We start from the raw sequence: 225,610 nt of genomic DNA on the forward strand, positions 1-225,610 counted from the left end.
GCGGCCAGCAGGACCTGGCTCCACGTCAGGTCCTTGCCGTGCTTCATGGCGAGGCCGTCGCGGATCATCCGCCGCCAGGTCAGCCCGGACAGGCGGCGGAATCCCGCGGCCCGGCGTATCGCCTGGAACAGGGTCCTCGTACGGCCGGAGTTCTCCAGGGTCTCGACCAGTTCCGTACGGAGCATGCGGTGCGGCAGGCCGTCGACCGCCCGGGTGACCGTGACGTCCTTGACCGCCGCCGCCAGATAGGCCGCCTTCACCGCGTCCGGGACCGTCGAGTCCGAGGTGAGGAGGAAACGGGTGCCCATGGCGACGCCCGCCGCGCCGTAGGCCAGCGCGGCGACCAGCCCCCGCCCGTCGAAGAAACCGCCCGCCGCCACGACCGGGATGTCCACCGCGTCCACGACCTGCGGCAGCAGCACCGTCGTCGCCACCTCCCCGGTGTGCCCGCCGCCCTCCCCGCCCTGCACGATCACCGCGTCCGCACCCCACGCGGCGACCTTCTCCGCGTGCCTCCGCGCCCCGATCGACGGGATCACGACCACGCCCGCCTCCTTCAGCTCCGCGATCAACTCGGCGGACGGCGCGAGCGCGAAGGACGCGACCCGTACGCCCTCCTCGATCATGATCCGCACCCGGTCGCCGGCGTCGGTCGCGTCCGCGCGCAGATTCACCCCGAACGGCGCCGACGTACGGGACTTGACCTCGCGGATCGCCTCCCGCAGCCGGTCCGGGCCCATGGTCGCGGAGGCCAGGATGCCCAACGCGCCCGCGTTCGCCGTGGCCGACACCAGGCGCGGTCCCGCGACCCAGCCCATCCCCGTCTGCACGATCGGATGCCGGACCCCGACCAGCCGGGTCAGCGCGGTCTCCATCACGCACTCACTTCCCTGCGGCGGGTGTCCGCGGGGTCGATGACCTCCCGGATCAACCGCAGTTCCTCCGGGGTGGGTTCGCGCGTCGGCGGCACCTCGTCCGGCACGGTCAGCTCGAAGCCGGTCGCCTCCCTGACCTGCTCCACCGTGACCCCCGGATGCAGCGAGGCCAGCCGCATCGAGCGGTCGGGGGTCGCGAAGTCGAAGACACCGAGGTCGGAGACGACCCGGGGGATGCGGTGGAAACGGGCCGACCCCGGGTGCTCGGCGACCCGGTCGTACCCCACCCCGCACACCATGTCGACCTTCTCCACGAACACCCGCCGGGAGTGCCGCGGTATCCAGTAACTGGTGGGATTGTTCAGCGTGTTGAGCGGCGCACCGCGCACCCCGAGCAGCTGCCGCTTCGGCCGCGCCCAGTCGCCGATGCACGAGATGTTCTGGTTGCCGTACCGGTCGATCTGGCTCGCGCCCATCATCACGTGCCGGCGTCCGCCGGACACCAGGGCGAGGTGTTGCCGGTACGGCAACCAGCCCTCCGGTGTCCCGTCCGGACGGACGATCATCGCCTCGCCGTCGGTCAGCAACAGGTCGGGCGCGAAGGTGAGCCGGGCCAGCCGCGCGCCGACGGACGGGATCGGGCCCATCGGGCTGGCCAGGATCTCACCGGCGTCACGCCACGCCTCCGCACAGGCGATCACGCAGTATTCGGAACGCAGTACCTCCATCACCCCTGCTCCTCCTGCCAGTTGCGTACCGCCGACCGGTAGGCCGCTTCGTCACCGGCGAGGAAGCGTTCGGAGAACTCCGTCCACGGCGTCGCCGCGTACAGCCGCTGGAAGCCCTCGTCCCTGCCGTAGTCGGGAGCGCACGACGTGAAGTGGGCGCCGCCGGGAGCCTCGACGACCCCGGTCACGCTCAGCCGCTTGACGAGCAGGGACTGCACAGGCGCCTCCTTCGTCAACTCGGCCGTGTCCACGATCCGTTCGCAGGAGACATAGGCCGCGTCCGCCGCCTCGCAGAACAGGTCGTCGAAATACGGGTCCGGGCCCAGATACTGCCCGTTGCCCAACCGGTCGGCGCGGTTGACGTGCACCAGGGCCGCGTCCAGGCGCAGCGCGGGCATCGCCACGAACGTCTCCCCGTCGTCGTACGGCGAAGTGACCGTCCGCAGGCCGGGGTTGACCCGCATGACGTCCGAACCGATGCCCGCGCGCACCGGCAGGAACGGCAGCCGGTTCGCCGCCGCGCGCAGCCCCCACATGAACATGCCCTCGTCCACCTCCGTCAGCTCGAACGCCCCGCGCTCGCGTGCCGCCCGGTAGTGCGGTTCGAGCGGGACGGAATCGAGGGTGACGAAGGGCGCCACCAGCTTGCGGACCCGGCCGGCCGCCACCAGCATCCCGACGTCCGGGCCGCCGTACGAGACCAGGGTGAGATCGGTGATGTCGGTCCGCAGCACCGCCCTGAGCAGCGACAACGGCTTGCGTCGGGCACCCCAGCCGCCGATGCCGAGGGTCATGCCGCTCGCCAGCCGGGAGACGACCTCGTCGGTGGTCATCGTCTTGTCGGTCACCTGTGCCCCCTCTCCTGCTTTTCCGACTCTCCTGCGGTGTTTCCGAACGTGTCCCGGACCCGGTCCGCCACCCCGCTGACGCTCGCCTCGTAGGTGAAGCCCTGCTCGAAGCGGTAGCTGCGGCGGACGTCGACGGGGTCGATACCGTTGATCGCGGACTTGGCGAGCCGGATCAGCTCGCCGTCCTTGGCGGCTATCTCCGCCGCCAACTCCAGTGCGGCGGGCAGCAGTTCGGCGCGTGGTACGACCCGCCACACCGAGCCGTGCGCGTGCAGCTCGGCCGCCGTCGCCGTACGCGAGGTGTAGTACAGGGCGCGCATCAGGTGCTGGGGGACCAGCCGGGCCAGATGCGTGGCCGCGCCCAGTGCGCCCCGGTCCAGCTCGGGCAGGCCGAAGGTGGCGTCCTCGCTCGCCACGATCACGTCCGCGTTCCCCACCAGACCGATGCCCCCGCCCAGACAGAAACCCTGCACGGCCGCGACCACGGGCACCTCGCACTCGTACACCGCCGCGAACGCCTCGAAACAGCCACGGTTCACCCCGACCAGGGCCGACTGCCCGCGCGCCTGTATCTCCTTGATGTCCACGCCCGCGTTGAAACCCCGCCCCTCGGCCGCCAGCACGACACAGCGCACGCCGGGGTCGCGCCCGGCCGCGCGCACGGCGTCGGCCAGCGCGAACCAGCCGTCCACCGGCAGCGCGTTCACCGGCGGGTAGTCGACCGTGACGACGGCTACGCCATTTTTTTCGGGCCCCTTTTTCGGGGAGGAGGTGGAGACACCCATGGACGCATCAGCTACCTTTCCACCAAACATTTGTTAGGTGTGAGGCTTCGAAGCTAGCAGCCGGAGAATCCGAGCGGGAGGGCCTGTGGACAACCATCCTGTGGACAACGGCTCTGTGGACAACGGCCCTGTGGGTGACTTGCACGACCGGCCGCTGACCGGCCGGACCGTCCTCGTCACCGGCGGCACCCGAGGCGTCGGCGCCGGAATCGCGCGCGCCTTCGTCGAGGCCGGTGCCGACGTGCTGACCTGTGCGCGCAGGCCGCCCGAAGAGCCGGTCAAGGGAACCGAGTTCAGCCCCCTCGACCTGCGCGACCCGGACGCCGTAAGGGAGTTCTTCGCCGCGCTACCCCGGCTCGACGTGCTCGTCAACAACGCGGGCGGCGCGCCGTACCGCCCGCTCGTCGACGCGGAGGCCCAACGGCACGCGCGGATCATCGAGTTGAACCTCCTCGCGCCGCTCACCGCCACCCTCGCCGCGTACGAACACCTCAAGCGGGCCAAGGGCTCGGTCGTGATGATCGGCAGTGTCAGCGGCAGCCGCCCCTCGCCCGGTTCGGCGGCGTACGGGGCGGCCAAGGCGGGCCTGGAGAACCTGGCCCGTTCGATGGCGGTGGAGTGGGGGCCGGACATCCGCGTCAACACACTCGTCGTCGGCATGGTCCGCACCGAGCTGTCCCACCTCCACTACGGCGGCGAGGACGCCATCGCGGCCGTCTCCCGAACCGTCCCGCTCGGCCGCCTCGCCGACCCCTTGGACGTGGGCGCGGCAGCGGTCTTCCTGGCCTCCCCCTCCGCCGCCTACATCAGCGGGGCGAGCCTTCTGGTCCACGGCGGCGGGGAGCGGCCCGCCTTCCTGGACGCGGCAACTGCCAACAAGGAGAAGTGAGATGAGTGCTCTCTGCGACGGCCGGGTCGTCGTCGTCACCGGCGCGGGCCGGGGTCTCGGCCGCGCCCACGCCCTAGCCTTCGCCGCCGAGGGCGCCCGGGTCGTCGTCAACGACCTCGGCGTCGGCCTCGACGGCACCCCCGACCCCGACAGCCCTGCCGCGCGGGTCGTCGCCGAGATCCGCGCGGCGGGCGGCGAGGCGGTCGCCCACGGCGGCGACATCGCCACCGGCGCCGGTGCCGCGTCCCTGGTGACGACCGCCCTGGAGACCTACGGCCGCCTCGACACCCTTGTCAACAACGCGGGTTACCTGCGCGACCGCATGCTCGTCAACCTCGACGAGGACGACTGGGACGCGGTGACGCGCGTCCACCTCAAGGGCCACTTCCTGCCCCTGAAACACGCCGCCGCACACTGGCGTGCCGAGTCCAAAGCGGGCCGCACGCCGATCGCCCGGATCATCAACACCAGCAGCGGAGCAGGCCTGTTGGGCTCCGTCGGCCAGGGCAACTACAGCGCCGCCAAGGCCGGCATCGTCGCCCTCACCCTCGTCGCGTCCGCCGAACTCGCCCGCTACGGCGTCCAGGTCAACGCGATCGCCCCGGCGGCCCGCACCCGCATGACAGAACACACCTTCGCGGAGACCATGACCGCGCCCGACGCCGGCTTCGACGCGATGGCCCCGGAGAACGTCTCCCCGTTGGTGGTGTGGCTGGGCTCCGCCGCGAGTTCCGGGGTCACCGGGCGGGTCTTCGAGGCGGAGGGCGGGCGCATCACCGTGATGGAGGGGTGGAGGCCGGGACCCAGCGCGGACAAGGGGGCGCGGTGGGGGACGGGGGAGGCGGGGGAGGCTGTGCTGAAACTCCTTGCGGAGGCGGAGGTTCCGGGGGCGGTTTACGGGGCGTAGGCGGGAGGGCTGTACGCCCACTTCCCGGCCAACTGCCACGGGTGGTGGGTGGGCATAGGTCCGGGGGGCTGGGGGCGGAGCCCCCAGGGGGGCCCGCGCCGACACCGCCCACCTGAAAACACACCTACGTGTCGCACTCCAACACCGTCCGGCACAAGGAACACCGTGCCCGTACCCGCCCCCGCACCGGCACCCGGATGCGCTGATGACACGTAGGGCAGGGGAAGGACACCCGCAAGCTGCCACCCCGGTCCCCGCTGAAGGCGTACGGCACGCCCGACAGGGAACCCGGCCCGGGCGCGTGCCGCCGGTCATGGGCATACCGGCGCCGCCCCGCCCACCCCGCCGCCGTCAAGGGAGGCTGCTGCTCGTCACGCCGGGCCTGCGCCATCCCCTTGACGTACGCCGTGTACGCCTGCGGACTCGTGAACCACACCGAGGGATCCTCGCCGAAGACCAGGGCCCGCTTGGCGAGGACGTACCCGAACTCCTCCGGCGTGAGATACCCGAGCTTCTGCGAGGACGCCGAGTCCTCCCGGTACGCGTCGAGCAGCAGCCACCCCGCCCCCAGATACGTCGCCGCCGTGTCCGTGAGGATCTCGTTCTCACGGGTACCGGGGAAGGACAGGTCGAGGCGGTGCAGATAGACGTGCATCACCTCGTGCGCGAGCGCCGCGCCGATGTCCCGGCGATGCGTGCGGAACCGGTCGTTCAGCTCCACGAAGTACTCGGGCCCGGCGGCGAGTTCGACGTTCGCCGCATGCGTCATCTCACGGAAGCTGACGATCAGCCGCGCGTCCGGGAGCCGGTAGTGCCGGACCATCTCGCGGGCCACCCGCTGCGCCCCCAGATGCAGGTCGTCCGTGTCGCCGAAGGCCACGTCGACGGGGGCCACGCTGGTCGCGAACGTCTGGACGGTGTCGTAGGACAACCGCTTGTAGAGCGCGGTGATGGCGTCCCGCACCGTGTCCAGGTGTGGGTAGCCGTGCTCGACCGGTCCGTCGTCCGCCACGTCCGTAACCCCCAAAGACGCCCTGAACCCGCATCCACTCTATGCCGAGGCACCCGGATGCATGCCCCCTATATTTCCCTGACAGATCGCCGCCGAGAAGGCTATGCTCCCCGCGATGACGACAATGACGACTCACTCCGTTCGCAGAATGGGGGTCCCGTCCGCGCAAGGTGAGTGCTGATGCTCCCTCACTCCGCGAACGGGAATTCCCGACCTTCCTTCTGGCCGCGCGTGCGCGAGTTCGCCGTGCCGCCCTCCATGATCGAGACCGCTACGGCCCGCCGCCGCGCCGGGGACTGGGCGGGCGCCTGCGCCGCCGCAGGGGTCGACATCGATCTCGACCTACGTTCCGTCGCGCGCGCCCACGGCCGGGAAATGGCCGCCCGAGTGCGCGCCGACCTCCGCCGACTCGCCCCTGACCTGCTCCGTTGGCATCTGCCGAGGATCGCCCCCGACGGACTGCTGCGCCCGGGACTGACCCTCACCCTGGCCCGCTACGGGGACGATGCCGCGCGCCCGCTCCACCTCGTGGTCCGGACACCACCGGCCTGGGCGGACGGCGGCCAGCGGATCGGCCTCGCGCTGTGGGACGGCACCCACCGCGAGGCCGCGGCCCGCCGGCATCCCCATCCCCGGCCGAGCCGACGCTTCCGCCTCGACCTGCACCGGCACCTGTGGGACGCGGACAGGAGCGGTGAGCTGCGGACCCGGTCCGGGGCCGACCGGCCACCCGGCGACGCACCTCCACCGATCCCCGCTCCGCTGGACACCGTGCCCGAGGCGTGGAACTGCGCCGTCGACCGGTGGGCGGACGAGGCGGCGATCCTGCTCCGCGCCGAGGGACGCACGACCGGCCCTGTCACCGTACGGCTCGGTTCCCGGCACCGGTTCACGCTCGCGCCGGATCCGGTCGCGGACACCCTGCGTATCGCGCCGGCACCGACGGACGGCAGCGCCGCCGCCCTGCCGGTCCTGCCCGACGCGGCGACCTGGGTCCTGCCCGACCTGGAACTGCTCCGCACCGGCGCGATCGACGCCGACCGGCTGCATCCCCTGGTCGCCGCCGCACTCGTACCGGATCGCCCTCGGCCGGACGGTCCCGCGCGGACTCCGGACCGGACGGCGGGACAGCCGCACCTGGTCGACTGCCGGGGCGCCCGGCACCGGATCGCACTGGTGGACGGCGTACTGGCTCCCCTGGACCACGATCCGGACGAGATCCGTCGCGAGGAACTGCTGGTCGCGCTGACCGGTACCCCGCTGCCCTGCCTCCAGGTCATCGACGACGCCCACCGTCGCCCGGACTGCCTCACCGGCGTCCGCGAACGCCTCGTCCACGGCGACACCGCAGGCGCGCTGGCCGTCGTAGAGGGACTGCTCGGTCCCGACGCGGTGCTGCGCGGCGGCGCGCTGCGGGACGAACTCCGGGCGGCGGCTCAACGGCGGCTCACATACGGGCTGTTCAGGGCCGGCCTGACCGGTCCCGGACCCCGATCCGGCCACTTCTTCCCGGGACTTCCACGCCCCCAAAGGCTCCGCCCGCGCCCCGTCAACGGCCGCTGACCGCACGGGACCCGGCCCCTGTCCGCACCATCGGCCGCTGACCGCACGGGACTTCGCTCCATCCCTCACGCGCTCCATCCCGCACGCGCTCCACTCCTCACCCACGCACGCCCCACCACAACCCAAAGGTGACCACATATGCCCACACGCACCCTGTACGCAGCCACCGACACCCCCTCCCATCCCTCCGCCCCCTCCCACCCCTCCCACCCCTCTCAACTCGACATCGCCGGCGCCCTGTTGGCCCTCCTGCGCGACACCACCACCGAACCGCGCCCCGACACCCAACTGGAGGCCCTGACCCTGACCGTGGCCGCCGACCTCCCCGTGCTGCTGTGGGGCGAGCCCGGTATCGGCAAGACGGCGGCACTGACCCAGCTCGCCGCCGCCCTGGACCTGCCGTTGACCACGGTGATCGCGAGCGTGCACGAGCCGTCCGACTTCTCCGGGCTGCCCGTCGTGGGCGACGATCCCGCGGAGCAGGGCGTCCCGATGGCCCCGCCGGACTGGGCGGTTCGCCTCGTGCGGGCGGGCCGGGGGCTGTTGTTCCTGGACGAGTTGTCCACCGCGCCGCCCGCCGTGCAGGCCGCGCTGCTGCGGCTGGTGCTGGAGCGGCGGATCGGCGCGCTGCGGCTGCCGCCCGAGGTCCGTATCGTGGCCGCCGCCAACCCGCGCTCCTCGGCGGCCGACGGCTGGGAGCTGAGCCCGCCGTTGGCCAACCGGTTCGTGCACCTGCAGTGGACCCACGACCACGAGGTCGTCGTACGCGGCCTCGGCGGCACCTGGCCCCGGGCGACCCTGCCGCGGCTCGACCCGGAGAAGCTTCCCGAGGCCGTGGACTTCGCACGCCGCGCGGTGCGCGGGCTGCTCACCGGCCGCCCCAAGCTCGTCCACCAGCTGCCCAGCAGCGAGACGCGGCGCGGCGGTGCCTGGCCCTCGCCCCGGAGTTGGGAGATGACCCAGACCCTGATCGCGTTCGCGACCGCGGCCGGCTCCTCCCGGGAGGTGCTGTCCCAGCTGGTCAGGGGCACGGTGGGGGACGGCCCCGGCCTGGAACTGCTCGCCTGTATCGACCGGATGGACCTTCCCGACCCCGAGACGTTCCTCGCCGATCCGACGGCCGGCGAGCTGCCCGAGCGCGGGGATCTGCGGCAGGCCGTGCTCGACGGTGTGGTGGCCGCGGTCCGCAACCGTCCCGACAGGGCCCGTTGGGACGCGGCCTGGGCGGTCCTGGTCCGCGCGTTGGAGACCGGCGCCCCGGACCTGGTCGTCGTGCCCGCGACCACCCTCGCCTCACTGCGCCGCGAGGACTGGGACGTCCCCGCGTCCATCGAGCGACTCGCCGGAGTCGTCACCCTGTCGCAGCGGGCGGACCGCGCCGCCGCAGCCGCGAAGGGCGGCCGATGAACACGGGCACGGGCACAGTCGCCGCCCTCGACCTGGAGAAGCTCTTCGCCGCCCGCCTCTACGCCGCCCGCGTCCGCCCCTACCTCGCCACGGCCCTGTTCGCGCTGCACACGGTCGAATCGCGGCAGGTCCCGACGATGGCCGTCGACCGGCACTGGCGGTGTTACGTCTCGCCGGGATTCGTGGACCGGATGTCGGTCGAGGACCTGGCCGGAGTCTGGGTCCACGAGGTGTCACATCTCCTGCGCGACCACCACGGCCGCAGCGACCGGGTCGCCCGCGAGCGCGAACTGACCGGCCCGGGGGAGCGGTTGAGGATGAACATCGCCGCCGACTTCGAGATCAACGACGACGTGTTCGGCGACGGCCTCGTCGTCCCCGAGGGAGCGATTCTGCCGGAGGCCCTGGGACTGCCCCCGGGGAACCTGATGGAGGACTATCTGCGCTGGTTCCAACTCGGGCCGCGCACCCAGGACTTGGCCTGGCTGGACTGCGGCAGCGGCGCCGACGGGCTCGACCGGGGCTGGGAGTTGGGGCCGGACGGCGCGAACGGGCTCACCGAGCAGCAGCGCGACGCGGTCCGCTTCCGGGTGGCGCAGGGCATCACGGGCGGCCCGGGCAACGCCCCGAGCGGATGGCGGCGGTGGGCGGAGGAGGCGTTCCATCCGCCGCAGCCCTGGCGGGAGTTGCTGGGCGCGGCGATCCGCTCGGCGGTCACCGGTCCCGGCGCGGGCGAGGACTACTCCTACGGCAGGCCCTCGCGCCGCTCGGCCGGCCTGCCCGGCGTGGTGCTGCCGAGCCTGCGCCGCAGACCGCCCCGGGTGTGCGTGGTCATCGACACCTCCGGGTCGGTCAGCGACGCCGAGCTGGGCAGCGCGCTCCTCGAAGTCACCGCGATCTCAAGGGCGGTGGGCGGCCGTCGCGACCTGGTCACCGTGGTGCCCTGCGACGCGGCGGCCGAGTTCGCGCATCCGCTGTGCCGCGCCGAGGGCATTCCGCTGCTGGGCGGCGGCGGCACGGATCTGCGCACCGGCTTCGCGAAGGCGCTGCGCGCCCAGCCCCGGCCCGACGTCGTCGTGGTCCTCACCGACGGCCAGACACCCTGGCCGGACAGACGACCGCCGTGCCGGACGGTGGTGGGCCTGTTCCCGCGCCCCTACAAGAACAGGTCCTACGACGAGGACGACCCCGACTACGTGCCGGACACGCCGCCCGACTGGGCACGGGTGGTCGAGATCGGCACCGTTTCCCGGTGAGCCCGCGGCGCGAGGGTGAACTCCGCCGGGAACGGCGCCTCTTGGAGCTCCAGCACCCACACCTCGTTCACACCCTCGCGCAGGACGGGCCCGGGGACGTACAACTCCCGCTGCGGGCCGACCGACCAGTACCGCCCCAGATTGAACCCGTTGATCCACACGAACCCCCGCGTCCAGCCCGGCAGTTCGAGTACGGCGTCCCCGGCGCCGCGCACCTCGACCGTGCCCCGGTACAGGCCGGGGGAGTCGCCCGAGGGCAGTTCCCGCAGCGGAACCCCCTCGATGTCGTCCAGCGCGTCCAGCCGCAGCCCACGCGCGCGTACCCCGTGCAGATACTGCCGCTCGTGCAACAGCCCCCGGGTGATCCCCTTCTCCTCCCCTAGGCGCGGCCCGTAATTGATCCTCCCCAGGGACTCGACCCACAACTCCACGCGCGCGTGCCCGGCGACGGGCTCCTTGAGCTGCTCGTCGCCCTCCGTGAGGACCCCGGCCCGCTCCCCGTCGACGTACACCACCGCGAGGTCCCGCAGCCCGCGCGCGGTGAGCGGATACGGTGCGCGCGGACCCGGCACCGTCACGTCGTAGCGGACGATTCCCCGGTCCACGTCCAGTTCCTCGAAGGCCGGCGGCACCGGGCCCTCGGCCTCCGGCCCACCACGCGCCTCCAGTACGTCGGCCAGGGGCGCCCAGCCCGTCAGGCGCACCTCGGCCGGACCACCCAACACGGCCGGTGCGGGCGGGAGTTCGGGCAGCGGCGCGTCGGCGTACTCGGCGAGGACCTCGCGCAGCCGCCAGAACTTCTCCGTGGGGCGCCCGTGCTCGTCGATCGGGGCGTCGTAGTCGTAGGACGTCACGTCGGGCTCCAACGGGCCCTCGTGCAGGGCGCCGCCGCCCCGGTTGGCGCCCGCCCAGCCGGCGAAGTTGGTACCGCCGTGCGCCATGTAGAGGTTGACCGACGCACCGCACTCCAGGATCTCCCGCAGCGTGTCCGCCGCGTCCCCGGCATCGCGTACGACGTGCTCGCCGCCCCAGTGGTCGAACCAGCCGCACCAGAACTCCATGCACATCAGCGGTCCTTCGGGGCGGTGCCGGCGCAGCGTCTCGAAGGCCGCGCGCGCGTGGGACCCGAAGTTCACCGTCGCCAGGACACCGGGGACGGAGCCGCCGCTCAGCATGACGTCCTCGGGGCCGTCCGAGGTGACCAGCGGGACGGTGACGCCCTGTTCGCCCAGCAGCTCGGCCACGCGCCGCAGATAGACCGCGTCGGAGCCGTAACTCCCGTACTCGTTCTCGATCTGCACCATGATCACCGGACCGCCCCGGTCGAGCTGCCGGGACACGACCTCGGGCAGCAGGCGCCGGAACCAGCGCTCCAGGTGCCCCAGGAACCGTGCGTCACGGGTACGCGCGCGTGGCCCCAGCTCGCCCGTCAGCCAGTGCGGCAGCCCGCCGTTCTCCCACTCCGCGCAGATGTACGGCCCCGGACGCACGATCGCCCACAGGCCCGCCTCCCGGGCCGCGTCCAGGAACCTGCCCAGCGCCTCGACGTCCCGGAACTCGCCCGGCGCCGGCTCGTGCAGGTTCCACGGGACGTACGTCTCCACGCAGTTGAGGCCCATCGCCCGCAGCATCGCCAGCCGGTGCACCCAACTCGCCTCGTGCACCCGGAAGTAGTGCAGTGCCCCGGACAGCAGCCGCACCGGCCGCCCGTCCAGCAGAAAGTCTCTGTCGCCCACGGTGAACTCGCCCATGCCCCCGACTCTCACCCCTTGGCGCCGATCACGTCCATGGACAAAGATCACCGCTACTTGGACCGAACGAACGCGGGACGGTTCGTGGGAGAGATCGCGGGACGGCTCGCGGTACAACTCGGGGGAGAGATCGCGGGGCAGCTCGCGGGAGAGGGCGCGGATGTACCACACCTGGATGCGGTTCTTCACCCCCACACCCGCCCACCACCGCCTCGGCCTCGCCTGCCTCGGCGTGGGCCTCCAGTACGGCGAGCTGCCCACCGTCGGCCCCCGCACCCTCGACCACCACGTCGCCGTCGTGATCAGCGCGGGCGGCGGCTGGTACCTGGGCCCCGACGGCCGCCGTACGACCGTCACCGCGCCCGCGCTGCTGTGGCTCACGCCCGGAGTGCCGCACCACTACGCGCCCGACCCCGGCGCCGGCTGGGACGAGGGGTTCGTCGACTTCACCGGGCCCGCGACGGCGACGTACACCGAACTCGGCTACATCGAGCCGGAGCGGCCCGTGGTGGCCCTCTCGGACGCGACGGGACCCCGCGCGGTCATCGGGCGGATGGCGCGCGCCGCGCGGCGCGGGAACCCCCTCCTGGAGGTGGAGACCGGCGCGGCCGTCCACGAACTCCTCGTCGCCCTGCGCCGCGCCCGCGCCGATCTCGCCCCCGACGGCGACCCCGTCCTCCAGGCCCTCGCCCGCGACGCCTGCCTGCCGCTCACCGTCGCCGACCACGCGGCCCGGCACGGCATGACCCCCGCCGCACTGCGCACCGCCGTCCGCAGGGGCGCCGGATGCAGCCCCAAGGACTACCTCCTCGGCATCCGCCTGGGCCGCGCCAAGGAACTCCTCGCCGCCACCGAACTGCCCGTCGCCGCCGTCGCCCGCCGCGTCGGCTACGACGACCCCGCCTACTTCTCCCGCCTGTTCACCCGCCGCGTCGGCTTACCCCCCGTCCGCTTCCGCGCCCAGCAGGGCCGCACCGTCCCCGGCGGCTGGAGCGACCGGGTACCCGATCCGGCGGACCCGCCCGTCATCGCGTGGCCGCACGCCACATAGGCGCCCGCCATATAGGGCCCGATCATCGGGTGGCCGTACTCCACGTAGGGTGGTCGCCCATGACCACCAGCACCAATGGAACCGGTGACGTCGACCCCGCCGTGCGCGAGGAGCTCGCCCGGCTGCGCGAGAGCATCGACAACATCGACGCGGCCGTCGTCCACATGCTCGCCGAACGCTTCAAGGCCACCCAGCAGGTCGGCTTCCTCAAGGCCGCCCACCAGCTGCCGCCCGCCGACCCGGCCCGCGAGGCCCGCCAGATCGAGCGGCTGCGGACGCTGGCCGAAAGCGCCAAACTGGACCCGGCGTTCGCCGAGAAGTTCCTCAACTTCATCATCGCCGAGGTGATCCGCCACCACGAGCGCATCGCCGAGGACACCGTGAACGGCGGTTCACCCACGGCGAACTGACCCCTCCGGACCCGCAATGGGCGTGACAGCGGGGGGAGTTCGGGGCGATGCTGCGCTGTGCACTCCTTGCCGGTTGGCGGGCACGGCCCGTCAACGGCCGCGCCACAAGCTGGTTGTCCCACGCGGGAGGGACGTCGGGCCATGCCGTCGGATGCCAAGATCCTCGTCGTCGACGACCATGAGGACACGCTGTACGCGCTGGAGAGCGCCCTGGCCCCACTGGGCCGTCCGCTCGCCCGCGCCACCAGCGGCGACGAGGCGCTCAAGGAGGTGCTCCGCGGCCGGGTCGGCCTGCTCCTGCTCGACGTGCGCATGCCCGGCGTCAGCGGCCTGGACGTGGTCCGCTACCTGCGCCGCCTCGAACAGACCCAGCACATCCCCGTCATCCTCCTCACCGGCTTCGGCCTCGACCCCGAACTGACCACCGCCGCCTTCGCCCTCGGCGTAGCCGACCTCGTCACGAAACCCGTCGACCCCTGGCCCCTGCGCACCAAGGTCCGCTACCTCTACGACGCCCACCAGCGCCGGCAGGCCCTCGAACAGGAGGTCCGCGAACTGCGCGCCCTCCTCAAGGACCCCCAGGAACCCCGCCCCGCCCTGCCGCACCCGGACGCGCGCGTGCCCTACCAGCGCGACGCCCAGAACACCGAACCCGCATCGGCACCCGCACCAGCACCAGCACCCGCATCCGACCGGACATAAGCCGCGTACCGGACCCGCCCTGTGCCATGTCAGTGCCATCAGGCAGCATGTCCACCATGTCCGTACTGACGCGCGACGAAGCGCAGACCCGTGCCAGGCTCCTCGACGTCCACCGCTACACGATCGAACTCGATCTGACGACGGGCGAAGACACCTTCGACTCCCGCACCGTCATCCGGTTCACCGCTCGTGCCGACGCGGACACCTTCGTCGAACTCAAGCCCGCCGAGCTGCGCTCCGTCACCCTCGACGGCCACCCCCTCGACCCCGAGCGACTCGTCGAGAACCGGCTCCCGCTGCCCGGCCTCACCGCCGGCGAGCACGAACTGCGCGTCGACGCGAGCATGCGCTACTCCCGCACCGGCGAGGGCATGCACCGCTTCACCGACCCCACCGACGGCGAGACCTACCTCTACACCCAGCTGTTCATGGACGACGTCCAGCGCGTCTTCGCCGCCTTCGACCAGCCCGACCTCAAGTCCGTCTTCGACCTGACCGTCACGGCCCCCGAAGGCTGGACCGTCCTCGCCAACGGCATCACCGAACACCTCGGCGAAGGCCGCTGGCAGGCCGCCCCCACCCCCCTGATCTCCACCTACCTCGTCGCCGTCGCCGCCGGCCCCTGGCACTCGATCCGCACCGAACACCGCGGCCTGCCCTTCGGCATCCACTGCCGCCGCTCCCTGGCCCCCCACCTCGACGCGGACGCCGAGGAGATCCTCGACATCACCCGCCAGTGCTACGACCGCTACCACGAGAAGTTCGAGGAGCCCTACCCCTTCGACTCCTACGACCAGGCCTTCGTCCCCGAGTTCAACGCCGGCGCCATGGAGAACCCCGGACTCGTCACCTTCCGCGACGAGTTCGTCTACCGCTCCGCCGTCACCGACACCGAGCGCCAGACCCGCGGCATGGTCATCGCCCACGAAATGGCCCACATGTGGTTCGGCGACCTCGTCACCCTCCAGTGGTGGGACGACATCTGGCTCAACGAGTCCTTCGCCGAGTACATGGGCTACCAGACCCTCACCGAAGCCACCCGCTTCACCGACACCTGGACCGACTTCGGCGTCGTCCGCAAGGCCTGGGGCTACGACGCCGACCAGCGCCCCTCCACCCACCCCGTCGCCCCCGAGAACGTCGACGACACCGCCTCCGCCCTCCTCAACTTCGACGGCATCTCCTACGCCAAGGGCGCCTCCGCACTACGGCAGTTGGTGGCCTGGCTCGGCGAGAAGGACTTCCTCGCCGGCATCAACACCCACTTCGCCCGCCACAAGTTCGCCAACGCCACCCTCGCCGACTTCATCGACTCCCTCGCCTCCGGCACCGAACGAGACGTCCACGCCTGGGCGGACGCGTGGCTGCGCACGACGGGGGTGGACACCCTCACCCCCACCGTCACCCGCGCCGACGACGGCACGTACTCTCTCACCGTCGACCGCGCCGGCAGCCGCCCCCACCGCATCACCGTCGGCCTCTACGACCAGGACCCCGGCGACCAGGGCCGACTCACCCTGCGCGAACGCCTCGACCTCGACGTCCCGCAGAGCGAACCCCAGCCCATCGGCAAACGCCCCGTGCTGCTCCTCCTCAACGACGGCGACCTCACCTACGCCAAGGTCCGCTTCGACCCCGACTCCTCCGACGCCGTCCGCACCAGCCTCTCCGGCCTCCCCGAACCCCTCACCCGCGCGGTCGTCTGGAACGCCCTGCGCGACGCCGTCCGCGACGGCCAACTCCCCGCCTCCGCCTACCTGGACGCCGCCCGCGCCCACCTCCCGCACGAGACGGACCTCGCCCTCGTCCAAGGCGTCCTCGCCTTCTCCTCCGCCCAGGTCGCCGACCGCTACCTCACCCCCGAGGCCCGCCCGATCGCCCTCTCCACCCTCACCGCCCTGTGCCGCGACCTCATCCGCCGCACCGAGGACGGCTCGAACCCCGGCCTGCGCCTCATCGCCGTACGCCACTTCATCGACGTCGCCGCCCACCCCGACACCATCGCCGCCTGGCTCGCCGAAGGCACCGTCCCCGGCGGCCCGGAACTCGACCCCGAGCTGCGCTGGCGCGTCCTGGCCCGCCTCGCCGTCCTCGGCGCCACCGACGAGCCCGCCATCGCCGCCGAGCTGGCACGCGACCCCTCCGCCACCGGCCAGGAAGGCGCCGCCCGCTGCCGAGCTGCCCTCCCCGACCCCGAGGCCAAACGCACGGCCTGGGACGCGATGTTCACCACCGACGACCTCTCCAACTACCTCTTCACCGCCACCGCCCAGGGCTTCTGGCAACCCGAACAGGCCGACCTCGTACGGGAGTACGTGCCCCGCTTCTACGAGGACGCCGTAGCCCTCGCCACCCGCCGGGGCCCCGCCATGGCCGACGCGGCCGGCCGCTGGGCCTTCCCCGCCCACGCCGTCGACCCCGAAACCCTGCGCCTCGGCGAGGAATGCCTGCGCGACGCCGACCTCACCCCGTCCCTGCGCCGCAAACTCGTCGACCAACTCGACGACCTGGGGCGCGCATTGCGAGTACGGGGGGTGCAATTCAGCCCGTCCGGCATGTGAGGACGAGGCCCCTTCGGGGCGGAAGCGGGGGTCCGGGGGCCCAGCCCCCAGCAACGCCCGCACCCCCACACGGGCACTGGACAACACCCTTCACCGGTACTGAACAACACCCTTTCGGGTTCTGATCGTTGTTCTCCCCGGGCGCGTCGACTCATCCGGGTCCAAGCTGGAACCCTCTCTGCCCCGCGCCCCGGAGGACAGCCCATGAGCAACGCGCCCCTCGCCTCAGGTGCCGAAGGCCCCGACGCCCTGCGCCCGTTGCTCGACACCGTCCTCGACGCGCTCGGCACCGGACGGCGGGCACGCGGCGGCCCGTTCCCCGCCGGCGGCCCCGACGCGGTCGCCGCCCGCATGAGGGACGCCGTCGGGGACGTACTCCCCGACGACGGCGACCCCGACGCCCTGCGCACCCTCGTACACGCCCTCGCGGAAGGCGCCGCCGACCCCGCCGACCCGCTCTGCGCAGCGCACCTGCACTGCCCGCCGCTCGCCGTGGCCACCGCCGCCGACCTCGCCGTCAGCGCCCTCAACCCGTCGCTGGACTCCTGGGACCAGGCCCCCGCCGCCTCCGCCCTCGAAGCCCTCGTGACCCGCACCCTCGCCCACGAGATCGGCCTCGCCGACGCCCTCGTCACCACCGGCGGCACCGAAGCCAACCAACTCGCCCTCCTCCTCGCCCGCGAAGCCCACGGCGGCACCGTGCAGTTGGTCTGCGGAAGCAACGCCCACCACTCCCTGCCCCGCGCCGCCTGGCTCCTCGGACTGCCCGACCCCGTCGTCGTCCCCGCCCCCGCCGGCACCCTCGACCCCGCCGCCCTCGACGAGGCCCTCACCGCACTGCCCGGCCCGCGCGGCTCCGTCCTGGTCGCCGCCACCGCCGGCACCACCGACGCCGGCCTCATCGACCCGCTCCCCGAGATCGCCGGCCTGTGCGCCGCCCACGGCGCCCGCCTCCACATCGACGCCGCCTACGGCGGAGGCCTCACCTTCAGCGACCGCCACCGCGACAAACTCGCCGGCCTCGACCGCGCCCACACCGTCACCCTCGACCTGCACAAACTCGGCTGGCAGCCCGTCGCCGCCGGCCTCCTCGCCGTACGCCACCCCCGCGACCTCGCCGCCCTCACCCAGCGCGCCGACTACCTCAACGCCGACGACGACACCGAAGCGGGCCTGCCCGACCTACTCGGCCGCTCGATGCGCACCACCCGACGCCCCGACGTCCTCAAGATCGCCGCCACCCTGAAAACCCTCGGCCGCACCGGACTCGGCACCCTCGTCGACCAAGTCTGCGCCCGCGCACGGGAGTTCGCCGCCCTCATCCACAACCACCCCGGCTTCGAGCTCTACGACCCGCCCGTCATCAGCACCGTCCTGTTCCGGCCCGCCGAAGCCACCGACGACGCCGTGGCCGCCGTACGCCGCCAACTCCTCACCGACGGACGGGCCGTCCTCGGCCGGGCCGCGCTCGACGGCCGGCTCTGGCTCAAGGCCACCCTCCTCAACCCCCACACCCGGCCCGACGACCTGGCCGCCCTCCTGAAACTGGTGGAAGGACACACCCCCCGATGAGCCACCCCCCGACGGGTCATCCCCAGACCCCCAACCCCCCACGCCACGAACCCGAAGCACCCCGCGACCTGGTCGGCATCGGCATCGGACCCTTCAACCTCTCCCTCGCCGCCCTCGCCCACCCCCTCACCGAACTCGACACCGCCTTCTACGAACAGCGCCCCGGCTTCGACTGGCACCCCGGCCTCCTCATCGACGGCACCACCGTCCAAGTCCCCTTCCTCGCCGACCTGGTGACCCTCGCCGACCCCGCCAGCCCCTGGTCCTTCCTCAACTACCTCAAGGACCGCGACCGCCTCTTCCCCTTCTACTTCGCCGAGCGCTTCCACATCCAGCGCGCCGAGTACGACGCCTACTGCCGCTGGGTCGCGGACAGCCTCCCCGGACTCCACTTCGGCCACCAGGTCGACGCCGTCCGCTTCAACCCCGAACGCGACGTCTTCGAGGTCGACTTCACCCAGCTCGACTCCGACGGAGAAGCGGAAGCCCTCGGCCGGACGTACACGAAGAACATCGTCCTCGGCGTCGGCACCGCCCCCTACGTCCCGGACCCGCTCAAGCCCCTCGTCGAGGCCCCCGGCGTCCCCGTCGTGCACGCCGCCGACTACCTCGCCCACCGCGAAACGTTCCTCGCCGCGGAGCACATCACCGTCATCGGCTCGGGACAGACCGGCGCCGAGGTCTTCCTCGACCTGCTCCGCAACCGGCCCGCGGGACACGAGAAGATCCACTGGCTCGGCCGCAGCGAGGCGTTCGCGCCCATGGAGTACTCCAAGCTCGGCCTGGAGCACTTCACCCCCGACTACACCCGCTACTTCCACGCCCTCGCCGAGCCGGTCCGTGACCGCCTGGTCGGCGCACAGTGGCAACTCCACAAGGGCATCGACGCCGGTACCATCGCCGCCATCCACGACGAGCTCTACCGCCGTACGCTGCACGGCGGTTGGCCCGACGCCGTCCTCACCCCCGGCGTCCGCGTCCGCACGGCGGGCAGAATCGCCACGACCAAGGTCGAACTCCACCTGGAACACGTCCAGCAGAACACCCGCTCACGCCTCACCACCGACGCCGTCGTCCTCGCCACCGGCTACCGCGAACGCCCCCTCGGCCGCATCCTCGCCGGACTCGACCCCTACATGCGCCGCGACAGCGCCGAACGCCCGCGCGTGGACGACCGGTTCAGGCTCGTCCTCGACCCCTCCGTCACCGGCGCGGGCTGCCAGGTCTACGTCCAGAACGCCGAACTCCACACCCACGGAGTCGGCGCCCCCGACCTCGGCCTCGCCGCCTGGCGCAGCGCCACCATCCTCAACTCCCTCACCGGCAAAGAGCCTTACCCCCTGCCGGGCCGAACGGCCTTCACCACCTTCGGACTCGACCCCCAGCCGCACATCCCCCCGGCCCGGCAGGCCAGGACCCTCACCCCGCTCGTCGAAGGCAGGTGAGGGCTCCAGCAGGCACCAGAAGACCAGCGGGCACCAGAAGACCGGCGGGCACTAGAAGACCGGCGTCCCGTTCCGCGTCAACTTCCAGTCCACCGAGGCGAATTCAGCCGGGTCCAGCACACCCTTCGCGGTCACCCACTCCGCGATCCGCGTCCGGATCTCCGTCGACTCCGACCACACCTCGGTCGCCGCCGCCACATGCGGGAACGCACCGCCGCCGTTCGCCCGGTAGTTGTTCACCGCCAGCACGAACTGCTGCGCGTCGTCCAGCGCCGCACCGTTGTACGTCAGGTTCTTGATCCGTGAACCCGCCGCCTGCGCGATGTCGATCTCGTAAGAGAACCCCGACACATAGTCGTAGTTGTAGTCCGGACGGCCGTTCGCGTTCGTCAGCTTCTCCGTGTCGACGACCGCGTCCGCCGCCGTCTGCACGAAGTACTGCGCCGAGTACTCCAGATACGCCCGCACCTGAGCACCCGTCAGCAGCTTTGCGACGAGCGTGTTGTCGAACACGTACAGGCCCGACAGATCCCGGATCGTCACCTCGCCCGCCGGGATCGCCGACGTCCGCGAGAACGGCGACGCCTGCGCGACCACCGGCAGCGACGCGTACGCCGTCCCCGCCAACGCCGCCTTCACCACGTCCTCCTGGACCCTGGTGATCAGATCGATGATCGGGGCGTCCTTGTACCGCGCCTCGACCGTCGTCAGCGTCGCCGTCGCCGTACCGACCACCTGGTTGACGTACTCCACGACCAGCGCGTGCTCGTCCTTCAGCAACCGCGTGATCTTCGGATCGTCCGCGACCGTCTTCGCGTCCCGCAGCGACGCCGCCACCGACTCGACCGTCCAACGGCCCTTCTCGAAGACCAACTCGACGTCGAACACGCTCAACCGCTCGGCGAAGCACAGCGGTTCGGACAGCACGACCGTCTTCCCCGTCGCCGTGTTCGTGACCTTCAACTCCGGGATCTCCACATGCGCATGACCCACCAGAATCGCGTCGATCCCCGGCACCTGCTGCGCGACGAGCGCCGCCGAGTTCTCCACGTACGGCAGCTGATCACCGTACGACGACGTCCCCGACGACCCCGAATGCGCCGACACCACGACGACATCCGCCCCCATCGACTTGAGCTTCGGCACCCACTTCGCCGCCTGCTCCTCAAGCCCCGGGAACGTCAACTTCCCCTGCACATACGCCTTGTCCCAGATCGCGATCCCCGGGTTCGTCAGCCCCAGCACCGCCACCTTCACCGGCGGAGCACCCGGCACCTGGAACTTCTTGATGAAGTACGGCGGGAACGCCGGCTTCAGCGTCTTCGCGTCCAGCGCGTTCGCCCCCAGCAGCGGGAAGCGGCACTGGTCCTCGAACTTCCGCAGCGTCTCGATGCCGTAGTTGAACTCGTGGTTGCCCAGCGCCGCCGCGTCGTACCCGATCGCGTTCATCGCCTGCGCCATCGGATGCACCGGGCCGCCCTTGGCGGTGATCGGGTCCACCTTCGCGAAGTAGTACGTCAGCGGAGTGCCCTGGATCGTGTCGCCCGCGTCCAGCAGCAGCGTGTTCCGCCGCCCCTTCTCCTGCCGGATCTGGTTCACCAGGGTCGAGACCCGCGCCAGACCCATCGCGTTGCCCTTGGCGTCCGCGTACTCCGCGTCCTTGAAGTAGTCCCAGTTGAAGACATGCCCGTGCAGGTCCGTCGTGCCCATCACGGTCAGCGAGTACCGCTTCGCGTGCTTGGCCGGCTTCTTCTCCGCGGCCTGCGCCGCCGGAGCCGCCGCCGCACCGGCCAGCGCGACCCCGGCGCCCGTCACAGCGGACTTCTTCAGGAACTTCCGGCGGTTCAAGGGCATGTCTGGATCTCCTCGGGAAACGGTCAACGACGCGCGTAGATTCTTACTCGCTTCTTACCGGATGCGACAGGTCCCCCAGGTTTCGATCTGATGACCACCAGGCGACACACCTGACAGAGTGGGACGTATGACCACGCCCAGCACGGACGACCCCCAACCCCCCGTCCCCTACGGCACCCCCGACGCCCCCCGCATCGCCGTCCGCGGCGAAGCACGCCTCGAAGTCGACCCCGAGATCGCCCGCATCGGCATCACCGTCGCCGCCCGCGGCACCGACCGCCGCACCGCCCTCGACGACCTCACCCGCCGCAACGCCACCGTCCTCGACCTGGTCAAAAGCTACGGCGACGCCGTCGAACGCCTCGAAACCGGCGGCTTCTCCATCACCCCCGAACTCACCAAACACGGCCGCGGCGAACGCGTCCACCGCTACCACGGCAGGGTCAACATCACCGCCGAACTCACCGACTTCACCTCCCTCGGCGAACTCACCACCCGCCTCGCCGACCTCGACCTCACCCGCGTCGACGGCCCCTGGTGGGCCCTGCGCCCCGACTCGCCCGTCCACCGCCAGGCCCGCCAGCAAGCCGTACGCGAAGCCGTCCAGCGCGCCCGCGAATACGCCGAAGCACTCGGCACCACCCTCGCCGCACTCGTGGAGCTGGCCGACATCGGAGCCGAGAACGCCCAGACCTACGGCGCACCCCAGGGTCGTATGCGCTCCATGTCCTTCGCGGGCGCAGCCGCCGAGGACACCGCCGCCGCACCCCTCGACCTCGAACCCCAACGGCAACACGTGTACGCCCAGGTCAACGCGCGCTTCACGATGGCACCCCCGAGCCTGTAGCCCGCGGTCCCCATTCCGCCATTCGGATGCTCATAGGAGCACCCCGCCGCACATTCAAGCTTTGTCAATAACCCTTCACCCAAAGGTTGTTGAGTAGTCATGCAGGGCCAATTCCCTACCCGTCGGTAAGGCCTAGGCTCACACCATGCGTCGAGCAAAAATCGTCTGTACATTGGGCCCCGCCACCGACTCGTACGACCAGATCAAAGCCCTGGTCGAAGCCGGAATGGACGTAGCCCGCTTCAACCTCAGCCACGGCACCCACGCCGAGCACGAGGAGCGCTTCCAGCGCGTGCGAAAGGCCGCCGAAGAGACCGGCCGCAACGTCGGAATGCTCGCCGACCTTCAAGGCCCGAAGATCCGACTCGGCCGCTTCACCGAAGGCCCCGTACTCCTTGAACGCGGAGACACCTTCACCATCACCGTCGAAGAAGGCGCCGAAGGCGACCGCCACTCCTGCGGAACGACCTACGCCGGCCTCGCCGCCGACGTCGCCCCCGGCGAACGCGTCCTCGTCGACGACGGCAAGGTCTGCCTCGAAGTCACCTCCGTCGACGGCCCCCGCGTCCGCACCAAGGTCGTCGAAGGCGGCATGGTCTCCGACCACAAGGGCCTCAACCTCCCCGGAGTCGCCGTCTCCGTCCCCGCCCTCTCCGACAAGGACGAGGCCGACCTCCGCTGGGCACTGCGCTCCGGCTTCGACGTCATCGCCCTCTCCTTCGTCCGCAGCGGCAAGGACATCGACGACGTCCACCGCATCATGGACGAGGAGGGCCACCGCCTCCCCGTCATCGCCAAGGTCGAGAAACCCCAGGCGGTCGAGGCCATCGACGACATCGTCGCCGCCTTCGACGGCATCATGGTCGCCCGCGGCGACCTCGGCGTCGAAATGCCCCTCGAACAGGTCCCGATCGTCCAGAAGCGCGCGATCAAACTCGCCAAGCGCAACGCCAAACCGGTCATCGTCGCCACCCAGATGCTCGACTCGATGATCGAGAACTCCCGCCCCACGCGCGCGGAAGCCTCGGACGTGGCCAACGCCGTCATCGACGGCACGGACGCCGTGATGCTCTCCGGCGAGACCAGCGTCGGCAAATACCCCATCGCGACGGTCACCACCATGGCCCGCATCGTCGAAGCGGCCGAGGAGGACATCCTCGCCAAGGGCCTGCCCCCGCTGACCGAACGCAACAAGCCCCGCACCCAGGGCGGTGCCGTCGCCCGAGCCGCCGCCGAGATGGGTGACTTCCTCGGCGCGAAGTTCCTCGTCGCCTTCACCCAGTCCGGCGACACGGTCCGCCGCCTCTCCCGCTACCGCTCACCCATCCCGGTCCTCGCCTTCACCCCCGAACCGGCCACCCGCGCCCAACTCACCCTCACCTGGGGCGTGGAGACCTTCCTCGGCCCCCACGTCGACTCCACCGACGCCATGGTCGACCAGGTCGACGAACTCCTCCTCAAGTACGGCCGCTGCCAGAAGGGCGACATCGTCGTCATCACGGCCGGCTCACCACCCGGAGTCGCCGGCGCGACCAACCTCGTCCGCGTCCACCACATCGGCGAGGACGACAGCCCCAAGTAGCCGCTACGGCGCGACGATCGCGAAGTCCGCCGAAAGAAGTCCGCGACAACCGCGCTTTGCCGGCGAGGAGTTACTTGCCCTTTTCGTCATCGGCTCCGCGCATACGCAATGGCCGAGGAGAGCGACGGCGAAACGAACATCGCCGTCGCGGATGAATTCACGGCCTTTCGACACGGCTGAGGCCCCGCAATAACCCGCCGCGCATCGAAAAGGGCGACGACTAGGTGAATGCGGTGACGTGTCATGTTGCGGGGTCAGTGTTTGGGGCCTACGCGGGTGTCCATCAGGGCTACGGAGGCTTTGCGGGCGACCGAGATGTTGTAAGCGTTCGCCTGCTTCCAGCTGACTTCGACCTTGTCGAGGGTGTCGGTGTAGAGCTGCCTGATGTCCGCGGAGAGGTTGGTGAAGAAGTAACGGGGATATTCGTAGCGCTTGCGTTCACCGGCGACCACGCGGGTCGTCCAGTTGGTGCTGCGGCAGCCGTCGGAGTGGATGAGGCCCCGGATGAAGTCCCAGGGGTGGGTGTCGACGATGTCCTGCTGCCAGGGTTCGAGGGCGATTTGGCGCTCGTGTTTCTTGCCGGGGGCATGCTGGGGGAACAGGTTGGGCCAGTGCCGGGAGTAACTGGTGACCATCGCGTAGCCCTCCTTCTGGAGCGCGTAGACGCCGATGTCGGGGCGCACCTTCGTTATGGCCTCGCGGCACAGTTGAAGGAGTCCGGGCCATGCGTCGGCGCACGCGATCCTGAGGTAGTAGCCGGTGCCCCGGGGGTGGGCGCTGATGCAGCCGTCGCCGAGGTAGAGGCCCAGGAGGTAGGAGTAGGCGTGATCGTCGGCGGGGGGTCCGGGGTCCGTAGTCGCAATGCTGGGCAGCGGTTCGAGCCGGTCCTGCCAAGAGCGGATCGCGGCGCGTGAGATGCCGGTCTCGCGGCTTACGGAGTTGAGGCTGCGGCCCTGCTCGACCAGCGCGAGCGCTCGCTTACGTGTGCTGATGTCGTACATGTGGACACTCTGTGAGAGTGATCGTCGCGACACGCAGTAAAAGCGGAGGTTCACGCGAACGTGAACCTCCGCTTAAAATGTCAACCTTCGATTCGAAGGAAAAGTGCCCCGGGTCGGATTCGAACCGACGCTGTCGGTGGTTTGAGCACCGTGTCTCTACCGCTGGACTACCGGGGCTTCCCCTAAAACAAAGGTCAGCGGTCTCCCGCTGTGCCCCTACCTTATCGCAGCTAGGTAGGCTCTTGTCAGCACTACCCCCGTGCCCTGAACGAGGAGCCCCCGTGACCGCCCCCGAGTCGCCCCAGCCCGTAGACGCGCCCGACGACGACAAGTCGCACGTGCCTCCGCTGACGACCCGTGTCGTCATCGCCGAGGACGAGGCCCTGATCCGGCTCGATCTCAAAGAGATGCTCGAAGAAGAGGGCTACACCGTCGTGGGCGAGGCGGGCGACGGTGAGCAGGCCGTGGAGCTGGCCCGTGAGCACAAGCCCGACCTCGTGATCCTCGATGTGAAGATGCCCAAGCTGGACGGTATCTCCGCCGCCGAGAAGATCGCCGAGGAGGGGATCGCCCCGGTGCTGATGCTCACTGCCTTCTCGCAGCGCGACCTGGTGGAGCGGGCTCGGGACGCCGGTGCGATGGCGTACCTCGTGAAGCCGTTCAGCAAGAGTGACGTTGTGCCGGCCATTGAGATGGCGGTGTCCCGCTTCACCGAGTTGAAGCAGCTGGAGCAGGAGGTCGCCGACCTCACCCTGCGGCTGGAGACCCGCAAGCTGGTCGACCGTGCGAAGTCGATCCTGCAGACCGAGTACGGGCTGTCCGAGCCGGCGGCGTTCCGGTGGATCCAGAAGACGTCGATGGACCGTCGGATGTCCATGCAGCAGGTCGCCGAGGCGGTCATCCTGGACGCCGACGAGAAGAAGTCCGCGAAGGGCTGACACCGGCCCACGGCAGTACGACTACGACGAGGCCCGCGCCCCCGAAGCTGGGGGCGCGGGCCTCGTCGTAGGAAACGAACGGAAAGGACCTAGTCCTCGCCGAGGTACGCCTTGCGTACCGACTCGTCGTGCAGGAGGTCCTGGCCCGTGCCGGAGAGGACGATGTTGCCGACCTCCATGACGTGGCCCTGGTCGGCGAGCGACAGGGCTGCCTGGGCGTTCTGTTCGACGAGGAGGATCGTCGTGCCGGATGCCTTCAGTTCGACGATCGTCGCCATGATCTTCTGCATCATGATCGGCGAGAGGCCCATGGACGGCTCGTCGAGCATCAGCAGCTTCGGCTGGGACATGAGCGCGCGGCCCATCGCCAGCATCTGCTGCTCACCGCCGGAAAGGGTTCCCGCGGCCTGCTTCTGGCGCTCTCCCAGGATCGGGAAGAGGTCGTAGGCGCGCTGGATGTCCTTTTCGATGCCTTCTTTGTCCTTGCGGAGGAAGGCGCCGAGCTGGAGGTTCTCCGCGATGGTGAGGCGGGGGAAGATGTGCCGGCCTTCGGGGGAGTGGGCCAGCCCGAGGGAGACGATCTTGTGCGCGGGGACGTTCTTCAGCGGTTTGCCGTCGAAGGTGATGGTGCCGCCTGCGGGCTGCAGCAGGCCTGAGAGGGTGCGCAGGGTGGTCGTCTTGCCGGCGCCGTTGGTGCCGATGAGGGTGACGACCTGGCCGGCCTCGACGCTGAAGGAGATGCCCTTGACGGCTTCGATCTTGCCGTAGGCGACCCTGAGGTCCTCGACCTCTAGCAGTGCGGTCACTGGGCTTCTCCCTCGGTGCTGGTGGTGCTCTCCGCTTCCGTTTCCGCCGGGGTGTCGTCGGTGGCGCCTTCGAAGGGTTCGCCGAGGTAGGCGGCTACGACGCGTTCGTCGGCCTGGACGACGTCGGAGGTGCCTTCGACGAGTTTCTCGCCCTGGACGAGGACGGCGACGCGGTCGCAGAGGTTGAAGATGAAGCGCATGTCGTGCTCGATGACGAGGACGGCGATGCCCTTGTCGCGGATGGCGAAGACCAACTCCTCGGTCGCCCGCGTCTCCTGGGGGTTCATGCCGGCGGTCGGCTCGTCGAGGAGGAGCAGGCCCGGCTCGGACGCGAGGGCGCGGGCGATCTCCAGCTTGCGCTGTTCGCCGTAGGGGAGGTTGCGTGCCAAGTGGTCGCGCTTGTGGGCGAGGCCGATGAACTCCAGGAGTTCCATGGCGCGTTCTTCGCTCGCCTTTTCGGCCTTCTTGAAGCCGGGGCCGCGGAGGAGGGCCGACCAGAGGCCTTCCTTGGTGCGGGTGTGGCGGCCGACGAGGACGTTTTCCAGGACCGTCATGTTGGCGAACAGGCGGATGTTCTGGAAGGTGCGGGCGATGCCTGCCTTGGTGACCAGGTGGGGCTTCGGGGGAAGCACCGTGCCCTGGTAGGAGACCGTGCCCTCGGTGGGGACGTAGAGGCCCGTGAGGCAGTTGAAGAAGGTGGTCTTGCCGGCGCCGTTGGGGCCGATGAGGCCTACGATCTCGCCGGCGTTGACGGTGAAGTCGACGGAGCGGACGGCGGTGAGGCCGCCGAAGCGCATGGTGACGTCACGGGCTTCGAGTACTGGTGTCGTCATGGCTCTCTACGCCCCTGCCTTGGTGATGGCCGGTTCGTCGGTCAGGGTCGTGGTGTCCGGTACGTCGAGTTGGCCGGTCTCGTGGAACTCCAACTGGCGTCGGCGGTTGGGGATGATGCCCTCGGGGCGGAAGCGCATCAGGAGGATGAGCGCGATGCCGAACGCGAGGAGCGACTTGTCCTGGAGGGCGACGAGCTTCTCCGGGAGCAGGTAGAGCAGGGCGGCGCCGAGGAAGGGTCCGGAGACGGTGCCCATGCCGCCGAGGACGACGGCGGCGAGCAGGAACGCGGAGTTGGGCGGGGCCGCTCCGGCGAACTGGTACGGGTTCGGCACGACGCTGTAGGTGACGTGGGCGCTGACCGTGCCGGCGAGGCCGGCGAGGGTGGCGCCGAGGGCGAACGCGATGAGCTTGACGCGGAAGCCGTTGATGCCCATGGCGGTGGCGGCGGTCTCGTCCTCGCGGATGGCGATCCAGGAGCGGCCGATGCGGGAGTCCGAGGCGCGGCGGTAGATCGTGACGACGAGGGCGCTGATCAGGACCATGAGCAGGTAGTAGTTGGCGAACCGGCCGATGGTGAATCCGGCGATGTCGTGGTTCTCCCCGAAGTTGAATCCGAAGAACGACAGGTCGGGGATGGACGGGATGCCGTTGGGGCCGTTGGTGATGTCGGGGCCGGAGACGCCGTCCATGTTGTTGACGGAGATGCGGAAGATCTCTCCGAAGCCGAGGGTCACGATGGCGAGGTAGTCGCCGCGCAGCCGCAGGGTGGGGGCGCCGATGAGGACGCCGAAGATCAGGCTGGCGACGGCGCCGGTGAGGGCGGCGGCCCAGAAGGGGAACTGGACGCCGGAGAACTTGGAGAACTCGGAGCCGGAGACCAGGGCTGCGGTGTAGGCGCCGACGCCGAGGAAGGCGACGTATCCGAGGTCGAGGAGTCCGGCGAGGCCGACGACGATGTTGAGGCCGAGGGCGACGGTCCCGAAGATCAGGATGTTGACGCCGAGGTTGGCGTAGTGGTCGTTGGTCTGGGTGAAGGGGAAGCCGATCGCGGCGACGAAGCCCATGGCGAGGGCGAAGCTGCGGTTCTGGGCCGTGAGGCGGCTGAAGCGGTCGAAGAGGCCGGCGGTCTGCAGGGCCCAGGCGGTGAAGACGACGACGATGAGGAAGCCGACGAAGAGTTGGTCCTCGGCGTCGATGCCGTAGGCGAAGACGGTGAGGGCGAGGGCGGCGACGATCGTGATGACGAGTCGCTGGACCCAGGGTGCGGTGGCCTGGGGGGCCGGGACGCGGTCGGCCTTGGTGATGTACGCCTTGAGCGCTTCCTTGGTGGTGTCGGTGGCGTCCTGCGGGAGGGCGAGGGCGCCGATGACGGGGAGCAGGGAGGCGATGGCGGCGATGTAGGTGCCGGGTTCCCAGTTGACGATGCCGCCGAGTTTCGCGGCGATCGCGATGACCGTGTACCAGGTGACGGCGAAGCCGCCGAGGGCGGTGAGGACGAGGGGCGCGTTGTTGCGGGCGGGCAGCAGCCAGCCGAGTCCTCGGACGCCGTAGGTGGAGAGGGCGAACACCGTGGTGATGATGCCGGCGACGAGGGTGAGGATCTGCAGGCCGCCGGGGTAGCCGTTGACGGTGAGGTCGCCGGGGAAGTCGGAGGTCCAGGTCCAGCGCAGGAACGTGGAGGCCGCGGTGGCGATGCCGCCGGCCAGGAGGAGGGCGCGGGCCGCCGCGAGGGGCAGCGGGATGAGGCCGCGCTGTTCCGCGGGGGCGGCGGCCGGCGTCTTGGGGGTCTCGGTCGTCTCGGTCATGTGATCACGCCCTGTCCGCGACGCGTTCGCCGAGCAGGCCCTGTGGCCTGAACAGCAGTACGAGGATGAGGAGACAGAAGGCCCAGACGTTGGCCCAGCTGGAGCCGCCGAGCTGTTCCATGCCGGGGATCTTGCTGATGTAGGCGGAGGCGAGGGTTTCGGCCACGCCGAGGACGACTCCGCCGAGCATGGCGCCGTAGATGTTGCCGATGCCGCCCATGACGGCTGCGGTGAAGGCCTTGAGGCCCATCAGGAAGCCCATGCGGTAGTCGATGTTGCCGTACTTGAGGCCGTAGGAGACGGCTGCGACGGCGGCGAAGAAGCCGCCGATGGCGAACGCTATGACGATGATGCGGTTGGTGTCGATGCCCATGAGCTGCGCGGTGTCCGGGTCCTGGGCGGTGGCCTGCATGGCGCGGCCGGTGCGGCTCTTGCGGACGAACCAGGCGAGGCCGGACATGCAGATGACGGCGGCGAGGACCAGGAAGATGTCGGCGTCGGAGATGGTGACGGAGCCGATGCCGTGGTTGCCGTCGAGGCTGGGGAAGGAGCGGGCCTTGTCGGCGCCCGGGTAGAAGTTCCGGACGAGTTCCTGGAGTGACAGGGAGAGGCCGATGGCGGTGATGAGGGGGGCCAGCCGTGGCGCTTGCCGCAGGGGGCGGTAGGCGAATCGTTCGGCCCCTACCGCGACTACGACGGAGACGATTCCGCCGCCGATCAGCATGAGTGGTACGGCGACCACCATCGAGGTGCCGTCGGGCAGGATGTAGGCGTAGACCGTGAGGGCGCCGAAGGCCCCGGTCATGAAGATCTCGCCGTGCGCGAAGTTGATGAGCTGGACGATGCCGTACACCATCGTGTAGCCGATGGCGATCAGCCCGTACATCGAGCCTAGGAGCAGCCCGTTGGCCAGCTGCTGCGGCAGGGTGTTCACCGCGTGGCCTCCATTGTCGCTGGTGGTCGTGTGCACAGATCGCGTGCCTGGGTGGGGGTGTGGAAACGGGCCGCGCGGTCGGGATCCTCCTTCCGCGCGGCCCGTGGTGCGGTGGTGCTCAGTTGATCAGCTGCCGTTGAAGGTGCCGGTCTTGACGGCCTTCCAGGCGCCGTTGGTGACCTGGTAGACGGTGAGCTGCTTGTTGGTGGTGTCGCCGTACTGGTCGAAGGCGACCTTGCCGGAGATGCCTTCGAAGTCGGACTTCTGTACGGCGTCGACGACCTTGGAGCGCAGGTCGCTGCTGGCGGGCAGCTTGTTGCCGTTGGCGTCCTTGACGGCCTTCACTGCCTTGATGATGGCGGTGGCGGCGTCGTAGGCGTAGGCACCGTAGGCGCCGTAGTCACCCTTGTAGCCCTTGGCCTTGTAGGTCGCGATGAACTGCTTGGCGGCGGGCAGGGTGTCGGCGGGGACGCCGACGGAGGTGGCGAGGTCGCCTTCGGCGGCCTTGCCGGCGGTCTGGATGTAGGTGGTGGCGAACATGCCGTCACCGCCGAACAGCGGGATCTTGACGCCGGCGCCCTTGAGCTGCTTGGTGATCTTCTCCGACTCGTCGTACTGGCCGCCGTAGTAGAGCAGGTCGGCGCCGGAGTTCTTGATCTTGGTGACGAGGGAGCTGAAGTCGGTGTCGCCGGTGTTGACGTGGTCGGTGCCGGCGATGGAGCCGCCGAGCTTCTTGAAGGCGCTGTTGAAGATTCCGGCCAGGCCGGCGCCGTAGGTCTGCTTGTCGTCGACGACGAAGGCCTTCTTCTTCTTGAGGCCGTTGTACGCGTAGTCGGCGGCGAACGCACCCTGGAGGGCGTCGGTGGTGGCGGTGCGGAAGTACGTCTTGTACGGCCGCGTCTTGGTGGTCGCCCAGTCCTTGCCCTGGGTCAGGGCGGGGTTGGTGTTCGAGGGGGAGATCTCGACCATGTTGGCGGAGGCGAACACCTGTTGCATCGACTGGGCGACGCCGGAGTTCAGCGGGCCGACGGCGCCGACAATGTTGCTGTCGCCGGTGAAGGCGGTGGCGTTGGACTGGCCGGTGGCGGGCTGGGCCTTGTCGTCCAGGGCCTTGAGCTTGAACTTGACGCCGGGGACCCAGTTGTTCTTGTTGGCGTCGTCGACGGCGATCTGCACGCCGTACTGGATGCCGAGGCCGGTGGTGGAGTTCTCACCGGAGAGCGGGGCGTCGACACCGATGGTCAGGGTGGTGGACCCGCTGTCGCTCTTGCTGCCGCTGTCCCGGGAGCCGCAGGCGGTGAGGGTCAGAGCTCCGGTGGTGAGGACGGAGGTAAGAATCACCAGAGAACGCTGTCGCACAATCTGTCCTTTCCGCAGGCACAGTCGCCCGGGTGGGGCGGAGGGTGCTGCGCTGGTACCGAACTCCCGATGGAGCGGTGACTGGCCGTGACTCTAAGCCCGGTCTGTAGGCATGGGCATCGTCGTGCGCTGGCTTGTGACTTTCTTGTTATGACGTGCCGGTTGGCGAGCTTGGCGGAGGGTGAGTCTCGGCCGGTTTGGCGCAATTCACCCTCGGTCCACATTTTGAGAACCTGCACTTCCGCTTGGCCGTGGGCCTGGCCTGGCGTTTGTCGTGTCGCAGGCCCTGTGGAGGAGCTGGGAGAGGTCCTTGGAGTAGTTGCTGCCGAAGATGAAACTGTGGTGTTGTATTGCGCGCGTGTTACGCAGCGTTACGTCCAGAAAGGCGAGGTCCGCATTCAGGGGCAGTCCCGAACAGTCGGAAACGGATATCTGCACCGTGACACGGTGGGTCGCGCCGACGCGCACGGTGAAGACCGGTTCGGGGACGGCCTGGGCGGTGAGTCCGTCGAACGCGGCGCCGATGACCCGCACGGTGACGGGGGGTCCGCTGTCCACGGTCACCGCGAAGCGGAAGAAGCCGGTCGTGGTGGGGGAGTCGGTGGTCTGGGCGAGTCCGATGTAGCGCCATTCGGTGACGTTCGCGGGCCAGGGCAGGGGCGGGGCCGGGTCGGCCCGCGTGCGCGGTGGCAGGAGGACGGCTCCGGTGGCCGCGACGGCGACCGCGCCCGCCGCCAGTGCGGTCCTGCGGGCTCGCGGCGACAGGGTGTGCCAGCGGTCCGTCAGGCGGGGCGCGTCGCCGCCGATGACTTCGTAACTCCCGTCCACCTCGGGTGAGTCGACGGATTCGACGGGCCCGATACCGCTCATGCCGGCAGCCTCATGGGGGAACGGTAGGGGAGCGGACGGGGGTGGGGAAAGACGGACCGCGTCCGGGATCGGCCGGTGGTGTGTCCGGGATCAGCTCGCGGCGCGCGCCGGAATCCCGTCACCGGGCTTCACGTCCCGCAGCAGGCAGGTCAGCCGGGCGGTGCACACGCGCCGCCCCTCCTCGTCACTGATCACGATCTCGTACGTCGCCGTCGACCGGCCGCGGTGCACGGGGGTGGCCACTCCGGTCACCAGGCCGGAGCGGGCGCCGCGGTGGTGGGTGCAGTTCAGGTCAACGCCGACGGCGACCTTCGTGCTGCCGCCGTGCAGCATGGACCCGAGCGAGCCGAGGGTCTCGGCCAGGACGGCGGAGGCGCCGCCGTGCAGCAGTCCGTAGGGCTGGGTGTTGCCCTCGACCGGCATGGTGCCGACGACGCGCTCGGCGGACGCCTCGACGACCTCCACGCCCATCCGGGTGCCGAGGTGGCCGGCGGAGAAGAGGGCGAGTATGTCGACGCCGAGCGTGGCGTACTCGTCGATGACCTCTTGCGGGAACTTCCCCTGCTGCTGCTCACCCATGGGGTCCGACTCCGTTCGTCGTGATCACTGCCTCGGCCACTGAGCAAACGCTCAGTCGGTCGCCGATTGTTCCAGACGGACGACGACGGACTTGCTGGCCGGGGTGTTGCTGGTGTCGGCGGTGGCGTCCAGGGGGACCAGGACGTTGGTCTCCGGGTAGTAGGCGGCGGCGCAGCCCCGCGCGGTCGGATAGTGCACGACCCGGAAACCGGGCGCCCGCCGCTCCACGCCGTCCTTCCACTCGCCGACCAGGTCGACGTACGACCCGTCGGCGATCCCCAGCCGGTCGGCGTCCTCGGGGTGGACGAGGACGACCCGGCGGCCGTTCTTGATGCCCCGGTAGCGGTCGTCGAGGCCGTAGATCGTGGTGTTGTACTGGTCGTGCGAGCGCAGCGTCTGCAACAGCAGGCGGCCTTCGGGCAGTTCGGGGTATTCGACGGGCGCGGCGGTGAAGTTGGCCTTGCCGGTGGCGGTCGGGAAGCGGCGCTCGTCGCGCGGGGCGTGCGGGAGGGCGAAGCCGCCGGGGTGCGCGACACGCGCGTTGAAGTCCTGGAAACCGGGGATCACGCGCGCGATGCGGTCGCGGATCGTCGCGTAGTCCTTCTCGAACTCCTCCCACGGCGTGCGGGACTCCTCGCCGAGGACGCGGCGGGCGAGGCGGCACACGATGGCCGGCTCGGACAGCAGATCCTTCCCCGCGGGCTCCAGACGGCCGCGGGAGGCGTGCACCATGCCCATGGAGTCCTCGACGGTCACGAACTGCTCGCCGCCGCCCTGGAGATCGCGCTCGGTGCGTCCCAGGGTGGGCAGGATGAGGGCACGCGCGCCCGTGACGACGTGCGAGCGGTTCAGCTTCGTCGACACGTGCACGGTGAGACTGGCGCGCCGCATGGCCGCCTCGGTGACCTCGGTGTCGGGGGAGGCGGACACGAAGTTGCCGCCCATCGCGAAGAACACCTTCGCGTCGCCGTCGCGCAGGGCGCGGATCGCGGCGACGACGTCGTAGCCGTGCTCGCGCGGCGGGGCGAAGCCGAACTCCTTCTCCAGGGCGTCCAGGAAGGCGGGTGCGGGACGCTCGAAGATGCCCATAGTGCGGTCGCCCTGCACGTTGCTGTGGCCGCGCACCGGGCACACGCCCGCGCCGGGGCGGCCGATGTCGCCGCGCAGCAGAAGGAAGTTGACGACCTCGCGGATGGTCGGGACGGCGTGCTTGTGCTGGGTGAGGCCCATCGCCCAGCACACGATGGTGCGCTCGGAGGCGAGGACCATGGCCAGCGCCTTCTCGATCTCCGGGCGGGTCAGCCCGGTCGCCAGGAGCGTCTCGTCCCAGTCGGCGTCCCGCGCGGCGGCGGCGAACTCCTCGTAGCCGTGCGTGTGTTCGTCGATGAAGGCCTGGTCGACGGCACCCTCCGTCTCCAGGATGAGCTTGTTCAGGAGGCGGAAGAGGGCCTGGTCGCCGCCGATGCGGATCTGCAGGAACAGGTCGGTGAGGGCGGCGCCCTTGAGCATGCCCTGCGGGGTCTGCGGGTTCTTGAACTTCTCCAGGCCCGCCTCGGGCAGCGGGTTGACGCTGATGATCTTCGCGCCGTTGGCCTTGGCCTTCTCCAGGGCGGAGAGCATGCGCGGGTGGTTGGTGCCCGGGTTCTGCCCGGCGACCACGATCAGGTCGGCCTGGTAGAGGTCCTCCAGGAGGACGCTGCCCTTGCCGATGCCGATCGTCTCGTTCAGCGCCGAACCCGACGACTCGTGGCACATGTTCGAGCAGTCCGGCAGATTGTTGGTGCCCAGCTCCCGCGCGAACAACTGGTACAGGAACGCGGCCTCGTTGCTGGTGCGGCCCGAGGTGTAGAAGAGGGCCTCGTCCGGGGAGCCGAGGGCGGCGATCTCCTCCGCGACGATGTCGAAGGCACGCTCCCAGGTGACCGGTTCGTAGTGCTCGGCCCCTTCGGGGAGATACATGGGGTGCGTGAGACGCCCCTGCTGGCCCAGCCAGTAGCCGCTGCGGGTCGCGAGATCGGCCACCGGATGGGCGGCGAAGAACCCGGGACCGACCCGGCGCAGGGTGGCTTCCTCGGCGACCGCCTTCGCGCCGTTCTCACAGAACTCCGCCGCGTGCCGGTGGTCCGGCTCCGGCCAGGCGCAGCCCGGGCAGTCGAAGCCGTCCTTCTGATTGACCCGCAGCAGCGTCAGCGCGGTGCGCCTCACACCCATCTGCTGCTGGGCGATGCGCAGCGTGTGGCCGATCGCCGGAAGTCCGGCCGCGGCATGCTTCGGCTCGGTGACCTGCGGCGCGTCCTGGACCGGATCACCCTTGGGCGGCTTCGTGGCCATCGCGGGCCTCCCCTTCGCTGGCACGTGTGGGCTGTGTCCTCGATCCTCGCACGCACCGCTGACAATGACCGCGCCGGGCGGCCCCGGCCGTCGGTGGGGCCCGACTGTCAGTGGCACGTGGCAGGATCGGGGTCGTGGCAGAGACAGCATCGAAGAAGACCGACAAGACCTCCGGCGGAGACCGTCCACGGCTGATGCTGATGGACGGGCACTCGCTGGCCTACCGCGCGTTCTTCGCGCTGCCCGCGGAGAACTTCACGACCGCGACGGGCCAGCCGACGAACGCCATCTACGGCTTCGCGTCGATGCTGGCCAACACCCTGCGCGACGAGGCGCCCACGCACTTCGCGGTGGCCTTCGACGTGTCCCGCAAGACGTGGCGCTCCGAGGAGTTCACCGAGTACAAGGCCAACCGCTCCAAGACCCCGGACGAGTTCAAGGGCCAGGTCGAGCTGATCGGCGAGCTGCTCGACGCGATGCACGTCTCCCGGTTCGCGGTCGACGGCTTCGAGGCCGACGACGTCATCGCCACCCTCGCCACCCAGGCCGAGGCCGAGGGCTTCGACGTGCTGATCGTCACCGGCGACCGCGACTCCTTCCAGCTGGTGTCCGAGCACACCACCGTGCTCTACCCGACGAAGGGCGTCTCCGAGCTGACCCGGTTCACTCCGGAGAAGGTCGTCGAGAAGTACGGGTTGACGCCGGCCCAGTACCCCGACTTCGCGGCCCTGCGCGGCGACCCGTCGGACAACCTCCCGGGCATCCCCGGCGTCGGCGAGAAGACCGCCGCGAAGTGGATCAACCAGTTCGGTTCGTTCGCCGAGTTGGTCGACCGCGTCGACGAGGTCAAGGGCAAGGCCGGGCAGAACCTCCGCGACCACCTGGACGCGGTCAAGCTCAACCGCCGCCTGACCGAGATGGTCAAGGACGTCGACCTGCCCAAGACGGTCGTCGATCTGGAGCGCGCTCCCTACGACCGCCCGTCCGTCGCGATGGTTCTCGACACCCTGGAGATCCGCAACCCCTCGCTGCGCGAGCGACTCCTGGCCGTCGACCCGGGCAACGAGGAGGCCGACGCGACCCCGCCCGCCGAGAGCGGAGTGGCGGTCGACGGCTCGGTCCTCGGCACCGGCGAACTGACCGGCTGGCTGTCCGACTACGGCACCGAGCCCCTCGGCGTCGCCACCGTCGACACCTGGGCGCTCGGCTCCGGTTCGGTGACCGAGGTCGCGCTCGCCGCCGCCGGGGGAGCGGCCGCCTGGTTCGACCCCGCCGAGCTGGACGAGAGCGACGAGAACACGTTCGCGGCCTGGCTGGCCGACGCCGACCGCCCCAAGGTGTTCCACAACGCCAAGGGCGCGATGCGGGTCTTCGCCGAGCACGGCTGGACCATCGCCGGCATCACCATGGACACCGCGCTCGCCGCCTACCTGGTCAAGCCCGGCCGCCGCTCCTTCGACCTGGACGCCCTGTCCCTGGAGTACCTCGGCCGCGAGCTGGCCCCCGCCGCCACGGCCGACGGCCAGCTGGCCTTCGGCGCGGACGACGGCGCCGAGGCGGACGCCCTGATGGTGCAGGCCCGCGCCATCCTCGACCTGGGCGAGGCCTTCGAGGAGCGCCTCCAGGAAGTCGGCGCGGCAGACCTCCTCCGTGACATGGAACTGCCCACCTCGATCCTGCTCGCCCGCCTGGAGCGGTACGGCATCGCGGCGGACAAGGCCCACCTCGAAGCCATGGAGCAGATGTTCGCCGGCGCCGTCCAGCAGGCGGTGAAGGAGGCGCACGCGGCGGCCGGACACGAGTTCAACCTCGGCTCGCCCAAGCAGCTCCAGGAAGTCCTCTTCGGCGAACTCGGTCTGCCCAAGACCAAGAAGACGAAGACCGGCTACACCACCGACGCCGACGCCCTGGCCTGGCTGGCCAACCAGACGGAGAACGAACTGCCGGTCATCATGCTCCGCCACCGCGAACAGGCGAAGCTGCGCGTCACCGTCGAGGGCCTGATCAAGACGATCGCGACGGACGACCGCATCCACACCACCTTCAACCAGACGGTGGCGGCGACCGGCCGCCTCTCCTCGACGGACCCGAACCTGCAGAACATCCCGGTCCGCACGGACGAGGGCAGGGCGATCCGCCGGGGCTTCGTCGTGGGCGAGGGCTTCGAGTCCCTCATGACCGCGGACTACAGCCAGATCGAACTCCGCGTGATGGCCCATCTCTCCGAGGACGAGGGCCTGTTGGAGGCGTTCACCTCGGGCGAGGACCTGCACACCACGGTCGCCTCCCAGGTGTTCTCCGTCGAGGGTGCCGCGGTGGATGCGGAGATGCGCCGCAAGATCAAGGCGATGTCGTACGGCCTCGCCTACGGGCTGTCGGCTTTCGGCCTCTCCCAGCAGCTGAACATCGACGCGGGCGAGGCGCGGGTCCTCATGGACACGTACTTCGAGCGCTTCGGCGGCGTACGGGACTATCTGCGCCGGGCGGTCGACGAGGCACGGGCGACGGGCTACACGGCGACCCTTTTCGGCCGTCGCCGCTACCTCCCCGACCTCAACAGCGACAACCGCCAACGCCGCGAGGCGGCCGAGCGCATGGCCCTCAACGCCCCGATCCAGGGCACCGCGGCGGACATCGTCAAGATGGCCATGCTCAAGGTCGACACCGCCCTCCGCGAGGCCGACCTCAAGTCCCGCATGCTCCTCCAGGTCCACGACGAAATCGTCCTGGAGATCGCCCCCGGGGAGCGAGCGGCCACGGAGGAACTCGTCCGCCACGAGATGGCCGGCGCGGTGCATCTCCGGGCGCCTCTCGATGTGTCGGTGGGAGTGGGGCCGGACTGGGAATCGGCCGCGCATTAGCCTCCGGCGAGTTGGGGGAGTTGTCAGGTGGGGGCGGAGAGTTACGGCCGGGGTGGTGAGCAGGGGTGTGTCACGGCTCGGGTGAGTGACGGGAAAGTGCGGCTTCGCCGAGTGGCGGAGGGCGTGGTGGCCAGGGGCTGCCTGTGGCGGGTTGGCCGAGGTTGCCTTGTAGCGGGCTGGACGACTGGGGCGGCCCTCGCCCCGCCCGCTCTCCTGGCCCGCCTTCGCTCGGCCCACTCTCCCGGCCCGCTCCTGAGTCCACCCGCAGGAACATTCCGTCGCAAAGGTGGGCACCGACAACGGCGCTTCCCGGCGGTGCCAGACCATCCTGGCCCGTCGACCCAACCTCACCCATGGCAACCTCTCCGTCGCAAAGGTGGGCACCGACAACGGCGCTTCCCGGCGGTGCCAAACCACCCTCGTCCGTCGACCCAACCCCACCCACGCCAACCTCTCCGTCGCAAAGGCGAGCACCCCCCGACGCATCCCGGCGGCACCGACCCCCCGCCCCCTCCCGAGCCGCCCGCAGGGCACCGCCTCCCACGCCGGCCGGCACAGACACCTCGGCCACGGAAACTCCCCGCACACCCCCCGCCCAACCCCCGGAGGGCCCGTCACCCGCGTGGCCCCCGCGAAGACGCCCCGCGCGCCCGGCGACCGTAAGGATGCGGGCATGGGTATACGCACGCTTCACCGCCGGACGGCTCACGTGCGGGCAGCGGATGCCGCTGCCGCGCAGGTCACGCCGCGCCCGCCGGTCCCGGCCTTCGCGGTCGGCGCAAGCACCGCCCGCATCCCCGCAGACCTCGCCATGGCCGTCCAGCACACGGCGGCGGACCTCCGGCGCCGCCTCACGTTCCGGGACGACACGGCCGTAGACCCCCGAGAACAAGCCAGACACCCGCAGGGGCCCGCCGTCGCCCCCAGCGGCACCCCCGTCTGGCGGCTCTGGGCCGAGCTGGGCCGCGGCTACCTGGATCTCGTCCTGGCTCGGCTCCCGAGGTCACCCTCCGTGCACACCATGACGGTGTTCATCGCGACCCCACCGGACGGCTCCGGGTGACAGTGCCGCCTCGCGCCGCGCCTCGCCCCTCCGCATGACCATGCTCCTCGCCGATCCTGCCCGACGGCCCCGGACGCCGGTGCTCATCGCGAGTCGGCCCAACCGCCCCGGCCGAACCTGCTTCACCACAAGTCGGCCCGACTGCCCCGACCGGCCGTGCTCACGGTGAGTCTGTCCGAGGGCCCTGGATGACCGTGCTCCTTGCCGAGTCGGCCCGACGGCCCCGACCGACGGTGCTCACGGTGAGCCTGTCTGGCGGCCCTGGATGACCGTGCTCCTTGCCGAGTCGGCCCGACCGCCCCGACTGGCCGTGCTCACGGTGAGCCTGTCCGACGGCCCTGGACGACCGTGCTCCTCGTCGATCCCGCCGGACCGCCCCGACCGGCCCTGCTTACCGAGACCCGGCCCGGTCGCCCCGTCCCGCGCCGGCCTCGCCCAGGTCGCCCGCCGGCACCTCGGCCGCCGCAGGGCGCCACACGCGGACGGCGACGGCGTACAGCAGCACGCCCAGCGTCAGGCCGGCTCCCGCCCCGAAACACAGCGTCGGAATCAGGTTCCAGGGCTTCGCGGTCGAGCCCCAGTAGGCCCACCAGCGTGATCCCCGCTCCACCGCCCCGACCAGCGCACAGCCGCCGAGGACGACCCCGGCCGCCCACCGGTCCCGTACCGACAGCACGGGCACCCCCACCGGCTCGTCGGCCGGAACCCGTCGTAGCGCTCGCAGGACGAACGCGGCGATCAGCAGCGCGCCGAGCACGGAACTGCCGTACTGCAGGAACAGGAACAGCGGTGAGCCGCCGACCACCTGGTCGAGGACGGGGAACAGCCGCACGCCCCACCGGTCGTGGTGGGTGAACGCGTCCCAGACGACGTGGGTGAGCGCGCCGAGCACCGCGGACGCGTACCAGCGGGCCGCCAGTGACGGGGTCGCACGCGCGCGTGGGGTGCCGCAGCTCAGGAGGGTCGCTGTTCGCGGTCGGCGGGTGCGCGGGAGGAGGGCGACCAGGGGTTCGCGCACCAGGAGCCACAGGCCGACCGTCGCCCAGGCGATGAGGACGTCGACCGTGAAGACGCCCGGGAAGGAGTGCGTGACGTTCCCGAACTCCATCGCCCCAGGTATCCCGCTCGCCGCGTAGTAGGTCATGTCCGGTGCGAAGGAGCCCGCGACCAGCACCGCCGGGATCAGCCGGCCGCGCCCCCGTCCGTCGCCGCGCACGGCGGGCAGTACGGCGGCGGCGTGACTCAAGGTGAACGGCAACAGGGCTCCCCGTAGGAGTCATCGGCATATGGCCAAGTGGTGAATAACGGGCGCGAACGGGTGCCCGTGCAAAGCAAGTTGTCGTAGGGTCGCCTGGGTCGCCGCGCGGGGGAGCGCGCGGTCGAACGGAGTGCGGAACAAGCGTACAGAACATCCGAAAAGCATCACGAGGGCAACCTGTGACGCGGGTCGACCGTCACAACAGGCGCAGAGGCAACAGACACAGACGGGCGCTCGGGCGGCGTCCCTGGGAGGGGTTCACTCCATGACGGCGCATTTCGGCAGGCGGCTGCGCAAGGGTGCGGCGACGACGGCGGTGGCCGCGGCAGCGGTCGCGGCACTGTCCGCGTCCCAGGCTCCGGCGGTGACCGGCAGCGACAGACCGGTCGCCGCAGGCCAGGTGACGCCCGACGGGAGCACCGACAGCACCGACGACCACAGCGCCACCGGTGAGTCGCCGTACTACACGGACCTCCCGCCGCTGAGCAGCCCCGTCCCGAGCCCCAGCCAGTCGTCGTCCATAGGGACCCCGGTCTCGGTCGGTGAGGCCGAGGCCGGCATACCCGCGACCGTTCTCGACGCCTACAAGAAGGCCGAGACCGAACTCGCCGGGTCCAAGCCGGGCTGCAACCTGCCCTGGCAACTCCTCGCCGCCATCGGCAAGGTCGAGTCGGGCCAGGCCCGAGGCGGCCAGGTCGACGCCAACGGCACCACGACCTCGAAGATCCTGGGCCCCGCGCTCGACGGCAACGGCTTCGCGCTCATCAAGGACACCGACAACGGCAAGTACGACGGCAACAGCACGTACGACCGGGCCGTCGGACCCATGCAGTTCATCCCGTCCACCTGGGCCTGGGCGGGCCGCGACGGCAACGGCGACGGAGTCAAGGACCCCAACAACGTCTACGACGCCGCGCTCGCCGCCGGCCACTACCTGTGCCGCAACAACTGGAACCTGGCGACCGACTCGGGCCTGCGCAGCGCGATCCTCAGCTACAACAACTCGACGGACTACCTGAACACGGTCCTGTCCTGGCTGGAGTACTACCGCAAGGGCACCCACTCGGTCCCGGACGGCACGGGCACCCTGCCCTCCGGCCGCAGCGACGGCAACTCCGGGGCCAGCCCCACGCCTTCGCCCTCGCCGACGACTCCGAGCACCTCGAAGCCGAGCACCACCCCCACCACCCCCGCCACGCCGGCCAGTCCGACCCCGACACCCACCCCCACGCCGACTCCGACGCCGACCCCCACCGACACGGTGGCCAAGCTGGCGGACGCGGGTACGGCGAAGCTGACCGCGGTGGCGGGCGACCAGTTCGGCAAGAAGATCAGCACCAGCGCCCGGACCTCGGCCGGCAAGGCCGTCGCCAAGGTCAGGATCCGGTTCACGATCGTCGGGACCACAGACGCCACGTTCATTGGCGGCGAGAAGGTCGCCACGGTCGTCACCGACGCCTCCGGTGTGGCCGTCGCCCCCGCCCTCCAGGCCGGCGAGACGACCGGTGACTTCACCGTCCGTGCCACCGTCGTCGGTCGTACGATCGCCGGTCTCGACTACACGGCCAGCGTCACGCCCCGCGTCGCCGACACCCTCGTCCGCACCAGCACCACCGCGCTGACCTGCACCCCGGGCGGCGAGTTCGCCGACCAGGTCGAGGTGAAGGCCACGGAGAACGGCGCCGTCGCCGACAAGGTCGCCGCCACCGCGACCCTCATCAAGGCGGCCGACGACACGACCGAGAACGACAAGGGCCCCTACTTCAAGGACGCGGACGGCAAGACCGTACGCACCTTCACGGGCCTGGCCACGGACGCCGACGGCCTCCTGAAGCTGCCGAAGCTCTACGCCGACGACACCACCGGCACCTTCCTGCTCCAGATCACCACCACGGGCGGCGCGACCCTCACCGTCGAACTCACCGTGGCGGCGGCGACCGACACCTCCTCGGCCGGCCCGAGCCCGAGTCCGTCGGCTTCCCCGAGCGCGTAGTCAGACCCGACGCTCGCACGACGAGGGCGCCCTTCCGCTACGGCGGACGGGCGCCCTCGTCTCGTCACGCCCAGGCCGCTGCGCGCCTCTCCACGCGTCTCCGCGCCTCGTGCGTGTGCAACGTGTTCTCATCTCGCCCGTGCGTTGCTACGGTGCCGGACCTGACGACCTATCAGTTCCTGGACCCATCGGTTTCTGTCTGTCGGGAGGCCGGCATGCGTGCCCTGATCGCCGCCGCGACCGGTCTCGTGCTCGCGTTCGCGCTGGTCCTGACCATCACCGCGATGGGCTCACCGATGGGGAAGACCTCCCCGAAACCGCTGCTGACGACGGTGCCCGCGCACCCGTAAACGTTTGCGCAAGCGTTTTACCGCCTGAGGTTCAACTCCATTGGGAAGGAGGCCGAGATGCGCCGCAAGGCCAGCCTGATCCTGCTCGCCCTGGCCGTGTTCTTCACGGCACTGTCCCCGCTGCTGCGCTGGTACGCCTTCCCGCGCCTGGCCAAGATCCCGGCGAACCAGTACCAGGACATGGTCCTGGAGGCGAAGAACGCCACCCTCCTCGACTACGGCTCCATGCAGGCCAAGACGGTCCCCAAGGTCACCATCGTGCAGACCCTCAAGGGCAATGTGGAGGCCGCCAAGAAGATCGACAAGACGGCCGGCCGGGACGTCGTCGTCTGGGACGGTCTGTCCTACGTCCAGGGCCCCGACGGCAAGATGGTCTCCTCGATCCCCGAGCGCTACATCTTCGACGCGCACACCCAGGACCCCGTCCACGCCACCGGCGAGATGGTCGACGGCGACCCGGTGAAACGGGACGGCATCGAGTTCAAGTGGCCGTTCCTGACCCAGAAACGGGACTACGAGTACTTCGACGCGCAAACCCGCACCACCAACCCGATCCACTACAAGGGCACCCAGAACTTCCGCGGCGTCAAGGTCTACTACTTCGAGCAGACCATCCCCTGGACCAAGGTCTCCTTCCCGAAGACGATGCCCGTCAAGGGCATCACCCCGGAGTCCGTCGCCAAGACCGGCACCACCCGCTGGTACACCACGGTCCGCAAGTTCTGGGTCGAACCCGTCACCGGAGCACCGGTCTACGGCGAGGAGATCCACAAGGAGGAACTGCGCGGCGGCACCCTCCTGGGCGGCCGGGCCAAGGTGACGGCGTTCGCCGGCGACGTGAAGATGCGCGAGGACTACATCAAGCACACCGTCGCCCTGGTGAAGTCCAACCGCACCCTCGTCCTGCTGATGGTCTCCTACCTCCCCTGGGGCTTCCTGACCCTCGGCCTCCTCCTGCTGGCCCTCTCCCTCTACCTGGAGGCCCGCGGCAGGCGCCCCGGAGACCCCGCCCCCACCGAGGTCCAGGAACCGGAACCGGTCACCGCCTGAGCCGCGCGTTCGTGAACCGCGTGGCCTCGGCGGTCGCCGGGTCCTCGGGCCACGGATGCTTGGGATACCGCCCCCGCAACTCGGCCCGCACACCGTTGTAACCGTCCTTCCAGAAGGAAGCCAGGTCGGCGGTGACGGCGGCGGGCCGCCCGGCGGGGGAGAGGAGATGTACGAGCACGGGCACCCCGGCGACGGTCGGCGACTCGTGAAGTCCGAACATCTCCTGCAACTTGACGGCCAGCACAGGCTGTTCAGGGTTGGCGTAGTCGATCCGAACCCTGGACCCACTCGGCACGACGAACCGCTCCGGAGCCAACGCGTCCAACCGCCCCGCGTCCCCCGAGGCCCACGGCAACAACCGCCGCAACCCCTGTCCCGCCTCGATCCGCCCCAGATCACCCCGCCGCCGCGCCCGCCCCAACTCCGGCTCCAACCACTCGTCCACACGCGCGTGCAGCGCGTCGTCGGACACGTCCGGCCAAGGCGCCCCGACGTTCAGGTACAGGAACGCAAGCCGCTGCCGCAGGACTTGGGCATCCGCCGACCACCGCAACAACCCGAACCCCTCCTGCCGAAGCCCTTCGACAAGCGCCTCCCGTACGGCGACGGGATCGGCGTCACGGAGGGGCCGCACCGCCAACTCGACAGCCCCGAGGCGCTCCACGCGCCGGGCCACCACGTCTCCGTCGGCCCAGTGGACCTCGTCCGCCTCGCTGAGCAGCGCCCCGGCCGCGAACCGGGCGACGTCCTCGTCGACAACCGCCCCGAGCTGCACGCGTGCGTGCCCTTTGCCGATCGGCCGGTCGGCGACGGCGACGGCGATCCAGGGGGCGCCTCGGAGGGCGCTGGCGGCACCGACCTCGGCACGGGTGCCGGAGACGAGGAGGTAGGAACCGCCGTCGGCCTTGGCGACCCGTTCGGGATAGGCGAGGGCGGCGACGAGGCCTACGAGGGCGTCGTCGCGTACGGCATCTGCCGAGGCTTCGACGGTTCCCTTCATCGGTACCGGGTTTCGGGTGGGTGGGTGGGAAAATTCTGTTGCTACGGCCCGCAGTCGCCGAACCTCCGTACGCCACCGCGTCGCATAGGCGTCACCCCCACGCCGAGCGAGCCGCAAAGCCCCGGCAAGATCATCGCCGTACTCCCGCGGAGCCTCCTCGCTGAGCAGTGCGACAACCTCCGCACCCGCCGCCCCCGTGTCCAACAACGCCCGCCCCAACCGGGGATGCAACCCCAGCCGAGCCAACTGCACACCCCGGGACGTGGCCCGCCCATCGGAGTCGACCGCGCCCACCGCAGCCAGAACACCCCGAGCCGCCGCCATCCCCCCGGAGGGCGGCGCATCGAGCAATGCCAGCCCCGACGCCCCAGGATCGCCCCAGCAAGCCGCCTGAAGGGCGAACGCCGTCAGGTCGGCCACTTTGATCTCCGGCGCCGGAAAGCGCGGCAGACGCGCGTCCTCGGCCTCCGCCCAGCACCGGTACACCGCCCCCGGCGCCTCCCGCCCGGCCCGCCCCGCCCGCTGCCGCCCAGCAGCCTGCGAGGCCCGTACCGTCGCGAGCGCGCTCAGCCCGCGCGCGTGATCGACCCGCGGCTCCCGCGCCAACCCGGAGTCGACGACCACCCGTACACCGGGAACCGTCAGCGAAGACTCCGCCACGGACGTCGCCAGCACCACCCGCCGCCGCGCTCCCGGAGACAACACCGCGTCCTGTACGGCGGCCGGCGCCCGCCCGTGCACCTGGAGCACGTCGACGTCACCCAGGGCACCCAACTGCCCGGCGACGCGCGCGATCTCCCCGACCCCGGGCAGGAAACACAGCACGTCCCCGTCCCGCTCGCCCAGCGCCCGCCGTACCGTCGACGCCACGTGGGTGAGCAGCGCCGGGTCCACACGCATCCCGTGCGGCGGGCGGACCGGACGTGCCGGAGGCGTCCACACGACCTCCACCGGGTACGCGACGCCCTCCGCCTCGATGACCGGCGCCCCGCCCAGCAGCCGGGCCCAGCCCTGCGCGTCGGTGGTCGCCGACGCCGCGACCAGACGCAGCTCGGGCCGCAGCGCCTCCCGTACGTCGACGAGGAAGGCGGCCACGGTGTCCGCGTCCAGATGCCGTTCGTGGCACTCGTCCAGGATCACGGCGTCGACGCCGGTCAACTCCTGGTCCCGTTGCAGACGTTGGAGCAGCACACCGGTCGTGACGACCTCCACGCGTGCGTGCCGTCCGACGACCCGCTCCCCGCGCACGGTGTACCCGACGCTCTCCCCGACCTTCTCGCCGAGCAGCCACGCCATGCGCCGGGCCGCCGCCCGCGCCGCGATCCGCCGCGGCTCGGCGACGACCACCCGCCGCGCGGGACCCTGATTCCCCTCGCCCAGCAGCCCGGCCAGCGCGAGCGGCACCAGCGTCGTCTTGCCGGTGCCGGGCGGCGCGACGAGCACGGCAGCACCGCCCGCCTCCAGGGCGGCGTCGAGACCGGGCAGGGCACTGCGGACGGGCAGCGCGTCGAGGGCGTCGTAGCGGATCACGCACCCAGTGTCGTACGCCGTGCGAAACGACCTCTTACGCGCGTGTGCCCGCGTTCCCTCAGTCCCGCTGCTCCCGCTACCGGTCGCGCTCGCACACGAAGATCGCCGTGCCCGGGATCAGGTTGCCGCGCAGGGGCGACCAGCCGCCCCACTCGGAGGTGTTCCAGGACGGCCACTCCGGCTCGACCAGGTCCACCAGGCGCAGGCCCGCCGCCGAGATGTCCCGGACGCGGTCGCCGACGGTCCGGTGGTGCTCCACGTAGACCGCGCGGCCGTCGTCGTCCTGCTCGACGTACGGAGTGCGGTCGAAGTACGAGGCGGCGACCGTCAGTCCCTCGGGGCCCGGCTCGTCCGGGAACGCCCAGCGGATGGGGTGCGTGGTCGAGAAGACGAACCGGCCGCCCGGCCGCAGCACCCGGCGCACCTCGCGCAGCACCAGCACCGGGTCGGCGACGAACGGCAGCGCGCCGTACGCCGAGCAGGCCAGGTCGAAGGAGCCGTCCGCGAAGGGCAGCGCGCCCGCGTCGGCACACACCAGAGGGAACGATCCGCCGATCCGCAGCGCGTGCTGGAGCTGGCGGTGGGAGAGGTCCAGGGCCACCGGACGGGCACCCTGGGCGGCCAGCCAGCGCGAGCACTGGGCCGCGCCGGCGCCGATCTCCAGGACGTCCTTGCCCTTCAGCTCCTCCGGGGGGCCGAGGAGCTCCGCCTCCACCTCGTCGAGGCCCTCGGGACCCCACACGAACCGGTCGTCGCCGAGGAACGTGCCGTGTTCGACCTGGTAGTCGTCCGCGTTCCGGTCCCACCAGCCCCGGTTCGCCCGGGAACTCTCGGTGATGTCGGCGTCACGCCGGGTGGCTTCCGGCTCGAACGTATCGGGCTCTTGGATGATCGGCTCCCTCGTCGTACTCTTCCGTCACCTCTACGGTGCGGCTGTCCCCGGCGGCGTCACTGAAGGGGTGGGTCAGGCCTGCGTGGCCTCGCGGGACACGTTTTGTGCCGGGTATGCGGCGATCCGCCCCGGGTGTGCGCCTTCGCGCATTGACCCTGCCTGGCTGCCCCCGTATGCTACAAGTTGCGCTGCGGGCCTGCGCACCTCAGACGTAGCAGGTTGCGCTCGCATCTGTATGTATGACCCCTCGGTTTTCGAGGCGCCAACCGGACACCCTGGTGTTCTGGACCGGCGCTTCCTTGGCTGTCCGGCCTTCTGCAGAGCGAAGCGAAAAAGGCTCTCGGCGTGAGCAGTACCTACGACTTCAATGTCCGTACCGGAGCCCTTTCCCACATGACGAGCAGCACCGAGACCACCGCCACCACCCCGCAGGTAGCGGTCAACGACATCGGTAACGAGGAAGCCTTCCTCGCCGCGATCGACGAGACGATCAAGTACTTCAACGACGGCGACATCGTCGACGGCGTCATCGTGAAGGTCGACCGGGACGAGGTCCTGCTCGACATCGGTTACAAGACCGAAGGTGTCATCCCGAGCCGCGAGCTCTCGATCAAGCACGACGTCGACCCGAACGAGGTCGTCAAGGTCGGCGACGAGATCGAAGCCCTTGTTCTCCAGAAGGAGGACAAGGAAGGCCGCCTGATCCTCTCGAAGAAGCGCGCCCAGTACGAGCGCGCCTGGGGCACCATCGAGAAGATCAAGGAAGAGGACGGCATCGTCACCGGTACCGTCATCGAGGTCGTCAAGGGTGGACTCATCCTCGACATCGGCCTCCGTGGCTTCCTGCCGGCTTCTCTCGTCGAGATGCGTCGTGTCCGCGACCTCCAGCCCTACGTGGGCAAGGAGCTCGAGGCCAAGATCATCGAGCTGGACAAGAACCGCAACAACGTGGTCCTGTCCCGCCGTGCCTGGCTGGAGCAGACCCAGTCCGAGGTCCGCCAGACGTTCCTCACGACCCTCCAGAAGGGTCAGGTCCGCTCCGGCGTGGTTTCCTCGATCGTCAACTTCGGTGCCTTCGTGGACCTGGGTGGCGTCGACGGTCTGGTCCACGTCTCCGAGCTGTCCTGGAAGCACATCGACCACCCCTCCGAGGTTGTCGAGGTCGGCCAGGAAGTCACCGTCGAGGTCCTCGACGTGGACATGGACCGCGAGCGCGTCTCCCTGTCGCTGAAGGCGACCCAGGAAGACCCGTGGCAGCAGTTCGCCCGCACCCACCAGATCGGCCAGGTCGTGCCCGGAAAGGTCACGAAGCTGGTTCCGTTCGGTGCGTTCGTCCGCGTGGACGAGGGCATCGAGGGTCTGGTGCACATCTCCGAGCTGGCCGAGCGCCACGTGGAGATCCCGGAGCAGGTCGTCCAGGTCAACGACGAGATCTTCGTCAAGGTCATCGACATCGACCTTGAGCGTCGCCGGATCTCGCTGTCCCTGAAGCAGGCCAACGAGTCCTTCGGTGCCGACCCGGCCTCGGTCGAGTTCGACCCGACGCTCTACGGCATGGCCGCGTCGTACGACGACCAGGGCAACTACATCTACCCCGAGGGTTTCGACCCCGAGACCAACGACTGGCTCGAGGGCTACGAGACCCAGCGGGAGGCGTGGGAGCACCAGTACGCCGAGGCGCAGCAGCGGTTCGAGCAGCACCAGGCGCAGGTCATCAAGTCCCGCGAGGCCGACGCCCAGGCTGCGGCCGAGGGTGTCGACACCCCGGGTGCGGCTCCGGCCGCCTCCGGTGGCGGCGGCGGTTCGTACTCCTCCGAGGGTGCGGACACGTCCGGCGCGCTGGCGTCCGACGAGGCGCTCGCTGCCCTGCGTGAGAAGCTGGCCGGCGGCCAGAGCTGATCACCTGAGCAGTAGCTCTTGAACTGAGGGGCCGTACCTTTCGAGGTGCGGTCCCTCAGCTGTATGTCGGGTGCGGGGGCCGTACGCGGCTGGTCGCGCCCACGCGGCGGAGCCGCATATCGATACAGCCCCGCGCCCCTGCCCGAGCTTCCCTCACCTTTGTAGAAACGTGCGGGATACATCAGTAACTGCCGTGCCGTAACCGGTAGTTGGCAGGCTTCCTCGGTCATTCATGATCGGAAAGGGGAGCCGGACCATGGCAAGCAACCAGAGCCGACGTGCTTTTCTGCGGAATGTGGGTCTCACCGGTGGCGCGGGCACCATGTTCGCCACCATGGGGGCCCTCGGACTCGCCCCGACCGCGCAGGCCGCCCAGCGGGAACAGCCCTTCCGCGCGCTGAGCGCCGGCGACTTCACCCTCACCGGACGCGGTGCGGCGAAGGTCGTCATCGTCGGTGGTGGCATCGCGGGGCTGACCACGGCGTACGAACTCGGCAAGGCCGGCTACGACTGTACGGTCCTGGAGGCCAGGGACCGTACCGGCGGCCGCAACTTCACCGTTCGTGGCGGCGACACGACGACCGACCTGTACGGCAACCGGCAGACCGCCCGTTTCGCCGACGGGCACTACATGAACTGCGGTCCCGCGCGGATCCCGCAGTGGATGGTCACCCTGGACTACTGCCGTGAACTCGGCGTTCCCATCCAGGTGTTCACCAACGTCAACGCGGACGCGTACATCTACAACGAGTCCGCCGGCATGACCAGGCCCGAGCGCTACCGCACCGCCAAGGCCGATGTCTACGGCCATGTCTCGGAGTTGCTCGCCAAGGCCACCGACAAGGGAGCCCTGGACAAGGAGTTGACCGGCGACGACCAGGAGCGGCTCGTCGAGTTCCTCAAGGACTGGGGGGAACTCGGCGACACGCTGTCCTACGAGGGCGGTGAACGGCGCGGGTACACGACCGTCCCGGCCGCCGCGGGCACCCCCGGTGTGCTGCTCGGGGACGTACCCACCGCCTCCGAGGTGCTGGCCGGCGGTGTCGGCCGCTACTTCTCCTTCGAATTCGGCTTCGACCAGGCCATGTTGATGTTCCAGCCGGTCGGCGGCATGGACCAGATCCCGAAGGCCCTCACCCGTGCGATCGGCGCGCAGCGCATCCGTACCGGGGCGGTCGTCTCGAAAATCACCGACAAGGGGAGTGGTGTTTCGGTCACCTACACCCAGGGCGGCCTTACACGGGTGATCGAGGCCGACTACTGCGTCGGCGCCCTCCCGCCGAACATCCTCGCCAAGATCCCGCACAACCTCGGCACCGGCGTACAGATCGCGCTGGAGGCGATCACCCCGTCGTCCGCCGCGAAGATCGGCCTGGAGTACAAGTCCCGCTGGTGGGAACTGGATCACCGGATCTACGGGGGTATCACCGAGACCGACCAGGACGTCACCCACATCTGGCACCCTTCGTACGGCTTCCACGGTGAGCGGGGCGTCCTCATCGGGTATTACAACTACGACGACAACGCGGACTCCTACGCGAAGCTGACCCCCAAGGGGCGGGAAGAGAGGGCGGTGGCCGCGGGCGTGAAGATCTATGGCGAGAAGTACCGCAGCGAACTGGCGTCGTCCTTCTCCCACCACTGGCGTCAGACGCCCCACCTGGAGGCCGCGTGGCACGACACCCCGGGCGGCCCCGACGACGTCCGCTACAAGCCGCTCAACGAACCCACGGGACGCGTCTACTTCGCCGGCGACTGGCTCAGCTACACCGACGCCTGGCAGCACGGCGCGTTCTCCTCCGCCCGCAAGGCCGTGACCGCACTCCACGCGCGCGTGCTGTCCTCGTGACGCGGACGCTCCCCCGGTGACGAGGGGGAGCGGCGCATGAAAAGCCCGTAAGAGGTGCCTGATCAGGGGCATGGGCGGGAATGCCCATGCCCTGGAGGGCGTTGTGCAGTACGAACACGAGGAGGAGCGGTCACAGTGCTTGATCCGCAGGGTTTGTACGCATGGGAGCCGAAGGGCCTGGCCGTCGTCGATGTGGCGCTCGCCCAGGAGTCGGCCGGTCTTGTCATGCTCTACCACTTCGACGGATACATCGACGCGGGCGAGACGGGCGACCAAATCGTCGAACGACTGCTCGACTCGCTGCCCCACCAGGTCGTGGCCAGTTTCGACCACGACCGGCTCGTCGACTACCGCGCCCGCCGCCCGCTGCTCACCTTCAAGCGGGACAGGTGGACCGACTACGAGGAGCCCACCCTCGACGTACGGCTGGTCCAGGACGCTACCGGAGCCCCCTTCCTGCTGCTCTCCGGCCCCGAGCCGGACGTGGAGTGGGAGCGCTTCGCCGCGGCCGTCCAGCAGATCGTGGAGCGGCTCGGCGTCCGGCTGTCCGTGAACTTCCACGGCATCCCCATGGGCGTCCCGCACACCCGCCCCGTGGGCATCACCCCGCACGGCAACCGCAACGACCTCGTCCCGGGCCACCGCAGCCCCTTCGACGAGGCACAGGTCCCCGGCAGCGCCGAGGCGCTCGTCGAGTACCGCCTCATGGAGTCCGGCCACGACGTCCTGGGCGTCGCCGCGCACGTCCCGCACTACATCGCCCGCTCCCCGTACCCGGACGCGGCCCTGACCGTCCTGGAGGCCATCACGGCGGGCACCGGACTGGTCCTGCCCAGCATCGCGCACTCCCTGCGCACCGAGGCCCACCGCACCCAGACCGAGATCGACCGCCAGATCCAGGAGGGCGACGAGGACCTCGTGGCGCTCGTCCAGGGACTTGAGCACCAGTACGACGCCGCCGCGGGCGCCGAGAGCCGCGGCAACATGCTCGCCGAGCCGGTCGACATCCCGTCGGCGGACGAGATCGGGCAGGAGTTCGAGCGCTTCCTGGCGGAGCGCGAAGGGGACGGCTGACGACGGTCGCCGGGTGCCGTGTCAGTGGCAGGCCCTAAGCTTCGGCTCATGCTGAAGGTGGGCCTGACCGGCGGCATCGGTGCCGGTAAGAGTGAAGTGTCGCGGTTGCTCGTCTCGTACGGCGCCGTGCTGATCGACGCCGACCGCATCGCGCGCGAGGTCGTGGCGCCCGGAACTCCCGGGCTCACGGCGGTCGTCGAGGCCTTCGGTAAGGATGTGCTCGGCGAGGACGGCGGCCTGGACCGGCCGAAACTGGGCTCCATTGTGTTCGCCGATCCCGACAAGCTGGCCGTTCTCAACTCGATCGTCCACCCCCTGGTCGGCAGACGCTCCCGCGAACTCGAGACCGCCGCGGCCGGCGACGCCGTAGTGATCCACGACGTACCCCTCCTCGCCGAGAACGCCCTGGCCGCGCTGTACGACCTGGTGATCGTCGTCGACGCGAGCCCCGCGACCCAGCTCGACCGGCTGGTCCGGCTGCGGAGCATGACCGAGGAGGACGCACGCGCGCGTATGGCCGCCCAGGCGACGCGCGAGAAGCGGCTGGCCATCGCGGACATCGTGATCGACAACGACGTACCCCTGGAGGCGCTGGAGCGGCGCGTACGGGACGTATGGGCCGAACTCGCGCGCAGGGCACACGCGCCCCAGCAGCCACCCCAGGAATAGCGGCCCTCGCCGCGTGCGTTGAAACGGGCGAGCGAGGGAAGGACTTTGCCGTGCCCGAGAACAGCGGAACGACCGGACGTACTCCGGAGACGCATGTCATCGACTTCCGCGCCGCCGAGCAGCTGCTCGCCGCGCGGGACCCGCGGGGCGCGGTGAAGCTGCTCGACAACGTCATCGACGCGCACCCGGAGAACACCGCCGCCCGCCTGCTGCGCGCGCGTGCCTTCTTCGCCGCCGCGCAACTGCGGCCTGCCGAGCTGGAGTTCACCATCGTCCTGGAGCGCGAGCCGGACAACGCCTTCGCGCACTTCGCACTCGCCCGCACCTACGAGCGGCAGGGGCGCGCCGACCAGGCCAAACGTCACTTCCGGCTGGCCGCCGCGCTGGATCCCACACCGCAGTACCTGAAGGCCGCGGGCTTCGACGGGTAGGCGTACTCCAGTAGTCACGCCTTGCGGATCACGTCCCCTGTACACGTCAGGGGTGGCGGTGTTCCGGCGGGCGGTACGGCGGGATGTCGGGGCCCGGCTGGTAGTGCGGGCCCTGGCGGATGTGCTTGAGGATCATGGCCATGTCGATCGTGACGACCAGCCACAGCACCCCGCAGGCCGCCGCCCACCCGGGGCGCCCGGCGAGCGCGAACGCCGCCGTGCCGAAGATCGTCCAGACCAGGCCCCACACGCTCAGCCAGAACCGGGCCCGCAGGGGACTGCGCGCTGTCGTCGGCTCACTGCCCGTACGCATACCACGATCACTACTCCTCCTTGCAACGTACTCTTCGGTTCGGACGTTCTCCACAGGGAGGGGAAGCGCGCTGTGCTGCCGGACGCCGACGAACTGCCCGAGATCCTGCTCGACCTCGCCGTACCCCACGAGGACATCAACGAACTGGTCCGACTGCGCCGGGTGTTGGCGCGGGACACCGGCGCGACGCGGCTCCTGGAGGAGTGCGTCGAGGAGCTGGTGAAGGACATCGGAGAGCACGGCCACTGGACGCGGCTCACCGAGCTGCTCCTGGCGCGGCTGCCCGAGGCCCCGCCGGAGATCGGCGCCTACTTCTCCGTGTACGTGTTCGCCGCCGCGCTGCCCTCCACGCGCGCGTACCACCGCGCACGCGGCATCCCCGCCGACGTCTCCCGGCGCACCCTCGCCGACCTGGGACGCAACATCGCCGTGCACCACAGACGGTACGGCGGGGGAGGAGTGCCGATCCCGCAGTGGCTCGTCCCCCACTTCCGGGGCGAGCTGTACCAGCTGGGGCGGCTGCAGTACGAGCGGGCGCGGCTCGGGGAGCGCACCGCGCAGGCCCTCGTGGCGGCCGGGCTGGACGCGGAACCCGGGACGCCCTGCCTGAACCTGCACATCCCCGACTTCCAGGGGCCGCTCTCGCCGACCGCGTGCGACCGTTCGCTGGAACTGGCCCGCGCGTTCTTCGCCCGGCACTTCCCCGAGGAGCGCCACGCGGTCGCGGTCTGCCACTCCTGGCTGCTGGACTCGCAGTTGAAGAAGTACCTGTCCGCCGACTCCAACATCGTCCGCTTCCAGGAGCGGTTCCGGGTGATCCGCGAGGACACGGAACCGGCCGACACCGAGCCGGTCCAGTTCGTCTTCGGGCACCCGGACCATCCGGTGGAGAGCCTGCCGCGGCGCACGTCCGTGGAGCGGGCCGTGGGGGACCACCTGCGGGCCGGCGGGCACTGGTACATCGGGCACGGGTGGTTCCCGCTCTGAGCCCTGGCTCGTCCTCCGGTTCCGGCGGGTTCCGCTCCAACGGTCCCAACGGCTCCAACGGTTGCCTTTCCAGGGGGAATTGACTCGTACGGGTGAATCAGTGCGAGGCGGGAACGGGTGTGCGGCTGCCGGCCGTTGGACGGGCATGCGACTCGAAATGCGTGAGGGGTACGAGGGGACAGGACCCGGGGCGATCACTCCGGACGGCTGCGCGGTGGAGCTGTACTCGCGGCTGCCCGTGGGCGCGGAGCCGGACATCATCGAGGCGGCCGTGCCGGCGGGTGCGCGCATCCTGGAGCTGGGCAGCGGGGTGGGGCGCGTGACGCACCCGCTCCTGGACCGCGGATTCACGGTCACGGCGGTCGACGAGTCCGCGGAGATGCTGGAGCGGGTCCGGGGCGCGCGCACGATATGCGGCCCCATCGAGGATCTGGACCTGGGCGAGACCTTCGACGTGGTGATGCTCGCGTCGTTCCTGGTGCACGCCGGGGACGTCGAGGTGCGGCGCGGACTGCTGCGGACCTGCGTACGGCATGTCGCAGCCGACGGCTGTGTGCTGATCCAGCGGGAGGGCGAGGACTACCACGCGAACCTGCCGCGCGAGCGAAGCGAGATGGGGGTCCCCCCGGCCGAAGGCTGGGGGAGGGCCGACCCCAGTGGTTTCACCGTGCGGATGGTGTCGGCGGAACCGGTCGGGGACGGGGTCAACTCGGTGCGCGCGGAGTACGTGTTCCCGGACGCGGTCTGGACCCAGACGTTCCTGTCCCGGCCGTTGACGAAGGACCAGTTCGAGGAGGCGCTGGCGGAGACGGGGCTGAGAGTGGACAGCTATCTGACGCCGGACCGGGTGTGGGTGCGGGCGGTGCCGACGGACTGACGGCGGACGTACGGGAAATCCCGTACAGCGGCGATGAGTTCCCGTGCGGGGACCGGTCTACCTCCGCGACAGCAACACGGACCGCTTCCCACAGGAGAACCTCATGTCCGAGACCGTCGCTCCCCTCGCATCCACCGACTCCAGCACCGTCGTCGTCGCCGAGTCCGCGACCGCACGCGGGCGCCGCGCCCGGATCGCACTGCGTGTCCTGCAGGTGCTGCTCGCCCTGTTCTACGGCATCGCGAGCGCGCTCCCCAAGCTGATCGCGTACCCGGCGGCCGTGGAGTCCTTCGACAGGATCGGCTGGGGCAGCGGGGCCATGTACACCATCGGCGCGCTCGAACTGGCCGGGGCCGTCGGACTGTTGGTCCCGGTGCTGCAGTCGGTGGCGGCGACGGGGCTCAGCGCGCTGATGGTGGGTGCGTTTGTCGTGCAGCTGACCGCGTTCCACGGTCAGAACGCGGCGACACCGCTGATCCTGATCGTCCCGCTCGTCCTGATCGCCTGGGCGCGGCGGGGGCAGAACACGGAGCTGCTGCGACTGCTCCGACGACGGGCGTGACCTGACCCAGGCCGTACGGCAGTGGCCGCGAGCCGTGTTCGGTGCGGGGCGACGGTGGCGTCCGGTGGGCCGAGGGGCCCGGACCGGATGTCACCGTTGCGTGCCCCGGGGCGCGCTGCGACGGGTGTCCTGATGCGTGTCGCGATGGGTGTCGCGGTGCGGGTCGGGACCGGTGCCGGGGTCGGGCAGGCCGCGCAGGCGTTCCATCTCGCGGCGGTCGCGTTTGGTGGGGCGGCCGGTACCGCGGTCGCGGATGCCGGCCGGGGCGACGGCCTCGCGGGGCGGGGGCGGCGGGGAGTTGTCCACGTAGCACTGGATGGCCACCGGAGGGCCGACCCGTTTGCGGATGACCTGCTTCACGATGACGACGCGTTCCCGGCCCTCGTGGCGCAGGCGTACCTCGTCGCCGACGTGCACGGAGTGGGCGGGCTTTACCCGCTCGCCGTTGACACGGACGTGGCCGCCCTTGCAGGCAGCGGCGCCCATGGAGCGGGTCTTGACCAGACGGACGGACCAGATCCAGCTGTCGACGCGGACGCTCTCGCCGTTCGAGGGGCCTGCGGCCCTGGCGGCGGCCACGGCGTCGCTCTGCGGTTCGGTCGTGCCGCTCCGGTGTGTGCCGGTGGCCCGGCTCGTCGTGGTCGCGCCGGTTCCGTTGTCGCCGTCGGTCTCGTCCGCACCCTCGGAAGCCATGACTCGACTTTAGTCCCCTGCGACGGGCGGCTCCGGCGGGTTTCGGCCGGGGACCTGAGTACGAAGGTTCTTCGAGGCCTTGGGCCTACGGCGAGGGCATGAATACGGTGGCGGCATGAACCTGTCCGACCTCGATCACCGGATCACCGGCTGCCGGGCCTGCCCGCGTCTGGTCGCCTGGCGCGAGGAGGTCGCCCGCACCAAACGCGCCGCTTTCGCCGACTGGACGTACTGGGGCCGCCCCGTACCCGGCTTCGGGCCCGCCGACGCACCCCTGCTGATCATCGGCCTCGCCCCCGCCGCGCACGGCGCCAACCGCACCGGCCGTATGTTCACGGGCGACCGCTCCGGGGACGTCCTGTACGAGGCCCTGTACGACATCGGGCTGGCCTCGCAGCCGACCGCCGTGAGCGCGGACGACGGCCTGGAGCTGTACGGCGTGCGCATCACCTCGCCGGTGCGCTGCGCCCCGCCCGCCAACAAGCCCACCCCCGAGGAACGCGACATGTGCCGGTCCTGGCTCGTCGAGGAACTGACCCTGCTGCGGCCGACGTTGAAGGCCGTGGTCGTGCTCGGCGCCTTCGGCTGGCAGGCGGCGCTGCCGGCGTTCGCGGCGGCGGGATGGGCCGTGCCGAGACCGCGACCCGCCTTCGGGCACGGCACGCACGTGCCGCTCGACGGCCTCGACCTCTTCGGCTGCTTCCACGTCAGCCAGCGCAACACCTTCACCGGGAAGCTGACCCCCGCGATGCTGCGGGACGTGCTGCGCACGGCGGCGGGGGCGGCGGGGCTGCCGACGGCGCCGTAGCGGGACTGTCGACGGTGCCGTAGCGAGGTTAAGGTCGCCGAATGGGCCTGTATCCGGAGATCGAACCGTACGACCGCGGCATGCTCGATGTCGGCGACGGCAACCACGTCTACTGGGAGACCTGCGGAAACCCGCACGGCAAGCCCGCGGTGGTGCTGCACGGCGGGCCGGGCTCGGGCTGTTCGCCGTACCCCCGGCGCTACTTCGACCCCGCCGCCTACCGGATCGTGCTGCTCGACCAGCGCGGGTGCGGGCGTTCCACACCGCACGCGAGCGCGTACGACACCGACATGAGCGTGAACACGACGGCTCACCTCATCGCCGATCTGGAGCTGCTGCGGCGGCACTTGGGGATCGAGCGGTGGCTGGTGTGGGGCGTGTCGTGGGGGTCGGTGCTCGGGTTGCGGTACGCGCAGACGCATCCGGGGGTGGTGTCGGAGCTGGTGCTGACCTGTGTCGCCACCGGGTCCGATCCCGAAGTGGCCTTGCTGACCAGGGGACTTGGGAAGATCTTCCCGGAGGCGTTCGAGCGGTTCGTCGGTGAGCTGCCCGTGGGGGAACGGAACGGGAACCTCGCCGCCGCCTACAACCGGCTCATCGAGTCGCCCGACCGGGCGGTGCGGGAGCGGGCCGCGCGGGCCTGGACGGACTGGGAGACGGCGATCATTCCGGCCCCGCCGCGCTCCGAGAAGCGGTACGAGGACCCGGAGTTCCGCATGTGCTTCGCCCGTACCGTCACGCACTACTTCGGCAACGACCACTTCCTCGGAGAGGGCAACGACGAGGGTGTCGTCCTCCGGGACGCCCACCTCCTCAAGGACATCCCCGGCACCCTCGTCCAGGGCAGCCTCGACCTCGGCAACCTCGTCGGTGTCGTCTGGCGGCTCCACCACGCCTGGCCCGGCAGCGAGTTGGTGATTGTGGACGAGGCCGGGCACAACGCGAGTGTGCCGGGTGTCGTGGAGGCGCTGGTGGCGGCGACGGACAAGTGCGCGCGCCGCTAACGCCGTTGGGCCCGGTGGCCTCGCTCGTCTCGCTGGTCAGCCGACTCGCGCCGCCGCCACCGGTCGTGCCGTCACGTCGTAGGTCCCGCCGGTCTTCGCGGAGTTGACGCTCCACCGGTACCGGGAGAACTCGCCGGTGGTGTCGGAGGCGTAGAACATCATGTGGCCGATGCCGACGCCCTGGAGGTTCTCGCCGGTGACGCCGCCGACCATGCGGGTGTCCGGGTACCTGGGGTAGTTGGTGAGGGCGTAGACGCCGTGCGGGTCGGAGGTGCAGTCGATGATCTCCACGGCGTACTGCGTCTCGCCGGTGAAGTCCGCGGTGCCGCTGAAGACGCCCTTGAGCTCGCGGACCATGACGATGTGGCCGGTGTTGTCGGGGTCGCTGCCGTTGTAGTCGACGGCGACGATGTCGCCCGGCTGGAGGTCGGCGACCTTGCGGACGCGCTGGAAGCGCGGGCCCGCGGTGCCGTTCAGGAACGCCGAGCAGTAGTCGGCGGCCTCCGGGCCCTTCTCCTGGAAGTACTGGAGGAAGTAGTCGTCCGATGCCCAGCCGTAGGTGTGTTTCAGCACGCGGGTGACGAAGGACGCGCAGCGGGCGCGGGCCACCCAGCTCGCCGGGTCGTCGGGCGTGCCCCAGGTGAGGGTGGCGGCAGAGCCGATGAGGTAGACGTTGTTCAGACGGGCCGTACGGCCGCTGACGACGGCGATCTCGTCGGCGGTCAGGGCGCGGGCGTAGGCACGCACGTCGTCGATCGCGCCCTTGTAGTGGTTCACGGGCGCGCCGTCGAAGCGGGCCCGGCCGAGGGAGAGGCCTCCGGGTGCCGCCCAGGAGAGGGCCGTCGCCGCGCTGCCCGCGAGTTGGCCGTCGACGTACAGCCGGATCTGGGTGCCGTCCCAGACGCCGGTCAGATGGGTCCAGACGCCGAGGGCGGGCGGTGTCGTGGCGACGGCCGACACCTTGGTGGCCTGGTCCTCGCTGCGGACCTTGAAAGCCCAGGTGGCGGCGGTGCTGTCGTACTGGAGGAGGAAGCGGCTGGTGGTGGTGCCGTCCTGGCTCACCGCCGTGTACGTGGTCGCCGGGTCGGCGTCGCTCGCCGGGCGGACCCACGCCGAGACGCTGAAGGGGAGTGTCGTGTCCAGGACGGAGTCGGTGGCGGCGTAGGCCCCGGACGTCCCGTCGAGGCTCAGTTCGCCGCCCGCCCGCAGCGCCGTCCAGGTCGCGCCCGTGCCGAGCGTGACGGGGTGCTCGCGGCCCGAACGGTCCGTGCCCGAGCCGTCCAGCGGCCAGTGCCCCACCAGCCCGCTCGTCAGATACCCGGCGGCCAACAGCCGCTGATAGCCCACCAGTTGCTCGGCCTGCGCGAGATGCGGTGTGCCGACCGGCGTGAACGGGGTGTCCAGCGCCACGTCCGCCACGGCCACCCCCGCTTCCCGCGTCACGCCCGCCGTCGCACCGACGCCCATGAGCGCGGCCCCGCCCAACAGGCCACGTCTGCTGACCATGTTCTCCCCCTCCGCCTACGGCCGCGGGCCGTCCCCGAACAGGTGCCGCACCGTGGAACGGTAGTTGGCCTGCACGTGGCTCAGGGCGTGGGCGCGGGCGCGGTCCGGGTCGCCGGAGGCGATGGCCTCGTACAACTCCTGGTGTTCGGTGAGGAGTTGGGGCCACTCCTCGTTCTGCCGGGTGAGCCAGCGGAGTCGGCCGTCGACCGGTTCCATGACCGAGATCAGCAGGCTGTTGCCGGCCAGGGCCAGGATGCTGTCGTGGAAACGGGTGTTGACGTCGGTGATCGCCTCGGCGTCGTCGGACCTGGTGGCCTCCGCCGCGGTGTCGAGCAACTCCCGTAGTTCGGCGAGTGCTTGAGGGGTGGCGCGGGACGCGGCGAGCCCGGCCGCGTACACCTCCAGCGCCTCGCGCAGTTCGAACAGTTCCTTGACGTCGGTCGGGGTCAGCCGTCGCACGACCGTGCGGCGCGCCGACTCGAACAGGACGAAGCCCTCCGCGACCAGGGCCCGGATCGCCTCCCGGACCGGCACCCGCGAGACACCGAAACGCTCGGCCAGCTCGCGCTCCACCAGCCGGTCGCCGGGGCGGAGGCGACCGGCGATGATGTCCTGCCGCAGGGTCGCCAGGACACGCTCGCGCACCGCTCCGAGGGGTTCGATCTTCGCTGTCATGGAGCTCATGGGGCCATCTTCGCCGACTCCGGGGGTGTTTTACGGAGCGTTAACAATGGGGACATCGGTCGGAACGGTTGACGGGAGGACCATGACCGCAGTTTGGTATACCAAACGACAACGGCAAGCAGTCCTCCTCCCGCTCCTCCGTCCCCTTGCCCTGGAGGCCCCGTGTCCCTCGCCGATCGTGCCGAAGCCACCGGCACACCAGCGTTCGTCCCCGACCCCCGGCTCACCAACGAAGACCTCGCCCCCGCCGGCAAGCGCAACTGGAAGGTCTTCGACCTCTTCGCCATGTGGATGTCGGACGTCCACAACCTCGGCAACTACACCTTCGCCGCAGGCCTGCTGGTCCTCGGCATGAACGTCTGGCAGATCTTCACCTCCCTGCTCGTCGGCTTCGTGCTCATCTACGTCGGCATGAACTGGATGGGGAGGATCGGGCAGGCGCACGGCGTCCCGTTCCCGGTCGTCAGCCGCATCAGCTTCGGCGTCTGGGGCGCCAACATCCCGGCCCTCATCCGGGCCGTGATCGCCATCATGTGGTACGGCATCCAGACCTACCTGGCGTCCGTCGCCGTCAACGTGATGCTGCTGGCCGCCTGGCCGGGACTGGAGTCCTGGACTCACCACTCCTTCCTGGGACTTGACGCCCTCGGCTGGGTCTCCTTCGTGTCCCTGTGGCTGATCCAGGCGGTGATCATCAGTCAAGGCATGGAATCGGTAAGGAAGTTCCAGGACTTCTGCGGTCCCGCGATCTGGCTCGTGATGATCGCGCTGGCCATCTGGGTACTCGCCAAGGCGGGTTGGAGCATCTCGCTCACCTCCACCCCGCACCCGGTCTCGTTCGGCGAGCAGTGGCGGCAGTGGTTCGGCGCGATCGGCCTGATCCTCGCCACGTACGGCACGCTGATGCTCAACTTCTGCGACTTCTCCCGCTTCGCCCCGGACTACAAGACGGTCCGCCGCGGCAACTTCTGGGGCCTGCCCATCAACTCCACCGCGTTCGTGGTCGTTTCGGTGATCGTGACGGCCGGCTCGCTGGAGGTCTGGGGCCAGGCCATCACCGACCCGGCCGAGTTGGTCGCCAAGGTCGGCAACACCTGGGTGATGGTGCTGGGCGCGCTGACGTTCGCCGTCGCCACCATGGGCGTCAACATCGTCGCCAACTTCGTCTCACCGGCGTACGACCTGGCCAACGTCTGGCCGCAGAAGATCACGTTCAAGATCGGCGGCATGATCAGCACGGTCGCCGCGCTGGTCGTGACCCCGTGGAACCTCTTCTCCAACCCGACCGTCGTCAACTACTTCCTCGGCGGCCTCGGTGCCTTCCTCGGCCCGCTGTTCGGCGTGATCATGGTCGACTACTACCTGGTGAAGCGCGGCCGTATCGACGTCGACGAGCTCTTCGACGCGACCCCCGGCTCCCGCTACTACTACAAGAAGGGCGTCAACCCCAAGGCCCTGTGGGCGTTCCTGCCCTCGGCGGCGGTCGCGGCCGTACTCGCACTCGTGAAGACGTTCAGCGACGTCGCCCCGTACTCCTGGTTCATCGGTACGGCCCTGGGCGCCGGCCTCTACCTGCTGATCTGCCGCTCCGAGCGAGCCGCCTCCGAGACCGTTCCCGAGCCGGTGGAGGTCTGAGCGGAGTGCGCATCGTCGTCACCAACTGCAACACCACGCAGGAGATGACCGAAGAGATCGTACGAGGTGCCCGGGCCGCCGCAGGCCCGGGCACCACCGTGACCGGACTGACCCCCGCGTGGGGGCCGGAGTCGGCGGAGGGCTGGCTCGACAGCTATCTCTCGGCGGCGGCCGTCATGGACCTGCTGCGGACATACGACGGCCCGTCCTACGACGCCGTCGTCATGGCCGGCTTCGGGGAGCACGGGCGCGAAGGCGTCCGGGAGCTGGTGGACGTACCGGTCGTCGACATCACCGAGGCAGCCGCCCACCTGGCCTGTCTGCTGGGCCGACGGTACGGCGTCGTCACCACGCTGGAACGGTCCTGCGGCCAGATCGAGGACAGCCTGGAGCTGGCGGGGGTGGGCCGGAACTGCGCGGCGGTCGTCGGGACAGGGCTGAGCGTCCTCGACCTCGCCGGTGACGAGGACCGCACGGAGGCGGCGTTCCTGGCGGCGGCGGAACGGGCGCGGGCGGCCGGCGCCGAGGTACTGGTGCTGGGCTGCGCCGGGATGACGGGCTTGCAGCGGGCGGTGGGGGAGAAGCTGGGGCTGCCTGTCGTGGACGGGGTCGGGGCGGCGGTGAAGCTCGCGGAGTCGCTGGTGGGGTTGGGACTGACGACGAGCAGGGCGGGGAGTTACGCGAGACCGGTGCCTAAGAGACGGGGCTGGGGACAAGCGCCCCGATAGGGGCGCGGGGAACTGCGCGACCAGCCACGACGGCGCCGCACTCGCCAAACGACACATCGCGGCACTCTCAACGGCGCATCCGTAGGGGTGATCTTGCCGCGACCTGACCGGCGCCACGGCGACTCGTGCCTGCGTGCCACACAGACTCGCGAAAGGACGAGTCCCCACCGGCGAGAACGGAGTCACCCTTGACCAGGCCGGTATCCCGCACCCTCCTTGCCGCCCTGCTCACTGCGTTGTGCTGCGCCGGCGCAACCCGCGACGTACCGGAACCCTTCTGGACCGACCCCGACTCCCGAGCCGCACAACAGGCGACCACCTGGCGCGAGTCCGGCCGAACAGCCGACGCCGCGCTGATGGACCGCATCGCCGCCAACCCCGTCGCGGAGTGGCTCAACGGCCCCGACCCCGGCCCCGTCGTCCGCGCCCGCACCACCGCAGCCGCCCGCGCAGGGCGGATCGCCGTACTCGTGGCGTACTACATCCCGAACCGCGACTGCGGCCAGTACTCGCTGGGCGGCGCCCCCACCGCGGCCGACTACCGCGCCTGGATCGACGAGTTCGCGACCGCCCTCGGCGACCGGGGCGCCTACGTCATCGTCGAACCGGACGCGGTGGCCCAGGTGGTGGCGGGCTGCACCCGGGTCGTGGCGAACGACCGCTACGCCCTGCTCGCCCACGCCGTCGACCGCCTCAAACGCCAACCGCACACCCACGTCTACCTCGACGCCGGCAACGCCGGCTGGATCCCCGAGGCCTGGCGACTCGTCGACGCGCTCAAGGCGTCCGGGGTCGCCCGCGCCGACGGCGTCGCCCTGAACGTCTCCAACTTCCAGACGGACAAGGCGAGTTCGACGTACGGCGACCAGCTCTCCAAGGACCTCGCCGGCCTGCACTACGTCATCGACACCAGCCGCAACGGCAACGGCCCCTACATCGGCACGGCCGTGTGGTGCAATCCGCCCGGCCGCGCACTGGGTACGCCTCCGACGACCCGCACGGACAACCCCCTCCTCGACGCCTACCTGTGGATCAAACGCCCCGGCGAGTCCGACGGCACCTGCCGGGGCGGCCCGGCGGCGGGCCGGTGGTGGCCGTCGTACGCCCTGGAACTGGCCCGCAACGCACTTCCCTGACCTATGACTTGGGCGTTATGGCTTGGGCTCCCACTCGTACCGCACGTCCGGTTCCCGCTCCTCGTTGGTGCTGCCGTCCGTGTACTCGACGGCGACGAAGCCGTGACGCTCGTAGAAACGGTGGGCGGGCCTGTTGACCTGGAAGGTCCACAGGTGCAGGCCCTGCGGACTGCGTTCCTTCGCGAGTCCGACGAACTGGTCGCCGAGGCCGCGCCCGCGCCAGTCCGGGTCGAGGTACAGCTGGGACAGCAGACCGCCGTTGAGCACCATCAGCCCGACGATCCCGCCGCCGTCCCCCGCGTCGGCGACCCAGATCTCGCGCAGCGGCACGACGACGTCCCGGAAGTAGTCGCGCACGTCGTCGGCGGAACGAGGGCTGACGACGGTCGGCAGCGCGGCGGCGAACGAACGCAGCCACACATCGGCGGCGGGGCGCGCGTCGGGGGCGGTCGCCCGGCGGAGCGTGACGACGGTCTCGGGGCCGGGATTCACGGCCGTGCCACCTCTTCCGATACGGATGATGCGCACGGTACGGACGCTGCGCACGGTACGGACGGTGTGGATGGCGCGGCCGGTACGACGGCCGTCGCCGTGATCTCCACGAGCTGCCCGGTGTATCCGAGACAGGCCACGCCGACGAGCGTGGACGCATGCGGCCCGGCGCTGAGCCCGGACGCCTCGACCACCTCCCACACGGCGGACAACACCGAGGGTTCGCCGCTGACGACGTACACGTCCGTCGCCACGACATGCCCCAAGTCGCTCCCGACCGCCCGCAGTTGCTCACCCAGATTCACCAGCACCTGCTCGGCCTGCCGCACTGCGTCCCCCTCGCCGACCACCTTGCCGTCGACGTCGAGCGGAACAGCCCCGGCGAGGAAGGCGAGCTTCGTACCGGCTTCGACGACGGTGGCGTGGGAGTACGTGGGTGGCGGGAAGAGGGTGCGGGCGGTGACGCGTTCGAGCACGGGGGCTCCCAGGGGTCGGTTGATCGGTAATTCGGCGGTGGGTAATTCGACGGTCGGCAATCGGCGGTCGACGCAGCGCGGAGGGCAGCCGATCACATGGGCGACGGCGTCCGCACCCCAATTTCCGCGGAGACATCGGCAGCGGAGTGGGCGGGCGGAGGGGTCGGGATACGGGTACGCCTCGGTGATGGCCGCGTAGAGCCGCCGCCGACACGGCCCGGAACTGCTCACTCCGCTCGGCGGCCTCGACCCGCTCGACGCAGTACAGGCGGATTCGCGGGACAGCGACCGTGGGGAGGAAACGCGTCGCGCCGGGCGGTGATGCCTGCGTACGCTTCCGGGGACGGGATGGAGGCGCGCTCATGTCCACGCTCGGCGACGACGCGGAGTTTCTCGACACCACCGCCGACCGCCTCGCCACCCTCCCCACCGTGCAGGCCGTAGCCCTCGGTGGTTCCCGTGCCCAGGGCACCCACCGAGCCGACAGCGACTGGGACTTGGCGGTCTACTACCGCGGCCCCTTCGACCCCGCCGATCTCCGTGCCCTCGGCTGGGAGGGGGAGGTCTCCGAGGTCGGTGGTTGGGGCGGGGGAGTCTTCAACGGGGGTGCCTGGTTGACCGTCGACGGGCGGCGGGTCGACGTGCACTATCGCGATCTGGACGTGGTGGAGCGGGAGTTGGCGGAGGCGGTGGAAGGGCGTTTCCGGGTGGAGCCGTTGCTGTTCCATCTCGCCGGGATTCCCAGCTACCTGGTGGTCGCCGAACTGGCGATCAACCGTGTGCTGCGGGGTGAACTGCCCCGCCCGGACGACTATCCCGCGAAGCTGCGGCTCTCCGCCGCCGACCGCTGGCACGGCACCGCCCGCGCCACCCTCGCGTACGCGCAGGCCAACCACGCCCCGAAGGGCCGCCTCACCGAGGTCGTCGGTGCGCTCGCCGTGGCCGCCGTGCAGGCCGGGCACGGGGTGCTGGCGGGGCGGGGGGAATGGGTGACGAACGAGAAGGGGTTGTTGGAGCGGGCCGGGCTGCGGCAGGTCGACGGGATCGTGGCAGGGCTGCGCGCCGAACCGGAGACGCTCCTTCGCGCCGTTTCCGACGCGGAAGCCCTCTTCTCGGCGTTGCGTTCATAAAGAACGCGCCCTTACGGCGAACCTTCACACCCCCGAAATACGGCCGGGCCGTTCCGCACGGGTGCCCGAACTACCGTGGACACCACAGCCACAACCACAGCCACAACCACAGCCCCGGCCACCGTCGCCCGAAGGCACACCCCGCCCTCGTCAGGACAGGAGCCCTGTGTCCCGTCGCACCCCCGCACTCTCCCTTCCGCCCTGGCTCGCCCACACGCTCCGTGCGCAGCGCGGGCCGGTTCCGTGGAGCGCGGTCACGCGAGGGGCGCTGGCCGCCGGACCCCTTCTCCTCGTCGCCGTACTCGCCGACAGGACATCTCTGGGAGTGCTGGCCGCGCTCGGGGCGATGCTCGCCGGGATCAACGACCGGCCCGGCAGCCGGCGGGCCTCGGTCAAGCGGCTCGGCGGGCCCGCGCTCGCGGGAGCGGCCGGGCTGCTGGTCGGGACGTACGCCGGGGCGCATGTCGGGGCTGTCGTGCTGACCCTTCTCCTCACCGGGATCGGGCTGGTGGCCGGCGGCTTCAGCGCCATCGGGCCGGTCGCGTCCGGTGCCGGTACGCAACTCCTCGTCGCCTCCGCGATCGGCGCCGGGATGCCCCTGCCCGAACCGGGGTGGCAGCGGGCCCTCGCGTTCCTCGCCGGGGCTGCCTGGCTGGTCCTGCTGAGGTTGGCGCTGCCCACGCCGGGCGCGATCGCCGGTGACTACCGGTTCGACGGCGAGCGGGACGCCGTAGCCGCCGTGTACGACGCGATCGCCGCGCTGCTCGACGCCACCGGTGGGCCGGAGGCGACGGCCCGGCGCGCCGCGCTTACCGCCGCGCTCGATCACGCGCAGGACGCGCTCGCCGGGCCCCGGCTGCGGCGGTACGCGAGTTCCGCGACCGAGCGGCGGCTGCACGGGCAGTACGCCGCCGCGCTGCCGCTGGCCGAGGCCGCGACCGCGCTCGCGTGGGGTGGGGAGCCGGTGTCGGGCCGGGCGTCCGAAGGGCCGCGTCGGCTCGCCGTCGCCGTGCGCGACAACGCGCACACCGGGCCGCTGCCCGCGCCCAACCGTTCGGCGCCCGCGCTGCGCGCCCTCGACGACGCCCTGCTGCACGCCGCCGACGCCTTCGACCAGGCGGAGGGGAGCGATCTGCATGCGCGGAGGGGTACGGCAACAGGCTTGATCCGTAAGGCCTTTGGGGCCGGGGGACGGGAGTACGGGTTCCGGGTCGCCCTCTGCTTCGGGGTCAGTGCCGCCGTCGCCCAGGCGTTGCACCAGGCCCGCTGGTACGGGCAGCACGAGCACTGGTACTGGCTGCCGGCCACCGCCGTCTTCCTCGTCAAGCCCGACCTCGGACCGCTTGCCTCGCGGGCGCTGAGCCGGGCGGCGGGGACCGTGCTGGGGGCCCTTGTTTTTGCCGGGTTCGCCACCGTGTTGCCTCGGCCGGAGGGGCTTGTCGCGCTCGTGGCGCTCTGCGGTGCGCTGATCCCCGTCGCCACCCGGCACTTCGCCGCGCAGACCGCCGTCGTCACCGTCCTCGTGCTCTCCCTCGTCATGGTCGGCGGCGAACCGCAGGCCTCCGTCGGCCGGATCGGCGAGACGCTGCTGGCCTGCGCGATCGTGCTGATCGTCGGGCATCTGCCGATGCCGGGGGAGCGCGGCGGGGGCGTACGCGCCCGGCTCGCGGCGGCGGGCGGTGCCGCGCACGCCTACCTCGTCCATGTGCTGAACGAGTCCGGCGACCGCGCGGAGCGCTGGACCCTGCGCCGCGAGGCCTACCGCACACTCGCCGAGGCCCGCGGCGCCATCGCCGTCTCGGCCGCCGAACTCCCCGCCCTCGCCCGGCACACGGAAGGCACGGACGAGGTCGCGGCCGTCCTCGAACGGCTCGTCGACACGACCACCGCCTGCGCCGTCCACCTCGACGACACCGGACGACTCACCCGCCGGCACATCGAGCAACTCACCGAACTGCTGGAGGAGTTCGAGCGCGGACGGGGGCGGGTCGGGTTGCGGCCCATCGAACTGCCCATCGCCGTATAGCCGGTTCGGCTACGCAGGGAGCAACTCCACTCCGTTGCGCGGGGAGTTACTCCACCCGCACCCACACCGGTGCGTGGTCCGACCCCGGGGCCTCCCGTCGCTCCGCCGGATCCGGTCCCACGGAGGGCAGTTGGGGCGCTCCCGCGCCGGGCAGTCCCGTCCCCGCCGCCGTCACCCGCTGGACCAGGTGGCGGCTTGCCAGGATGTGGTCGATCAGTTCGCGGCGCCCGGAGTCGATCCGGGAGTAGCGCTGGTCGGTGGGGATCAGGGGCGCCACGTCCCACAGGCGGGTCGCGTCGCCCTGGTCGGGGTGGTCGTATCCGGGCGTGCCGATCTCCGAGCCGGGCGGGCCGAGCAGGATCTGTGTGGTGGCCGCCTGCACCTCGTCGTTCATGTCGCCGAGCACCGCCATGTCCCGGGTACGGCCCTCACCGGCGAGCAGCTCGTCCGCCAGCGCCCGCAGCGTCGCCGCCTCGGCGGCCCGGCGGTAGAGGGCGTAGGCGCCGTAGCGGGCCCGTTCGCCCTCGTCGTGGGGGAAGAAACGGTTGCCCGGGTAGGTCAGCAGCTTCGACTTCAGATGGGCGACCGCCACCGTCAGCGGCCCGGTGTCCGTCGTGACCTCCACCGCCAGGAAGCCCCGGCCCGCCGTCGGCTCCTCGGCACCCGAGTCGTCGGACTGCACCGGGCGCAGCTGCGCCGGGAACGCGTTCGTGTCGGCGACCACCCGCGGCGGGGTACGGCTGAGGAAGCCGACCCGGATGCCCCGGACGTCCGGATGCGCGGAGGTGGCCGTGTGCCACTCGCCGTCCAGCATCCCGGCCAGGTCGTCGAGCGCCGCCGGATCCCCGACCTCCTGGACGCCGAGCAGCACCGGGTCCAGCTCGGTGATCACGGCGGCGAGGGAGGCGAGCTTCGTCTCGTAGGCGGCCTTGTCCTTGGGGCCGGACGGGCCGCCGGGGCGGAACAGGTTCTCGAGGTTCCAGGTGCCGAGGAGCATGCGGGGCTCCTTCCAGAAGCCTTGGTCGTGAGACAAGCGTGCTGGTCCGGGGCGGATCGCGACAGCGCGACGCCGGGATGCGCGGTTGGGCTCACGCGGGGCGAGGACGACGCCGTACGTTGGGAGAGTGAGTGACTCTCCCGCCGGTTCCCCCGCCGGTTCCCCCGCCGGTTCCCCCGTGGATCTGGTGATCACCGGCTGCGCCGTCCTGGTCCACGACGACCGGGGGCGGATCCGTTTCGAGCAGGACGCCGCGATCGTCGTACGGGACGGGCTCGTCGAGTCGGTGACGAGCGCGGCGGACGTGGTCGGTCTCGCCGCCGTCGAACGCATCGACGCGTGCGGACAGGTGGCCCTGCCCGGGCTGATCAACTGCCACACCCACGCGCCGATGGTCGCGCTGCGCGGGCTCGCCGAGGATCTGCCCACGGAGGAGTGGTTCAACGACGTCGTCTGGCCCGTCGAGTCCAACCTCACGGAGAAGGACGTGGAGTTGGGGGCGCGGCTCGCCTGCGCCGAGATGATCCGCGCCGGGGTCACCTGCTTCGCCGACCACTACTTCTCGATGGAGACGGTGGCCGCCGTGGTCGCCGAGTGCGGGATGCGCGCCCACCTCGGCGAGGCCTACTTCTCCTCCCAGGGGCCTCAAGGCCGGGAGAAATCACTGGAGTTCGCGCTACGGCACCGGGGCACCGCCGACGGCCGCATCACCACCGCCCTCGCCCCGCACGCCCCCTACACGGTGACCGACGCCGACCTCACCGCCACCGCCGAACTCGCCCTGGAACACGGCCTCCCCGTCCACCTCCACGCCGCCGAGAACCGCGACCAGACCGACACCAGCCTCGCCCGCCACGGCGTCACCCCCGTCGAAGTCCTCGACCGCACCGGCCTGTTGGCCACCGACCTGCTCCTCGCCCATGGCACCGGCATCGTCGACCGCGACCTGCCCGTCCTGGAGCGCGCGAGCGGCCGCATCGCGGTCGCCACCGCGCCCCGCGGCTACCTCAAGTTCGCCTGGCCCGACACCACTCCGATCCGCGCCCTGCGCACCCTCGGCATCCCGGTCGGCCTCGCCACGGACGGTGCCGCCTCCAACAACTCCCTCGACGTGTGGGAGTCGATGGCCCTCACGTCCTTGGTGCAGAAGTCCGCCGAGGGCGACCCGCGCTGGCTGACATCACGTCAGGCGCTGCACCACGCGACCCTCCAGAGTGCGCAAGCGGTCGGACTGGGTGACTCGATCGGGTCCCTCGCACCGGGACGGCGGGCCGACATCGTCCTCGTCGACCTCACCGGGCCGCACACCCAGCCCGTCCACGACCTCGCCGCCACCCTCGTGCACAGCGCCCGCTCCGCCGACGTCCGCACCACGATCGTCGACGGCCGCGTCCTGATGCGCGACCGCGAGCTGCTCACCCTCGATGTACCCGCCGTCGTACGGGAGTTGGGCGACCGGCTGCCCGCCCTCGTCGACCGGAGTCACGGCCGGCGCATCCAGGAGTACGACACCTGATCCGCGCACCGGTCGCCCCTAGGCTGTCCTCCATGGATCTCGCGGAAGGCCTTCTCGACCACCCGTACGACGTGTACCGGCGCCTGCGCGACAGCGCCCCCGTGCACCGCATCGCCGGCCCCGACGGCACCCCCGCCTGGCTCGTCACCCGCTACGACGACGTCCGGGCGGCGCTGGCCGACCCGCGGCTCTCGCTGGACAAGAGGCATGCCACGGCCGGGACCTACCAGGGCTTCTCGCTGCCGCCCGCGCTGGACGCGAACCTCCTCAACATGGATCCGCCGGACCACACCCGTGTCCGCCGACTGGTCGGCCGCGCCTTCACCCCCTCTTTATTCGCGGCGCGCCCCTGCGACTCACTCGCGGTGCGCCGAACCGAGCAGCTCCGTAAGCCCATTCGGCGCACCGCCGACCAACTCCTCGACGCGCTGGGCACGGAGGGCGACACCGACCTCATCGCCTCCTACGCGGCGCCCCTCCCCATCACCGTCATCTGCGACCTGCTCGGCGTGCCCGACCGGCACCGGCGGGACTTCCGGGTGTGGACCGACACCCTCGTCGCGCCCGCCCCGGGGACACCGCCCGAGGCCGGCAAGCACGCGGTCGTCGCGATGCTCGGCTTCTTCACCCAACTCCTCGCCGACAAGCGGGAAGAGCCCGCCGACGACCTGCTCTCCGACCTGATCGCCGTACGCGACGAGGGAGACCGGCTCAGCGAGGACGAGTTGATGTCCCTCGCCTTCCTCATCCTCTTCGCCGGGTACGAGAACACCGTCCAGCTCATCGGCAACGCCGTGCTCGCCCTGCTGCAACACCCCGAACAGCTGGCCGCGTTGCGCGAGGACCCCACCCAACTCCCGGCCGCCGTAGAGGAGTTCCTGCGCTACGAAGGGCCCGCGCTGCTCGCCATCCGGCGCTTCCCCGTCGAGGACGTCACCATCGGCGGGGTCACCATCCCGGCCGGCGAGACAGTCTGGGTCTCCCCGTCCGCCGCGAACCGTGACCCGGGCCGCTTCCCCGACCCCGACCGGCTCGACCTCGGCCGCGACACCTCGGGGCATCTCGCGCTCGGCCACGGCATCCACTACTGCCTGGGCGCGCCGCTCGCCCGCGCCGAGACCGAGATCGCGCTCGCCGCTCTCCTGGAGCGCTTCCCCCGGCTGGAGTTGGGGGAGGACGAGGTGCGGTGGCGGCCGTCGCTGCGTGCCCGGGGACTGCTCGCGCTTCCGGTGACGTACGCGACGAATCCCTAGGATTTTCCTCGCGGCGGCGATGAGTTCCCGTCCCCGCTCCGGTCCACCCCTCAACGGACCGTTGTCACAGGAGGGCCCATGTCGCTTCCGGAGATCGTCTCGCGCGAGCAGTGGCGCGCGGCGCGCGAGGAACTGCTGGTCAAGGAGAAGGCGGCCACGCGCGCGCGGGACGCGCTGAACGCCGAGCGGCGCGGGCTGCCCATGGTGGAGATCGACAAGGAGTACTTCTTCGAGGGCGGCGACGGGAAGGCCACCCTGCTCGACCTCTTCGAGGGGCGCGGCCAACTCGTCGTCCACCACTTCATGTTCGCTCCCGAGTGGGACGCGGGCTGCCGCAGCTGCTCGGCGTTCCTCGACCAGGTCGGGCACCTCGCCCATCTGAAGGCACGCGGCACGACGTTCGCCGCGGTGTCGAGAGCGCCGTACACCAGGATCCTGCCGTTCAAGGCGCGGATGGGCTGGACGGTGCCCTGGTACTCGTCCTACGGCGGGGACTTCAACCAGGACTTCGAGGTGACGTTCGACGGGGACGGGGAACCCGTCGAGCGGCCGGGCATCAGTTGCTTCCTGCGGGACCGCGACCGGGTGTTCCACACCTACTCGACCTATGAGCGCGGGCTCGACGGGCTCGGTTCGACGACGACCTTCCTGGATCTGACCGCGTTGGGGCGGCAGGAGGAGTGGGAGAAGCCCATGGGGCGCGCGTCGGCGCTCGGGGCGCCCGCGGGCAGTGAGCGCGTCCGCTATCACGACGAGTACGAGGACTGAACGGGAAAATTGTTTCGAGAACCTGTGCCGAAGATGTGTGGCCAGGTGTCGACTATGTCTCAGTACCGTCACTTCGCGAGCCGTTCACCGTACTGTCGGCGTTTAACTCTAGGAGGCTTCACGAAGCTCTCCGAGTTTCAGCACGACAGGGAGGTACAGGGTGAACGGGCGAACGGTGCTTGAGCGTTTTCCCGCCGGCGGGCCGCGTGGCTCGTGGCCGGCGGAGGAGTTCGCGCAGGCGCGCCGTCTGGAGGGCCTGCAGGCTGAGGTCGTCATGGACATCGCGACCGACGCGTTCCTGGTGGTCGTGCCCAGCGGCGACGTCGTGGACGCCGCCGCCTGAGAGGTCAGCCCGCCTTCGGGGCGGGCACCTTCGCGGTGAACTGGTCCGCCTGGAGCGCGTACAGCTCCGCGTACACACCGCCGCTCGCGAGCAGTTCGTCGGGGGTCCCGGACTCCACCAGCCGCCCCTGATCGAGGACGTGCACCAGATCCGCGTGGCGTACCGACGCCAGCCGGTGTGTGATCAGGACGACCGTCTGGCCGGTACCCGCCAGCGCGCGGATCTTCTCGAAGACCTCCAGCTCGGCACGGGCGTCGAGGGCCGCCGTCGGCTCGTCCACGATCAGGACACGGCCCCGCCGGTAGGCGGCCCGCGCGATCCCGAGCCGCTGCCACTGGCCGCCCGACAGCTCGTGGCCGCCGCTGAAGTGGCGGGCCAGCAGCGTGTCCAGGCCGCGCGGCAGATCCGCGACCACGTCCTCCGCGCCGGCCTCGGCGACGGCGTCGGCCAACCGCTCGTCGGTGAGCGGCGCCGAGGACCGCCCGACGGCCACGTTCACGCGCGCGGTGAACGGCCAGCGCTTGAAGTTCTGCGCCACCATCGCGATGCGGTCGGCGAGTTGGTGCCGGTCCGCGGTCGCCGCGTCGACGCCGTCCCACAGGATCCGGCCCCGGTCCGGCCGGTACAGCCCGGCCAACAGCTTGACCAGGGTCGTCTTGCCGGAGCCGTTCTCGCCGACCAGGGCGATGATCCGGCCGAGCGGGAGAGCGAGGGTGACGTCGTCGAGCGCGGGGTGGGTGGACTCGCCCGGGTAGCTGAACGTGACGTTCTCGAAGCGGACCTCCCGAGGATCCTCGGGCAGCGCGGCCCCGCCGACCGGGATCGTCCGCTCGGCCGCCTCCTCGTGCAGCTTCTGCAGATCACCCACGAACAGGGCCTCCTCGTGCAGTTGGTTCACCGCCAGGACGAGGTTGTCGAGGCTCGCGGAACCGGTGCGGATCGCGATCACCGCCGTACCCGCCACCGAGAGCGCCATCGCCCCGGACAGCAGCAGCCCGCCCAGCGTCGCGTACGTCGCCGCGGTCGCGAGGCCCGTCCAGGTGGCCGCGATCAGCCCCGTACGGGCCGTGAGCCGGGCCAGCCGGGCCTGTTCCGCCTCCGCGCTCTCCGACATCTTGTGGAAGTGGTGCAACAGGAACGGGCCGACGCCGTGCACGCGGATCTCCGGGGCCGCCTCCGGTTCGGTGAGCAGGGAACCGATGAGGCGACCGGCGCGGACATGCTGCACCCAGGCGTGGAACGACTCGTAGTGCCGCCGCGCGTTCGTCAGCGCGCCCCACGCGCTCGGCAGCGTCATGGTCGCCAGCAGCGGGAGCAGCGCCGGGTGCAGCACGGTCAGTACGCCCGCCGCCGCGATCAGCGAGATCAGCGCGTTCATGACGTGGGTGGCGTACGAGATCATGTGGCGGGCCGACATCGCGCCGTACTGCGCGGTGTCCAGCAGCTTGTGGAACGCGTGGTCCTCGATCGCGGACAACTCCACGGCCGCCGCCCGCTCCAGATACAGCTCGGTGGCGACCCGCTCCACCTTCGGCTCCAGTCGCCCGGTCGCGTACGTCGACGCGGCCCGCAGCAGCGCGCCCACCAGCATCACGGCAGCCATCGTGACCAGCGCGGGTGCGGCGCCGCGCAGCCGGTCCGCGATGGCACCGCCCGTGATCAGCCGCCCCAGCACGCTGTTGACCGCGAGCAGACTCACCGCCTGCATGGCACCCCGGCCCGCCTCGGCGGCCAGCACGACACGCGCAGCCCGCGGATCGGCCTGCCAGGCCAGCCGGAAACTCGACCTCAGCATCGCCGGCAACCGCGTCACCATCGCCCGGAAACTCAGCTCCAGGAACGCGTCGTTGTGCTGGTTCCACCCCATGTCATAACGCAAGGGACCACCGAAGAGCAGCTGCTCCGACGCGGAGGGCTCCGCCTGGCCCGAGACACCCTTGCTTCCCACCGTCGACCTCCCCCGATCGTGGACGAACGGCCACTATCGCGGGGTGGGAGGGGAGTGGGGGAGAGCGCGGGAGGGAGGGGCGAGGACGCGCGGGCGTACGCCGGGAGAGCAGTGGGGCGGGGGTCTTGTCGGTGTGCGGCCCGGCCGGGTGGGCGGGCGCATCGCGCCCGAAAGGGGCGCGGGGCTGTATCGATGTGCGGCTCCGCCGCGTGGGCGCGACCAGCCCCCACCGAACCCGCGGACGAACTCTCTCACCCCGGGAACCACGCGACCGAACCCGAGGACAGACTCCGCCCAACCCGCGGAGCGCTACGCACTAATAGGGCGAGACCACGAAGGCGTAGCCCCCGTAACGCGGCACACCGCCAGGTACAGCGGAATCGGCGGCGTATACGGAAGCTTGCCGTCAGGCCGATGGATGAGACCCGGCGCGCGAGGCGAGTCCGGCACCAACGCTCCCGTCGTGTACCGCGCCGGAGCCGGCCAGTCCAGGGCGTAGTCGGAGTCGGACGGAACGATCCACCACCAGTGCGACTCGTCGGCGTAGACACAGCCGACGCGCGGCAGGCGGGGCAGGACCAGGGGGCCGAAACGCGCGGGCACCGCCACTGCGTCGCAGCCGAGCGGCGCCGTCATGCCCTCGGGGACGGGCAGTCGCCGCGGCGCACCCGGTCCGTGCAGCGCACGCCCCAGGCGGACCAGTGTGTCGAGACTGAGTACCTGGCCGGGACCGGAAGCGCCGCTCAGACCCATTCGACCCCCGACCCGAAGTCCCCGAAACCGCTGGAACCCCCGGTCTCCGCGGAGTCCGGGAGGTCGCCGGCGTCCTGGTGGCCCAGGCCGCTGAAGGGACGTACGCCCTCCTGGCCCAGGGCACCGAAACGGCCCGCGTCCTCCCGGCCCCGACCGCCGGGGCCGGTCCCGTTGCCGCGACCGCCCCCGGTTCCGTGCTCCCGGCCCCCGAAGCCGCCGAGGTCCAGGCCTCCGAAGTCGCCGGCGCCCCCACGCCCGCCGAAGGCACCCCCATGCCCCCGCCCCGGAAATACGCCCAGATCCTCGAAGGCCCCGAAGTGTGCCGTCGCCTCGTCCTCGTCGCCCGAACCGCCTGACGGGCCCGGTTTGGGTCGTGCGCCCCAGCCCAGGTCGTTGCGCGGTACGGAACTGTCGTGGCCGGGGACCGGGTGGTGGCCGTGCGCCGGGTCCGCCTGCCGTGGCAGGTCGGCCCAGACCAGCAGGCCAAGGCCGTGTTCCTGAGCGCCCCACGCCCGGCAGAGCCCGTCGATGAGGAGCAGTCCCCTCCCGTGCTCCTCGTCGGGCCGCTGCGGGGAGGGGCGGGGCTCACCGGGAGCACAGCCCTCGTCACGGACGGCTATCCGCACCAGATCGTCGCCATCGTGCAGCTCGCAGACTATGTGGCTGCTCGCGGTGTGCACGATCGCGTTGGTGACCAGCTCGGAGACGACGAGTACCGCCGTGTCGCAGGTGTCCTCGCACACGGACCAGCCGGACAGCCGGGCCCGCGTCAGGCGTCTCGCCTGGGCGGGGGAACCCGGATGTGCGGCCAGCTCGAACCGGAACCGGCGCTCGGCAGCGGCCCCACCAGGGGCTGCTCCCGCGGCGGCACCGAGACCGAGGCGGCCTGCGGCGGCGTCTGTTCCTAAGGGCGCGGACGGAATCACGCTTGCCACTATCGCCCCGCCGTGAACACTTGGCAAGTGTCACTATGAAAAATGCAGAGTGCCGTATGACGCTCTGCACGGTCGTGGCACACTGCTCGCAACAGAAAGTCGCGCGGCGCCAGTTGGGATCTCCGGAGGTCTGTCCAGATCTTCGAATGAGTCTTCGAATGGCGCCGCAGGGCTGTCAGGATTCAGTCGCCGGGCGGTGAGAACTCCTTCCACCGGGCGGTGAGAACTCCTTTCGCCGGGCTGTACGGGACCCATCCGCTGTCAGGTACTCATTCGTGGAGGTGGAGCGTGAGCGAGCCGCGGTCCGCACCGACGGTCGGCCAGGTCGTCCTCGGCCGGCGTTTGCTGGACCTGCGGGAACGCGCGGGGCTCAAGCGCGAGGAGGCCGCCCGCGTCCTGCGCGTCGCGCCCGCCACGGTCCGCCGTATGGAGATGGCCGAGGTCTCCCTCAAGATCCCCTACCTTCAGCTCCTCCTGAAGTCCTACGGCGTCACCGACGAGGAGGCCGAGGCCTTCGTCCACCTGGCCGAGGAGGCCAACAAGCCCGGCTGGTGGCAGCGCTTCCACGACATCCTGCCCGGCTGGTTCTCGATGCACGTCAGCCTGGAGGGAGCCGCCGCGCTCATCCGGGCGTACGAACCGCACTTCGTGCCCGGACTGCTGCAGACCGAGGACTACGCGCGCGGAGTGCTGAAGTCGGGTGCCATCGGCCAGACCGAGCCGGACGACATCGAGCGCCATGTGGCGCTGCGCATGCAGCGCCAGGACCTGCTCACCCGTCCCGACGGGCCCCGCTTCTGGGCCGTCATGGACGAGACCGCCCTGCGCCGCCCGGTCGGCGGCCCGGAGGTGATGCGTGCCCAGATCGACAAACTGCTCGACGCCACGAAGCTGCCCAACGTGACCCTGCAGGTCGCCCCGTTCTCCTCGGGGCCGCACCCGGGCACGTACGGGCCCTTCGTGCTGTTCCGATTTGCCATGTCAGAACTGCCGGACATGGTCTACAGCGAGTACCTGACCGGCGCCGTCTATCTGGACGCGCGCGAAGAGGTGGCGACCCATCTCGAGGTCATGGACCGCATGGCGGCGCAGGCCGCTACGGCACATCGCACGAAGGAGATCCTCAAGGATCTCCGCAAGGAGCTGTGAATGGATCGCATCAAGCCGCGTATGAGCGTCTACAACGGTATGCCCGCGCGGGACTTGGGAAGCGAAGGCTGGCACAAGCCGTGGAGCGGCGGCAACGGCGGCAACTGCCTGGAGGCGATGAAGCTCGCCGACGGCCGGATCGCCGTCCGTCAGTCCACCGACCCGGACGGGCCGGCCCTGATCTACACCACCGACGAGATGACGGCCTTCATCGAGGGGGCGAAAGCCGGCGAGGCGGACTTCTTGCTGTCCTGAGCCGACCACCTGTGCTGAATGCTTTTTCCTTACCGAACCCCCTTAATTTGGTACTGACTTGATCACACAGTGCGACACCCCCCTCTGTACGACCTTATGGAGCACGCCATGACCGTGCGGCCCACCGACGAGACGATGCTCGCCCTCGGCCCGAGGGCGCCGGTCATGGCACGTGTCAACCGCGCGTTCATGCACCGGGCCACGCGCCGGCTCGCCGAGCGCGGTGTACGGCAGTTCCTGGACATCGGCACGGGCATCCCGACCGAGCCGAACCTGCACCAGGTCGCGCAGGGCATCGCGCCCGACGCACGCGTCGTCTACTGCGACAACGACCCGGTCGTGGCGGCCCACGCGGCGGCCCTGCTGCGCGGCACACCCCAGGGTGTGACCGAGTATCTGCAGGCCGACGTGCGGGAGCCCGACGCGATCATCGAGGGCGCCCGGCAGGTCATCGACTTCGACCGGCCCGTCGCCCTGTCCCTCGTCGCGCTGCTGCACTTCGTCCCCGACGAGGAGGGCGCGCACGAACTGGTCGGCGACCTGATGTCCCAACTCCCCACCGGCAGCTACCTGGTGATGACCCACGCCACCGCCGACTTCACCCCGGAGGAGTCGGCGGCGGCCGTCGAGAGGCTCACGGCGGCGGGCGTCACCCTGGCACTCCGCTCCCGCACCGGCTTCGCCCGCTTCTTCGACGGCCTCGACCTGGTCGAACCGGGCGTGACGGTGGTCGACAAGTGGCATCCGGAGCTGGGCGATCCGGTGCCGGGGCAGGACGACGGGGTGATCCCGGTGTACGCGGCGGTGGGCCGCAAGCCCTGACCCCGCCCGCCGCCGGGTCTCAGAGCCACGACAGCATGCGCCGTGGCGCGTCCACCAGCCGGCTGACGGCGACCACCGGCAACGGCGGTTGCTCCGGCCGCCCCGGGCCGAGGCTCAGCACGTAGGAGATCTGCTCGATCGAGGGCGGTCCGACGGCGAGATTCCGCCGGACCGCCTGCGCCGACGATTCCTCCCCGGACCGCACGAGATACGCCGCCGCCATCGTCCCCGTACGGCCCACCCCCGCACCGCAGTGCACGAACACCGGCCCGGGCGCAGAGGCGACGACAGCAAGAAACCCCTTCACCTGCGCGGGAGTTGGCGTCTGCCCGTCACGAATGGGCAGTCGTACGACGTCCAGGCCCGCCCTGCGCGGTTCGGCGCGCTGCGCCGCGGTGAGGTCCTCGGCGCGCAGATCCACGACGGTGGTGAAGCCGAGGCGGGCCAACTCCCGGTAGCCGGCGGGGGAGGGCGCGGCCCCTCGCCACAACTTCCCCTTGGCGTCCACGGGTTGGAAGTGAGGGATGCCCTGCACGGTACGGGTCCCCGGTGGTGCCGGGGTCTCCCCGCGCGCAGGCGGAGGGCTTCTCGGGGTGGGAGGGAGGGGGTGGGGGGACAGAGGAAGGGGAGAGGGGGAGGGAGAAGGTGGGCCGGCGGACAGCGCGGCCGGACGCAGGTCGGGATGGTCGTCGGCGTCCGACACACCTTGCTGGGGCAAGCGCACGCGCCCCCGCAGGCTCGGTGCCGTGAGGGCCAGGACGGTCGGCGCCGCAGCGGGTGCCTGTTCGTCCGGTGTCCCCAGGGCCCGGGTCTCCGCGAGGGCGGTCAGGGCCTGGCCCGCCGCCGTACGGGACTTGGGCGGGTCGTGCAACAGGGCTCCCGCGAGGGCCTCTTGACCCCGCGCCTGACGACGGAACGAAGGATGGGGGCGGGTCGGCGCCCGACCCCACTCCGGGCCCGACCCCACTCCCGGCCCGACGGCAACTCGCCTCCTACGCCGATGATCCCATCGCCGTTGGCTTCCACGTCGGCCGGAAGTCACTTTCCGGCCCGCCGCGGGACGCTGTCGTGAGCCGGGAGGAGAGCGCGCCGGACGGCTCGTACCCGCGCAGTACGTCCCGTCTCCTCCATAGGGGCGAGCGGGGCGGTACGGCTGCTCATCCGGCAGCAGGGACGCCCGTCTGCCCGTCGGGCGGGAGCACTTCGCACAGCGCGTCCAACGCGGCTCCGAAAGCGGCCTCGGAGGGCGTTGCGTACCCCACCACCAAGCCGTCCTGATCCTCTGCTCCTGCTCCTGCCCTTGCCTCCGTCCCTGCCTCCGGGTGCCGGAAGGCCGCGAGCCCGTCCAGCGCGACGCCCTGCCACGCGGCGGCCTTGAGGGCGGAGCGCTCCGTGCCGGGCGGCAGCCGCAGCACCGCGTGCAGGCCCGCGGCGACCCCGGTGACCTCGATGTGCGGGGCCCGCGCGGCGAGCGCCGCGACGAGGCGGTCACGGCGGCTCCGGTACCGCTGCCGCATCCGCCGCACATGACGGTCGTAGGACCCCGACACGATGAAGTCGGCGAGGCTCAGCTGGTCGAGGACGCTCGCCCATGCCTCGCGCTCGCCCTTGGCCGCGAGCACGCCCTCGACGTAGCGCTCCGGCAGCACCATCCACCCCAGGCGCAGTGCGGGCGACAGGCTCTTGCTGACCGAGCCGAGGAGGATCACCCGCTCCGGGTCGAGCCCCTGGAGGGCGCCGACGGGCTTGCGGTCGTAGCGGAACTCCCCGTCGTAGTCGTCCTCCAGGACCACCCCGCCACGCGCGCGTGCCCAGTCGATCACGGCGGCCCTGCGCTCGGCGTGCAGGGGGCCGCCGGTCGGGAACTGGTGCGCGGGCGTAAGCAGTACGGCCCGCTCCTTCCCCAACTCCTCGACGCGCGCGCCCTGTTCGTCGACCGGCAGCGGCACGGTCCGTACGCCTGCCACGCGCAGCAACTTCCGGTGGAAGCCGAGTCCGTACGCCTCCACGGCCAGTGGTCCGCGCAGTGGCCCGCCGGCGCCCTGGCCGAACAGCAGCCGCAGCCCGTGCGCGAAGCCGGAGCAGATCACGATCCGGTCGGGTGCGGTCCGTACGCCACGCGCGCGTGCCAGGTACTCCGTGAGCGCCTCCCGCAACTCGACCCGGCCGGCCGGGTCACCGGGCCCGAACACCTCGTCCGGCGCCTGCTGGAGCGCCCGCCGGTAGGACGCGAGCCAGGCCGCGCGCGGGAACGCCGACGCGTCGGGCGTGCCCTGACGGAGGTCGTGCCGGGGCGCACGCGCGCGTGGAGGTGCCGTAACCGGGCCCTTCACGGCGTGTCGCGGCGGCTGGGCCCGCTCGGCCACCCGGGTGCCCGAGCCCTGGCGTGCGGTCAGCCAGCCCTCCGCGACGAGTTCCGCGTACGCGTCCGCGACCGTGTTGCGGGCGACCCCGAGGTCCGCCGCGAGCGAACGGTACGGCGGCAGCCGGGTGCCCGGGGCGAGCCGCCCGTCGCGCACGGCCGCCCGCAGCGCGTCGATGAGCGCGGCCCGCCGTCCGCCGCTCGCGGACAGCTCCAGATGCAGATCGGCGCCGATCCGCTCCGCGGAATTGACCCAGGACTTCGCCATGGAAATGCACCCTACAGTGGGTCTTTCCGGCTCGTAGATTCATGACATGACGACGCACACGCACGCTCATGTCAGCGCCACGGCGACCCGCATCGACCTCGCGCAGGCCGCCCCGAAGGTCTTCCGCGCCCTCATCGGATTCGACGCCGCCGCCCGCGAGGGACTCGACCCGGCCCTGGTCGAGCTGATCCAGATCCGCGCCTCGCACCTCAACCACTGCGCGTACTGCCTCCACATGCACACCAACGACGCCCGCAAGGCCGGCGAGAGCGAGGACCGGCTGCACATGGTCGCCGTCTGGCGCGAGGCCCGGCACTTCTTCACCGAGCGCGAACAGGCCGCCCTCGCCCTCACGGAGGCGGTGACCCTGGTGGCCGACGGCGGCGTCCCGGACGACGTCTACGCCCGGGCGGCGGCCCACTTCGACGAGCGGGAACTCGCCCACGTCCTGTCCCTGATCCTCACCATCAACACCTGGAACCGGGTCGCGTTGTCGACGGCCAAGGTCTCGGGCACGGACCAGCGCCGCTGACGTACGACCTCACACCGCCATCGGCCGGTCGTACGGCCCGATCGGCGCCGGCAGTTGTGAACTCCCCGTCAGATAACGGTCGACGGCCGCCGCCACCGCCCGCCCCTCCGCGATCGCCCACACGATCAACGACTGGCCCCGCGCCGCGTCCCCCGCCGCGAACACCCCCCGCGCACTCGTCGCGAAGTCCGCGTCCCGGGTGATCGTGCCGCGCGGCGCCATCGCCAGCCTCAGCTGATCGACGAGCCCGTCCTCCCGGTCGGGCCCGGAGAAACCGAGCGCGAGCAGCACGAGATCGGCGGGCAGGCTGCGCCCGGAACCGTCCAACGGCCGCCGCTCCGCGTCCACTTCGACCAGGTGCAAGGACCGCACCCGCCCGTCCGCGTCCCCCTCGAAGCGGAGCGTGGACGCCGCGAACAACCGCGCGTCCGCGTCCGCGGCGGGCGCCGTCTCCAGCTCCCGCGCCTCCTCGTGCGCGGCCGAGAGCCGGTAGATCTTCGGATACGTCGGCCAGGGCTCCGCGTCCTCGTCGCGCTCGGCGTCCGGCTGGGCGTAGATGTCCAACTGGGTTACCGATGCGGCCCCTTCACGCACCGCCGTACCCAGACAGTCCGCCCCGGTGTCACCGCCGCCCACGATCACGACGTGCTTCCCGGCGGCGGACAGAGGGGAGACCGCCAAGTCGCCCTCGCACACCCGGTTGGCCAGCGGCAGGTACTCCATCGCCTGGTGGATGCCGGTCAACTCCCTCCCCGGCACGGCGAGTTCGCGCCAGGCCGTCGCTCCCGTGGCGATGACCACCGCGTCGTAGCGCGCCCGCAGTTCGGCCGCTCCGACGTCCCGGCCGACCGTCGTCGACGTACGGAACTTCGTGCCCTCGGCCCGCATCTGCTCCAGCCGCCGTTCCAGATGCCGCTTCTCCATCTTGAACTCGGGGATGCCGTACCGCATCAGCCCGCCGAGCCGGTCGTCCCGCTCGTACACGGCGACCGTGTGCCCGGCCCGCGTCAACTGCTGTGCCGCGGCGAGGCCGGTGGGCCCGGAGCCGATGACCGCGACGGTCCGCCCGGACAACCGGTCGGGCGGCCGGGGTGGCGCGAAACCGTCGCTCAACGCGCGGTCCGCGATGGCCACTTCGACGTTCTTGATGGTGACCGCGGGCTGGTTGATGGCGAGCACGCACCCCGCCTCGCACGGCGCGGGGCACAACCGCCCGGTGAATTCGGGGAAGTTGTTGGTGGCGTGCAGCCGGTCCGCCGCCGCCCGCCAGTCGTCCCGGCTGACCAGATCGTTCCACTCGGGGATCAGGTTGCCGAGCGGGCAGGCGTCGTGGCAGAACGGGACACCGCAGTCCATGCACCGGTCGGCCTGCTGGGTGACGATCGGCAGCAACGCGCCCGGGACGTACACCTCGTCCCAGTCCCGCACCCGCTCCGCGACAGGCCTGCGGGGCCACTCCTCGCGCGGAGTGGTCATAAAACCCTTGGGATCGGCCATGGCCGGCTTCCTTGCGTCCGCATACGACAGGCCGTGCGTCATCGGGCGGCACTCTTTCAGCCACGATAAGGCCCACTGGCCGGACACGCAGAGTGGAGGAGACCGCCTTCTCGGCGGAGTCCGGCCAGCCCGCTCTCAGTTGATCTTGGAGGTTCTCTCAGGTGAGAGCCAGCATGTAGACCAGCGCGGCGGCGGCCGAGGCGCCCGCGCGCACGTGATTCCACATCGTCCACTCGCGTACGTACGACGGCCAGTACGCGGCGGCCTCCGGTGTCCCCGGGTCCAGCTTCAGCAGTGCCTCGTTGCGGGGCACGTTCGCGACCAGGGTCAGCCCGAAGGCCCCGAACAGATACAGCGCGCTGCCCAGCAGCAGTTCCACGGTGCCCTGATCGGGCCACAGCACGAACGTCACCACCGCGATCACCGCGCACAGCACCGCCGAACCGGCGAACAGCAGCATGAAGATGGGAGTCATCGCCGCCGTGTTGATCGCGTTCATCGCGGCGACCCCCTGCGCGGGCGGCAACTCGGCCAGCCCCCGCACGACCAGCACGGAGAAGGCACAGAACACCCCGGCCATCACCCCGGTCGCGAGCACCCCCAGAACCGTCAGTGCGAAATACGGTTCACCGATCATGCCGACACCAACTCCCGCCCGTAGAGCCGAGATCCTGCCCATCCCCACCCCTCAGGACAAGTCAAGTCCGGTCCCGGCCCACTGCCCATGGCCGAGAATCGCCGGGTCATACGCGAACGTCCACGATGTCCTCCGGGGGGATTCTGTGTCGCGGCGGGCGGGCTCCCCCACCGGCCTCCTCACCCGGCGTCCGCCTCCGTCCGTGCCCCGGGTTCCGCCCGGACCTCACTCTCACGCCACCCCCGCAGCACCCCCTCCACCCCCACCGAGATCCGCCGCCGCGCCTCGTTCCGGGGCACCCCGCTCATCAGCAACTGGTCGTAGGGCGTGTCCACATGCCGTACGGCCGCCACCACCGCCGAGACCACCGCGCCCTCGGACAACGCCCGCCCCGCCGCACTCCGCCCCACCCGCCCGCTGCCCCGCACCGAGGCATGCGCGGCGATCGCCCGCGCCCGCTCGTCCGGGCAGCCGGGGAACAGCCGTCGTATCTCCGCCGCGAACGCCTCCGCGAACCGCACGTCCTGCGCGGCCCGCCGCCCCGCGTCCCGCACCCGGCGCCGCCGTCGCGCCTCCGCGTCCGCCAGACACCGCTCCTCGGCACGCGCCAGCCCCGCCTCCTCGACGAGAACGCCCTGCCGCTCGTACCGGCCCCGCCGCCGGTCGAACCGCACCACCACCGCCGACAGCCCGCTCTCCTCCCGGGCCCTCCGCGTCAGCGCCGTGTCCCCGCGCGCCAGGAACACCAGATGCCCGAGATCGGCACAGTCGAGACACCGCGGCACGCCACCCTCGACCACCAGCAACGACAACGGCCCACGCCGGCACTCGGCACAGTGCCGCTTCCTGAGCGGCTGAACGACCAGAAGTCCACCGCGGGGCGGGGGAGTTGCGAACGGCGCCATACGAGATTCCTTCCCCTCGGCTACGACCCTCTCTCCTACGTCCTGCGCCGCACATCGCGCGGAACGAACACCGACCCGCGCGTACGGTGCCGGGTCGGTGTCCCGATCTCATAGGTCACGTCACCCCCCCCCGTACGGCCGAGACGCCGTCCGCCGCCCAGCCCGTCCCCCGGCCCCGAGGACGACGATCCCGTCCGTGCCCAACCCCCTTGCCCGGCAGCATCGTTCGCCGCCCGACCTGGACGTTGAAGCCACAGGCGTGACGCGTCCTGACCGGAGCCTGCCGCATCATGGGCCCTGTGCGACTGGAAGCGATCACCTGGGACCGGCTCGGCGACCAACTCGCCGAGCGTCTGCTCGACCTGAAGCCGGCCGACGGCAGCCCCTGGCCGCGCGTCGCCTTCGACGGCGCCCCGGCGGCCCGCCCGGGCGACCTCGCCGAGCGCGTCTCGGAGGCGCTGCGCGTACGTGGCCGTTCCTCGCTCGTCGTCGGCACCGAGGGGTTCCTGCGGCCCGCCTCGCTCCGCCTGGAGTACGGGCACCGGGACGTCGAGTCGTACTACGACGGCTGGTTCGACGCCCGTGCCCTGTGGCGCGAGGTCTTCGACCCCCTCGAACCGGACGGTGACGGCCGTGTCCTGCCCGATCTGTGGGACCCGGCCGCCGACCGCGCGACCCGCAGCCCCTACGTCCAACTCCCGCCCGGCGCCGTCCTGTTGCTGCACGGCCCGCTCCTCCTTCGGCACTGGTTCCCCTTCGACCTGACCGTCCACGTCCTCCTCTCACCGGGCGCCCTGCGCCGCCGCACCCCCGAGACCGAGCACTGGACCCTCCCCGCCTTCGCGCGCTACGAGGACGAGACCGACCCGGCCGGCACGGCGGACGTCCTGGTGCGCGCCGACGATCCACGTCATCCCGCTTGGAACGGCTGAGCCCCGGACCCGGTGAGCCCCGGACCCGGTGAGCCCCGGACCCGGTGGGTCTCGCGGACCCGGGGCGCCCCCGGACCCGGTAGGTCCCGCAGACCCAGTGGTGGTGCTCCCGCGCACCGGAAGTCGCGACCGTCCGGGTGCGTTCGTCCCGCCGCGCGGCGAGAATGTAGGGCGCCGGGACTAGCGGGACGTTCTGTGCCGCGCCGGCCGTCCGGCACCGGGAGGTACCACATGACCACCGCCGGAGACATCATGCACCGGGGCGCCCAGTGGATCCCCGCGCACGAGACCCTGGACCGAGCCGCCCAGCTGATGCGCGAACTGGGCGTCGGAGCCCTGCCCATCAGCGACGCGAACGAACGGCTCTGCGGCATCCTCACCGACCGGGACATCGTCGTCGGCTGTGTGGCCATGGGCCACGACCCGGCCAAGATCACCGCCGGCGAGATGGCCCAGGGCACACCCCGCTGGATCGACGCCGGCGCCGATGTCGGCGAGGTCCTCCAGGAGATGCAGGGACACCAGATCCGCCGGCTTCCCGTCATCGAGAACAAGCGCCTCGTCGGCATGATCAGCGAGGCCGACCTGGCCCAGCACCTGACGGAGAACCAGCTCGCCGGGTGGGTCGAGAGCGTCTACGCCCGGAGCGGCCTGCGCTGAGCCGCCGAACGGTTCGGAGTCGGTCGCTCAGAGCCAGCCGTTGCGCCGGAAGCCCCGGTACAGCGCCAGACAGGACACGGTTATCACGCCGATGACCAGGGGATAGCCGAACCGCCAGTGCAGCTCCGGCATGTTGTCGAAGTTCATGCCGTACACACCGCACACCATCGTCGGTACGGCGATCACCGCGGCCCAGGCCGTGATCTTCCGCATGTCCTCGTTCTGCGCGACCGTCACCTGGGCGAGGTGCGCCTGCAGAATCGAGTTGAGCAGTTCGTCGAACGACGCGATCTGCTCCTTCGCCCGCAGCAGGTGGTCGGAGACATCGCGGAAGTAGGCCTGTATCTCCGGTCCGACCACCCGCATCGGCCGGGTGGCCAGCTCCTCCAGCGGGCGGCCGAGGGGGACGACCGCCCGCTTCAGCTCCAGGAGTTCACGCTTGAGTTGATAGATACGGCCCGGGTCGGCCCGCGCGCCGTTCTCCGCGAACACGTCCGTCTCCACCTGGTCGATGTCCGCCTGAACCGAGTCCGTGACGCTCAGATAGTCGTCGACCACATGGTCCGCGATCGCGTGCAGCACCGCGGCCGGCCCCTTGGCGAGCTGCCGGGGATTCGACTCCAATTCCTCGCGCAGCGGCCCCAGCGAGCCGTGCCGCCCGTGCCGCACGGTGATGACGAAGTCGGCGCCGACGAACACCATGATCTCGCCGGTGTCCACGACCTCGCTCGTCGCGGTCAGCTTCTCGTGCTCGACGTAGCAGACCGTCTTGAACACCGCGAACAGCGTCTCGCCGTAGCGCTCCACCTTCGGGCGCTGATGGGCCTCGATCGCGTCCTCGACGGCCAGCGGGTGCAGGTCGAAGAGCTCGGCGATGCCCGCGAACTCCTCGTTCGTCGGCTCGTGCAGGCCGAGCCAGACGAAGCCGTCGTCCTTTTTGCGTACCCGCTCGACGGTGTCCACCAGATCGCCCGCGACCGGGAGCCGGACACCGTCCTGATACGCGACGCACTTCACCACGGAGGAGCCCAGCGGTGACCGGGCGTGGTGGCTCAGGTCGACCCGCGGGCGCCGTCGGGCCAGCCGTGCCACCTTGCGGAGGCCGCCGACCCTGCCCAGGCCCGTGACCTTCCGAAGATTCCCTGCCATGGACATCCGGATCTCCTTGCCTGGATCCCCTCGCATCGCATTTCTGCGCCTTGGCGTGCCAGTTTGCCAGGCCGACGTGAGCGGCGGGTAAGCCTGTGGGAACGGAATCCTCCGCTTTGTTCCCGGCTGTGGATGAACCGGTGCACAGCCGCGGCGAGGCCGTGTCGAACCCGGAGCGTCGCCCCCTCCCGACAAGCGGGGCAACTGGGATGATCGCGGCATGACGCGATCCGACGGGTATCTCCTCGACAACCGCCAGTCCGAGGCGGGACAGCGCTTCGACGCCTTCGCCACGCTCTTCGACCCCACCACGTTCCGGCATCTGGAGGGGTTCGGGGTCGGACCCGGCTGGCGTGTCTGGGAGGTCGGCGCCGGCGGCACCTCGGTGGTGTCCTGGCTGGCCAAGAAGGTCGGACCGACGGGGAAGGTAGTGGCGACCGACATCGACACCTCCCTGGTCGCCTCGGCGGCTCGCCCGCCGATCGAGGTGCGGATCCATGACGTGGGCGCCGAGGAACCGCCGGGCGAGGGCTTCGACCTCGTGCACGCCCGGCTCGTCCTCGTCCATGTGCCGGACCGGGAACGGGCGTTGCGCTCGATGATCAAGTCCCTGCGCTCCGGCGGACGCCTCCTGATCGAGGACGCCGACCCGGCCCTCCAGCCCCTGCTCTGCCCCGACGAACACGGCCCCGAGCAGCAACTCGCGAACCGTCTCCGCCACGGCTTCCGCGAACTCCTCGCCGACCGCGGCGCCGACCTCTCCTACGGCCGCAAACTCCCGCGCCTGCTCCGCGAGGCCGGCCTGCGCCGCGTGGAGGCCGACGCGTACTTCCCGGTCACCTCACCGGCCTGCGCCGCCCTGGAATCCGCCACGGTCCGCCAGATCCGCGACCAACTCGTCACCGCCGGCCTCGCCACGGACGAGGACATCGACCGCCACCTGGCCAACGTCGCCTCCGGCACGATGGACCTGGCGACGGCTCCGATGATCTCGGCGTGGGGGCGGAAGGCGTAGGCGGGGGACGGGAGTTGCCGGTCGGATCCGGTGCCGGTGATGTGCAGGGATCCGGTGCCGGGCGGGGGGCCGCCGTTCAACACCATCGGCCACCAACCCCGTACAACTCCCCCTCCTGCCAACACGGTTGACCGGCAGCCCGACGCAAGCGCTCCTTACTCCCGCACCGGCGGCCGTCCCCCCACCCGTTCCACCGCCCGCGCCCCCGCCCGGCACCCCTCCCGCGCCGCCTCCTCCGGATCGGCGCCCGCCAGCAGTGCCGCGAGGAACGCCCCGGTGAAGGCGTCGCCCGCGCCCGTCGTGTCCCGGGGGGTGGCGGGCTCGGCCGGTACGTGTGCGCGGACCGTGCCGGAGTGGGCCACCAGGGCTCCCTCGGCGCCCTGCTTGGTGACCACCAAGGGGACATGGCGGCTCAGCTTGGCCGCCGCGTCCGCCGGATCGGGCAACCCCGTGAGGAGACACGCCTCGTCACGGCTCGGCAGCAGCACGTCGACGCCCTCGACGAGCGCCAGGAACCGGTCCACACCGAGCTCCACCAGGAATCCCGCCGACGCCGGATCCAGACTCACCGGCACCCCACGCGCGCGTGCCGACTTCATCGCCGTGGCCACCAGCGCCCGGCTCGGCTCCGAGAACAGCAGATAGCCCGACAGATGCAGCCGTACGACGCCGTCGAGCAGCGAGTCCGACCAGTCACCGGGATCGAGCCGCAGGGACGCGCCGCTGTCGGTGAGGAACGTCCGCTCGGCCGACGCCCCCGTGTCGACCAGGCAGATCACCGTCCCGGTCGCCGCCTCCGGATCGACGACGAGACGGGGCCGTACCCCGGAGGCGACCAGCTCCCGCTCGTGCCACGCCGCCGCGTCCGCACCCACGCGACCGAGCAGCCGCACATCCGTAGAGCCCCAATGGGCCGCCCAGCACGCCACGTTGGCGCCCGCGCCACCCGGCACGGTCCGGATCGCGGCGCTGGTGTCGGTGCCCGGGGCGAGCGGCCCCCGGTGCCGGGCGACGACGTCCGTGACGACGTCCCCGACGACCAGGAGCGCGCCGTTCGGCTCCGGTGTCACGCCTCGGCCCAGGCCGCCGCGATCCGCCCCGCCAGCCGTACGTTGCCGCGCACGGCCGCCAGGTTGGCGCTCAGCGAGGCACCGTCGGTGTGCTCCACGAGGTAGCCGAGCAGGAACGGCGTGACCGCCTGCCCGGTGATGCCCTCCGCCTCGCAGGCGTGCAGCGCGTCGGCGAGCACGCGCGCGTGCAGCTCGGGATCCAATTGCTCGTCCTCGGGCACCGGATTGGCGACGATCAGTGCCGATTCCGGGGAGTCGAGCGTGTCCTGCGCCCGCATCACGGCCGCGACCTGCTGCGGGGTCTCCAGTGTCCAGTCCACCGGATACCCCGAGTCGGAGAGGTAGAAGCCGGGGAAGCGGTCCGTGCCGTATCCGGCGACCGCCACGCCCAGCGTCTCCAGGCGCTGCAGGGTCGCCGGCACGTCCAGGATCGACTTCACGCCCGCGCACACCACCGTGATCCGGGTGGACGCCAGCAGCCCCAGGTCGGCGGACTCGTCCTGCGTCACCGTCCACTCCCGGTGCACCCCGCCGAGCCCCCCGGTCGCGAACACCCGTACGCCCGCCCGCGCGGCCAGCAGTGCCGTCGCCGACACCGTGGTCGCTCCGCTGGCCCCCGCCGCCACCGCGAGCGGCAGGTCGCGGTGGCCCAGCTTGCGGATCCCGTCCTCGTTGGCGACCCGCTCCAACTGCTCCTTGTCCAGGCCGACATGGGGCCGCCCGTCCAGCACGGCGACGGTCGCCGGTACGGCGCCCTCCTGCCGTACCGCCGCCTCCAGTTCCAGCGCCACCTGCAGATTGCGGGGGCGCGGCAGCCCGTGCGCGATGATCGTCGACTCCAGGGCCACCACGGGTCGACGCGCGTCGATCGCCTCACGTACTTCTTCGGACACCACCAGCACCACGCGCCTCCTGTTGTTCGGTCTTCCCTCATCCCTGGCGGGCGCCGTGCCCGGTCAAACCCTCGCGGACTGTGGGGGACACCACCAGCACCCGACGTGGAAAAAGGGGGCCACGCGTGCGTGGCCCCCTTTTTCCGGTGCGTCAGACCGGGCTCACGCCCGCCAGCGTCCCGTGCGGGTCGAGCACGTACTTGCGGCTGGCGCCCTGGTCGAACTCGGCGTAGCCGCGCGGCGCGTCCTCCAGCGCGATCGGGGTCGCGTTGACCGCCTTCGCGATGTGCACGCGCCCGTGCAGGATCGCCATCATCAGACTCCGGTGGTACGTCATCACCGGGCACTGACCGGTCGTGAACCGGTGACTCTTGGCCCAGCCGAGGCCGAGCCGCACCTTCAGGGTGCCGCTCTTCGCGTCCTCGTCGACCCCGCCGGGGTCAGCGGTGACATACAGCCCGGGGATGCCCAGGGCACCGCCCGCGCGCGTGACGCCCATCAGCGAGTTCAGGACGGTCGCCGGCGCCTCCGGGGCGTTCGGGCCGTGTGCCCGTGCCTCGAAGCCGACCGCGTCGACCGCCGCGTCCACCTCGGGCTCGCCGACGATCTCGGCGATCTGCTCCCCGATGTCGCCGCGCGAGACGTCGACGGTCTCGCAGCCGAAACTCCTTGCCTGACCCAGGCGTTCGGCGTTGAGGTCGCCGACGATGACGACCGCGGCGCCCAGGAGCTGCGCCGACGCCGCTGCCGCCAGACCGACCGGACCCGCCCCGGCGACGTACACCGTGGAACCGACCCCGGCGCCCGCGGTGACCGCGCCGTGGAAACCGGTCGGGAAGATGTCCGACAGCATGGTCAGGTCGAGCAGCTTCTCGCGCGCCTCGTCCCGGTCGGGGAACCTCAGCAGGTTGAAGTCCGCGTACGGGACCATGGCGTACTCGGCCTGACCGCCGACCCAGCCGCCCATGTCGACATAGCCGTAGGCCGCCCCCGGACGGGCCGGGTTGACGTTCAGGCAGATGCCGGTCTTGCGTTCCTTGCAGTTGCGGCACCGCCCGCAGGCGATGTTGAACGGTACGGAGACGATGTCGCCCACGTCGATGAACTCGACGTCCGGACCCCGTTCGACGACCTCTCCGGTGATCTCGTGTCCGAGGACCAGCCCCTCGGGCGCGGTCGTCCGACCGCGCACCATGTGCTGGTCACTGCCACAGATGTTGCTGGCGAGCACCTTCAGGATCACCCCGTGCCGGACCTTTCGCCCGACGTTGTCCGGTGCGACTCCCGGCCCGTCCTGCAGTTCAAGCGTCGGGTAGTCGATGGTCCTGACTTCCACCGCTCCCGGCTTGAGATACGTGACTGCCCTGTTTCCGCTTCCACTCATGCGTGATCGCCGTCCCTTCGGCTCCGATCCCCCGGATGCCAGTGGCTGTGCGCGCGCATGGCGGAGTCTGCTACCGGCTCGGCCTCCCGGCCACCCTTCGCGGGCATCGGAAACCGGGGCCTTCCGGGAGCGGGTGAACAACGCCGACGCGGCCAGGGGTATCAGCAGGCAGGCGGCGGTGGGATCCAGCCAGCCGTAGCTCGCCCGTGCGACCACCAGGCCGGCCACCGCCCCGCCGATGCCGGCCGAGGTGTTCATGGTGAGGTCGGACAGGCACTGCGCGGCGGCACGCGCGGGCTGTGACACCGAGTCCGTGAGCAGCGCCGAACCGGAGACGAGCCCCGCCGACCAGCCCAGGCCCAGCACGAACAGCCCCAGCGCGATCCGCCCGAGACTCCCGCCCGCCGTACCGGCGAGGAACGCGGCACAGGCTGGCAGCCCCACCGCGAGGCCTGAGCGGCGCGAACGGCATCGACAGCACCGCCGTGCCCGTCACGGCCGCCGTGGGCGCCGGCCCGGACAGCGACGCGATCCCGCTGACCTGCTCGGCCACTACGGCGGCCGGCGCGATCCCCTATCGCCCCCGAGCCCGCCCAGGATCTGCGTCGCGATCGGCACACCGGGCACCCGGCGCCGCAGCGCGGGCAGCCGGTCGGCGACGGCTCGCCCTTCTGCGGCGGCCACGGCCGCGTCCGCACGCGTACCCGGTCGTCGCCGTGTCCGCGCACGCACCCGATATCGCCGCGACCGCACGCGTACGTGAAGCCGGTCCTCACCAGCACAGCGTCCCCCCGGTTGCTTCTTGTCCACCCGAGCCCTCAGAACAACGGCTCGGGCAGCACCCCCTCCAGTGCCAGCAGCTGCCGCTTCGTCTCCAGGCCGCCCCCGAACCCGCCGATGCCGCCGTCGCTCTCGACGACCCGATGGCAGGGCACGACGACCGGCAGCGGATTGGAACCCATCGCCACGCCCACCGCCTGGGCCGCGCGCGGCTGACCGACGCGTCCGGCCAGATCGCCGTACCCGACGACCGAGCCGTACGGCACCCCGGACGCCAGCTCGCGCAGCACCTGCCGGTTGAAGCCGGAGATCAGGGACCAGTCGAGCGGCAGGTCGAAGTCGCGCCGCGTACCGGCGAAGTAGGCCTCGACCTGACGTATCGCCTCGGCCAGCAGAGGGGAGTCGGGCGCCTCGACCGGCTCGGTGCCCAGCCGGGACGCCAGCCGGTCGAGTGTCCTGTCGCGCACCGCGTCCGTGGCGTGGAACACGACGTTGACCAGGCCGTCCTGTGTCGCGGCCAGCAGCAGCGGACCGATGTCGGTGCCGACGACGGTCCACACGACCCGCTGCTCGTTCTGCCCATGGCTGTCCATGCGCCCACCGTACGACCCGGCACTGACAACGCCCCGCGAGCGGCCTCAGAACCCGTTCAGCGCGGACCGCACCACGTCCGGTTTGTTGGTGATGAGCCCGTCGACGCCGTACCCGGCGACCTTCCAGGCCGTGGGCGCGTCGTCCACGGTCCAGGCGTACACCTCCATCGGACCGCCGTGCGGGCCGGTGAACCCGTGCACCGCGGAGACATAGCTGTGGGAGATCGAGCCGTACGACGGGTTGATCAGGTCGGCGAAGGCGGCGTAGTCGTGCAGGGCCGACACGGAGGGCGTGCCGAGGAAGCCGGTCCTGATGCCCGGCTTGAGGTCGTGCACGACCCGGATGCTGTCCGCGCTGAAGCTCTGCACGATCAGCCGGTTGCCGAGGTGCCCCTCGTCCAGCCACCCCTCGTTGCCCAGGAGCTTGAGGGTCTGCTGCTCGATGCCGGGGTACAGCTCAGGGTTCTTGATCTCCAGGAGCAGGCTCTGGTGGTTGTGCTCCACCTCGCGCATGTACTGCGTGAGCGTCGGCACGCGTGTGCCCTTGTACGCGGCGCCGAACCAGCTCCCCGCGTCGAGACGGGCGATCTCGGCGGCGGTGAAGTCCTTCACCTTCCAGGGGGCCCGGTCGGGGAACACCTTCGCGACGTCGGTGGTGCGCTTCAGGCTGTCGTCGTGGATGACGACGAGTTCACCGTCCTTGGTGCGCTGGACGTCGTTCTCGACCCACTGGAAGCCGAGCCGGGCCGCCCTGTCGATGGAGGCCAGGGTGTTCTCGGGGGCGTAGGCGGACGCGCCCCGGTGGGCGACGACCGTGGGCCACTGGGTGGCGTCGCCCGCCAGGGCGTCGGGGGAGGGGAGCAGAAGGGCGGCGGCCCCCAGGAGCGCGGTGGTCGAGGCGGCAACTGCGCGCAGGTGCATGCGTACTCCTCGCATCGGGCGATCACATACAGCTCAAGAGTGACAGCGGAACGTCACTACCCGTGGGGTACAGGATGGACACAGAATGAATGGAGTTGCCCAAGTCCGCTCACCGGTGCCGCACAACTGGGGCAGGGCCGTGTTTCTTTGCCGGAAAATCGTTCGACCATTCCGGTGGGGGTCATACTCTCTGCGTCGACCCTGACCGTTCCCACGGTCCTGGGGCCGGGCGCGTTTCAGGGATTCCGGAACGGAACAGGGCGGAAGGGTAACTGCGCATGCAGGGCACGGTCGACGGATTCGGCTACGGACTCGTCACACCGCTGGTGGCCTATCTCATGGCGTGCCTCGGTGGCGCCCTCGGCCTGCGCTGCACCACCAGATCGATGCTCGTCGCCCAGTCCTGGCGCCCCGGATGGCTCGCCCTCGGATCGGCGGCGATCGGTTCCGGCATATGGACGATGCACTTCATCGCGATGATGGGCTTCTCGGTCCGGCAGACACCGGTCCAATACGACAAACCGATGACCTACGCGAGCCTCGCCGTCGCCATCATCATGGTGGGCGTCGGGATCTTCATCGTCGGCTACAGGGGCGCCAAGGGGACGGCCCTGTTCACCGGCGGCACCCTCACCGGCCTGGGTATCGCCTCGATGCACTACCTGGGCATGGCGAGCATGCGCCTCAACGGAAAACTCGAATACAACACGTTCACCGTCTCCGTGTCCGTCGTCATAGCGGTCGTGGCCGCGATCAGCGCCCTGTGGGCGGCCGGACAGGTCCGCGGGATCCTGTGGAGCGTGGGCGCGAGCCTCGTCATGGGGCTCGCCGTCACCGGCATGCACTACACCGGCATGGCCGCCCTCAGCGTCCACGTCCACGGCACGGCCGCGACCACCGACGGCGTGTCGGCCGCGTCACTGCTCGCGCCCATGATGATCGGCCCCCTTGTCTTCCTCTGCCTGGCCGGTGTCGTCGTGGTGTTCGACCCGCTGATGGTCATGGGCAAGCCCGACCGGCCCGCCGTCGAGCACAAGCCCGGCGTCCCGGCCGGTGCCCTCGTCCCGCGCCCCCGGCGTGCCCCCGTCCGCGCCGACCGCGACCTCGGGCACCGCCGCTCCCGCACCCCGCAGAACCGCTGATCCGACCCCGTTGTCAGTGGCGGGTCGTACGGTTGGTTCCATGCGGCCCGTTTCCCACATCGAACGCACGGTGGCGCCCTTCGAGGTCGTCAGCTCCTACCAGCCCAGCGGCGACCAGCCGGCGGCCATCGCCGAGCTGGCCCGGCGCGTCGAGGCAGGTGAGAAGGACGTCGTCCTCCTGGGCGCGACCGGCACCGGCAAGTCCGCCACCACCGCGTGGATGATCGAGAAGCTCCAGCGCCCCACCCTGGTGATGGCGCCGAACAAGACCCTGGCCGCCCAGCTGGCCAACGAGTTCCGCGAGCTCCTGCCGAACAACGCGGTCGAGTACTTCGTCTCGTACTACGACTACTACCAGCCCGAGGCCTACGTCCCGCAGTCGGACACCTACATCGAGAAGGACTCCTCGGTCAACGAGGAGGTCGAGCGCCTGCGCCACTCCGCGACCAACTCGCTGCTCACCCGCCGCGACGTCATCGTCGTCGCCTCGGTCTCCTGCATCTACGGCCTCGGTACTCCCCAGGAGTACGTGGACCGCATGGTCCCCTTCAAGGTCGGCGACGAGATCGACCGCGACCAGCTGCTGCGCCGCTTCGTGGACATCCAGTACACGCGCAACGACGTGGCCTTCAGCCGGGGCACCTTCCGCGTCCGCGGCGACACCATCGAGATCTTCCCGGTCTACGAGGAACTGGCCGTCCGCATCGAGATGTTCGGCGACGAGATCGAGGCCCTCTCCACCCTCCATCCGCTCACCGGCGAGATCATCAGCGAGGACGAGCACCTCTACGTCTTCCCGGCCTCCCACTACATCGCGGGCCCCGAGCGCATGGAGCGGGCCGTCAACGACATCGAGAAGGAACTCGGCGAGCGGCTGGCCGAGATGGAGAAGCAGGGCAAGCTCCTGGAGGCCCAGCGCCTGCGGATGCGGACCACGTACGACCTGGAGATGCTCCGCCAGATCGGCTCCTGCTCCGGCGTCGAGAACTACTCGATGCACTTCGACGGCCGCGAGCCCGGCTCCGCGCCGAACACCCTGATCGACTACTTCCCGGAAGACTTCCTCCTCGTCATCGACGAGTCGCACAACACGGTCCCGCAGATCGGCGCGATGTACGAGGGCGACGCCTCCCGCAAGCGCACCCTCGTCGACCACGGCTTCCGGCTCCCCTCCGCCCTGGACAACCGCCCCCTGAAGTGGGAGGAGTTCCAGAAGCGCATCGGACAGACGGTCTACCTGTCGGCGACCCCCGGCAAGTACGAGCTGTCGCGCGCGGACGGCGCCGTCGAGCAGATCATCCGCCCCACCGGCCTCATCGACCCCGAGGTCGTCGTCAAGCCCACCGAGGGCCAGATCGACGACCTGGTGCACGAGATCCGCAAGCGCACCGAGAAGGACGAGCGGGTCCTGGTCACCACGCTCACCAAGAAGATGGCCGAGGACCTCACGGACTACTTCCTTGAACTCGGCATCCAGGTCCGCTACTTGCACAGCGACGTCGACACCCTGCGCCGCATCGAGCTGCTGCGCGAGCTGCGCTCAGGCGAGTTCGACGTCCTGGTCGGCATCAACCTCCTCCGCGAGGGCCTCGACCTGCCCGAGGTGTCCCTGGTCGCCATCCTGGACGCCGACAAGGAGGGCTTCCTGCGCTCCGGCACCTCCCTGATCCAGACCATCGGCCGCGCGGCGCGCAACGTGTCCGGTCAGGTCCACATGTACGCCGACCGGATCACCCCGGCGATGGAGAAGGCCATCGAGGAGACCAACCGCCGTAGGGAGAAGCAGGTCGCGTACAACACGGAGCGCGGCATCGACCCCCAGCCGCTCCGCAAGAAGATCAACGACATCGTCGCGCAGATCGCCCGCGAGGACGTCGACACGGAGCAGCTGCTCGGCTCGGGCTACCGCAAGGCCAAGGACGGAAAGGGCGCCAAGGCCCCGGTGCCCTCACTCGGCGGCAAGGCCGCGAAGGCGTCCAAGTCCGTCAAGGGGAAGGCCAAGGACGGGGCGCCGACCGACCGCCCCGCGGCCGAACTCGCCGAACAGATCGAGGAGATGACGGCACGCATGCGCGCCGCCGCCGCCGACCTGCAGTTCGAGGTCGCGGCCCGGCTGCGCGACGAGGTCCACGAGATGAAGAAGGAACTGCGGCAGATGAAGGAGGGCGGTCTGGCCTGACCGCCCGGGTGGACCGCCGGACCTCGGGGTATGCGCTCTGTGTTGCAAGACCGACACAAAGCGGGAACCGGGGTTCGGCACTGTCAGTGCCGCTGCGTAGGGTTCTGAACATCCGCGGATTCCGCGGCAACAGGGGACAGTTCGAGAGGGGAACAGCCGTGACCGTCAACATGACCAAGGGTCAGGCCATCAGTCTGCAGAAGAACGACGGGACCGGCCTGACCGCGGTGCGCATGGGTCTCGGTTGGCAGGCGGCTCCCCGGCGCGGCCTGTTCGGCTCGCGCACCCGGGAGATCGACCTCGACGCGTCCGCCGTGCTCTTCGCGGACAAGCAGCCGGTCGACGTGGTGTTCTTCCGCCACCTGGTGAGCGACGACGGCTCCGTGCGCCACACCGGGGACAACCTCGTGGGCGGTGTCGGCCAGGGCGGCGACGACGAGGCCATCCTCGTCGACCTCGCGCGCGTGCCGGTCCACATCGACCAGATCGTCTTCACCGTGAACTCCTTCACGGGCCAGACCTTCCAGGAAGTGCAGAACGCGTTCTGCCGCCTGGTCGACGAGACCAACGGCCAGGAGCTGGCCCGCTACACACTGGCGGGCGGCGGCCAGTACACGGCCCAGATCATGGCGAAGGTGCACCGCTCCGGCTCGGGCTGGACACTGACGGCCCTCGGCACGCCGACCAACGGCCGCACCTTCCAGGACCTGATGCCGGCGATCCTGCCGCACCTCTAGGGCGCCCCGGCACACACCACACGACACGGCTGAGCAGGGGGACGAGAGCGATGGCGGCCGAGCTGGTGCGAGGGCAGAACCACCCGCTCTCCCAGGTGCGTCTGGAGATCCGGGTCACGGCAGGCAAGCCGGTCGTGGCCGCCGCCACGCTCGGCGACGAGCACGGCAGGATCCACGGCGTCGAGTGGGTGGCCCACCCGGGCACACCCACCCTGCCCGGACTGGAGGTCTCCAAGCAGGCCGCGGCAGACCACCGCCTGGCGGTGGACCTCGGCGCCATGCCGGAGGCCGTGCACCGCGTCAGCGTGCTCCTCGCCCTTCCCCTCGGCGTCGGCGGCCCCGCCCGCTTCGGCGCCGTCGCCGCGCCCTTCGTCGCCGTCACCGGCCTCGACGGCACCGAGGTCGCCAGCTACACGATCACCGGCCTGGACGCCGAATCCGCCGTCGTCGCCCTGGAGTTGTACCGCAGGCAGGGCGCCTGGAAGGTGCGCGCGGTGGGCCAGGGCTACGCGGGCGGCCTCGCCGAACTCCTCACCGACCAGGGCCTGCCCCAGGCCCCGCACCTCGCGGGCAGCATCAACGAAGCGGTGGCCCAGGGCCTGGCCCGCTCCGTGGCGGCACCCCCGCCCCGCCCCCCGGACGCCGATCGCACCCGCCAGACGGCCACCCCGGCCCTCGGCCCTGAGGGGAGCGGCTCTACGACGCAGGGCGCCCCCGGCGCCGCAGCGCCGCAGCCGCCGACCTCTCCGTACGGTGCCCAAGGTGCTGTGGCGCCGTCGTCCGGATATCCCGCGGACCCAGCCCCCGCCCAGCCCGCCGCCCCCGCGACCGGCGGTCCGATCGACTACAGCCACCCGCGTCGGCAGACCGGGGCGCCGCCGCAGCCCGCGCCGACCGCGCCGCCGGCTCCGCCCGGACAGGCGGCGCAGCCCGTTGCCGGTGACGCGACCGGGTGGTCGATGGAGGAGCGGCTCTACAACCAGGTGTGGGGCATGTTCGAGGACCTGGCGCGCACCATGTCCGCGTACCGCAGCGCGGTCGACTTCGCGGACTCACGCATGGAGAAGGAACTCGACCATGCCCTGTCCGACCCGCGCAGCCGGATCGGCGGGCAGGGTGACGCGGCCCGCGAGGCGGCCCAGGCCAAGCATGCCCAACTCGTCGACCAGGCACGGGCGGCCCTCGACCGGGATCTCGCCCAGCTGACCGCCGAGTCCGAGGTGGTCGAACCCGCGCTCCCACCGGCGTTCGCGGGCTGGGACAACCCCGTCTGGCACGGCTACCGCGTCCCGATGGAGATCCCCATGGCCCTGCGCCTGGGCGATCTCCATCTCCCGGAGAGCCCCGAGCTGCGCATCCCGATGCTGATGCGGCTGCCGTTGGAGCGCGGCCTGTGGATCGACAGCGGCAACGACTCCCTCGACGGATCGTTCGCCGACTCCCACGAGCTGCGGCGCCTCGCGCTGGACACGGCCGTGGCGCACGCGGCCCGGCTGCTCGCCGTCTATCCGGTGGGCGAGTTCGCCGTGCACGTCATCGACCCGGCCGGTTCGGCGGCGCAGGCACTGGTCCCGCTGGTCCACACGGGGGTGCTCGCGGCGCCGCCCGCCGTCGGGGCCGCAGGAGTGACCGACGTCCTGACCCGGCTCACCCAGCGGGTGGACCTGGTGCAGATGGCCGTGCGCGGTGGCGCCGCCGACTCGCTGCCGCCCGGTCTCGACACGGCAGAGCAACTGCTGATCGTCAACGACTTCCCGCACGGCTTCGACGACCGGGCCGTGACCCAGCTGCGCTATCTCGCCGACGAGGGCCCGTCCGTCGGCGTCCATCTGATGATGGTCGCGGACCGCGAGGACGCGGCCGGCTACGGCCCGTTGCTCGACCCCCTCTGGCGTTCGCTGATGCGACTCACCCCGCTGCCCGACGACCACCTGGCCGACCCCTGGGTAGGACACGCCTGGACGTACGAGCCCTCGCTCGTGCCGCCGGGCAGTCAGGTGCTGCGGCAGGTGCTGACCGAGGTCGCGACGGCCCGCTCCAAGTACAGGTAAAGCGCCTCCACCTGCGTCTTTGTCCTTTCTTTGGTAATCGCTTTACCTTTCCTTGGTGATTGGGGTAGGCTCTTCCGTACGGAGGGGAGTACTCCCTATCTGCTGCGGCGTACCCGTCAATACGGATCAGGCCAGATCCCGGGGCGTCGGCCCTGGACGCCCGTCCAAGGTGGAAGAGACCTCCGGTAGCGACGACGCTGACCATTTGCCGTTAATACCGCCGGAGGAGCAGTAGTGGATGTTTCCGTGACCCTGTGGGTCCTGACCATCGTGGGGCTGGCCGCCCTCATCGCCGTCGACTTCTTCATCGGCCGCAAGCCGCATGACGTGTCGATCAAGGAAGCCGGAATCTGGACAGTCGTCTGGATCGCCCTGGCCGGGCTCTTCGGACTCGGCCTGCTCATCTTCGGTGGCGGCCAGGCCGGCGGCGAGTTCTTCGCCGGCTTCATCACCGAGAAGTCCCTGAGCGTCGACAACCTCTTCGTCTTCGTCCTGATCATGGCGAAGTTCGCCGTGCCCTCGCAGTACCAACAGCGGGTGCTGCTCGTCGGCGTCCTCATAGCCCTGGTCCTGCGGGCCATCTTCATCGCGGCCGGCGCGGCCGTCCTCGCCAACTTCGCGTGGGTCTTCTACATCTTCGGAGCCTTCCTCATCTGGACCGCCTGGAAGCTCATCCAGGAGGCCCGGGCCGACGACGAGGACGAGGAGTTCGAGGAGAACAAGCTGCTCAAGGCCGCCGAGCGCCGCTTCGGCGTGGCCGACCGGTACCACGGCACCAAGCTGTGGATCCAGGAGAACGGCAAGCGGGTCATGACCCCGATGCTCGTCGTGATGCTCGCCATCGGTACGACGGACGTGCTGTTCGCCCTCGACTCCATCCCCGCGATCTTCGGCCTGACCCAGGACCCGTACATCGTGTTCACGGCCAACGCGTTCGCGCTGATGGGCCTCAGGCAGCTGTACTTCCTCATCGGCGGCCTGCTGAAGAAGCTGGTCCACCTCAGCTACGGCCTGTCGGTCATCCTCGGCTTCATCGGCGTCAAGCTGGTGCTGCACGCGCTGCACGAGTCCGGCGTCCATGTCCCGGAGATCTCCATCCCGGTCTCGCTGGGCGTGATCTGCGGGGTCCTGGTCGTCACCACGATCACCAGCCTGATGGCCAACAAGAAGCAGGCGGCGGCCGAGGCGGCGCAGTCGGGGACCGAAGGCGCTCCGAAGGACAGCATCGACGCCTGACCACGCCGGACGTAGGAACAACGATCACCGGGAGCACCGCACGATGAATTGCCGACCACCGCTCCCGGTGCTTCGTTGGATACCGAGCGCGCCCTGCCCGGGAGCGCCACGGCCGGGTGGAGGCATCCATGGACGCATCGAAGAAGTTCGTGCAGATCGTCGACTTCGAGACCGACCGCTTCGACGAGATGCAAGCGGTGGCGGAGGAGGCGGACAAGCGCTTCGCAGGCCGTTCCGGCGGCCCGACGCACCGCCTCGTCCTGCGGGACCGGAACAAGCCGGGCCATGTCCTCGTCGTGATCGAGTTCGACTCGTACGAGGACGCCATGCGCAACAGTCAGGCCCCCGAGACCACCGAAATGGCCGAGCGGATGGCCGCGTTGTGTACCAGGCCGCCGTCGTTCACCGACTGCGACGTACTGGACATGACCGAGTTCAAGTAGCGCGCGACGGGCTCCGCGGCGCCGGAGTGCGGGGCCCGTACGCCTCTGCGAGGATCTCTTCATGATCACTCGGTTCAGGTCGCTCACCACCCGGTGGACGACCTTCGTACCGGTGCTCGCAGCCGTCCTGCTGGCCTTCACCTGGGGGCGGAAGGATCTGCCCGGCGTGGTCGTCGCCCTGGTGACCCTGGTCCTCGCCGGCGCCGTGCTGGCAGCGGTGCACCACGCGGAGGTGATCGCCCACCGCGTCGGCGAACCCTTCGGCTCCCTGGTCCTCGCCGTCGCCGTCACGATCATCGAAGTCGCCCTGATCGTCACCCTGATGGCCGACGGCGGCGACAAGAGCTCGACCCTCGCCAGAGACACCGTCTTCGCCGCCGTCATGATCACCTGCAACGGCATCGTCGGCCTGGTCCTCATCGTCGCCTCGCTGCGCCACGGCACGGCGGTCTTCAACCCCGAGGGCACCGGCGCCGCCCTCGCCACCGTGGCGACCCTGGCCACCCTCAGCCTGGTCCTGCCGACCTTCACCACCAGCAAACCGGGCCCCGAGTTCTCCGGCGCCCAGCTCACCTTCGCCGCGCTGTCCTCACTCGCCCTGTACGGCCTCTTCGTGGCCACGCAGACCGTGCGGCACCGCGACTACTTCCTGCCGGTCTCCCGGCAGGGCGAGGTCATCACCAAGGACCACCACGCGGACGCCCCGTCCGCCCGCACCGCCCTGATCAGCCTGGGCCTGCTGGGCCTCGCCCTGATCGGTGTGGTCGGGCTGGCCAAGGGCGTGTCGCCGACCATCGAGTCCGGCGTCGAGGCGGCAGGGCTGCACCACGCCGTCGTCGGTGTGATCATCGCGCTGCTCGTGCTGCTCCCCGAGACCATCGCCGCCCTGCGCTCCGCCCGCCGCGACCGGGTGCAGACCAGCCTCAACCTCGCGCTCGGCTCGGCCATGGCCAGCATCGGCCTCACCATCCCCGCCGTCGCCCTGGCGTCGGTGTGGCTCTCCGGGCCGCTCGTCCTCGGCCTCGGCTCCACGCACATGGTGCTGCTCGCCCTGACCGTGGTGGTGAGCTCGCTGACGGTGGTGCCGGGACGGGCGACACCGCTCCAGGGCGGAGTCCATCTGGTGCTGTTCGCGGCGTACTTGGAGCTGGCGATCAATCCGTAGCGTGCGGAGTTCCGTAGCGCGAGGCGTTCCGGACGGCGCGTAAACGCTTGCGCAAGCGTTTACGTCCCTTGCCGCGCGGGCCCTCACCCGGCGACCGGCTCCACGGCCACCACCTCCACCGGCCGGGTCTCCGGCAGCAGCGCGAAGCAACCCAGGCTGAAGAGCGCGACCCCCGTCAGATAGGCGCCCACAGCCCAGGGGACCCGCCCGCCGTGCTCGGCGAGCGCCGTCGCCACGATCGGGGTGAGCGCGCCGCCGAGGACCCCGCCGAGGTTGTAGCCCACGGCGGCACCCGTGCAGCGCACCCGAGGCTCGTACAGCTCCGGCAGATACGCGCCGAGCACCGCGAACATCATCACGAACGCGAGCAGCGCCCCGAGGAAGCCGAGGAACATCAGCAGCGGCGTGCCCGTGGCGAGGAGCGCGACCATCGGGAACATCCACAGCGCGGCGGCCGTGCACCCCAGCAGGCACAGCGTCCGCCGTCCGTAACGGTCGCTCAGCAGCGCCACCAGCGGGGTGAGCGAACCCTTCACCACCACGGCGGCCATGATGCAGGTCAGCATGACGGTACGGCCGACCCCGAGCCGCTCCGTGCCGTAGGCGAGGGACCAGGTCGTCACCGCGTAGAAGACGGCGTACCCGATCGACAGCGCCCCGGCGGTCAGCAGCACCAGTCGCCAGTGCTCGCGCACGACTTCGGCGAGGGGCACGCGCGCGTGGTCGTCGATTTCGAGGAACCGCGGGCTCTCGGCGAGCGACGAACGCAGCCACAGCCCGCCCAGGGCCAGCACCCCGGCCACCCAGAACGGCACCCGCCAGCCCCACTGGGCGAACTGCGCGTCGGTCAGGGTCGCCGACAGCGCCAGCATCACACCGTTGGCCAGCAGGAACCCCACCGCCGGCCCGGCCTGCGGGAAGCTCGACCACAGCCCGCGCCGCCCGGCGGGCGCGTGCTCGGCGGTCAGCAGCACCGCCCCGCCCCACTCCCCGCCGAGCCCCAGCCCCTGCAGAAAACGCAAGCCCAGAAGGAGCACGGGAGCGGCCACCCCGATCGAGCCGTACGACGGCACGCAGCCGACCGCGACCGTCGAGGCACCGGTCAGCAGCAGGGAGGCCACGAGGACCGGCCGGCGTCCGCGCCGGTCCCCGAAGTGACCGAACAGCACCGAACCCAGCGGACGCGCCACGAAGCCCACACCGAACGTCGCGAAGGCGGCCAGCGTGCCCGCCACCGGCGAGAACGTCGGGAAGAACAGCGGCCCGAGGACCAGGGCCGCCGCCGTGCCGTAGACGAAGAAGTCGTAGAACTCGATCGCGGTCCCGGCGAGGGAGGCGGCCGCGAGCCGGAGCATGGAGGGTGTTCTTACGGTGTGTACATCGTGCATGCCGCGTCAACTACCCACAGTGAACAACGGTTACGGGGGCGTGCGGAGGCGCGGAGGGGTCGTGATAGACCGGGTCCGAGCAGCGGCCGTCGACCGGCGGCCCACCTCGAACGACATGTCCGAACGGACCGGAGGAACCGTGCCCCGCACCCTGGCCAACGCCCCGATCATGATCCTCAACGGCCCCAACCTGAACCTCCTGGGCCAGCGCCAGCCGGAGATCTACGGCTCCGACACGCTCGCCGACGTCGAGACCCTGTGTGCCAAGGCCGCGGCCACGCACGGCGGCACGGTGGACTTCCGGCAGTCCAACCACGAGGGCGAGCTTGTGGACTGGATCCACGAGGCACGGCTGAACCACTGCGGCATCGTGATCAACCCGGGGGCGTACTCGCACACCTCCATCGCGATCCTGGATGCCCTCAACACCTGTGACGGGCTACCGGTGCTGGAGGTCCACATCTCCAACATCCACCAGCGCGAGTCGTTCCGGCACCACTCGTACGTCTCGCTGCGTGCCGACGGTGTCATCGCGGGGTGCGGGGTGCAGGGGTACGTGTTCGGTGTGGAGCGAGTCGCCGCGCTGGTGGGGGCGGGGACGGCCGACGCGTAGGGCGTACTGCGTAAGCACCGGCCTCCTGGCGCACGCCCCTTACAGGCGGCCCGCCTCCACGATCCGTCGCAGGAAGCGCTGTGTGCGCTCCTGCTGCGGGTCGCCGAAGATCTGCTGGGCGGTGCCGCGCTCCAGGACGACGCCTCCGTCCAGGAAGCACACCTGGTCGGCGACGTCCCGCGCGAAGCCCATCTCGTGGGTGGCCAGCACCATGGTCATGCCCTCGTCCTTCAAGTCCCGGACCACGGCGAGCACTTCACCGACCAGCTCGGGGTCGAGCGCGGCGGTGATCTCGTCGAAGAGTAGCAGTCGGGGGCGTACGGCGAGAGCGCGCACGATCGCGACCCGCTGCTGCTGACCGCCGCTCAGCCGGTCGGGGTAGGCGCCCGCCTTGTCCCCGAGCCCGAGCCGCTCCAGCAGCTCACGCGCGTGTGCCTCGGCCTCCGCGCGGGACACGCCGTGCACCCGGCGCGGGGCGAGGGTGATGTTCTCCAGGACGGTCATGTGCGGGAACAGGTTGTACGCCTGGAACACCACGCCGATACGGCGGCGTATCGCGTCCGGGTCGACGCGCGGGTCGGTGATCTCCTCGCCGTCCAGCCAGATCGCGCCGTCGTCGATGTCCTCCAGGAGGTTCGCGCACCGCAGCAGCGTCGACTTGCCGGAGCCGGAGGCGCCGATCAGCGCCGTCACGGTGTGCGGAGGGACCTCCAGGTCGACGTCCCGCAGGACGACGGACGTACCGAAGGTCTTGCGGACGGACTCCATGCGCAGCACGGGAGCGGTGGCGGAGATGTCGGCGGTGCTCATGTCGTGCCTCCCTGGGCGCGCTGCCGGTCCATCCTGGCCGTCACCCAGTCCGTGAAGCGGGTCATCGGGATGGTCAGCGCCACGAAGACGAGCCCCGCGACGATGTACGGCGTGTAGTTCAGGGCGCGCTGCGCGATGATGTCGGACGCGCGTACGGCGTCGATCGCGCCGCCGATGGACACGAGCCCGGTGTCCTTCTGGAGGGACACGAGATCGTTCAACAAGGGCGGCACCTGTCGGCGTACGGCCTGGGGCAGCACCACGTGCCGCAACGCCTGCCGGTTGGTCAGGCCCAGCGAGCGGGCCGCGGCGCGCTGCGAGGGGTGAATGGACTCGATGCCGGCGCGGAACACCTCGGCGACGTACGCCGAGTACGTGAGCGTCAGCGCCGCGCCACCCAGCCACACGGGGTCGACGGTCACGCCCTGGAGGCGCAACGCGGGCACTCCGAAGACCACGATCATCAGGTTGATGATGAGCGGCAGTCCGCGGAAGAAGTCCGTGTAGGCCGCCGCCAGCACGCGCAGGGGGAAGAAAACCGGTCCGCGCAGGGTGCGTGCGACGGCGATCAGCATGCCCAGGACGAGCACCAGGACACCGCAGATCAGCAGCAGCCGGATGTTGAGCCACAGGCCTTCGAGGACCTTGGGGAACGCCTCGCGCGCGTAGTGCCCGTCGAAGAACGTCTCCTTGGTGCGCTCCCAGCCCGGCGCGCTGACCACGACCACGTACAGGACGACGGCCGTGACCAGGGTCGACACCGCGGCGATCGCGGTCGCGCGACGGGCACGCGCGCGTTTGTGCCGCTCCCGGTCCAGGCGGCGCTGCGAGGGGACGTACGCGTCGCCCCCGCCGGGCATGTCGCCCTTGTCGTCCGCGGCCTCCCGGCCGGAGTCGTCCTTCACCACGGTCACTTGAGGACCGGGGCGTCGACGGCGTCGGACAGCCACTGCTTCTCCAGCGCGGCCAGCGTGCCGTCCTTGCGGAGGGCGTCCACGGCCGACGTCACGCACGACGTGAGGTCGCTGCCCTTGTCGAGCACGAGCCCGAACTGCTCCGGCGTGCCGCCCTGGTTCTCGAACTGACCGACGATCTTGGCGTTGGTGACCTCGGCGGAGGTGATGTAGAAGGCGGTCGGCAGGTCGACGACGATCGCGTCGACCTGGCCGTTCTTGAGCGCGGAGACGGCCTGGTCGTTCTTGGAGAACGCGGCCTCCTGCTGCGTCGGCTTCACCACGTCGCTGATGTAGTTCAGGCTCGTGGTGCCGACCTGGGCCCCCAGCTTGAGGCCCTTGAGGCCCGCGATGCCCGTCGCCTTGGCGGCCTTGCTGCCCTTGAGCGCGATGACGGCCTGACGCACATCGTAGTAGCCGGACGAGAAGTCGACGGCCTTCTTGCGCTCGGTGCTGATCGACACCTGGTTGATGTCGAAGTCGAAGGTCTTCACGCCGGGCGCGAAGGCCTTGTTGAAGGGGACGCTCTGCCAGACGACGGCGCTCTTGTCGTAGCCGAGCTGCTTCGCCACCGCGTACGCCACCGCCGACTCGAAGCCCTTGCCGTTGGCGGGCTTGTCGTCCTCGAACCACGGCTCGTACGCCGGTTCGTCCGTGGCGATCGTCAGCTTGCCGGAGGTCTGGGTGGCCAACTTGCCCTTGGCGCAGGTGGTCCCGGTCGACCCGGAGGCCTTGTCGGAGGCCTTGTCCTCCGGCTGCGGAGCACAGCCGACGGCGGTGGCGAGCAGGGCTATGGTTGCGGCGGCTACCGCGCGGCGCAGTACGCGAGGGGCAAGGTGCATGGCGGGAGAGTGACAGTCGGACGTCCTGATTGTCCAGGTCACAGCCCCGATTGTCCGCATAGTGGGAACAAGTGTTGCGCTCTTGTGAACGACTCCTGTGCGGTGCCGATTCGACGGCGTTCGCCGGGGCCGCCGGTCGAGGGCGGGGATCGATGGACCGGCGGCCCATCCGCCCAGGAGCCGTCATCCCGAGCGGGGCTGCTTCCAGTTGACCGCGCAACCAAGTGCGCGGGGAGCGCGCGCGGGACGCCGGCGCGTGTGAAGGATTCACACGGGGTGCGTGCGCGGGGTTCGTACGGGGCGTGCGCGGAACGGTTCGCGCCGGGAGCGTGGCCCGCAGGGTGAGTGCCGTCTGCGTGGACGTGTGCGTGCCTGGCGGGAGTGCCGCCTGTGGTTGGCGACCGGGGCTCGCCGCGAGGTCCGTAGTGCCCGCCCCCTGGCCCCGCAGCACCGGCTACGACCAGCCGCCGGTGAAGTTGCTGCAGTTGATGTCCCCGGAGCCCTGGAGTTTGCGCGTTGACGTTGTAGTACACGGCGTTCTTGCCGAGGGGCAGTGTCGCCTCGAACTTGCCGTCCTTGAACGTGCCCTTGCGGGTGTCCGAGTCGGACCCGATGCCGAGACGGCAGAGGCCGGCGACCTTTCCGACAGAGCGCTTCTTCGGGGGCTGCGGTTGGAACGGGGGCTGTCCGTACGTGCGGTTGCCGCCTGTCGTGGGATTCACCCAGACGTGTTGTGCTCCCGCACCAAAGCGGGGCCGGCCCATTTCAGGGCGGCCCCGACAAGGTCCGGCCGATCACCAGCCGCGAGCTCGCCACTCCGCGAGGTGCGGGCGCTCGTCGCCGAGTGTCGTGTCGTTCCCGTGGCCGGGATAGACCCACGTCTCGTCCGGGAGTGTGTCGAAGATCTTCGTCTCGACGTCGTGGAGCAGGCTGGCGAACGCCTCGGGGTCCTTGCGGGTGTTGCCCACGCCGCCCGGGAATCCGAAAGGCACTTGCCGGGTAATACTTGAGCATGGCCGCCACCGTCACCGCGCTTCGCATCCTCGTCTTCCTGTACGCCCGGATCAGCGAGGACCCTCTCGACCAACGGCGCGGCGTCGCGCGGCAGATCAAGGATCTGCGCCGGTGGGCCCTTGAGGAGATCGGCGGCGAGATCGCAGGTGAATGGATCGAGAACGACCGCTCTGCACACAGCGGGGAAGAGCGTCCCGAGTACGACAAGATGATGGCCGCCGCGCTCGCCGCCGCACAACAGCCGGGCGTGCGGGTCGTCGTCGGCGCCTATCACCCTTCCCGGCTGTGGCGGCAGCGCGTCGAGCGAGCGCAGGCGATCGAAGATCTGCGGGGCGTCAAGGCGTTCGTGGGCTTCGAGTCTGGCGGCTACTTCAACATGGCCAAGGCCTCGGACCGCTCGCAGCTGGCGAACCTCGGCGAGAGCGACACCGCCGAATCCGAGGTGAAGTCCGAGCGCGTCGCTCGGGCCGCCCTCGAACGCGCCGAGGAAGGCCGCGCAAACGGGCCCGTCTCCTACGGCTGGCGCCGCGTCTACCGGCACGACGATGACGGCAAGGTCATCGGCTTCGACGACATCGAGCATCCCGATCAGGCTGGGGTCGTCCGCGAAGCAGCACGCCGACTCCTGTCCGGCGAGGCGCAGATGGCGATCGAGGACGACTTCAACGACCGCGACCTGCCCGCCCCCGGGACGGGCATGAAGCGGAAGAGGCGGAGCATCCTCCAGAGCGCGGACGGCCGGCGCTGGGGCAAGGGCAGCGTGAAGAAGTTGGTCCTGCGGAAGGCCAACATCGGCGTCCGCGTGCACCAGGGCGTTGAGTACAAGGCGGCGTGGCCGGCGCTGTTGTCTATCGAGCAGCACGCCCGGCTTGAGGACATGTTCAGTGGCGGTGAGGCGACGAGCAGCAGCCCGGGGCAGCGCAGGCACCTGCTGACGTGGGGCGAGGTGGCGACGTGCGGGCCGTGCGGGCAGCAGATCCGGGTGGCCCTGCGCGGCAACGCCAAGCGCGGCACGAAGAAGCCCACCTATATCTGCGACGGGAAGGGCTGCGTCGGACGCAACGAGGAAGCCCTCGACGGGTACATCGACGGCATCGTCATCGAGGTGCTGTCCGATCCGGCCGCCGCGGACATCTTCGCCGGTGACAGGTCCGGCGCCCTGGCCGCAATGGAGCGGGTCGAGGCGCTGCGGATCCGGCAGGGCCAGGCGGCCGACGACTACGCGGACGGCAGCATCACCCGCGACCAGCTGCACCGGATCACGCGGAGGCTGGCCGACGACATCACGGCCGCGCAGGCGGAGGCGAAGAGGCTGCAGCCGGTCGACCTGACCGCGCTCGACGGGCTGATCGGCGAGCAGGTGCGGGAGAAGTGGCCGGCGCTGACCGTGCAGCGGAAGCGGCGCGTCCTTGAGGCTCTTGAGTTCAGGGTCCGGATCCACCCGTCTTCACGCCGCGGGCCCGGCTTCGACCACACCACCATCGACGTCGGATGGCACGGCAGGGAACTCGCTGCGTAGGTGCAGGCGCCGATACCTATGTGGCCGCTGATTCGGAGGGGACAATGGAGCCAGTACCTCCGAATCGGCACCCGTGGAGCCCGAGTTGACCATGATCCGCGAGAGGCGCACGCCGCCCGAAGAAATCGGCCCGATGCTGCTCGCTGCTCGCAACCGCGCTGGCCTGTCGCAGTCCGCGGTCGCCACGGCCGCCGGTGTACGGCGCGCGTACATCACCAAGCTGGAGAGCTCCGCCCGGTGCCCGTCCGTCGCCGTGGCGCAGGCCCTGTGTGTCGTGCTCGCCCTCGACGGCGACGAGGCGGCACTGCTGCTCGGTTGCGCGGTCGACGACGCCGGACACAACCACCCGGCGCGCACCGCTGCATGACGAAGGGGTACGTAAGCTGGGTGCCCCTTGCCGCCTGCCACACCGCGCGAGACGGCCTCCGGCACCCGGCATGCTGTGCCCATGAGAGAAGTAGTTGTCAACGGCTTGATCGCAGGGCCGTTGGGGATCGTCATAGGGTTCTGCCTGTCGTACTTCCAGCAGCGGCGCTCCGACAAGAAGGCCGAGCGGGCGCGCCTACTCGCCCTGATGCAGCAGTTGGTCGTCGAGGTGATGGATCTGGAGCGGGCGCGCAGGATCTACCGCGAGGCCCACTTGAGCCGTAGGGCCAAGTTCCGCACCTTGTCGGTGGCCGGAGTGGAGTTCTGGTCGGCATGGAGCGCGCGAGGGCGGAACTGGGAAGCGGCTTCCGCAGCGTTGGCGCCGGCTATGCGGATCGTAGATGCGTGGGACCGTCGCACCCTCACCGAAGGCGTCGAGATGACAGCGCACATGGCGCGCGTGTCGGCGGTTGGACTTCCGCTGGGAATGGTGGAGGACAAGGCCATAGCCGGGGCAGCGCAGCGGCTGATGGATGCCGCACTGGAAGACAAGGGCGACGAAGAGATCACGGCCGCTGTCCGTGAGCTGCGGGCAGCCTTCTACGGCAAGGCCGACTAACAGGCCGACGTCCGCCGTTGCCGCTCACAGCCCGGTGACGGGGTTGTCCTCCCACGGATCGCCTGCCTCGTAATAGCGGGCGAGGGACGTCGAGTTGTCCGCCCAGCCGCCTTGCCTGGCGGTGCGGACCATCGTTGCCCCGCTGCGGACGGCCGCGGTCGCGAACCCTCGGCGCAGGGAGTGCCCGCGCCACCGTCCATCGAGTCCTGCGGCTTCCGCCAGGCGCTCGATGACGTCCGAGGCCGCGTCGGCGGTGAGCCGGCCGGACGGGTCACCGATCGGCGTGCCGCGCCGCATCATCGGCGGGGCGATACGGCCGTGCCGGTCGATGCGCACGAACAGCGGCCCCTCGGTACGGCCTGCCTCGCGCATGGCGCCGATCAGGGCCCGAAGCGCGCGGACGGGGCAGGTGCTGGGGTTCTTGCCGTAGGGGACGGCCGTGTCCGTGAAGGCCTTCATCTTCACGCGGTAGATCTGCACTTCGAAGCCTTCCTCGCACTCGGCGAGGTCGCCGATGTCGAGGCCGACGAGTTCCGATGAGCGGGTCGCGCCCGCATACCCGAGCAACAGCATCGCGGCATCGCGCTTACCGATCAGGGTGTCGCGGTCGAGGACGGCGAGCATCTGCCGCAGGGCGCTCGGCACGGCTGCTTTCGCCTGCTGCTGCCGGGCGCGGGGGCTCTTGGTCTTGGCCAGGCGGTCTTTGTACCCGGAGATGACGAGGCGGGCGCCCTTGGTCTCCGGCCTCGGCAGTTCCAGCTCGGCGTGCATCGTCGAGATGGCGGACAGCATGCGCTCGATCGAGCTCGGCGCGGACGGCTGCCCGGTGCGCTGGCGGGGCGTCAGCGTGAGATGGGTGGCGTACTCGATGAGCAGTTCCTGAGTGGCGGGCACCGGCTGATCGCCTCGGGCCGCACACCACGCGATGTACGCCTCGCGGTCTTCTCGGTAGGCGCGTCGGGTCGAGTCGGCGCGGCCGGCGGCGAGGGCTGCCTGCGCCTCGGGCGAGAGCCGGTCTTTCGATACGGCCCCGGGCGCCTGGCGCCGCTCGATGTCGGTCATGAACTCCCCCTCGCTACCGGCCCATTCTGACTCCAGAGAATAAAGATTATCAGGAGCCAGAGGGGATCCCTAGGGATCTAACGGGCCGGAGAGTAAAGGGGCCCGCGCCGTGGTGGCGCGAGGCCTCAATGAGTTGCGACTACGGGTGCTGATCGTCCTTCGGCGGCCCCTCTATGCCTCTCCGGATACACCCGGGTATTGCTTCACGGGTGGCGGCTCCAACAGGCCACGCTGGCGGGCCAGGGAGATCCAGCGCCCTGCGGTCGATCGTGGCAAGTTGAGGTCTTCCTGAACCTGCTGTGTCGGAGCCTGCCCGAGCGCTTGCGCAATCCGGTAGACCCGCGTGACCCAACGGAGTGCCTCGTCTGTTGGGCCACCGTCCGCCAAGCCCGGAGGCACGTTCCAGCCGAGTGGCTCACTGCCTCCGCCGCCAGGTGGGTTCTCCATGACGCGGATGAACAAGTCGTGGACGCCTCGCCGGATGATGCCGGCGATAGGAATGCTCCGTATGGCCTGGCCGGTGATCTGCTGCCCGCCCTCGCGTTGCCGCACGCACAGCTCTGTGCATTCGTACCGCCCGCCAACCAGGGCGACGGTCACCTTGAGGTCGTAACCCTCGAAGTCCTCGACGGTGATCGTTGCCCGCGATGGGCCGTCGAGTCCAGCGGCAATGTGGACTGGCGGGTCTGCGGCTAGGTCCCAGCTCGGAGTGATTCGCACGGGGACACCGTGACATGGCGGGTATCTCTCGTCAAGGAATGCCCACAGGTGCTACGGTCCACCGTGAGCACCCTTTGACGAGGGTGTCTTGACGGAGGTGACTCATGTTTCGCGTGGGCGAAGACGACGAGCCTGAGACGCCAGCAGTTGTGGCGGCTCGGCTGAAGGTCAGCACACGGACGCTCGCAAACTGGCGGATCCAGGGCGCGGGACCGCGTTTCATCAAACTTGGCGACGGCCCGAAGGCCCCCGTCCGGTACATGCGGGCAGACACGGACGCTTGGCTCGCCCAGCGCCCCGCGGGCTCCGGTGCTGCCGCATGACCTACAACCCCCTAGTCGGCACGATCGGGGCTCGCCGGTGACGGTCGACGAGCAGCCCTACGAATGGCGCGAGGGAGACACCCTCTGGCTTCGCCCCGCGCCCGGGGAGTCGGTTGCCGACTTCGTTAAGCGCGTCGCTCGCGCTCGGGGACCCCTCACTGACGCCGAGAAGGTCGCACTCCGCGACGTCTTCGCGCCCGACCTCGACCAGCCCCGAAGCGAAGCCGCATGAAGCGGCCCCCACCAGACCGGCGCGCCAACGCCAGCTGACAGGGGCCCAGCCCATTCCACACACGCCGAAGCCCCGGCTCATTCGCTCGCCAGCGACCGGGGCTTCAACAGAAAGGACTTCCAGCATCATGACACAGCCCATCCGGCTCGCCATCTCCGAATCCAAAGGCGCCATCCCCGGCGGTTGGCGCGAGGACACCGGTGGCAAGGCCGTCCAGACGGCCGCTTGGGGCAGCGTCTGCCCCGGGTGCGACAAGGTTCCTGCGGCCGGCCAGCGCATCACGAAAATCTTCTACGCGTGGTGGCACGCCAGTTGCGGAGCCGCCTACCTCCGCTCGACCGCGGCCGACGAGGCGTGGCTCGCGCTCGCTCACCAGCTGGAGCGCAGCCCCTCCAAGTTCAACAACGCGGAGACCAAGGCGATCACCCGCAACCTGCTCCGCATCGCCGGGCGCTCGTTCACGGTTCCCGACGAGGGATGGGGCGACAGCGTCCATGGCCGTCAGGTCGCCGTGAAGTCGGCGGGCGACGACGAGACGCAGTTCGCCGACGTCATCAGCGGCTACGACGACAACGACCTGCACGCGGCCGTCATGCAGGCCGAGCAGCTCAACCCCGGCCTGCCCGCCTCCCTGGTCGGGCTCAAGGCGTGGGCGCAGCTCGACGCCGAACAGCAGGCGAGGCATCTGCCCGAACTCCTCGCCGCCTACGTCGAGCTCGGCCGAGTCGGACGCGCCCTCTGATGCCCCGGCCGCGCTCGACAGCGGGCGCGGCCACCCAATCGCGGGACCGCTCCAACCCTCACGGCCCCGCCCCTCGAACGGACACGAACGTGACCACACGACAAAGGGGTTCGGCGGTCGTCGCTGACGACGACAGCCGCGGGCCTGGCGAGTTGCCGGAAGCCTCGGTGAGCGACCAGCTGCGCGAGCAGTTCATGCGGGAGCGTGCACGCCGCGAGTTCGTCACGGCCAGCTTGCGCAGTCACCTCGCGGAGCAACCGAATCCCCGCGCCGTCAGAGCCTGCGCCCGCCGCTGGATCAACGACATCAACCACCTCGTCACCGACGTCGTCGGCGCCATGACTCAGGAGCACGAGTGAGCACCGAACAGCCGCCGCTTACCGCGGACCCGGACGTCGTCAAGACGTGGCTGTCGCACGTGTACGCAGACGCCCCCGGCTTCCTCAGCATCTGCTCCGACGGCGACAAGTGGGCCGGCCGGAGATTCCCCACCGACGAAGCCGGGCTCGCGGCAGCCACCCAGTACGCCGTCAAGCTCGATGGGCGGCGGCCCAAGGGTATCTACGCGCAGGTCACCACCCTGCGCGAGCGCCCCGAAGAAGGCCGGGGAGGCGAAGACCTCGCTCACGCCCTCACGCACCTCTGGGCAGACGGTGACTTCGGGACTATCGGCCACAAGCCCGGCCCCGACGACCTCCCCGCACCGCCCGACGAGGACGCCGTGACGAAGGTCGTGACGGAATCCGGGCTGCCCGCTCCCAGCGGTTGGGTTCATTCCGGGGGCGGCTACAACCCGGTATGGCTGCTCGCCGAGTTGCACGTAATCGGCGACGACGAAGACCGCGTCAGGACCAAAGAACTCACGATGATCTGGCAGGCGATCCTTGCCGCGCAGGCCTACCGGTACGGCTGGTCATGGGACGCGGAGGTCGGCAACGTCGACCGGCTGATGAAGCTGCCTGGCAGCGTCAACCGGAAGGAGGGACTCGACCGGGCCACCGGTATCGGACCCGGCAGCGGAGTCATCTACGACCTCGCAGATCTAGCCGCGACCGCAGCGGACCTTGGGCCCGGCGCCCGCCAGGCCCTTGCGGAGGCCGCCCGGGAAAAGCAGATCCGCCGTAACCAGCGGCTCGGCGTCAAGCCTGTTCCGCGGCGCCCCCGCCGCGCCCCGCGGACGATCGTCCCCACCGGGGATGGCCCGCTCGATGTCCTCGCCGAGCACCTTGAGTTCGCCGATGTCCTCGAACCTGCGGGCTTCACCTACGAGGGAACCCACAGCGACGGACGTCAGAAATGGCTACGCCCGTCCGCTGGCGGCGACTCGGCAAGCAGCGCCTACAGCCTGCTCTGCGACGACCATGTTGCCGTCAACTGGTCCGAGCGGTCCGACCTGCCGGTGGGTGCGCAGCCTGCCGGGCGGAAGCTCACCGTCCCCTACTTGTACGCCCACTACAACTACGGCGGCGACGCCAGCGCGGCGGCCAGCGACATCCTGCGTGCAGCCGCCGGGCGGGCAGCCCACGGAGCAGCGGGCGGCCTGCCGTCCATCGTCCTCGACGAGGTCAAGCGGCGCTGCCTGCCTGACGAGTCTGCACCCCGCCCAGGGCTCACCGTTCCGGACGAACCCATCCACTGGGGCGATGAGGACGAGCAGCCGCCCGACGAACCTGCCGGGCTGGCCGCCGAGTCAGTGGACCGGCTCCCCGCAACTCTCTGGGGTGCCACCGCTGTTCTGCGGCAAATCCGGCAGATGGCGCAGGCTCGGCGGACGTCCCCGGACGCTGTCCTTCACGCCGTCCTCGCCCGTACTGCCGCCATGGCGGACCCCACGGTCCGCGTCGACAGCGGCATCCATCAGCCCGCAACCCTCGGCTGGTACTGCGGACTGTTCGGCCCGTCCGGCAGCGGCAAGGGCCAGGCCGAGAAGGCGGCCAAGGAGCTCACCCCGTTCCCGGGCATCGACCTCGCGTACATCGACATCTCTACGGGGCAGGGCATCATCGCTGCCTACCTCGACCTTGAGGCCGATCCCGAAGACGACAGCGGGAAGAAGAAGGTTCTCGTACAGAAGAGGACCCGCGGCTATGCCCTGGCCACCGAGGGCAGCGTCCTCGACGCCATGGCACAGATGTCCGCCGCCGCCTCGCTCAACGGCGTGCTGTGCAAAGCGTGGATGAGCGAGCGTCAGGGCACATCGAACGCCGAGGTCGAGCGGCGCCGGGCCCTGCCCGAGGACGCCTACACCCTGTCCATGTCGCTCGGCGTACAGGAGGAACCCGCGGCGAAGCTGCTGGAGATGGGCTCCATCGGCCTCCCGCAGCGCCTCGCGTGGGCGCACGCCACCCTCGGCCCCGACACCCCACAGCACAGGCCGGCGATCACCGGGCCCATCACCGTCACCAAGCAAGACGGATCCGAGACCCCCGTCACCACCTGGGTTGCCTACCTCCGCAACCTCACGATCCCAGTACCCGAGCACGTCACCGAAGAACTCGACCAACTGGCTTTGGCGATCTCCTTCGGCCGAGGCGCCGAATCGCCGCTCGACACGCACGAACCGCTGTGGCGGCTGAAGTGCGCCGCGCTCCTCGCCCTCTTGCACGGGCGGACCTCGATCACGTCCGAGGACTGGGACGGGGCGGCCCTTATGTGGGAGACGTCCAGGAAGGTCCGCGACAGCGTTCAAGAAGCAGCCAGGCGACGCACGCAGGCCGAGATGGACGCGCGCCGGGCGGAGGCCGTCCTGACGGCCGCAGAGTCCCATGCGGCTGTGTTCGAGGTCGTCAACGGTGTGCATCCGTCCGTCGTGAACGTCGCCAAGCGAGCTCACCGCTACCTCACGCGCCATGAGGGCGAGATCCCGGTGCGTGACGTGAACCGGGCGTGTCTGGCGAAGACGGACCGCGAGCGGTACCGGGCGTCGGGGGCGACGGAATCGCTGTGGACGGCCGCGCTCCGACACGGCTGCGAGCAGGGGTGGTTGGTGCCGCTGGACGGCGGCTTGCTGGCTGCTGGCTCTGTCGCTCCGGAGCAGTCGTGACTACGGGGAGTGCTGTCGGAATGTCGGAAGCGTCGGAAGCAATCTTCCGACAGCCCCTCGCCGTGAAAGTGGACATTAATACACAAAACACTCAGGGGGGGAATCACGTACCGCGCGAACTCCCAGGTCAGTCAGCGAACCCCTGTCGGAAGTTCGGTTTCCGACGCCCGAACTTCCGACACCACGCAGCGTCACAAGTGGCCGCTCTTGAACGGAGCCCCGTGCCCACCAACGACCTCACCGACGGGGAAGCCGCGGGTCCCGTCGGATACATCGCCCTGTGTCTCACTCACACCCGCGCCAGCTACCCCATCGACGAACTCGACACCGGGCTCGTCATGTACGTAGCCCCGACGCAGGCCGACGTCGACCACGCCCGCCACATGACCCAAGTCCTCAACGACCCCACCGTCCCGACCGACCACAGGGAGACCTCATGACCACGACCACCGACATCGCCCGAGCCCACGGCCACACCGGGCCCACCAACTGCCAGGACTGCGGCACTCCGGACAACGTCCACTTCGGCAGCTGGTTCAACCCCGAGACGAAAGAGGGCGGCAGCTTCCTTCAGTGCTGCGGCTGCGGCATCAAGGCCGGCGACCCGATTTACGCTCACACCGATTGCGGCAACCCCGCCACCCGCTACGTGCCCAACGTGAACAGCGACCCGTATGGGCAGCTGGCGTTCAGGCGCATTCAGGAACGGGCCGTCGAGGCATACATCGGCGGCCAGGCCGATGCCGCCCGCTGTGAACTCACCGGCCGCGAGGCGGACGCGCATGCAGTCGCCGCCGTCCTGGAAGCCGTGGGCCGTGCCTACGCCGCCGCCGCGCTCAACCAAGCCGCACAGCTCGTGATCGATCAGGTCGACGAGGACACCTACGTGACCCTCGGGGACATCGCCGCGACCCTCGACCTGGACGTCGTCGAAGACCTGGACGGCGCCAACGGCACCGGTGCCGACGAGGGGCCGGAGGTGCGCGTCCTTCGCCGCGACGCCGGCTGGACGTTCTCCTTTGAGCCCGGAGTCCAGCCCTGCACCATCAACCGCATTTCCGACGGCAGGCAGAACTGCCCGGACATGGCCGTGTGGAAGGTCGTCGAGGACCACGGGCTGCACCTCACGATCAGCACCTGGTGCGACGGCCACCTGCCCGACGGGCACCGCTCCCTCGCCCCGCGAGCCGAAGGCTGACCCGCACAACAGCGGCCGGGCCCGCGGGAATCGGGCCCGGCCTCCCAACCAGCACACCACAGAAAGGGATCCCGGTGGCAACGCAGCCGAGCGCCAACCGGCGCTCACGCAAGAGCAGCGAACGGTTCGCGGCCGTAGTCGGCGGCACATCCGGTCGCACCACCGAGCGTGTGAAGACCGTGGAGCGTTACGCCCCCGATCTCATGCCGAAGGTGGTCTCCGGCGAGATGAGCGCGCACGCCGCGTATCAGGAAGCTCGCCGCCGCGCACTGGAAGCCAGTGCCGCAGGTGTCGACCTTGGCCCCCGCGCTCGCGTCAGCGGACGTCTCACGCCACCGGACACCGATCCCTGCCCCAACTGCCGTGGCACCGGCCGCGTTCCGAAGGAGACCCCCTGATGTCTGGCGAGACCGTCATCACGATCGTCGGCAACCTGGTCGACGACCCCGAACTCCGCTTCACCCCGGCCGGCGTCGCGGTCGCCAAGTTCCGCATCGCCTCGACCCCGCGCGTCTTCGACAAGCAGAGCAACGAGTGGCGCGACGGCGAAAGCCTCTTCCTCACCTGCTCGGTGTGGCGGCAGGCCGCCGAGAACGTCGCCGAGTCCCTCGCCCGCGGTGTCCGCGTCATCGTCCAGGGCCGGCTCAAGCAGCGGTCCTACGAGGACAAGGAACAGGTGAAGCGGACCGTGTACGAGATCGACGTCGACGAGGTCGGGCCCACCCTCGCCCGCGCCACCGCGAAGGTGCTGAAGAACCCGGCGGGCGGCAACGCTTCCGTACCGGCGAACGGAAGCGTCGGTGACCCGTGGGCAGGAGCCCAGCCCGCCAACGGCCAGGCGCAGGCTCAGCGGCAGGGCGGTGGCTGGGGTAGCCCGCCCGCCCAGCAGCAGCCCGCCGCGCAGGGCTCCGGCTACTCCGACGAGCCGCCCTTCTGACCTGATCAACTCCCGGACGGGCAGCCAGTGTCGGCCGTACCGTCACAGCACAGACCGGCCCCAACCCACCCAGGAGAGACATGGCTATCCAGCCCATAGAGACCCGGTACAAGGGCCACAGATTCCGCTCCCGTCTCGAAGCCCGCTGGGCCGTCTTCATGGACCACATTGACGTTCCGTGGGACTACGAGCCTCAGGGCTACATCGTCCAAGGCCAGCCCTATCTGCCCGACTTTCTGGTCTGGCCCAACACCGACAATGCGTTCTGGCTGGAGATCAAAGGCACGTTCCCCACCGACGACGAACTCACCAAAGCCCGCGGCCTCGCCCAAGACTCCCGCCTCGACACCTACGTGTACTGGGCGAAGCCCAAGGTGCCGGCGCCAGACCTGTCCCACCTCACACACGACGAATACTGCGGCTTCGACCGCGACGGCTACGTGTGGACCAACGACAGCGGCTGGCGTGAGTACCCCACGCTGCCCCCGGTCTGGCAGCTCGACCTCATGCCCACCGCCTTCCGCTTCGATCCCAGCCCGAAGGCCGCCGGCCGCGAGCCCAAGAGCGGGTTCTGGTGGTGGACCGACTGCCACCACTGCGGCCGGGCGATCATCAAGCTCGACGGCCAGGTGGGCTTCTGCCCAGCCCTCAGCCACCTGGATGAAGACCAGCACGCCGCCGCCCACGGCGTCCCCTATCCCCGCTTCGCCCACCGGACCCCGCGGCTGCTGGCCGCCTACGAGGCAGCCACCTCAGCCCGCTTCGAGCACGGCCGGAGCGGCGCCTAACCGCCGATTGCGCACCTGCCCCGATCGAGGAGACGACACCACTCATGACCAAGCCCCGACTGACCTTCGAAGAGCACGAACACCTCGGCCTCACCCTCGCAGCCATCCACACCGAGCTCGTTCGCCGCGTGACCCAACTCGCCAACGCCTACCCGAGGAGCGGCGTCGAAGGCGAGTCCTACCGTCACCTCAGGGCCGCAGAGGAAGCGCTCAACCGGGCTCGGGCCAGCCTCGACAACGCCCTCTTCAGGGAGCACCCGGACGTCGGAGAAACGACTGTCTACTACCCGCACCCCGAGGACCGCAGCGTGACCGTGCCGACCGACTTCCGCCAGCTGTAACAGGCTGACAAGCACGACGGCGGGCCCCGTCCGTAGCAGGGCCCGCCTATCCCTAGCCTCCCCCAGCCCCGCCCGGAACGTGGAGAGATCATGAGCGCGGCGATCAGTCGTGAACTCATCGAAGCGGCCCTCGCATCCGTCGAGACCCGCATACAGCAACAGATAACCGACGCCCGGCAGCGCAGCGAGCGCGACCGGGAACAGCGCGCCAGGCTCACCGCACCCCGTACCGCCGGCCTCGCCCGACGCCACGCGCAGAAGCTGCGCAACCTCGCTGCCAGCGACTTCCGGGGATCCCAGGAAACCCCCAACTCCCCACAGGAGAACGCACCCATGCCTCCAGCACTCCGTGTCGCCTGCTGCCCGGCCTGCCGTTGCGAGCGGCCCGCGCGACTCGTGACCGCCGTCATCGTCTCCGGAGCCCCGCACGACGTCGTCAAGTGCCCCCATCCGCCCTGCGAGTTGATGTGGCTCGTGCGCGCCGAACGCCCCCGCATCGCCCCGGTAGCGGCCTGAACCCTGGAAGCCCCATGACCCCGAACCATCCCGTCGAGGTAGCCGCGCGGCCCCTCGTCACCGCCGGACGCGCGCAACTGCTCGTCGACTGCCCTCGCTGCAACGGCGTTCACCGACACCTCGACACCGGCCTACGGCGCGGCCCATGCGGCGCCCGGTACGCCATCGTCACGTCCCTGGAGGCCAGTCCGTGACCGCCCGAACTCGACACCGCTGCATCGTGTGCGACCGGCCGCTCAAGGCAGGCGCCAGTAGGCCCTGTGTCCGTGGTTGTGGCGCCCGGCTCTGCCGTAGCCGCCACGTCCCCCAGTGCAGTGACGTGCACGGCGGGCAGTGCGACCACCTCAACCCCCCTGAAGAGGACCACGACATGAACGCGGCGGATGCCGGTCTCGATGCTGGCGCGGGCGCCTGGATGGGCACAGGATCATCAAACGTCACGAGCGCAAGCCAGCCGACAATGGGACGGAACAAGAGAAGGGAAGCCGCATGAAACTGCTCACCGCCACGAGCCGCACCCAGGGGGCGAGGGACAACGACTTCAGCTTCTGCGTCGAGGGCGAACTCGTCATCGTCGCCGGCCTGATCTGCGAGCAAGACAGGAAAGACCCCGACAGCGGCTGCGGCTGCGGACGTTCCTTCGCCGGACTTAACAGCAGCAAGGCCACGACCACCGCACTCGTCAAAGACATCGACTTCAGCCGAGAGGACGCTGCAGAAGCCATACGATCGGCCCTCGAACAGTCCGGCTGGCTCAGCTACTTCGACCAAGACGACATCGACGACGTCATCGAGGACGCTCTGACCCTCGCCGCTGAGTTCGAGGTTGGCGACGTTATCGAACGGCGCCTCGACGACTTCAACGTGCGGCACTGACGAGTTACCAGGCCCCGCCTCGGTCGTCCAGGACGGGGCCTTTCGTGTTTCCGCACGCCGAGTAACAGACCCCGGATCAAGATCGCCCGGGATTGGGGGACCCGTACACGAGGACAGACACCTCCCCGAAGGTCCGGTCTGCGACCCGGGGGAGACCCCAACTCCCCACCGGTCACGGCCGGCGCAGGATGCGGTGCGGCTCCTCGCGCTCGACGCGCTTGTAGTCCTCCCATGTCAGCCCGGACATGCCGTACATAACGAGGCCGCGCACCTCCAGCCACTCACGACAGCGCTCGCGCCATTCCTGCTTGGCCGCGTGGTAGCCGTCCAGGACGCCATCGTGCTCCCGCAGCCAGCGCCGCAGACTGCAGCCTTCCCAGAACCAGTCAGGAGGCTCGTAGTCGAGCGGAACGGGCTCGGGGCGCCTACGCCGTGCCACGGCGCCGCCTCTCCAGGTCCCATCGGACGTTCGCTGCCTTCGACGCGCGCTCCTGGTTCGGCGTCCTGCCGACGTCCTCGCCCTCGTCCGGCAGCGCCATCTGCTCAAGCAGCTTGCCCAGCACCAGGCGGTGGGCGCGCGCCTCGGCGAACAGTGGTGACGCCTTGGGCTGCCCTGTCGATCCCTGCACCAACGCGGGGCCGGCGGCCAGGGCAAGCCCCATCGCTTCCAGCTCGTCGACCGTCCGGCATGCCTCGACCAGTAGGGCCGTCTCGCCAGGCCCCAGCTCGAACGTGCCCTGCACTTCCTGCCACAGACTCAAGCTGGCCTCGCCGAGCCCGTCCGGGGTCTCCGAGATACCCATAGCCACCTCACTCTCCGCGATCCCGGATCAAGATCAATCCCAAAAAAGCAAGATCAAGCATTGCTCGACCATGTGTAGACATCCCCGGCGGTCCGCTGCTTGATCGCCCGGACCGTCCTCCCCCTGGTCGATCATGGTCGGGGCGTCGTTGCTGGTCACGCCGTGTGATGGTGGCCGGCGCGGTCGAGGAGTGGAGACCGCGCCGGCCACTCGGTCTCACAGTGGCCGGTTCGACTTGATGGTGTAGCAGCGCGGGCGGTAGGGGCTCCCGGTGTAGCGCTCGTATGCCGCGGCGTACTCTTCCTGGGACACGTCGTCGCTCGCGTAGTGGCCGTCGGGTACGTCTTCGAAGGCGGGCTGCTTGGCCGGGCCGAAGTGATCAGCCACCCACCGCTTGCCCTCTTCGATGTTGAACTGGTCGGTGGGCAGGCGCTCGTTCTGGCGGTTCCTGACGAAGTACTGGCGCTCAGGCTCAGGCTCGACCTCGGCCTGAGGTTCGCCGACGTCGGTGCTGTCGTTCTCTTCCTGCGCCTCGGGCTCAGCCTTGGCCTGCTTCGCCTTCGCCTTGGGCTTCGGTGCGAGCAGCGTGCTGTAGTCGGGTTCGGACTGCGGAAACATCGCCGCCAGGCGGGCCTTGATGTCCATATCGGTCATGGTGATTCTCCTAGGGATCAGCCGACGAACGCCATGTGCCTGGCGATGTCGGCGGCTTGCTCACCGGCGGTCTGCTTGGCGCCGTTGAGGATGACGGTGATGTTCTTCTCGACTTCGCGGGCGACTGCGGACGCGGACGATCCCGCGGCCCACCGGCTGGCGGGTACGAGGTGGTAGCCGCTGGCGGCTGCCGCTGCGGCGAGGAGTGCCCGGCTGCGCGGGGTGTTGTTGAGCGGGATGAACGCCTCCGGGACGCCCGCTTCGCCGGCGAGGACCGGGGTCGGCTTGGTGAGGATGCCGCCGAGCGCCATCGGCTGGCCGCCCTGCGCCACCCACTGCCGCACGAACGTCGCCTTGTTGGCGTCCGGCAGCGCCCCGATCTGCTTGGTCATCTTTGGCACCAATGCCTTGATGGTGGCCGTGTCGAGGCCGGCGGATATGAGGTCCGCGTAGCCGCGGCCCGTGCCGCCGCGCAGGGTGGACAGCAGGATCAGCGAGTTCGCCAGATCGTCCCCGGTGAGTGTCGACTGCGCCTTGCTGACGTTCTTGTTCGCAGCCGACGCGGACTTGCTGTTGCCTGCCGCCTCGTGTGCGAGCGTCATCGCGTTGGAGTCGCCCTGTGCCGCGAGGGCCGAGGCGAGATCGCCGAAGCCTTCGGCCGCCAACTTCTGCAGGTCGGCGGCGAACTGCTGATTCTGCTGGGTGGACGCGCTGAGCTGCTTGTCGAAGTCCGCGAGCGTTGCCTTGGCGACGTCGCCTGTCTTCTGCAGCTTCTTCACGATGTCGTTGAACTGCTTGGCGCTGGCGCCGGCCAGCGAGTTGACGAGGGCGTAACCGTCCTGGCCCATGTTCTCCAGGAGCGATTCGACCTCGGCGCCACCCCGCTTGGAGATCTTCGCCAGGTTGGTGCGCCACTTGTCCGTAGCGGCCACGGACGCGTTGAGCTGCTTTTCGTAGGCCTTCAGATCGAAGCCGGTGGGCGCCTTCGCCCCCCTCTTCACGCCGAGGGCCGCATCCGCCGCATACACCTTCTGCCGGTCCGCACTGACCGTCTTGTCGGTTGCCTTCTTAGCCGACCGCGCCTTCTCGACGCGGTCCTCGGCTGCCCGCAGCTGGGCGGCGGTGTGGTGTTCGTGCCGAACCTTCGACAGGTTCTTCTCGGCGGCGGTGAGGCTGTCGGCCGCCTTCTTCTGCTCTTTCAGCGCCGTGTTGAGGACACCCCAGGCGTCTTTGAGGTTCTGGACGTCCTGGTCGTAGCGGGACTTGGCGTCCGACGGGCCGCCCAGTACCGGCTGTCCGGTCGGGGAGTACGTGAAGCCCGCGAGACCACCGGAGGCGTAGCGGCCGGCGTTAAGCCGGTCGAACATGGCCACGCCGTACTTGCGAACCGCGGCCTCCCTGACCACGTACTCGCCGTTGGAGATGAGCGCCGGGATGCTGTCCGAGGTGCCCGTGCCCGGCCCGGACACGGCGCCGCCGAACGGGATCGCCTGCACGGCGCCGCCGACCGCGTACCGCCCGACCAGGCCGCCGGTGGCCTTGTGCGGGCCGTAGCTGAAGTACTGGTTCGGGTCGACGCCGGTCTTCACGCCGTTGATGGTCACGGTCACGGTCTTGCCGCGCATGCCGTTGATGTAGCCCTGGATCGTGCTGACCGCCGAGGCCGGGCCGCCCGTCGGGATGCTGATCGACACGCGCCCGTTCTTCATGTGGGCGACCTTGAACCCGAGGCCTGCAAGGGCTCCCTCGGCGCCCTTGGTCAGGGCGTTGACGGTGATGCTCTTGCCCCTGGTGTTGGCCACCTTCCGCTGGACTGCTTGCAGGTCCGACAGGGCCTTGCCGGTCAGGGCGGTGACTGGGACGTTCTTGCCGGGCATCTTCTTGGCGATGAGCGCGTCGAGGGCGGCCTGCGCTTTCGCGGTCGGCGCGGTGATCTCCATCTGCCGTCCGCCCGGCAGGGTGCGCACCTTGATGCCGACCGAGGTGAGTTCGTTGACGGCGTCCTTGGTGAGCGCGGCGACCTTCACCGTGGCGCCCTTGGGCAGGTGGTCGGCGAGCCCCTGCACGTACAGCAGGGCCTGCTCGGTCGGGGTCAGATCCTTGACCGCCAGAGTGATGGCCAGGTTGGAGGGGATGAATCCCATCTGCGCGGCCATCACCTTGGCCTGATCAGCGGTGAGTCCGAACTTCTCGCCGGCGGTGACCGCGGCCTTCCACGACTTCTCCATGGCGCCCTCGGCGTCGTGGAGGGCGGGCACGGTGCCCTTGGTGGCCTGCTCGAAGTCGTAGGTCGACTGCGCCGCCCCTGCGGCTCCCTCGTTCAGCGACTGGAGCTTGTTCCACAGCGTCTGGCCGTTCTGGGTGGTGGTGTTGAGGCTGCCGTCGACCTGCAACAGGGCCTTGCCGTAGCCCTGCGCGTGGTCGACTCCGTCCTTCCATGTCGAGTTGAGGTCGAGGAGAGCCGCGTTCATGGTGGTGACGGCCGCTTCGACGTCCAGCTCGCCGCCGGACAGGAGTTGCAGCGCGGAGTGCAGGGCGCTGGTCTTGGTGGCCGCGTCGGACTCGGCGCTGCCCAGGGTGTCGATGAGCGTCTTCAGGCGGGTCGTCGGGTTGGTGGCGCTGCTGCTGGCATCACTGCCACCCTTGATCGCGGCGGCGAGTTCCTTCTGCTTCTTGATGGCGTCCGGGAACTCTCCGGACAGACCGCCGAGCGCGTCGGCCGCGTCCTTGTAGGACTGCCCGAGCGGGGTGAACGCGACCTTGCGGCCGTTCTTCCCTGACGCCACCCATTCCCGGTTCGCGAGGGCCACGGCCATCAGCTTCTTGCGCAGCGTGTCGACGCTGGTTCCCTGCCCCATGTAGGCGTCGGTCAGCTCGGTGGCGTTGACGCCCGCCTTGTGCATGACGTCCATCAACTGTTTTTTGCCGTCCTTCAGCTTGGCGTCCATGAGGGTCTGCGCGACGCTCGCGCGGACGTTGCCGCTGACGATGCCCTGGGACTCCTGCAAGGCCTGCGAAAGGCTCGAGATCCGGGCCTGGTGCGCCGCGGCAGCTGCCGCGGCTTCCTGCTGGTGCTTGGCGAGCAGATCGAGGCCGATCATCGCGGCGCCGATCGCGATACCCCACGGGCCGCCGAGGAAGCCGACCAGGGAGCGTGAGGCGCCCATGAGGCCGCGGGCCGCACCGACTCCCAGCGCGGAGGCTGCCCCGCCGGCTGCCGACCGGAAGCCGACCAGGCGGCCCCCGGCTTCCTGAATCGACGTGGACACGTTGCGGAAGCTGGTACCCATGGCGGCGATCGTCGGGTTGCGGGCTTCGAGGGCGGCCAGCCCGGCACCCCAGCGGCCGAGCGATACGCCCGCCTGGGTGGCGAGGATCTGCTGCGTCTGCATGGCACCGCGGACACTGTTGAACGAGGCCACCGCGGACCGCCCGTAACCGGCTACGGCGGTCTGCATGCCCTGGATCTGACCGCGGAACGGGCGCATGGCCAGCATGGCGAGGACCGACAGCTGGATCGGACCCGGCAGGGCGGCGAAAGCATGGGCGATGCCGCCCACCAGGTCGCCGACGGGACGGAGAACCCCCGTCATGTCGCCGAGCAGTCCGACACCCACCTGAAGCCGGCCCGTGAGGACGCCGAGGGCGCCCGCTCCGGACGTGACCGAGGTGGTCAGGTCGTGCAGACCGCCGAGGAGCGGTGTAGCGGCTGCTGAGGCGTTCCCGAAGGCCTTGTCGAGGGATTGGACGCCCGTGATGGCCAGCGGGATGGATGCGCCCGCTACGCCCGCCATGGCGGCCTTCAGGGGCTTCGCGAGCCCTTCGGCGGCCCGCCCGATGCCGCTCTCGGCCGCGTGCAGCTTCGCTTCGACCGTCGGCCCGTAGATGTCCCACAGGTCGCCCGCGATGCGGATGCCGGACTTCACGTAGGGGATGGCCTTCGACACCGACGACGTCATCCCGCGCGTGATGCCCTCAAGGCTGGGGGCGATCCCGAGATACACCTGAAGGAACACGCTGGACAGCTGCTTGCCCAGGCCGCGCATCGCGCCCCCGAGTCCCTTCGACTCGGCTGCCGCGAGCGCTGCCGCGCCACCGACACGGCCCACCTGCGTGCCGAACGTCTGGAAGGCCTCCCCGCCCTGGTGGGCTAGAGCCACCATGCCCGCGAGGGCGGGCTTGCCGAACGCCATCGCGGCGGCGGAGGTGAACTGCTGGGTGGTGAGATGTTCGTTGGCCTTGCCCAGCTGCGTGATGACGTACTGCAGACCCCTGAACTTGCCGTTCGAGTCGAACGCTTCGATGCCCAGCTCGTGCAGGCCGGTCTTCACCTGCTTGGTGGGCTTCGCCATGTTCACCAGGGCGGACCGCAGAGCGGTGCCCGCCGTCTCGCCGATGATGCCGGACTTCCCGAGGAGACCTACGGCAGTCGCCGTGTCCTTGATCGAAACACCCATGGTGTGGGCGATCGGGCCCACGTATTTCATGGCGTAGTAGATGTCCATGAGTTCGCCGGACGCCGAGTTGGACGTGTTGGCGAGGACGTCGGCGACGTGCGCGGCCTCCGAGGACTTGAGGGCGAACTGGTCCATGATGTCGCCCTCGATCTTGGCGGCCGTGGACACATCGGTCCGGGCCGCGGCCGAGAGCTGGATGGTGCCGCGGGTCGCTTTGATGGCGTCCGAAGCGCTGAGTCCGGCCTTGGCGAGCTCGACCATGGCGTCGGCGGCCTCGGCCGCGTTCGCTGACGGGAGTTTCATGTCGGCGCCGAGGGCCTGAGCCTCGCGCCCGGCTGCCGCCATCTGCGCGCCGGATGCCCTCGTCACCTCCAAGAACTTGTTCATTGAGTCGGTGTATTCGTTGCCCGCGTGGATGATGTCGTGCAGGCCGAAGAGGATGGCGCCCCCGGCGAGCAGCGCCCCCAGGTGCTTGACCGGACCGAGGACGGATTCGACGCCGGAACGCAGGCCGCCCATGCCGCGCCCGGCGCGCGTCGCCGCGAGTTCGGCCTCCCGCATGCCGGCCGCCCCGCCGCGGGCCCCTGTTGCCACGGCCGCCATGCCGCCTCGGGCTACCGCGGCGTCGGCGCCCATCGTGCGCAGCCCCCGCCCGGCGAGCGTGGCGGCCTCGCCCACGGTGGCGATGGAGGCCGCGCCCCCGCGCATCGCCGCGGCGACACCCGGGAGTTCGGCGATGACCCGTACCCGAACTGTGCGGTCAGTCATCGCTCACCACCCCCTGCGCGCAGGCGGCGAGGATCTTGTCGACGATGGCGTGCGCCCGGGCCTGCCCACATGGCGCTGTGCGGGCGATCGACCGCAGCTGCTCCGGGTCCACCCACACGCGGCGCACGCCGTTCTCGTCGAGCGCTATGAGGGCGTCCACGCCGAACGACGCAGCCACCTCCGTGACGGGGTCGAGGCCGCTCATGACGCCTCCCCGGTCGCGGGGACAGCTGGACGGTTGGGGCACTGCCGGAGGTGCGTGTTGCCGTAGCCAGGACGTGTCTTACGCACGGCCTCTTCGCGGCCGAGCGGCCTGGCGGAGGTGCAGAACAGGCGACGCTTCACGCGGCGGCCCCTGGGGCAGCGTGGACTTCCTCGTCTTCGAGGAGTGCTTCGATGGGGCGGCCGAGGACGTCGGCCATGGCGGCGATGACGTTGACGGGTGGCGTGACGCGTCCGCGCTGGTACTCCTGAATCGAGTAGGCGGAGCGACCGGTGCTGATGGCGAGTTGTTCGATGGAGACGCCGGCTGCCTTCCGGGATTCACGGAGGAGCTGGCCTGAGAAGTACCGAGGCATCGGGAATGTCTCCTAGAGACACGAACGCCGAGCACGACTGACCTCTGATGGGTCTCAGTCGTCTCGGCTTCCCGTTGCGGGCTGTACAGGCCGCTTTGCGCTGGCGCCTGCTTTGCCGTTCTTCCCTACCTGCGGTCCGGCCTTGCGCCAGTCAACGCGTCTCGGGAGTAGAACTCAGTGTTCTGTTTTGCCGCAGAGTACTACAGGTAACACTGATGCGGGTATTGGCCTCTCCCACCCGTCCGCGAGGCCCTTCCCGTCAAAGTCGAAGGGCTGCGGCCGTGAGCGGGATGTAGTCGTCTGGTGCAAGGTCCCGGGATCCCCAGCAGCGCGCAGGTTCCGTCCGGAGGGAATCAAGGCACGTAGGCGCCAGCGGCCTTCGCGACCTGGCGCACGTCCATGGCTGGCAGCAGGGGCGAGGGCTTCCACCCCGTGACCTCTTGGATGAAGCCGCCCTTGTCGGCCTGTGTCGCGTTCCATCCGTGGTCGAGTACGGGCAGGCGGAGCCAGTTGACGGGTACGCTGCTCCTCGCGTGCAGCGGGTGCGTGTAGCGCGTCAAGAAGTCCTCCCGGAGCGGGAAATCGTCCGGGAGGCTCTGATGCGGTGCCGCCTCGAAGGTGCCGCCGCCACCCACGGAGCAGACGTACCAGGAGACGGGAACGTGCCAAGGGGCGTACACCTCCGGGCTGTCCAGGTGGTATCGGTTGCCGTAGCGGTCGACCCAGATGTGCCACAGCTCTGCGGCGTTGGCCTCTTCGACCGTGAAGTCGTCGCTCATCGAAGAACCGTCAGGCTCCCATTCGAGGGCTAGTTGCACGGTGCGCTCATGGCCGCTCGCCAGGCTGCTGAACTTCCACCTGTCGCTGGTCGCGTAGGGCTGCACGGTGCTCATCGTTAGGCCTCTCAGGCAGTGCAGATGCCGAAAGTTACTGGATTCCCAGCTTTCGACGCATCCTCATGATTGCCGTCGAAGTGACGGCGTCGGGCCGGTAGCGGTCGCCAAGATGCAGAGAAAGGAAGCTCGCTCAGTGGTGATGCTTGGTCAGTGGTGGACCGAGACCTCGCAAGTACCGCTTAGGCCCCCGGAATCGGCAGGGGTCGTATAGGTCGGCGCTGACCATGAGTTCGACGAGATCGTTGAACTGTCCATTATCGCGAACTGATAGCCACACGTCTTCTAGTGGCCACCGATGAAGCTGATTCCGCATGGCCTCCGACCGAATCTGCCAGGTGCAGTCCGACATGTCCCCGCGCCTGCGCAGCTCGCAGGTGTCTTGGCACGCTCTCAAGTATCGGAGGCATTCGAGCCGGAGTTCTTCGGTGAGCGTCCGTGGTCCTTCCAGCCCTTGCGCCAGAGCCTCGGCAGGAAGAATGTCGAGTAGTTTCCAGTACCGAGTTAGGTAGAACTGCTCAAAATTCCGGACTTGAACTCTGCGTCCTTCGAGGGCGACATGCCACAACGCCATGAGTGCCAGAACACCAGCGACTATGACGCCGACGAGTGCGCTGTCCAAGGCGGTCACCTCCTGGAGTCGGAGAATTTCCGCGCATGTCTAGCCTCACGCAGTAGGTAGCGCTTCGCCACTCAGAGCGGGTTTTCAACGAATCAGTTGTCGCGGGCGGTACTCCACACTTGGCCGCCGCTGGCCTGAATGGCGCAACGTAAATGGCATACGACGTAGATGTATAGCGCCTCTGACCCAGGAAGAGGAATCAGCTGGCCGAGGTTGAGAGACCCGCCCGCCCTCAACAGCACTGGGGTACGAGGACGGGCGGGAGATCGTGAGGCCGCCGTCCCGACGGAGGTCGCAGGAGACTAGGACGCGGGCCAGGATCCGCATCAGCGCAGTGTCCGGCTCGCCAACGCGGACACGGTGCTCGCGGCGCTCAGGCCGTACCTCGACCAACTCCACCGGTAGAAGGAGCAGCAGTGAGCCGCAACATCCGCCTCAGCAAGGAAGTTGCCGGCCAGATCCGTGCCGCCGCGGCCAAGCTCGACGTCGCTAATCTGCCTGCGGACGCCGACACGGCACAGGAGATCATCCTCGAACTCCGGGAAGCCCTCCTCGAACTCCAGGCGCCAGTTCGGGCCCTTCTGGACGTGGTGACCGCCAGCGGCGACGAAGACATGCGTGAGGTGCCCGCCAACGCGGACCGGGCACTGCGACGGCTCGCCGCCGAACTGCTGCACGCGACGCAGGAGGACTGATCGGAAGCCGTAAAACGACGAAGCCCCGCACCGGATGGTGCGGGCCCTTTTGCGTGGCTACTCGGTCGCCTTGGGGTGGCCTCGGCTAGCTTCCTTCACCCAGCAGGTCTTCTCTTCGTCGTCGCACAGGTACCAGATCCTGCCTGCCCCTGTTACTTCCAGCTGCCACTGCAGGAGTGTGCGGCCCCCGTGCGTGCCCGTGGCGAACTCCCGCTTCATCTTGCTGTGACGGCTGTTCGGAGGCTGGTTGCAGCAGCCCGGGTTGTCGCGCATCTGGTCGTAGGCCCAGCGGAGGTTCGCCGGCTCCTGGCGCCTGAAGTCTTCCCAGCCTTTTGCGGCTTCGGATGTTGCCAGGACGATCCGGTACTCGTCACCGGTAGGCGGGGGAGCGGCGTCGTCGCCTCTCTTAGGTGTCACTCGGCCATTATCTCACTCGGCCGGAGGCACTTCCGGTGGCTCGGCGTCGCCGAAGTCGCCCTCTGTGGACGTCAGTAGCCGCTTCGCCAGGTCAGGATCCGAGTACACCTCGGCTGTCGCCTTCCAGGATGCGATCACCGGGGCGAGGGGGGCGACGGTTCCCAGCTCCGTGGCAGCTCGGGCCGTATCCATGAACTCGACAAGGAACTCTCGCACCGCGTCGTCCGGCAGGAAGCGCACCCAGGGGAACGCCTCGGGAAACACGCTGGTCAGCATCTCTATAGCTTTCGGATCGCTCTTCATGAGAGCGACGAAGAGCCGCGTGGTGGAGTCGACGACTTCAACAACCTGATCTGCACGCTCGGCCGTTGTGAGGTACAGGTCTGCCTCTCCGCCCCGGCGATGCAGACGGATGCCCTGACGGAGGGTGCCCTGCATGCGCGCAACAGTGTCCGTGGGCTTCTGGATGAGCTCCGAGAAGTTCGCTTCAGCGGGCATGGTGGTCATAGTTGGAAGGTACTTCAAAGGTCTAAGATAGTCCATTACAGTTTCTCAAGATCTAGTATCTTTCTGTATGGTCTGCCGCCTAAAAGCCCAGGTCAACGTCGGTAGCTCGCACCAGGCAATGAACGGATAGATCTTGTAAAGAGTGCCGCCGTGCGGCTTCTCTATGTGCCGTAGGTCACTCCGACAGCTCCCTGAGTCGCGCCGAGCGGGTCTCCGCGACCTCGCCGGGTGTGCGGTGCTCGATGTGAGTCTGCAGGCCACGTCGGTCACGCGCAGGCCTGCCGCAGGATGGATACGCTCACCCAGCCGCTGGAGCGGGGCCACCGTCACCCCGTTTCCTCCAGCTCTGCACAGGTAGCCGTAGTCGGGTACTCGCAGAGGTCCACTTTGCTCCACGGGAACGCACGGAGGGCGGGCTCGCCGGGGAGCGGCGGCGAGCCTGGGGGAGATGGGCATGAGGCTTCCGGGTGACTGATTCGCACCCTTGTCGCAGACATGTCCCGACCTCACCCTTTCCAGGTCGGCCGACGACCATAGGGGGGCACGTGGCGATCTTCGGTAAGGACAACTCTGATCTCCTGCACCAGATCCTGCGAGAACTCGGCGAACTCCGCGAGCGCGTAACGGGCCAGCAGCAAGTCATCGAGCAGCTTCGCGGCGACACCACCGCGGCGCTCAACACCGGCCTCGCCGAAACCCGGGCCGTCGTCCGTGACGGACTCCAGCGCCACCAGGAGATGATCGGCGACCCGCTCAACCGCATCAGTGGCGAACTGGTGGCCATCCGCGCCGGCGTCAACGACCTCGGACGCGAACAGCCCGCACCTGTCCAAGCCTCGACCGAACCGGACCGTGAGATCACCGTCCAGGCGCCGGGCGCCAACGACGGCGACCTCCTGCGCGCCGCCGCCGGTATCTCCGCCGCCGAACTCCAGATGCACCGAGACGCCTGGAGCTTCCTCGTCGAACACGCCGCCGGAGACCGCCACTTCCGTGTCCCCGGCTCCGTCAAGGAAGTGGACGGAGCGGTCACCGTGCAGGTCTCCGGGCCGAGCATCGTCGCCGCCCTCACCAGCCTCCAACGCGTCAGCAGTAGCGACGACGAGCCCGGCACCCGGGCCATCGCCGAACACCTCCACCGCCGGTTCAGCGAGACCGTCCAGGCCGTCATCGACCAGCCGCACCGCGGCGACGGCGCCGACCCCGTGCGCATCGTCATCGACGACCGGGCCAAGCCGGCCGGCGAAGAACAGAGCGGCTGAGCGCGGAGACCCCGGCTTCCCGTGTAGGTACCGCCAAGTTGGGGTCACCGGGCGGGCTTGGCGTATCTGCTGGGCCGTACTTCGCCGTTCGCCTGGACCCATCGAATGTGGTCCGCGGTGAGTCGCGGCGAGCGGCCGACGTAGGTGAAGGGGATACGCCGTTCTCGGATCGCTTCGACGACCCAGTTCTCGGTCTTGCCGAGGAGTCGCGCGGCTTCTTCGGGGGTGAAGCAGCGGAGTTCGAGGTCGGCGGCCGTCTGCCGGACGGTGAGCTGCTCGACGGCCTCTGTGAGGCGGAGTATGACATCCACTAGGCAGCATTGATCACTGTTGCATTGGCTGGGCCTGTTCTCCACGTGCGCCTCGTTCGATCCATTCTTTCCGTATGAATGGGCTCAAATCGGCATCTTCTAACCCCACTATCGAGTGGTCTTCTCGCGAGTCGGCTTGGACAGCCATGAGGCATGGCTCGAACGCCCAAGATCGGCGAGAACCTCCCGGCGCCCCAGACTGTCGAGGGCCTGCTCTTCCACTACCAGCCCACCGAGGCTGCGCTCTGGCTCCCCTTCTCCGCCCGCACGCTCGCCCTGAAGGCGTTCGCCCGAGAAATCCCCCACGTGAACAACGGCAACAAGATCTGGTTCTCCGGCCTCAACATCCGTGAGATCACAGAGCAGTTCACGGTCCAGCCGTTCACTCGGCTGAGTGAACGCAAGGGGTGAGACGAATGCCCAGGCCCTCAAAGGAAGGCGCCCCGCCGCCGCCCGCTGGCTACGTCTGGAGCGATGAAGCATCCCGCCGGCTCAGCCTCAGCCTCAGGACGCTCTGGAACTACCGGCACGTCGGCAAGGGCCCCCAGGCCAAGCGCTACCGAGGCCGGCTTGTCTACGCCATCGCCGACATCGAGGCTTCTATCAAGGCTGAGCTTGAAGCTGGCGACGTGAACGAGGCAGACCGTGTTCACAGCGCCCGGCCGCCTGAGCCGCGTCTGACGCGCAAGCGCCCTACCCGGCACTGAAGCCGAGCAAAGGTCAAGGAGCACCCCCGATGCGCAACCGGAAGGGACCCAAGCCCAATCCCCCCAAGGGCTGCCTCTGGATCGAGCAGGCAGCCGAGCACGTCGGCGCCAGCATCTACAGCCTCCGAAGGTGGCGCCTCATCGAGTACGGGCCCGTCAGCTTCAAGGTCGGCGGCTACGTCGCCTACAAGATCGCCGACCTCGACGCCTACCTTGAAGGCCAGTACCAGGCCGCCAGAAACTCACCTCCGATCCCTGAGATGAGACCGCCGGAACCGCGCCTCTCGCGGCGGAGGAGTCGTCAGGAACGACACGGGGCGGCGTAGGCCGTGGTGGTCCGCAGTGCAACCCCAACCCGGCCAGCGGATTTCAACGCTCCATACTTCGACGTCCGTGAGGTCGCCTGGCTCATGAAGTGCAGCGTTCGCACCGTCCGGCGCCGGCTGGCGGCCGGGAGGCTCGCCTACAGCCAGGAAGCGAAGGGTGGGCTGATTCTGATCAGCCAGGAAGATCTTGCCCGCTACTACGAGGCCAATCGCATCAAGTCCCTAAAGCGGTGGCGCACCGATCCTTGCTGAGGCCTACGTTCCATTTGAGGGTTGGACAGTGGCATGCGCGTGATTGACAACCACGCGCATGCCCTCTAACCGCATAGAGCATGCGATGTGCGGGCTTTGACCTGCGGCGTTACCGGGGTGATGGCACTCGCTTGGCGCACGTCTTGCGGCGACCATCACCTTCCGCTCGGCATGGTTGCCTCGCCGGTCCGTGCCGCAATCCGTGGCGGGGCGGTTGAGGGAGGCCGCTCGCGAGTGACGATTCAGTCACGGCGAACTGACCGGTCTACGGTGCCGCCATGACAACTTGGCGAGTAGCAGTAGAGACCCAGGACCCCGACCCCGCAGGCAGGTCTGTGCCCCGCGCGGTCATCGGCCACGCATACGACATCGACGCCGGCAAGCCTGCCCACCCCATCACCCGTGGCACAGTCCGCGTCCACGCTGAGCACGACTGGGCGAAGACGTTCTTGGGTTGGGAACGCTGCGAGCAGTGCACCAAGAAGGTCGGCCGCAAGCCGTAGGCCACGGAGCGGCCCCGGCCGGATCGGCGTCCGGTCGGGGCCTGCCCCCGCCCGCCCCCAGTGGGGATCGGGGTACGGGGACGGGCGGGAGTTCAGTCGCCCGATCGTGCGGCTTTCGCGATCAGGACGCGGGCGAAGATGCGGAGCAGGACGGGATCAGGCTCGACGAGGTCGGCATGGGCGCGGTGGGCGTAGACGTCCCGCCCCGGTCCGCTCATGCCCTCCTCGTGCCACAGGAGGACCGTGTCGTCCGGGTCGGTCAGCGGTCCGTCGCAATACCGGCAGAAGGGCGTCATGACGCGTCCGCCTTCCGGTGGCGATGGCAGATGCACGTGCACCGCGGCTGAAGGAGCAGGCCGCGACCGTAGGGGAGTGGGATGTCCTTGGTCTGGCGGCACATGTCGTGCACGGTGCCGTAGCCGTGCTGCTGGCCCACGATGCACTCTGCCGACAAGGTCGCGTCGTCGTCCGTCGTCGTCCCGCTCATGAGTCGGCACCAGAGAGGTTGCGGTGGTGGTCACACAGGGCGAACAGGACGCGGGCCAGGCGGCGGGCGTAGGCGAGCCGCGCGGAGGCGAGGGGGCGGATGTCTGCGCCGGCGGCGAGTTTGCGGCGGCCCTCGCCCACGCAGACGGTGGCGAGTGCACCCGTCATGGTGGCGGCGTGCTGGGCGGCGAGGGGCTCGACCTCGGTGACCATCAGCTCGACCTGCCCGCGCAGCTGCTCGATCAGCAGCGTGACGTCCGTCGCGGTGGGTGGGGCGGCGAGGGCGAGCGCCCGGTGCGCGGTGGCCCGCATGGTCTCGATGTCGGGCGGGGGTTCGCCGGGCTCTGCCGCATCGTCTTCTGCTGCGTTCTGTGTACGTCCTGTAGCCACAACGCGATGATGGGTGGGCACGGTGAGACGCAACTAGGCCGAGCCGTGGCCATCCGTGGCCACGTGGCGGCCATGGCCGGGAACGGGCGCCATGACACTCCAGACTGGGCGAATGGGCCGCAACGATGCCTTGAGAGCTGCACGGCTCCGGGCCGGCTGGCGCACCATCGAGCAGGCCGCGGCCAGGCTGACCACGCACGGGCAACAGCTCCTCGACGACCGCCAGTTCACCGTGTCCGCGCGCACCTGGCGGCGGTGGGAAGGCGACCGCCCTGGCTGGCCGGCGGAAGAGACCGCGATCGTCCTGCACGACGCGCTCGGCCGGTGGCCCGAAGATCTCGGATTCACCACCCCGCCCGGGTGGATCCGGCCCGAGCACCACGAAGAGGCTGATGTGAAGCGCCGTGCGTTCGTCTCCGTCACCGCTGCTGCGCTCGTCGCCGGACCGGTCGCCCCGCAGCACGTCGACCCCGCCCTGATCGACTACTTCCAGACCCAGTTGGAAGGCCACTACCGAGCCGACATGTTCCTCGGCCCTCACGACCTGATCGGCACCGTGTCCGCGCAGTACCAGCTGATCGACAAGCTGATCCGGTCGGCGAAGGGTGAGACCCGCCGCGGCCTGCTGCGGGTCGGTGCCGCCTACGCGGCCCTCGTCGGCTGGCTGTTCCAGGACGCCGGCGACATGGAAGGCGCCAGCTTCTGGCGGGGCGTCACGCAGGAGATCGCGGTGCGTTCCCGGGACCCGCACCTGATCGGCTACTCCCTCGTCAATCAGGCGCAGGTACGAACCGACTTGGGCGACGGGCATGCGGTCATCGACCTGTGCGAGGCCGCCCTCGACGACTCCCGCCGGCTGGTGCCGAAGGTGCGGATCATGGCCATGCAGCAGCAGGCCCACGGCGCGAGCCTGACCCAGGACCGGACGGCGGTCGACCGGCTCATAGACCAGGCCGACGGGCTCCTCGGCCGTGTCGACGACGATCTGCCGTGGGGCAACGCCTGCCGCCGCACGCCCGGTTACCTCGAAGTGCAGCGGGCCACCTGCTACGGGCGTCTCGGGCTCGGAGCCGAGGCGGCCTCACTGTGGCAGCAGGTCCTCGACATCGTCCCCAATACCGCACGACGGGACCGCGGCGTCTACATGGCCAGGCACGCCACAGCGGCAGCGTGGGCGGGCGAACCGGATCAGGCGCTGGAGATTGCCCGGCAGGTGGCTGACATCGCGGTAGAGACCCGCTCGGCGCGTATGCGACGGGAGTTGGTGACTCTTCAGAGGGCGATGCGGCCGTGGCAGGATGCCCCGGTCGGCCGGGACCTTGAAGGGGTTCTGGCGCCCGTGACCGAGGGGAACTGACGCGTGGCTGACGCACCGGTGCCGCTGACCGAGGACGAGATCGTGATCGCGCTGGACGGCGCGCCGGGCTGGCGGCGGGAGGGCGACGAGATCACCCGCAGCTACTCGATCCGCTATCACGGGGGCGTGGCGATGATCGTGCACGTCGCGGACGTCGAGCGGCTCATCAGCCATCACGCGGACATCGATCTGCGGTGGGGGAAGATCCGGTTCGGGATCACCACGCACGACGCCGGTCACAAGCTGACCGAGGCGGACTTCGACCTCGCCCATCGCATCGACGGCATCGCCGCGGCGCACGGAGCCGAGCCCCTCGACGGCTGACAGGGGTACGCACCTGGTGCGTACCCCAGGAACAAAGAAAGGCCCCCTGCACGGCCGTTACGACCGTGCAGGGGGCCTTTACGTGTCAGACGGTCGCGGTCTTCGCCCAGTCGGCGAACGCGCGCCAGGCGGGCTCTGTGAGCCGTACACACCCCCGCCCGCGGTCCTTCGTGTCACGGACCAGGACGCCCGCGGCGGGCCGCGCCCACTCGACACAGCTGGTGCTGTCCGTATAGCTCGACGTCGCCCAGTTCAGCGGCTCGTCCTCCACCTGCGGCAAAGCGTCTCCCGTGTTCCCTCGATCAGTTCCACTGACTCCCGTTCCGGCAGTGCTAGGCCGAGGAGCCGTTCCCAGGCGCCACTGTAGGCGGCGACGTCTTCCGGCCGGGTGCTGATCGTCGAGCCGGTCAACGACTCCATCAGCACCGCCCGTTGCCTGCCTGCCCGGTACAGGGTGAAGGCTCCGGCCAGGCCCGGGTGGGCCTCAAGCCCCTGCGGCAGCACACGGACCGTCAGGGACGGCTGCAGCGCTGCGAGGGCAAGCACGTGCTCCAACTGGTCGACGAGGGCCGCGTAGCCGCCCACGGGCCGGTGCAGGGCTGATTCGTCGATGACGGCTGTGATGCTGCGGGCTCCAGGCCGGCCGAGCCGGTCGAGGCGGTGGCGACGTTCCTCGGCGCGTTCGCCGACGACCTCAAGCGGCAGGGCCGGAACCGTGCCGCGGATGGCTGCTGCCGCGTAGGTGAAGCTCTGCAGCAGCCCGGGTATGACCATCGGCTGCCACACGTCCACGCTGTCCGCGCCAGCCTCGATGGCGGCGAGGCGGGCGATGTGCTCGCCGAGCGTCTCCGGCGGCGAGTCCCAAGTGGTGGTCATAGTGCCCCTTTCGGAAGTAGGGAGGGAGGCGCAGAGGGGGAGGCTGAAGTGCCCGTTTCCCGTTTCCTGGGGTACAGGCGCGACTGCCTCCCTTGCCTCCCTAAACCCCTGTCTTCCCAGGTCAAGCACGGGGAGGCGGGGTAGGGAGGCGGGCAGGGAGAACTCCCTCAGTTCTCGGCGCCTCCCTCGTCGTCTTCGTCGTCCGGGGCGTCGTCGTCGCGGGCGGCGATGGCGTCGAGGATGCGGTCGAGGGCGACGTGCATCTTGCCGCCGGTCTTGTACTCGCCGTGTCCGGCCTCATCGAGGACGGCCTTCAGGTCCCGGGGCGACCACGAGCCGTACTCGATCGGATTGCGGTCCTTCAGTCCGTGCAGCATGTCCAGAGTGAGCATCTTCGGCTCGTGCCCGAGGACGGTGGCGATGTCTGCAAGGTGGTCAACGGGCTCGAACGTCGGCATGTCGGCCGGCCCGGTGCCGTCGTACAGCGCCATAGCCCGCTGGACGACCGGCGTCACCTCGTCGATGCCAGCCTCTTTCCGCACGTAGTAGGAGCGGATCAGCCCGGGAGTCTTCCCGAACCCTGCGGCCATGGCGGTGCCGACGTCTTCACCTGCGACGAGGGTGGTCGCCGAGTAGCCGTTCTTGTGCATGCCGGTGCCGAGGATCGCGTCGTTGCCCTGGTGGTCGTTGATCGCGAACGCGACCCGGTGGGAGACGGTCTTGGAGATCCCGCGCGGCAGGCTCGCCGCATCCGCATCCGGGGTGACCCACAGCAGCACGATGGCCGTCTTCCTGGCCTTCTTGGTGACCTTGAGCGCCAGTTCCTTAGCCTCCTTGCCGTGCTCCTTGTGGGTGAACAGCTCGTGGCACTCGTCGATCACGACGATCCGGGGCCGCATGGACGGGTCGCGTTCCGCCATCTCGCGAGTGACCTTGGTGTCCGTGCCGATGCGTTCCAGTTCCTGCCCTCGGCGGGACACCTCGGCAGCGAGGGCGCGCAGCGTGTCCATGGCCGCAACCACGTGCTCGTCGTCGTCGCCCTTGACCAGGCTTCGCAGGCGAGGGCGCATCGGGTCGTAGTCGCTGTTGTACGCGAGTACGTGCACGTCGATCTCGACCAGCGGGTCGAGCATCGCGCCGAGGAGCAGCGAGACGACCAGCGACGACTTACCCGAGCCCATGATTCCGGCGATCAGGTAGTTCGCGGCCATCAGCTTCCCGATGACCTGCTCGCCGCGCGCGTTGAGTGCGACGGGGACGCCCTTGAAGAAGTCGGTGGTGCCCTCCGTCAGAAGCGGCCAGGACGGTACCGGCTTGGTGAGTACACCAGGGTCGGCGACCCACAGGTCCAGCACGCCGGCCTGGTCGCGAGGCTCGGTCGGCCACACCTCGATCGGCTTGCGCATCAGGTTGTGAGCCAGCGTCGACTTCTTGTCGGCGATCATCTCGACGGGCACACCCTCCGGCAGCTGCAGCTGCGCGTGCCACCCGTTCCCGGACCGGGTCGACGGCTGCACCCAACGCGGTTTCCAGCCCTCCTTCAGGGCTGCGTTCAGCGGGGCGATGCCGAGCTTGCCCAGCGCGCGCATGATGGCGTTCTCATCAGGCACGACGTCCCGCTCGTCACCATCAGCCGGGAGCGCCCACGTGGGGGCCGTCCGCTGACTCTTCCCGACCATCCAGGCGCCGGCCAGGGCGAGGAACGGCAGCGAGTACAGGAACGGATCCCAGATCACCGAGGCGACGAACCCCAGCCACGCCACCAGCTGAATCACAGCGTCGAGCGGACCGAGGACGTCGGCGACGTCGTGGTTGTGCCAGGCGATCATGATCCCCAGCATCAGGAGTACGCCCGTACCGGCAACGACCGTGGTGAACACGGCCTTTGGCAGGTTGATGGCCAGCTGTAGCAGGTCCATGCGCCGCTTGTGCCTGGCGAACCTGTACGCGTAGGCGCGCTGCTCCCACTTCTGCACCATCTCCTCGTTGCCCGCGGCCTCCGCGATCCGCATCATGCGGTGGTGCACGGCCGCGGTGCGCGCCTCCCAGGTACGGCGGGTCAGGATGCGGACACCGCCCCAGGTGTAGGCGCCGTGCCGGACAGCGAGCCGGTAGGCGGGGTTCTGTCGGGTCTCGACGACGACGCGGCGCAGGGACGGGACACGGATCCGGCGGCGAGGGTGTACCTCGGCGGGTACGGGCTCAGGTGCGGGCGTACTCGGGGTACTTGGCTTGTCGAGTACGACGGGTACGGGTGTACCCGCCTCCTCGTCGTTGGCGGGTACGTGAAGATCCGTCATGCTGGCTTCTCCGGTTGCTCGATGGGTGATCGGGTACACGGGGCGGCCGTACTCGGCCTAGGAACCTCCGGCCGCCCCGTGGCGGCGTCAGGTGTACCTGTTGAGCTCTCGCTGCAGGCGGCGGGCAGTGGCTTCGTGGTCGTGCATCGCCCGTCGGGCGGCGGCCCGCTCCGCGCCCTTGCTGGTGCGCATGGTGACCTTCGCGGTCGCGGCGTCCTGGCGGGCCTGCCCGAGGCGCTGCTGAACGGCCCTGACCTCGGCCTCTCCGCGTTCGGCGGCCCGTTTCTCGATCTGGTCGGCCTCCCGCTTGATGCGCGGGTCGATGGTGTCGACGTTGCGGTCACCAGCCATGGACTGCTTCGCGGCCTTCGCGACGAGCCAGGCCAGGCGCACCTTCTCGCCGCGCGTGTATGAGCTGCGCATGGTCAGCGCTCCGTTTCGGTGGTGGTCAGCGCCGCGGCGACCGCGGCATGGGCGCGTGCGATGTCGGCCCACAAGGCGCCAGCCGCGGCGAACGGGGCGACCTTGTGCAGGTAGTCGTTGCCGCCGGCGTACCTCTCGGCGTCCCCGGCGAGGTTCTCGGCACGGCGGACGGCGGCGTCCGCAAGGTTGAGGTGCTTGGCACGGTCCATGGGATTCCTCCTGGTCAACGGGTCTTGGTGAAGTCGCGCCACATGCTGCGGAGCACGACCAGACAGGCGGTGGCGCAGGTCGCGCCGATGGCGACGGCGACCGAGGCGAGGGCGAACGCGAGGGCCAGGGCGCAGGCGACGCAGCCGCCGACGATCGCGAGGCCGCCGATCGTCCACCACTTCTTCGCGTCGAACGTCGACTTGGCCTCGTGCTGGCGCTGGCAGGCCGGCGCCTGCTGGGCGGTGGCCACCTTGGCGAGCTCGACGGCGGCGAGCGCCAGCTGCACGGCGGCCGTGTTCGTCGCCGCCTCTCTCGCCGCGGCCTCCGCCTTCTCCAGGGCCTCGCTCACGGCGCCCACCTCCGCAGTCGGCGGGAGCGGACACCGGCCGTCAGGCCGAGGCCGAACGCCACCAGGACGGGCTTGGACAGCAGCGCCGCGACGACGGTGACGACCAGGGCGAGCAGGGACGGGAAGACGAGGAGCAGGCCGAGCAGGGCGCCTACGAGAAGCCACTTCATGACCGGACTCCCATCAGTTCGTCGCGGATGCGCTGGGCGCGGGGCTGGCCGATGCTGTACGTCTCCTTGAGGCGCCGTACTCCGGGTACGTCGTCGGGGAAGTCGGCCCGTACCTTCGGGATCAGCGGGTCGGGGTACTCGACCTCTTCTTCCGGCTCGGTCGGCTGGCCGTGCTCGTCGGCGTAGTCGCCCGGGACCGTCCAGTCGGGTACGGGCTCTGTCGCGGGCTCGGGTACGTACTCAGCCCGTACCTCGGGACGCGGACGGGTGTACTCGGCGGCGAGTACAGGGGCCGGGAGTTCGTGCCGCAGGGCACGCCTCAGCTCTCCCGGGCAGTCGAACGTCGGCAGCAGTCGGGCGCCCGCAGGTACGGCCTCGGGTACGGCAGGTACGGGCGCCTCGATCGCCGGGTACGCCTCCGGGGCGGCAGGTACGCGCTCGACCGTGGCGGTCGGAGAACCCTGGATAACATCCAAGGTTCCCGGCTCGGCGGGCGCCTGGTCGTCGTCCCGAGCGAGGGCGTGGGTACGCCAGATCGCAACGGGCACGAGCAGCGAAACGACGACGACGAGCCAGCCGTTCACCTTCATCACGTGCGAGTCGAGCAGGTGCGCCGACACCTGCGCCGCCCCCATCAGGAGCAGCGACAGCGTGATGTCGAACGACCGGAAACGCTTCAGCGCGGCGACCGCGTAGGCGTCGATGGCGACCGGCAGCATGACGGCTACCGGCTCCATGGCGCCCATCTTCCGGGCGAGGCTGTACTCGGCGGTCGCGGTGAAGATGACGCCGGCCGCGAGCGATGTATGGGCCAGCAGCTTTGGAGTGTTCATGCGCCGGCCGCCTTCGGGTATGCGCGGTCGACGGCCCGGTACATGGCGAGGACGAGGATGTGAGTGCGCCGGTCGTAGAAGTCGGGTGCGGCCATCTCTGCCATCGCCTCGGCGCCCTGCTGAAGGTCCAGCGCGCTCTCTGACAGGAGGTAGGCCTCGGCGAAGTAGCGGACCTCTTCGACCGTCAGGTCGTCGGGGTGGCGCTCGCCGGGCCGGTAGTACTTGTTCACGCCCATGTCGACGGCGGCGGCCAGGAGATCGCGGCTCACGACGACCCGCAGGCCGATGACCGCGTGCGGCTCGTCGTAGGGGTCGACGAGGGTGTGCTGAGCGGTCATGCCGCGAACCGCCGGCACGTCCGTCAGGCGTTCAAGAGTCACGGTCATGACTGGTGCTCCTTCGAATCGAGCTGCTCCTGCAGCTCGTTGATGCGGGCCTGCATGAGGGTCATCTCGGCGGCCATGACGACCGGGGACGTCACCTCGCGCGGCTGGCTGCGCTTGAGGGCGTGCAGGAAGCGCTGCACCTGGAAGGTGTTCAGCCGCTCGTAGGCGGTGTCGAGAGCGTCCTGCATGCCCCGCGAGATCCGGGCGGCCGGCGTCGTGTCCCAGCGGGAGACGGTCCGAACCGAGACGCCCAGGTACTCGGCGAACTGGTCCTGCGTCACACGGAGGGCCTGGCGCAGCGACGAGGCCTCGGCACCCGTCCACGTGAAGATGAACGGCTTCTCCAGCTGAGCGTCCATCACTGACCCCTCTCCCCGCCGAGGCGGGCGATGGCGTGGGCAAACAGGTTCTGGCCGTGCCGGTCCCCAAGTGCCTGCGCGGTCACCAGGCCGGCGAACAGGGACGGCGACGACGGAAGGCTCGGCGAGCCGGTGCAGGCCCTCAAAGCGGCGTGCTCCGTGGGCCGCGGGATCGGCCATCGCTTCTTCACGACGACCCCTCCTCGGCAAGCTCGTCGAGCTGGCCGGCCAGGGCCCCAAGGCGGTCGAGGTAGGTGCGGCCGGTGGCGACGAGCGCCCGCAGACCGTCGGCGTCGAACGAGGCCGCCTCAAGCGCCTCGACGTACACCAGCGGGTGCGGCTCCCGGTCGATCTCCAGATACGGGGCGTGCGTCAGGTTGGCCCGCATCAGCGGCACCTCACCGAGACGCCCCGCGTCGACGAAGGCCGCGGTCTCCGGCCCGTCGTGCGACACCTCCGACAGCGGCCCGACCAACTCGCCCTCATGGCCCGTGCACCACGACGGTTCTCCGATGGTGACCTCGCCGCGGTCGAGGGTCTGCAAGGTGACCGTGCCCTCGGCATAGCGGGGCGACTGCATGGCGGGCGCCTCGTGGTGCAGCGGGTAGGCGCGGTCCATGGCCCGCTTCAGGGCCTCCATCTGCTCCGGGTGGTCACCGCGCTCGATCTGCCCGGCGACGGTCTCGACGAGGTCTTCCATGTCCCGCCACGACGCGCCGCACAGGTAGGACTCGACGTCGGAACGGATCTGCTGAACGGTCATGTCATCGGGGTTCGCGCCCGTGTTGGTGGTCGCGTAGCCGTCCGCCAGCGCCGCGAACAGCTCGAAGCGGGACAAGCGATAGGCGACACGGACGACGACGAACGGCTCGGGTTGGTCATCGTGAGCGTTCTGCACACCGCCCGGCCCGAACACCGGCGGCTCGCCCTCGCCGGCCTCGGCCGCGAGGAACGCGGCCGTCACCGGGAAGTGGCGCTCGACGAACTTGCGGGCCCTCTGCTCCTCGTTCATGCCGCGCACCCCTTGCGGCGGGCCTTGCGGCTGACGCGGCGGCCGGGCACCCGCAGGGGCATCCCGTCCGCGGCCACCATCTCCATGCGGTGCTCGTCGCGGCTCTGAACGACGTTGCTGTTGCGGCGAGGCATCAGACGTCACCACCCTGGCGGGCGTCGAACCAGGCCAACAGGGCGCGGCGGGCCAAGTCCTCCCGCAGGCACTGCGGCACGTCCGGCAGAACGTGCAGCTTCATCGCCCCCGGCTCCCCGCGCAGGACAACCGACTCGACGTCGGCCTCGACCACGTCCACCCCGAACACCTTCAGCAGGGAGGCGATCGGTCGGCGGGTGAGGTCGTCGCGCGTCAGCGACTGCCACGCGCGGGCTTCGGTGTCGTCCGTCCGGCCGGCCTTCTCGTTGAACGTGCGGGCCTGGCGGGCGAGGTGGTACAGCTTCGCGGCGAACGCGATCAGGCCGTCAGCGGCCTGCTCCGTCATCTCCGGCGTCCAGAACGCGTCGACCGACTCGTCGTCGACACGGACGCTCGCGCCGGACATACGCGGGTCGTCGCTGTTCGGGTCGAGGTACAGGCGGGCGGACAGGGCCAGCAGGCGGGCGCCGGGGTTGAGGATGGAGTCGGCGTCCCAGTCGGCGACGGTGGGCCCCCAGTGGTCGAGGTCGACGAGGTGGTGCTTCCAGTCCTCGACGTGGTTCTCGCCGCAGAAGTCGGGGCACGGCACCATCGCGTCGGCCTGACTGCCGGGCTTGCCGAATCGGGCGGGGGCGAGGTGCCAGCCGGGCTGGCCTTCGACGGTCTGCTGCGCGGCGCGCGCTACGGTGTCCTGCATGGTCGTTCTCCCTGGTTGAGAGGGGTTCGGCCGAGGCCCCGGCGGGAGGTGATGACTCCTCGCCGGGGCCGCCGCATGTGCGGGGGCCGTTGAAGCTGTGGTCAGGCGGGCAGGAAGGCGGAGGCTCCGTCGATGGCGTCCGCGAGGCGGCGCAGCTGCGCGGAGAACTCGGCGGCCGACGCGCGGTCCCGCATCTCGCGGCGGGTGTTGAGGCTCGACATGTTGTAGATGAAGGCCACGAGGGACGGCGTGCCGCCGGTGGTGGGCGCCGACAGTTCTGCGGCGAGCGCAACGTCGGGGCCGTCGAAGGCGACCTCGGCGAGCCCCGCGACGCACGTCTTGTCGTAGTGCCAGGTGCCGACACAGGCCGGGATCCGGCAGCCGTCCTCGGCCTCGACCGGGGCGGCCTCGACGACGTACTCGGCGGTGCGCTTGTACGTGGTGAAGGCCTCGTCGAGGACGTCGGTCTCGGCGGGGAGGTAGCCGTTCACGCGGCGCCACTTGCCGGAGACGAGGGACCAGGCGCGGCGGGGCTCGCTGCCCGTGGCGCTGCGGTAGATCTTGGCGGCGGTGCGACCGAAGGCGGACCCGTAGCGGTCCGGCAACTCCTGGTCGATGCCGCGGCCGGTGAGGTACCGGCGGGCCAGCAGCATGCCGGCCGAGATCGAGGTGTAGAGGACACCGAGGTCAACAGCCTGGGCGGCGCGGATGTGGCGCTGTCGGAGCATGGCAGCATGTGCCATAGCGGTTCTCCTGTTGGTAGCAGGTGTTCCGTTAGGCCCTCGGTCGGTGTTGGTAGCACCGGCCTTGGGCCGCCCCCGTTTCCGGGGTTGGTCTTGTAGGTACGAAGCTAGCCCCGTTGTACCTACAAAGCAAGCCGTGCGGCAAAGAATCTTGTACCTACAAACGGCATGCGTGTGTCTGGAACTCGTAGGTACAAGGCTGTACCCTCCGACCATGAACCCCGAGCCGGAGACCGAGTACGATCCCGCGCGGAACTTCCGCGTCCCTGACAGTGAATGGCTGCCTTTCGAGACGGCTACGCGTGCCGTGCACCCTGAGGGGCGCAGTCCCCGGGGGAAGGTCTTGCGGGAGTTCATGCGCTGGTACATGCGACGCCCTGGAGCCAAGCTTCCAGAGCGCCCGCCTGCGGGCCCGTGGTCGAAGCCGGCCGATACCGATGACGGCGCCTGAACAAGCCGGGGTCTCCATGGCCGTAGTCGTCGCCTCCGGCCGTGTCCTGATGATCCGACGACAGGTCCGGGAAGGGCGGCTGTTGTGGGCCTTCCCGGGCGGCAAGGTTGAGCCGGGGGAGACCGCCGAAGCTGCCGCGGTGCGGGAAGTCCTCGAAGAGACGGGACTCACGGTCGAGTCAACTCGCCTTCTCGGGAGGCGCGTCCACCCCGACACCGGCCGGCCGATCGCGTACATCGCCTGCACGGCCACGGCCGGCGAGGCGCGCGCCGCGGCCCCGGAGGAAGTCGCAGAGGTCGCCTGGCTGACCCGTGACGACATCCCGCGACTGTTGCCGAACGGCCTGTACGGGTCGGTACAGGAGTACCTCGACGGCACCTTGAGCGACTGACATCTGCGCCAGTCGAGCCGATAGCGCGCAAGCCAGAAGCCCCCCAATAGGACTGGGGGGCTTCGCTGTAACTACCTGGAAGGTGGGGGAGTCTGGCCGGCCTACCAGCCGCGCGCCCACCACTCCGCAAGATGCGGGCGCTCTGCGCCCAGGGTGGTGTCATTGCCGTGCCCGGGGTAAATCCACGTCTCGTCAGGCAGGGTGAACACCTTGGCTTCGAGCCCGCTCATGAGGCTCTTGAAGTCCTCGGGTTGTGTTGTCCGGCCAGGGCCGCCGGGGAACAGGCAGTCCCCGGTGAACACATGAGGGTGCCCGTGCGGGTCGTCGTAGACGAGTGCGATCGAGCCCGGCGTGTGGCCCACGAGGTGGCGTGCGGTCAGCTCCACCTGACCCACCCTGATCGTGTCGCCGTCGTCGACCAGGACGTCGGTCAGCACGGGGATGCCGTCGGCGTCGTCGCGGCCCGCGTACGTACGCGCGCGCGTGGCCGTCACGACCTCGGCGAGCGCCTGCCAGTGGTCGCCGTGCTGGTGGGTGGTGACGACGGACACGATGCCGTCGTCGCCGATCGTGCCGAGCAGGGTCTCCGCGTCGTTGGCCGCGTCGATCAGCAACTGCTCGTCCGTGGCGCGGCAGCGCAGCAGATAGGCGTTGTTGTTCATGGGCCCGACCGCGATCTTGGTGATCATCAGGTCCGTGAGCTCATGCACGTCCGCCGGACCGCCGACCGTCACCTCTCCGCTGTACGTCATGGCGGTCAGCCTAATCCGTTCCCGAGCACGTTCCGAAGAGACCGGCGTCTTTGGGGAGTTCGAGTGCCCGACGGCTATGCCTTGCTCGCGATGGCGACGGAGGCCGAGTATTCCGGCTCCACGCGATCCCGAAGCCGGTCACCGGAGAGAGAGCCCAGGCGCTTGATCGCTGCCCGGCCCGCTCCCGACGCCAACGACTGGCACCGGCGGTTCCACGACCGGGCCGTGTGTCCGTGATCGGTTTCCATAGCCGTGCCTACAGCGGGGGCAGCGTCGGCAAGGAGCCCCCGTCGACCGTCAGACCGGACCCGTCGCGGCGACCGCAGAGCCAGCCGAGCAGATCCGCCGGGCTGCCGGTGACCGTGACTTCGGGCTTCTCGGCGGGGCGGCCCGTGCTCCACGCGTGCGTGCCGTCCGTCAGGTGGGTCGACGGGACATCGGGGTGCCCGGTGAACCGCTCGGCCAGGAAGTCGATCTCCCGCTCGGTGAACTCCCCGGAAAGGTCCTCCAGTTCGTACCCGATGCCCATGTCCACGTGATGCAGCTCGACCTCGATCCAGCGCCGGAACGGGATCCGGGACGCCGAGTCGACGACCCCGTTGCGCAGCTCGACCGTGCGCGACCAGTCCGCCGGAGCGGCACCCGCCGCCTGGAAACGGGCCCCGCTCTCGCGCACGTCGGCGAGCTGGACGTCGAGGGGGCGCGGGGCGTCGCGCTCGATGTCGGCGTCACGGACGCTCGCCGTCGCGTACATGGGGCGCCCCTCCAGGACGTCCACGAGGGCGTCCGCGTTCCGGGCGAGGTGGGCGAGGACGTGGCCCCGGCTCCAGCCGGGGAGCCGTGACGGCTCGGCCACGGAAGCGTTGTCCAGTGCGGCGGCTGCGGTGAGCACTCGATCGGTCGCGTCACGTACAGAGGCCAGGTCATGAGCGTGATCAATCATGCGGCTGACCCTAGTCCCGCCACACCTTTGGGTGAAGGTGGTGAAGCGGTGCCATAAATCGAATGCACGTGCTATATCGTCGGGTGCGGCGTCGGGCATGCTGGAAGGCCGGAGGTTGTTATGCCTCGGCCGGGATTCCGACCGGCGTTGTCAGTGGCTCCCCCTAGTCTGAGAACGACGGGGGCCCCGCCCCTGTCACTTCTCTCAAGAAAGGTGCGGACCGGCGTGGCCGACCGTCTCATCGTCCGTGGCGCGCGCGAGCACAATCTGAAGAATGTCTCGCTCGACCTTCCACGCGACTCGCTCATCGTTTTCACGGGCCTGTCCGGGTCGGGCAAGTCCTCCCTGGCCTTCGACACGATCTTCGCCGAGGGCCAGCGGCGCTACGTGGAATCGCTCTCCTCGTACGCCCGCCAGTTCCTCGGCCAGATGGACAAGCCGGACGTCGACTTCATCGAGGGTCTCTCCCCGGCCGTCTCCATCGACCAGAAGTCGACCTCGCGCAACCCGCGCTCGACGGTCGGCACCATCACCGAGGTCTACGACTACCTGCGTCTGCTCTTCGCGCGCATCGGCAAGCCGCACTGCCCGGAGTGCGGCCGCCCGATCACGCGCCAGTCGCCGCAGGCCGTCGTCGACAAGGTCCTCGCGCTGCCGGAGGGAAGCCGCTTCCAGGTCCTGTCGCCGCTGGTGCGCGAGCGCAAGGGCGAGTTCGTCGACCTGTTCGCGGACCTCCAGACCAAGGGCTACAGCCGCGCGCGCGTGGACGGCGAGACCATCCAGCTCTCCGAGCCGCCCGTCTTGAAGAAGCAGGAGAAGCACACCATCGAGGTGGTCATCGACCGCCTCACGGTGAAGGACTCCGCCAAGCGCCGCCTCACCGACTCCGTCGAGACCGCCCTCGGCCTGTCCGGCGGCATGATCGTGCTCGACTTCGTCGACCTCCCCGAGGACGACCCCGAGCGCGAGCGCATGTACTCGGAGCACCTGTACTGCCCGTACGACGACCTGTCCTTCGAGGAGCTGGAGCCCCGTTCCTTCTCCTTCAACTCGCCCTTCGGCGCCTGCCCCGAGTGCTCCGGCATCGGCACGCGCATGGAGGTCGACGCCGAACTGATCGTCCCGGACGAGGACAAGTCCCTCGACGAGGGCGCCATCCACCCGTGGTCGCACGGCCACACCAAGGACTACTTCAGCCGTCTCATCGGCGCCCTCGCGGACGCGCTGGGCTTCCGCACCGACATCCCCTTCGCGGGCCTCCCGCAGCGCGCCAAGAAGGCCCTGCTCTACGGCCACAAGACGCAGATCGAGGTGCGGTACCGCAACAGGTACGGCCGCGAGCGTGTCTACACGACGCCCTTCGAAGGCGCCGTCCCCTTCGTGAAGCGCCGGCACGGCGAGGCGGAGAGCGACGCCAGCAGAGAGCGCTTCGAGGGCTACATGCGCGAGGTGCCCTGCCCCACCTGTCACGGCACGCGCCTGAAGCCCGTCGTCCTCGCGGTCACGATCATGGACAAGTCGATCGCCGAGATCTCCGGCATGTCCATCAGCGACTGCGCGGAGTTCCTGGGCGGGATGAAGCTCGACGCCCGCGACAAGAAGATCGCCGAGCGGGTGCTGAAGGAGTGCAACGAGAGGCTGCGGTTCCTGGTCGACGTCGGCCTCGACTACCTCTCGTTGAACCGCGCGGCCGGCACGCTCTCCGGCGGCGAGGCCCAGCGCATCCGCCTTGCCACCCAGATCGGCTCCGGACTCGTCGGCGTCCTGTACGTCCTCGACGAGCCGTCCATCGGCCTGCACCAGCGGGACAACCACCGGTTGATCGAGACCCTGGTCCGGCTGCGCGACATGGGCAACACGCTCATCGTCGTCGAGCACGACGAGGACACCATCAAGGTCGCCGACTGGATCGTCGACATCGGTCCCGGCGCGGGTGAGCACGGCGGCAGGGTCGTGCACAGCGGCTCCCTGAAGGAGCTGCTCGCCAACGAGGAGTCGATGACCGGGCAGTACCTGTCCGGCAAGAAGGCCATCCCGCTGCCCGAGATCCGGCGTCCGCTCGACCCCTCCCGCCGGCTCACGGTGCACGGCGCCCGGGAGAACAACCTCCAGGACATCGACGTCTCGTTCCCCCTGGGCGTGTTCACCGCGGTCACCGGCGTCTCCGGCTCCGGCAAGTCGACCCTGGTCAACGACATCCTGTACACGCACCTGGCGCGCGAGCTGAACGGCGCGAGGAGCGTGCCGGGACGCCACACGCGCGTGGACGGCGACGACCTCGTCGACAAGGTCGTGCACGTCGACCAGTCGCCGATCGGCCGCACGCCCCGGTCCAACCCGGCGACGTACACCGGAGTCTTCGACCACGTCCGCAAGCTGTTCGCGGAGACGACCGAGGCGAAGGTGCGGGGCTATCTGCCCGGCCGCTTCTCCTTCAACGTCAAGGGCGGTCGCTGCGAGAACTGCGCGGGCGACGGCACCATCAAGATCGAGATGAACTTCCTGCCGGACGTCTACGTCCCGTGCGAGGTGTGCCACGGCGCCCGCTACAACCGGGAGACCCTGGACGTCCACTACAAGGGCAAGTCCATCGCCGACGTCCTGAACATGCCGATCGAGGAGGCCACCGAGTTCTTCGAGGCGGTCCCCGGGATCGCCCGCCACCTCAACACCCTCAAGGACGTCGGCCTCGGCTACGTCCGGCTCGGCCAGTCCGCGACCACGCTGTCCGGCGGTGAGGCCCAGCGCGTCAAGCTCGCCAGCGAGCTGCAGCGCCGCTCCACCGGCCGTACGGTCTACGTCCTGGACGAGCCGACCACCGGCCTGCACTTCGAGGACATCAGCAAGCTCCTCACCGTGCTCGGCGGCCTGGTCGACAAGGGCAACACGGTCATCGTCATCGAGCACAACCTCGACGTGATCAAGGTGGCCGACTGGGTCGTCGACATGGGTCCCGAGGGCGGCGCGGGCGGCGGTCTCGTCATCGCCGAGGGCACTCCGGAGCAGGTCGCCGCGGTGGGGGCCAGCCACACCGGCAAGTTCCTGCGCGAGATCCTCGACGCCGACCGGATCAGCGACGGAGCCCCGGTGAAGGCCCCGCGCAAGACGGCCGCCAAGAAGACCGCGGCGGTCGCGAAGAAGGCCGCCGCTCCCGCCGAGAAGGCCACGCCCGCGAAGAGGACGACGCGAGCCCGCAAGGCCTGACCGGCACGGAGCAGACACACGGATGCGGTGCCCCGCGGAACTTCCCGCAGGGCACCGCATCCGCTCACCCCCTACAAACCGCCCAGTTCAGAGGCGTACGGCGGCTCCGCCCCCGCCCGCGAGCAGGTGATCGCCGCCGCCCGTGCCGCGAACCGCAGCAGCTGGGTCCACCCGTCGCGGCCCAGGCCCGCCAGCCCCTCAGGGGACAGGGCGTTCCGGGCGGACAGACCGTGCAGCAGGGCCGCGTTGACGGTGTCGCCCGCGCCGATCGTGTCCACGACGTCGACCTTCTCGCCCGGCACCGGATACACCGTGCCGCCCCGGGTGAACGCGGCGAGACCGTCCCCGCCCTGGGTGATCACGACGGCCGAGGGACCGGCGTCCAGCCACTCGAGCGGGGTGCCGCCCAGCCACAGCGCGTCCTCCTCGGACAGCTTGAGGAGTGACACATACGGCAGCCAGCTCTTGAAGCGCGCCCGGTACGCGTCCGCGTCCGGGATCAGGCCCGCCCGGATGTTCGGGTCGAGCAGCGTGAACACGCCCCGCGCGGAGGCGGTCCGCATCAACTCCTCGTAGGCGGTCGCCCCCGGTTCCAGGACGAGCGAGCAGGTGCCGAAGGACACCGCCTCGGTCTCGGCGGGCAGGGCCGCGGGCACCGTGAAGAGCCGGTCGGCGGTGCCGTCGACGTAGAAGGAGTACGTGGCCGAACCGTTCGCGTCGAGCGTGGCGACCGCGAGCGTGCTCGGCTCCGGGCCGCGCTGCACGTCCAGGACATCCACGTCGGCCTCCCGCAGCCCGGCGAGGAGGGCCTCGCCGAACGCGTCGTAGGAGACGCGGGAGCAGAAGGCGGTGGGGGAGCCGAGGCGGCCGAGGGCGACGGCGGTGTTGTAGGGGCCGCCGCCGAGCGCCGGCTTGAGGGCGGCGAGGGGGCCCGTGCCCTGCGGCACCAGGTCGATCAGGGCCTCACCGGCTACGACGATCACGAGATGTTTCCCTTCTGGGACTGTTCGGACTGTTCGGACTGGTCGGGGCAGCCGCAGGACGTGCGGTGGACGAAGGCGCAGGGGAGCCGCAGGACGCGGGCGGTCCGGTCCGGCGCGGCGAGCCGGTCGAGCAGGAGCCGTACGGCGTGAGCGCCGATGTCCCTGCTGGGCTGGGCGACCGCGGTGAGCCGGGGCTCGAACAGGTCGGCCCAGGCGAAGTCGTCGAAGCAGCACAGCGCGAGGTCGCCGGGCGTGGACAGACCGCGTTCGCGCAGGGCGCGCAGGGCGCCGATGGTCATCGCGTTGTTGGCGGTGACCAGGGCCGTGGGCGGGGCGGCGCGGGACAGCAGGGTCGCGGTGGCCCGCTCGGCGGCGGCCGACTCGGAGTCGCCGTGCGCCAACAGCCGTTCGTCGTAAGGGAGTCCGGCGGCGGCGAGGCCGTACCGGTAGCCGGTGATCCGCTCGCGGGTGGTGCTGAGCCCGGGCAGACCCGCGACGAGGCCGATGCGGCGGTGGCCGAGTCCGGCGAGGTGGGTGACGAGGTGGGCCGTCGGTTCGACGTTCTCGGCGCACACCTGGTCGAAGGGGGGCGCGTCGGCCGAGGGCGTTTCGACCACCCGGTCCAGGAACACCGTCGGTACGGAGTGCCGCCCGAGGTAGCTGACAAGGGCGTCCGGGTCCGCCGACGGTGCGACGATCATGCCGTCCACCCGGCGCTCGTGCAGGAGTTGGACGACCTTGCGCTCGTGCTCCGGGTCGTCGTGCGGATCGGCGATGAGCAGGCTGTAGCCGTGCTCCAGGGCACCGGCCTCGACGCCCTGGAGGATCTCCGTGAAGTACGGGTTGCTGATCGCCGACACCGCGAGGCCGATGGAACGGGTGCGGGACGTCACCAGGGAGCGCGCGAGGGTGTTGGGCGTGTAACCCAGTTCCTCGATCGCGGTCAGCACGGCCTGCCGGGTGCCGGGCAGCACCGGGCGGGTGTCGTTCAGGACGTGCGAGACGGTCGCGACGGACACACCGGCGCTCCGTGCGACATCGACCATGGTGGCCATCGCGGGTCCCCCTCCCCGAGGTGTGGCGAGCCTTGAGAAGCGGCGAGCCTTCTGACCGGGAACGTATCCCATCCGCCGCTCGACGTAAACGCTTGCGCAAACGTTTACGTACCGTGAGCGCCGTCCGGCGAACCCACCGCAAAGCGGGCGGAACCGTACGGGTATCGTCGCCCGGAACCGACCCCTGAACAGCCCGAACAGCCCGAACAGCCCGAACAGCCCGAACAGCCCGAACAGCCCGAACAGACTGAACAGCGCGAACAACTGGAGACCCGCATGTCCGGCCGCCCCGCCCCCAGCCGTCGTACCGTCCTGCGCGGAGCGGCCCTCACGCCCGTCGCCGGGCTCGGACTCACCGCCTGCTCGGGCGGCGGCTCAGGGGCCTCCGCGACGCCGACCGCACCCGTGGAACTCGGCGCGGAGAGCGAGGTCGCCAAGGGGGGCGCCAAGCTCTACCGGGATCACAACGTCGTCGTCAGCCGGGCCGCGAACGGCACCCTCAAGGCGTACAGCACGATCTGCACGCACGCGCAGTGCCCCATCAACAAGCTGGACGGCACGACTCTGGTCTGCCCGTGCCACGGCAGCCAGTTCGACGCCACGACCGGCAAGGTACTGCAGGCCCCGGCCACCGAGCCGTTGCGGGAGCTGACGGTGACGGCCGAGAACGGCAGGATCGTCGCGGGCCCGCGCGCCTGACCCGCACGGCGTCCGGCCCTAGCCAGCTGGGCGGCTCACTCCCAGTCCCAGCCGATCCCCACGATCCCCGACCGCATCCGAGGCTCGACGAGGTGCACCGAGTGGTGCCCTCCGGCCAGGCGCAGTTCCTGACGGCCGTTGCGCGGGGCCGCCGCCGAGTGCTGGGTGAAACGGTGGCAGCGCACCGGCAGCGCGTTCTCGTCGAAACTGACCTGAAGCGCGTACTGGCCGCCCGCGATGCCGACGTCACGGACGTACTCGCGGGAGACGCCGGCGGTGCCGTCCTCGACGCCGTAGCGGAAGAGGAACGTATCTCCCGAGCGCAATCGCGTGCCGAAGAGGAGCTCGGCGACCAGCACGCCGGTGTCGTGGTGGCGGCGGACGCGGCCCGTGCGGCAGTTCTCCAGGGCGTGCACGGCCATGCGGTCCGGGACGCAGCCCGGGTCGCCGTAGTGGACGGCCACGAAGCGGTCGACGCCGTCGCGGTGGGCGCGCACTATGTGCTGCGACTCACGGCCCGTCAGTTCGCGATGGGCGCCGATGCGCACGCGCTCGTGGTGTCCCAGGGTGTGCAGGCCGCTGTCGAGCGACGACTCCAGCTCGGCCAGCAGTTCCTCCAGGACGCCCGAGGCCTCGACGAAGGAGCGGTACGAGCGGGCCGCCGGGCGCTGTGCGACCGCCCGTTCCTCGGCCTCGGCGAGCAGCCGGATCAGTGACTCCTCCGGGAGCTGGAGAATCTCCTCCAGCGCCCGTACGGCCCGCAGCGACTCGGGGCGCTGTGGGCGGCGGGCGCCCTGCTGCCAGTAACTCAGGCTGGTGACGCCGACCTTGACCCCGTAGCGCGTGAGGTGGTGCTGGACGCGCTGCAGGGGCAGTCCGCGGGCGGCGATGGCGGCGCGCAGCGCGACGTGGAAGGGGCCGCCGCGCAGGACCGAGTCCAGCTCCGCGGTGGCGACGTCCGCCTGCTGTGTGGCGTGCGGCATGCAGGGGCCCTTTCTGTGAATGTTCACAACGGCTGGTCAGGCCGTTCACGCGGGTTGCTTTCGGGGCCCCCGTCGGCGCCGGAGAAGGGTCTTCACATCCGTACGCCGTCGTTCACGCCCCGACATCCCCCGCATTGAAGCGTGTTGACCAAGTCCCGACAACACCTGTCGCCCATCGGGCATATGTGACCTGGCCGAGTCGCGACGGGTGGTCTCACGGTGGCGTGGGCGGCCCGGCGTCCCTCAGTACGTCCCTGATCGCCCGCGCGGACAGGGTCGACTTGTGCAGGAAACCGCGCGCGGGACTGGCGGCGATGAGTTCCTGGAAGTCCTCCCGGGAGTGGGTCGAGATGAGGATCACCGCCGGTACGCTGCCCACCAGCCGGCGCGCGACGTCGAAGCCGTTCTCGCCGTCGAGGTCGAGATCGACCAGGGCGACGTCAGGGGCCGTCTCCCGGGCCTGGGAGACGGCGTCCGCGCCCGTCGAGGCGATACCGACGACTTCCACCCCGCCGCGTTCCAGCAGGGCGCGAGCCGCCTCCAGGAACCGGGCGCTGTCGTCGACGAGGAGACAGCGCAGCGACATGTGCACAGCTTGCCAACGAGCGGTCGGTCGCGCCTTCCAGCTAGCCGGAAAGTGCTGAAGTCCCGTGGCGTGAAAGGAGGTTCTCGTGCACGCAGGGCGATGGCGGGGCGACGGGCGGTAGCATGGCGGCGCCCTGGGGGGACCGAGTCGTGTGGTCGAGTGGGGGTGTGCCATGAACGGTACGAGCGCCACGCGCGCGTGGCCCGGAGTCCGTCGGCTTCGCGAGGCCCGTCGGGTTCGTGGAAACCTGGCCCCCTGGGTGGTGTGCGCGGCCCTGCTGCTGGCCGCGTGCGACAGCGGCGGGAGCGACGCCAAGGGGGCGAGCGCGTCCCCGAAGGACACCACCTGCGATGGGAGGATCAACGGCACCGCGCACATCACGGTGTGGTTCCACGCGGGCCCCAGCGGCGAGTTCACCACGCTGCGGAACCAGGTGAAGGACTTCAACAGGGCGCAGAAGCAGGTGCGGGTCGAGCTGGTCACCCTCCCGGAGAACCGTGCCTACACCGACCTGGTGCTCTCCGCCGCGGCCAGCGGGGACCTGCCCGACCTCCTCGACTTCGACGGGCCCAACCTCTACAGCTACGCCTGGTCGGGCAAGCTCCGGCCGATCGACTCCTGTGTCCCCGCGAGCGTCCGCGCCGACCTGTTGCCGACGATCCGTCAACAGGGCACCTACGCGGGCAGGTTGTGGGGTATCGGCACCTTCGACTCCGGCATGGGCCTGTATGTGCGCAAGTCGGTCCTGAAGAAGGCCGGTGTGCGCATTCCGACCGGCCCCAAGGACGCCTGGACGGCCTCCGAACTGACCGGCATCCTCCGTACGTTGCGTACCCAGGGCTACAAGGCACCCCTGGACCTGCGGCTCGTCTACTCGCAGCCCGGCCAGGAGTGGAACACGTACGGCTTCGCGCCCGCCGTGTGGTCGGCCGGCGGCGACCTGATCGAGCCCGGGAACCACCGCACCGCCAACGGCTATGTGAACGGCCCCGGTTCGGTCAAGGCGCTCACCGTCATGCAGAACTGGGCCAAGGCGGGGCTCGTCGACATGGTCAAGGACGACAAGGCGTTCGTCAGTGGCCGCAGCGCGATCTCCTGGTGCGGGCACTGGGTGTACCCGGAGTTCGACAAGGCGTTCCCCGGGGACGTCGCGATCGTCCCGCTGCCCGACTTCGGACAGGGCACCGTCACCGGCATGGGCTCCTTCCAGTGGGGCGTCCCGGCGGGCAACGCGGACGGCGACGCCGTATGGCGCTTCCTGTCCTTCCTGCTGCGGCCCGACCAGGTGCACCGCATGACCGTGGCCAACGGGGCGATCCCGGCGACCCGAAGCGCGGTCAAGCTGTCGCCGCAGTACGCGCCCGGCGGCGCCGAGCATCTCTTCATCGAGCAGCTCCAGGACGGAGTGGCCCGCCCCAGGCCGCAGACGCCCGCCTATCCGGCGATCACCGACGCCTTCTCCCGGGCCTTCGCGAAGATCATCTTCGACCGGGCGCCGGTCAGGGCCACCCTCGACGAGGCCGCCAGGAAGATCGACAAGGACCTCGCGGCGCACGACGGCTATCCGCCGAACACGTCGTGAAAACGGGCGCCACGCGTGCGTGCCCCGCTTCGATCCTCCTGATACCTCGTCAAGACCCTGACGATCATGGCCGGTTCGGGGCAGGCTGGGCACGTGACCGACCACCGCCGCTATCCACCGCCCACCGGCCGCTGAGAGCCCACCGTGCGCCGCCCCCGGTCCCCGGGCCCGCTCCGTAGGGTGCGTGCGGCGCGCCGCCCCGAGCCCGGCCTCTCCGCGTCCCCGGTGCGGCGCGGCTCCCGGCCCGCCCGTCTCGGGATCCCCTTCCTCGCCCGGCTGCGTGTCGGGCGCAAGCTGATGCTCCTGGTGCTGCTCCCGGTGACCGGCATGCTGGCGTTCACCGTGTTCGGCGCCGTCTCGCAATGGCGGGACGCCCGGACGATGCGGGACTTCCGTACGGCGACCGAGCTGTCGTTCAGGGTCACGGCGCTGACCGACGCCGTCGCCAGGGAACGGATCGCCGCCGTGAAGGCACGGCTGCGTCCCGGACCGGCGGCACTGAAGGAACGTTCCGGTGCGCGGCGCGCCACCGACCGCGCCCTGAACGCCGCCTTCCAGGGCACGGCCGGCTGGACCGGGCAGCCCGACGTGCGGGGCCGGCTCGACGCGCGGAACCGTCAACTCCGCGCCCTGCGACTGCAGATCGGGACCGGCTCCCTCACCGCACCCCAACTCGCCGACCAGTACGACACGATCGAGAACGACCTCCTGGAGACGGCCGCCACACTGGAGTCCGGCCGTCCGACCCGCGGGTCGGGGCAGGCGGCGGACGCCCACATCGCGCTCCTGAACGCCATCGAGGCCGCCGAACGCGAACGCACCGAACTGGCCGTGCTCTTCGCCACCCCGAACGCCCCGCACGCCATCGCGACGGACCGTTGGCCGGCCCTGGAGAAGGCCCTCCTGGACGACTTCCGCCAGACCGCCCCCGCCGACCTCAGGAGCAGGCTGTACGTCGTCCTCCTCCAGCACCCCGGCCTCGTCGTCCGCAAGACCCGCGAGACCCTCGCCGACCCGCACACCGACAGGAACGCCTGGCCGTCGTACGACAGTTGGCTGACCGCCTCGACCCGGCGCATCGAGGCACTGCGCGTCATCCAGCGCCGGACCGCCGCCGGACTGGGCCGTGACGCCGAGAGCGACCTCGACACCGCGCGGGAGCGGGAGACGCGCGACCTCAGCGTGTCGCTGGCCGTGCTGGCCGCCGTCACAGGCCTCGCGCTGACCCTGCGCCTGTCGATCACCCGCCCGCTGAGCGAGGTGTCCGCGGGCGCCAGGGCCCTGTCCGACGGCGACCTGTCGTACGACATCCGGTACACGGGCCGGGACGAACTCGGCGCCGTCGCCGACACGTTCCGCGAACTGAGGGTCACCACCGAGCGGCTCGCCGCCGAGATCGACACCATGAACACGGCGATCGACGACAACCGGCTCGGCCACCGCGCGGACGTCGCCGCGTTCGAGGGGACGTGGGCACACCTGCTGGACGGCATGAACGGCACCATGGCGTCCTTCGCCGCCGCGCACGGACGCCGCCGCCAGGCCGAGCGGGAGCTGGCGGGCATCTTCCGCCTCTCCCTCGACCTGCTGTGCATCGCGGGACTCGACGGCTACTTCAAGCGCGTGAACCCCGCCTTCGAGCGGACCCTCGGCCACTCCGCCGCGTCACTGCTGGACAGACCGTGGCTGGAGTTCGTGCACCCGGAGGACCGGGCACGCACGCGTGCCGCCCTCGCCCGGCTGGCGAGCGGCGTCGAACTGGCCGAGTTCGAGAACCGCTTCCTCCGGGACGACGGCACCGAACGCTGGCTCCAGTGGAGCGCCCGCCCGGTCACCGGAGAGGGCCTGATCTACGCCGCCGCCCGTGACGTCACCGAGAGCCGCCGCGCCGCCCGCGAACAGAGCGCGCTGCGCCGGGTCGCCACCCTCGTCGCGCGCGGGGTGCCACCGCCCGAGGTGTTCTCCGAGGTCGCCGACCAGGTGGGCAAGGTCCTGAGCAGCGGCTCCGCCGCGGTCCTGCGCTACGGCGCCGACGGAGCCGCCACCGTCCTGGGTTCCGCCCACCGCCCCGCCGCCGAGGCCGAGGTGGCCGCCGCCGCGGAGGTGGCGCGCACCGCGTGCCCCGCGCGCGTGGGCCGCTCGGTGGGTGCCCCCATCGTCGTGGACGACCGGCTGTGGGGCGCCGTCGTGGCGTCCGTCGCCGGACCCGAACCGCTGCCCCCGGACACCGAGTCCCGGCTCGCGGACTTCACCGAACTCGTCGCCACCGCCCTCGCCAACGCCGACAGCCGCGACCAGCTCACGGCGTCACGCGCGCGTGTGGTGGCCGCCGGGGACGCCTCCAGACGCCGTATCGAACGCGATCTGCACGACGGTGTCCAACAGCGGATCGTCTCGCTCCAACTCGACCTGAGGACGGCCCAGTCGATGCTGGAGGAGCAGTCGGAGGAACTCGCCGGGCAGCTGGACCACATCGCCAAGGGCCTGGACGACGCCTTCGCCGACCTGTTGCAGGTCGCGCGCGGCATCCACCCCGCGATCCTCTCCAAAGGCGGCCTGGGCCCGGCCCTGCGCGCGCTGGCCCGCCGCTCCGCCGTCCCCGTCGAACTCGATCTGCGGCTGCCCTCCGGCCGCCTCCCGGAACAGACGGAGGTCGCCGTCTACTACGTGACCTCCGAGTGCCTCACCAACGCCGCCAAGCACGCGCGCGCGAGCTTCGTGCGGGTGTCGGCGCGGGTCGAGGACGACGTCCTGGAGGTGACGATCGCCGATGACGGAGCGGGGGGCGCCGACCTCGGCAACGGTTCCGGGCTCATCGGACTCGTCGACCGCGTCGAGGCGATCGGCGGCAGGCTCCGCGTCAACAGCCCACCCGGAGAGGGCACGACCCTCACGGTACGACTGCCGCTGCCCCGGAGGGACATGTGACCGCCCGAGGCGTACGCGAGGGGTCCAGGTCGGGGGAGCCGTGGACTCGGTGACGTCGCGTACGCCTCGGGCGGTCTCCTCGGACGGAGAGGCGACCGTCCGGCTCCAGGGGTGCCGCGAGGGTCGGACCTGTCGCTCTCGCCCGAGGAGACCGGTCCGCTCGCATCCGCACGGCTACGAGAATCGCTCGGACGCGGCCCCCTGTCGTCACTGCCACCCCCCAATTCCCGTACCCGCTAGCCGTACCCGACCCGGTCCGGCAGGCTGTGCGTGGCGCACCGCACCGGTCGGGCAGGGGGAGCCGTGACGATGGACGCATCGCAGCAGACCGCGCGGGGACGGGTCGTCCTTGCCGACGACGACGTCCTGCTCAGGGAGGGCCTGGCGAGCCTCTGCGAGCGCCTGGGGTTCGAGGTGGCAGGCCAGGCCGGCGACGCGGAACGGCTCCTTGAACTGGTCGGCGCCGAGCGGCCCGACCTCGCGATCGTCGACATCAGGATGCCGCCCGACCACTCCACCGAGGGTCTGAAGGCGGCCCGCACGATCCGTGAGCGCCATCCCGGCACCGGCATCCTCGTCCTCTCGGCGTACGTCGAGGTGGAGGAGGCCCTGGAGCTGCTGGCCGGCGGGCACAAGGTCGGGTATCTCCTGAAGAGCCGCGTCACGGTCGTCGACGATTTCATCGAGGCCCTCGACCGCATCCACAAGGGCGGCTCTGTCGTCGACCCCTCCCTGGTGCACGAGCTGTTCTCGGCGCGGCGCAGGGACGACCCGCTGTCCTTCCTCAGCGCCCGCGAGCGCGAGGTCCTGTCGCTGATGGCGGAGGGCCGCTCGAACGCCGGCATCGGCCGCCGGCTGTGGGTCACCGAGGGGACCGTCGAGAAGCACGTCCGCAGCATCCTGGGCAAACTCCGTCTTCCGGAAGCCTCCGACGACCACCGCCGTGTCCTCGCCGTTCTCACGTTTCTGGAGTCCCGATAGGAGTTCCGACAAGCGTTCCGGTAGGCGTTCCGGCAGGACTTCCACCGGGAGTTCCGCCGGGCGCGGTCGGCGTTGTCCACAGCCCCGCCGCACTGTCACCCCGCGCCAGTAGGGTGTGAAACATGGCCGATCCCTCCAGCTACCGCCCCAGGCCGGGAGAGATCCCGGACTCGCCCGGGGTCTACAAGTTCCGCGACGAGCACCGCCGGGTGATCTACGTCGGAAAGGCCAAGAGCCTGCGCCAGCGCCTGGCGAACTACTTCCAGGACCTGGCCGGACTCCACCCGCGCACGCGCACGATGGTCACCACGGCCGCGTCAGTGGAGTGGACGGTGGTGTCCACGGAGGTCGAGGCCCTCCAGCTGGAGTACTCCTGGATCAAGGAGTACGACCCCCGCTTCAACGTCAAGTACCGCGACGACAAGAGCTACCCGTACCTCGCGGTGACGATGAACGAGGAGTACCCGCGCGTACAGGTGATGCGCGGTCACAAGAAGAAGGGCGTCCGCTACTTCGGGCCCTACGGACACGCGTGGGCGATCCGCGACACCGTGGACCTCCTGCTGCGGGTGTTCCCCGTCCGCACCTGCTCGGCCGGCGTCTTCAAGAACGCCACCCGCACCGGCCGCCCCTGCCTGCTCGGCTACATCGGCAAGTGCTCCGCCCCCTGCGTCGGCCGTGTCTCCGACGAGGAACACCGCGAACTGGCCGAGGAGTTCTGCGACTTCATGGCCGGCCGCACCGGCACGTACATCCGCCGCCTGGAGACGCGGATGACGGACGCCGCCGAGGAGATGGAGTACGAGCGGGCGGCCCGCCTGCGCGACGACATCGAGGCCCTGCGCAAGGCCATGGAGAAGAGCGCGGTCGTCCTCGCCGACGCGACCGACGCCGACCTGATCGCGGTCGCCGAGGACGAGCTGGAGGCGGCCGTCCAGATCTTCCACGTCCGCGGCGGACGCGTGCGCGGCCAGCGCGGCTGGGTCACCGACAAGGTCGAGGACGTCACCACCGCGGCCCTCGTCGAACACGCCCTCCAGCAGCTCTACGGCGAGGAGACCGGGGACTCCGTCCCCAAGGAGGTCCTCGTACCGGCCCTGCCCGACCCGGTGGAGCCGGTCCAGCAGTGGCTGACGGACCGGCGCGGGTCGAACGTGTCGCTGCGCATCCCGCAGCGCGGCGACAAGAAGTCCCTCATGGAGACCGTCGCGCGCAACGCCCAGCAGTCGCTGATCCTCCACAAGACCAAGCGCGCCTCCGACCTCACCACCCGCTCACGCGCCCTGGAGGAGATCTCCGAGGCCCTCGACCTGGACAGCGCCCCCCTCAGGATCGAGTGCTACGACATCTCGCACCTCCAGGGCGACGACGTCGTCGCGTCGATGGTGGTCTTCGAGGACGGGCTGTCGCGCAAGAGCGAGTACCGCCGCTTCCAGATCAAGGGTCGGGTCGGAGACACGCAGGTCTGGCACGGCGAGGGCCAGGACGACGTCCGCTCCATGCACGAGGTGATCGCCCGCCGCTTCCGGCGTTATCTCGCCGAGAAGGAGAAGACGGGGGAGTGGGCGGACGGTGACGAGCTGAAGGACGAGGAGGGCCGTCCCAAACGGTTCGCCTATCCGCCGCAGCTCGTGGTGGTCGACGGCGGGCAGCCGCAGGTCGCCGCCGCCAAACGGGCCCTCGACGAACTGGGCATCGACGACATCGCCGTGTGCGGACTCGCCAAGCGACTGGAGGAGGTCTGGCTGCCCGGCGAGGACGACCCGGTGGTGCTGCCCCGCACCAGCGAGGGCCTCTACCTCCTCCAGCGCGTCCGCGACGAGGCCCACCGCTTCGCGATCACCTACCAGCGCGCCAAGCGCGCCAAGCGGTTCCGGGCGAGCCCCCTGGACGACGTGCCCGGACTCGGCGAGACCCGCAAGCAGGCGCTGATCAAGCACTTCGGTTCGGTGAAGAAGCTGCGATCCGCCACAATCGATCAGATCTGCGAGGTTCCGGGCATAGGTCGCAAGACCGCCGAGACCATCGCGGTGGCCCTCGCCCAGGCGGCCCCGGCCGCACCCGCCGTCAACACGGCGACTGGAGAGATCATGGATGACATGGAAGACGGGACACCCAAGACGACGGAGGGTGCCCCAGGGGAGCCCGTACCCGCGGGAGCCCCGGACGAGCGACGGGGGCAGGAGACATGAGCGAACAAGAGAAGCAGCCCACAGCGGACCGAGATCGCACGCACAAGGAAACCGGCGACGATCAGGCCTCGCAGCAGGCGGTCCAGGACGACGGAGCACAGGTGAGCACGGACAGCACGACAGCCGGGGTGCCCGAGGCGGCCATCCCCGAGCTGGTGATCATCTCCGGCATGTCCGGGGCCGGGCGGTCCACGGCCGCCAAGTGTCTGGAGGACCTCGGCTGGTTCGTCGTCGACAACCTCCCGCCCGCCCTCATCCCCACCATGGTGGAGCTGGGTGCCCGCTCCCAGGGCAACGTGGCCCGGATCGCGGTCGTCGTCGACGTACGCGGACGGCGCTTCTTCGACAACCTCCGCGAGTCCCTCGCCGACCTGGAGTCCAAGAGCGTCACCCGGCGGATCGTCTTCCTGGAGTCCTCCGACGACGCCCTGGTGCGCCGCTTCGAGTCGGTGCGTCGCCCTCACCCCCTCCAGGGCGACGGCCGCATCGTCGACGGCATCGACGCCGAGCGCGAACTGCTGCGCGAACTGCGCGGCGACGCCGACCTCGTCATCGACACCTCCAGCCTCAACGTCCACGAACTGCGCGCCAAGATGGACGCCCAGTTCGCCGGCGAGGAGGAGCCCGAACTGCGGGCCACCGTCATGTCCTTCGGCTTCAAGTACGGCCTCCCTGTCGACGCCGACCTCGTCGCCGACATGCGCTTCCTGCCCAACCCGCACTGGATCCCGGAACTGCGCCCCTTCAACGGCCTCAACGAGGAGGTGTCGGCGTACGTCTTCAACCAGCCCGGCGCCAAGGAGTTCCTCGACCGGTACGCCGAGCTGCTCCGGCTCATCGCGGCCGGCTACCGGCGTGAGGGCAAGCGGTACGTGACGATCGCGATCGGCTGCACCGGCGGCAAGCACCGCTCGGTCGCCACGGCGGAGAAGCTCGCCGCGCGGCTCGTGGCCGAAGGCGTGGAGACGGTGGTCGTACACCGGGACATGGGACGGGAATGACGGGACGTAGCCCACGGCTGGGCAGGCTGCGCCGCGTGGTGCCCGAAGGACGTACGACCCGGCCCGTCGAGGCCCGCGGCGGCAGGCCGCGCCGGCGCGGCACCCAGCCCAAGGTGGTCGCCCTCGGCGGCGGCATGGGACTGTCCGCCTCGCTCACCGCACTGCGCCGGATCACCGGAGACCTCACCGCCGTCGTCACCGTGGCCGACGACGGCGGATCCAGCGGCCGGCTGCGCGACGAACTGGGCGTGCTGCCCCCGGGCGACCTGCGCAAGGCCCTCGCCGCGCTGTGCGGCGACGACGACTGGGGCCAGACCTGGGCCCGGGTCATCCAGCACCGTTTCCAGTCCAAGGGCGACCTGCACGAGCACGCGGTCGGCAATCTGCTGATCGTCGCCCTGTGGGAGCAGCTGGGCGACCACGTCCAGGCCCTCGACCTGGTCGGCAAGCTGCTCGGCGCGCACGGGCGCGTGCTGCCCATGTCCGCCGTACCGCTGGAGCTCCAGGCCCTGGTCAAGGGGCACGACCCGGCGCGGCCCGACGACGTCGACACCGTGCGGGGGCAGGCGACCGTGGCGCTCACGCCCGGTGAGGTGCAGTCCGTGCACCTGGTGCCGCACGACCCGCCGGCCGTGCCCGAGGCCGTAGCCGCCGTCCTCGACGCGGACTGGGTGGTCCTCGGTCCCGGCTCCTGGTTCTCGTCGGTGATCCCGCACCTGCTGGTGCCGGAACTGCTCGACGCGCTCACCGAGACGAAGGCGCGCCGGGTACTCTCCCTGAACCTCGCGCCGCAGCCCGGAGAAACCGATGGCTTCTCCCCGCAGCGTCATTTGGAGGTTTTGGGACGACACGCCCCTAAACTCGCCCTGGACGTGGTGCTGGCCGACGAGGCCGCCGTGCCCGATCGCGCGTCGCTCACCGAAGCCGCCAAGCGGCTGGACGCCGCGGTCGAGCTGGCGCCGGTGGCTCGGACCGACGGTACTCCAAGGCACGATCCGGAGCTGTTGGCCGCCGCGTACGACCGTATTTTTCGGATGCATGGAAGGATCGGCCCATGGCGATGACGGCAGCGGTGAAGGATGAGATCTCCCGGCTCCCCGTCACCCGGACCTGCTGCAGGAAGGCGGAGGTCTCCGCCATTCTGCGGTTCGCCGGAGGCCTCCACCTGGTGAGCGGGCGCATCGTGATCGAGGCGGAGCTGGACACCGCGATGGCGGCGCGCCGGCTCAAGCGGGACATCCTGGAGATCTTCGGCCACAGTTCCGAACTGATCGTGATGGCGCCCGGCGGCCTGCGCCGCGGCTCCCGTTACGTCGTCCGGGTGGTCGCGGGCGGCGATCAGCTGGCCCGGCAGACGGGGCTCGTGGACGGCCGCGGACGCCCGATCCGGGGCCTGCCGCCGCAGGTGGTCTCGGGGGCCACCTGCGACGCGGAGGCGGCCTGGCGCGGCGCCTTCCTGGCCCACGGCTCGCTGACCGAGCCCGGCCGGTCCTCCTCCCTGGAGGTGACCTGCCCGGGTCCGGAGGCCGCGCTCGCCCTGGTCGGCGCCGCCCGCCGGCTGTCGATCGCGGCGAAGGCCCGTGAGGTGCGCGGGGTCGACCGGGTGGTCGTCCGCGACGGCGACGCGATCGGCGCCCTGCTCACCCGGCTCGGCGCGCACGAGTCGGTGCTGGCCTGGGAGGAGCGCCGGATGCGCCGCGAGGTCCGCGCCACGGCGAACCGGCTGGCCAACTTCGACGACGCCAACCTGCGCCGCTCGGCCCGCGCGGCCGTCGCCGCCGGCGCCCGTGTGCAGCGCGCGCTGGAGATCCTGGCCGACGAGGTCCCCGAGCACCTCGCCGCCGCAGGCCGCCTGCGCATGGACCACAAGCAGGCCTCCCTGGAGGAGCTGGGCGCGCTGGCCGACCCGCCGTTGACCAAGGACGCGGTGGCGGGCCGTATCCGCCGCCTGCTGGCGATGGCCGACAAGCGGGCGCAGGACCTGGGCATCCCGGGCACGGAGTCCAGCATCACGGAGGAGATGGCCGACAACATGGTCGGCTGACGATCTGTCTGCTGACGATCCCTCAACACGCCGGTGCGGATGCCCAGTCGGGGCGTCGGCACCGGCGTTCATATGTCCTTGAGGCACTCTTGACTCGATCATGAAGTGTCATGAGCCTGGCAACTGTTCGCCGTTGTGGCGAAGAATTGCTAGGGGGGTTCATGAGACACAGAGCGAGATCGATCCTCGCTGTCGGCGCGCTCCTGATCGCAGGGGCGAGCATCGCGCCGATCGCCCAGGCGCAGGGCGGGAGTTCCGCGAAGGCCGACCCCGACGAGGTCAAGGTCTTCCACGCCGATGTCACCCAGAAGCAGATACCCCTGCTCCTGAAGGCCGGCCAGGACGCGCACGAACTCGGCGACAACAAGTTCTCGGCCGCGGGCAAGACCTCCGTAGAGGTCTATTTGACCGACCGGCAGGCCCAGAAGCTGGAGAAGCAGGGCGTCGACCTCACCGAGCACACCCTTTCGGCCAAGGCCGAGACCCGCGTCGAGGACGCGGCGCAGGGCGTGTTCCGGCCGTACAGCGGAAGCGGCGGTCTGAAGGAGGAGATCGTCAGGACCGGGCAGGCCAACCCCGGGCTCACCAAGGTCGAGTCCATCGGGAAGACGATCGACGGCCAGGACATCCTCGCGCTCAAACTGACCAAGAACGCGAAGAAGACCAAGGACGGCTCCAAGCCCTCGGTGCTGTACGTGTCCAACCAGCACGCGCGTGAGTGGATCACGCCGGAAATGACCCGCCGGCTGATGCACTACTACCTGGACAACTACAAGACCGACAAGCGGATCAAGAAGATCGTCGACTCCACCGAGCTGTGGTTCGTGCTGTCCGCCAACCCGGACGGCTACGACTACACCTTCAAGAACTCCGACACCCGCCTGTGGCGCAAGAACCTGCGGGACGTCAACGGAGACGGCGTCATCTCCACCGGCGACGGCGTCGACCTCAACCGCAACTTCGCCTACAAGTGGGGCTACGACGACGAGGGTTCCTCCCCGAACCCCACGAGTGAGACCTACCGCGGCACGGCACCGGCCTCCGAGCCGGAGACCCAGGCGCTCGACAGCTTCGAGAAGCGGATCGGCTTCTCCTACGGCATCAACTACCACTCGGCCGCCGAACTGCTCCTCTACGGAGTCGGCTGGCAGGTGGCGACGCCGACCCCGGACGACGTCCTCTACAAGGCCCTCGCCGGCACCCCGGACAACCCGGCGATCCCCGGCTACCACTCGCAGGTCTCCTCGGAGCTGTACACGACCAACGGCGAGGCGGACGGACACGCCTCGAACATCAACGGCATGGCGATGTTCACCCCCGAGATGTCGACCTGCCAGACCGCGTCGAACATCGACCCGAACGACGCCTGGAACGCGGCCGACTGCCAGTCCGTCTTCAACTTCCCCGACGACGAGAAGCTGATCCAGGACGAGTTCGCGAAGAACATCCCCTTCGCGCTCTCCGTCGCCGAGACCGCCGCCCACCCCGACCAGCCGAAGTCGTCCGTCGGCCTCAGCGCCGCGGACTTCACCCCGGCCACCTTCCCGACGTCGTACGCGCGCGGCGCCGACCAGGAGGTCTCCGTCGTCGTACGGAAGTCCGTGCGCGACAAGGAGCTCAAGTACCGCGTCAACGGCGGCCGTACGCATGACGTGGCCCTCAAGCCCTGGAAGGGCGGCCGGACCTACGGCGGGCACGACAACCTGTACTTCGACGAGTACCGGGCCAAGGTCAAGGACGGGCACCCGGGCGACAAGGTCGAGGTGTGGTTCACCGGCGGGAAGAAGGCCGGGAAGCCCACCTCCAGCGCGCACTTCACCTACACGGTGGCCAAGAGGCCTGCCGCCGACACCCTCGTCGTCGCCGAGGAGGGCGCCGCCGCCACCCAGGCGCAGACCTACGTCGACGCGCTGACGGCGAACGGCCGCAAGGCGGTCGTCTGGGACGTCGCCACCCAGGGCGCGCCCGACGCGCTCGGCGTGCTCGACCACTTCAAGACGGTCGTCCACTACTCGGGCACCGCAGGACCGGGCAACGACACCCAGCTCCAGCTGCGCGCCTTCCTCAACGAGGGCGGCAAGCTGATCGAGGCCGGCGAGCGGGCCGGCGGCTCCGTCGACCTCGGCGACGGCACCCCCTCGAACGACTTCAGCCAGTACTACCTGGGCGCCTACTCACGTACGTCCACCCCCGGGGCCACCGGCTTCACCGGCTCCGGCAAGCTCGACGGCTTCATCGGACCGCTCAGCGGCGCGCCCGGCAACCCGCTGGACCGGGCGGGCACCTACAGCGTCACCTCCGACTCGCTGTCGCCCACCACGTATCCGCAGTTCGCGAGCGCGGGGGCGGGACAGTTCGCCGGGACGGTCAACCCGTACGGGCCCTACGCGGGCTCCTACATGGCCGCCGCCGTCCACACCGACGACGCCTACAAGCGCCTCACCCGCACCATCGACCTCACCGGGGTGAGCGCGGCCGACAAGCCCACGCTGCGCAGCGAGCTGCTGTGGGACACCGAGCCCGGCTACGACCACGCCGTGGTCGAGATCCACACCACCGGGGCCGACGACTGGACCACGCTCCCCGAGGCGGGCGGCGCCACCAGCACCGCCGTACCGGCGGAGTGCGAGGCCGGGTTCCTGGTCGCCGAGCACCCCTGGCTCAAGCACTACCTGACGGTCGCGAGCAGCGGCTGCACCGCGACCGGCTCCACCGGCTCGTGGAACAGCTTCACCGGCGCCTCCAACGGCTGGCAGCAGGTCAACTTCGACCTGAGTGCCTACGCCGGCAAGTCGGTCGAGGTGTCGCTCAGTTACATCACCGACCCGGGCACCGGCGGCCACGGCGTCCTCGCCGACGACGCCTCGCTCGTCGTCGGCGGCACGGCGACCCAGACCGAGGGCTTCGAGACCTCCCTCGGCGCCTGGAGCGTCACCGGACCGCCCCCGGGCAGCCCGGCGGTCCTGAAGGACTGGACCCGCACCGGAACCCTCTTCCAGACGTACGGCGCGATCACCACCGACCGGACCGTACTGCTGGGCTTCGGCCTGGAACAGGTCACCGCTCCCGCCGACCGCGCGGCCCTGCTCAAGAAGGCACTCGCGGCCCTCAAGAGCTGACTCGGTATGTCGATGTCATGAACATCAAGGGCGGTCCGTACCCCTACTGGCGGGTACGGGCCGCCCTGCCGTGTATGGGGCATCTCGATGTCACCCCGGACGCCTCAGGAGGGTAGGGTCGTAGGCGGTCGGGGACATCCCATACAACTCGCCGGCACTGAGCCGGCGTACCAACGAGGAGATCGGTTCGTGACGATCCGCGTAGGCATCAACGGCTTTGGCCGCATCGGTCGTAACTACTTCCGCGCGCTGCTGAAGCAGGGTGCTGACATCGAGATCGTGGCTGTCAACGACCTGGGTGACACCGCGACCACCGCTCACCTGCTCAAGTACGACACCATCCTGGGCCGCCTGCAGGCCGAGGTGTCGCACACCGCCGACACGATCACCGTCGACGGGCACACGATCAAGGTCCTGTCCGAGCGCAACCCCGCCGACATCCCGTGGGGCGACCTCGGTGTCGACATCGTCATCGAGTCGACCGGCATCTTCACGAAGAAGGCCGACGCCGAGAAGCACATCGCCGGCGGCGCCAAGAAGGTCCTCATCTCGGCTCCGGCCAAGGACGAGGACATCACCATCGTGATGGGCGTCAACCAGGACAAGTACGACGCGGCACAGCACCACGTCATCTCGAACGCCTCCTGCACCACCAACTGTGTGGCGCCGATGGCCAAGGTCCTCGACGAGAACTTCGGCATCGTCAAGGGCCTGATGACGACGGTCCACGCGTACACGAACGACCAGCGCATCCTGGACTTCCCGCACTCGGACCTGCGCCGCGCGCGTGCCGCCGCCGAGAACATCATCCCGACCACGACCGGTGCCGCCAAGGCCACCGCCCTGGTCCTCCCGCAGCTCAAGGGCAAGCTGGACGGCATCGCGATGCGCGTCCCGGTCCCGACCGGTTCGGCCACCGACCTGGTCGTGACGCTGCAGCGCGAGGTCACCAAGGACGAGGTCAACGCCGCGTTCAAGAAGGCCGCCGAGGACGGCGACCTCAAGGGTTACCTGTCCTACACCGAGGACCCGATCGTCTCCTCGGACATCGTCGGCGACCAGGCCTCCTGCACCTTCGACTCCCTCCTGACCATGGTCCAGGAGGGCAACACGGTGAAGATCCTCGGCTGGTACGACAACGAGTGGGGCTACTCCAACCGCCTCGTCGACCTCACGGTCTTCGTCGGCGGCCAGCTCTAACTCCCAGAGCAGGCAACTCGATGTGAGTCAGGGCTCGGGCAGCGCACTCCGCGCTGTCCGAGCCCTGTACTGCGTAGAGATCGATCGGCTACTACGTAGGGATCGATCAGCCCTCTCGGATCCGAAGAGCCCTCCCTAGGAGCCCCTTTCCATGAAGACGATCGACGAACTCCTCGCCGAAGGCGTGGCCGGCAAGCGGGTCTTCGTCCGCGCCGACCTCAACGTCCCGCTGGCCGACGGCCTCATCACCGACGACGGCCGCATCCGCGCCGTACTGCCCACCATCAAGGCCCTCGTCGAGGCGGACGCCAAGGTCGTCGTCGCCTCGCACCTCGGCCGCCCCAAGGGCGCCCCCGACCCGGCCTTCTCCCTGCTGCAGCCCGCCGAGCGCCTCGCCGAACTCCTCGGCGCGCCCGTCGCGTTCGCCCAGGACACCGTCGGCCCCGCCGCCCACGACGCGGTGAACGGCCTCGAACCCGGCCAGGTCGCCGTCATCGAGAACCTGCGCTTCAACGCGGGCGAGACCTCCAAGGACGACACCGAGCGCGGCGAGTTCGCCGACCAGCTCGCCGCCCTGGCGGACATCTACGTAGGCGACGGTTTCGGCGCCGTGCACCGCAAGCACGCCTCCGTGTACGACCTGCCGACCCGCCTGCCGCACTACGCCGGCTACCTCATCGCCACCGAGGTCGGCGTCCTGAAGAAGCTCACCGAGGACGTCAAGCGGCCCTACGTCGTCGCCCTCGGCGGCTCCAAGGTCTCCGACAAGCTCGCCGTCATCGACCAGCTGCTCGGCAAGGCCGACCGCATCCTCATCGGCGGCGGCATGGCCTTCACCTTCCTCAAGGCCAAGGGCTACGAGATCGGCGCCTCCCTGGTCCAGGACGACCAGCTGCCCGCCGTCACCGAGTACGTCGAGCGCGCCGAGAAGAACGGCGTCGAGCTGGTCGTCCCGGTCGACGTCGTGACCTCGGCCGGGTTCCCGGACCTGAAGACCAAGGCCCCGTCCAACCCCACCGTCGTCGCCGCGGACGCCATCCCGGCCGACCGGATGGGCCTCGACATCGGTCCCGAGACCGGTGCCCTGTACGCCTCGAAGCTCGCCGACGCGGCCACCATCTTCTGGAACGGCCCCATGGGCGTCTTCGAGCACCCCGACTACGCCGAGGGCACCAAGGCGGTCGCCCAGGCCCTTCTCGACTCCCCGGCCTTCACGGTCGTCGGCGGTGGCGACTCCGCCGCGGCCGTCCGCATCCTGGGCTTCGACGAGACCGCATTCGGCCATATCTCGACCGGCGGCGGCGCCTCCCTCGAATACCTCGAGGGCAAGACGCTCCCCGGCCTCGCCGCACTGGAGGACTGACCACTCATGGCTCCATCTACCGCCTCTGGGCGCACGCCGATCATGGCGGGCAACTGGAAGATGAACCTCAACCACCTTGAGGCCATCGCCCACGTCCAGAAGCTCGCCTTCGCCCTCGCGGACAAGGACTACGAGGCCGTCGAGGTCGCCGTCCTGCCGCCCTTCACCGACCTGCGCTCCGTGCAGACCCTGGTCGACGGCGACAAGCTCAAGATCAAGTACGGCGCCCAGGACATCTCGGCGCACGACTCCGGCGCCTACACCGGCGAGATCTCCGGTGCGATGCTGGCCAAGCTGAAGTGCACCTACGTGGCCGTCGGACACTCCGAGCGCCGCCAGTACCACGCCGAGACCGACGAGATCGTCAACACCAAGGTCAAGGCCGCCTACAAGCACGGCCTGACCCCGATCCTGTGCGTCGGCGAGGAGCTGGAGATCCGCGAGGTGGGCAACCACGTCGCCCACACGCTCTCCCAGGTCGAGGGCGGTCTCAAGGACGTCCCGGCCGAGCAGGCCGAGTCGGTCGTCATCGCCTACGAGCCCGTCTGGGCCATCGGCACCGGCAAGGTCTGCGGCGCCGACGACGCCCAGGAGGTCTGCCAGGCCATCCGCGGCAAGCTCGCCGAGCTGTACACCCAGGAGCTGGCCGACCAGGTCCGCATCCAGTACGGCGGCTCCGTGAAGTCCGGCAACGTCGCCGAGATCATGGCGCAGCCCGACGTCGACGGCGCTCTGGTCGGCGGTGCCTCGCTGGACGCCGACGAGTTCGTCAAGATCGTGCGCTTCCGCGACCAGTGAGTCGACCGGCGAGTCGAACAGTGAGTATGCGGTAGCGGCGATCCGTCGTACTCTTGCGGGGGCATGGCGCCAGTCGCTGTGCCCCTGTCGTCATCCGAATCCGAGGAAGTTGGTCCAGCCGTGGTTTTGGGGTTCTCGATCGCCCTGATCGTCTTCAGCCTGCTGCTGATGCTGCTGGTGCTGATGCACAAGGGCAAGGGCGGCGGTCTCTCCGACATGTTCGGTGGCGGAATGTCGTCGTCCGTCGGTGGTTCTTCGGTGGCCGAGCGCAACCTCGACCGCATCACTGTCGGGCTCGGTCTGCTGTGGTTCACCTGCATCGTCGTGCTCGGCCTGCTGATGAAGACGAACTGACCGCACGTTCCATACGCACATTCTGTACGTAAGGCCCCATGTTCGGTACGCGCAGCTGAGCGCGGCCTATCATGGGGCTTGCGTCTAGGTGTAGGGGCTGTAACTCCAACCACTGGACGCGCGTTGGGCCTTACGTAGACTGAGGCGCTCGCAACGGAGCGAAAACGCCGACTCGCTTCGCGGCACCATCACGCAGGGAGTTACGACCGTGGCAAGTGGCAACGCGATCCGTGGAAGCCGGGTCGGGGCGGGGCCGATGGGCGAGGCCGAGCGTGGCGAGTCCGCGCCCCGGCTGCGCATCTCCTTCTGGTGCTCCAACGGGCACGAGACGCAGCCCAGCTTCGCCAGCGACGCGCAGGTCCCCGACACCTGGGACTGCCCGCGCTGCGGCTTTCCCGCCGGACAGGACCGGGACAACCCGCCGGACCCGCCGCGCACCGAGCCCTACAAGACGCACCTCGCGTATGTACGGGAGCGGCGCAGCGACGCGGACGGCGAGGCGATCCTCGCCGAGGCGCTCGCCAAACTGCGGGGAGAAATCTAGGAGTTGAACCGGCCGGACGCCCACAAGGTGTCTGGCCGGAGCTGTTTCGCACCCCGGCGGCCGACCGGCTCCGGACCGATTGTCAGTGGCGCCCTCTACGGTTTGTGAATCGGCGAACCGCGAGGGGGAGTTGTGACGACGGTCGACGTGACGGGCGGTCATGCGCCCGCGTGGCGCGGGGGGTTCGGGCGGCTGTGGAGCGCCGCAGTGATCTCGCGGTTCGGGGACGCGTTGCGCGGTGCGGCACTGCCGCTGCTCGCCGTCTCGCTGACGGACCGCCCGCTGCTCATCGCGTCCGTGACCGCCTGCGGGTATCTGCCCTGGATCGTCTTCGGGCTGCTCGGCGGCGCGGTCGCGGACCGGGTGGACCAGCGGCGCGCGATGTGGACGGTGGACGCGGTCCGTGGGCTGCTCGTCGCCGCCTTCGCCCTGGCCGTCGCTCTCGGCCACGCCTCGATCCTGCTGCTCATCGCGCTGGCCTTCGCGCTGACCACGTTGCAGACCCTCTTCGACAACGCCTCTACGGCCCTGCTCCCGGCCCTGGTGGACCGCGCGGCGCTCGGCAGCGCCAACGCCCGGCTGATGACCGGGCAGAAGATCGCGGGCGGCCTGATGGGAGCGCCCGTGGTGCCCCTGCTGATCGCCGCGGGGGCCGCGGTTCCCTTCGTGGCCGACGCGGGGACCTTCCTCCTGGCCGCCGCACTCGTCGCCTCGCTGCGGACGGGGGCGCCCGACCGTGCGGCGAGACCGGCGGGCGGCACGCTGCGCGGAGAGATCGCGGACGGGTTGCGCACCCTGTGGCGCGACCGGCCCCTGCGCGGGCTGTGCGCCGCGACGGCCCTGTGCAACATCGGCATGGGCGCGCTGATCGCCACCCTGGTCGTCCTGGTGACCGGCTGGCTGGACGCCGGTACCGCCGGATACGCGGCGGCGACCACCGCGTTCACCGTCGGCGGTCTGGCCGGGGGAGTGGTGAACCGGCGGATCATCACCCGCCTCGGCCCGATGCGGAGCGTGCTGCTCGCGGGCCTGGTGCAGACCGGCGCCCTCGTCGTCATGGGCTCCGTGCGCAGCCTGATCGCGGTCGTGGCGGCCCTCGCCGTCTTCGGTTCCATGAGCATGCTGTGGAACGTCAACACCACCACGCTGATGCAGCAGCGTGCCCCCGCCGACATGCTGGGCCGGGTCAGTTCCGCCTTCCGTACCCTGGCCGTCGCCGGGGCCCCGCTGGGCGCCCTCCTCGGTGGCGCCGCCGCCACGGCCTGGGGCCTGAACACACCCGCTCTGCTCACCGCCGCCTTCTTCGTCCTGTCGGTCATCGCGCTGATACCTGCGGTCAAGCCGGACGTACCTGTTGTTGCCCCGCAGGACGACGCGACGACCGCTCATGTCACGGGCTGATCAATTAGGTTGGAACCGGCCCCCAGGTCGGTAGGAAAGAAGGCTGAAGTCGCAATGAACGCAGACGGCCGTACCAGGCTCAACCGGACGCCCGAGTGGACCGCGTTGGCCAAGCACCGCGAGGAGCTCGGCGAGGCGCAGCTGAGGGAGCTGTTCGCCGCCGATCCAGGGCGCGGGACCGGCTACACGCTCCGGGTCGGTGACCTGCACCTCGACTACTCGAAGCACCTCGTCACGGACGAGACACTCCGGCTGCTGCACGCGCTGGCCGCCGCCACGGACGTGTTCGGCCTCCGGGACGCGATGTTCCGGGGCGAGAAGATCAACGTCACCGAGGACCGCGCGGTCCTGCACACCGCCCTGCGCGCCCCGCGCGACGCGGTCATCGAGGTCGACGGCGAGAACGTCGTGCCCCCAGTGCACGCCGTGCTCGACAAGATGGCCGGCTTCGCCGACCGCGTCCGCTCCGGCGCGTGGACCGGCCACACCGGCAGGCGCATCAAGAACATCGTCAACATCGGCATCGGCGGCTCCGACCTGGGCCCGGCGATGGCGTACGAGGTGCTGCGCAGCTTCACCGACCGCGACCTGACGGTCCGGTTCGTGTCGAACGTGGACGGCGCAGACCTGCACGAGGCGACCCGTGACCTCGACCCGGCGGAGACGCTGTTCATCATCGCCTCCAAGACCTTCACCACGATCGAGACGATCACCAACGCGACCTCGGCCCGCGACTGGCTGCTCACCGAGCTGAAGGCCGGTCAGGACGCGGTCGCCAAGCACTTCGTGGCGCTGTCGACGAACGCCGGGAAGGTCAGCGAGTTCGGCATCGACACGGCCAACATGTTCGAGTTCTGGGACTGGGTCGGCGGCCGTTACTCGTACGACTCCGCGATCGGGCTGTCGCTGATGATCGCCATCGGCCCGGACCGCTTCCGCGAGATGCTCGACGGCTTCCACACCGTCGACGAGCACTTCCGCACCGCGCCCGCCGAGTCCAACGCGCCGTTGCTCCTCGGCCTGTTGGGCGTCTGGTACGGCAACTTCCACGACGCCCAGTCCCATGCGGTGCTGCCCTACAGCCACTACCTCTCCAAGTTCACCGCCTACTTGCAGCAGCTGGACATGGAGTCCAACGGCAAGTACGTGGGCCGGGACGGCCAGGAGGTCGACTGGCAGACGGGGCCGGTGGTGTGGGGCACCCCGGGGACCAATGGGCAGCACGCGTACTACCAACTCATCCACCAGGGCACGAAGTTGATCCCGGCGGACTTCATCGGCTTCGCCGAGCCGGTGGCAGAGCTGAGCGACGGGCTCAAGGCGCAGCACGACCTGCTGATGGCCAACTTCTTCGCCCAGACACAGGCGTTGGCCTTCGGCAAGACGCCGGACGAGGTGCGCGCGGAGGGTGTGGCGGAGGAGCTGGTGCCGCACAAGACGTTCAAGGGCAACCACCCCACGACCACGATCCTGGCCCGCGAGCTGACCCCGTCGGTCCTCGGCCAGCTCATCGCGCTCTACGAACACAAGGTGTTCGTCCAGGGTGCCGTCTGGAACATCGACTCCTTCGACCAGTGGGGCGTCGAGCTGGGCAAGGTCCTCGCCAAGCGCGTCGAACCCGCCCTGACCGAAGGCGCGGACGTACCGGGCCTGGACGCGTCGACGACGGCCCTGGTCGCCAAGTACCGCGAGCTGCGCGGCCGTTGAGACACCGAAGAGCCCGTACGGCAGAAGCCGTACGGGCCCTTCGGCAGCACGCGGGTGTCAGGGTGAGGCAGGCGGATACAGCGCACGCGGCAGCTGTGAGGCCGCCGCCGCGTCCAGCAGCCACAGGGTGCGCGAGCGGCCCTGCGCACCGGCGGCCGGTGCCTGGATCTCGCCCGCGCCCGACAGGGCGATCGCCGCGGCCTCCGCCTTGTCCTCGCCAGCCGCGAGCAACCACACCTCACGGGCGGAGCGGATCGCCGGCAGGGTCAGGGTGACCCGGGTCGGCGGCGGCTTGGGCGCGCCGTGGACGCCGACGACCGTGCGCTCGGTCTCCCGTACGGCGGGCAACTCCGGGAAGAGCGACGCCACATGGGTGTCCGGGCCGACGCCCAGCATCAGGACGTCGAAGGTCGGTACAGAACCATGGTTCTCGGGTCCGGCGGACCGGGCGAGTTCCTCGGCGTAGCCGGCCGCCGCCGCTTCCACGTCGGCGCCGTAGAGACCGTCCGACGCGGGCATGGCGTGCACGCGCTTCGGGTCCAGCGGCACCGCGTCGAGCAGCGCCTCGCGGGCCTGGGTGACATTGCGCTCCGGGTCGCCCTCGGGCAGGAACCGCTCGTCGCCCCACCACAGGTCGAGCCGGCCCCAGTCGATGGCGTCCCGGGCGGGCTGTCCCGCCAGGGCCGCCAGCAGACCGTTGCCGTTGCGACCGCCGGTGAGCACGATCGAGGCGTAGCCGCGCGAGGCCTGCGCGTCCACGATCTTCGTGATCAGCCGGGCCGCGGCGGCCTGGGCCATCAGCTCCTTGTCGCGGTGGACGACGAGTTGGGGAGTGCTCACTGCGGATCAGCCTTCTTGCTTCTTGACCGGGGGCATCTTCGCGGGGGTGGGCCGTTCGGCGCCGCCCTGGTCCGACGAGGACGAAGCCGACGACGCCGGAGCAGAAGCCGACACCGGAGCCGAAGCGGAGGCAGAAGCCGACGCGGGCGTCGTGTCCGGTACCCCGCGCACCGGCAGCGCCGGTACCGGCTGAGCCGCCGCCTCGGCCCGCTCCGCCGCCGACTGGATGCCGCCCAGCCGGTCCACGCCGAACCGCAGCGCGGACGCGTACGTGTCGTCCGGGTCGAGCCTGCGCAGCTCCTCCGCGAGCAGCTCGGAGGTCTCGCGGCGCTTGAGCGCCACCGCGCGGTCCGGCTGGCCGGGCAGTGCCAGCGTGGCCATCGCCCCGTCCGACCGGTGCAGCGTGATGGGCCCGCCGGTCGTCTCCAGGCGCACCTGGGTCAGACCGGGACCGGCGGAAACCGCCCGCCGTACGTGCACGTGGAGGCGGTCGGCGAGCCACATCGCGAGCAGTTCGACGCTCGGGTTGGACTCCTCGCCCGCGACCTCGACGGAGACGATCTCCGAGTCGACCTGGTCGAGCGCGGCGGCCAGCATCGAACGCCACGGGGTGATCCGGGCCCAGGCCAGGTCGGTGTCACCCGGTTCGTAGCTCTCGGCGCGGGACCGCAGTTCGTCGACGGGCTTCTCCGCCGCGTAGCTGTCGGTGACCCGGCGCTGGCTCAGGGCGCCCAGCGGGTCGTTCGCCGGATCGCGCGGCGCGTCCACCGACCACCAGACGACCACCGGCGCGTCCGGCAGCAGCAGCGGCAGCACCACGGACTGGGCGTGGTCGGAGACCTCGCCGTACAGCCGCAGGACGACCGTCTCGCCGCTGCCCGCGTCCGTGCCCACCCGTACCTCGGCGTCGAGGCGGGACTGGGTGCGGTCCCGAGGCGAGCGCGAGACGCGCTTGATGACCACGAGTGTGCGCGAGGGGTGCTCGCGCGACGCGTCGTTGGCGGCCTTCAGGGCGTCGTAGGCGTTCTCCTCGTCCGTGACGACGACGAGGGTGAGCACCATGCCGACGGCCGGGGTGCCGATGGCGCGGCGCGCTTTCACCAGGCCCTTGTTGATCTTGCTGGAAGTGGTGTCGGTGAGGTCTATCTTCATGGCCGGCGCCAGCTCCGTCCCTCTCGTGCGAGCATTTCGTCGGCCTCGACCGGACCCCACGTACCCGACTGGTACTGCGCGGGCTTGCCGTGCTTGTCCCAGTACTGCTCGATCGGGTCGAGGATCTTCCAGGACAGCTCGACCTCCTCGGTGCGCGGGAAGAGGTTCGAGTCGCCCAGGAGGACGTCCAGGATCAGGCGCTCGTACGCCTCCGGGCTCGACTCCGTGAACGACTCGCCGTAGGCGAAGTCCATGGACACGTCCCGGATCTCCATCGAGGTGCCCGGCACCTTGGAGCCGAAGCGGACCGTGACGCCCTCGTCGGGCTGGACGCGGAAGACGATCGCGTTCTGGCCCAGCTCCTCCGTCGCCGTGTGGTCGAAGGGGGAGTGCGGGGCACGCTGGAAGACCACCGCGATCTCGGTGACCCGGCGGCCCAGGCGCTTGCCGGTGCGCAGGTAGAAGGGGACGCCCGCCCAGCGGCGGTTGTCCACCTCAACCTTGATGGCCGCGTAGGTGTCGGTCTTCGACTTGGGGTCGATGCCGTCTTCCTGGAGGTAGCCGACGGCCTTCTCGCCGCCCTGCCAGCCCTCGGCGTACTGCCCGCGGACCGTGTTCTTCCCCAGGTCCTTCGGCAGCCGTACCGCGCCGAGCACCTTCTCCTTCTCGGCGGCCAGCGCGTCGGCGGAGAAGGAGGAGGGCTCCTCCATCGCGGTCAGCGCCATCAGCTGGAGCAGGTGGTTCTGGATGACGTCACGGGCGGCGCCGATGCCGTCGTAGTAGCCCGCCCGGCCGCCGATGCCGATGTCCTCGGCCATGGTGATCTGCACGTGGTCCACGAAGGACCGGTTCCAGATCGGCTCGAACATCGTGTTGGCGAAGCGGAGCGCCAGGATGTTCTGGACGGTCTCCTTGCCGAGGTAGTGGTCGATGCGGAACACCTGGTCCGCGGCGAACACCTCGTGGACGACCCTGTTGAGGTCCTCGGCCGACTTGAGGTCGTGGCCGAAGGGCTTCTCGATGACCGCGCGGCGCCAGGAACCCTTGTCCTGGTCGGCGAGACCGTGCTTCTTCAGCTGCTGGATGACGACCGGGAACGAGCGCGGCGGCACCGACAGGTAGAAGGCGAAGTTGCCGCCCGTGCCCTGCGCCTTGTCCAGTTCGTCGATCGTGCCGCGCAGCCGCTCGAACGCGTCGTCGTCGTCGAAGGTGCCCTGGACGAAGCGCATCCCCTGGACGAGCTGCTGCCAGACCTCCTCACGGAACGGCGTACGGGAGTGCTCCTTGACGGCGTCGTGGACCTCCTGTGCGAAGTCCTCGTGCTGCCACTCGCGCCGGGCGAAGCCGACGAGCGAGAAACCCGGCGGCAGCAGACCCCGGTTCGCGAGGTCGTACACGGCGGGCATCAGCTTTTTGCGTGACAAATCGCCTGTGACGCCGAAGATGACCAGGCCCGACGGCCCCGCGATACGCGGGAGCCGTCGGTCGGCGGGGTCACGCAGCGGGTTGCTGCTCGACAAGGTTTCAGCCCTCCGAGGGGGCGAGGCGCGAAAGCTCCGCCTCGGTCGACTTGAGCAGGTCGGTCCAGGCCGCCTCGAACTTCTCGACGCCCTCGTCCTCCAGCAGCTGGACCACCTCGTCGTACGAGATGCCGAGCGCTTCTACGGCGGCGATCTCGGCGCGGGACTGCTCGTAGGTACCGGAGATGGTGTTCCCCGTGATCTGGCCGTGGTCGTCGGTGGCCTCGAGGGTGGCCTCCGGCATGGTGTTCACCGTGTTCGGCGCCACCAAGTCGTCCACGTACAGCGTGTCCTTGTACGCCTTGTCCTTGACGCCGGTCGAGGCCCACAGCGGACGCTGCTTGTTGGCCTGCGCCTTGTCCAGGGCGGCCCAGCGGTCTGTGGAGAAGACCTCCTCGTACGCCTCGTAGGCGAGCCGCGCGTTGGCCAGACCGGCCTTGCCGCGGGCGGCCCTGGCCTCGTCGGTGCCCAGCGCGTCGATCCGCTTGTCGATCTCGGTGTCCACGCGGGACACGAAGAAGGACGCCACAGAGTGGATCTTCGCCAGGTCCAGGCCGCGCTCCTTGGCCTTCTCCAGGCCGGCGATGAACGCGTCCATGACCTCGCGGTAGCGGGCCAGCGAGAAGATCAGCGTGACGTTGACGCTGATGCCGAGGCCGATGACCTCGGTGATCGCCGGGAGGCCCGCCCGGGTGGCCGGGATCTTGATCAGGGTGTTGGGGCGGTCCACCAGCCAGGCCAGCTGCTTGGCCTCGGCGATGGTCGCCGCCGTGTTGTGCGCCAGCCGGGGGTCGACCTCGATCGACACCCGGCCGTCCTGGCCGCCGCTCGCGTCGAAGACCGGCCGCAGGATGTCGGCGGCGTCGCGGACGTCCGCCGTGGTGATCATGCGGATGGCTTCCTCGACGGTCACCTTGCGGGCGGCGAGGTCGGTGAGCTGCTGCTCGTAACCTCCCCCAGTCTCGGCTTCGCTCGACCGGGGGGACCCCCATCCCGACGAGATGGCCTTCTGGAAGATCGACGGGTTGGTGGTGACGCCCACGACGTGCTGCTGGTCGATCAGTTCGGCGAGGTTGCCGGACGTGATCCGCTTGCGCGACAGGTCGTCCAGCCAGATCGCGACGCCTTCCTCGGAGAGGCGCTTGAGTGCGTCTGTCATGGAAATTGCATCTCCTACGTGTCGTTTGTCAGCGTCAGCTCTGGGCGGCGGCGAGGGATTCCCGGGCCTTGGCGGCCACGTTCTCGGCAGTGAAGCCGAACTCCTGGAAGAGCACCTTGCCGTCGGCGGAAGCCCCGAAGTGCTCCAGGGAAACGATGCGACCGGCGTCCCCGACGAACCGGTACCAGGTCAGACCGATACCGGCCTCGACCGCGACCCGTGCCTTGACGGACGGTGGCAGCACGCTGTCCCGGTACCCCTGGTCCTGCGCGTCGAACCACTCCACGCACGGCATGGACACGACCCGCGTCGGCACACCGGAGGCCTCCAGCTGCTCACGCGCCTCGACGGCCACGTGCACCTCGGAACCGGTACCGATGAGGATCACCTCGGGCGTACCCGTGGACGCCTCGAACAGGACGTAACCGCCCTTGGCGGTGCCCTCGTTGGCCTCGTACGTCGGCACACCCTGGCGCGTCAGCGCGAAGCCGTGCGGGGCGCCCTCGCCGTAGACCTTCGTGTAGCGGCGCAGGACCTCGCGCCAGGCGATCGCGGTCTCGTTGGCGTCGGCCGGGCGGACGACGTTCAGGCCCGGGATGGCGCGCAGGGACGCGAGGTGCTCGACCGGCTGGTGGGTCGGGCCGTCCTCGCCGAGGCCGACGGAGTCGTGCGTCCACACGTACGTCACCGGCAGGTGCATCAGCGCGGAGAGACGGACCGCGTTGCGCATGTAGTCGGAGAAGACGAGGAACGTACCGCCGTAGGCACGGGTGTTGCCGTGCAGCGTGATGCCGTTCAGCTCCGCGCCCATGGAGTGCTCGCGGATGCCGAAGTGGATCGTGCGGCCGTACGGGTTCGCCTCCGGCAGCGGGTTGTCCGCCGGGAGGAACGACGACGTCTTGTCGATCGTCGTGTTGTTCGAGCCCGCGAGGTCGGCCGAGCCGCCCCACAGCTCGGGGATGACCGCGCCGAGCGCCTGGAGCACCTTGCCGGACGCGGCACGGGTGGCGACACCCTTGCCCGCCTCGAACACCGGGAGCTTGTCCTCCCAGCCGGCCGGCAGCTCGCCCGCGGCGATGCGGTCGTACTCGGCGGCGCGCTCCGGGTTGTTGCTGCGCCACTCCTGGTACGAGGGCTCCCACGCGGCCTTGGCGTCGCGGCCCCGGTCCAGCGCCTGGCGGGTGTGCTTGAGGACGTCGTCGGAGACGTCGAAGGACTTCTCCGGGTCGAAGCCGAGAACGCGCTTGGTGGCCGCGACCTCGTCGGCGCCGAGCGCCGAGCCGTGCGCGGCCTCGGTGTTCTGCGCGTTCGGCGCGGGCCAGGCGATGATCGAGCGCATCGCGATGAACGACGGCTTGTTCGTCACCTTCTTCGCGGCCTCGACGGCGTTGTAGAGGGCGTGCGGGTCGAGGTCGCCGTCCGGCTTCGGGGCGACGCGCTGGACGTGCCAGCCGTAGGCCTCGTAGCGCTTGACGGTGTCCTCGGAGACCGCGGTCTCGGTGTCGCCCTCAATGGAGATGTGGTTGTCGTCCCACAGGAGGATGAGGTTGCCGAGCTCCTGGTGGCCCGCCATGGAGGAGGCCTCCGCGGAGATGCCCTCCTGGAGGCAGCCGTCACCGGCGATGGCGAAGATGAAGTGGTCGAAGGGGGACTCGCCCTGCGGGGCGTCCGGGTCGAACAGACCACGCTCGTAGCGGGCGGCCATGGCCATGCCCACGGCGTTGGCGACACCCTGGCCCAGCGGGCCGGTCGTCGTCTCCACACCGGTGGTGTGGCCGTACTCGGGGTGACCCGGAGTCTTGGAGCCCCAGGTACGGAAGGCTTCCAGGTCGGCCAGCTCCAGGCCGAACCCGGCCAGGTAGAGCTGTGTGTAGAGGGTCAGGGACGAGTGGCCGGCGGACAGCACGAACCGGTCGCGTCCGACCCAGTCGGCGTCGGCGGGGTCGTGGCGCATCACCTTCTGGAAGAGGGTGTACGCGGCCGGGGCCAGGCTCATCGCCGTACCGGGATGGCCGTTACCGACCTTCTGTACGGCATCGGCGGCCAGGACGCGGGCGGTGTCCACCGCCCGCTGGTCCAACTCGGTCCACTCGAGGTCTGTGGTGGTCGGCTTGGTGCTCACCCTGGGTCAGGGCTCCTCTCCACATGTCACGCATGTCGAATGCCGGTGCACGCGGCGCCCACCGGCCGTTGTCGAGCCTACCCCCGTAAGAACGCGCATTTTTTCGAGTCATTCCAGACTGCCGGGACTCTCGCGGATCCGCCTCCCGACTGGGTCGTTTCACATTCGGCAACTGAATACGGAGGTGCTCGTTCGAGTGCTCAACAGAGTGGTGATCAGCTCTTCCGGGAGTGCCGCTCAACACGACCCCACCCCCGCGAATGTCCGGGTCTGGGCAACGTCTACAGTGGCGTGGTACGCGCGAGCCTTTACGGGGAGTTCACACCCGGAGGCTTGCTGGGATGTCTCTGTCAGGGGTGTGCGTGACGGCCGTTGAATCCCGTCCAGCGGGGATTGTCGGGGCGAGTCAGAGCCCGAGCCGACGGCCGATCGGGGCCCGGGTCATGGCGTTCGTGGCGCTGACCAAGCCACGGATCATCGAGCTGTTGCTGATCACCACCGTCCCGGTGATGTTCCTGGCCCAGCAGGGTGTGCCCGACCTCAAGCTGGTCCTCCTCACCTGTGTCGGCGGTTACCTCTCCGCCGGTGGCGCCAACGCGCTCAACATGTACATCGACCGCGACATCGACGCGCTCATGGACCGCACCTCGCAGCGCCCCCTGGTCACCGGCATGGTCAGCCCTCGAGAGTGCCTCGCCTTCGGCTTCACGCTGGCGGTCGTCTCGACCCTCCTGTTCGGCCTGACCGTCAACTGGCTGTCGGCCTGGTTGTCGCTCGGAGCGCTCCTCTTCTATGTCGTCGTTTACACGATGATCCTCAAACGCCGTACCTCACAGAACATCGTGTGGGGCGGCATCGCCGGCTGCCTCCCGGTTCTCATCGGCTGGTCCGCGGTCAAGGACTCCATGTCCTGGGCCCCGATCATTCTCTTCCTCGTCATGTTCTTCTGGACGCCGCCGCACTACTGGCCGCTCTCCATGAAGGTCAGGGACGACTACGCGCGCGTGGGCGTGCCGATGCTCCCGGTCGTCGCCTCCAACAAGGTGGTCGCCCGGCAGATCGTGATCTACAGCTGGGTCATGGTGGCCGTCTCCCTCCTCCTCACGCCCCTCGGCTACACGGGCTGGTTCTACACCCTGGTCGCGCTGCTGGCCGGCGGCTTCTGGCTGTGGGAGGCGCACGGGCTGCAGAACCGCGCCAAGGCCGAGGTGACGGGCGGCAAGCTCAAGGAGATGCGGCTGTTCCACTGGTCGATCACCTATGTGTCCCTCCTGTTCGTGGCGATCGCGGTCGACCCCTTCCTCCGATAAGGGGCCTGCTGAGGCGGGAGTCACTCCCCCCGCCCGTCGCCCTTCGATCTACCCGTCGGTAGCATCCTGGCCATGGCAGACACGCAGCAGGTTGACGCGAAGGCCGAGCGCCAGGTGGCCCGCCTCGCCAAGCAGATCGGCACCTTCTCCAAGGCGCACGGCGGGGCCGAGGGCCAGGTCGCCTACATCGGGGAACGCGGCGCCCGCATCGTCCTCGTCGGCGAGGACGGCGGTTGGGGCGACCTGGTGGCCACGACCTACGAGATCGCCCAGCAGGCCGTCGAGAAGTCCGGCATCACCGCCCACGAGGACTTCGACGGCGAGTTCGCGGCCAAGGTGAAGACGGGCCCGTACGAATGGACCCGCATGGCGGGTATCCAGGTGGGCGGCCCGAGCAACACCTGAAACGGGCGCTGGCTGTCGCCCGCCCTCACACGGGGTGCGTACCAGCAACACCTCACCCCCGGTTCACCCGTTAGGACCTGAGGAGCGCAAGGTCCAGCCATGGGGAGCCCGGATGATCGAAACGCCGTCCCTCGTGGACCAGTACTGCCACGGCGTACTGAGAACGGAGCTGGGCCTCGGCACCTTCGAGGCCCAACTCGCCCGCACCGAGGGCCCACCCGCACCCGGCACCACCCTGTTCGACACCCAGACAGGCTTCGCCGTACGACGATGGTGCCCGCCCCTGCTCGGTCTGGAACCGCACTGCCCGCCCGCCCGCTATCTCGCCCGGCGCCGTGAACTCGGCGTACTGGAGGCGGGCCGCAGGCTGCTGCGCGGCAGTGGCATCACGACGTATCTGATCGACACGGGCCTGCCCGGCGACCTCACCGGACCCGCCGAGATGGCGACGGCAGGGCAGGCGGACGCGCGGGAGATCGTCCGCCTCGAACTCCTCGCCGAACAGGTCGCCGACACCTCCGGCACCGTCGAGTCCTTCCTCGCCAACCTCGCCGAGTCGGTGCACGGCGCCGCGGGCAGCGCGGTCGCCTTCACCTCCGTGGCGGGCGTACGGCACGGTCTCGCGCTCGCGCCCGAACCGCCCGGCCCGGGTGAGGTGCGGGGCGCGGCGGGCCGCTGGCTGGCCGGGCGGCGCGTCGGCGGCCCGCTCAGCGATCCAGTACTCCTGCGACACCTGCTCTGGATCGCCGTGGCGTCCGGGCTGCCCCTCCAACTGCACGCCGGACTGGGCGAACCGGGCCTGCGCATCGACCGCACCGACCCCGTCCTGCTCACCGACTTCGTGCGCGCGACGGCCGGGCTCGGCACGGACCTGGTGCTGCTGCACAGCTACCCGTACCACCGGCACGCGGCTCATCTCGCCGGTGTCTTCCCGCACGTCTACGCCGACTCCGGCGCCGCGCTGGTCCGCACCGGTGCCCGCGCCGCGACCGTGCTCGCCGAGATCCTGGAGCTGGCCCCCTTCGGCAAGATCCTCTTCTCCAGCGGGGCCCACGGACTGCCCGAACTGCACGTCGTGGGCGCCCGGTTGTTCCGCGAGGCGCTCGGGCGGGTGCTCGGCAACTGGGTCGCGGAGGGGGCCTGGTCGCCGGCCGACGCGCAACGCGTGGCGGGACTGATCGCGGTCGGCAACGCAAAGAGGGTGTACGGGCTGGAGTGAGCTGTACAGACTGGGCGCATGCCGACCGACGCGTTGCTCACCCGCTTCCTGAACGAACTGGCCCCGCTGGAACCCGTCGCGGTGTGGGCCCACGGTTCGCTCGCCGGGGGCGACTACCAGGAGGGCCGCAGCGACCTGGACCTGATAGCCATCCTGGACCATCCCCTCAAGCCCAGCACCGCCCGCCAACTCGTCGCCCTGCACCGCGGGTTGCGCACCGACCCCCTCGCCACCCGCCTGCACTGCAGCTACCTCGCGCCCGGCACCCAGGACGCCCCGAACCAGCGGCACCTGACCTGGGCGCACAACCACGTCACCCGCCGGCCCGTCACGCCCGTCACCCGGCGTGAACTGCACGACTTCGGGCGGGTGTTGCACGGCGGCTCACCGAAGGACCTGCTGCCGACCGTGAGCGACCAGGAGCTGGGCGAGTTCGTCGTACGGGACCAGCGGGAGTTCTGGCGGCCGTCCGTGGACAAGGCGCAGCTGTGGCGTCAGGACATCTGGGTCGACCTGGGCCTGCTCACCTTCGCCCGGGCGACCGTCACCCGCAGGGAGGGCCGACTGATCACCAAGCGCGAGGCGCTCGACGTACTGCCGGGCCTCGGCGCCCCGGTGGAGGTCGTCGAGGACGTCGTACGGCGGCGTTACGACGATCCGGTACCGTCCGCCGCCGACTCCGTAGAGGGCGATTGGCTCGACCGCCGGGCGAAGCTGACCCGGGCGTACCTGGGCCCGGCGATCGACGACCTGGTGACCCGCTACGGGTGACGTCCTCCAGGTGAGCCGTCAGGGGTGATGCCTCACGCGCGCGTGGGCACCGACTGCTCCGTCGAGGGTCCGGGCAGATCCGCGAGGACATCGGGCCGCTCGCGCAGCGACAGGAGCACCCGCAGTACCCCGATCCACACCAGGCAGGAACCGAGCATGTGGAGGGCGACCAGGGCCTCGGGGAGGTTCGTGAAGTACTGGACGTAACCGATGACGCCCTGGGAGAGCAGGATCAGGAACAGGTCGCGGGTGCGGTCCAGGGGGCCCTTGGGGGCGTCGACGGCCTTGAGGACGAACCACAGGGCGAACGTCAGCGTGACCACGATCCAGGCGAGCACCGCGTGCAGCTTGGCGACCGTCTCCCAGTCGATCGGGATCCGGTCGACCTCCTTGGAGTCACCCGCGTGCGGTCCCGCGCCGGTGACCACCGTGCCGACCGCGATCAGCAGCACGGAGGCGGTGACCAGGAACCACACCAACTGCTGAACGGCCTTGCCGACCAGCGGTTTGGGTTCGCCGTCGCCCTCCTGGCTGCGCTGCCACGTCAGCGTGGCGACCGCGATCAGCGCCGAGGAGAGCAGGAAATGGGCCGCGACCGTGTACGGGTTGAGGCCGACGAGCACCACGATGCCGCCGAGGATCGCGTTGCTCATCACGATCCAGAACTGCGCCCAGCCCAGCCGGGTGAGAGTACGGCGGTAGGGCTTCTCCGAGCGGGCGGCGATGATCGCCCAGCCGACGGCGGCGCACAGCACGTACGTCAGCATCCGGTTGCCGAACTCGATGGCTCCGTGGAAGCCCATCGCGCTGGTCGTGGTGAGCGAGTCGTCCGTGCACTTGGGCCAGGTCGGGCAGCCGAGCCCGGATCCCGTCAGCCGCACGGCACCGCCGGTGACCACGATGACCACCGACATGACGAGCGCGGCGAGAGCGGCCCGCCGGACCGTCCGGGGATCCGGGGTCCAGCGTGCGGCGATGAAGGCGAGGGGATTGCGCGCGGCGGCTACGACGTCGGCGGGGGTCACGTTGGGCACGGGGACCATCGTAGGGGGGTGCTTGTGCACGCTTTCACGAGGGTCCCCCGGCGCGTGACTACTCCCAGCGGAAGAAGCGCCCGGCCGCCGCGAGCCCGACGACCGCCCACACGCCCAGAACCCCCAGGTCCCCCCACGGCATCCCGGCGCCGTGCTGCAACACGTCCCGCAACCCGTCCGAGAGGGCCGAGATCGGCAGCAGGCCGAGCACGTCCTGCACGCCCGCCGGGTACTTGTCCATCGGCACGATCACCCCGCCGCCGACGAGCAGCAGCAGGAACACCAGGTTCGCGGCGGCCAGCGTCGCCTCGGCCTTCAGTGTGCCCGCCATCAGCAGACCGAGACCCGAGAAGGCCGCCGTGCCGAGGATCAGGAGCAGGAACACCGCGACGGGGGTGCCGTGCGGGGACCAGCCCAGGGCGAAGGCGATCGCCGTCAGCAGGATGATCTGGAGGACCTCCGTGACCAGGACCGACACCGTCTTCGCGGCCATCAGGCCCCACCGGGGCAGCGGGGAGGACGCCAGGCGCTTCAGGACGCCGTAGCGGCGCTCGAAGCCCGTCGCGATGGCCTGGCCCGTGAAGGCCGTCGACATCACGGCCAGGGCGAGGATGCCCGGGGTGAGGAAGTCGACGGACCTGCCCTTGCCGGTGTCCACGATGTCCACCGAGCTGAACAGCACCAGGAGGAGGGTCGGGATGACCACCGTGAGGAGGAGTTGCTCGCCGTTCCGCAGGAGCATCTTCGTTTCGAGGACCGCCTGGGCCGCGATCATGCGGGGGAGCGGGGCCGCCCCCGGTGCGGGCGCGTAGGTCGCCGTGGTCATGAGCGCAGCTCCTTGCCGGTGAGTTCCAGGAACACGTCCTCCAGGGTGTGCCGTTCGACCGAGATCTTCTCCGGCATCACCCCGTGCTGCGCACACCAGGAGGTGACCGTGGCGAGCAGTTGGGGGTCGACCTTGCCGCCGACGCGGTAGGAGCCCGGGGTCAGTTCCACGGCCGTGGAGTCGGCCGGGAGGGCCTTCAGCAGGGAGCCGACGTCGAGGCCGGGGCGGCCGGTGAAGCGGAGGGTGTTCTCGGCGCCGCCGCGGCACAGCTCCTCGGGGGAGCCCTGCGCGATGACCTTGCCGGCGTCGATGACGGCGACGTCGTCGGCGAGTTGCTCGGCCTCGTCCATGTAGTGGGTCGTGAGGACGACCGAGACGCCGTCCGCGCGGAGGTCCCGGACCAGGTCCCAGGTCGCGCGGCGGGCCTGGGGATCGAGGCCGGCGGTCGGCTCGTCCAGGAAGATCAGTTCGGGGCGACCTACGACGGCCATGGCCAGGGCCAAGCGTTGTTGCTGGCCTCCCGAGAGGCGGCGGTACGTCGTGCGGCCGCAACTGGCGAGACCCAGGCGCTCGATGAGCGCGCCCACGTCCAGCGGGTGTGCGTGCAGCTTGGCGACGTGGCGGAGCATCTCGTCGGCGCGGGCGCCCGAGTAGACGCCGCCGGACTGGAGCATCACGCCGATTCTGGGGCGCAGTGCGGCGGACTCGCGGACCGGGTCGAGGCCCAGGACGCGCACCGTGCCGGAGTCCGGCTTCCGGTACCCCTCGCAGGTCTCGACCGTGGTCGTCTTGCCCGCCCCGTTGGGGCCCAGTACCGCGGTGACACCCGCATTGGCCACCAGGTCGAGGCCGTTCACCGCGGTCTTCGTGCCGTACCGCTTCACCAGGGCCTGGACCTGGAGCACGGGCTCGCTTCGCATGCGCCCGAGTCTAGGTACGCGGCGAGCGGCTCAGGCGGGCGGGTGCGGGATCTCCTCCTCACGGGGGCGGTGCAGGGGCAGCCAGCGCTCCGCGTAGGCCACGGCGTCGGCCACCGGGAACAGCCGTGCGTCGGCCGCGCCCACCCGCCCCCGTACGACCGGACGGTCCCGTTCGAAGTCGTGCCCCAGCTCGTCGAAGCGGTCCGAGGAGATCGACACCTCGGTCACCGTCTCCCAGCCGGCCGGTCCAGGACGGCCGACCTCGGCCGGCGGGGACGGGATGCGGTACTCGGCGAGATGGAAGCTCGTGCAGGTGTCGTAGCCCGCGCCGAGCAGCAGCACGCGCGCGTGGAGGGCCTCCAGACGGGCCAGCGGGCTGCGCTCGCCGAGCCGGCAGTCGGTCGCGTGGCCGTCCAGGATCTCGGCCGCGCGGGGGCCGATCGCCGCGAAGGACGTCTGCGGGTGCGCGGAGCGCCGGGCACCGGGCCAGGTGCGCAGGGTCTCCGGGACGACGCCCACGCCGCGCGAGGGCGTGACGAGGGGGTCGTAGGACGGCATGGAGGCGCGGATGGTGTCCCACCACTCGCGGGGGACCGGAGGGTTCGCCCAGTGGGCCGGGTCCGAGAGGTCGCCGGACTGGGTGGGGACGACCAGGGTGCCGTCCGGGCCGAGTGCGTCGAGGAGCCCCTGGATGACCGCCACGGCGCCTCCGCAGACCCATCCGAGTGAGCTCAGGGAGGTGTGCGCGAGGAGGATCTCACCGGGGCGGACGCCCAGGTCGCGCAGGTGTGCGGCGACTGTGTCCCGGGTGACAAGTGGGCCGGTGGGAGGGGGTGTGGGCATGGGTGTGGAGTGTCCCGTAAGGGGGTCGGTGGCGCCAGTGAATTGATCGATCAAAGATCGTTTTCGCAGGTCAGATTAGGTATGCCTAAGTGATGCAGCGCACCGTCCATCCGTCGGGCGCGGGTTGTCAGGCTCTGAGGAATTACGCAACAATGGCGTTGTGAAAAACGTTGGCGAGGCTCCGCAGGAGGAACTCGCGACCGGTGAGCGGTCCACCCGCAACCGTGTCGCGCGCTCCATCCTGGACCACGGCCCGTCGACCGTGGCCGACCTCGCCGGCCGGCTGGGGCTGACCCAGGCCGCCGTACGCCGTCATCTCGACGCACTCGTCGCCGACGACGTCGTGGAAGCACGTGAGCAGCGGGTCTACGGAGCGCGCACGCGCGGCCGGCCCGCGAAGGTGTTCGCCCTGACCGACTGCGGCCGGGACGCCTTCGACCAGTCCTACGACAAGCTCGCCGCGGACGCGCTGCGCTGGATCGCGCAGCGTGAGGGCGGGGACGAGGCCGTCGTGGCCTTCGCCCGCGACCGCATGGCCGCCCAGGCCATCGCGTACCGCGAGGTCGTCGAGGCCGCCGCGCCCGAGAACCGCGCGGAAGCCCTGGCCAAGGCCCTGAGCGTGGACGGGTACGCTGCTACGGCGCGTAGCGCACCGGTCGGTGAGCAGCTCTGCCAGCACCACTGCCCGGTCGCCCATGTCGCCGAGCAGTTCCCGCAACTGTGCGAGGCGGAGACAGAGCTCTTCTCCCAGCTGCTCGGCACCCATGTCCAGCGACTGGCGACCATCGCCCACGGCGACGGTGTGTGCACCACGTTCATCCCAAAGATTTCCAAGACCGTTTCTGATCTACCCCACGCATCTGCCAGTACCGCCGGGAGGAACCCCGCATGACGCTCCCCATCGAGGAGACCGCCCACCCCGAGCTCGAGGGTCTGGGCACGTACGAATACGGCTGGGCCGACTCCGACGTGGCCGGTGCCTCCGCCAAGCGCGGCATCAACGAGGACGTCGTCCGGGACATCTCCGGCAAGAAGAGCGAGCCGGAGTGGATGACCAAGCTCCGCCTCAAGGGCCTGCGCCTGTTCGAGAAGAAGCCCATGCCGAACTGGGGCTCCGACCTCTCCGGCATCGACTTCGACAACATCAAGTACTTCGTGCGCTCCACGGAGAAGCAGGCGGAGTCCTGGGAGGACCTGCCCGAGGACATCAAGAACACGTACGACAAGCTCGGCATCCCCGAGGCGGAGAAGCAGCGCCTCGTCGCCGGTGTCGCGGCCCAGTACGAGTCCGAGGTCGTCTACCACCAGATCCGTGAGGACCTGGAGGAGCAGGGCGTCATCTTCCTCGACACCGACACCGCCCTGAAGGAGCACCCGGAGCTCTTCAAGGAGTACTTCGGCACCGTCATCCCGGTCGGTGACAACAAGTTCGCGTCGCTGAACAGCGCGGTGTGGTCCGGCGGTTCGTTCATCTACGTGCCGAAGGGCGTGCAGGTCGAGATCCCGCTGCAGGCCTACTTCCGGATCAACACGGAGAACATGGGCCAGTTCGAGCGGACCCTGATCATCGTCGACGAGGGTGCCTACGTGCACTACGTCGAGGGCTGTACGGCGCCGATCTACAAGTCGGACTCCCTGCACAGCGCGGTCGTCGAGATCATCGTCAAGAAGAACGCCCGCTGCCGTTACACGACCATCCAGAACTGGTCGAACAACGTCTACAACCTGGTCACCAAGCGCGCCGTCGCCTACGAGGGCGCGACCATGGAGTGGATCGACGGCAACATCGGCTCCAAGGTGACGATGAAGTACCCGGCCGTCTACCTGATGGGCGAGCACGCCAAGGGCGAGACCCTCTCCATCGCCTTCGCGGGCGAGGGCCAGCACCAGGACGCCGGCTCCAAGATGGTCCACATGGCGCCGAACACCTCCTCCAACATCGTCTCCAAGTCGGTGGCGCGCGGCGGCGGTCGTACGTCCTACCGCGGTCTCGTCGAGATCGGCGAGGGCGCCCACGGCTCCAAGTCGAACGTGCTGTGCGACGCGCTGCTCGTCGACACGATCTCCCGCTCGGACACGTACCCGTACGTGGACGTCCGCGAGGACGACGTGTCCATGGGCCACGAGGCGACCGTCTCCAAGGTCTCCGAGGACCAGCTCTTCTACCTGATGAGCCGCGGTCTGACCGAGTTCGAGGCGATGGCGATGATCGTGCGCGGCTTCGTCGAGCCGATCGCCAAGGAGCTGCCGATGGAGTACGCCCTTGAGCTCAACCGGCTGATCGAGCTGCAGATGGAAGGCGCGGTCGGTTAACACCGGTCTTCTTTAAGAAGCAGCAAGCGAATTCTGACGCAGGAAAGAGAGCAGACCGACAGCCATGGCTGAGGCTCAGAGTATTCCGGTGGGGTCCACCACCGCCGGCGCGGTGGCAGTTGCCGCCGAGTCGACCGTCGCCACGCGCATGAGCGCGCCCCCCTCCTTCGACGTGGCGGACTTCCCGGTCCCCCACGGCCGCGAGGAGGAGTGGCGGTTCACCCCGCTGGAGCGCCTGCGCGGGCTGCACGACGGCACCGCGGTCGCCACCGGCGAGGGCGTGAAGGTGGACGTCCAGGCCCCCGAGGGCGTCACCGTCGAGACCGTGGGCCGCGAGGACGCGCGCCTCGGCAGGGCGGGCACCCCCGTGGACCGCGTCGCCGCCCAGGCGTACTCGGCGTTCGAGAAGGCCGGCGTGATCACCGTCCCCAAGGAGACGGTCCTCACCGAGCCGATCCGGATCGCCGTGCACGGCGAGGGCGGGGTCGCCTACGGCCACCAGGTCGTCGAACTCGGAGCCTTCGCCGAGGCCGTCGTCGTCATCGACCACACCGGTGACGCGGTCCTCGCCGCCAACGTCGACTACGTCATCGGCGACGGCGCCAGGCTGACCGTCGTCTCCGTCCAGGACTGGGACGACAAGGCCGTGCACGTCGGCCAGCACAACGCGCTGATCGGCCGCGACGCCACCTTCAAGTCGTTCGTCGTCACCTTCGGCGGCGACCTCGTACGACTGCACCCGCGCGTGGCCTACGCAGGACCCGGCGGCGAGGCCGAGCTGTTCGGCCTGTACTTCACGGACGCCGGCCAGCACCAGGAGCACCGCCTCCTGGTCGACCACAACGTCCCGCACTGCAAGTCCAACGCCGTCTACAAGGGCGCGCTCCAGGGCGAGGGCGCCCACGCCGTGTGGATCGGTGACGTGCTCATCGAGGCCAAGGCCGAGGGCACCGACACGTACGAGATGAACCGCAACCTCGTGCTGACCGACGGTGCCCGCGTCGACTCCGTGCCGAACCTGGAGATCGAGACCGGCGAGATCGTCGGCGCCGGACACGCCTCCGCGACCGGCCGTTTCGACGACGAGCAGCTCTTCTACCTGATGGCCCGCGGCATCCCGGCCGACGAGGCCCGCCGTCTGGTGGTCCGCGGCTTCTTCGCCGAACTGGTCCAGCAGATCGGTGTCGCCGACATCCAGGAGCGGCTGCTGGAGAAGATCGACGCGGAGCTGGAGGCGTCGGTCTGATGTCGTTCGTACGCGCCTGTGGGCTGAGCGAGCTGGAGGAGGACACCCCGAAGCGGGTGGAACTCGACGGCACGCCGGTCTCGGTCGTCCGTACCGCGGGAGAGGTGTTCGCGATCAACGACATCTGCTCGCACGCGAACGTCTCGCTCTCCGAGGGCGAGGTGGAGGACTGCCAGATCGAGTGCTGGCTGCACGGCTCCGCGTTCGACCTGCGCACCGGCAAGCCGTCCGGCCTTCCCGCCACGCGCCCCGTACCCGTTTACCCCGTAAAGATCGAAGGGGGCAGCGTCCTCGTTGACGTACGCGCCTCCCTCACCCAGGAGTCCTGAGGAACCCATGGCAACGCTTGAAATCCACGACCTGCACGTCACCGTCGAGGCCGACAACGCCACGAAGGAGATCCTCAAGGGCGTCGACCTCACCGTGAAGCAGGGCGAGACCCACGCCATCATGGGCCCGAACGGCTCCGGCAAGTCGACCCTCGCCTACTCGCTCGCCGGCCACCCGAAGTACACGATCACCGGCGGCACCGTCACCCTCGACGGCGAGGACGTCCTGGAGATGTCCGTCGACGAGCGCGCCCGCGCCGGCCTGTTCCTCGCGATGCAGTACCCGGTCGAGGTCCCCGGTGTGTCCGTCTCCAACTTCCTCCGTACGTCCGCCACCGCCATCCGCGGTGAGGCGCCGAAGCTGCGCACCTGGGTGAAGGAGGTCCGGGAGACCATGGAGCGCCTCTCCATGGACCCCGCCTTCGCCGAGCGCAACGTCAACGAGGGCTTCTCCGGCGGTGAGAAGAAGCGCCACGAGATCCTTCAGCTGGAGCTGCTCAAGCCGAAGATCGCGATCCTCGACGAGACCGACTCCGGCCTGGACGTCGACGCCCTGCGCGTCGTCTCCGAGGGCGTCAACCGGGTCCGCGAGACCGGTGAGGTCGGCACCCTGCTGATCACGCACTACACGCGCATCCTGCGCTACATCAAGCCCGACTTCGTGCACGTCTTCTCCGGCGGCAAGATCGTCGAGTCCGGCGGCGCCGAGCTCGCCGACAAGCTGGAGAACGAGGGCTACGAGGTCTACACGAAGGGTGGCGTATCCGCGTGACGCAGACGCCGGGCCTCCTCACGAGTACTTCTCAGCTGCTCGACGAGGCGATCCGCAAGGACTTCCCCATCCTGGACCGCACGGTCCACGACGGTAAGAAGCTCGTGTACCTGGACAACGCGGCGACCTCGCAGAAGCCGCGCCAGGTGCTGGACGCCCTGAACGAGTACTACGAGCGCTACAACGCCAACGTCCACCGCGGTGTGCATGTGCTCGCCGAGGAGGCCACGGCGCTGTACGAGGGCGCGCGCGACAAGGTCGCCGCGTTCATCAACGCGCCCAGCCGCGACGAGGTGATCTTCACCAAGAACGCCTCCGAGTCGCTCAACCTCGTGGCCAACATGCTGGGCTGGGCCGACGAGCCCTACCGCGTGGACCACGAGACCGAGATCGTCATCACGGAGATGGAGCACCACTCCAACATCGTGCCGTGGCAGCTGCTCTCGCAGCGCACGGGCGCGAAGCTGAAGTGGTTCGGCCTCACGGACGACGGCCGGCTGGACCTCTCGAACATAGACGAGGTCATCACGGAGAAGACGAAGATCGTCTCCTTCGTGCTGGTCTCGAACATCCTGGGCACGGTCAACCCGGTCGAGAAGATCGTGCGCCGCGCGCAGGAGGTCGGGGCCCTGGTCCTGATCGACGCCTCGCAGGCCGCGCCGCACATGCCGCTGGACGTCCAGGCGCTCCAGGCCGACTTCGTGGCCTTCACCGGCCACAAGATGTGCGGCCCGACGGGTATCGGTGTGTTGTGGGGCCGCCAGGAGCTCCTGGAGGACCTCCCGCCGTTCCTCGGCGGCGGCGAGATGATCGAGACCGTGTCGATGCACTCGTCGACGTACGCACCCGCCCCGCACAAGTTCGAGGCGGGCACCCCGCCGATCGCCCAGGCAGTCGGGCTCGGCGCGGCGATCGACTACCTGTCGGCGATCGGCATGGACAAGATCCTCGCCCATGAGCACGCGCTGACCGAGTACGCGGTGAAGCGCCTGCTGGACGTCCCCGACCTGAAGATCATCGGCCCCACCACGGCCGAGGACCGGGGCGCGGCGATCTCCTTCACGCTCGGCGACATCCACCCGCACGACGTGGGCCAGGTGCTGGACGAGGAAGGCATCGCGGTCCGGGTCGGCCACCACTGCGCGCGGCCGGTCTGCCTCCGCTACGGAATTCCTGCGACCACGCGAGCGTCGTTCTATCTGTACTCCACGCCGGCCGAGATCGACGCACTGGTCGACGGTCTGGAGCACGTACGGAACTTCTTCGGCTGAGGGGCTGGCTGAGATCGTGAAGCTGGATTCGATGTACCAGGAAGTCATCCTGGACCACTACAAGCACCCGCACGGCCGGGGCTTGCGGGATGGCGACGCCGAGGTGCACCACGTCAACCCGACGTGCGGCGACGAGATCACGCTGCGCGTGAAGTACGACGGCGAGCAGATCACCGACATCTCCTACGAGGGCCAGGGCTGCTCCATCAGCCAGGCCTCGGCCTCCGTACTGAACGACCTCCTCGTCGGCAAGGAGCTGTCCGAGGCGCAGCGGATCCAGGAGACCTTCCTGGAGCTGATGCAGTCCAAGGGCCGCACCGAGCCCGACGAGGCGATGGAGGAGGTGCTGGAGGACGCGATCGCGTTCGCCGGTGTCTCCAAGTACCCGGCACGGGTGAAGTGCGCCCTCCTCAGCTGGATGGCGTGGAAGGACGCGACGGCCCAGGCCCTGGGCGGAGCCGACGCCGACGCGGAAAGGAAGACGGCATGAGTGACACCGAGACCATGGAGATCAAGCCCGCCTCCGAGGAGGAGGTCCGCGAGGCCCTCCTCGACGTCGTCGACCCCGAACTGGGCATCGACGTCGTCAACCTCGGCCTGATCTACGGCGTGCACATCGACGACGCGAACATCGCGACCATCGACATGACGCTGACCTCGGCGGCGTGCCCGCTGACGGACGTCATCGAGGACCAGGCCAAGTCCGCCACGGACGGCCTCGTCAACGAACTCCGCATCAACTGGGTGTGGATGCCGCCGTGGGGTCCGGACAAGATCACGGACGACGGGCGCGAGCAGCTTCGGGCGCTGGGGTTCAACGTCTGAGCCCTCGGGTTCTTCTGGATCCACTGGAAACGGCCATACCTTTCGGGTATGGCCGTTTCGCTGCATCTTCTGGTGCGGGGTGCGGGGTGCGGGGTGCGGGGTGCGGGATGTGCTGGACTGGCGGATTCCCCTCGGAGAGAGCACGCGAAGTCGTCATCGGGCCGGGCGAGGCCGTGGGCTGGGTGGTGCTCGCCGATCCCAACACTTCTGACTACCAGTTCTGAGCGTATCGGCTGGTCAGGCAACACAGAAGCCCTGCCCGGCAGTTGGCCGCATGGGCAGCTACCTGGGAGTGCCCTAGTCGACGGGAGCGAGCCCCCATTCCGCACGATCCGCTTGCTGATCCTGAATCTCTGTGTACCACTGGTCTGCCTGCGGGGACTCAGGACCATGGAAGTCAACTGCGGACCGGGCGAAGGCGATAGCTCCGCGGGTGCCCCAATCAGTGACCGCAACTAGGTCTTCGTGCGTGACTCCCGCTGCTTCGAAGATTCCGAGGGGTTCTTCATTCGCCATGGCAGAGACGGTATCGACGGATGCCCCTGCTGCGAGGGCGAAACGTCTGATTCCAACACGTAGGAACCCCGCCCGGACGAGTGTCCGAACGGGGCGTTTTCATGTGCGCGGACGGGGCTTGTCCAGCGAGGACCTCAGGGCATCAGTTCCCGTCCGTCTCCAAACACTCAGGGCACGTGACGGCTCGCTGCCACTCGGTCACCTTGCCGGTAGCGCCGCATACCGGCTTTCCCTCGCTGAGGCTGTGAACGGTCAGAACATCCTCCCCGGCCGTGCCGGTGAGTTCGCCAGTGGGCGCCAGGAGGTCTTGGTCATCGGTCATGGTCACTTGCTGGTCTCTCTGGTTGCGTTGCGGGGGTCGTTCGGGTGGCCGGAGAACGTGTGGGTGTGCATGTCGATCACGACTTGGCGAGCCATCGCGGGACTGTTCGTCGCGATTGCGGCCGTCAGACTTGCGCGTAGCCGGGCACACACCGGGCAGATGTCGGGGTCAACTTGGTCGGTGCGAGGGGTTCTCAGGTCTGCGCCCAAGAGCAACAGCGGTGGCTCGCTCACCTATTGCTCACCCCCTGCCGCCAAGGACAAGGGAGCGGGCAGGGAGGGGAGTTGGGGGCGAGGAGACGGAGGACCCTCAGTGTCGAGCGCTCCGCCGTACTGCGTCCACCAGCCCTCGGGCGAACCCGCATACGGCCCGTCCGGATCATCTACGAGACTGACCAACTTGGGGGCAGGTAACGCGCCCACACGAACGCAGGCCCGCTTCACAGGGGCGGTCACTGGGGGCACTCCAAGTGCCGGTACCGAACGGCGGGACTGAGTGAGGCTTCCCGAAACTCAACCCGGCGGCAGAGTTCGAGCGACTCGATTCGCTGCTGACAGTCGGGGCACGTCTCACCTGAGGGTGCGTAGGTCGTGTACTCCCCCTGTCTCGCGTCGGTGTCAGCCTCTGCGCGCTGGGGACTTCCCTGAAGTCTGGTTGTAGCTTTGGGCATTGCCGTCAACCTCCTACCGGTTGGTGGCCACGCCCCCGGACGTTCGCCGCGTCGCGGGGGTCTGACCGTTCGGCACGTGGGTCGCGCCGTCTGAAAAGCTTCAGCCGTACAAGGCACCTCCGGGAACCGCGAACGGGGAACCCCGCAAGCCCATTTGGGGAACCCCTCGGAAGCACCCGGACTACCCTGAGACGAGATCACTTCCGTCCCCGCAAGGTGGTGGCGCTCATGGACGATCGCGAGACACGGCGCATCGGTTACTCGCTGACGCTCCCTGACACGCTGCTACAGAGCGATGCCATGCGCGGAGCTTGCGCGGCCCGTGACTTTCAGGAGATCTTTCGTCTCGTCAACAGACGCACGGGATCCAGTTACGCAGTGATGGCTGCCGCAGTCGGCAAGATGACCAGTTCACGTGTAAGTGATGTAATCCGTGGCGTACGGAGAATTCGCGGGCAGGAAGTGATCGAACGCGTAGCTGACGGCTTCGGCATCCCCGGTGAAATGCTTGGGTTACCTCAGCGACCGTGGGAGGGTTCCCCGGAAAAAGGCCGTCTGCGTCAATCCCCGACCTACTCTGACCCAAGTCAAGAGGCGGCGGACGCAACGCATCTCTTCCCACGGAGCGACGAAGGAACTCTTACCACTACTCATTCTGATGTGCTTCTGGTCTCGGTGTGGATCGGGGGGAGGAAACAGATCGTGTCCATCAGCCGGCGAACCCTGATCACTGGCGCGATCGGCGCTGCCCTACAAGCAGCAGACCTAGCGCCATTTCCAGAACCCGTTAATGAGGCCAATCCAGTCTCCGCACCCTTGCCCAAGCTCGACGCAACCCGCATCGAAGCAGCTATAGAACACCTCCGAGACATGTGGCATTCTCTTGTCCGGGCCGACAATCTCTTCGGTCCACGGCACGCTCTCATGTCAGTGCATCAACAGCTATCCATCCTCGAATCGCTTCTGGAATACACCAGAGGTGCGCAGCGTTCCGAGTTGCTGAGACTAGCCGCCCAATATGCTGAGTCCGCTGCATGGCTGCATGAAGACTCGGCGGACATGCCGAACGCCACAAAGTGGACCAGCCAAGCCATGGAATGGGCAACCGAGTCCGGCGATCAAGCAATGGTGACGTGGACGCTTTTCCGCAAGAGTCAGCAAGCCACTACGAAGAGGAATGCAGCACAGACTATTAGTCTTGCTCAAGCAGCCCAACGAAATAGCTCCGTCCTCACAAGACCCATGCGAGCGGCTGCCATGCAGCAGGAGGCACACGGGTACGCATTGGATTCAGACGAGGTTTCTTGCCACGCCCGTCTGGACACTGCCCACGAATTTGCAGCCTCGCCTGACACAAAGGGAGACGCTCGTTCAGGGCACGGAGATTTCTGCACTGCAAGCTACATCGAGATTCAGCGCGCTAACTGCTGGCTAACCCTAGGGCGGCCCGATCTAGCCGTGCCACTTTTTGAAACTGCGCTCGACGAACTTCCCGACGCCTATCAGCGTGACCGAGGTCTCGCCCAAGCCCGTCTGGCGCTGGCGTACGCCGGGATACGAGAGTACGACTCGGCGGCAGCGCAAGCCACCTCCGCACTGAGCGTCGCGCGGAGTTCCGGATCATTGCGCACGATGCACGAGACGGTCTCCGCAGTTAACGCGCTTGGGGAAGTTCAAACCTCACAGGCGGTTTCTCAACTGTTTGACGCCATTAAGGAAGAGGGGAATTTCTGAAGTGGCGAACGCGTACGAGATGGCGGCCATGCGTCGCGCAATCGCAATTTCTGCTCAGGGCCTGGGGTCAACCAGCCCGAATCCACCTGTTGGCTGTGTCATTCTCGACAGTGAAGGACGATCGGTCGGCGAGGGATATCACGCACGCAAGGGTGAACCACACGCAGAGGTCAACGCACTCAATGCCGCGGGAAAGCAGGCAGAAGGTGGAACAGCCGTCGTAACGCTGGAACCGTGTAATCACTACGGACGCACACCACCTTGCCGCGAAGCCCTACTCAATGCGAATGTGGCAAAAGTGCTCATTGCCATAATGGACCCGACCTCTCGCGGTGAAGGCGGAGCAGCGCTTCTACGGAAATCAGGAGTAGAAGTTGAAAAGAACTTCCTAAAAGATGAGGCCCTTCTAGTTCTGGGCCCTTGGCAAGCTTCCCTGAGTCACGGCCGGCCATTCATTACATGGATCTACGAAGCAAGCGCAGACGGGAAACCTGACTTTAATTCCGCGCAGGATATTGCCTTTGAAGAAGCGGACATGCTGCGAAGGTCTTATGATCTCGTGGTTAACCAGGAAGGCGGCGTCGAAGAAGGCGATCCGGGGAGTCACGGTGAGGATGTATTCCGACTTCCGCATGGGGTGCTGGGCAACGACTTTGATGAAATGGCAAATGCGGTCAGAGGTACAGGGGTGCGATCTATTTTGCTATCCGGTGCAGTCGATAATTTTTCGCGGATTGCTTCAGCCGGAATGGTTGATCAGGTGATCTCCTATCTGCCGCAGACTCCGCCCTCTTATTCACCGGGGAAGGATGCTGGAAGGACTACCGCGATTCCGGACGGGTATCGACTGACCGAGGTTGTCCGGATTGCATCGCATGTCCGCCTGGTGGGACGCAGAGCTTAAAGCGTGCAGAAAACAAGAAAAGCCCTACTCCTCGAGTCGGGAAGTAGGGCTTTCTCGCGCAACGGAATTTGTTAAATCTTCCCCGCGCAAATACCTCAATGAGCCACGCGAGCTTTTTCCCTCCCTGCCGTTCTTTTACGGAAGGGCGAGGGGGGCACCCGCCTGGTCGGCTACGACCGACGGGGCTGGACGCGCTTGGAAGCCCAACCGCCCGGCTGGTGCTTCGCGGTCTCCTTGTTGTGGCACGTCGTGCACAGCGGATGGAGCCGAGAGAACGAGTCCGGATCTTTGGCGACCAGCGCGCGGTGCGACTCGGGCTGATTTGGGGTAATCGTCGGAGAGACACGAACGGGACTACAGCGGGACTACCGCTGAGCCGTGGTGCTCAACCGTCACACATGGTGCGCTTAGGCCATGACATCGACGAGCCAACCCGAGCGCCGTGCACCCGCCTTCGAACTCCGCTGTGGAGGTCTGCATTTGACCATCGAGCGCATCCCTCGTTGGCGCGTTTCAAAATGGCTGGTGGCAGCTCTCACCACTGCCACAGGAAGCGGGCTCGCGGCGTGGCTTACGTCCCGACGGTGACGCTCAAAGCAGCCGGGTACCGAGCAAGGTGGGTGGGGCTTGCAGTGCATGGGAAACCACCTCCAGCGAGGGCCCAGGCCGGCAACTTGGACATAAAGATTAGATAAGGAGTTCAGTCACTGCGCGTAAAACACCTAACGCGTTCCTTACGCCGTTGCCGGGCAAGCTAGGACCGATGCCACCGGGCACCACCGATGTAGAGGGGACTCGATGGAGCGCCAGACCGCCCGCCAACAGCAGCAGATACCAGCCTTTGAACTCAGGGTGGGAGGGCTTCACTTGACGATCCAGCGAGTCCCCGGATGGCTGGTGGCAGCTCTCGCCACGACCACAGGTAGCGGACTCGCGGCTTGGCTCACATCCCGGTGACCCACATCGGATCGGGCGCTCTGTTCGTTTTTGATCATATGAACGCCCCGGTATCTGTGGAATTTGACGTGCCGTCCGAGACACGGTGTCCTGCATCCATGACCAGGAACACGAGTGGCGGCGGCAATGGCCGTTCCCAGACCCATCCATTCGAACTCCACCCCGATGGAGTCGATGTGAGCGTGCACCACGTGCCAAACAACCCCATTGCGTGGCTGGGGGTAGCGTTCTTGGCCGTTGGTGCCGGTCTGGTACACATCAGCGGGGATTGGGTGCGGGCAGAAAGTCCTCACCTGTCTTGACCAAGTGGCAGCCATGGCAGAGGGGTTGAACGTTCGTGTCCGTAGCCTCGCCACGAGGGCGAGCGGCTACAGGTGGTCCACATCCACCACGTCCGCGAGGACGAGCAACCCGCACCGTGCACAGCGAGCACCACCACGGGTACCAACCAGAGCACGGAGCCGAGCGGCGGCCTGCCACACCCGGTATCAGGAGGGCGCGGGGACTTACGCCGCGTCGTAGCCATCTGGAGGGACGATCAGCGGAGCTATCTCTGTACCGTCCGGAAGTCGTGGCGTGAGATCTACCAGGATGAGCCGGCCAGCAGTGCCCGGAGCACGCATCCGCTGCTCACCGCGCGGCATGTATGTTCCGTCCTCGGGGTTGTCGGCAGCCAACTCGGGCCAGATGGGCCGACCTTGCGCGTCGCGCGGGAAGTACGGGTAATCCCCGTCCGGTCCGGGGTCGAGAGCATCAGTGGTCATGGTCAGCCCGTCCCCGAGACGTAGGCTTCGCGCGCCTCGTCCAGCTCGCGGGCGAACTCTGCGCCTTGTGCCGCCGCCTGCTTCTCTACCGCGCTCACGACCTCCTCAAGGATCCGCACGTCGTACCAACGCTGCTCGGGTGCCGTAACGGGCTCGCCCAACGCGGTCTGTGCCCGCTGGGCTTCGGTGACGACGTGACCGCGCTTGTAACGTGCCGCCCGGTATTCGACGTACGCCGCGAACCACGGCTCCGCAGTGAGCAGTTCAACGAATCGTGCGTGCGCATTGTCGCCGGAGCGAGCGGCGGTATCGGCTCGTTCCCACCACGTGTCGGCAAGGCCACGGTTGTACTCCGCCGAGCGTTCGGTGCGCCGTGCCAGTTCCGCCCCCTGCGCCTCCTCCAACTGGGCTTGCGCGTCAGCGAGCGGGCCGGACAGCTTCTCCGCCTGGGCCCGCAGCTTCGCTACTCGCTCGGCAGCCTTTTCGATCTCGGTCGTCATGCTCAGTTGCCTTCCTTGTTCACGTCACGCCCGTGCGCGGCGGCATTTTCCTTGTCGTTCTGGTAGTAGCCGAGACTCATACGAGCCGAGATGCCCATCCGGTCGAAGATCTCGGGGTGGGAAGCTTCGAGCTTCGCAAGCTCTTCCATCCGCTCGTCTCGCTTCCAGGCGTCTGCGCGGCTCTGACCCTTGTTGCGCGGACCGTCCAGGAAACCGACTTCGCTCAGAATGTGACTCATTGCTTTCTCCATCGTTCGTGTTCGGCGCGTGAGGGATCCCGCTGTGTGAGCGGGCATCTGCTGTACGGCGGGACGCCGTTCCGGTCCCCCACTCTGTTGTGGGGACCAGCAGATTCCCGGGGTGCTCTCTCCGGGACAGGTGGGGACGGACGCGATCCAGTCCCTCTATGTGCTGTAGAGCGGCAAGTTCCCGGACTCGGCCCGGGGTTCGGGGCTCGCTGCCTCCTGCGGTGCACCAACGGGCAGTTGGTTCCCGTCTGCTGGTCCATGGCGGAATGACGGTTCGGATGCCGTTTTGGTTTTCTCTCTATTTTTTCTTGTGCATTCAAAAAAGTAGGTCTATCCGTCATACCGTCATGGGCTGCCCGCTGGTCGTGCTGCCCCTCGCAGCCCCTCGGTCGTCCGTGCGCGGGCATGGGACAGCCCCGGCGGTCACATGGACTACCGGGGCTGTCACGGGGCCATACAAGGGTGCTACGTGAGGACCGGAACGCGCTCGGGGTGCTCTCGGGCAGGGTCGGTGACGGGCTCGGCGAGGGTGTGCACCGGTTCGGCCGTGGTCTCCGCAAGCCGTGCCACGGCACCGGGCACCGGGGGGACGTCCGCTCCGGTGGCTTCGGCTTCGGTGTCCGCAGCGGCTACGGCCACACCTTCCGCGGCGGGGTCCAGCTCACCCATCATGGTGAAGTCCACGCGGGACGTGTCCAGCTTCCGCCATCCGCCGCGAGTACCGCGCCGGACGTCCAGCCGCACCCCCGCTTCAATGAGCATGGCTCGCCGGCCCGCCGTGTCTGCGGCTTCCCACTCGTCGGCGAACGTGCGGCCCGTGGGGGTCACGACGCGCTGCGGGTCGACCTTTTCGCGGGTCTCCAACTCGGCTATGCGTGCGTCCAACGCGTCCGCGCGTTCCTGCCACAGTGCGGCAGCGTGCTTGGACTTCTGGCGCCCCTTCTGTTCCTGGTGCTCGGCGAACTCGGCCATGGTGGAACGGAGTTCGGGTTCCGGGTCGTAGCCGGGAATCTCGACCACATGCGTGGTCTGGACGGAGCCGGCCAGCCGCAGGAACTCGGCACTGACGTGGTCGTCCGCCCAGTCCGCGCGGATGTTGGCGGGCAGCGTGCACAGGTCGCCCCGTGCGTGGCTGTTGCACTTGTAGAAGGGGTTCACGCTCGCGCCGTTGCGGGTCGGCTTGGACAGGTACATGCGGCCCCCGCACGAGTCGCAGTGGATCACCCGCAACAGCAGTGCGTCCGTGTCCGACCGTTCCCGGTTGTCGATGCTGCGGGAGTCCAGCACCGCGCCGATGCGGTCGAACTCCTCGCGCGTCATGATCGGCTGTTCCGTCGCCATGACCGGGTTGCCCTGCGCGTCCCGGACGGGGTTGCCCCTGTGCATCTTCCAGCCGAGCAAGGACTCATTGCGCAGCATCCGCGTAATGACCGCAGGGTTCCACTGGAACGCGTCCTTGGTCTTGCCCCTCTCCCCGCCGGTCTTGCCGCCGGTCGCGCGCCCCTTCTTGATCGCCCAGTGGTCACGCGGGGTCGGGATCTTGTCCACGTTCAAGCCCACGGCGATAGCGGCAACCGTCACGCCCTCCAACAGCTCACGGACGATGCGCTCAATGACCTTGACGGCATCGAGGTCCGGTACGAGCGTCCAGCCCACCCCGCCTTGTTCCTCGGGCATCGGGGCGGGCATGTAGCCGTACGGCGGACGCGAGCCGCGCCACCGCAACGGCATCTTGCGAATGGCAGCCATGGCACCGGTGACCCGGTCCTTGATGCTCTGCGACTCCACCTGTGCCGCAAAGGCCAACATGAGCATCATGAGTTCGCTCATGGGGTCCATCGGGTTGCGGAAGTCGAACACCAGCCGACCCCCGCCGATGCCCTCGGCAAAGACCAACATCTTGCGGTGCTCGCGCGCCCACTTCGCGAGTTCGTGCATGTGGCTCATGGACCGGATGGCACGGTCGAACCGCCACCAGACAAGCGCGTCGTACTCGTCGGGGCGGGCGAGCCATCCGCCGAGCTGCGGACGGTCGAAGGGGCCGAACGCGGACGCGCTCACGTCCAGGTCGACGGCTTCGCGCAGCGCGTCACCCTCGCCGAAATCGATTCCGAGGGCTGCCGCCGCGATGTCGTCGGCTTCGCGCTGCCGCTCGGGGCTGGTGGTCTCGTCAGTGAGTACAGACAGCCGGACGCACCGCACCCCCCGAAGGGTCTCGGTGAAGACCGTCCCTACCAGGGGGTTGCGGGTAGTGGTCATGCTCTCTGTGGGGACCAGAGAGTTCCTGACGTTCTCGCCCTTGACCAGCACCGATGCCACCACGGCAACACTCCAGAACTACTAGTTCCGTGTGTTGGGAGACCCCGAGGGCAACGAGTTCTGCGTACGGCTGCCCAAGGCCTCGCTGATCGCCTTTCGTGACGTGACCGTCCAGGGGCCCTAGTTGAGCCCGTCCACCAGCCGGAACGCCGAGTCCTGCTGGTACAGGCCGCTGTTCTGGTACCTGTCCAGTTTGAGCTGGAAGTTCTGGTGGCGCAGGAAGCGGCCCGGGTAGTTGACCGACTCCAGCATCACCGCGCCGGGGTAGGACGAGGGGCGGGGGCAGAAGGTCGCGTCCTGTTTGAAGAGGGGCGAGCCGTCGTTGCGTTCCGCGCGGAGGATGAAGTCGCGGTGGCGGAGGTAGCTGCCGTCGGCCGTCGCGAAGGAGTAACAGGAGCTGTTGGCAAGGCCCTTGACCAGTTTGAAGGTGGCGGCGCGGCGGGCGGCGGCGGAGCCGATCGGGTTGAGCTTGACGTAGTCGCCGTTCACCTGCCAGTAGCGGTCCGGGTAGTTGACCGAGCGCACCGACTTCCAGGCGGCCGAGGAACTCGACGAGCCGGACGATCCGGATGAGCCGGACGAGGACGAACCCCCGTGGGACGAGGTCGACTTGGACGGCGAGGGCGCCTTCGCGGAGGGCTTGGAGCTGTGTTCCGCGGCGGCTGTCGACGTGCTGGGCGCCTTCGGGGAGGCCGGCGTGTGCTCGTCGGGTGTGGGGGTGCTCTTCTTCGACGGTGAGGCGTAGGAGAGCAGGCCGGGACCGTCCGTGCCGACCGCTGCCGTCGGATCGGCCTCCTTCGTGCGTGCTGCCTCGTCCGGTGACTTGTCCATCACGGCGATGGCGGCGACACAGGTGAGGACGGTGGTAAGGGCGAGGGCCCCGGCCAGCCAGAGCCGGCGGGTTCCGGGGGCCCGGGAGCTGTCGGGGGTCCAGCCGTTCTCCCAGGGGGAGTTGGGGGAAGGCGGGGGCGAACTGTCTGGCATGCGCTGTTCCTCCAGCGGCGCCCATGGCGACGGCCGTGACCGTGTGAGCCAGGTGTGTGAACGGTGAAACAGTAGTGGAGCGAGAGGACTCCGAGCAGCCGTTTCAGCGAGCGGTTTCTAGGAGATTCCCGGGCTCCGGTGCGCCGTAGCGGACTCTTGCGTGACGTATGGGACGTCGCGTCCCATTCCCGGTGCCTGATCCGCGAGCCGGACAGGCCGGACGGCATCTGGACGACCGCTCTGTGGGTCATCTGTGCCACCGCTGTTATGTACACTCGTACACATGGGATTCCTGATGCTCCTCACGGCGATCGCCGCGGAGGTGGGCGGCACCACCGCCATGAAGTTCAGCCACGGCTTCAGCCGGCTGTGGCCGTCGGTTCTCACGGTGCTCGGGTACGCCGTGTCCTTCGCGCTGCTCGCGCAGACGCTGAAGTCCATGTCGGTGGGTACGGCCTACGCGATCTGGTCGGGGCTCGGTACCGCGGCGATCGTGGGAATCGGGACGGTGTTCCTCGGCGAGGGCATGACCGTCGCGAAGGCCGCCGGAATCGCGCTGATCATCATGGGAGTCGTGGTGCTCAACATGGGCGGTGCGCACTGATGGCCCGGCGCTACGACCCCGAGCGGCGGCAGCGGATCATCGACGCGGCGATCCGGGTGGTCGGGGAGAAGGGCATCGCCGGGCTCAGCCACCGCTCCGTCGCCGCCGAGGCCGATGTTCCGCTCGGCTCGACGACGTACCACTTCACGACCCTCGACGAGCTGATGGTCGCCGCACTGCGCCAGGCCAACGAGGGCTTCGCCAAGGTGATCGCCGCGCGCGGCGGGCTGGAGGACCCGGACACCGACCTGGCCGGGGAACTGGCCGGCTGGATGGCGGAGTGGCTCGCGGGTGACCGCACGGGCGTCGAGCTGGAGTACGAGCTGTATCTGGCCGCCCTGCGCCGCCCCGCGCTGCGCCCCGTCGCCGACGAGTGGGCCCGCGACCTCGCCGAGCGGCTCTCCCGGCGGACGGACCCGGTCACCGCGCGGGCGTTGGTCGCGCTGATGGACGGGATCTGTCTCCAGGTGCTGCTGACGGACGCGCCGTACGACGAAGGGTATGCGCGGGAGGTGCTGGGGAGGGTGATTCCGCGGCCGGCGGGGAACTGAGAAGTCCGCCCGCGTCCTCCGTGGACTCTCGGCCCCCACCGGGTAACAGGCGGCGACACCACGGCATTTCGGCCCTGACGAATCGGGGGAAGCCTTGTGAGTGGAGCACCGCCGACGGCGGCGCGGGCCGGGGACGACGCGGAGATCGTCGCCCAGTCGGCGGAGAGACCGGAGCTGTTCGCCCCGCTCTACGACCGGTACGCGCCGGACATCCACCGCTACGCCGCCCGACGTCTGGGCGACGGCGCGGCGGACGACTCCCCCACACTCGAATGCGCTCGCGGGGGCCCCATCGCCGACACGTTCCTCGCCGCGTTCCGCGAGGGCCGTGGCGGACAAGGCCGGCGAACGAGGCTGACCCGGCGGCCCGGTCGGGCCGCCGGGCCCGTGCGTGTCGTTCCCTGAGACGCCCCGTGGACGAGTTGGTCCCCGCCGCCCCCGCCAGGTTAGGTTTCCCTCATGACCGACACGACCGCAGCTCGCACCACCGGCGCCGTTGCCGCCGGGCTCGCCACCCTCGCCGCCGACGGGACCGTTCTCGACACCTGGTTCCCCGCGCCCGAACTGTCCGCCGAACCCGGGCCCGCCGGTACGGAGCGGCTGTCCGCCGAGCGTGCCGTGGAGCTGCTCGGCGAGGGTGCGGCCAGGGCGATCGGCCCGGACGCCCGCCGGGGCGTCGAGGTGATCGCGGTCCGCACGGTCATCGCCTCGCTCGACGACAAGCCGCTCGACGCGCACGACGTGTACCTGCGCCTGCACCTCCTCTCGCACCGCCTGGTCAAGCCGCACGGCCAGAGCCTGGACGGCATGTTCGGCTTCCTCGCCAACGTCGCCTGGACCTCGCTCGGTCCGGTCGCCGTGGACGACGTCGAGACGGTGCGGCTGAACGCGCGCGCCGAGGGCCTGCACCTCCAGGTCACGTCCATCGACAAGTTCCCGCGCATGACGGACTACGTGGCCCCCAAGGGCGTCCGCATCGCCGACGCCGACCGGGTCCGCCTGGGCGCGCACCTCGCCGAGGGCACCACGGTCATGCACGAGGGCTTCGTCAACTTCAACGCCGGCACGCTCGGCACGTCGATGGTCGAGGGCCGGATCTCCGCCGGCGTCGTGGTCGGCGACGGCTCGGACATCGGCGGCGGCGCGTCCACCATGGGCACGCTGTCCGGCGGCGGCAACGTCCGGATCACCATCGGCGAGCGCTGTCTGATCGGCGCCGAGGCGGGCGTCGGTATCGCGCTGGGCGACGAGTGCGTGGTCGAGGCCGGGCTCTACGTCACCGCCGGCACCCGCGTCACCATGCCCGACGGCCAGATCGTCAAGGCCCGCGAACTCTCCGGCGCCTCCCACATCCTCTTCCGCCGCAACTCGGTCACCGGCACGGTCGAGGCCCGCCCGAACAACGCGGTCTGGGGCGGCCTGAACGAGATCCTGCACAGCCACAACTGACCACCGGCACAAGTGCAGTCGGGCGCCCTTCCGTTCACCGGAAGGGCGCCCGACCTGTGCCGGGCCTCATGCGCGGACGGTCGCCGCGAACTCCGCCAGGGCCGTGAAGTCGCCCTCGCGCAGACCGAGTCGGGGACTCACGTGGTGCGGCAGCGCCGGGCCGGGATGGTGGGCGGTCACGAAGTCGCCGTCGGCCGGGCCCTGTTCATCGTCCACCCACGCGAAGGGACGACCGTCGGCGTACGCCACGATCGTCTCCGTCTTCCAGTGCACACCGTCGGGCCGCTCGGCGAACAGACCGGCGCCGAAGTCGACGTACGGCAGCTCGGGCAGGCCGACGACCGGGGCGATCCAGCGGTTCGCGGCGTCCATCCAAGTGGTCGCCCAGCACAGGTCGTAGTCGAGACCGAGGAGTGCCGGGCCGTGCGCGGGGTTCAGCCAGACCCGTAGCGGGCGGCCCGGGCGCACGGCGGCCCTGATCGTCGTACAGCCCTCGGGGCGGCGCTCCGGCTTCGCGGCGTACGGGTTGAGGGGGCCGTCGACGTCGAGGAACAGCAGAGGGCGGCGGCTCATGTGGCCACCGTAGGGCAGCGGTTGGGCGAGGCGGGCGGAATTTTTCCCGGGCCGGCAGGCATAGCGGCCGTCGTCCGTACGCGTCCCAGGGATCACAGGGGCGGGGCATCGGGTGCCGTCGGGGAAGTGAGTGAAGGTGACGATGGATGCCGAAGGGCTGGAAGGTTTCCGGGACTTCGTGGACAACAGGTCCTCGGCGCTGCTGAGGACCGCTGTGCTGCTCAGCGGGGGAGACCGGCACGCCGGAGAGGATCTGCTGCAGAACGCGCTGGCCAAGGCGGCCGGACGGTGGGAGCGGATCGACGAACCCGAGGCGTATGTACGGCAGATCCTCTACCGCCAGCAGGTCAGCCGGTGGCGGCTGAAGTGGCGAAGACGCGAACTGACCGTCGCCGAACCGCCGGAGACCCGCGCGGCCCCGGACGCCTCGTCCGCCGCCGAACTGCGCGTCGTGATGCGCGAGGCACTGTCCCGGCTCACCGCCCGCCAGCGCACCGTGCTCGTGCTGCGCTATTTCGAGGACCTGCCGGAGGCCGAAGTGGCGCGGCTGCTGGGCTGTTCGGTCGGCACCGTACGGTCCACCACCCACCGCTCCCTGGCCCGGCTGCGTGTCCTCGCGCCCGAACTGGCCGTCCTGGGCCCGGCCGACACCGAGCGCGGCTCGTCCCGTGACCACTCGCCCGTGGAGGTGCGTTCGTGAACGTCGACGATCTCGTCCGCGACACGCTGCGTGAGCAGGCCGCCGAACAGCCCCCGGCGGGACCGGGGTTCGCCGACTGGGTACTCGCCGTCCGCCGGCGCCGCCGTAACCGGAGGCTGGTGACCGTGGTCGCCGCCGCGGTTGCGGTGGTCGCCGTCGCTGTGGGCGTGCCGCGGCTCGACTCGGGGAAGGGCGACGTCCGTCCGTCGGGTGTCGTGGACCGGGAGAAGGTGAGCGGTCACCCGAGCCAGTCGCCGCCGCACGAGCTGATCGCCGCCGGGAGCACGGCACTTGCCGCCTACTACATCCCGACCACGGTGAAGAAGTCGGCCACGGAAACCGTCACCGAGCGCACCTACTGGCTGCTCGACCAGAAGACCGGAACCTACGCGAAGGCGCCCAAGTGGTCGTTCGTCGCCGTCGCCCCGGGCATGAAGACCGCCGCCGTCCTGGAGCGGACCCTGCCCGCCTCCCGGATCGGCCTGCTCGACCTGGCCACCGGCGAGGTGAAGCGGTGGATCCAGGTCGACCACAAGGTCGGTGGTCTGTCGTTCTCGGCCGACGGCCGGAAACTGGTCGCGACGACCTACACCTACAACCCCGACGCGCAGTTCCAACCGGCGGACCCGAACGTCGGGGAGATCGAACGACCGTCGAGCCGCACCGGTTTCTACGTCCTCGACGTGGCCTCCGGCAAGGGCCCCTGGGGCCCGGTCGCGGTCGGCGACGGCCGGCGGGCGGACGGTAGGAACGGCCAGATCAACAACCGTCAGGACTTCACCCTCACCCGAGACGGCAGGTACGTCTGGGGCGGCGTCCCCTCGGAGGACACCGGCAAGCTGTTCTACGACCTCACGGGCACCGAGGTCCCCGCACCGGAGAACGGCGACAAGTACCTGACCTGGTTCCTCGGAGCGGGGCGGTCACCGAACGGCAAGCTCGTCGCCGGTGACTTCGCGGGCGAGAAATGGCACACCTCGTCCTACGTCATCGACTCCGCCACCGGCGCGAAGACCGAGATCCACGGACAGGAACTGCTCGCCTGGGCCGACGACAGGACACTCATCGCCTGGGACATCGGGAAGAGGGCGGGAACGGGGAAGAGCGAGTTCCACCAGCGTCTGGTACTGGTCACCATCGGCAGCGACAAGGAGGTACCGCTGAGCGGCTTCCACAAGGGCACCGACGTCAGCGCCGGACGGTGGAAGCCCGTCTTCGCCCGCCGCTGATCAGCCCGCCACGAACGCCTCGTACGCCGCCACCAGCCCGTCGACCGCCTCGCGGCCGGCGGGCCGCAGCGGTGCGCGGACCGAACCGCCGGGCAGGCCGAGCGAGTTGAGAAGGGCCTTGGCGGTGACCGTCCCGGGCAGTCCCGCCGACATCATCAACTCGATGAGCGGCGTGGCGCGTTGCTGGAGGCGGGCGGACACGGGGGTGTCGCCCGCCTCGAACGCGTCGAGGATCGCCCGGAGTTGGGCGGGCACGACGTTGGCGACCGTGCTGACGTATCCCGCCGCGCCCACCGCGTACAGCGCGAGAATGTGTTCGTCGCAGCCCGCGTAGTACGCCAAGCCGGCGCGGTCCAGCACCTTTTGGGTGCCGAGGAAGTCGTAGGAGCAGTCCTTGACCGCGACGATCCCGGGGTGCTCGGCGAGTCGGATCATGGTCTCCGGTTCGATACGGGTGCCGGTGCGGCCCGGGATGTCGTAGAGCACGAGGGGGAGTCCGGAGGCGTCGGCGACCTCGCGGAAGTGTGCCTCCAGGGCGTCCTGCGGGGGTCGGCTGTAGTACGGCGAGACGACCAACACCCCGTCGGCGCCCGCCTTTTCGGCCTCCAGGGCGAGTTCCACGGTGTGCCGGGTGTCGAAGGTGCCCACGCCCGAGACGAGGGGGACACCGTCGCCGACGGCTTCGCGGACGGCCGTGATGAGCGCGGACTTCTCCGCGTCCGTCGTGGTCGGCGACTCGCCGGTCGTCCCGGACAGTACGAGCCCGTCGCAGCCCTCCGACACCAGCCGGGCGGCGAGGAGCTGGGCGCCGTCGAGGTCGAGCGCCCCCGCCTCGGTGAAGGGCGTGACCATCGCGCACAGGGCGCGGCCGAAGGGGGGCGGCGGGGCGGAGGGGGTCGTGTTCGTCATGGGAGTAGTGTCGGCAGGGCGACAGTGAAGAACTACTTAATTCTTCTACCCTGTATTGGTAAGAGATGCTGCGGAATGGGTCGTCTCGCGCGGATCGCCAAGGCCCTATGTCCAATGGGCCCCCTCATGGGTCACCATGGCCGGGAAGGTCATGGACGTGGGAAGTCGGTCCACCCCTGGTCACGGGAGGCGTCATGAAGCTCGGCAAGGCACTGGCCACCGGAGTCGCCGAAGAGCGGCCGCAGATCCACGAGGAGGAACTCGAACTTCCCGAGCAGGCCGCGGAGTTCGAGGGAGCGCAGGCGTCCGAAGAGGTCCCGGTCGCCCGATGAGGCTGCGGCTCCCCGAGGAACGTCCGACGGAGCCGCCGACCGGATTCAAGATCGCCCACCCGGTGCTGTCGCAGGACGGCACCCGGGCCGGGTTCACCGGTGTGTCGCTGGGCGGCGCGCTGCCGTACGGAGTCGTGGCCGACGCATCCTGCGTGTACGGCCGACGGCACCGGGCACCCGCGCGGCTGTGCGACTGCGGATTCCACTGTGTGCACGAACGGGCGGCGGCGGAAGCCCTGTTGTGCACCGAGGAGCACCGCGCGGCGGTCCTCCTCGACATCACCGTGCTCGGCGCCTACATCCGCTTCGAACGCGGCTTCCGCTACGCCCGCCAGCGCGTCCGCACCGCCACCGTCGGCCCCTGTACCTGCGGAGCGCGGGCCGTCGCGCTCGCCGACGCCGGCTGGGGCAGGCCCGGTTGGCGCGCCCTGGCCGCCGTGTGCGCGGGCTGCGTCCGCGGCCGTACGTCCGTCTCGCTCGCCACGTTCGCGCGGCTGGCCGGGGACGGGCTGCGGGTGGTGGCGGGGAGCGACGGGGTGGTCGCGACCGTCGACCCGGGGCTGCCCGAAGGGCTCGGTGTGCCCGAACTCGTCGCGGAGGCCGCCCTGTTGCAGGCCAGGCTCGACTGGTTCCAGAGCCGGTTGGCACATCTGGAAGGGGGCGGGGCGCAGAAACAGGCAGGGCCTTGACCTCAATGCCTGTCGAGGTTGAAGGGTGGTCGGTACACGCGCCCGTACCGAACCCCGGAGGCCCGCATGACCCGTCGTACCGACTCCCACCCCGACCTCGCCGACCCCCGCGTCGGCGCCCCCGTCTTCAGCACCTGGCGCGTGGGTACGCCCTTGCGCCGGCGTCGGGCCGTCGAGGCGGTCGCCCGCGCCTGGGAGCGTCGGCCGTGGCCCGCCGGTGACCTCCTCGGCCACCACGTCTACACCGGGCACGACACCTCCACCCTCCTGCACTACTCGCAGTGGACGAGCGAGCAGGCCTACGAGAGGTTCCTGCTGCATCCATCAGCGGCTTCGCTGCGGGCCCTCCGCCAGGAGCGCGTCGACGAGATCGACACCGCCGTACCCGGCATCGAGCGGCTCGCCCTCGGCCGCTACCGGCACTACCGCAGCGGCGGCGGCCCGGCGGAAGGGGGAGACAGCCGTGTCCCCGGGTGCGTCGTGATCGTCGACATCGAGTTCGACGGGCCCGACCCCGACCGCCAACGCGCCTGGGTGGACGCCGTCTTCGAGGCCCTGGAGAACGAGCCCGCCCCGCATCCCGGCGGCATCTCCGCCCACTTCCACCTCTCCACCGACGGCACCCGCGTCCTCAACTACGCCGAGTGGGACAGCGCCCGGTCCCACATCGAGGCCCTCGCGGCCCCCGGCGACGGCATCGGCTCCGCCACCGCCCTCTGGGAACGCGTCCAGACCTGGCCGGGACTCAAGAGCGGCACGGTCAGCCGCTACGACCACGCGCTCGGCCTCGTCCCCGACTGAGCGCGGAGGCGGCTTCCGCCGACAACCCCAACCCCCTGGACAAAAAAAGTGTTCGGTGGGACGGTGGAGGCATGCTGGACGTCACCGTGATCGAGGACCCCGAGGCCGCCGCCGTCTCGCTGGACCCCATAAGGGCCCGGCTGCTCGCCGAGCTGGCGGCGGGACCCGCGTCCGCCACCATGCTCGCCGGCAAGGTCGGACTGCCCCGGCAGAAGGTGAACTACCACCTCAAGGCGCTGGAGCGGCACGGCCTGGTCGAGCTGGCCGGGGAGCGGCGCAAGGGGAATGTCACCGAGCGGGTGATGCGGGCGACCGCCGCGTCGTACGTCATCTCGCCGCTCGCGCTCGCCGCCGTGCAGCCGGACCCGGACCGGTTCCGCGACCAGCTCTCCGCGCGCTGGCTGCTGGCGCTCGGCGCCCGGCTGGTGCGGGACGTCGGTTCGCTGATCACCGGGGCGACCAAGGCCCACAAGCGGCTGGCGACCTACGCGCTCGACGGCGAGGTCCGTTTCGCCTCGGCCGCCGACCGGGCCGCGTTCATCCAGGAACTGACCGCCGGGGTGAGCGCCCTCATCCGCAAGTATGACGCGGGTGACGCCGAGGAGGGCCGCGACCACCGGATCGTCGTGGCCGTCCACCCCACGGTCAAGAAACCGTCCACCCCGGAACTGGACCAGTAGAGCCAGTAGTACTCAGGAGCCAGCCATGTCCAAGGAATTCGAGATCGTCTACGAGTTCGAGGTCGACGCCACTCCGGAGGAGGTGTGGGAGGCCATCACCGACGGCACCGGCGGCTGGCTGTGGCCGATGGAGTTCGACGGGGAGAGGCGTGTCGGGCCCTTCGGGTCCACCCTCACCAACTTCGACCCGCCGCACCGGCTCACCGCCCTCAGCGAGGACGTCGGCTTCCCGACCCAGAGCCTCAACCAGATCGACGAGACCATCGAACCCCGCGACGACGGCCGCCGCGCCTGGGTGCGGTACGTGCACAGCGGGATCTTCACCGACGACTGGGACAACCAGTACGACGGAGCGAGCAAGCACAACGCGTTCTACCTGCACACCCTGCGGGAGTACGTCACCCACTTCGCGGGCCGGCCGGTCGCGTTCGCGACGCTCAACGGCCCTGATGCCTCAACCACCGCCGACGCCTTCGGAGTTGTCGGCCGGGCCCTCGGCCTCGCGGACGACACCGAGCAAGGGGCACGGGTCCAGGCCCGCGGGCCCGAGGGCCAACTCCTGGACGCCGTACTGGACTTCCGCGACCCGTACTTCATCGGACTGCGCACCGACAGCGCGTTGATCCGTCTCTTCGGGCGCAACCACTGGGGTGCCCCGGTCGGCGTCAGCGTCCACGACTTCGCCCCGGACGCCGACGCCAAGGCGAACGAACTCGCCTGGCAGAACTGGCTGGACGGGGCCTTCGCCTGACCTGGTGCAAGTCGGCGAGACCCCGTCCACCCACCCCCGTGGGCCCGTAGGTGCTACGGCTGGAAGCGCAGCACCTGCGGGTCGTGGTCGCTGATCTGGTCGTTGAACTCCGAGTTGATGTGGACGCTGTCGTACTCGAAGCAGTCCTTGCGGATCGACGGGCTGATCAGGATCTGGTCCAGGACCTGCTGGTTGCCCTGGTAGTCGTACGTGTAACGCTCGTTCCTCGGCAGGGACTTGATCGCCGAGTAGAGTTCGCCGTCGCCTTCGAGGATCTTCGCGGTGTCGGAGAACTCGAAGTCGTTCATGTCGCCGAGCGCGAGCACGTCCGCGTTCTTCTGCGTGGCGAGGATCTCGTTGACGAAGGCGTTGACCGCCGTCGCCTGCGCGTGGCGCTGGGTCTCCGAGCTGCGGGTGACCGGCTGGTACTGCGCGGTCAGGGACTGGTCGCCGCCCTTGGAGATCAGGTGGTTGGCGATCACGAAGACCGTCCTGCCCTTGAACACGAACTCGCCTACGAGCGGCTTGCGGCTCGCGGTCCAGGCCGCGTTGGCCGGGTCGATCCGGCCCGGGGAGACGGTCAGCTGGGCCTTGCCGCGCACCTTGGTGACGCCGACGGCCGTCGTGGAGTCGCCGCCCGCGCGGTCGGTGAAGGAGACCCGCTGCGGGTTGAACAGGAACACCTGGCGGATGTTGCCGCCGGGCTGGCCGCCGTCCTGGTCGTTGACCGGGTCGATCGAGCGCCAGTCGTACTTCGGGCCGCCCGCCGCGACGATCGCGTCGATCAGCTTGTTGACCGTGACGCTCGCGTCGACCGTGCCGTCGTCGGTGGCACCGTTGTCGTCCTGGATCTCTTCCAGGGACACGATGTCGGGGGACTGCAGGTTGTTCACGATCGCGGCGGCGTGCGCGGCGAACGTGCCGTCGGACGGGTCGAGGTTCTCGACGTTGTACGTCGCGACCGCCAGCTCGTTCCGCGACTGCTTCTTCGTCGTCTCGCGCTGGAGGCCGCCGCTCTTCACGGTGCCGATCTCGTTCGCGACGAGGGTGTAGCCGCCGAACTGGTTGAAGTCCAGCGGACCGGACGTGGTGCCGGTGAGCTTGTCGCCGACGTTCACGACGGGGAAGTCCGCCGTCGCGCCCAGGGACTGGATCTGCAGGCGGCCGGTGTTCTGCGAGGTGTAGGAGCCGTAGACGGTGCCGCCGCGGCGACTGGCGTTCTCGTGCGGCTTCACCGTGGCCCACAGCTCGGAGTACGGGTCGGTCGCGGTGACCACGCGCGCGTCGGCGACCTGGACGTTCATGCCCTCCAGGGACTCGTAGTAGTCCAGGGCGTACTTCGTCGGCTCCAGGGTCAGCCCGTTGATCGAACCGCTCGCGGCGGTGTCACCGGCCGGCGTGTACTCGTTCGGCACGGACCTGGCGTCGATCACGGTGGCGGCCGGTACCGCGTTGCCGCTGGAGACGACGGTGACCGTCGGCTTGGTGATCTCGGTCAGCGACTGGTTGCCCGTGGAGGCACCGCCCGGGACGTACTCGGAGACCGTGCCGGAGACGGTGACCGCGTCGCCGACGGCGACCTTCGGGGCCGAGCCGGTGAAGACGAACACGCCCTCACTGGTGGCCGGGTTGTCGTCCGGGGTCGTGTCCTGGAACCAGAAGCCCTTGGACGAGCCGTACGTGCGTATGCCCGTGACGACGCCCGGTACGTCCGCGACCTTCTGGCCGGCGTACGGGGACACCCGGGTCGTGCCCTGGATGTCGTGGATGCGGACGCCGTCGGCGTGCGCGGGCGAGGTGAGAACGATCGTGGACGCCACGGAACAGGCGGCGGCGACGGTGAGCGCGGCGAGACGCGCGGAGGTCTTGCTCGGCAACGGGATCCCTCCGGGGACATGCATGAGTGCCGGGACGAGAGTGGGTGGAGCGGGTACAGCGGCGGTGGGAGCCGCGACCGGTGGGGCGGTAGCGACGCGCGTAGAAGATACCGAAGACGTGTGTCCATGACATTTCTACGCGCGTCAATCTCGTTCCTGGGCCGCCCAGTTGTCAAGGTTTCAGCCATGTACGCCGGGTGGCCAGCACATGAACCGGGCGGCATGGGTCGAAATCCGTCTAGGCTGAGCGGCTGAGTCGTGTGTCGTGTACGGCCGTCGTACGGCCATCGAGGCGCCCTAGGAGAACCCGCCGATGTCAGACAGCTCCCCCCTGCCGCCGGTGCGGCTGCACTCCGAAGCGGAGCTGGCGCGCGACGCGCTGTCCACCCCCCTGCTCGCCCGGGCCGCGCGGCTGGCCCGCTGGGCGGGACCCGGCACCCGCGTCGACGCCGGTGGGGGCCTCGTCGACGAGCAACTGCCCGCCGCGGCCGAACTGCTCGGGCTGACCGGTGACGACGCCGCGGCCGACGCGAGCGAGGCCTGGCGGGTCGCCGTGGACACCGGGCTCGTCGAGGTCGTCGACGAGGAGGAGGGCACCGTGGCGGCGGGCGAGGAGCTGGCGCTGCTCACCTCCGGCTCGCCGAACGACGTCCTCGCGGTCTGGCTCGGCGCCCTCGACACCCTCCTCGCGGACGCGAGCGTGCCCGATCTGGACGGTCTTGTCGACGCCGTGGACGAGGGCGGCGAGGTCGATTTCTCGTCACTCGACTGGGATCCCGAGGCGGAGGCCGAGTTCCTCGACGGCGTCCTCGCCAACCTCTATCTGCTGACCGTCAACGAGGACGGCCCCGGCGACGGCCCCGTCCCGCTGCCCGCGCTGGCCGCCTCGATGATCGTGCCCAGCGACATGGGGGAGCCCACCAACGACGTACTGGAACAGGTCTCCGACGCGATGATGCGCCTCGACGACCAGTTCCGGCTCCTCGAACCGGTCGGGATCGTCGAGTACCAGCCCGTCGACGAGGCCCTGATGACCGACCTCGACGAACCCGCCGACGAACCCGCGACACCTGTCGACGAGACCGACGTCTCCCGCTACGGCATGGTGCGGCTCACCCCGCTCGGCCTCTACGGCCTGCGGGCCCGCCTCCTGGAGGCCGGCTTCGCCGCCCCCGCCGTAGGAGATCTCGCGGACAAGGGCGCGGACGCGCTGCTCGACGGGACGTCCAGCTTCCCGCAGGGGGCCGCGCGGGCCGAGACCGAGCAGTGGCTGGCCGGCCGTGAACCCCTCGCCGCAGCACGGGAGTTGCTGGCGGCGGCCCGTGGCAGCGACACGGGCGCACCGCTACGGCGGCTGCTCTGTCAGCAGGCGCTCTCCCTCGTCGGTGAGGAGGCCGAGCCCGCGCTGCGCGAGGTGCTCGACGACCCCGAACTGGGCGGACTCGCCCGCGTCTGGCTGAGCGAACAGGGCGCGAGCGACGTCCCCGCACCCTCCGAGGAACTGGTGTTCTGGCTCACCGTCGACACCGTGGCCGCCCAACTGGCCGCCGAGGGCAACTCCGAGGAGTTGCAGGCCCTGGTCGAGGGACTGGCCCAGCAGCACAACGGGTTCTTCGCGGCGGCCTGGCGGGTGGACCACCCGGCGACCGCGGACGTCCTGGAGGCGATGGGACGGCTCCACCCCGACAAGCGGATCGCGAAGGAAGCACGGAAGGCGGCCTTCAAGGCGCGTTCCCAGCAAGGGAGTTGACGCGGAAAGCCGGGGTGCGGGGCCGCCGGACTCCCCACACCCCGACCGTTCACCGCCTCAGCAGTGGTGGCTCGTCGTGTGCTTGAACGACGAGGTGTCCCCGTTGAAGCCGTACGTACCCCGGTAGGCCGGCGGGAGCTGTCACTCGGCCGGCCGCCAGTCGGTCCTCGCATCATCTCGGGCCGGCTCACGCCAGATCACCTCATCGGATTACGGCTCTTGGTCCCTTATGGGCTGCGGCGATCGCGCCTCTCGAAAGGGCCGTTCAGGGGGCACTTCCCGCTCACACGGGCCGGCTGCGTGAACCGGCCCTCCGCGGTGGGCACTTCAGGTCTGTGGCCAGGTGGCAGGCAGAGTCCAGGCAATCTGAAATGAATCACGGGTTTCGCCCCGATCCGTACTTTCCATCCGATCTACTCCTTTTGGCCTTGCTTCCGAAGTGCCGGCCGGGCAAGTCCTCCGATGCGGAGGACTTTTGGGTCCCGTGGGGGAGTGCATACGGATTCATGGAAGAGAGGCAGGTGATGTCGCCCCGCGTTCAACTCCCGTTCAGACATGGGCGGAAGCGTGGCGCCGACCGAGGTCCGCCACTCTCCACGGCACACCCACCGTCACAGGAGACACCATGTCGCTCACCCGCAGAGACTTCACCGCGAAATCCGCGATCACCGGTGCCGGGGTCGCCCTGGCGGGCAGCGTCGGCGCTCTCGCCACCGCGCCGAACGCCCTCGCGTCCACCGACACCGAGGAGTCGGCGGCCGAATACGGACACGGACCCGGTCACGTCGGCGTCGGCTACGGCCCGCTGATCGCCGACCCGGACGGCCTCCTCGCCCTCCCCGCCGGCTTCAAGTACCGCGTCATCACCTACAGCGGCAAGACCCGGCTGGAGTCAGGGGAGTTCACCCCCTCCAACCACGACGGCACATCCACCTTCGACGGCCCGCGCGGCGCCACCCTCCTCGTCAACAACCACGAGCTGGCCGGCCCCCGCGCCAACTGGCCCCACCCCGTCCCGCTCACCGAGGGCCTCGTCTACGACCCCGCCGCGGCCGGCGGCTGCACGGTCGTCGAGGTCCGCCGCGACCACGTCGCCGAGTGGGTCGGCATCGCCGGCACCGCCACCAACTGCGCGGGCGGCAACACCCCTTGGGGCACCTGGCTCACCTGCGAGGAGACCGAGGACAAGGCCGGCACCAACGGCTTCACCAAGGACCACGGCTACGTCTTCGAGGTGGACCCGGTCGACCGCCGCGCCAACCGAAACCCCAAGCCGATCAAGGCACTTGGCCGCTACGCCCACGAGGCCGTCGTCGTCGACCCCAAGCGCGGCCACCTCTACCTGACCGAGGACGCGTCGAACCCCAACGGCCTCCTCTACCGCTGGACCCCGCCCGAGCACTTCCACCACGGCCGCGGCAGGCTCCGCACCCTGGCCGACGACGCGGGCGTCCTCCAGGCCTTCAAGTGCTTCGACTCCGGCGGCCAGTTCGTCGACGACCTCTCCCGCGCCACGAAGATCGGCACGGTGTACGGCGTGGACTGGGTGGACGTCCCCGACCGCGACGCCAGGTCGACCTCCGTCCGCAAGCAGTTCACCGCGGGCCAGGTCACCCGCGCCCGCAAGCTGGAGGGCATGTGGTGGGGCGACGGCGGCACGTACATCGTCTCCTCCTTCGCCCGCACGGAGAGCCCCGTCCAGCACGACGGCGCCGTCTGGTTCTACGACCCCAAGCGCCGCACCCTCACTCTCAAGGTCCTCCTCGGCGTCAACCCCGCCCCGTCCGTGGACGGTGCGTTCGACGGCCCCGACAACATCACCGTCTCCCCCTACGGCGGCCTCGTCATCGCCGAGGACGGCGAGGGCGTCCAGCACCTGTTCGGCGCGACCGACTCCGGCCGCACCTACCCGATCGCCCGCAACGAACTCAACATCGGCACCGCAGAGAAGCCGGAGTACAGCGAGTTCACCGGGGTGACCTTCTCGCCGGACGGTCGCACCCTGTACGCGAACATCCAGACCCCGGGGATCATGTTGGCGATCACGGGGCCTTGGAAGCGGCAGAAGCGCGGCTAGTCAATTCGTTCGCCCACCATCGGCTGTGCCTCCTGCTCTGAGATCACGACAGCACGCGCCTCCCGGTGCGAAGGCGGCGGTTACTTCTTCTCGCGGCTGTCCGACCGCTCGGAGCTCAACCGGGCCGACGCGGCGGCGATCTTCGGCACGGCGCTCGCGCTGCGGGCGGCGGACGCGGACCTCGTCGAGTTCGGTACCACGAGCAAGCGCCTGGACTTCGGCGCGGGCGAGTCGGTGCTCAAGGTCCTCGGCCGCTTCGGCGACCTGGGCGGTACCGACACCACCTCGGCGGTCCGCTCGCACTACCGGGGCCAGGACCGGGTCCTGATCATCACCGACGAGCAGGCCGCGTACAGCCACTACGGCGACCCGACCGAGCAGGTCCCGGCCCATGTGCCGGTCTGCACCCGGAACCTCGCCGGGTACCGGGACGCGGACTGGCCCTGGGCCGCCTGACGTGTGACGTGTGACCCGCACCCCCACACGGGTGCGGGTCACACCCTTGTCCGACGGGAGATTGACATCTAACATTTCAGTTCATGAACGCCCTACGGCCCGTCCCGCGCACCCTCCTCCGCGACCACGCCTACGCCTCCATCCGGGACGCCATCGTGGCCGGCGAGATCGAGCCCGGGGCGGTGGTGCGGGACGCCGATCTCGCCGAGCGGCTCGGGTTGTCGCGCGCACCGGTGCGGGAGGCGTTCTCGCGGCTGGTGGAGGAGGGGCTGCTGGAGAGCAAGCCGCAGAGCTACACCCGGGTGACGCCGGTCGTGGCCGCCGAGGTGCGGGATGCCGCCGCCGTGGTCGGAGCCATGCACGAGTTGGTGACCCGGGTCGCCATACCCCTCTTGCGGGACACGGACATCGACGTGATGCGCGCGGCCAACGACCGGTTCGCCGCCGCGGTGGCCGCCGGTGACGTGGACGCGGCCCTACGTGCCGACGACGAACTCCACGACGTACCGGTGCGGGTGAGCGGCAATCGCGCCGCCGCCGCCACTGTCGCCCGTTACACCCCGCTCATCCGCCGACTGGAGCGACGACGCTTCGGTGAGGGCGGTTCGTGCCGCTCGGCCGGACTGCACGAGCGGCTGATCGAGGCCTGCG

Annotated in this window: 215 protein-coding genes, 1 tRNA gene and 6 pseudogenes (2 of these 222 only partly in view); 124 read left to right on the plus strand and 98 right to left on the minus strand. The window is 69.8% G+C overall.

The features are described 5' to 3' along the window. The 4 genes in view from ACIQBL_RS25715 to ACIQBL_RS25730 are tightly spaced (each overlapping or abutting the next) and all read right to left on the minus strand, a layout consistent with a single transcriptional unit that may run on beyond the window. On the minus strand, positions 1–875 hold the 5' portion of the coding sequence (locus ACIQBL_RS25715) for an NAD(P)H-dependent flavin oxidoreductase (protein ID WP_401945271.1). The gene continues 178 nt to the left of window position 1, outside the view; 875 of the gene's 1,053 nt are visible here — the first part of the coding sequence; the start codon lies at positions 873–875; the stop codon falls past the left edge of the window. Continuing rightward, positions 875–1,603 (minus strand): CoA-transferase subunit beta, encoded by a 729-nt coding sequence (locus tag ACIQBL_RS25720; protein ID WP_401945272.1) that lies wholly within the window; start codon positions 1,601–1,603, stop codon positions 875–877. The genes ACIQBL_RS25715 and ACIQBL_RS25720 overlap by 1 nt, the downstream gene beginning before the upstream one ends. Next, positions 1,603–2,451 (minus strand): CoA transferase subunit A, encoded by an 849-nt coding sequence (locus ACIQBL_RS25725; protein ID WP_401945273.1) that lies wholly within the window; start codon positions 2,449–2,451, stop codon positions 1,603–1,605. Before ACIQBL_RS25725 ends, ACIQBL_RS25720 begins: the two co-directional genes overlap by 1 nt. Continuing rightward, complete coding sequence (locus ACIQBL_RS25730) at positions 2,448–3,236, minus strand: enoyl-CoA hydratase family protein (protein WP_401945274.1); 789 nt, start codon at positions 3,234–3,236, stop codon at positions 2,448–2,450. Before ACIQBL_RS25730 ends, ACIQBL_RS25725 begins: the two co-directional genes overlap by 4 nt. Positions 3,237–3,390: 154 nt before the next feature. Between ACIQBL_RS25730 and ACIQBL_RS25735 the strand changes: the two genes are divergently transcribed. Together ACIQBL_RS25735 and ACIQBL_RS25740 are read left to right on the plus strand one after the other, a co-directional pair. After that, the gene (locus tag ACIQBL_RS25735) at positions 3,391–4,125 is read left to right on the plus strand and encodes an SDR family oxidoreductase (protein WP_401945776.1); all 735 of its coding nucleotides are present in this window, start codon (positions 3,391–3,393) and stop codon (positions 4,123–4,125) included. Position 4,126: 1 nt separating this feature from the next. Further along, positions 4,127–5,032: an SDR family oxidoreductase gene (locus tag ACIQBL_RS25740; RefSeq protein ID WP_401945275.1), complete on the plus strand. Its 906-nt coding sequence runs from the start codon at positions 4,127–4,129 to the stop codon at positions 5,030–5,032. A gap of 124 nt (positions 5,033–5,156) precedes the next feature. On the opposite strand, the gene ACIQBL_RS25745 is transcribed toward ACIQBL_RS25740, so the two are convergent. Beyond that, complete coding sequence (locus ACIQBL_RS25745) at positions 5,157–6,044, minus strand: hypothetical protein (protein WP_401945276.1); 888 nt, start codon at positions 6,042–6,044, stop codon at positions 5,157–5,159. 180 nt (positions 6,045–6,224) lie between these two features. Between ACIQBL_RS25745 and ACIQBL_RS25750 the strand changes: the two genes are divergently transcribed. The 3 genes from ACIQBL_RS25750 to ACIQBL_RS25760 all read left to right on the plus strand — a co-directional run bounded on the left by ACIQBL_RS25750 (position 6,225) and on the right by ACIQBL_RS25760 (position 10,270). Further along, on the plus strand, positions 6,225–7,607 hold the full coding sequence (locus ACIQBL_RS25750; protein WP_401945277.1) for a hypothetical protein: 1,383 nt from the start codon (positions 6,225–6,227) through the stop codon (positions 7,605–7,607). A 138-nt stretch (positions 7,608–7,745) separates the two neighbouring features. Then, positions 7,746–9,014 carry an AAA family ATPase gene (locus tag ACIQBL_RS25755; protein ID WP_401945278.1) on the plus strand — a complete coding sequence of 423 codons (1,269 nt, stop codon included), beginning with the start codon at positions 7,746–7,748 and terminating at the stop codon, positions 9,012–9,014. Next, on the plus strand, positions 9,011–10,270 hold the full coding sequence (locus tag ACIQBL_RS25760) for a VWA-like domain-containing protein (RefSeq protein ID WP_401945279.1): 1,260 nt from the start codon (positions 9,011–9,013) through the stop codon (positions 10,268–10,270). Before ACIQBL_RS25755 ends, ACIQBL_RS25760 begins: the two co-directional genes overlap by 4 nt. On the opposite strand, the gene ACIQBL_RS25765 is transcribed toward ACIQBL_RS25760, so the two are convergent. After that, the gene (locus ACIQBL_RS25765; RefSeq protein WP_401945280.1) at positions 10,207–12,021 is read right to left on the minus strand and encodes a beta-galactosidase family protein; all 1,815 of its coding nucleotides are present in this window, start codon (positions 12,019–12,021) and stop codon (positions 10,207–10,209) included. The genes ACIQBL_RS25760 and ACIQBL_RS25765 overlap by 64 nt on opposite strands. Before the next feature lie 160 nt (positions 12,022–12,181). Between ACIQBL_RS25765 and ACIQBL_RS25770 the strand changes: the two genes are divergently transcribed. The 6 genes from ACIQBL_RS25770 (at position 12,182) to ACIQBL_RS25795 (ending at position 19,762) form a co-directional block, all read left to right on the plus strand. Further along, entirely contained in the window at positions 12,182–13,072 is an 891-nt protein-coding gene (locus ACIQBL_RS25770; protein WP_401945281.1) for a helix-turn-helix domain-containing protein, read from the plus strand. A gap of 59 nt (positions 13,073–13,131) precedes the next feature. Continuing rightward, a complete protein-coding gene (locus tag ACIQBL_RS25775) occupies positions 13,132–13,482 on the plus strand; it encodes a chorismate mutase (RefSeq protein ID WP_401945282.1) in 351 nt (116 codons plus the stop codon). 141 nt (positions 13,483–13,623) lie between these two features. Beyond that, entirely contained in the window at positions 13,624–14,184 is a 561-nt protein-coding gene (locus ACIQBL_RS25780; RefSeq protein ID WP_401945283.1) for a two-component system response regulator, read from the plus strand. 56 nt (positions 14,185–14,240) lie between these two features. Further along, positions 14,241–16,745 carry an aminopeptidase N gene (pepN, locus tag ACIQBL_RS25785; protein WP_401945284.1) on the plus strand — a complete coding sequence of 835 codons (2,505 nt, stop codon included), beginning with the start codon at positions 14,241–14,243 and terminating at the stop codon, positions 16,743–16,745. Positions 16,746–16,949: 204 nt separating this feature from the next. After that, positions 16,950–18,317, plus strand: a complete 1,368-nt coding sequence (locus ACIQBL_RS25790) for a pyridoxal phosphate-dependent decarboxylase family protein (protein WP_401945285.1) — start codon at positions 16,950–16,952, stop codon at positions 18,315–18,317. Further along, positions 18,314–19,762 carry a lysine N(6)-hydroxylase/L-ornithine N(5)-oxygenase family protein gene (locus ACIQBL_RS25795; protein WP_401945286.1) on the plus strand — a complete coding sequence of 483 codons (1,449 nt, stop codon included), beginning with the start codon at positions 18,314–18,316 and terminating at the stop codon, positions 19,760–19,762. Before ACIQBL_RS25790 ends, ACIQBL_RS25795 begins: the two co-directional genes overlap by 4 nt. Positions 19,763–19,813: 51 nt before the next feature. Here the strand turns inward: ACIQBL_RS25795 and ACIQBL_RS25800 are convergent, their stop codons facing one another. Then, the gene (locus tag ACIQBL_RS25800) at positions 19,814–21,616 is read right to left on the minus strand and encodes a bifunctional metallophosphatase/5'-nucleotidase (protein ID WP_401945287.1); all 1,803 of its coding nucleotides are present in this window, start codon (positions 21,614–21,616) and stop codon (positions 19,814–19,816) included. Between the two features lie 127 nt (positions 21,617–21,743). Here ACIQBL_RS25800 and ACIQBL_RS25805 point away from each other — a divergent pair, with 127 nt between their 5' ends. Further along, a complete protein-coding gene (locus ACIQBL_RS25805) occupies positions 21,744–22,463 on the plus strand; it encodes an SIMPL domain-containing protein (RefSeq protein ID WP_401945288.1) in 720 nt (239 codons plus the stop codon). Between the two features lie 145 nt (positions 22,464–22,608). Further along, positions 22,609–24,045: a pyruvate kinase gene (pyk, locus tag ACIQBL_RS25810; RefSeq protein WP_401945289.1), complete on the plus strand. Its 1,437-nt coding sequence runs from the start codon at positions 22,609–22,611 to the stop codon at positions 24,043–24,045. Positions 24,046–24,299: 254 nt separating this feature from the next. Here the strand turns inward: pyk and ACIQBL_RS25815 are convergent, their stop codons facing one another. Next, positions 24,300–25,046 carry a helix-turn-helix domain-containing protein gene (locus ACIQBL_RS25815; protein ID WP_401945290.1) on the minus strand — a complete coding sequence of 249 codons (747 nt, stop codon included), beginning with the start codon at positions 25,044–25,046 and terminating at the stop codon, positions 24,300–24,302. A 104-nt stretch (positions 25,047–25,150) separates the two neighbouring features. After that, a tRNA-Leu gene (locus ACIQBL_RS25820) sits at positions 25,151–25,223 on the minus strand. 104 nt (positions 25,224–25,327) lie between these two features. Between ACIQBL_RS25820 and ACIQBL_RS25825 the strand changes: the two genes are divergently transcribed. Then, on the plus strand, positions 25,328–25,984 hold the full coding sequence (locus tag ACIQBL_RS25825) for an ANTAR domain-containing response regulator (RefSeq protein ID WP_401945291.1): 657 nt from the start codon (positions 25,328–25,330) through the stop codon (positions 25,982–25,984). A gap of 89 nt (positions 25,985–26,073) precedes the next feature. On the opposite strand, the gene ACIQBL_RS25830 is transcribed toward ACIQBL_RS25825, so the two are convergent. The 8 genes from ACIQBL_RS25830 to ACIQBL_RS25865 all read right to left on the minus strand — a co-directional run bounded on the left by ACIQBL_RS25830 (position 26,074) and on the right by ACIQBL_RS25865 (position 35,502). After that, complete coding sequence (locus ACIQBL_RS25830; RefSeq protein ID WP_401945292.1) at positions 26,074–26,790, minus strand: ABC transporter ATP-binding protein; 717 nt, start codon at positions 26,788–26,790, stop codon at positions 26,074–26,076. Next, a complete protein-coding gene (locus tag ACIQBL_RS25835) occupies positions 26,787–27,623 on the minus strand; it encodes an ABC transporter ATP-binding protein (protein WP_401945293.1) in 837 nt (278 codons plus the stop codon). Before ACIQBL_RS25835 ends, ACIQBL_RS25830 begins: the two co-directional genes overlap by 4 nt. Positions 27,624–27,629: 6 nt before the next feature. Beyond that, entirely contained in the window at positions 27,630–29,429 is a 1,800-nt protein-coding gene (locus ACIQBL_RS25840) for a branched-chain amino acid ABC transporter permease (RefSeq protein ID WP_401945294.1), read from the minus strand. Between the two features lie 4 nt (positions 29,430–29,433). Beyond that, positions 29,434–30,363: a branched-chain amino acid ABC transporter permease gene (locus ACIQBL_RS25845; RefSeq protein ID WP_401945295.1), complete on the minus strand. Its 930-nt coding sequence runs from the start codon at positions 30,361–30,363 to the stop codon at positions 29,434–29,436. 126 nt (positions 30,364–30,489) lie between these two features. Continuing rightward, positions 30,490–31,707, minus strand: a complete 1,218-nt coding sequence (locus tag ACIQBL_RS25850; protein WP_401945778.1) for a branched-chain amino acid ABC transporter substrate-binding protein — start codon at positions 31,705–31,707, stop codon at positions 30,490–30,492. Positions 31,708–31,929: 222 nt separating this feature from the next. Then, positions 31,930–32,592 carry a hypothetical protein gene (locus ACIQBL_RS25855; protein ID WP_401945296.1) on the minus strand — a complete coding sequence of 221 codons (663 nt, stop codon included), beginning with the start codon at positions 32,590–32,592 and terminating at the stop codon, positions 31,930–31,932. A 90-nt stretch (positions 32,593–32,682) separates the two neighbouring features. Next, positions 32,683–33,171 carry a PaaI family thioesterase gene (locus ACIQBL_RS25860; protein ID WP_401945297.1) on the minus strand — a complete coding sequence of 163 codons (489 nt, stop codon included), beginning with the start codon at positions 33,169–33,171 and terminating at the stop codon, positions 32,683–32,685. A 51-nt stretch (positions 33,172–33,222) separates the two neighbouring features. After that, a complete protein-coding gene (locus tag ACIQBL_RS25865; RefSeq protein WP_401945298.1) occupies positions 33,223–35,502 on the minus strand; it encodes an FdhF/YdeP family oxidoreductase in 2,280 nt (759 codons plus the stop codon). A gap of 134 nt (positions 35,503–35,636) precedes the next feature. Between ACIQBL_RS25865 and polA the strand changes: the two genes are divergently transcribed. Then, positions 35,637–38,363 (plus strand): DNA polymerase I, encoded by a 2,727-nt coding sequence (polA, locus tag ACIQBL_RS25870; RefSeq protein ID WP_401945299.1) that lies wholly within the window; start codon positions 35,637–35,639, stop codon positions 38,361–38,363. 673 nt (positions 38,364–39,036) lie between these two features. Beyond that, positions 39,037–39,426, plus strand: a complete 390-nt coding sequence (locus ACIQBL_RS25875) for a hypothetical protein (protein ID WP_401945300.1) — start codon at positions 39,037–39,039, stop codon at positions 39,424–39,426. A 391-nt stretch (positions 39,427–39,817) separates the two neighbouring features. On the opposite strand, the gene ACIQBL_RS25880 is transcribed toward ACIQBL_RS25875, so the two are convergent. Further along, positions 39,818–40,684 carry a DUF4184 family protein gene (locus tag ACIQBL_RS25880; RefSeq protein ID WP_401945301.1) on the minus strand — a complete coding sequence of 289 codons (867 nt, stop codon included), beginning with the start codon at positions 40,682–40,684 and terminating at the stop codon, positions 39,818–39,820. A gap of 265 nt (positions 40,685–40,949) precedes the next feature. Between ACIQBL_RS25880 and ACIQBL_RS25885 the strand changes: the two genes are divergently transcribed. The 3 genes from ACIQBL_RS25885 to ACIQBL_RS25895 all read left to right on the plus strand — a co-directional run bounded on the left by ACIQBL_RS25885 (position 40,950) and on the right by ACIQBL_RS25895 (position 44,077). After that, positions 40,950–42,677, plus strand: a complete 1,728-nt coding sequence (locus ACIQBL_RS25885; protein ID WP_401945302.1) for a lytic transglycosylase domain-containing protein — start codon at positions 40,950–40,952, stop codon at positions 42,675–42,677. Positions 42,678–42,892: 215 nt separating this feature from the next. Further along, positions 42,893–43,027, plus strand: coding sequence for an SPW_0924 family protein (locus tag ACIQBL_RS25890; protein ID WP_106437209.1), 135 nt, complete (start codon positions 42,893–42,895; stop codon positions 43,025–43,027). A gap of 57 nt (positions 43,028–43,084) precedes the next feature. Then, entirely contained in the window at positions 43,085–44,077 is a 993-nt protein-coding gene (locus ACIQBL_RS25895) for a DUF3068 domain-containing protein (RefSeq protein WP_401945303.1), read from the plus strand. On the opposite strand, the gene hrpB is transcribed toward ACIQBL_RS25895, so the two are convergent. Together hrpB and ACIQBL_RS25905 are read right to left on the minus strand one after the other, a co-directional pair. Beyond that, positions 44,067–46,607 (minus strand): ATP-dependent helicase HrpB, encoded by a 2,541-nt coding sequence (hrpB, locus tag ACIQBL_RS25900; protein ID WP_401945304.1) that lies wholly within the window; start codon positions 46,605–46,607, stop codon positions 44,067–44,069. The two genes, ACIQBL_RS25895 and hrpB, sit on opposite strands and share 11 nt — an antisense overlap. 76 nt (positions 46,608–46,683) lie before the next feature. Continuing rightward, positions 46,684–47,496, minus strand: a complete 813-nt coding sequence (locus ACIQBL_RS25905) for a class I SAM-dependent methyltransferase (RefSeq protein WP_401945780.1) — start codon at positions 47,494–47,496, stop codon at positions 46,684–46,686. Between the two features lie 396 nt (positions 47,497–47,892). Here ACIQBL_RS25905 and rpsA point away from each other — a divergent pair, with 396 nt between their 5' ends. The 5 genes from rpsA (at position 47,893) to ACIQBL_RS25930 (ending at position 53,421) form a co-directional block, all read left to right on the plus strand. Then, a complete protein-coding gene (rpsA, locus tag ACIQBL_RS25910) occupies positions 47,893–49,398 on the plus strand; it encodes a 30S ribosomal protein S1 (RefSeq protein WP_401945782.1) in 1,506 nt (501 codons plus the stop codon). Between the two features lie 322 nt (positions 49,399–49,720). Then, positions 49,721–51,247 (plus strand): flavin monoamine oxidase family protein, encoded by a 1,527-nt coding sequence (locus ACIQBL_RS25915; protein WP_401945784.1) that lies wholly within the window; start codon positions 49,721–49,723, stop codon positions 51,245–51,247. Positions 51,248–51,382: 135 nt separating this feature from the next. Then, complete coding sequence (locus ACIQBL_RS25920) at positions 51,383–52,321, plus strand: PAC2 family protein (protein ID WP_401945305.1); 939 nt, start codon at positions 51,383–51,385, stop codon at positions 52,319–52,321. Positions 52,322–52,369: 48 nt separating this feature from the next. After that, complete coding sequence (gene coaE / locus ACIQBL_RS25925) at positions 52,370–52,990, plus strand: dephospho-CoA kinase (protein ID WP_401945306.1); 621 nt, start codon at positions 52,370–52,372, stop codon at positions 52,988–52,990. A 50-nt stretch (positions 52,991–53,040) separates the two neighbouring features. Next, positions 53,041–53,421 carry a tetratricopeptide repeat protein gene (locus tag ACIQBL_RS25930; RefSeq protein ID WP_401945307.1) on the plus strand — a complete coding sequence of 127 codons (381 nt, stop codon included), beginning with the start codon at positions 53,041–53,043 and terminating at the stop codon, positions 53,419–53,421. A 46-nt stretch (positions 53,422–53,467) separates the two neighbouring features. Here the strand turns inward: ACIQBL_RS25930 and ACIQBL_RS25935 are convergent, their stop codons facing one another. Continuing rightward, positions 53,468–53,734, minus strand: coding sequence for a DUF6343 family protein (locus ACIQBL_RS25935; protein ID WP_401945308.1), 267 nt, complete (start codon positions 53,732–53,734; stop codon positions 53,468–53,470). Between the two features lie 72 nt (positions 53,735–53,806). Here ACIQBL_RS25935 and ACIQBL_RS25940 point away from each other — a divergent pair, with 72 nt between their 5' ends. From ACIQBL_RS25940 to ACIQBL_RS25950, 3 genes are all read left to right on the plus strand, one after another. Next, positions 53,807–54,721 carry an acyltransferase domain-containing protein gene (locus tag ACIQBL_RS25940; RefSeq protein WP_401945309.1) on the plus strand — a complete coding sequence of 305 codons (915 nt, stop codon included), beginning with the start codon at positions 53,807–53,809 and terminating at the stop codon, positions 54,719–54,721. 145 nt (positions 54,722–54,866) lie between these two features. After that, positions 54,867–55,598, plus strand: a complete 732-nt coding sequence (locus ACIQBL_RS25945) for a class I SAM-dependent methyltransferase (RefSeq protein ID WP_401945310.1) — start codon at positions 54,867–54,869, stop codon at positions 55,596–55,598. Between the two features lie 103 nt (positions 55,599–55,701). Beyond that, positions 55,702–56,160 carry a DoxX family protein gene (locus ACIQBL_RS25950; protein ID WP_401945311.1) on the plus strand — a complete coding sequence of 153 codons (459 nt, stop codon included), beginning with the start codon at positions 55,702–55,704 and terminating at the stop codon, positions 56,158–56,160. A gap of 90 nt (positions 56,161–56,250) precedes the next feature. Here ACIQBL_RS25950 and ACIQBL_RS25955 read toward each other — a convergent pair whose 3' ends face one another. Continuing rightward, complete coding sequence (locus ACIQBL_RS25955; protein WP_401945312.1) at positions 56,251–56,853, minus strand: RNA-binding S4 domain-containing protein; 603 nt, start codon at positions 56,851–56,853, stop codon at positions 56,251–56,253. 115 nt (positions 56,854–56,968) lie between these two features. Between ACIQBL_RS25955 and ACIQBL_RS25960 the strand changes: the two genes are divergently transcribed. Together ACIQBL_RS25960 and pip are read left to right on the plus strand one after the other, a co-directional pair. Beyond that, positions 56,969–57,661, plus strand: coding sequence for a uracil-DNA glycosylase (locus tag ACIQBL_RS25960; RefSeq protein ID WP_401945313.1), 693 nt, complete (start codon positions 56,969–56,971; stop codon positions 57,659–57,661). Between the two features lie 41 nt (positions 57,662–57,702). Continuing rightward, the gene (gene pip / locus ACIQBL_RS25965) at positions 57,703–58,665 is read left to right on the plus strand and encodes a prolyl aminopeptidase (protein ID WP_401945314.1); all 963 of its coding nucleotides are present in this window, start codon (positions 57,703–57,705) and stop codon (positions 58,663–58,665) included. A 36-nt stretch (positions 58,666–58,701) separates the two neighbouring features. On the opposite strand, the gene ACIQBL_RS25970 is transcribed toward pip, so the two are convergent. Together ACIQBL_RS25970 and ACIQBL_RS25975 are read right to left on the minus strand one after the other, a co-directional pair. Continuing rightward, positions 58,702–60,171, minus strand: a complete 1,470-nt coding sequence (locus tag ACIQBL_RS25970; protein WP_401945315.1) for a LamG domain-containing protein — start codon at positions 60,169–60,171, stop codon at positions 58,702–58,704. Positions 60,172–60,186: 15 nt separating this feature from the next. Continuing rightward, entirely contained in the window at positions 60,187–60,855 is a 669-nt protein-coding gene (locus tag ACIQBL_RS25975; RefSeq protein WP_401945316.1) for a GntR family transcriptional regulator, read from the minus strand. A gap of 162 nt (positions 60,856–61,017) precedes the next feature. Between ACIQBL_RS25975 and ACIQBL_RS25980 the strand changes: the two genes are divergently transcribed. The 3 genes from ACIQBL_RS25980 to ACIQBL_RS25990 all read left to right on the plus strand — a co-directional run bounded on the left by ACIQBL_RS25980 (position 61,018) and on the right by ACIQBL_RS25990 (position 64,354). Next, positions 61,018–62,490, plus strand: coding sequence for an NCS1 family nucleobase:cation symporter-1 (locus ACIQBL_RS25980; protein WP_401945317.1), 1,473 nt, complete (start codon positions 61,018–61,020; stop codon positions 62,488–62,490). A gap of 5 nt (positions 62,491–62,495) precedes the next feature. Beyond that, a complete protein-coding gene (locus ACIQBL_RS25985) occupies positions 62,496–63,218 on the plus strand; it encodes an aspartate/glutamate racemase family protein (RefSeq protein WP_401945318.1) in 723 nt (240 codons plus the stop codon). A gap of 188 nt (positions 63,219–63,406) precedes the next feature. Further along, positions 63,407–64,354 carry a glycoside hydrolase family 6 protein gene (locus ACIQBL_RS25990; protein ID WP_401945319.1) on the plus strand — a complete coding sequence of 316 codons (948 nt, stop codon included), beginning with the start codon at positions 63,407–63,409 and terminating at the stop codon, positions 64,352–64,354. Between the two features lie 15 nt (positions 64,355–64,369). Here the strand turns inward: ACIQBL_RS25990 and ACIQBL_RS25995 are convergent, their stop codons facing one another. Continuing rightward, a complete protein-coding gene (locus ACIQBL_RS25995) occupies positions 64,370–64,846 on the minus strand; it encodes a GNAT family N-acetyltransferase (protein WP_401945320.1) in 477 nt (158 codons plus the stop codon). Further along, complete coding sequence (locus ACIQBL_RS26000; protein ID WP_401945321.1) at positions 64,843–65,322, minus strand: RidA family protein; 480 nt, start codon at positions 65,320–65,322, stop codon at positions 64,843–64,845. The genes ACIQBL_RS25995 and ACIQBL_RS26000 overlap by 4 nt, the downstream gene beginning before the upstream one ends. A gap of 362 nt (positions 65,323–65,684) precedes the next feature. On the opposite strand from ACIQBL_RS26000, the gene ACIQBL_RS26005 reads away from it, so the two are divergent. Both ACIQBL_RS26005 and ACIQBL_RS26010 read left to right on the plus strand, forming a co-directional pair. Then, positions 65,685–66,452 (plus strand): nucleotidyltransferase domain-containing protein, encoded by a 768-nt coding sequence (locus ACIQBL_RS26005; RefSeq protein ID WP_401945322.1) that lies wholly within the window; start codon positions 65,685–65,687, stop codon positions 66,450–66,452. Positions 66,453–66,618: 166 nt separating this feature from the next. Next, positions 66,619–68,478 (plus strand): FUSC family protein, encoded by a 1,860-nt coding sequence (locus ACIQBL_RS26010; RefSeq protein ID WP_401945323.1) that lies wholly within the window; start codon positions 66,619–66,621, stop codon positions 68,476–68,478. A gap of 46 nt (positions 68,479–68,524) precedes the next feature. On the opposite strand, the gene ACIQBL_RS26015 is transcribed toward ACIQBL_RS26010, so the two are convergent. After that, positions 68,525–69,475, minus strand: a complete 951-nt coding sequence (locus tag ACIQBL_RS26015) for an endonuclease/exonuclease/phosphatase family protein (protein ID WP_401945324.1) — start codon at positions 69,473–69,475, stop codon at positions 68,525–68,527. A 127-nt stretch (positions 69,476–69,602) separates the two neighbouring features. On the opposite strand from ACIQBL_RS26015, the gene ACIQBL_RS26020 reads away from it, so the two are divergent. From ACIQBL_RS26020 to ACIQBL_RS26035, 4 genes are all read left to right on the plus strand, one after another. Further along, positions 69,603–70,991: an amidohydrolase gene (locus tag ACIQBL_RS26020; protein WP_401945325.1), complete on the plus strand. Its 1,389-nt coding sequence runs from the start codon at positions 69,603–69,605 to the stop codon at positions 70,989–70,991. A 32-nt stretch (positions 70,992–71,023) separates the two neighbouring features. Beyond that, positions 71,024–72,244 (plus strand): cytochrome P450, encoded by a 1,221-nt coding sequence (locus tag ACIQBL_RS26025; RefSeq protein ID WP_401945326.1) that lies wholly within the window; start codon positions 71,024–71,026, stop codon positions 72,242–72,244. 78 nt (positions 72,245–72,322) lie between these two features. Further along, entirely contained in the window at positions 72,323–73,012 is a 690-nt protein-coding gene (locus ACIQBL_RS26030) for a DUF899 domain-containing protein (protein ID WP_401945327.1), read from the plus strand. Positions 73,013–73,172: 160 nt separating this feature from the next. Then, positions 73,173–73,355, plus strand: coding sequence for a hypothetical protein (locus tag ACIQBL_RS26035; RefSeq protein ID WP_401945328.1), 183 nt, complete (start codon positions 73,173–73,175; stop codon positions 73,353–73,355). A gap of 4 nt (positions 73,356–73,359) precedes the next feature. Here ACIQBL_RS26035 and ACIQBL_RS26040 read toward each other — a convergent pair whose 3' ends face one another. The 3 genes and pseudogenes from ACIQBL_RS26040 to ACIQBL_RS26050 all read right to left on the minus strand — a co-directional run. Next, the gene (locus ACIQBL_RS26040) at positions 73,360–75,222 is read right to left on the minus strand and encodes an ABC transporter ATP-binding protein (RefSeq protein WP_401945786.1); all 1,863 of its coding nucleotides are present in this window, start codon (positions 75,220–75,222) and stop codon (positions 73,360–73,362) included. A gap of 390 nt (positions 75,223–75,612) precedes the next feature. Beyond that, a complete protein-coding gene (locus tag ACIQBL_RS26045) occupies positions 75,613–76,056 on the minus strand; it encodes a hypothetical protein (RefSeq protein WP_401945329.1) in 444 nt (147 codons plus the stop codon). A gap of 326 nt (positions 76,057–76,382) precedes the next feature. Further along, positions 76,383–76,991, minus strand: a pseudogene (locus ACIQBL_RS26050) (ATP-binding protein); the annotation flags it as partial. Positions 76,992–77,279: 288 nt separating this feature from the next. On the opposite strand from ACIQBL_RS26050, the gene ACIQBL_RS26055 reads away from it, so the two are divergent. From ACIQBL_RS26055 to ACIQBL_RS26065, 3 genes are all read left to right on the plus strand, one after another. Beyond that, complete coding sequence (locus ACIQBL_RS26055) at positions 77,280–78,140, plus strand: helix-turn-helix domain-containing protein (RefSeq protein ID WP_401945330.1); 861 nt, start codon at positions 77,280–77,282, stop codon at positions 78,138–78,140. After that, positions 78,141–78,395, plus strand: a complete 255-nt coding sequence (locus ACIQBL_RS26060; RefSeq protein WP_019060458.1) for a DUF397 domain-containing protein — start codon at positions 78,141–78,143, stop codon at positions 78,393–78,395. It begins immediately after the preceding gene. Between the two features lie 108 nt (positions 78,396–78,503). Next, a complete protein-coding gene (locus ACIQBL_RS26065) occupies positions 78,504–79,217 on the plus strand; it encodes an SAM-dependent methyltransferase (RefSeq protein WP_401945332.1) in 714 nt (237 codons plus the stop codon). A 19-nt stretch (positions 79,218–79,236) separates the two neighbouring features. On the opposite strand, the gene ACIQBL_RS26070 is transcribed toward ACIQBL_RS26065, so the two are convergent. Next, positions 79,237–79,752, minus strand: a complete 516-nt coding sequence (locus ACIQBL_RS26070) for a dual specificity protein phosphatase family protein (RefSeq protein ID WP_401945333.1) — start codon at positions 79,750–79,752, stop codon at positions 79,237–79,239. A gap of 622 nt (positions 79,753–80,374) precedes the next feature. Continuing rightward, on the minus strand, positions 80,375–81,847 hold the full coding sequence (locus ACIQBL_RS26075) for a PLP-dependent aminotransferase family protein (RefSeq protein ID WP_401945335.1): 1,473 nt from the start codon (positions 81,845–81,847) through the stop codon (positions 80,375–80,377). A gap of 46 nt (positions 81,848–81,893) precedes the next feature. On the opposite strand from ACIQBL_RS26075, the gene ACIQBL_RS26080 reads away from it, so the two are divergent. Continuing rightward, positions 81,894–82,379, plus strand: coding sequence for a carboxymuconolactone decarboxylase family protein (locus tag ACIQBL_RS26080; RefSeq protein ID WP_401945336.1), 486 nt, complete (start codon positions 81,894–81,896; stop codon positions 82,377–82,379). A 9-nt stretch (positions 82,380–82,388) separates the two neighbouring features. Here ACIQBL_RS26080 and ACIQBL_RS26085 read toward each other — a convergent pair whose 3' ends face one another. The 3 genes from ACIQBL_RS26085 to ACIQBL_RS26095 all read right to left on the minus strand — a co-directional run bounded on the left by ACIQBL_RS26085 (position 82,389) and on the right by ACIQBL_RS26095 (position 85,418). Continuing rightward, on the minus strand, positions 82,389–83,876 hold the full coding sequence (locus ACIQBL_RS26085) for a glutamate synthase subunit beta (protein ID WP_401945338.1): 1,488 nt from the start codon (positions 83,874–83,876) through the stop codon (positions 82,389–82,391). A 157-nt stretch (positions 83,877–84,033) separates the two neighbouring features. Beyond that, positions 84,034–84,513, minus strand: coding sequence for a DUF1772 domain-containing protein (locus ACIQBL_RS26090; protein ID WP_401945340.1), 480 nt, complete (start codon positions 84,511–84,513; stop codon positions 84,034–84,036). Between the two features lie 179 nt (positions 84,514–84,692). Further along, complete coding sequence (locus ACIQBL_RS26095) at positions 84,693–85,418, minus strand: DUF2293 domain-containing protein (RefSeq protein WP_401945342.1); 726 nt, start codon at positions 85,416–85,418, stop codon at positions 84,693–84,695. Positions 85,419–85,708: 290 nt separating this feature from the next. Between ACIQBL_RS26095 and ACIQBL_RS26100 the strand changes: the two genes are divergently transcribed. Together ACIQBL_RS26100 and ACIQBL_RS26105 are read left to right on the plus strand one after the other, a co-directional pair. Beyond that, positions 85,709–86,350, plus strand: a complete 642-nt coding sequence (locus tag ACIQBL_RS26100; protein ID WP_401945344.1) for a uridine kinase — start codon at positions 85,709–85,711, stop codon at positions 86,348–86,350. 231 nt (positions 86,351–86,581) lie between these two features. After that, positions 86,582–87,010, plus strand: coding sequence for a CBS domain-containing protein (locus ACIQBL_RS26105; RefSeq protein ID WP_401945345.1), 429 nt, complete (start codon positions 86,582–86,584; stop codon positions 87,008–87,010). Positions 87,011–87,037: 27 nt separating this feature from the next. On the opposite strand, the gene corA is transcribed toward ACIQBL_RS26105, so the two are convergent. Further along, a complete protein-coding gene (gene corA, locus ACIQBL_RS26110; protein ID WP_401945346.1) occupies positions 87,038–88,165 on the minus strand; it encodes a magnesium/cobalt transporter CorA in 1,128 nt (375 codons plus the stop codon). 214 nt (positions 88,166–88,379) lie between these two features. Here corA and ACIQBL_RS26115 point away from each other — a divergent pair, with 214 nt between their 5' ends. Next, positions 88,380–89,174, plus strand: coding sequence for a methyltransferase domain-containing protein (locus tag ACIQBL_RS26115; protein WP_401945348.1), 795 nt, complete (start codon positions 88,380–88,382; stop codon positions 89,172–89,174). Between the two features lie 155 nt (positions 89,175–89,329). On the opposite strand, the gene ACIQBL_RS26120 is transcribed toward ACIQBL_RS26115, so the two are convergent. The 6 genes and pseudogenes from ACIQBL_RS26120 to ACIQBL_RS26145 form a co-directional block, all read right to left on the minus strand. After that, positions 89,330–90,244, minus strand: a complete 915-nt coding sequence (locus ACIQBL_RS26120) for a carbohydrate kinase family protein (protein WP_401945349.1) — start codon at positions 90,242–90,244, stop codon at positions 89,330–89,332. Beyond that, the gene (locus tag ACIQBL_RS26125) at positions 90,241–91,149 is read right to left on the minus strand and encodes a pseudouridine-5'-phosphate glycosidase (protein WP_401945351.1); all 909 of its coding nucleotides are present in this window, start codon (positions 91,147–91,149) and stop codon (positions 90,241–90,243) included. Before ACIQBL_RS26125 ends, ACIQBL_RS26120 begins: the two co-directional genes overlap by 4 nt. 139 nt (positions 91,150–91,288) lie before the next feature. Then, on the minus strand, positions 91,289–92,521 hold the full coding sequence (gene fdhA / locus ACIQBL_RS26130; protein ID WP_401945788.1) for a formaldehyde dehydrogenase, glutathione-independent: 1,233 nt from the start codon (positions 92,519–92,521) through the stop codon (positions 91,289–91,291). 120 nt (positions 92,522–92,641) lie between these two features. Then, positions 92,642–92,974: pseudogene (locus ACIQBL_RS26135) on the minus strand (MFS transporter); the annotation flags it as partial. A gap of 365 nt (positions 92,975–93,339) precedes the next feature. Then, a complete protein-coding gene (locus ACIQBL_RS26140) occupies positions 93,340–93,894 on the minus strand; it encodes a methylated-DNA--[protein]-cysteine S-methyltransferase (protein WP_401945352.1) in 555 nt (184 codons plus the stop codon). Positions 93,895–93,939: 45 nt separating this feature from the next. After that, positions 93,940–94,815 (minus strand): glycerophosphodiester phosphodiesterase, encoded by an 876-nt coding sequence (locus ACIQBL_RS26145; protein WP_401945354.1) that lies wholly within the window; start codon positions 94,813–94,815, stop codon positions 93,940–93,942. 278 nt (positions 94,816–95,093) lie between these two features. Here ACIQBL_RS26145 and ACIQBL_RS26150 point away from each other — a divergent pair, with 278 nt between their 5' ends. From ACIQBL_RS26150 to ACIQBL_RS26180, 7 genes are all read left to right on the plus strand, one after another. Further along, positions 95,094–95,957: an MHYT domain-containing protein gene (locus tag ACIQBL_RS26150; RefSeq protein ID WP_401945356.1), complete on the plus strand. Its 864-nt coding sequence runs from the start codon at positions 95,094–95,096 to the stop codon at positions 95,955–95,957. Between the two features lie 40 nt (positions 95,958–95,997). Next, positions 95,998–98,136: an excinuclease ABC subunit UvrB gene (gene uvrB, locus ACIQBL_RS26155; RefSeq protein WP_401945357.1), complete on the plus strand. Its 2,139-nt coding sequence runs from the start codon at positions 95,998–96,000 to the stop codon at positions 98,134–98,136. A gap of 158 nt (positions 98,137–98,294) precedes the next feature. Further along, on the plus strand, positions 98,295–98,873 hold the full coding sequence (locus ACIQBL_RS26160; RefSeq protein WP_019060481.1) for a TerD family protein: 579 nt from the start codon (positions 98,295–98,297) through the stop codon (positions 98,871–98,873). A gap of 50 nt (positions 98,874–98,923) precedes the next feature. Next, positions 98,924–100,924 carry a TerD family protein gene (locus tag ACIQBL_RS26165; RefSeq protein WP_401945359.1) on the plus strand — a complete coding sequence of 667 codons (2,001 nt, stop codon included), beginning with the start codon at positions 98,924–98,926 and terminating at the stop codon, positions 100,922–100,924. 234 nt (positions 100,925–101,158) lie between these two features. After that, positions 101,159–102,160, plus strand: a complete 1,002-nt coding sequence (locus ACIQBL_RS26170) for a TerC family protein (protein ID WP_401945360.1) — start codon at positions 101,159–101,161, stop codon at positions 102,158–102,160. A gap of 128 nt (positions 102,161–102,288) precedes the next feature. Next, the gene (locus ACIQBL_RS26175) at positions 102,289–102,603 is read left to right on the plus strand and encodes a hypothetical protein (RefSeq protein WP_401945362.1); all 315 of its coding nucleotides are present in this window, start codon (positions 102,289–102,291) and stop codon (positions 102,601–102,603) included. Positions 102,604–102,664: 61 nt separating this feature from the next. Continuing rightward, complete coding sequence (locus ACIQBL_RS26180) at positions 102,665–103,768, plus strand: calcium:proton antiporter (protein WP_401945364.1); 1,104 nt, start codon at positions 102,665–102,667, stop codon at positions 103,766–103,768. 83 nt (positions 103,769–103,851) lie between these two features. Here the strand turns inward: ACIQBL_RS26180 and ACIQBL_RS26185 are convergent, their stop codons facing one another. Next, the gene (locus ACIQBL_RS26185) at positions 103,852–105,123 is read right to left on the minus strand and encodes an MFS transporter (protein WP_401945366.1); all 1,272 of its coding nucleotides are present in this window, start codon (positions 105,121–105,123) and stop codon (positions 103,852–103,854) included. Positions 105,124–105,295: 172 nt separating this feature from the next. Between ACIQBL_RS26185 and aroQ the strand changes: the two genes are divergently transcribed. Next, on the plus strand, positions 105,296–105,769 hold the full coding sequence (aroQ, locus tag ACIQBL_RS26190) for a type II 3-dehydroquinate dehydratase (RefSeq protein WP_401945368.1): 474 nt from the start codon (positions 105,296–105,298) through the stop codon (positions 105,767–105,769). 39 nt (positions 105,770–105,808) lie between these two features. Here the strand turns inward: aroQ and ACIQBL_RS26195 are convergent, their stop codons facing one another. The 4 genes and pseudogenes from ACIQBL_RS26195 to ACIQBL_RS26210 form a co-directional block, all read right to left on the minus strand. Then, complete coding sequence (locus ACIQBL_RS26195; protein ID WP_401945370.1) at positions 105,809–106,579, minus strand: amino acid ABC transporter ATP-binding protein; 771 nt, start codon at positions 106,577–106,579, stop codon at positions 105,809–105,811. Continuing rightward, on the minus strand, positions 106,576–107,493 hold the full coding sequence (locus ACIQBL_RS26200) for an amino acid ABC transporter permease (RefSeq protein ID WP_401945372.1): 918 nt from the start codon (positions 107,491–107,493) through the stop codon (positions 106,576–106,578). The genes ACIQBL_RS26195 and ACIQBL_RS26200 overlap by 4 nt, the downstream gene beginning before the upstream one ends. After that, a complete protein-coding gene (locus ACIQBL_RS26205) occupies positions 107,490–108,374 on the minus strand; it encodes an ABC transporter substrate-binding protein (protein ID WP_401945373.1) in 885 nt (294 codons plus the stop codon). Before ACIQBL_RS26205 ends, ACIQBL_RS26200 begins: the two co-directional genes overlap by 4 nt. A 794-nt stretch (positions 108,375–109,168) precedes the next feature. Then, positions 109,169–109,401: pseudogene (locus ACIQBL_RS26210) on the minus strand (MBL fold metallo-hydrolase); the annotation flags it as partial. Between the two features lie 30 nt (positions 109,402–109,431). Between ACIQBL_RS26210 and ACIQBL_RS26215 the strand changes: the two are divergent. The 4 genes and pseudogenes from ACIQBL_RS26215 to ACIQBL_RS26230 form a co-directional block, all read left to right on the plus strand. Then, positions 109,432–109,872: pseudogene (locus tag ACIQBL_RS26215) on the plus strand (recombinase family protein); the annotation flags it as partial. A 90-nt stretch (positions 109,873–109,962) separates the two neighbouring features. Then, on the plus strand, positions 109,963–110,907 hold the full coding sequence (locus tag ACIQBL_RS26220; RefSeq protein ID WP_401945789.1) for a recombinase family protein: 945 nt from the start codon (positions 109,963–109,965) through the stop codon (positions 110,905–110,907). A 133-nt stretch (positions 110,908–111,040) separates the two neighbouring features. Continuing rightward, entirely contained in the window at positions 111,041–111,274 is a 234-nt protein-coding gene (locus tag ACIQBL_RS26225) for a helix-turn-helix domain-containing protein (protein ID WP_401945374.1), read from the plus strand. Between the two features lie 81 nt (positions 111,275–111,355). Beyond that, positions 111,356–111,892, plus strand: a complete 537-nt coding sequence (locus ACIQBL_RS26230) for a hypothetical protein (RefSeq protein ID WP_401945375.1) — start codon at positions 111,356–111,358, stop codon at positions 111,890–111,892. A gap of 24 nt (positions 111,893–111,916) precedes the next feature. Here ACIQBL_RS26230 and ACIQBL_RS26235 read toward each other — a convergent pair whose 3' ends face one another. Continuing rightward, positions 111,917–112,954, minus strand: coding sequence for a tyrosine-type recombinase/integrase (locus ACIQBL_RS26235; RefSeq protein ID WP_401945377.1), 1,038 nt, complete (start codon positions 112,952–112,954; stop codon positions 111,917–111,919). A 1,402-nt stretch (positions 112,955–114,356) separates the two neighbouring features. Between ACIQBL_RS26235 and ACIQBL_RS26240 the strand changes: the two genes are divergently transcribed. The 12 genes from ACIQBL_RS26240 (at position 114,357) to ACIQBL_RS26295 (ending at position 122,670) form a co-directional block, all read left to right on the plus strand. Then, positions 114,357–114,971 carry a hypothetical protein gene (locus tag ACIQBL_RS26240; protein WP_401945378.1) on the plus strand — a complete coding sequence of 205 codons (615 nt, stop codon included), beginning with the start codon at positions 114,357–114,359 and terminating at the stop codon, positions 114,969–114,971. An 89-nt stretch (positions 114,972–115,060) separates the two neighbouring features. Beyond that, the gene (locus tag ACIQBL_RS26245) at positions 115,061–115,330 is read left to right on the plus strand and encodes a hypothetical protein (RefSeq protein WP_401945380.1); all 270 of its coding nucleotides are present in this window, start codon (positions 115,061–115,063) and stop codon (positions 115,328–115,330) included. After that, positions 115,327–118,014: a hypothetical protein gene (locus ACIQBL_RS26250; RefSeq protein WP_401945381.1), complete on the plus strand. Its 2,688-nt coding sequence runs from the start codon at positions 115,327–115,329 to the stop codon at positions 118,012–118,014. Before ACIQBL_RS26245 ends, ACIQBL_RS26250 begins: the two co-directional genes overlap by 4 nt. Positions 118,015–118,235: 221 nt before the next feature. Further along, a complete protein-coding gene (locus ACIQBL_RS26255) occupies positions 118,236–118,454 on the plus strand; it encodes a hypothetical protein (RefSeq protein ID WP_401945383.1) in 219 nt (72 codons plus the stop codon). Further along, positions 118,451–119,212 carry a hypothetical protein gene (locus ACIQBL_RS26260; RefSeq protein WP_401945385.1) on the plus strand — a complete coding sequence of 254 codons (762 nt, stop codon included), beginning with the start codon at positions 118,451–118,453 and terminating at the stop codon, positions 119,210–119,212. The genes ACIQBL_RS26255 and ACIQBL_RS26260 overlap by 4 nt, the downstream gene beginning before the upstream one ends. Positions 119,213–119,286: 74 nt before the next feature. Next, entirely contained in the window at positions 119,287–119,610 is a 324-nt protein-coding gene (locus ACIQBL_RS26265; protein ID WP_401945387.1) for a hypothetical protein, read from the plus strand. Beyond that, the gene (locus tag ACIQBL_RS26270; RefSeq protein ID WP_401945388.1) at positions 119,610–120,149 is read left to right on the plus strand and encodes a single-stranded DNA-binding protein; all 540 of its coding nucleotides are present in this window, start codon (positions 119,610–119,612) and stop codon (positions 120,147–120,149) included. Before ACIQBL_RS26265 ends, ACIQBL_RS26270 begins: the two co-directional genes overlap by 1 nt. 80 nt (positions 120,150–120,229) lie before the next feature. Next, complete coding sequence (locus ACIQBL_RS26275; RefSeq protein ID WP_401945390.1) at positions 120,230–120,937, plus strand: hypothetical protein; 708 nt, start codon at positions 120,230–120,232, stop codon at positions 120,935–120,937. Between the two features lie 44 nt (positions 120,938–120,981). Continuing rightward, on the plus strand, positions 120,982–121,278 hold the full coding sequence (locus ACIQBL_RS26280; protein WP_401945391.1) for a hypothetical protein: 297 nt from the start codon (positions 120,982–120,984) through the stop codon (positions 121,276–121,278). Positions 121,279–121,368: 90 nt separating this feature from the next. Beyond that, a complete protein-coding gene (locus ACIQBL_RS26285) occupies positions 121,369–121,794 on the plus strand; it encodes a hypothetical protein (protein WP_401945392.1) in 426 nt (141 codons plus the stop codon). A gap of 14 nt (positions 121,795–121,808) precedes the next feature. Further along, the gene (locus ACIQBL_RS26290) at positions 121,809–121,988 is read left to right on the plus strand and encodes a hypothetical protein (protein WP_401945394.1); all 180 of its coding nucleotides are present in this window, start codon (positions 121,809–121,811) and stop codon (positions 121,986–121,988) included. A 295-nt stretch (positions 121,989–122,283) separates the two neighbouring features. Then, positions 122,284–122,670: a hypothetical protein gene (locus ACIQBL_RS26295; protein WP_401945395.1), complete on the plus strand. Its 387-nt coding sequence runs from the start codon at positions 122,284–122,286 to the stop codon at positions 122,668–122,670. A gap of 172 nt (positions 122,671–122,842) precedes the next feature. Here the strand turns inward: ACIQBL_RS26295 and ACIQBL_RS26300 are convergent, their stop codons facing one another. The 7 genes from ACIQBL_RS26300 to ACIQBL_RS26330 all read right to left on the minus strand — a co-directional run bounded on the left by ACIQBL_RS26300 (position 122,843) and on the right by ACIQBL_RS26330 (position 130,823). After that, entirely contained in the window at positions 122,843–123,109 is a 267-nt protein-coding gene (locus ACIQBL_RS26300; RefSeq protein WP_401945397.1) for a hypothetical protein, read from the minus strand. Then, a complete protein-coding gene (locus ACIQBL_RS26305; RefSeq protein ID WP_401945398.1) occupies positions 123,096–123,473 on the minus strand; it encodes a hypothetical protein in 378 nt (125 codons plus the stop codon). The genes ACIQBL_RS26300 and ACIQBL_RS26305 overlap by 14 nt, the downstream gene beginning before the upstream one ends. A gap of 216 nt (positions 123,474–123,689) precedes the next feature. After that, complete coding sequence (locus ACIQBL_RS26310; RefSeq protein WP_401945399.1) at positions 123,690–124,127, minus strand: hypothetical protein; 438 nt, start codon at positions 124,125–124,127, stop codon at positions 123,690–123,692. Between the two features lie 17 nt (positions 124,128–124,144). Continuing rightward, positions 124,145–129,352: a phage tail tape measure protein gene (locus tag ACIQBL_RS26315; protein ID WP_401945401.1), complete on the minus strand. Its 5,208-nt coding sequence runs from the start codon at positions 129,350–129,352 to the stop codon at positions 124,145–124,147. Continuing rightward, a complete protein-coding gene (locus tag ACIQBL_RS26320) occupies positions 129,345–129,557 on the minus strand; it encodes a hypothetical protein (RefSeq protein WP_401945402.1) in 213 nt (70 codons plus the stop codon). The genes ACIQBL_RS26315 and ACIQBL_RS26320 overlap by 8 nt, the downstream gene beginning before the upstream one ends. Before the next feature lie 136 nt (positions 129,558–129,693). Then, a complete protein-coding gene (locus ACIQBL_RS26325) occupies positions 129,694–129,930 on the minus strand; it encodes a helix-turn-helix domain-containing protein (protein WP_401945404.1) in 237 nt (78 codons plus the stop codon). A 353-nt stretch (positions 129,931–130,283) separates the two neighbouring features. Then, positions 130,284–130,823 carry a hypothetical protein gene (locus ACIQBL_RS26330; RefSeq protein ID WP_401945405.1) on the minus strand — a complete coding sequence of 180 codons (540 nt, stop codon included), beginning with the start codon at positions 130,821–130,823 and terminating at the stop codon, positions 130,284–130,286. A gap of 1,038 nt (positions 130,824–131,861) precedes the next feature. On the opposite strand from ACIQBL_RS26330, the gene ACIQBL_RS26335 reads away from it, so the two are divergent. Beyond that, complete coding sequence (locus ACIQBL_RS26335; protein ID WP_401945407.1) at positions 131,862–132,140, plus strand: hypothetical protein; 279 nt, start codon at positions 131,862–131,864, stop codon at positions 132,138–132,140. A 57-nt stretch (positions 132,141–132,197) separates the two neighbouring features. Here the strand turns inward: ACIQBL_RS26335 and ACIQBL_RS26340 are convergent, their stop codons facing one another. Then, positions 132,198–132,557 (minus strand): hypothetical protein, encoded by a 360-nt coding sequence (locus ACIQBL_RS26340; RefSeq protein WP_401945409.1) that lies wholly within the window; start codon positions 132,555–132,557, stop codon positions 132,198–132,200. A gap of 12 nt (positions 132,558–132,569) precedes the next feature. Beyond that, a complete protein-coding gene (locus ACIQBL_RS26345) occupies positions 132,570–133,064 on the minus strand; it encodes a hypothetical protein (protein WP_401945410.1) in 495 nt (164 codons plus the stop codon). Positions 133,065–133,609: 545 nt separating this feature from the next. On the opposite strand from ACIQBL_RS26345, the gene ACIQBL_RS26350 reads away from it, so the two are divergent. Then, positions 133,610–134,326, plus strand: coding sequence for a hypothetical protein (locus ACIQBL_RS26350; protein ID WP_401945412.1), 717 nt, complete (start codon positions 133,610–133,612; stop codon positions 134,324–134,326). A gap of 44 nt (positions 134,327–134,370) precedes the next feature. On the opposite strand, the gene ACIQBL_RS26355 is transcribed toward ACIQBL_RS26350, so the two are convergent. After that, a complete protein-coding gene (locus tag ACIQBL_RS26355) occupies positions 134,371–134,637 on the minus strand; it encodes an excisionase family DNA-binding protein (protein WP_401945414.1) in 267 nt (88 codons plus the stop codon). A 153-nt stretch (positions 134,638–134,790) separates the two neighbouring features. Between ACIQBL_RS26355 and ACIQBL_RS26360 the strand changes: the two genes are divergently transcribed. From ACIQBL_RS26360 to ACIQBL_RS26375, 4 genes are all read left to right on the plus strand, one after another. Continuing rightward, on the plus strand, positions 134,791–135,048 hold the full coding sequence (locus tag ACIQBL_RS26360) for a hypothetical protein (RefSeq protein ID WP_401945416.1): 258 nt from the start codon (positions 134,791–134,793) through the stop codon (positions 135,046–135,048). Between the two features lie 325 nt (positions 135,049–135,373). Further along, entirely contained in the window at positions 135,374–135,670 is a 297-nt protein-coding gene (locus ACIQBL_RS26365; protein WP_401945418.1) for a hypothetical protein, read from the plus strand. Between the two features lie 6 nt (positions 135,671–135,676). Next, positions 135,677–135,922, plus strand: coding sequence for a helix-turn-helix domain-containing protein (locus ACIQBL_RS26370; protein ID WP_401945791.1), 246 nt, complete (start codon positions 135,677–135,679; stop codon positions 135,920–135,922). Positions 135,923–136,200: 278 nt separating this feature from the next. After that, positions 136,201–136,425, plus strand: coding sequence for a hypothetical protein (locus tag ACIQBL_RS26375; protein ID WP_401945420.1), 225 nt, complete (start codon positions 136,201–136,203; stop codon positions 136,423–136,425). Between the two features lie 92 nt (positions 136,426–136,517). Here the strand turns inward: ACIQBL_RS26375 and ACIQBL_RS26380 are convergent, their stop codons facing one another. The 3 genes from ACIQBL_RS26380 to ACIQBL_RS26390 are packed head-to-tail and all read right to left on the minus strand — an operon-like array spanning position 136,518 to position 137,301. Then, complete coding sequence (locus ACIQBL_RS26380) at positions 136,518–136,721, minus strand: hypothetical protein (RefSeq protein WP_401945421.1); 204 nt, start codon at positions 136,719–136,721, stop codon at positions 136,518–136,520. Beyond that, positions 136,718–136,912: a hypothetical protein gene (locus ACIQBL_RS26385; protein ID WP_401945422.1), complete on the minus strand. Its 195-nt coding sequence runs from the start codon at positions 136,910–136,912 to the stop codon at positions 136,718–136,720. Before ACIQBL_RS26385 ends, ACIQBL_RS26380 begins: the two co-directional genes overlap by 4 nt. Then, positions 136,909–137,301, minus strand: coding sequence for a DUF6415 family natural product biosynthesis protein (locus ACIQBL_RS26390; protein WP_401945424.1), 393 nt, complete (start codon positions 137,299–137,301; stop codon positions 136,909–136,911). The genes ACIQBL_RS26385 and ACIQBL_RS26390 overlap by 4 nt, the downstream gene beginning before the upstream one ends. Positions 137,302–137,413: 112 nt before the next feature. On the opposite strand from ACIQBL_RS26390, the gene ACIQBL_RS26395 reads away from it, so the two are divergent. Both ACIQBL_RS26395 and ACIQBL_RS26400 read left to right on the plus strand, forming a co-directional pair. Continuing rightward, positions 137,414–138,658, plus strand: a complete 1,245-nt coding sequence (locus ACIQBL_RS26395; RefSeq protein ID WP_401945426.1) for a Twin-arginine translocation pathway signal — start codon at positions 137,414–137,416, stop codon at positions 138,656–138,658. A 3-nt stretch (positions 138,659–138,661) separates the two neighbouring features. Further along, positions 138,662–138,982 (plus strand): 4a-hydroxytetrahydrobiopterin dehydratase, encoded by a 321-nt coding sequence (locus ACIQBL_RS26400; RefSeq protein WP_401945428.1) that lies wholly within the window; start codon positions 138,662–138,664, stop codon positions 138,980–138,982. 85 nt (positions 138,983–139,067) lie between these two features. Here ACIQBL_RS26400 and ACIQBL_RS26405 read toward each other — a convergent pair whose 3' ends face one another. The 15 genes from ACIQBL_RS26405 to ACIQBL_RS26475 all read right to left on the minus strand — a co-directional run bounded on the left by ACIQBL_RS26405 (position 139,068) and on the right by ACIQBL_RS26475 (position 147,475). Further along, positions 139,068–139,253 carry a DUF397 domain-containing protein gene (locus ACIQBL_RS26405; protein ID WP_401945792.1) on the minus strand — a complete coding sequence of 62 codons (186 nt, stop codon included), beginning with the start codon at positions 139,251–139,253 and terminating at the stop codon, positions 139,068–139,070. Then, positions 139,235–139,858: a DUF5753 domain-containing protein gene (locus tag ACIQBL_RS26410; RefSeq protein WP_401945429.1), complete on the minus strand. Its 624-nt coding sequence runs from the start codon at positions 139,856–139,858 to the stop codon at positions 139,235–139,237. Before ACIQBL_RS26410 ends, ACIQBL_RS26405 begins: the two co-directional genes overlap by 19 nt. 167 nt (positions 139,859–140,025) lie before the next feature. Then, complete coding sequence (locus tag ACIQBL_RS26415) at positions 140,026–142,158, minus strand: cell division protein FtsK (protein WP_401945430.1); 2,133 nt, start codon at positions 142,156–142,158, stop codon at positions 140,026–140,028. 87 nt (positions 142,159–142,245) lie between these two features. Next, positions 142,246–142,581 (minus strand): DUF6257 family protein, encoded by a 336-nt coding sequence (locus ACIQBL_RS26420; protein WP_401945431.1) that lies wholly within the window; start codon positions 142,579–142,581, stop codon positions 142,246–142,248. 2 nt (positions 142,582–142,583) lie between these two features. Next, the gene (locus ACIQBL_RS26425; protein ID WP_401945433.1) at positions 142,584–142,790 is read right to left on the minus strand and encodes a hypothetical protein; all 207 of its coding nucleotides are present in this window, start codon (positions 142,788–142,790) and stop codon (positions 142,584–142,586) included. A 14-nt stretch (positions 142,791–142,804) separates the two neighbouring features. After that, positions 142,805–143,140 (minus strand): hypothetical protein, encoded by a 336-nt coding sequence (locus ACIQBL_RS26430; protein ID WP_401945435.1) that lies wholly within the window; start codon positions 143,138–143,140, stop codon positions 142,805–142,807. Continuing rightward, positions 143,137–143,310: a hypothetical protein gene (locus ACIQBL_RS26435; RefSeq protein ID WP_401945436.1), complete on the minus strand. Its 174-nt coding sequence runs from the start codon at positions 143,308–143,310 to the stop codon at positions 143,137–143,139. Before ACIQBL_RS26435 ends, ACIQBL_RS26430 begins: the two co-directional genes overlap by 4 nt. After that, a complete protein-coding gene (locus tag ACIQBL_RS26440) occupies positions 143,307–144,143 on the minus strand; it encodes a hypothetical protein (RefSeq protein WP_401945437.1) in 837 nt (278 codons plus the stop codon). Before ACIQBL_RS26440 ends, ACIQBL_RS26435 begins: the two co-directional genes overlap by 4 nt. After that, positions 144,140–144,529 (minus strand): hypothetical protein, encoded by a 390-nt coding sequence (locus ACIQBL_RS26445; RefSeq protein WP_401945439.1) that lies wholly within the window; start codon positions 144,527–144,529, stop codon positions 144,140–144,142. Before ACIQBL_RS26445 ends, ACIQBL_RS26440 begins: the two co-directional genes overlap by 4 nt. Then, positions 144,526–144,888, minus strand: coding sequence for a helix-turn-helix domain-containing protein (locus ACIQBL_RS26450; RefSeq protein WP_401945441.1), 363 nt, complete (start codon positions 144,886–144,888; stop codon positions 144,526–144,528). The genes ACIQBL_RS26445 and ACIQBL_RS26450 overlap by 4 nt, the downstream gene beginning before the upstream one ends. Next, positions 144,888–145,079, minus strand: a complete 192-nt coding sequence (locus ACIQBL_RS26455) for a hypothetical protein (protein ID WP_401945442.1) — start codon at positions 145,077–145,079, stop codon at positions 144,888–144,890. The genes ACIQBL_RS26450 and ACIQBL_RS26455 overlap by 1 nt, the downstream gene beginning before the upstream one ends. After that, complete coding sequence (locus ACIQBL_RS26460) at positions 145,076–145,900, minus strand: DUF6907 domain-containing protein (RefSeq protein WP_401945444.1); 825 nt, start codon at positions 145,898–145,900, stop codon at positions 145,076–145,078. The genes ACIQBL_RS26455 and ACIQBL_RS26460 overlap by 4 nt, the downstream gene beginning before the upstream one ends. Then, complete coding sequence (locus ACIQBL_RS26465; RefSeq protein ID WP_401945445.1) at positions 145,897–146,034, minus strand: hypothetical protein; 138 nt, start codon at positions 146,032–146,034, stop codon at positions 145,897–145,899. The genes ACIQBL_RS26460 and ACIQBL_RS26465 overlap by 4 nt, the downstream gene beginning before the upstream one ends. Continuing rightward, complete coding sequence (locus ACIQBL_RS26470) at positions 146,034–146,732, minus strand: DUF6907 domain-containing protein (RefSeq protein WP_401945447.1); 699 nt, start codon at positions 146,730–146,732, stop codon at positions 146,034–146,036. The genes ACIQBL_RS26465 and ACIQBL_RS26470 overlap by 1 nt, the downstream gene beginning before the upstream one ends. A gap of 101 nt (positions 146,733–146,833) precedes the next feature. Continuing rightward, positions 146,834–147,475, minus strand: coding sequence for a hypothetical protein (locus ACIQBL_RS26475; protein ID WP_401945448.1), 642 nt, complete (start codon positions 147,473–147,475; stop codon positions 146,834–146,836). Positions 147,476–147,912: 437 nt separating this feature from the next. Between ACIQBL_RS26475 and ACIQBL_RS26480 the strand changes: the two genes are divergently transcribed. After that, the gene (locus ACIQBL_RS26480) at positions 147,913–148,317 is read left to right on the plus strand and encodes an NUDIX hydrolase (RefSeq protein WP_401945450.1); all 405 of its coding nucleotides are present in this window, start codon (positions 147,913–147,915) and stop codon (positions 148,315–148,317) included. 101 nt (positions 148,318–148,418) lie between these two features. Here the strand turns inward: ACIQBL_RS26480 and ACIQBL_RS26485 are convergent, their stop codons facing one another. Then, entirely contained in the window at positions 148,419–149,069 is a 651-nt protein-coding gene (locus ACIQBL_RS26485; RefSeq protein ID WP_401945452.1) for an MBL fold metallo-hydrolase, read from the minus strand. A 256-nt stretch (positions 149,070–149,325) separates the two neighbouring features. Further along, positions 149,326–150,012, minus strand: a complete 687-nt coding sequence (locus tag ACIQBL_RS26490; RefSeq protein WP_401945453.1) for a maleylpyruvate isomerase family mycothiol-dependent enzyme — start codon at positions 150,010–150,012, stop codon at positions 149,326–149,328. A 225-nt stretch (positions 150,013–150,237) separates the two neighbouring features. Here ACIQBL_RS26490 and uvrA point away from each other — a divergent pair, with 225 nt between their 5' ends. Beyond that, a complete protein-coding gene (uvrA, locus tag ACIQBL_RS26495) occupies positions 150,238–153,216 on the plus strand; it encodes an excinuclease ABC subunit UvrA (RefSeq protein WP_401945455.1) in 2,979 nt (992 codons plus the stop codon). A 71-nt stretch (positions 153,217–153,287) separates the two neighbouring features. Here uvrA and ACIQBL_RS26500 read toward each other — a convergent pair whose 3' ends face one another. Then, the gene (locus tag ACIQBL_RS26500) at positions 153,288–154,199 is read right to left on the minus strand and encodes a carbohydrate kinase (protein ID WP_401945456.1); all 912 of its coding nucleotides are present in this window, start codon (positions 154,197–154,199) and stop codon (positions 153,288–153,290) included. Then, on the minus strand, positions 154,196–155,254 hold the full coding sequence (locus tag ACIQBL_RS26505; RefSeq protein WP_401945458.1) for a LacI family DNA-binding transcriptional regulator: 1,059 nt from the start codon (positions 155,252–155,254) through the stop codon (positions 154,196–154,198). The genes ACIQBL_RS26500 and ACIQBL_RS26505 overlap by 4 nt, the downstream gene beginning before the upstream one ends. 276 nt (positions 155,255–155,530) lie before the next feature. Here ACIQBL_RS26505 and ACIQBL_RS26510 point away from each other — a divergent pair, with 276 nt between their 5' ends. After that, positions 155,531–155,953, plus strand: coding sequence for a Rieske 2Fe-2S domain-containing protein (locus ACIQBL_RS26510; protein WP_401945459.1), 423 nt, complete (start codon positions 155,531–155,533; stop codon positions 155,951–155,953). A gap of 35 nt (positions 155,954–155,988) precedes the next feature. Here the strand turns inward: ACIQBL_RS26510 and ACIQBL_RS26515 are convergent, their stop codons facing one another. Beyond that, positions 155,989–156,936, minus strand: coding sequence for a hypothetical protein (locus ACIQBL_RS26515; protein ID WP_401945461.1), 948 nt, complete (start codon positions 156,934–156,936; stop codon positions 155,989–155,991). A gap of 214 nt (positions 156,937–157,150) precedes the next feature. Beyond that, positions 157,151–157,522, minus strand: coding sequence for a response regulator transcription factor (locus ACIQBL_RS26520; RefSeq protein ID WP_401945462.1), 372 nt, complete (start codon positions 157,520–157,522; stop codon positions 157,151–157,153). A 172-nt stretch (positions 157,523–157,694) separates the two neighbouring features. Here ACIQBL_RS26520 and ACIQBL_RS26525 point away from each other — a divergent pair, with 172 nt between their 5' ends. From ACIQBL_RS26525 to pgi, 15 genes are all read left to right on the plus strand, one after another. After that, on the plus strand, positions 157,695–159,104 hold the full coding sequence (locus ACIQBL_RS26525) for an ABC transporter substrate-binding protein (RefSeq protein WP_401945463.1): 1,410 nt from the start codon (positions 157,695–157,697) through the stop codon (positions 159,102–159,104). A 297-nt stretch (positions 159,105–159,401) separates the two neighbouring features. After that, positions 159,402–162,032, plus strand: coding sequence for a nitrate- and nitrite sensing domain-containing protein (locus ACIQBL_RS26530; RefSeq protein WP_401945793.1), 2,631 nt, complete (start codon positions 159,402–159,404; stop codon positions 162,030–162,032). A gap of 309 nt (positions 162,033–162,341) precedes the next feature. Further along, positions 162,342–163,013, plus strand: a complete 672-nt coding sequence (locus tag ACIQBL_RS26535; RefSeq protein WP_401945465.1) for a response regulator — start codon at positions 162,342–162,344, stop codon at positions 163,011–163,013. Between the two features lie 122 nt (positions 163,014–163,135). Beyond that, entirely contained in the window at positions 163,136–165,205 is a 2,070-nt protein-coding gene (gene uvrC / locus ACIQBL_RS26540) for an excinuclease ABC subunit UvrC (RefSeq protein ID WP_401945466.1), read from the plus strand. Continuing rightward, on the plus strand, positions 165,202–166,206 hold the full coding sequence (rapZ, locus tag ACIQBL_RS26545) for an RNase adapter RapZ (RefSeq protein WP_401945468.1): 1,005 nt from the start codon (positions 165,202–165,204) through the stop codon (positions 166,204–166,206). Before uvrC ends, rapZ begins: the two co-directional genes overlap by 4 nt. Then, entirely contained in the window at positions 166,203–167,270 is a 1,068-nt protein-coding gene (gene yvcK / locus ACIQBL_RS26550) for a uridine diphosphate-N-acetylglucosamine-binding protein YvcK (RefSeq protein ID WP_401945470.1), read from the plus strand. Before rapZ ends, yvcK begins: the two co-directional genes overlap by 4 nt. Continuing rightward, positions 167,261–168,250, plus strand: coding sequence for a DNA-binding protein WhiA (gene whiA / locus ACIQBL_RS26555; protein ID WP_019067568.1), 990 nt, complete (start codon positions 167,261–167,263; stop codon positions 168,248–168,250). The genes yvcK and whiA overlap by 10 nt, the downstream gene beginning before the upstream one ends. A gap of 161 nt (positions 168,251–168,411) precedes the next feature. Continuing rightward, a complete protein-coding gene (locus tag ACIQBL_RS26560; protein WP_401945472.1) occupies positions 168,412–171,369 on the plus strand; it encodes a M14 family zinc carboxypeptidase in 2,958 nt (985 codons plus the stop codon). Positions 171,370–171,558: 189 nt separating this feature from the next. Further along, the gene (gap, locus tag ACIQBL_RS26565) at positions 171,559–172,569 is read left to right on the plus strand and encodes a type I glyceraldehyde-3-phosphate dehydrogenase (RefSeq protein ID WP_401945474.1); all 1,011 of its coding nucleotides are present in this window, start codon (positions 171,559–171,561) and stop codon (positions 172,567–172,569) included. A 151-nt stretch (positions 172,570–172,720) separates the two neighbouring features. Beyond that, positions 172,721–173,932 (plus strand): phosphoglycerate kinase, encoded by a 1,212-nt coding sequence (locus ACIQBL_RS26570; protein ID WP_401945476.1) that lies wholly within the window; start codon positions 172,721–172,723, stop codon positions 173,930–173,932. Positions 173,933–173,974: 42 nt separating this feature from the next. Further along, positions 173,975–174,730 (plus strand): triose-phosphate isomerase, encoded by a 756-nt coding sequence (gene tpiA / locus ACIQBL_RS26575; protein ID WP_401945794.1) that lies wholly within the window; start codon positions 173,975–173,977, stop codon positions 174,728–174,730. Positions 174,731–174,850: 120 nt separating this feature from the next. Then, the gene (gene secG / locus ACIQBL_RS26580; protein ID WP_328832163.1) at positions 174,851–175,084 is read left to right on the plus strand and encodes a preprotein translocase subunit SecG; all 234 of its coding nucleotides are present in this window, start codon (positions 174,851–174,853) and stop codon (positions 175,082–175,084) included. Positions 175,085–175,292: 208 nt separating this feature from the next. Next, positions 175,293–175,628: an RNA polymerase-binding protein RbpA gene (locus ACIQBL_RS26585; RefSeq protein ID WP_003957010.1), complete on the plus strand. Its 336-nt coding sequence runs from the start codon at positions 175,293–175,295 to the stop codon at positions 175,626–175,628. Between the two features lie 132 nt (positions 175,629–175,760). Beyond that, entirely contained in the window at positions 175,761–177,029 is a 1,269-nt protein-coding gene (locus ACIQBL_RS26590; protein ID WP_401945477.1) for an MFS transporter, read from the plus strand. A 54-nt stretch (positions 177,030–177,083) separates the two neighbouring features. Continuing rightward, positions 177,084–178,736 (plus strand): glucose-6-phosphate isomerase, encoded by a 1,653-nt coding sequence (pgi, locus tag ACIQBL_RS26595; protein ID WP_401945478.1) that lies wholly within the window; start codon positions 177,084–177,086, stop codon positions 178,734–178,736. Between the two features lie 57 nt (positions 178,737–178,793). Here pgi and pgl read toward each other — a convergent pair whose 3' ends face one another. The 5 genes from pgl to tkt are packed head-to-tail and all read right to left on the minus strand — an operon-like array spanning position 178,794 to position 185,529. Then, complete coding sequence (pgl, locus tag ACIQBL_RS26600) at positions 178,794–179,576, minus strand: 6-phosphogluconolactonase (RefSeq protein WP_401945480.1); 783 nt, start codon at positions 179,574–179,576, stop codon at positions 178,794–178,796. Between the two features lie 6 nt (positions 179,577–179,582). Next, positions 179,583–180,728 carry a glucose-6-phosphate dehydrogenase assembly protein OpcA gene (gene opcA / locus ACIQBL_RS26605; RefSeq protein WP_401945481.1) on the minus strand — a complete coding sequence of 382 codons (1,146 nt, stop codon included), beginning with the start codon at positions 180,726–180,728 and terminating at the stop codon, positions 179,583–179,585. After that, positions 180,725–182,248 (minus strand): glucose-6-phosphate dehydrogenase, encoded by a 1,524-nt coding sequence (gene zwf, locus ACIQBL_RS26610; RefSeq protein ID WP_401945483.1) that lies wholly within the window; start codon positions 182,246–182,248, stop codon positions 180,725–180,727. The genes opcA and zwf overlap by 4 nt, the downstream gene beginning before the upstream one ends. A 4-nt stretch (positions 182,249–182,252) precedes the next feature. Beyond that, positions 182,253–183,407 (minus strand): transaldolase, encoded by a 1,155-nt coding sequence (gene tal / locus ACIQBL_RS26615; protein ID WP_401945485.1) that lies wholly within the window; start codon positions 183,405–183,407, stop codon positions 182,253–182,255. A gap of 34 nt (positions 183,408–183,441) precedes the next feature. Next, positions 183,442–185,529, minus strand: coding sequence for a transketolase (gene tkt / locus ACIQBL_RS26620; protein ID WP_401945487.1), 2,088 nt, complete (start codon positions 185,527–185,529; stop codon positions 183,442–183,444). A 356-nt stretch (positions 185,530–185,885) separates the two neighbouring features. On the opposite strand from tkt, the gene ACIQBL_RS26625 reads away from it, so the two are divergent. From ACIQBL_RS26625 to ACIQBL_RS26640, 4 genes are all read left to right on the plus strand, one after another. Further along, positions 185,886–186,839 carry a heme o synthase gene (locus ACIQBL_RS26625; RefSeq protein ID WP_401945796.1) on the plus strand — a complete coding sequence of 318 codons (954 nt, stop codon included), beginning with the start codon at positions 185,886–185,888 and terminating at the stop codon, positions 186,837–186,839. 72 nt (positions 186,840–186,911) lie between these two features. Further along, the gene (locus ACIQBL_RS26630; protein ID WP_401945488.1) at positions 186,912–187,244 is read left to right on the plus strand and encodes a hypothetical protein; all 333 of its coding nucleotides are present in this window, start codon (positions 186,912–186,914) and stop codon (positions 187,242–187,244) included. Positions 187,245–187,356: 112 nt separating this feature from the next. Then, positions 187,357–188,463 (plus strand): amidohydrolase family protein, encoded by a 1,107-nt coding sequence (locus ACIQBL_RS26635; protein WP_401945490.1) that lies wholly within the window; start codon positions 187,357–187,359, stop codon positions 188,461–188,463. Between the two features lie 18 nt (positions 188,464–188,481). Further along, a complete protein-coding gene (locus tag ACIQBL_RS26640; RefSeq protein ID WP_401945491.1) occupies positions 188,482–189,234 on the plus strand; it encodes a nucleotidyltransferase domain-containing protein in 753 nt (250 codons plus the stop codon). A 32-nt stretch (positions 189,235–189,266) separates the two neighbouring features. Here ACIQBL_RS26640 and ACIQBL_RS26645 read toward each other — a convergent pair whose 3' ends face one another. From ACIQBL_RS26645 to ACIQBL_RS26660, 4 genes are read right to left on the minus strand one after another with little or no spacing between them, the layout of a single operon-like run. Next, positions 189,267–190,277, minus strand: coding sequence for a heme A synthase (locus ACIQBL_RS26645; RefSeq protein WP_401945493.1), 1,011 nt, complete (start codon positions 190,275–190,277; stop codon positions 189,267–189,269). Between the two features lie 49 nt (positions 190,278–190,326). Continuing rightward, a complete protein-coding gene (locus ACIQBL_RS26650) occupies positions 190,327–191,094 on the minus strand; it encodes an ABC transporter permease (RefSeq protein WP_401945495.1) in 768 nt (255 codons plus the stop codon). After that, entirely contained in the window at positions 191,091–192,014 is a 924-nt protein-coding gene (locus tag ACIQBL_RS26655; protein WP_401945497.1) for an ABC transporter ATP-binding protein, read from the minus strand. Before ACIQBL_RS26655 ends, ACIQBL_RS26650 begins: the two co-directional genes overlap by 4 nt. Before the next feature lie 30 nt (positions 192,015–192,044). Then, a complete protein-coding gene (locus ACIQBL_RS26660) occupies positions 192,045–192,857 on the minus strand; it encodes an aminoglycoside N(3)-acetyltransferase (RefSeq protein WP_401945499.1) in 813 nt (270 codons plus the stop codon). 160 nt (positions 192,858–193,017) lie between these two features. On the opposite strand from ACIQBL_RS26660, the gene ACIQBL_RS26665 reads away from it, so the two are divergent. The 10 genes from ACIQBL_RS26665 (at position 193,018) to ribD (ending at position 203,759) form a co-directional block, all read left to right on the plus strand. Beyond that, positions 193,018–193,749: a helix-turn-helix transcriptional regulator gene (locus tag ACIQBL_RS26665; RefSeq protein WP_401945501.1), complete on the plus strand. Its 732-nt coding sequence runs from the start codon at positions 193,018–193,020 to the stop codon at positions 193,747–193,749. Further along, on the plus strand, positions 193,746–195,170 hold the full coding sequence (gene sufB, locus ACIQBL_RS26670; RefSeq protein WP_200716327.1) for a Fe-S cluster assembly protein SufB: 1,425 nt from the start codon (positions 193,746–193,748) through the stop codon (positions 195,168–195,170). Before ACIQBL_RS26665 ends, sufB begins: the two co-directional genes overlap by 4 nt. Positions 195,171–195,234: 64 nt before the next feature. Continuing rightward, on the plus strand, positions 195,235–196,416 hold the full coding sequence (gene sufD, locus ACIQBL_RS26675; RefSeq protein WP_401945502.1) for a Fe-S cluster assembly protein SufD: 1,182 nt from the start codon (positions 195,235–195,237) through the stop codon (positions 196,414–196,416). Next, on the plus strand, positions 196,416–196,745 hold the full coding sequence (locus tag ACIQBL_RS26680) for a non-heme iron oxygenase ferredoxin subunit (RefSeq protein WP_043680971.1): 330 nt from the start codon (positions 196,416–196,418) through the stop codon (positions 196,743–196,745). Before sufD ends, ACIQBL_RS26680 begins: the two co-directional genes overlap by 1 nt. A 7-nt stretch (positions 196,746–196,752) precedes the next feature. Next, a complete protein-coding gene (gene sufC, locus ACIQBL_RS26685; protein WP_401945504.1) occupies positions 196,753–197,517 on the plus strand; it encodes a Fe-S cluster assembly ATPase SufC in 765 nt (254 codons plus the stop codon). Further along, on the plus strand, positions 197,514–198,788 hold the full coding sequence (locus ACIQBL_RS26690; protein WP_401945506.1) for a cysteine desulfurase: 1,275 nt from the start codon (positions 197,514–197,516) through the stop codon (positions 198,786–198,788). The genes sufC and ACIQBL_RS26690 overlap by 4 nt, the downstream gene beginning before the upstream one ends. Before the next feature lie 16 nt (positions 198,789–198,804). Beyond that, positions 198,805–199,278: a Fe-S cluster assembly sulfur transfer protein SufU gene (gene sufU / locus ACIQBL_RS26695; protein WP_401945507.1), complete on the plus strand. Its 474-nt coding sequence runs from the start codon at positions 198,805–198,807 to the stop codon at positions 199,276–199,278. Continuing rightward, positions 199,275–199,613 carry a metal-sulfur cluster assembly factor gene (locus ACIQBL_RS26700; RefSeq protein ID WP_280877144.1) on the plus strand — a complete coding sequence of 113 codons (339 nt, stop codon included), beginning with the start codon at positions 199,275–199,277 and terminating at the stop codon, positions 199,611–199,613. Before sufU ends, ACIQBL_RS26700 begins: the two co-directional genes overlap by 4 nt. 1,736 nt (positions 199,614–201,349) lie before the next feature. Next, positions 201,350–202,855: a hypothetical protein gene (locus ACIQBL_RS26705; protein ID WP_401945509.1), complete on the plus strand. Its 1,506-nt coding sequence runs from the start codon at positions 201,350–201,352 to the stop codon at positions 202,853–202,855. A gap of 1 nt (position 202,856) precedes the next feature. Then, positions 202,857–203,759, plus strand: a complete 903-nt coding sequence (gene ribD, locus ACIQBL_RS26710) for a bifunctional diaminohydroxyphosphoribosylaminopyrimidine deaminase/5-amino-6-(5-phosphoribosylamino)uracil reductase RibD (protein WP_401945511.1) — start codon at positions 202,857–202,859, stop codon at positions 203,757–203,759. Positions 203,760–205,482: 1,723 nt separating this feature from the next. On the opposite strand, the gene ACIQBL_RS26715 is transcribed toward ribD, so the two are convergent. The 4 genes from ACIQBL_RS26715 to ACIQBL_RS26730 form a co-directional block, all read right to left on the minus strand. Beyond that, a complete protein-coding gene (locus tag ACIQBL_RS26715; protein ID WP_401945513.1) occupies positions 205,483–205,980 on the minus strand; it encodes a hypothetical protein in 498 nt (165 codons plus the stop codon). 2 nt (positions 205,981–205,982) lie between these two features. Continuing rightward, a complete protein-coding gene (locus tag ACIQBL_RS26720; protein WP_401945515.1) occupies positions 205,983–206,219 on the minus strand; it encodes a hypothetical protein in 237 nt (78 codons plus the stop codon). 474 nt (positions 206,220–206,693) lie between these two features. Further along, positions 206,694–208,487 (minus strand): recombinase family protein, encoded by a 1,794-nt coding sequence (locus ACIQBL_RS26725; protein WP_401945517.1) that lies wholly within the window; start codon positions 208,485–208,487, stop codon positions 206,694–206,696. 180 nt (positions 208,488–208,667) lie between these two features. Continuing rightward, a complete protein-coding gene (locus tag ACIQBL_RS26730; protein ID WP_401945518.1) occupies positions 208,668–209,531 on the minus strand; it encodes an AbfB domain-containing protein in 864 nt (287 codons plus the stop codon). Between the two features lie 253 nt (positions 209,532–209,784). Here ACIQBL_RS26730 and ACIQBL_RS26735 point away from each other — a divergent pair, with 253 nt between their 5' ends. The 4 genes and pseudogenes from ACIQBL_RS26735 to dapD all read left to right on the plus strand — a co-directional run bounded on the left by ACIQBL_RS26735 (position 209,785) and on the right by dapD (position 212,135). After that, entirely contained in the window at positions 209,785–210,135 is a 351-nt protein-coding gene (locus ACIQBL_RS26735) for a DMT family transporter (RefSeq protein WP_401945520.1), read from the plus strand. Next, positions 210,135–210,686 (plus strand): TetR/AcrR family transcriptional regulator, encoded by a 552-nt coding sequence (locus ACIQBL_RS26740; protein ID WP_401945522.1) that lies wholly within the window; start codon positions 210,135–210,137, stop codon positions 210,684–210,686. The genes ACIQBL_RS26735 and ACIQBL_RS26740 overlap by 1 nt, the downstream gene beginning before the upstream one ends. Positions 210,687–210,782: 96 nt before the next feature. Next, a pseudogene (locus ACIQBL_RS26745) lies at positions 210,783–211,007 on the plus strand (hypothetical protein); the annotation flags it as partial. A gap of 138 nt (positions 211,008–211,145) precedes the next feature. Then, complete coding sequence (gene dapD, locus ACIQBL_RS26750) at positions 211,146–212,135, plus strand: 2,3,4,5-tetrahydropyridine-2,6-dicarboxylate N-succinyltransferase (RefSeq protein WP_401945523.1); 990 nt, start codon at positions 211,146–211,148, stop codon at positions 212,133–212,135. 66 nt (positions 212,136–212,201) lie between these two features. Here dapD and ACIQBL_RS26755 read toward each other — a convergent pair whose 3' ends face one another. Further along, complete coding sequence (locus ACIQBL_RS26755) at positions 212,202–212,708, minus strand: hypothetical protein (RefSeq protein WP_401945524.1); 507 nt, start codon at positions 212,706–212,708, stop codon at positions 212,202–212,204. Between the two features lie 142 nt (positions 212,709–212,850). On the opposite strand from ACIQBL_RS26755, the gene ACIQBL_RS26760 reads away from it, so the two are divergent. Together ACIQBL_RS26760 and ACIQBL_RS26765 are read left to right on the plus strand one after the other, a co-directional pair. Continuing rightward, positions 212,851–213,408, plus strand: coding sequence for a SigE family RNA polymerase sigma factor (locus ACIQBL_RS26760; protein WP_401945798.1), 558 nt, complete (start codon positions 212,851–212,853; stop codon positions 213,406–213,408). Then, positions 213,405–214,637, plus strand: coding sequence for a WD40 repeat domain-containing protein (locus ACIQBL_RS26765; protein ID WP_401945526.1), 1,233 nt, complete (start codon positions 213,405–213,407; stop codon positions 214,635–214,637). The genes ACIQBL_RS26760 and ACIQBL_RS26765 overlap by 4 nt, the downstream gene beginning before the upstream one ends. On the opposite strand, the gene dapA is transcribed toward ACIQBL_RS26765, so the two are convergent. Next, positions 214,638–215,546 (minus strand): 4-hydroxy-tetrahydrodipicolinate synthase, encoded by a 909-nt coding sequence (gene dapA, locus ACIQBL_RS26770; protein ID WP_401945527.1) that lies wholly within the window; start codon positions 215,544–215,546, stop codon positions 214,638–214,640. It abuts the gene before it with no gap. 194 nt (positions 215,547–215,740) lie between these two features. Between dapA and ACIQBL_RS26775 the strand changes: the two genes are divergently transcribed. The 5 genes from ACIQBL_RS26775 (at position 215,741) to ACIQBL_RS26795 (ending at position 218,799) form a co-directional block, all read left to right on the plus strand. Further along, the gene (locus tag ACIQBL_RS26775; RefSeq protein ID WP_401945529.1) at positions 215,741–215,878 is read left to right on the plus strand and encodes a hypothetical protein; all 138 of its coding nucleotides are present in this window, start codon (positions 215,741–215,743) and stop codon (positions 215,876–215,878) included. Beyond that, positions 215,875–216,567, plus strand: coding sequence for a hypothetical protein (locus ACIQBL_RS26780; RefSeq protein ID WP_401945530.1), 693 nt, complete (start codon positions 215,875–215,877; stop codon positions 216,565–216,567). The genes ACIQBL_RS26775 and ACIQBL_RS26780 overlap by 4 nt, the downstream gene beginning before the upstream one ends. A 66-nt stretch (positions 216,568–216,633) precedes the next feature. Next, complete coding sequence (locus tag ACIQBL_RS26785; protein ID WP_401945532.1) at positions 216,634–217,368, plus strand: antibiotic biosynthesis monooxygenase; 735 nt, start codon at positions 216,634–216,636, stop codon at positions 217,366–217,368. A gap of 71 nt (positions 217,369–217,439) precedes the next feature. Continuing rightward, positions 217,440–218,048, plus strand: a complete 609-nt coding sequence (locus tag ACIQBL_RS26790) for an ArsR/SmtB family transcription factor (protein WP_401945534.1) — start codon at positions 217,440–217,442, stop codon at positions 218,046–218,048. Between the two features lie 25 nt (positions 218,049–218,073). After that, the gene (locus ACIQBL_RS26795) at positions 218,074–218,799 is read left to right on the plus strand and encodes an SRPBCC domain-containing protein (RefSeq protein WP_401945536.1); all 726 of its coding nucleotides are present in this window, start codon (positions 218,074–218,076) and stop codon (positions 218,797–218,799) included. A gap of 53 nt (positions 218,800–218,852) precedes the next feature. Here the strand turns inward: ACIQBL_RS26795 and ACIQBL_RS26800 are convergent, their stop codons facing one another. Then, a complete protein-coding gene (locus tag ACIQBL_RS26800) occupies positions 218,853–220,676 on the minus strand; it encodes an endonuclease/exonuclease/phosphatase family protein (protein ID WP_401945537.1) in 1,824 nt (607 codons plus the stop codon). Positions 220,677–220,989: 313 nt separating this feature from the next. Between ACIQBL_RS26800 and ACIQBL_RS26805 the strand changes: the two genes are divergently transcribed. From ACIQBL_RS26805 to ACIQBL_RS26820, 4 genes and pseudogenes are all read left to right on the plus strand, one after another. Further along, complete coding sequence (locus ACIQBL_RS26805) at positions 220,990–222,426, plus strand: hypothetical protein (RefSeq protein ID WP_401945539.1); 1,437 nt, start codon at positions 220,990–220,992, stop codon at positions 222,424–222,426. A 625-nt stretch (positions 222,427–223,051) separates the two neighbouring features. Beyond that, entirely contained in the window at positions 223,052–224,503 is a 1,452-nt protein-coding gene (locus ACIQBL_RS26810) for an alkaline phosphatase PhoX (protein ID WP_401945540.1), read from the plus strand. A 75-nt stretch (positions 224,504–224,578) separates the two neighbouring features. Then, a pseudogene (locus ACIQBL_RS26815) lies at positions 224,579–224,959 on the plus strand (TROVE domain-containing protein); the annotation flags it as partial. Positions 224,960–225,042: 83 nt separating this feature from the next. Further along, positions 225,043–225,610, plus strand: partial view of a GntR family transcriptional regulator gene (locus ACIQBL_RS26820; RefSeq protein ID WP_401945542.1) — the 5' portion only. It continues 80 nt past the right edge of the window; the window shows 568 of its 648 coding nt (coding positions 1–568); the start codon lies at positions 225,043–225,045; the stop codon falls past the right edge of the window.

The organism is Streptomyces sp. NPDC088350 (assembly GCF_044753545.1).
Taxonomy (GTDB): Bacteria; Actinomycetota; Actinomycetes; order Streptomycetales; family Streptomycetaceae; genus Streptomyces.

Bases quoted from the DNA above. Each gene is read 5' to 3' on its own strand.
- ACIQBL_RS25945 (WP_401945310.1), top strand. From the start codon at position 54,867: ATGCGACTCGAAATGCGTGAGGGGTACGAGGGGACAGGACCCGGGGCG.
- pip (WP_401945314.1), top strand. From the start codon at position 57,703: ATGGGCCTGTATCCGGAGATCGAACCGTACGACCGCGGCATGCTCGAT.
- ACIQBL_RS26445 (WP_401945439.1), bottom strand. From the start codon at position 144,529: ATGACCGTGACTCTTGAACGCCTGACGGACGTGCCGGCGGTTCGCGGC.
- ACIQBL_RS26230 (WP_401945375.1), top strand. From the start codon at position 111,356: ATGAGAGAAGTAGTTGTCAACGGCTTGATCGCAGGGCCGTTGGGGATC.
- ACIQBL_RS26525 (WP_401945463.1), top strand. From the start codon at position 157,695: ATGAACGGTACGAGCGCCACGCGCGCGTGGCCCGGAGTCCGTCGGCTT.
- pyk (WP_401945289.1), top strand. From the start codon at position 22,609: ATGCGTCGAGCAAAAATCGTCTGTACATTGGGCCCCGCCACCGACTCG.
- ACIQBL_RS26305 (WP_401945398.1), bottom strand. From the start codon at position 123,473: ATGGGTATCTCGGAGACCCCGGACGGGCTCGGCGAGGCCAGCTTGAGT.
- ACIQBL_RS26655 (WP_401945497.1), bottom strand. From the start codon at position 192,014: ATGCGAAGCGAGCCCGTGCTCCAGGTCCAGGCCCTGGTGAAGCGGTAC.
- ACIQBL_RS25800 (WP_401945287.1), bottom strand. From the start codon at position 21,616: ATGCCCTTGAACCGCCGGAAGTTCCTGAAGAAGTCCGCTGTGACGGGC.
- ACIQBL_RS26145 (WP_401945354.1), bottom strand. From the start codon at position 94,815: ATGCACCTGCGCGCAGTTGCCGCCTCGACCACCGCGCTCCTGGGGGCC.
- ACIQBL_RS26725 (WP_401945517.1), bottom strand. From the start codon at position 208,487: ATGACCACTACCCGCAACCCCCTGGTAGGGACGGTCTTCACCGAGACC.
- ACIQBL_RS25730 (WP_401945274.1), bottom strand. From the start codon at position 3,236: ATGGGTGTCTCCACCTCCTCCCCGAAAAAGGGGCCCGAAAAAAATGGC.
- tal (WP_401945485.1), bottom strand. From the start codon at position 183,407: ATGACAGACGCACTCAAGCGCCTCTCCGAGGAAGGCGTCGCGATCTGG.
- ACIQBL_RS25950 (WP_401945311.1), top strand. From the start codon at position 55,702: ATGTCCGAGACCGTCGCTCCCCTCGCATCCACCGACTCCAGCACCGTC.
- ACIQBL_RS26720 (WP_401945515.1), bottom strand. From the start codon at position 206,219: ATGAGTCACATTCTGAGCGAAGTCGGTTTCCTGGACGGTCCGCGCAAC.
- ACIQBL_RS26510 (WP_401945459.1), top strand. From the start codon at position 155,531: ATGTCCGGCCGCCCCGCCCCCAGCCGTCGTACCGTCCTGCGCGGAGCG.
- coaE (WP_401945306.1), top strand. From the start codon at position 52,370: ATGCTGAAGGTGGGCCTGACCGGCGGCATCGGTGCCGGTAAGAGTGAA.
- ACIQBL_RS26225 (WP_401945374.1), top strand. From the start codon at position 111,041: ATGCTGCTCGCTGCTCGCAACCGCGCTGGCCTGTCGCAGTCCGCGGTC.
- ACIQBL_RS25975 (WP_401945316.1), bottom strand. From the start codon at position 60,855: ATGAGCTCCATGACAGCGAAGATCGAACCCCTCGGAGCGGTGCGCGAG.
- ACIQBL_RS26530 (WP_401945793.1), top strand. From the start codon at position 159,402: ATGCTCCTGGTGCTGCTCCCGGTGACCGGCATGCTGGCGTTCACCGTG.
- ACIQBL_RS26680 (WP_043680971.1), top strand. From the start codon at position 196,416: ATGTCGTTCGTACGCGCCTGTGGGCTGAGCGAGCTGGAGGAGGACACC.
- ACIQBL_RS26785 (WP_401945532.1), top strand. From the start codon at position 216,634: ATGACCCGTCGTACCGACTCCCACCCCGACCTCGCCGACCCCCGCGTC.
- ACIQBL_RS26420 (WP_401945431.1), bottom strand. From the start codon at position 142,581: ATGCGCAGCTCATACACGCGCGGCGAGAAGGTGCGCCTGGCCTGGCTC.
- ACIQBL_RS26025 (WP_401945326.1), top strand. From the start codon at position 71,024: ATGGATCTCGCGGAAGGCCTTCTCGACCACCCGTACGACGTGTACCGG.
- ACIQBL_RS25875 (WP_401945300.1), top strand. From the start codon at position 39,037: ATGGGTATACGCACGCTTCACCGCCGGACGGCTCACGTGCGGGCAGCG.
- ACIQBL_RS26060 (WP_019060458.1), top strand. From the start codon at position 78,141: ATGGATCGCATCAAGCCGCGTATGAGCGTCTACAACGGTATGCCCGCG.
- ACIQBL_RS25840 (WP_401945294.1), bottom strand. From the start codon at position 29,429: ATGACCGAGACGACCGAGACCCCCAAGACGCCGGCCGCCGCCCCCGCG.
- ACIQBL_RS26790 (WP_401945534.1), top strand. From the start codon at position 217,440: ATGCTGGACGTCACCGTGATCGAGGACCCCGAGGCCGCCGCCGTCTCG.
- ACIQBL_RS26260 (WP_401945385.1), top strand. From the start codon at position 118,451: ATGACCACGACCACCGACATCGCCCGAGCCCACGGCCACACCGGGCCC.
- ACIQBL_RS26570 (WP_401945476.1), top strand. From the start codon at position 172,721: ATGAAGACGATCGACGAACTCCTCGCCGAAGGCGTGGCCGGCAAGCGG.
- ACIQBL_RS25935 (WP_401945308.1), bottom strand. From the start codon at position 53,734: ATGCGTACGGGCAGTGAGCCGACGACAGCGCGCAGTCCCCTGCGGGCC.
- ACIQBL_RS25955 (WP_401945312.1), bottom strand. From the start codon at position 56,853: ATGGCTTCCGAGGGTGCGGACGAGACCGACGGCGACAACGGAACCGGC.
- ACIQBL_RS26395 (WP_401945426.1), top strand. From the start codon at position 137,414: ATGGGCCGCAACGATGCCTTGAGAGCTGCACGGCTCCGGGCCGGCTGG.
- ACIQBL_RS25960 (WP_401945313.1), top strand. From the start codon at position 56,969: ATGAACCTGTCCGACCTCGATCACCGGATCACCGGCTGCCGGGCCTGC.
- ACIQBL_RS26705 (WP_401945509.1), top strand. From the start codon at position 201,350: ATGGACGATCGCGAGACACGGCGCATCGGTTACTCGCTGACGCTCCCT.
- ACIQBL_RS25860 (WP_401945297.1), bottom strand. From the start codon at position 33,171: ATGGGTGAGCAGCAGCAGGGGAAGTTCCCGCAAGAGGTCATCGACGAG.
- ACIQBL_RS26175 (WP_401945362.1), top strand. From the start codon at position 102,289: ATGGACGCATCGAAGAAGTTCGTGCAGATCGTCGACTTCGAGACCGAC.
- ACIQBL_RS26095 (WP_401945342.1), bottom strand. From the start codon at position 85,418: ATGGCGCCGTTCGCAACTCCCCCGCCCCGCGGTGGACTTCTGGTCGTT.
- ACIQBL_RS26645 (WP_401945493.1), bottom strand. From the start codon at position 190,277: ATGGTCCCCGTGCCCAACGTGACCCCCGCCGACGTCGTAGCCGCCGCG.
- ACIQBL_RS25780 (WP_401945283.1), top strand. From the start codon at position 13,624: ATGCCGTCGGATGCCAAGATCCTCGTCGTCGACGACCATGAGGACACG.
- ACIQBL_RS26755 (WP_401945524.1), bottom strand. From the start codon at position 212,708: ATGAGCCGCCGCCCTCTGCTGTTCCTCGACGTCGACGGCCCCCTCAAC.
- dapD (WP_401945523.1), top strand. From the start codon at position 211,146: ATGACCGACACGACCGCAGCTCGCACCACCGGCGCCGTTGCCGCCGGG.
- ACIQBL_RS26240 (WP_401945378.1), top strand. From the start codon at position 114,357: ATGACACAGCCCATCCGGCTCGCCATCTCCGAATCCAAAGGCGCCATC.
- ACIQBL_RS26150 (WP_401945356.1), top strand. From the start codon at position 95,094: ATGCAGGGCACGGTCGACGGATTCGGCTACGGACTCGTCACACCGCTG.
- ACIQBL_RS26235 (WP_401945377.1), bottom strand. From the start codon at position 112,954: ATGACCGACATCGAGCGGCGCCAGGCGCCCGGGGCCGTATCGAAAGAC.
- ACIQBL_RS26345 (WP_401945410.1), bottom strand. From the start codon at position 133,064: ATGACCACCATGCCCGCTGAAGCGAACTTCTCGGAGCTCATCCAGAAG.
- ACIQBL_RS25770 (WP_401945281.1), top strand. From the start codon at position 12,182: ATGTACCACACCTGGATGCGGTTCTTCACCCCCACACCCGCCCACCAC.
- ACIQBL_RS26275 (WP_401945390.1), top strand. From the start codon at position 120,230: ATGGCTATCCAGCCCATAGAGACCCGGTACAAGGGCCACAGATTCCGC.
- rapZ (WP_401945468.1), top strand. From the start codon at position 165,202: ATGAGCGAACAAGAGAAGCAGCCCACAGCGGACCGAGATCGCACGCAC.
- ACIQBL_RS26085 (WP_401945338.1), bottom strand. From the start codon at position 83,876: ATGGCCGATCCCAAGGGTTTTATGACCACTCCGCGCGAGGAGTGGCCC.
- ACIQBL_RS25885 (WP_401945302.1), top strand. From the start codon at position 40,950: ATGACGGCGCATTTCGGCAGGCGGCTGCGCAAGGGTGCGGCGACGACG.
- ACIQBL_RS25815 (WP_401945290.1), bottom strand. From the start codon at position 25,046: ATGTACGACATCAGCACACGTAAGCGAGCGCTCGCGCTGGTCGAGCAG.
- rpsA (WP_401945782.1), top strand. From the start codon at position 47,893: ATGACGAGCAGCACCGAGACCACCGCCACCACCCCGCAGGTAGCGGTC.
- ACIQBL_RS26065 (WP_401945332.1), top strand. From the start codon at position 78,504: ATGACCGTGCGGCCCACCGACGAGACGATGCTCGCCCTCGGCCCGAGG.
- ACIQBL_RS26450 (WP_401945441.1), bottom strand. From the start codon at position 144,888: ATGGACGCTCAGCTGGAGAAGCCGTTCATCTTCACGTGGACGGGTGCC.
- ACIQBL_RS26435 (WP_401945436.1), bottom strand. From the start codon at position 143,310: ATGAAGTGGCTTCTCGTAGGCGCCCTGCTCGGCCTGCTCCTCGTCTTC.
- ACIQBL_RS25915 (WP_401945784.1), top strand. From the start codon at position 49,721: ATGTTCGCCACCATGGGGGCCCTCGGACTCGCCCCGACCGCGCAGGCC.
- ACIQBL_RS25855 (WP_401945296.1), bottom strand. From the start codon at position 32,592: ATGAGCGGTATCGGGCCCGTCGAATCCGTCGACTCACCCGAGGTGGAC.
- ACIQBL_RS25765 (WP_401945280.1), bottom strand. From the start codon at position 12,021: ATGGGCGAGTTCACCGTGGGCGACAGAGACTTTCTGCTGGACGGGCGG.
- ACIQBL_RS26285 (WP_401945392.1), top strand. From the start codon at position 121,369: ATGAGCGCGGCGATCAGTCGTGAACTCATCGAAGCGGCCCTCGCATCC.
- ACIQBL_RS26030 (WP_401945327.1), top strand. From the start codon at position 72,323: ATGTCGCTTCCGGAGATCGTCTCGCGCGAGCAGTGGCGCGCGGCGCGC.
- ACIQBL_RS26470 (WP_401945447.1), bottom strand. From the start codon at position 146,732: ATGCAGGACACCGTAGCGCGCGCCGCGCAGCAGACCGTCGAAGGCCAG.
- ACIQBL_RS26780 (WP_401945530.1), top strand. From the start codon at position 215,875: ATGAGGCTGCGGCTCCCCGAGGAACGTCCGACGGAGCCGCCGACCGGA.
- ACIQBL_RS26700 (WP_280877144.1), top strand. From the start codon at position 199,275: ATGAGTGACACCGAGACCATGGAGATCAAGCCCGCCTCCGAGGAGGAG.
- ACIQBL_RS26290 (WP_401945394.1), top strand. From the start codon at position 121,809: ATGACCCCGAACCATCCCGTCGAGGTAGCCGCGCGGCCCCTCGTCACC.
- sufB (WP_200716327.1), top strand. From the start codon at position 193,746: ATGACGCTCCCCATCGAGGAGACCGCCCACCCCGAGCTCGAGGGTCTG.
- ACIQBL_RS26440 (WP_401945437.1), bottom strand. From the start codon at position 144,143: ATGAACACTCCAAAGCTGCTGGCCCATACATCGCTCGCGGCCGGCGTC.
- ACIQBL_RS26410 (WP_401945429.1), bottom strand. From the start codon at position 139,858: ATGACCACCACTTGGGACTCGCCGCCGGAGACGCTCGGCGAGCACATC.
- ACIQBL_RS26715 (WP_401945513.1), bottom strand. From the start codon at position 205,980: ATGACGACCGAGATCGAAAAGGCTGCCGAGCGAGTAGCGAAGCTGCGG.
- sufC (WP_401945504.1), top strand. From the start codon at position 196,753: ATGGCAACGCTTGAAATCCACGACCTGCACGTCACCGTCGAGGCCGAC.
- ACIQBL_RS26090 (WP_401945340.1), bottom strand. From the start codon at position 84,513: ATGATCGGTGAACCGTATTTCGCACTGACGGTTCTGGGGGTGCTCGCG.
- ACIQBL_RS25835 (WP_401945293.1), bottom strand. From the start codon at position 27,623: ATGACGACACCAGTACTCGAAGCCCGTGACGTCACCATGCGCTTCGGC.
- pgi (WP_401945478.1), top strand. From the start codon at position 177,084: ATGAACGCAGACGGCCGTACCAGGCTCAACCGGACGCCCGAGTGGACC.
- ACIQBL_RS25890 (WP_106437209.1), top strand. From the start codon at position 42,893: ATGCGTGCCCTGATCGCCGCCGCGACCGGTCTCGTGCTCGCGTTCGCG.
- ACIQBL_RS26480 (WP_401945450.1), top strand. From the start codon at position 147,913: ATGACGGCGCCTGAACAAGCCGGGGTCTCCATGGCCGTAGTCGTCGCC.
- ACIQBL_RS26100 (WP_401945344.1), top strand. From the start codon at position 85,709: ATGGGCCCTGTGCGACTGGAAGCGATCACCTGGGACCGGCTCGGCGAC.
- ACIQBL_RS26045 (WP_401945329.1), bottom strand. From the start codon at position 76,056: ATGGGTCTGAGCGGCGCTTCCGGTCCCGGCCAGGTACTCAGTCTCGAC.
- ACIQBL_RS26385 (WP_401945422.1), bottom strand. From the start codon at position 136,912: ATGAGCGGGACGACGACGGACGACGACGCGACCTTGTCGGCAGAGTGC.
- ACIQBL_RS26040 (WP_401945786.1), bottom strand. From the start codon at position 75,222: ATGGGGTGGAACCAGCACAACGACGCGTTCCTGGAGCTGAGTTTCCGG.
- ACIQBL_RS26380 (WP_401945421.1), bottom strand. From the start codon at position 136,721: ATGACGCCCTTCTGCCGGTATTGCGACGGACCGCTGACCGACCCGGAC.
- corA (WP_401945346.1), bottom strand. From the start codon at position 88,165: ATGTCCATGGCAGGGAATCTTCGGAAGGTCACGGGCCTGGGCAGGGTC.
- ACIQBL_RS25805 (WP_401945288.1), top strand. From the start codon at position 21,744: ATGACCACGCCCAGCACGGACGACCCCCAACCCCCCGTCCCCTACGGC.
- ACIQBL_RS25720 (WP_401945272.1), bottom strand. From the start codon at position 1,603: ATGGAGGTACTGCGTTCCGAATACTGCGTGATCGCCTGTGCGGAGGCG.
- ACIQBL_RS25865 (WP_401945298.1), bottom strand. From the start codon at position 35,502: ATGGCCACGAAGCCGCCCAAGGGTGATCCGGTCCAGGACGCGCCGCAG.
- ACIQBL_RS26115 (WP_401945348.1), top strand. From the start codon at position 88,380: ATGACGCGATCCGACGGGTATCTCCTCGACAACCGCCAGTCCGAGGCG.
- ACIQBL_RS26660 (WP_401945499.1), bottom strand. From the start codon at position 192,857: ATGCCCACACCCCCTCCCACCGGCCCACTTGTCACCCGGGACACAGTC.
- ACIQBL_RS26740 (WP_401945522.1), top strand. From the start codon at position 210,135: ATGGCCCGGCGCTACGACCCCGAGCGGCGGCAGCGGATCATCGACGCG.
- ACIQBL_RS26375 (WP_401945420.1), top strand. From the start codon at position 136,201: ATGACAACTTGGCGAGTAGCAGTAGAGACCCAGGACCCCGACCCCGCA.
- ACIQBL_RS25775 (WP_401945282.1), top strand. From the start codon at position 13,132: ATGACCACCAGCACCAATGGAACCGGTGACGTCGACCCCGCCGTGCGC.
- ACIQBL_RS26760 (WP_401945798.1), top strand. From the start codon at position 212,851: ATGGATGCCGAAGGGCTGGAAGGTTTCCGGGACTTCGTGGACAACAGG.
- ACIQBL_RS26140 (WP_401945352.1), bottom strand. From the start codon at position 93,894: ATGGACAGCCATGGGCAGAACGAGCAGCGGGTCGTGTGGACCGTCGTC.
- ACIQBL_RS26490 (WP_401945453.1), bottom strand. From the start codon at position 150,012: ATGATTGATCACGCTCATGACCTGGCCTCTGTACGTGACGCGACCGAT.
- ACIQBL_RS26270 (WP_401945388.1), top strand. From the start codon at position 119,610: ATGTCTGGCGAGACCGTCATCACGATCGTCGGCAACCTGGTCGACGAC.
- ACIQBL_RS25970 (WP_401945315.1), bottom strand. From the start codon at position 60,171: ATGGTCAGCAGACGTGGCCTGTTGGGCGGGGCCGCGCTCATGGGCGTC.
- ACIQBL_RS26635 (WP_401945490.1), top strand. From the start codon at position 187,357: ATGATCGAAACGCCGTCCCTCGTGGACCAGTACTGCCACGGCGTACTG.
- ACIQBL_RS26460 (WP_401945444.1), bottom strand. From the start codon at position 145,900: ATGAACGAGGAGCAGAGGGCCCGCAAGTTCGTCGAGCGCCACTTCCCG.
- ACIQBL_RS26560 (WP_401945472.1), top strand. From the start codon at position 168,412: ATGAGACACAGAGCGAGATCGATCCTCGCTGTCGGCGCGCTCCTGATC.
- ACIQBL_RS26280 (WP_401945391.1), top strand. From the start codon at position 120,982: ATGACCAAGCCCCGACTGACCTTCGAAGAGCACGAACACCTCGGCCTC.
- ACIQBL_RS26630 (WP_401945488.1), top strand. From the start codon at position 186,912: ATGGCAGACACGCAGCAGGTTGACGCGAAGGCCGAGCGCCAGGTGGCC.
- pepN (WP_401945284.1), top strand. From the start codon at position 14,241: ATGTCCGTACTGACGCGCGACGAAGCGCAGACCCGTGCCAGGCTCCTC.
- ACIQBL_RS26775 (WP_401945529.1), top strand. From the start codon at position 215,741: ATGAAGCTCGGCAAGGCACTGGCCACCGGAGTCGCCGAAGAGCGGCCG.
- ACIQBL_RS26315 (WP_401945401.1), bottom strand. From the start codon at position 129,352: ATGACTGACCGCACAGTTCGGGTACGGGTCATCGCCGAACTCCCGGGT.
- ACIQBL_RS25795 (WP_401945286.1), top strand. From the start codon at position 18,314: ATGAGCCACCCCCCGACGGGTCATCCCCAGACCCCCAACCCCCCACGC.
- whiA (WP_019067568.1), top strand. From the start codon at position 167,261: ATGGCGATGACGGCAGCGGTGAAGGATGAGATCTCCCGGCTCCCCGTC.
- ACIQBL_RS26325 (WP_401945404.1), bottom strand. From the start codon at position 129,930: ATGCCTCGGTACTTCTCAGGCCAGCTCCTCCGTGAATCCCGGAAGGCA.
- ACIQBL_RS26105 (WP_401945345.1), top strand. From the start codon at position 86,582: ATGACCACCGCCGGAGACATCATGCACCGGGGCGCCCAGTGGATCCCC.
- ACIQBL_RS26415 (WP_401945430.1), bottom strand. From the start codon at position 142,158: ATGACGGATCTTCACGTACCCGCCAACGACGAGGAGGCGGGTACACCC.
- ACIQBL_RS26475 (WP_401945448.1), bottom strand. From the start codon at position 147,475: ATGGCACATGCTGCCATGCTCCGACAGCGCCACATCCGCGCCGCCCAG.
- ACIQBL_RS25790 (WP_401945285.1), top strand. From the start codon at position 16,950: ATGAGCAACGCGCCCCTCGCCTCAGGTGCCGAAGGCCCCGACGCCCTG.
- ACIQBL_RS26195 (WP_401945370.1), bottom strand. From the start codon at position 106,579: ATGAGCACCGCCGACATCTCCGCCACCGCTCCCGTGCTGCGCATGGAG.
- fdhA (WP_401945788.1), bottom strand. From the start codon at position 92,521: ATGAGTGGAAGCGGAAACAGGGCAGTCACGTATCTCAAGCCGGGAGCG.
- ACIQBL_RS26515 (WP_401945461.1), bottom strand. From the start codon at position 156,936: ATGCCGCACGCCACACAGCAGGCGGACGTCGCCACCGCGGAGCTGGAC.
- ACIQBL_RS26465 (WP_401945445.1), bottom strand. From the start codon at position 146,034: ATGCCTCGCCGCAACAGCAACGTCGTTCAGAGCCGCGACGAGCACCGC.
- ACIQBL_RS26310 (WP_401945399.1), bottom strand. From the start codon at position 124,127: ATGACCGATATGGACATCAAGGCCCGCCTGGCGGCGATGTTTCCGCAG.
- opcA (WP_401945481.1), bottom strand. From the start codon at position 180,728: ATGAAGATAGACCTCACCGACACCACTTCCAGCAAGATCAACAAGGGC.
- ACIQBL_RS26005 (WP_401945322.1), top strand. From the start codon at position 65,685: ATGTCCACGCTCGGCGACGACGCGGAGTTTCTCGACACCACCGCCGAC.
- ACIQBL_RS26295 (WP_401945395.1), top strand. From the start codon at position 122,284: ATGAAACTGCTCACCGCCACGAGCCGCACCCAGGGGGCGAGGGACAAC.
- uvrC (WP_401945466.1), top strand. From the start codon at position 163,136: ATGGCCGATCCCTCCAGCTACCGCCCCAGGCCGGGAGAGATCCCGGAC.
- ACIQBL_RS26015 (WP_401945324.1), bottom strand. From the start codon at position 69,475: ATGCTCCTCGGCACCTGGAACCTCGAGAACCTGTTCCGCCCCGGCGGC.
- ACIQBL_RS26425 (WP_401945433.1), bottom strand. From the start codon at position 142,790: ATGGACCGTGCCAAGCACCTCAACCTTGCGGACGCCGCCGTCCGCCGT.
- tpiA (WP_401945794.1), top strand. From the start codon at position 173,975: ATGGCGGGCAACTGGAAGATGAACCTCAACCACCTTGAGGCCATCGCC.
- ACIQBL_RS26320 (WP_401945402.1), bottom strand. From the start codon at position 129,557: ATGAGCGGCCTCGACCCCGTCACGGAGGTGGCTGCGTCGTTCGGCGTG.
- ACIQBL_RS26365 (WP_401945418.1), top strand. From the start codon at position 135,374: ATGCGCAACCGGAAGGGACCCAAGCCCAATCCCCCCAAGGGCTGCCTC.
- ACIQBL_RS26185 (WP_401945366.1), bottom strand. From the start codon at position 105,123: ATGCTCCGGCTCGCGGCCGCCTCCCTCGCCGGGACCGCGATCGAGTTC.
- ACIQBL_RS26505 (WP_401945458.1), bottom strand. From the start codon at position 155,254: ATGGCCACCATGGTCGATGTCGCACGGAGCGCCGGTGTGTCCGTCGCG.
- ACIQBL_RS26360 (WP_401945416.1), top strand. From the start codon at position 134,791: ATGGCTCGAACGCCCAAGATCGGCGAGAACCTCCCGGCGCCCCAGACT.
- ACIQBL_RS26205 (WP_401945373.1), bottom strand. From the start codon at position 108,374: ATGCACCTTGCCCCTCGCGTACTGCGCCGCGCGGTAGCCGCCGCAACC.
- ACIQBL_RS26805 (WP_401945539.1), top strand. From the start codon at position 220,990: ATGTCAGACAGCTCCCCCCTGCCGCCGGTGCGGCTGCACTCCGAAGCG.
- ACIQBL_RS26650 (WP_401945495.1), bottom strand. From the start codon at position 191,094: ATGACCACGGCGACCTACGCGCCCGCACCGGGGGCGGCCCCGCTCCCC.
- ACIQBL_RS25740 (WP_401945275.1), top strand. From the start codon at position 4,127: ATGAGTGCTCTCTGCGACGGCCGGGTCGTCGTCGTCACCGGCGCGGGC.
- ACIQBL_RS26520 (WP_401945462.1), bottom strand. From the start codon at position 157,522: ATGTCGCTGCGCTGTCTCCTCGTCGACGACAGCGCCCGGTTCCTGGAG.
- dapA (WP_401945527.1), bottom strand. From the start codon at position 215,546: ATGACGAACACGACCCCCTCCGCCCCGCCGCCCCCCTTCGGCCGCGCC.
- ACIQBL_RS26165 (WP_401945359.1), top strand. From the start codon at position 98,924: ATGGCGGCCGAGCTGGTGCGAGGGCAGAACCACCCGCTCTCCCAGGTG.
- sufD (WP_401945502.1), top strand. From the start codon at position 195,235: ATGGCTGAGGCTCAGAGTATTCCGGTGGGGTCCACCACCGCCGGCGCG.
- ACIQBL_RS26485 (WP_401945452.1), bottom strand. From the start codon at position 149,069: ATGACGTACAGCGGAGAGGTGACGGTCGGCGGTCCGGCGGACGTGCAT.
- ACIQBL_RS26795 (WP_401945536.1), top strand. From the start codon at position 218,074: ATGTCCAAGGAATTCGAGATCGTCTACGAGTTCGAGGTCGACGCCACT.
- uvrB (WP_401945357.1), top strand. From the start codon at position 95,998: ATGCGGCCCGTTTCCCACATCGAACGCACGGTGGCGCCCTTCGAGGTC.
- ACIQBL_RS25755 (WP_401945278.1), top strand. From the start codon at position 7,746: ATGCCCACACGCACCCTGTACGCAGCCACCGACACCCCCTCCCATCCC.
- ACIQBL_RS25895 (WP_401945303.1), top strand. From the start codon at position 43,085: ATGCGCCGCAAGGCCAGCCTGATCCTGCTCGCCCTGGCCGTGTTCTTC.
- ACIQBL_RS26330 (WP_401945405.1), bottom strand. From the start codon at position 130,823: ATGAGCACCGTGCAGCCCTACGCGACCAGCGACAGGTGGAAGTTCAGC.
- ACIQBL_RS26730 (WP_401945518.1), bottom strand. From the start codon at position 209,531: ATGCCAGACAGTTCGCCCCCGCCTTCCCCCAACTCCCCCTGGGAGAAC.
- yvcK (WP_401945470.1), top strand. From the start codon at position 166,203: ATGACGGGACGTAGCCCACGGCTGGGCAGGCTGCGCCGCGTGGTGCCC.
- ACIQBL_RS26640 (WP_401945491.1), top strand. From the start codon at position 188,482: ATGCCGACCGACGCGTTGCTCACCCGCTTCCTGAACGAACTGGCCCCG.
- ACIQBL_RS26080 (WP_401945336.1), top strand. From the start codon at position 81,894: ATGACGACGCACACGCACGCTCATGTCAGCGCCACGGCGACCCGCATC.
- ACIQBL_RS26180 (WP_401945364.1), top strand. From the start codon at position 102,665: ATGATCACTCGGTTCAGGTCGCTCACCACCCGGTGGACGACCTTCGTA.
- ACIQBL_RS26075 (WP_401945335.1), bottom strand. From the start codon at position 81,847: ATGGCGAAGTCCTGGGTCAATTCCGCGGAGCGGATCGGCGCCGATCTG.
- ACIQBL_RS25750 (WP_401945277.1), top strand. From the start codon at position 6,225: ATGCTCCCTCACTCCGCGAACGGGAATTCCCGACCTTCCTTCTGGCCG.
- ACIQBL_RS26535 (WP_401945465.1), top strand. From the start codon at position 162,342: ATGGACGCATCGCAGCAGACCGCGCGGGGACGGGTCGTCCTTGCCGAC.
- ACIQBL_RS25760 (WP_401945279.1), top strand. From the start codon at position 9,011: ATGAACACGGGCACGGGCACAGTCGCCGCCCTCGACCTGGAGAAGCTC.
- ACIQBL_RS26810 (WP_401945540.1), top strand. From the start codon at position 223,052: ATGTCGCTCACCCGCAGAGACTTCACCGCGAAATCCGCGATCACCGGT.